Here is a 230,686-nt window from a genome sequence, read left to right as displayed (position 1 = left end):
ATAATATTAACTGTTACTATCAGAATTATCTTTATATTTCGTAATAATCAAATATATCCATGAGTATTTAGCTGTTTTATTACTATATCTGTTAGTTTATTGGCGCGACTCCATTGATTAATTTTGGCTAGTTTTGTGTTGCTACCGAGTCTTAAAACAAATTGGTCGAGTTGCTCTACAATAAAATTATTTTGATTAATCTCTTGATATGTTTCATTAAAAGAGAGTTTTTCCTTTATCTCATATCGGTTATTACATTGTTTTAATGACAGTTTGTCTAAAATCTTCCCCGTATTGAAAAAGATTTCAAATGAAACCAATAAACCGTTTTCTTGGCGTAAATTAATCATCAATACATCGCCATCGGTTCTTTTAGTAAAGGGATGTGAGTATTGAATAGCGGGGGATGAAAGGACAAAATCAGGCATCAAGGATAACAATAATTCTATGTTTTTTGTGATGGTGTTTCGTAGTATATTGAATGGTAATTGATTTTCAGTTTCTATTATTCGGTGCGCTGTGATACGCAATAACCCTGTTTCGGTACCACGTTTAGACATTAAAGACGCTTTTATTTGATTGAACTGGTTATCAAAGCTAAGAGGTTGGTTATAATCAATCAATACATCATGGCGCATTGCTTGCTTTAATACCTCCTTCAATTCGTTTTCACTAAAGTTGGGGATATCATTCAATAGGATATCTTTTCCGGCAGATACCGCAGTCTGAATTGCAAATCTTAGTAACTCATCACTGCAAGTGGATGTCATTATAATGCAGTCAACGCCATCATTATTGATCAACTCTTCTATCTTTTTCTTTTGACACATAAAGTAAGTCATAGAAGGTAGAGATGGAGACAAATGGCAAATTGACTTTAGCTCACTATGATGAGCGCAGCATTTTATCGCATTTATATAAAGTTGGTTATAAGGTGCAGTGCCGATTAAACCAATACCAGAGCGATTAAGTGACGTGACAGAATGCTGCTCTTCAAGTAAACGAAGGTGTCCGAGTAAATAAAGAAAGTGTGTATTTAACATGCTTAGCCCTTATTCTTGGTTTTATCTAACACGAGATGTAATCCCAACATAGCAGGGTGAAATAATAATTTCATTTCATTGTCTTTTTAGAATTTGTATTTTCTGATGAGACTCACAAATTAAAGAAAAAAATGAAACTTAACTAGTTTTTAATAATGACGTCTACGTTAATTAGAGAAAGGACTGGAAGAGGCTCTGAATTAATGGAGGTGTTTAATTACAGAGCCATATATCTTAGACTAAGCTGCTGCCCTGACGGTAGGCTAATGCAACGGTCAGTGATTGTGCTAAACATAAGGTGGCTGATTGCGAACGAAATGCATCTACTTGGGCTTCTTTGATAACAAAACAAACATCGCTAAAACTTGCCAAAGGGCTAATTTGGCTGTCAGTAATAACGATTTGCTGCGCACCTGCTTGGGCCGCCTTCTCACTTACCATGACAGTTTCCGAAGCGTAAGGCGTGAAACTGATTGAAATAACGACGTCATTTTCACTGATCCTGCTGATCTGTTCCTTGAACATTCCGCCAAGCCCATCAATAAGTACTGGGCGACATTCCAAATGGCTAAGAGCGTAACTTAAATACGTTGCAACGCTGAATGAGCGACGCAAACCGATAATATAGATATTTTGTGCATTTGCTAATAACGATACGGCTTTTTCGATATCTTCAGCAGGGGTTCTGGCTGCCATTTGTTGTAAAGCTTGGGCGTTAGAATGAGCGAACTCCTTCAAAATTTGGGAAGGGTCATCTCCCAGTTCTTGGGAGCCGTCCATTTCACGAAACATGCGGGCTCTATCTGTGTAGCTGGCCGTTTCTTCAACGAGGTTCATACGAAACAATTGTTTCATTTCATTAAACCCACTGAAATTAAACGCATTTGCAAAGCGGATCAGAGTCGAAGGCGGAACCTTAGCCTCTTTCGCAATGACGGCAACTGTATCAAATGCGACACTATTCGTATTATCTAACACATAGCGTGCTACTTGCTGTAGCCGTTTACTTAATTCGTCATACCTTGAGCGAACTTGCTCTTGAAACTCATTCAAATTTGATGCACTTGACATATAACCTCCAGAATTTGGCTCTAATTGTAGTTGTTTTACGGCGTTAGTCGAATCTTTTTGAAACACTTAGTTCATATTTAAAAATTTTCTTTTTTTAGGATCTTAAAATAATTTGAATTTGGGATAATAAATTGAACAGCTTACATCAATTTGTTCTCTTATTTTCTTGATGGAAAGAAAGCCATGTTTAGCCCAATACAAAGGAAAAATAGCCAATAAATAAGTGATGGACATAAGTTTAAAATAGGTGTTTTTTAGCCGCGATTAAAAATTTCATAAAAACTTTGTCTAGATCACATAAATTGAATGTTATTTCAAATTTAGTTGTAAATGAAACAAATATTTCATATACATTGAGTAACAAGGTAACTCTGTCAGCTAAAGAGAGGCAACATGGAACAGATTCATAATTTCATTGGTGGTGAGATAGTATCCAGCAAAAGTGGGCGTTTTGCACCGGTATTCAACCCAGCAACGGGTGAGCAAATTGCTCAGGTTGTACTTAGCAGTGCCGATGAAACAAAAAAAGCAATTGAGATTGCGAATAAAGCATTCCCTAAGTGGTCAAAACTTTCCCCTTTGAAACGTTCCCGGATCTTATTCAAATTTAAAGCATTGCTGGAAGAGAATATGGATGAACTGGCTCGTTTAATTTCAAGAGAACATGGTAAAGTTTTTTCTGATGCGGTAGGTGAATTAACGCGTGGTTTGGAAGTCGTTGAATTTGCATGTGGTATCCCTCACTTACAAAAAGGTGAGCACTCAGCCAATGTTGCTACCGGTGTTGATAGCCACTCATTAATGCAACCTCTGGGGGTATGTGCGGGAATTACACCATTTAATTTCCCAGCAATGGTACCGATGTGGATGTTCCCAGTGGCTATTGCAACAGGCAATACCTTTGTTTTAAAACCATCAGAAAAAGACCCTTCTTTAGCATTAGGATTAGCTAAATTATTAAAAGAAGCAGGTTTACCTGATGGCGTATTTAACGTTGTTCAAGGGGACAAAGAATCTGTCGATGTGCTCTTAACTGCGCCAGAAGTCCAAGCCGTTAGTTTTGTTGGTTCAACACCTATTGCTGAATATATTTACACGACGGCATCTGCTCATGGCAAACGCTGTCAAGCACTCGGTGGTGCAAAAAACCATTGTATTTTAATGCCGGATGCGGATATGGGGCAGGCGGCTAATGCCATTATGGGCGCGGCATTTGGTGCAGCGGGCGAACGTTGTATGGCATTATCTGTAGTCTTAGCCGTCGGTGATGAAACAGCAGATGCGCTCATTGCTATCCTGAAAGGTCAAATTGCTAAAATGTCCGTCGGGCCTGGTATTACGCAAGGCAAAGAAAATGATATGGGTCCCGTCATTTCAGCACAGCACAAAGCTAAAATCTGTGACTATATTACTAGCGGTGAAAAACAAGGTGCGACGTTATTAGTTGATGGCCGTGATTTTAAAGTGAAAGGCTTCGAAAATGGTTATTTTGTAGGACCAACATTATTTGATAATGTCACTCCTGAGATGGACATTTATAAAGAAGAAATTTTTGGGCCTGTCTTAGCCGTAGTGCGTGTTCCAGACTTCGAAACGGGTTTGAAACTAATTAACCAACATGAATATGGAAATGGAACGGCTATTTTCACCCGTGATGGTGAAACGGCTCGTGAATTCCAAGAAAATGTCCAAGCTGGAATGGTTGGGATCAACATACCGATTCCAGTACCGATGGCATTCCACAGTTTTGGTGGTTGGAAACGTTCTATTTTTGGTCCATTAAATGTACATGGAAATGATGGTGTTCGCTTCTATACTCGCATGAAAACAGTCACTAGTCGTTGGCCTGCAAGTGTTCGCTTAGAACACCATGAAAGTAGTTTCACAATGCCTACCATGGAATAAATGGAGACCCGTATGAATAAGCAGAAAATGACGACAGCTCAAGCGTTGGTTAAATTTCTAAACCAACAATATGTTGATGTTGATGGTGAGCAGTATCCGTTTATTCAGGGAGTATTTACGATTTTTGGCCATGGTAATGTTGTGGGTTTAGGTCAGGCGCTTGAAGAGGCGCCTGGGCATCTACGTGTTTATCAAGGTTGCAACGAGCAAGGCATGGCACATATTGCGACAGGCTTTGCCAAACAAAAAAAACGTAAACAAATTTTTGCGGTTACGTCCTCTGTTGGCCCAGGTGCTGCGAATATGATCACAGCTGCCGCAACAGCTACGGCGAATCGCATCCCACTGTTATTACTACCTGGCGATACTTTTGCAACACGTCAGCCAGATCCCGTTTTGCAGCAAGTTGAACAGTATGGCGACGGAACAATAAGCACGAATGATTGTTTTCGACCTGTCTCACGCTATTGGGATAGGATTTCACGGCCTGAACAGCTAATGGCAGCCATGGTTAATGCAATGCGGGTGTTAACGGATCCTGCGGATACTGGCGCGGTAACCATTTGTCTACCTCAAGATGTTCAAGGCGAGGCGTGGGATTACCCCGATTATTTTTTCCAAAAACGCATCCATCGTATTGAACGTAGACCACCGACAACGGTGAGTATCGAAGAAGCCGTTCATCTGATCCGCAGTAAGAAAAAACCATTGCTCATCTGTGGTGGTGGGGTACGTTATTCCGAAGCTCACGAGGCATTTTTACAGTTTGCTGAAGATTACCAGATTCCATTTGGCGAAACCCAAGCGGGTAAAAGTGCCGTCGTTGCTAGTCATCCCTTGAATATGGGTGGAATTGGCACTACAGGTGGGTTAGCCGCAAACTTGTTAGCTAAAGAGGCTGATTTAGTTATTGGTGTTGGCACCCGCTTTACTGATTTCACCACCGCATCTAAATCTTTATTTAGTCATCCAAATGTAACCTTCTTAAATATCAATGTTGCGGAGTTTGATGCAAGTAAGTTAGATGCTTTGAAAGTTGTTGCAGATGCCAAAGAAGCACTTCAAGCACTGGATATAAAGCTGAAAGATTCTCACTATGAAGCTCAGTGGGGGGATGAAATTCAGCAGTCTAAACAACAGTGGAAAAATGAGCTGGAGCGCTTGTTTAGTATACAGTATCGGCCATTAGATTTTGTCCCTGAAATTGCAGGCCATCTTGATGATAAGCTTGAAGAATACCGTAAAACGCTAGGTACAGAACTGGCACAAACACGGGTGCTAGGCTTGATGCAGCAATACATGGAAGACGATGCCATTATTGTGGGGGCAGCAGGTTCATTACCGGGAGATTTACAACGTATTTGGCTACCAAAACAGCGAGATACCTATCATCTTGAATATGGTTATTCATGCATGGGGTATGAAATTGCCGCCGCTGTTGGTGCTAAAATCGCTGCGCCGAAGCAACCTGTTTATGCGATGGTCGGAGATGGTTCTTATTTGATGTTACACAGCGAATTACAAACCGCGATTCAGGAGAATATTAAGGTCACCATCTTACTGTTTGATAATGCAGGATTTGGTTGTATTAATAACCTGCAGATGAGCCAAGGAATGGGGAGTTTTGGTACAGAAAACCGCTACAGGAACCCACAAACGGGCTTGATGGATGGACCGTTAGTGAAGGTCGATTTTGCTAAAAACGCAGAAAGCTATGGCTGTAAAAGTTATCGGGTACATGATGAGGAACAATTGATTGCCGCACTGAAAGACGCGAAGTCCCATTCGGGCTGTGTATTGATTGATATTAAAGTACTTCCGAAAACAATGACCGATGGTTATGAAGCTTGGTGGCGCACAGGCACGGCACAAGTTTCTAAAAAGCCTCAAATAGTTGCTTCCGCTGAAAAAATTAAACAGATGGTTGAAAATAAAGTTCGTCTTTATTAATCAACGTATTGGGTTAGTGCTTTGTATTATCGTAATAACTCGACGGTGTTTTTACCGTCGAGGAATGTTCTTCGTTTTCTTAATGAGTCAGATGTAATTAAGTAGGGTAGTTACTGGAAATTTAGCAAGGATTGCTTTGGTGTTAATTTACATAGTGGTTACCACTTGTGGCTCTATATTCGTCATACTTCAAGTTGTATGGGGAATGCTCTGCGCTACCCGCCCACGCAACTCGAATCATTTGGATTATATACCCAGCTTAGGCTGGGTTTTTTTATGGATTTAATAGTTTAAAAATAATTTAATTGAAATATATGTTTTATTTCGAGACGAAGGAAGAGCAAAAAAAGAAGTTATGGAGAACTAATGTGCCAGCAAACACAGACTTTATTGTTAAATGCTGTTCGCTTACATTGTCAATTTGTGATCTGAATAACACTAAAAATACACTTTAATATAACATTTGTTATCTAGAGCCCAAAAATATAATTTTCAAAAAATTATAAATTGAAATGAACGTTTTATTTGGTATATTCCGTAATATCCAAATAGTGGATTTAAGGTATCAAGGAGCATTTGAATGTTCAATATAGCACTATTCGGCGCAGGACGTATCGGACAGGTTCATGCTGTTAATATTGCCGGCCATAAAGAAACCAAACTTTACTCTGTCATCGACCCTTACCAACCCAATGCGGTTGCCTTGGCTGAAAAATACCAAGCCAAAGTTCAGACAACAGAAGAAGCAATGCAAGACCCTAATATACAGGGTGTTTTAATCGCTTCAGCCACAGATACTCACGCTGATCTAATCGAACTAGCAGCCAAACATAAAAAAGTGATTTTCTGTGAAAAACCTGTTCACCTCGACCTTGAGCGTGTGAAGCAGTGTTTAAAAAGCGTAAAAGAACATAACGTTCCACTGTTTATTGGTTTTAACCGTCGCTATGATCCTCAATTTCGCCACTTGAAAAATTTATTCCAACAAGGCGCTATTGGTAAAGCAGAATCTTTAATTATCACATCTCGTGACCCGTCACCACCACCTGCAGAATATGTTAAAGTCTCCGGTGGTATGTTCAGAGATATGACTATTCATGACTTTGATATGGCGCGCTTTATGATTGGCGAGGAGCCTTGCTCTGTCTACGCACAAGGCAGCAATGTTGTTGACCCTGCGATCGGCCAAGCCGGTGATATTGATACCGCGTTTATTATCTTAAAATTCCCATCAGGCGCAATGGCGACCATCTCTAACAGCCGTCGTTCAGGTTATGGCTATGACCAACGCATTGAATTACATGGTGAAAAAGGATTATTAACGGCTGGTAATATTAAAGAGAATAGTGTTGCGCTGTTAAGTGAAGTTGGGTGCTTATCGGCCAAGCCAGAGTATTTCTTCTTACAACGTTACCATGAAGCATACCAAGCAGAATGGCAGCATTTTGTTGATATCTTAGCAGGCCGTGCGGAATCTGAAACGACAGGGACCGATGGTGAATTGGCTTTATATCTTGCAGACAAAGCACTGGAGTCACTCAAAACAGGTAAAGAAGTTAAATTGTAATTAATGCGGTAATACTATTTAACTTGATTATAGACTTGCGGTTAAAAATTAATTTTTGGCCGCAATAGTAAATATATTCATTTATTAATGAGTATATAAAATACTGATATTACATTTTATTTAATACTCTTTAGGCTTTCAATATTCCGAGATTAATTGAGGCTTTTTATAATCTTACTTTCTTTAATTTAACTGATGTATTCATCGTTTTAAATTTGCGAAATCTATTTTCAAAGAGTTTATCGATCAGGCCTAAAGCTAGCAAAGTAGCGATTCAAACCAGAGTGCCAGAAACTTATTTCATTATTTAATATTTAACATTAAACATTTATTTAAATATTGAAAAATTGTTTTTTTGGTAAGACATAATGATTCAAATAATAAGGTAATAATATGTCATTAATCATGAATCTCAATCAACAACAGAGAAAAAGGTTGCACCAAATAACCTTGGTTGCAACCTTTGGTGGATTACTATTTGGTTATGATACTGGTGTCATTAATGGTGCATTTTCATCACTGAAAGAAAACATGGGCTTAACGCCAACCACGGAAGGGCTGGTAATGAGTGTCCTATTAGTGGGTGCAGCATTAGGCAGTGTTTGTGGCGGACGTGTAGCAGACTTTGTCGGGCGCCGTACTTATTTGCTTTACCTCTCATTTCTGTTTTTATTTGGGGCATTTTTATCTGCGGCAGCCCCAAATATTGAAGTTCTTCTTATTGCTCGGTTTATATTGGGCTTTGCGGTGGGTGGTGCCTCTGTGACGGCACCGACGTTTATTTCTGAAGTGGCTCCGACTGAAATGCGGGGGAAACTCACTGGGTTAAATGAAGTTGCTATTGTTATCGGGCAGCTAGCAGCATTTGCTATTAATGCGATTATCGGTTCAATTTGGGGCCATCTTCCTGATGTTTGGCGTTATATGCTGTTAGTACAAGCCGTGCCCGCGTTGTGCTTGCTATTTGGTATGTGGAAAGCGCCTGAAAGCCCACGTTGGTTAATGAGTAAAAACCGTCGTGAAGAAGCCTTGAAAATACTGAAGCAAATTCGTCCTGAAAAACGTGCAATTCAAGAATATGAAGATATCGTGACGTTATTAGATGTTGAAGCTGCGGAAGCTAAACGTCATCCGAATGCCAATAAACAAAATTTAGCGTTAATTTTTAATACACCTTGGATTTTTAAATTGGTTTTAATTGGGATGGTGTGGGCGGCATTACAGCAAACAACTGGGGTTAACGTTATTATGTATTATGGCACAGAAATTCTCAAAACAGCGGGTTTTTCTGAGCAAACATCTTTAGTTTTCAACGTATTAAATGGTGTTTTTTCTGTTGGTGGTATGGTGATAGGGGTGTTATTCCTTGTTGACCGATTTAAACGTAAGACACTGATTGTTGGTGGTTTTGCGCTAATGGCATCGTTACACTTATTAATTGCAGCTACAGACTACTTTTTAACCGGGGATGTTAAAGCAACATTAATTTGGTTACTTGGCGCGGTGTTTGTTGGGGTTATGCAAGGAACGATGGGCTTTTTAACGTGGGTGGTACTTGCTGAGCTATTCCCACTTAAAATTCGCGGGTTATCCATGGGGATCTCGGTCTTCTTTATGTGGATTATGAATGCGATTGTGAGTTATTTATTCCCTGTATTACAAGCAGAACTTGGTTTAGGTCCGGTATTCTTAATTTTTGCGGTAATAAACTACTTAGCTATCGTTTTTGTCGTGAAGTTATTGCCAGAAACATCAAACAAATCATTAGAGCAATTAGAAGAAGAGCTCTCATCAATGTAATTATTACTTATTGGTGGTGTGAATATACCTAATTAACTTAATCGAGGGTTGGATATGATAGAACAACTAACCACAAGTAATTTGCATTTAGGTTGTCAGGCAAGAAATAAAGCTGAAGTACTCAAAATGGTTGGTACGGAATTTAAAAATAAAGGTTATGTTGATAGGGATTGTGTACATTTCTTAACGGAAAGGGAGCAACAGATATCAACATTCTTGGGGAATGGCATCACGTTGCCACATCTACCTAAGTCCGCCAATGATATTATCTTGCATACCGGTGTTGAAATTTTTCAATTTCCTGACGGTGTTATTTGGGACAGAACCAATGTGATGTTTATTGCCATAGGCGTGATTGCAAAATCAAGGGAACATATTGATGTACTTAGGGAAATTGCGTTGATTTTTAGTGACGAATTTATTGCCAATGCACTGTCTCTGACCTCAAGTAAAGAAGAGTTTTTAAGTATTCTTCATCGTTAATTTTTAGTTTTGAAGAGAGAATGGGATCTTTGCCAGATCCCATTCTCAATAAATTTCATTTTTAGTTATTCTATTTCATTTTATTCCATCTCATCACGACTCTATTATTTTTCCTTTCTTTAAATTTAATATTTATTTTCTTATAAATTAATTAATTACACTAAAAATTAACGTTAGATCACATAATGAAATTAATGTTTCTAATAATATTGAAAATGAAACGAATGTTCCGTATAACATCATTATTGAAATAAAATCTGGAACGAATATTGGGCCAGCTATTGCACTACAAGAAATGAGCGAGAGGTAGAACAGATGAAAGAGATCCGTATCGGGATGATAGGTACTGGCTATATAGGACGAGCTCATGCCATTGCTTATGCACAAGCACCAACCGTTTTTCCATTGCAGGGGAAATTGGTTCGCGAAATGATTGCAGAAATTACCCCTGAGCTAGCACAAACCCGAGCTCAGGAAATGGGTTTTAATCGTGCAACGGATGACTGGCGCAAATTAGTTGCAGATCCAAATATTGATGTAGTGGATATTTGCTCGCCTAATTTCCTACATAAAGAAATGGCAATGGAGGCAATTAAGCATGGTAAACATGTTTATTGTGAAAAACCATTAGCACTTAATTCTGAAGATGCCAAAGAAATGGTCGAAGCGGCTAAACAAGCCGGCGTCTTAACGTTAGTGGGTTTTAACTATATGAAAAACCCAACTTCGCAGCTAGCCAAAGAAATCATTGCAAATGGCGAAATCGGGGAAGTTATCCATTTTTATGGCACCCATAATGAAGATTATATGGCTGACCCTAGCGCTCCAATTCACTGGCATTGCTTTAAAGAAAAAGCAGGGTTAGGTGCTTTGGGGGACTTGTCTGCACACATTATCAATATGGCGCAATTCCTAGTAGGGGATATTGAAACCGTCTGTGGTGATATGGAAATTGTGATTAAACAGCGCCCTGAAAAAACGGGTTCAACCGTTATGGTTACGGTTGAAAATGAAGACCAAGCGCATGCCATGGTACGTTTTGCTGGTGGCGCAATGGGCGTCATTGAAACTTCACGAATCGCAGCTGGCCGTAAAATGGGGCTAACCTATGTGGTGACCGGCACCAAAGGAACGTTGTCTTTCACTCAAGAAAGAATGGCAGAGCTAAAGCTCTATCGCCATGATGAACCTAGCAACCGCCAAGGTTTTAAAACAATTTTTGTTGGGCCAGAACACCCGGATTATGCACCATTTTGTAATGCTGCAGGTCATGGTATTGGCTTCAATGACCAAAAAACAGTTGAAGTGCGCGATTTAATTGATGGCGTTGCAACAGGGCAGCCAATGTGGCCTGATTTTGAAGAAGGCTGGAAAGTATCACGAATATTAGACGCGATAGCACGTTCATATGACGAACAACGTTGGGTTAACGTTAAAGAAATCAATTAATTCTGTTGTAGTTAAGGGGTAATTAATGGATAAGCAGAAGAAGTTAGATGTTATCTGTATGGGCCGTATTGCCGTTGACCTGTACGGACAACAGATAGGTTCTCGTTTAGAAGATGTGAGCTCGTTTGCCAAATATTTAGGCGGCTCTTCAGGAAACGTTGCATTCGGTACTGCAATACAAGGATTGAAATCATCAATGCTTGCCCGTGTGGGGGATGAACACATGGGGCGCTTTTTACGTGAGGAGTTACAGCGTGTAGGCTGTGATACTAGCCATCTTATTACAGACAAAGACAGATTAACGGCATTAGTTATCTTAGGGATTAAAGATCAGGATACTTTCCCATTAATTTTCTATCGTGATAACTGCGCAGATATGGCGATTACGCCAGACGATTTCTCTGAAGAATATATTGCATCTGCACGCTGCTTGGCAATTACAGGAACGCATTTATCTAACCCGAAAACTCGCGCGGCAGTACTAAAAGCGTTGGAATATGCTAAACGTAATAATGTCAAAACAGCCATTGATATTGATTATCGCCCGGTCTTATGGGGACTGACCTCTTTGGGTGATGGTGAAACGCGTTTTATTGCTTCCGATAGTGTCACGCAACAACTGCAAGACGTATTATCGATGTTCGATTTGATTGTCGGTACAGAAGAAGAATTTCATATTGCAGGCGGGACGACGGATACCGTACAAGCACTTAAGAACATTCGCCAATTAACGGATGCGGAACTGGTGTGTAAACGCGGCTCTCTTGGCTGCTCGGTATTTAGTGGTGAGATCCCAGAAACGTTGGACGAAGGGATCACCGTTCATGGTGTGAGAGTTGAAGTTCTCAACGTATTAGGTGCCGGTGATGCATTTATGTCTGGCCTACTTCGCGGTTATCTAAACGGCGATGGTTGGGAAAAAGCCTGCGCTTATGCGAATGCTTGTGGGGCTCTAGTGGTTTCGCGCCATGGCTGTGCGCCTGCAATGCCAACAAAAATCGAGTTGGATAATTACCTTGAGCGTGCAGCTGCAGTTCCACGCCCAGATCTTGACCCGATGCTTAACCATTTGCACCGTGTGACTTCACGTAGCACACAATGGAATGAACTTTGTGTTATGGCATTTGACCACCGCATTCAATTTGTTGATATGGCACGCCTCGCAGGGGTTGATATCTCTTGCATTCCAACCCTGAAAAAATTGATTTACCGCGCTAGTAGTGAAGTGGCCGAAGAGGCAAATCTGCAGGGGAAAGCAGGGTTACTCTGTGATAGTACATTTGGCCAAGACGTATTGAATGATGTAACCGGCCGTGGTTGGTGGATAGGCCGCCCAATTGAGCTACCTGCGTCAAGACCATTATGCTTAGAGCATGGGAATATTGGCTCTCAGCTGATTAGCTGGCCAAAAGAGCATATTGTCAAATGTTTGGTGTTTTTCCACCCAGAAGACAACCATCCACTGCGCTTAGAGCAAGAAAAAACGGTTCAAGAAGTGTATAGCGCTTGCTGCCAATCAGGGCATGAATTGTTGCTCGAGGTGATATTGCCCGCAGATATGGAACGCAACGATGAGCTGTATTTACGCGCAATCAAACGCTTCTATAACTTAGGTATAAAACCAGATTGGTGGAAATTACCACCACTACAAGCGCAAAACTGGGATGCAGTTGATCAATTAATTCAAGAACGTGACCCTTATTGCCGCGGTGTCGTGCTCTTAGGACTTGACGCACCACAAGCTGAGCTACAAGCAGGCTTCAACGCAGCCGCTGGGAAATCAATCGTCAAAGGATTTGCTGTTGGCCGCACTTTATTTGGTAAGCCTTCGTTGGAGTGGATGAAAGGTGAAATCAATGACGATGAGCTGGTGCAGAAAATCAAAACCAATTACTTAAACCTGATAGCCTTATGGCGTCAGCGTAAATAATATTACTTTTACCTACACAGGAGCTTCATCATGGCAATCCAACTTGGTATCAACCCGTTGACATGGACGAATGATGATTTACCCACTTTAGGGGCAGAAACGTCTCTAGAAACATGTTTAACTGAAGGTCGTCAAGCGGGTTTCGCTGGTTTTGAGCTAGGTAATAAATTTCCACGTAAAGCGGAAATCTTAGGGCCGATCTTAAAGCAGCATGACTTACAATTGGTTTCAGGCTGGTATTCGGGAGAATTATTATCTCGCAGTGTGGAAGAAGAAATTGAAGCGGTACAAGAGCACTTAGCATTGCTACGTGATTTAGGCGCTAAAGTGATGGTTTTCGCGGAAGTGACTCACTGTATTCATGGCGATCAAAACAAACCTGTTCATATGCGCCCATTGTTCCCAGCTGATCAATGGGAAGAATACGGTAAAAAATTGACCGAATTCGCAAAATATACTTTATCTCAAGGGGTTAAGATTGCCTATCATCATCATATGGGGACAGTGATCGAGTCCGCAGAAGATGTGGATAATTTAATGAAACATACAGGGGATGAGGTCGGTTTATTACTGGATACAGGGCATTTAACCTTTGCCGGAGCAGACCCAGTTGAAGTGGCAAAACGCTGGGCAAAACGTATCAATCATGTGCATTGCAAAGATGTCCGTGCAGATGTTCTAAAAGATGTTAAAAACCGTAAAACCAGTTTCTTAAATGCAGTATTAGCAGGGGTGTTCACGGTACCCGGTGATGGTTGCGTTAACTATCCAGAAGTGTTTAAAGTATTGAAAAATAGCCAATATGAAAATGGCTGGTTAGTAGTCGAAGCAGAGCAAGATCCTGCGATCGCACATCCATTGACTTATGCCACATTGGGTTACAACAATTTGTCTAAATTTGCTAAGGATGCGGGCTTAATCTAAATCGTCGTTGTCATATTTCAGTCTGTGGCGTTGTTAGCTTTGTTTGCTGACTCTAGCCACAAACTGAACTGTTTAATTGGTGAAACGGTTAGTAACTGAAAAGAATTACATATCTAGAACCTAAAAAGTGTCAGAGGAAAGTTATGTCAAAATTATTGTCGAAATACCATGCTCCAGATGCACATAAGCGAACTCAGCATATCACTCCGAAAATCGCTAACTGGGGATATGTTCACTTTGATGTTTATGAATTAAAACAAGGCGAGTCTATCTCCTTGCCTGCCTCTGAAAATGAAATGTGTTTAGTGCTGGTGGCGGGTAAAGCGACAATTAAAACACCGAATCAAGCGTTTGAAAATATTGGCGATCGTATGGATCCTTTCGAGCGTAAAAAGCCGTATGCGGTGTATGTTACAGCGCAAGAGTTTGCTGAGGTCATGGCGGATACCGACCTTGAATTGGCAGTTTGCAGGGCAAAAGGAAAAGGAACTTACCCAACTCGTTTAATTGGCCCTGATGATATTGGTGCGGAACAACGTGGCCATGGTTATAACAAACGCTATGTGCATAATATTTTGCCGGATGATAAAGCCGCTGATAGCTTATTAGTCGTGGAGGTCTTTACAGATGAAGGCTGTACTAGCTCTTATCCAAGCCATAAACATGATACCGATAATGAACCCAATGAAACTTATCTAGAAGAAACCTATTATCATCGTTTAAATCCTTCCCAAGGTTTCTGTATGCAGCGCGTTTACACGAATGATCGCGAGTTAGATGAATGTATGGCGGTGTATAACAAAGATGTTGTTATGGTACCAAAAGGGTATCACCCAATGGCGACAGTGGCTGGTTATGATAACTATTACCTTAATGTGATGGCAGGGCCAACCCGTAAGTGGTTATTTACATGGGAAAAAGACCATAACTGGGTGAATAGTGAAATCTATGCAGCGAAACATAGTGAAAAGTAAGTTAAAGTAGAAATATGTGAATTAAGTTCTGTTATCTATCTTTGCCGGTAAATATTTACCGGCTTTTTTCGGTTAAACTTAATATGCTGCAGTAAATTGTTGGCGAATGAACTGCCTATTATTTACCTCATCAAGTATAGCTACCGCAAAATCTTCAACTGATATTTTCGCAGGAACGTTGCCATTCATCAGCAATTGTTCGCCTCCAAGACGGAAGGTTTCTGTTCTTTCTCCTTCCTCGAGTATTGCGGCTGGGGAAATGTAGGTCCAATCCAATGAATCAATGGATTGTAATTGGTTCTTAAATTCCCTCATTGCTTGAGCGCCTGGTTTTATTTCGGCAGGAAAATCGGGGGAATCAATTAAATCAATACCTGAAGCAATTTTTAGGCTTCCTGCACCACCGACCACAATAAATCGTTTTACCATCGATTTTTGTACTGCTTGTAAAATGGCCTGGTTTCCTGCCACGGTATCTTGATACAAATTCGGATTTTGCCAGCCACCATTAAACGCGCTGATGATGACATCCTGTCCTTTAAGCCGAGAGGTTAACCATGGGATATCTGTAATATCACCAGCGGCGGTGATTAAAAGAGCGTGCTGAAATAATTGATTACTATGACGAGAAATAGCCGTCACTTGGTGGTGCCGAAGCAACGCTTCAGCGACTAATGCTCTGCCGACAAAACCCGTTGCGCCAATAATCGATATTTTCATCTTCAGTTCCTCTTTGCTTGAGTGCCTCACTCAAGAATAATGATACTGATAGGGCTAGGCTTTAGGACTAAGACTTGTTTTCCCAATGTGTTCTTTTTGAGTATAGAACAAACGTTCTTATTGGGGAATATGCTTAATTTTATTTCGTTTCTCTAAATAACTTTAAAATAATACTCGTCATAATGGCGATGGTTCCTCCTAAGGCGGTTTCAAGAACGCGGTCAAACAATAATTCATAGGTTGGGTGACGCCAATATATAACGAGCTCAAGAATGGACAAAATTAAGCTTGTCACGACAAACGTCATAAACGTATATCCGTGATGAAAGCTCATCGGCATTAAAAAGGCGAACACCACGACTGCAATTAAACCGATATACGGCATAAAGGGTAAATTGAATAAAAAATACAATAATAAGACAGAAATAAGACTGCCTAAGACCCTCTGCAAAGTAATTTTAACGATACTTTGTGATTTTGGATGCAATACAAAAACGAAGGTCAGTAATGTCCAATAAAAGTGCCCTAGATCTATACTGCGAGGAATAGCGAGCGCGAGTAATAGCCCCAAAGCATAAATCATTGAGCGTGGGATAATATTTTTTCTCAACGTAAACAAATTTTGTTCAACTAAAGCGCTCGTTATTACACTATGGCGTGTCATTTTATGGCTAAGGACATAATACGTAATTAACGTTACTCCACTACCAATAATAAACCCTAACGCTAAGCTTTTGGATATATCAGGTAAAATGGTACCAATTGTCGACATGATAATCATAAATTTCATGGTTAAATCCATAGCAGGATCTGTGCCATACAATTGGTAGTAAATGAACGAAAAAATGGCGAGATAAATATAATATGCGGTACCAAGGCGTAACGTATCACCGATAAAAATAGCGACTAAAATCATCAATAAACAACAAGCGGTATAGGCATAATTCTTATATTCTTTTGCTGCATTGAATAAATTAAAGGAATACAGCGTTGAGAATGTTGCCCACATCGCAGCTTGTGCATCTAAGATCACAAAAGCGGTTGCGGCGCTAAAAAACATACAACTGGTAAAAATAATTCCATCGTGGATAGCAGGAAACGTTCTCATAATCCGATGCTCACAAATAGAGGCTTAACCTATTAATTAATAACGTAATTAAATAATATACGGTATAAAATTTCAAGGTGAGAACTCAGTATTTATGACAAGTTACCATTAAATGGCATGTGTTGAATTGTTGGTTGCGATATTCTGTTTTTATGTGACAAAAAAGGCATAATAGGGGAGAGCAGTTGTAGCAATCATAAAGGTAATAAAATGCAAATAATCAATCCTCATGATTTTGTTTGGGTCGGCAGCAATAATGAGGTCGCGATAGAATCGCTTCCTGAATGGGTCGGCTCACAGTGGAACAGTAAGTTACCGTTGACGGTATACCGAAATAAAGCGGATGAGAATAAACTGACTGTTGCAATTAGAGGAATTAAGCCACACCAACGCGTTACAACACAAATTGAAAAATCTGCAATTACGCACATTATGAATGTGGAATCCTTGGTGGCGAATTCGGTGGAACTACAACGTTCAATGTTTATCGCTTTACCACCGGTGCAGGTTTTATGGATCATTTCACAGACTAAATGGCCTTGGCAATGGGGAGTAACAGGGAGTTGTGCTTACACTTTAGCGACAGATATCCAAAGTATGTTGTCAGACTGCGACCTTGATGTGGTCATTCGCTGTCCACATCGTCAAGAAAAAGAAGATTTTGCTGAGTTTGCAATTAAGGCGAACACTCCTTATTGCCCAATTGATATTCATATCGAAACCCCTAAAGGTGGGTTTTCATTAGCTGAGTGGTTTAAAAATGAAAAGGTTACATTACACACACCACTTGGCGATATTATGACCGCAGACCCGTGGAATGAAAAATTATAGCCCACTGTTTGTCTGTTAAATAACCTAATGTAGCTTGAATGACCGACAAATTGGTTAAATATTAATTTTGATGTTCGAGCAGGTGATTTTTTACTAATCAAATAAAGCTGGAGGCATATAATGCCTCCCGATTAGCCTATTTTTAGTGTTCAATATAGGGTTCTTGTAAACCTGCTTCATGCCATTCTTTCATTGCGGGTAAAACTAAAATTCGGTCAACCCATTGTTTGGCAGCTGGGTTTACAGGTAAGTGATAACTGCGAATTCGGAAGGCAACTGGTGCAAAAAAAGCATCTACAGCCGTAAATTCACTACCTGCAAGCCAAGGGCCACCAAATTGGTTTAACCCATCCTGCCATAATTTCTGCAATCGATTTAAGTCGGTTTGTAATTCAATTGAAATATTGTTAAGTGGTGAATTATGAGTACCATCCATTGGACATTGCTGGCGTAATGCACTAAAACCCGAGTGCATTTCTGCGCTTGCACTACGAGCCCATGCTCTGGCTTTTCGCTCTTTTGGCCAGACTTGAGGGTAGTCTTCTGCAACATATTCACAGATGGCTAATGAATCCCATATTGTTTGGTTTTCATCGATTAAACAAGGGACTAAGCCTGTAGGTGAAAAACGACTGAATTTTTCATGGCTGCTTTTGCCGTTTTCAAATAAACACAAATTTTCTTCAAACGGGATCTGTAATACCTTTAGTAAAACCCAGGGACGTAGTGACCATGAAGAGTAGTTTTTATTTGCTATCCAAAGTTTATACATAGTATTTAACCTATCAATCAGTTTGCAATGTTAAAAGAAAGAATACCAATGTATGGGGAAAAAGGCAGACCTACAAATGTTATTTTATGAATAACAGCTTATATCTATTAGGAATAAGCTAGATTTAATTGAAATTAATAAATAAATGAACTAAGTATTTAGTTACGACCATTTACAAAACTGGAAGAATCTTTATTCAACTTTTATAATTAAAACTAGACAAAATCAAATAGTAATCTATTTTTCATTATGTTGATCGTATTTGAATGTCTTCAACAAAATATTTGTTTAACTTTGGGATAGGAATAAAATTAATTTCACCTTATGATTATTACGGCTTAGTTAATAAAATATTACCTTCTTCTCTAAATGGTTTTTATCATGCAATGGAAAAATAATGCAAGCCGCTATGGGCATATTTCTTTGCTTATACATTGGCTAGTCGCAATTGTCGTATATGGAATGTTCGCTTTAGGTTTATGGATGGTGACACTAGGCTATTATGATAGTTGGTATCATCAAGCTCCTGAGATACATAAAAGTATAGGAATATTATTATTTATTGTTATGGCATTTCGTGTGATTTGGCGATTTATTTCACCGCCACCGAAGCCATTAGCAAGCTACAGTAAATTAACGAAAGCTAGCTCTATTATTGTTCAAATTCTGATTTATATTATTTTGTTCAGTATTTTGATCAGTGGTTATTTAATCTCAACCGCTGATGGACAGCCTATCAGTGTATTTGATTGGTTTGAGGTTCCTGCACTATTTACTGGTGCTGCAACACAAGCAGATACAGCAGGTGAAGTTCATTTATATTTAGCTTGGGCAGTGGTTCTATTATCAGTGTTGCATGCTTTTGCAGCTTTTAAACATCACTTTTTTGATCGTGATATTACATTAAAAAGAATGTTGGGTTTTAACCCCGATAAGTAACGTGGAGATAATTATGTTGAAGAAAACGGTTCTTGGTCTGGCTACTGGCGCACTTTTTTTAACGGCAGGTTCAGCATTAGCAGAAACTTACCAATTTGATAAGCAAGGCCAACACGCGTTTATTGAATTTCGTATTCAGCATTTAGGTTATAGCTGGGTATATGGTAGTTTTAAAGACTTTGATGGGTCTTTCACTTATGATGCAAAAGACCCATCAAAAGATAAAGTCGAAGTAACTATTAAGACAGGCAGCATTGACACTAACCACGCAGAGCGTGATAAACATTTACGCAGTGGTGATTTCTTAAATGCAGCAAAATTCCCTGAAGCAAAATTCGTTTCAACAGAAGTGAAGAAAGACGGTGAAACATACAAAATCACAGGTGATTTCACATTAAATGGTGTTACTAAGCCGATTACATTAGATGCTAAATTAATGGGCGAAGGTAAAGATCCTTGGGGTGGATACCGTGCAGGTTTTGAAGCTGAAGGTAATATTAAGCTGAAAGAATTTAACATCAAATCTGATTTGGGCCCTAAATCTCAAGAAGCACAACTGTTGATTTCAGTTGAAGGTGTTCAAGTTAAATAAGATTTTTATCATAATAAACCTTCAAGCTTTCAAGTCTTGAAGGTTTTTTTATATCTAGCGTTTTCTAAATTGTTTATTTATGGCAAATTCTCCCGTCTTAGCCTCGCATTTTCCCTTATTCCTATAGCTTGACGACTTTGATACAAGCTAAAATAAACATTATCACTTTTTATAGGTCAATTCGTGGCATTAATAATCTAGGTCCGTGATGACTATTGTTTTTAGATGCCATGACATTATATGCGATGGGTTCTACAGTATATAAGTAGCTTGAAAGTGTTTGTGGGAACCGTTTTACCAAGAAAAGGCAGGGTAACTTTGAATACAAATAACTCACGTAAAACCGCATTAATTGTTAGCATTATTTTTATTGCATTCGCATTCGGTTTTTATTGGTTAAGTAAAGATAATAATGTGTTATCTACAGAAAATAATAGTGCAATTCATTCAGAGGCACTTGCCCAAGTTGAAAAAGAACTGCCGATTATCGCGACGGTGAAGAAAATAAGCCCTGAAACCTATCAAAGTTTTGAGCATCTAATCACGCAATACGACCCAGCTAATGAAGATTTACGTCGTCAACTGTTTGATCAGGTTGTTGGCAATGTCATGAAGCTGGTGCTAGAACGTATGGAATATGCTTCTGATGATTCCGTAATTAATTTTACTAGCAGAGTGAATGATTACCTGAAAATCTTATTAGAAGAAGACCCAACAGGAAAAACGTGTTTTTATTCATTGTTTCCGCACTTAAGAGAAACAGCGGAAATTATTCCACCACAAAAAAGCCAAGCTGTTTTGTTGAAACAAATCCAAGCGACCAATGAGCTCTTAATTTCAAGTGAAGCTGGTGTAAAACAGGCGTTGATGTCCCCAAAAGAGTATTCTGAGGAATTAACACAGCTTGCTAGTGGGCTTTCTGCAAAGTATGGTGAAGATACCGCAATCCTTGGAAATTTAGAAGCAGGGAAGAAATCACCTGCATTAGCGTGCCGTATTTCTATTAGTTTCTATAATGAAATATTATCTATGCCTGATAATCAGAAAAAAGCTGCATTACTACGTTCTTTATTTTCATCAGTAAATAATTAATTCTTTCCAGCAAAATGGCACTGGTTAATATGGGTGCCATTTTGTGTCATTATTTATTATATTTCATTGTGTTAATCGCACTTTTTTTAATACATTATTCTTTGAGCATAAATAATTCGTATTTATGTAGTATGCTTATTATGTAAATTTATTTTTAACTATTTTGGAGATGGCATGCAATTTATTAAGAAAAGTATCGTAGCACTTGCCGCAACTGCTGCGATATCAATGCCGATTACAGTTAGCCAAGCTTGTACTCGAGTTGTTTATTTAGGTGAAAATGAACAAATAATGACCGGAAGAACAATGGATTGGAAATACGATATTGGTACCAATCTATGGATCTTTCCTCGAGGGATGGAGCGTGATGGCATTGCAGGGCCTAACTCTTTAAAATGGAAATCAAAATACGGCAGCGTGATAGCCTCGGGTTATGATATTTCAACAACGGACGGAGTGAACGAGGAAGGTCTGGTTGCCAATTTACTGTGGCTCGCGGAATCAAAATATCCTCAAATAGATAATAAGCAACCTGCGTTGTCGATATCTTTATGGGCGCAATATGTTCTAGATAACTATGCGACAGTGGAAGAAGCCGTTGCTGAGCTAGAAAAGAATCCACTCGTAGTCGCAACAGATAATGTGCCAGGACAAGATAGGTTAGCGACTTTACATTTATCATTATCAGATGCGAGTGGTGATAGCGCGATTATTGAATATATCGATGGTAAGCAGGTAATTCATCACAGTCGCAAGTATCAAGTTATGACTAACTCGCCGACTTATGAGAAGCAATTAGCAATGCAGGAATATTGGCAAGGAATTGGCGGCACTGTAATGTTACCGGGGACTAACCGCTCCGCTGATAGATTTGCTCGCGCGCAGTTTTATATTAATGCAATTCCTCAGAAAACAACGCCTAATAAAGCGGTCGCCAGTGTTTTCAGTGTCGTACGTAATGTGTCTGTCCCTTACGGATTGACGTCTGAAAATTCGCCTGAAATATCGTCAACACGTTGGCGGACATTAGTTGACCATAAACGCCAGCTCTACTTTTTCGAGTCAGCATTAACTCCAAATATTTTTTGGACTGATTTGGCAAAAATTGACTTTTCAGCGGAAACTGGAAAAGTGAAAAAGCTGGACCTCGGTGAAGAGCAGAGCCATATCTATTCAGGGGATGCGACCAACAGTTATGTAGTTACAAAACCTTTTGAATTCTTAGGGTTAAGTGCGGAACAGTTAGGTTATTAACTGAGCCCATGAAGCATTTCAGCCCTCTTGGTCTATAGGGGGTTGATATGAATCAAGCCCGCGATAATTAATTTATGAATGTTTTGCAGATAGCAAACGAACGGTATAAGATGTATTTAAAATGCAACTTATTGGTGATGATATGAATGATCTCGTGTGTTACAAAACTATGCCAGTTTGGAATAAAGCTTCTTTGCCGTTAATGTTCCAAGAGCGCCATAATACAAAAGAGGATACATACGCACAGTTGAAAGTGCTAAAAGGCTCTTTAGATTTTATCATTTTTAATGAAGACGGCAGCGAGCAACACTTTACCTTTGATATTCATAACCAGCCGCCTATTATTGAACCTCAAGTTTGGCATCGTATTTCTGCTTGTAGTGATGACATGGAATGCCAACTGGCATTTTTATGCAAACCAGAACTGAAATTTTATAAAGAGCATGGGTTAACGACTCCACATTCAGAAGTGCGCTATTTGTGTGAGAATCACCTGAGTAAGCCATGTAAAACATTAGATTTAGGTTCGGGAAGAGGGCGTAATAGTTTTTATCTTGCCTTGCAGGGGTATGACGTGACCTCGGTAGATATCAACCCTCAGCATATCCAAGCAATTGACTTCGTTAAAAAACAAGCTGGGGTAGAGAATATTTATACGGCTGTTTATGATATTAATAGTCACCAAATACAAGAGAACTACGAACTTATTATTTCCACTGTCGTGCTAATGTTCTTGCAGCGAGAAAAAATCGCCAATGTTATTACTAATATGCAAGAACATACCCTGCCAGGGGGAGTTAACGTTATTGTGTGTGCCGTTGAAACGCCAGATGCACCGCTGGATTTAGTGCCATTTAAATGCTTCTTAAAACCAGGGGAGCTAGAAGGGTATTATAAAGATTGGGATATTTTAAAATATAACGAAAACCCTGGTCATTTACACCGCACTGATTCACAAGGTAATCGTATTAAATTAAATTTTGCAACACTCATTGCAAGGAAGAAGTAAGTAAGAAATTAGCATAGGTTATCTTAATAAAAGAGTTGCCGCTGTCGGCAACTTAGGTTGTTGACAAAGCGGGATAAAAGCGTGGTTTTTCCCGCTTTGTGTTATCAGCCGAAAATCAATAAATTGATTTTCCTAGTTTATTTTCAAAACCTATTCGACTTGCCGCCAAACATAATATGTTTGTCAGCAGTCTGAGTTGCCGCTGTCGGCAACTCTTTTTGCTTCTACTATTTAAGGTTTGTCAGTGACAGGCGGAGCGGTTTCTTTTTCGCTACGGGCTAAAGTTTTTTCCAGCAATACAGAATATAGCGGTTTGCCACCTAAAAATTGGGCCATCATTGTGGCGCCAATGCAGGTAATAATCATCGGTAAGATTAACTGGTAGTTATTTGTCATTTCTAAAACTAAGACTATCCCAGTTAATGGGGCTCTGACGGTTGCGGCAAATAAAGCTCCCATGCCTGCAATAGCGAAAGTCCCCACTTCAATTTGGTAATTAGGGAATATTTCGAGGACGGCGTAGCCGAAAACACCACCAAATAATGTCCCAAGGGCGAGTAAAGGAGAGAAAATACCACCTGGAGCCCCAGAGCTAAAGCTAATCGTCGAAGTTAAAAACCGCAAAGCAAAGAATATGAATAACAAAGTGATGGTAAATTGGCCTGCTACCATCTGGTGGATCACGGAATATCCACCACCTACAATTTCAGGCAGGTAAACGCCAATTGCACCACAAGCACCACCAATTAACCCGCCCATCAATACAAAGCGAGAAATTTTATTTTGGTAAAATGCTAAAAATTTACTTTGTAGGTACAATAAAAAACCATTAAAACAGATACCGATAACACCAAACATTAATCCTAAAATTAAATAAAGCCATAAAGTATTCATAGGTGCAGAAGAAAATTGGCCGATATTTAATACAATAGCTTCTCCATTGATTAGCCGATAGACAATGGTGGAGGTAACAACACCGATAAATACCGCTTTAATTGAAATTAAACTGTATTTAAATTGCGGACGCATTTCTTCAATAATAAACAAGATGCCAGCTAAAGGGGCATTAAATGCTGTAGATAAACCTGCCGCCGCACCAGAGGCAAGCAAGGTGTGGCGTGACTCATTATCTTTTAAACGAAATAAATCATAAAACATTTGGCTAAGGTTCGCACCAAGTTGCACGGTTGGTCCTTCACGGCCTAATACCATACCTGAGCCCAATGTTCCTAATCCACCAATAAACTTAACTGGGATGACTCTCCACCATCTTACGGGGCGTAAATCCTGTAATGCACCTTCAATTTCTGGGATCCCAGACCCACCAGATTCAGGAGAGAACCGTTTAACAAGGTAATAGCCTAACATGGCAAGAAGTGCCGAGATAAAAAACATCCCAACAACCATCAGCCATTTTGGGGCAACCCATTCACTCACCGATTGCACGCGATAGTTGCTAATCCAAGTTGTTCCTAATTCAAATAGTGAACCGATAAGACCGACCGCCGCACCAATGAGTGCCGCAAGTAGTAAGATTTTTACAGGTGTTTTATCTGATTCTTTTAGCCGTTTAAAAATCCGCAATCGGGTTTTTATCATAGATTTACTAGCTGAATTTACCTGGCTCATCTTTATTGGATTCTCTTTATACGATGGAATAACAAACACTTATAGGTAAGTATAACAAGAGTTATCGTAAGAGCGTTATCAGGATATAAATAAAATGCAAAATAGTGCATTTAAGCAAGAAAAGTGAAAACAAAACCAACAGCACGAATAGCATACTTTCATTACTGTGAATAGTTCTCATTTGCAATGAATATTAATATAGATCAATAAACCATTAGATAATGAATAATTCCACTTTTTTATTCTAATAAAGAGCGTAGTCTTAATGTTGTATTTGAAATGCAACTTTAAGAGGCGAACAACATGTACTGTGTGCAATGTGAACAAACAATTAGAACTCCAGCTGGTAATGGCTGTGCATACGCGCAGGGTATGTGCGGTAAAACAGCAGAAACTTCTGACCTACAAGATTTATTAGTTGCTGTATTGCAAAGCTTATCTGCAAGTGCAGTCACTGCCCGCTCACTGGGTATTATTGACCATGATATTGATAGTTTTGCTCCGCGCGCATTTTTCTCTACTTTAACCAACGTCAATTTTGATTCAGAGCGTATTATCGGTTACGCCCGTGAAGCTATTTATTTACGTGATAAATTAATAAAACATTGCCAATCCGTGAATAGTGTAGTGGCTTTCAATCATCCATTAATTAATTTGCAATTAAATGGTACTGACATTCCAACCTTACAGGCACAAGCGGCTCAATTTTCATTAGATATTGATAAAGCTGAAGTCGGCGAAGACATTCACGGTTTACGTATGTTATGCCTATATGGCTTAAAAGGGGCGGCAGCCTATATGGAACACGCCCATGTTTTAGGTCAGTATGATAATGAGGTTTATGGCCAATATCATGAAATTATGGCTTGGCTGGGAACATTGCCATCGGATATGAATGAACTGCTTGATAATGCCATGGCAATTGGTCTGATGAATTTCAAGATCATGGAAATTTTGGATGCAGGTGAAACGAGCGAATTTGGTCACCCAACTCCAACGGAAGTCAACGTTCGTCCAGTCGCAGGGAAATGTATTTTAATTTCAGGTCATGACCTGAAAGACTTAAAAATGTTGTTAGAACAAACTGAAGGTACGGGTATCAATGTTTATACCCACGGCGAAATGCTGCCAGCACATGGTTACCCAGAACTGAAAAAATACCCTCATTTAGTCGGTAACTATGGTAGCGGTTGGCAAAATCAGCAAGTGGAATTTGCAAAATTCCCTGGGTCTATCTTGATGACCTCTAACTGTATTATTGACCCTGATGTTGGGGATTATAAAGACCGTATCTGGACGCGTAGTATTGTGGGTTGGCCGGGTGCAAAACATTTAGTGGGTGATGATTTTTCTGCAATGATTGCTCAAGCTCAGTCACTTGCCGGTTTCCCGTATACCGAAATCGAGCACAAAATTACGGTTGGTTTCGGTCGTCAAACACTGTTAGGTGCGGCAGACGCGGTGATTGATTTAGTTTCACAGAAAAAACTACGTCACGTATTCCTTGTTGGTGGTTGTGATGGTAGCCGTGGCGAACGTAGCTATTATACGGATTTTGCCCGTAGTGTACCTGAAGATTGCTTAATCCTTACACTCGCATGTGGTAAGTATCGTTTTAATAAATTAGATTTTGGCACATTAGAAGGGCTACCACGCTTACTGGATGTGGGCCAATGTAACGATGCATATTCTGCCATTATGCTTGCGGTGAATCTATCAGAGAAACTTGGTTGTGGTATTAATGACTTGCCATTGAGTCTGATTCTGTCTTGGTTTGAGCAAAAAGCGATTGTCATCCTTTTAACATTATTAGCGTTGGGTGTGAAAAATATTTACACCGGCCCAACAGCACCTGGTTTCTTAACTGAAAACTTATTAAATGTGCTAAATGAGAAGTTTGGCATGCGTAGTATTACGACAGTTGAGCAAGATCTGGCAGAAATTTTACCTGCATGATCAATAAACCGATAGAAAAAGCTTAAAAACGATGTGAAAGATGGGGGCTGCGACCCCCTTTAAAGGAGTAGCGCGATGACCATGCCAAGCAGTTTATGTCCAAATAGAATGCAAGTTCATTCTATTATTCAAGAAACATCAGATGTCTGGACAATCAACCTTATCAATCATGATTTTTATACATATTCACCTGGTCAATATGCTTTGGTCAGCATTAAAAATAGTGATGATGTCATGCGTGCTTATACTCTTTCATCATCACCGGGGCAAAGTCGTTTTATTTCCATTACTGTCAGGCGGTTAGACGATGGTGAAGGGTCAAATTGGTTAACACGTTCGGTTAAAGAAGGCGACTATCTTTGGCTTTCTGAAGCGCAAGGGGAATTCACCTGCGCTAATCTAAAAAACACTGAGTATTTGATGTTAGCTGCTGGATGTGGTGTGACACCAATTATGTCAATGACACGTTGGCTGATGGTGAACCGCCCGAGCTCCCATGTAAAAGTACTATTCAATGTTCGCGATGATAAACAAGTTATTTTTGCCGAGGAATGGCAAAAACTCGTCCGCTTATATCCAGAACGGTTGCAATTGTGTGTTATGGCAGAAACACCAGATAATGGCGATATTGCACAAGGACGTTTAACTGAAGAGAAATTGAAAGCGTTAGTACCCGATATTGATTCACGAATTGTGATGACGTGTGGGCCTGTGCCTTACATGAAAAATGCACAGCAATTTGCTGCTAATTTAGGCGTCCCTGCTGAACATTTCTTTATGGAGCGTTTTTCAACTGAACCAGAGGTTGTTGATAGTGAAGATATTCTTACATTAAAAATCCGTCAACGATTGGTCGACTTTAAAGTCCCTGTAGGTACTTCTTTATTATCTGCACTGGAGCAAAATAAACAGCCCGTTATTGCAGCTTGCCGAGCAGGGGTTTGTGGAAGCTGTAAAACAAAAGTGTTATCAGGTAAATACACAACAACAAGCACAATGACATTAACTGAAGCAGAAATAGCTGAGGGCTATGTTTTAGCTTGTAGTTGCCAATTACAGGGTGACACTGAAATAGCGTAAAATTATATAACATGTGCAAACTGTCTCATTAGAGTATTAATGGGACAGTATTATTTAAAATAAATCATAGTAATTATTTGCAATACTCAACATGAGAGTGCAATTAATGTTTCGGTAGTGAGCTATGTAAAAAATAAATAGATAATTTACTTAATGTATTAATCGCTGATACAGCAACCTCTTTGTTTGGATCCTGACATAAGTCTATGATTCGTATGATGGCATCATTATATTCAATCGTTGCTTTGAAATCACCTAAAGCAGAAATGGCAGCAATTTTGATTTCATCGTTTACGCGAAATGTTAGTTTCGTTAACATTCCAACAATTACTTTATCCATAATAAAACTTTCACTGTTATATAAAATAAAAAATATTCTAAGATAATTCTTGTAATATTTAATACTAAATTGATATCTGCAATTAAATATTAACAATTTAAAAGAATGCTTTTTAATGATAATTTCGAATTAAATAATGCCTTAAGTGTATTTTCTTACTTCATTATTTATTTGTTGGCTTATTTTTAATATAAAAAACCAACTAATGACTGATATTAGTGATTACTTGTACTCTAATAAAGCGTTTTAATTATATTAAATTGGGCTTACTCCTTTATATTGTTTTTTTGTATTGTACGGTAAATAGAGAATTAAGTTTTGATTAATTATCGGTAAGGTTTACTAAATAATATTACAAATGATACTTTGATTTCTCAAAGGGTTGGTTATTGATAAGTAAATAAATATATTTACTTCAATTCTAATATTCATTCTTATTATTAGTTACATTTTGTTACTTTATAAAGATATATTTAATATAAACTTAAACAGAACCTAAACAATAAGTTTTCCATGCGTAAAAAAACGTAGATATAGGGTGGCAATTAATTCACCAATGGGTATAATTCGCGCCGCATCCAAAGTGCAGTATCTCGTTAGGCGAGGCTCCTATACAAACATAGGTTACTGATCTGACGACGTCGAGAGACGCCCAAGATTAGGACAGGATATATCGACCGAAGGTATATCCCCATGTAACTTCCTGCTAAGTCAGGATACGTTGTATAGTGCTAAAACCGAGACGAAGAGATAGCTTTCGCATTCTCTCATCTGGTTTCGCCCCTATGTGAGTACTGTTTGAGTAACCAACAGTAATAGGGACTAAAAAAATGACATTCACTACCCAGAACAAAGCGGGAGCAGTTGCTATTGCTCAATCCGCAATGAAAGGCGCACGCCTCAAAGACAATAACACACAGCCAGCAAAAGTTGATGATGCAACAGTCAGCGCTTATATGAGTCAATCATATTTGCCAGTATCTGTCGCAGACTCAATAGCTTGCGTGAAAAAAAATCTTATTGAACACCTTGATGGCGAGCAAATCCCAACCTATTTATTTGTTGTCGACAATGACAATTATTTAAATGGCATTCTTTCAGTTAAATCATTATTAGCTTCACCTGAAAATTTATTAGTGTCTGATATCATGCGACACAATTATTTTTCTGTTGCCCCAGAACAATCACGTCATGATGTTTATGATCTGATTAATCATAGCGGTTTAGATATGATACCTGTGGTGCAATTTGGCAAATTAATGGGTGTTTTGCGTCCGCAAGATATCGCCGAATTGATTGAAGATGAGAATACACTCGATGCGCAGCTACAAGGCGCTACTACCCCATTAGATGAGCCCTACTTAACGACAAGCCCTGTAACTTTATGGCGTAAACGTGTCGTTTGGTTGTTGATGCTATTTGTAGCTGAAGCGTATACAGGAACTGTATTAAAAGCATTTGAAGAACAGCTCGAAGCCGCAATTTCGTTAGCGTTTTTCATTCCGCTGTTGATTGGTACAGGCGGTAATAGTGGAACACAAATTACATCAACATTAGTCCGTGCAATGGCACTGGGTGAGGTGAGTTTACGTAACCTGGGTACCGTACTGAAGAAAGAGGTTTCTACCTCATTTTTAGTAGCGGTGACCATCGGTGGTGCGGCATTAATTCGTGCATGGATTTTAGGTGTTGGCCACGAAGTGACTATTGTGGTTAGCTTAACCATCGTTGCCATTACAATGTGGAGTGCGATTGTTTCTTCAATCATTCCAATGGTATTGAAGAAAATGAAAGTGGACCCAGCAGTTGTTTCTGCCCCGTTCATTGCAACTTTCATTGATGGTACAGGCTTAATTATCTACTTTGAAATCGCAAAATTAGTGATGACGGAGTTTGCTTAAGCGCACATCTCAAACTTGATGCGGCAGAAAGTCTAATTTTCTGCCGCAGTGACAGAAATCCCTTCTTGTTTCAATACTTCTCCACATTTTCGACATAAATATTGGTTTTCACCACGTAATACTTTGTTGTGGCGGCGTATGGTTAATTCATGGGACGCTTCACAGGCACAACGGTAGAGAAATGTTTTACTTTTTACTGTTGTAACCGCAAAGTTGTGCGTACGTTTCGCCGTGACTTCCAGTACGTGTTGCATCATCCATTTCCATTCTTTGCCATGCGGTGCGATACCTTTGCGGCCAAATACATGAAAAACCAACAAATGCGCTAATTCATGAGGCACAACTTCATCAATAAATTGCTCTGTATTTTCGATAAGTAAACTGGGGTTAAGGCGAATTTCCCATTCTTTTAAGTAAGCACTACCCGCAGTTGTCCCCCGTTGTTTGTAATTAACCGTTGGCTCTGAAAATGACTGTTCGAGTTTGTGTTCTGCAAGTGCGAGTTTTTCTCGCAATGTGCGCATGACTTGTTGCTGTAAAAAGAGTGGAACACGGATTGTTTTCATGGGGTAAAGGATACGTGAAGGTAATGGACATAAACAAGCAATAATTGACAGTAATTATATAAAAACATATATTGTATTTTTATATAATATTAACTAGAAATAACATATGCCCAATAATACCTCTGAACCGCAACTGTTAGCGATGAAGCAGGCCGCATCAGAAACGGCTTCATTATTGAAAACACTAGGGAATCCAGATCGCTTAATTTTATTATGCCAATTAACACAGGGTGAAGCCTGCGTTAGCGAGTTAGAAGAGCAGTTAGGAATATTACAACCGACACTCTCTCAACAATTAACAGTATTGCGTAATGAAGGCTTAGTGATGACGCGTCGAGAAGGAAAGCGCATTTACTATGCGATAGCAGATGAAAAATTATTTACGTTGCTCAATACGTTATATCAGCTTTATTGCCCTGTGAAGGAGAAATGAAATGACAATAGATTGGGCTAATTTTACGCCACTTTCTGCCGCGATTGGCGGTGTGTTGATTGGCTTAGCCGCAGCAATTTTATTAGTGTTTAACGGTCGTATTGCAGGTATCAGCGGTATTTTAGGCGGGTTATTGAAACCAGCTAAGGGGGATACTGCATGGAAATTGGCATTTATTATTGGTTTGATGAGTGCCCCAACGTTGTTTACTTGGTTGGCGTATACACCAGAAGTTAACATTGCGACCAGCACACCTATTTTAGTATTAGCTGGGTTATTTGTCGGTTTTGGCTCACGACTGGGAAGTGGCTGTACTAGCGGTCATGGGATCTGCGGTATGGCAAGGTTATCCCGTCGTTCAATTGTTGCAGTATTAGTCTTTATGATTGTTGCTTTTGCGACAGTCGCACTAGCCAACCATTATGGGATAGGGAGATAAAGCAATGCCTATTCTTATCGCATTAATTTCAGGGATACTGTTTGGTTTAGGATTGGTCATTGCCGGGATGGGAAATCCAGCAAAAATTTTGGCATTTTTAGATATTACGGGAACGTGGGATCCTTCTTTATTAATTACGATGGCAGTTGGAATGGTAATCAGTGGTATTGCTTTCTTAGGGGTTAAAAAACGCTCTGTTAGTGTACTTAATTGCCCATTGCAAATTCCTACCAATCAAACGATAGATAAAAAACTAGTCACCGGAAGTGTATTATTTGGTGTGGGGTGGGGGTTAGCGGGGATTTGCCCAGGGCCTGCATTATTGTTAACAGGAATGGGATTGACACAAGGGATAATATTTACATTAGCAATGGTTGCGGGGATGGCTATCTTCCAGTTTACGCAAAAAAATTAATCGTTCATTGTGAGCAATAAAAAACCCATCATTAGATGGGTTTTTGTATGTAACTTATTGACCAAAGAGATTACAGGCCTGCAGCGGCACGCAATGCTTCAGCTTTGTCAGTTTTTTCCCAAGGGAACTGAGAACGACCAAAATGGCCATATGAAGCAGTTTGTTGGTAAATCGGGTGTAATAAATCAAGCATTTTGATTAAGCCATAAGGGCGTAAATCAAAGAATTCACGAACTAATTGAATCAATAATGACTCATCAACTTTACCTGTTCCAAAGGTTTCTACCATAATCGATGTCGGTTCTGCCACGCCGATAGCGTAAGAAACTTGGATTTCACAACGGTCAGCAAGGCCCGCGGCGACAATGTTTTTTGCCACGTAACGTGCTGCATAGGCTGCTGAACGGTCAACTTTTGACGGGTCTTTACCAGAGAATGCCCCACCACCATGGCGAGCCATACCGCCGTAAGTATCTACAATAATTTTACGGCCTGTTAAACCACAGTCACCCATAGGACCACCGATAACAAAGCGACCCGTTGGGTTAATAAAGTATTTTGTATCTTTTGATAACCATTCTGCCGGTAGGACTGGCTTGATGATTTCTTCCATCACGGCTTCATGCAGGTCTTTTTGTTGAATATCTTCAGAATGCTGAGTCGATAAAACAACAGCGTCAATACCGACAATTTTATTATTGTCGTATTGGAAAGTAACCTGACTTTTTGCATCTGGGCGTAACCATGGCAATGTGCCATTTTTACGGACATCTGCTTGGCGTTGAACTAAGCGGTGTGCATAAGTAATAGGAGCAGGCATTAATACATCAGTTTCGTTGGTTGCATAACCAAACATTAGGCCTTGGTCACCGGCACCTTGTTCTGATGGGTCAACACGATCAACACCTTGATTGATATCGGGCGACTGTTTACCAATCGCACTTAAAACGGCACATGAATTGGCATCGAAGCCCATTTCGGAACTGGTGTAGCCAATTTCGCGAACAGTTTTGCGCGTGATTTCTTCAATATCAACCCAAGCACTGGTGGTGATTTCTCCCCCGACCATTACCATACCTGTTTTGACGTAGGTTTCGCAGGCAACGCGAGCTTTCGGGTCTTGTTCCAGAATAGCATCAAGTACTGCGTCAGAGATTTGATCAGCAATTTTATCTGGATGCCCTTCTGATACAGACTCAGAAGTAAAGAGATGTGTAGCCATGAGATTAATACCTTAAGAATTCGCAAATTTATAATTGGATGTTTTAACATCTAGACGGCTATTTTAGTCCCATACAGTAAAAATTTCTACCTGTATTTATATAAAAAACGAATAGAGACATAAAACAACCATTGGTAAAGTTTTATCGCAATTTAGTCATTTTGGTTTTGCTTTTTGAGCGCAATAGATGTATAAACTGCGACCGTAACGGATGGTTGTTATTTCCCGTTATATACCAGCAGAATAATATAAAACTTCTGCTATCTATCAGGAATGTTTATAAACTTTTGAATTTCAATAAAAAATAAGGTGATATAGCTTAAATCAACAGGTCAAACTGCCAAAATAGTGCTACCACATTGAAATTTTAAAGGGGTAAACAGTTATATTGGGGGTTAATGGGTAATGATCCATAATCTACTGAATAACAGTATCCAACCGTCATATGCGGATCGCCGCGTGACTTTGGCATTTACTTTCCTGTCATTCTTTACTTCATCACGAAGTTACCGTCACATCTTTAATACACCTTCGAGGCTGAGTCATTAATCTGTCAGCTTAAGGTCGTATATTGTCACTGTTTAGAAGTTCTAAGCACTTTTTATTAAAATCTGAGTATTGCCGTTTCCCCGACATAACTGCCTTGCAGTGTTATGTCTTCACTGACATACATCAGGAAGGAGAACGCGTCACTCACCCCTCCATAAAAGGAGTTTATTATGAATGATAATATCGCTCGCAAAATGCGTCAGACGTACAACATCGCGTATTGGGGTGGTGGTTACTATCAGGTGAATGAGCGCGGAAATGTCTGTGTTTGCCCGAACCCTGAGAACCCTGACACCTTTGTTGATTTAGCTGACCTCGTTAATCAGGTTAAAGAAGAGCAGGAGCATTTACGCTTGCCTGCACTGTTTTGTTTCCCGCAAATCTTGCAGCACCGTTTACGTTCAATAAACGCAGCATTTAGACGTGCACGTGAGTCTTATGGCTATAAAGGCGATTATTTCCTGGTTTATCCAATAAAAGTTAACCAGCAACGCCGAGTCATTGAATCACTGGTTAATTCTGGGGAACCGTTAGGGCTTGAAGCGGGTTCAAAAGCTGAATTAATGGCCGTTTTAGCGAACGCAGGTAAAACACAAACCGTTATCGTCTGTAATGGATATAAAGACCGTGAATATATCCGATTAGCATTAATTGGGGAAAAATTGGGTCACAAGGTTTACCTTGTTATCGAAAAAATGTCTGAGATTGAGATGGTATTGGCAGAAGCGGAAAGCTTAAATGTCACGCCACGCTTAGGGGTTCGTGCCCGTTTGGCTTCCCAAGGCTCAGGTAAATGGCAGGCAAGTGGCGGTGAAAAATCTAAATTTGGTTTGGCTGCAACTCAAGTACTGCAATTAGTGGAAATTTTACGCAATGCCAATCGCCTAGATAGCCTGCAGTTGCTTCATTTCCATTTAGGCTCCCAGATGGCTAATATTCGTGATATCGCAACCGGTGTCCGTGAATCAGCCCGTTTTTATGTTGAATTGCATCGCCTAGGAGTCAACATTCAGTGCTTTGATGTGGGTGGTGGCCTAGGTGTTGACTATGAAGGTACTCGCTCTCAATCCGATTGCTCAGTCAACTATGGCTTAAATGAATATGCCAACAATGTCATTTGGGCGATTGGGGATGCGTGTGAAGAGTTTGATTTACCACATCCAACGGTAATTACGGAATCAGGCCGTGCGTTGACAGCGCACCATACGGTGTTAGTGTCCAATGTGATTGGGGTTGAACGTAATGAATTTACCAAAACAACACCGCCTCATGAAGATGCGCCACGTTCATTAATTTCTTTATGGGAAACGTGGGAGTCAATGCAGCACCAAGGTAATAGCCGTTCATTACGCGAATGGTTGCATGATAGCCAGTTCGACTTACAAGAAGCGCACACTCAATATGCTCATGGTGTGTTAGATTTGACCCAACGTGCATGGGCAGAAGAGTTATACCTAAATATTTGCCGCCGCATTCAACAGGATTTAGATCCAAGCAATCGTGCTCATCGTCCGATAATCGACGAACTCCAAGAGCGCATGGCTGATAAGTTTTATGTGAATTTTTCCTTATTCCAATCGCTACCAGACTCTTGGGGAATTGACCAAGTGTTCCCAGTATTACCGATTGAAGGGTTAGATAAACCATTAGACCGTCGTGCAGTACTGTTAGATATCACCTGTGACTCAGACGGTATTATTGACCATTACGTTGATGGTGATGGCGTTGAAACCACAATGCCAATGCCCGCATATGACCCAGAAAACCCACCAATGATAGGTTTCTTTATGATTGGGGCATACCAAGAAATTTTAGGTAATATGCATAATCTGTTTGGTGATACCGCAGCAATAGATGTCTGGGTTGATAGCCAAGGTAATCTGCGTTACTTGCAAAGTGAAGAGGGCGATTCTGTGGCAGATATGCTGCAATACGTCAAATTAGTCCCAGAAGTCCTATTAGAAAGTTTCACAGAGCAAGTAAAAGGGACAGGCTTGAGTGAGCAGTTACAAAAAGACTTTGTCGCTGAGTTCGAGAATGGTTTGTATGGGTATACTTATTTAGAAGACGAATAAATGCTCAATGCGCGTTATATTTCGCACCGTCGCGTTGTTGGCTGCATTTGCCAACCCTAGTCACATACTTGTGTATGCTCCTAGGGATTGGCTCATTTTGCCGCCTAGCGACAGCACGAACTATTTAGCGCATTAAGATACTGAACAGATAATAACTTTGTGCAAATAACATGATTTGTTTATTATTTATACTGTGCGAAGTTGATTTAGGTAGAACGATTCGAATCGAATATTAAAAGGGCTTGCTAACGGGCAGGCCTATTTTGAGGAACAGAAATGATAAATAGTACTTTAGGCAATCAAGTTGATAATTCACTGGTTTCTAACGCATTTGGTTTCTTACGTTTCCCGCTGAATTTTCAGCCTTATAGTTCAGATGCAGAGTGGGTGATCACCGGTGTACCCTTCGATATGGCAACTTCAGGTCGTGCAGGTAGTCGTCATGGGCCAGCCGCAATTCGCCAAGTTTCCACAAATCTTGCATGGGAAAGCCACCGCTGGCCTTGGAATTTCAAGTTAACAGACCGTTTGAATGTTGTTGACTGTGGTGATGTGGTATTTGCTTTTGGTGATGCGCAAGACATGAGTGACAAGCTGCAAGCACACACTGAAAAACTACTTGAATCAGGTAAACGTTGCTTGACCTTTGGTGGTGACCATTTCGTTACACTGCCATTGCTGCGAGCTCATGCGAAACACTTTGGTAAAATGGCCTTAGTTCATTTCGATGCACACACGGACACCTATGGCAATGGTAGCAAATTTGACCACGGAACCATGTTCTATCATGCACCAAAAGAAGGTCTGATCGACCCAAATCATTCAGTACAAATTGGTATTCGTACCGAACATGACAGCGACAATGGCTTTACTGTATTGGATGCAGGTCAGGTGAATGATCGCAGTGTGGATGATATGGTTGCGCAAATCAAAGAGATTGTTGGCGACCTACCCGTTTACCTGACTTTCGATATTGACTGCCTTGATCCAGCGTTTGCGCCGGGGACAGGAACCCCTGTTATTGGTGGTTTAACGTCAGATCGTGCATTGAAATTATTGCGTGGAATACAGTCTTTAAACATCGTGGGTATGGATTTAGTCGAAGTGGCTCCGGCTTATGACCAATCTGAAATCACGGCACTCGCCGCAGCGTCTATTGCATTAGAAATGCTGTATATCCAAGCTGCTAAAAAATAAGTTATTTATATTTTACTGTATCAAGAAGCCACCGATTGGTGGCTTTTTTATATCCACAATTTATCTATGTGATTATTAATTATACTGAAAATGAAGGAATCGCACTTTTTGTTTATTGAGTTGAGAATGATTTTTATTAACAATAATCTTGTAATTTACGTCTATATGCTTTTTTCTACGGTAAAAAAAATATATTCACCATGTTAATAGTGTAATATTTTTTATAAATATTAAATGTTAGAGTAAAATCATTGCTTTGTAACTTGTTGTTATTGTTGCTAACTTAATATTAAAGGTGAACTAGTCAATTTGGCTATTACTCAGTAGGAGATAAGTATGGCGTTAAATAATAAAGTTATTTTAGTTACTGGTGCAGCTCAAGGGATTGGCCGTGGTATCGCACTACGTTTAGCGAAAGAAGGGGCTGATATCGCACTGGTAGATTTGAAAAAAGACAAGCTCCAAGATGTTGCCAAAGAAATTGAAGCTTTAGGCCGTAAAGTAACAACATTTGCCGCAGATATCAGTCAACGTGACCAAGTTTTTGCTGCGGTGGCTCATGCAGAAGCTGAGTTAGGTGGTTTTGATGTAATGATTAATAACGCAGGGATTGCACAAGTTAAGCCAATCGCTGATGTTCGCCAAGAAGATATGGATTTAATCTTCAAAATCAACGTAGATGGAACCATGTGGGGAATTCAAGCTGCCAGTGAAAAATTCCAAGAACGTAAACAAAAAGGAAAAATCATCAACGCCTCCTCTATTGCAGGACATGATGGTTTTGCGATGTTAGGAGTTTACTCCGCTACAAAATTTGCGGTACGTGCATTAACTCAAGCGGCTGCAAAAGAGTATGCAAGTTCAGGTATAACTGTGAATGCTTATTGCCCAGGTATTGTTGGAACAGATATGTGGGTAGAGATTGATGAGCGCTTCTCTGAAATCACCGGTACGCCAAAAGGTGAAACCTATAAAAAATATGTCGAAGGCATCGCATTAGGTCGTGCGCAAACGCCAGATGATGTGGCTGGTTTGGTTGCATTCTTAGCGAGCGATGATTCTGACTATATTACTGGTCAATCTATTTTGACTGATGGCGGGATTGTGTACCGTTAATTCACTTATGTGAATCTAGGATGTAAATAATAGCCGCGATGAATAACTCATCGCGGTTTTTGCTTATGTAGCGTGCTGCTGAATATCGGCTAAAATAGCTTCTGCTTGTGTCCAAAGTAGGGAGCCTCCCTCATCACTTAATAAATGATGTTGGCAATTGGGGAAACGGCTGGCTAATATTTTGCCAAAATCAGGGGAATGAACTGTGCTCATATCGAGTTCGCCATACCATAAAGAGACTGGCACGCGGGTCGTTTCAGGGGTGAATTCCCATTTCTGTAATGCAATTAATAAGTCTTGAACATAACCTTGGTTGCCTTGGGCGAAAGCACGTCGCATGCAATGGCTATATGCCTCAAGGAAATGTTCTTCATTATAGAGTTGCTGGTCTATTTCTGCGCTGCAATTAAGAATAAATGCTAATAACCACTCACCAGTGACATTTTTTAATAACCAATCAGACAGCGCTTTAGGGGTGTTAAGGGCTTGTTCTTGCATGTTCACAACATCAGCACTGAGTACCGCACGAGTTGCAGGGTATTCAAATTGGTCTTGTCCTGACACGATAGACAGTGAAATAGGTTGGCAATAGTGGGCGACGGCCATGGCAAAAACGGCGCCTTGAGAAAAACCGACAACTGAAAATTGAGTAATAGATTGTTCATCTAGTAGGGCTTGAACATCCATAGCAAAGCTTTTCAATGATTTTTCAGGGTGAAATGTTGACTCACCAAGACCCGCGCGTTCAGGAACAATTAAACGAATATTTAGTTTTTCGAGTAAATCCAAACCAAACCCTAATGAACCACTCATTCCCGCTCCAGTACAAAAAATAACAGGAAAACCTGTTTTAGGGCCTGATTCGAACCAGCAAAATAGACGGCTATCAGGTAATTTCATCGTGTGTTGATTCAGGTTGGTTAGTGGAACGTTATACATGGTGAATTCCTAACACAGAGCAGGTACAGATTGGGTGATAAGATAGGTCAGTTAATAATTATTAAAACTGGCATTGTTATAGTTACAATTTTAAAGTATTAAATAGGTAAAATGCAAAATATTAGCGTAATAAACATCAATTCATTAACAAAGAGAAGAGTAAAATGGCATTTTCCGAATCAGAAAAGCAGATTTTGTTGGCCGTTAAAGGTGTCGGTCCCATGGTGATTAGCCGCTTAGAACAAATGGGTTTTAGCTCACTCGCACAACTGAGTGAAGCATCTTACGATGAAATTTTAATTTCTGGTGCTGCATTGACAGGTTCAAGTTGCTGGAAAAATAGCCCGCAAGCAAAAAAAGCGGTAGAGGGGGCTATTTTAGCGGCTAAACAGGCGGTTAGGTCACCATCTTAATTAGTTTGATTTCTGGTTTTCCATTTTTTGCTGCGCAAGATATTAAGGACTTGTACTGCCATGGAAAAGAACATCGCAAAGTAGATATAGCCTTTTGATACGTGAACTTGAACACTTTCAAGTAGTAAAGTGAAACCAACTAGAATCAAAAACGATAAGGCTAAGATTTTTACGGAGGGGTAGCGCTCAACAAAGTCGCCAATGGGTTTGGCTGCAAGCATCATAATGAGTACAGCGATGACTACCGCTGCCATCATGATAAATAAGTGGTCTGATAGCCCCACTGCGGTGATCACGGAATCTAAACTGAAGATAATGTCTAATAAAGCAATTTGCACGATAGCGCCCCAAAATGAGCTCACTTTTTTATTTGCTAGATTATTTTCACTTTCCCCTTCAATCGTATCAAAAATTTCTTGGCTTGCTTTCCAAATAAGGAAAATCCCACCTGCGCATAATATGAGATCGCGAGCGGATACAACATGGTCTGCGACAGTGAAAAGCGGCGTGGTAAGGCGTGATAACCAAGCAATCGAAGCCAATAACGCAAGGCGCATCACCATTGCCGCAATAAGGCCTGTCCGTCTGGCACTATTTTGCTGGTGGCTTGGAAGCTTGCTCACCACAATACTGAGGAAAATAATATTATCGATGCCTAGGACAATTTCTAATATGGTTAGTGTGGCGAGTGCCATCCAAGCATTGGGGTCCAGTATCCATTCAAACATCTTAGTACCTTCTAATTAACAAATTAAACAGTGATAATAATTTATCGTCTGCTTTGGTACAGGCGATGGTTAGCGACTAACTTAGATTAAAATGCCGCGCTAACAGGGGCGCGGTAAAATCTTTTTTGAGATAAAAACCACGAGGTAGCGTCATAATCGGTTGACCGAACTCACCAATCGCTTCAGTTAGTGCCTTATTGTTTGCGGCCTTAGGGCGGATCTGTAATACCTGCCCATGGCGTGCAGTGATACTTTCCACTTTGCCTAATACAATGAGGTCCATTAGCTCTTCCCAATCTTGTCTTAGTAACTGTTCTTCAAAGGGAGATGGGCTCCAGATTAACGGGTTTGCGACTCTGCGTTGTGAGAGTGGAATTTGCCTTTCCCCTTCGATAGGAAACCATAAAATGCGGGATAGTTTGCGGCGAACATGGCTATTTTCCCATGTTAAGCCACTATTCCCCGTTAATGGCGCTACAGAAACAAAGGTCGTTTCGAGTGGAGCACCATAACGGTCAATAGGAATGGTTTTTAATTCAATCCCAATATGAGCGAAATCTTGCTCTGCCTTGCTTCCCGCACTCGCACCTAAATAATATTCCAATAGCATACCAACCCAGCCTTTATCTCGTTTGAGGTCAGGAGGGATAGGGATAGCAGCATGTTGGGCGAGCTCACCAAGCGTATAGCCAGCAAGGGCTTGCGCTCGACCCATTAAGGTTGCTTCGTTATCAGGTGGCGGTGGCGCAATAAATGGCATCATGGTTTGAATATTAATGTATAAAAAGTAGCCAGTGAAAATACATAGAACTGAAGAAGTATAACACTTTTTCTTTGATGTTTTTAACTATTTGATATATAGGGATATAATGTTATTTATTCATCCAGGTTATAAATTATTACAGAGGTTATTCAAGTTCATCCCAAGATAATCACAGGATCATGCACTAGGTTATCCACAGGATTTCTGGATAACTGTGAAAAATAGAGATTACTGTGTGTATTTACAGCCTTGACTAAACGGATTTTATGACGAGCATCACAAAATATGAGTAAGTTGAGCACATATCTTGTGGATAAATACAACGTTGTTTGATCTTTGCTCAGTTAAAGTCTTAAGTATTTTAGCTAGAAAAATAGCCAGTGGATAAAACGCTTTTTTGTTATTTACTTGTTTGATTTATCAATGATTATTTGATTGTGCTTTTTTTTGATAAAAAAGTGGCTTGGGGATATACCCTGATTACCATGAGGTTGTTCACATGGATATCCACAGAAAAAGTGAATAACATCCTTATTATTCATTTTATCTGTTTATAACTATCATTATTTTGCTAGGTTATCCTCAGAGGGTTTAAACCATGCAGATTTAAAATCAAACCAGCCAAAAGTATTCATCCGCACGCCGCGCATGGTTTTTTGGCCTTGTAGTTCAAGCCAATGATGAAAAATAGGGTGGAAAATTTGCGAGTCAATTAAGCTTTCACACCAGGCTTCTACATCTAATTGGTTATTACGCCATAGATTAAGTTCATCGCGGAGAGTGTTATTAAGGCATTCGCGCAGTAATGGCATTTCGTACAAGGTAGCAAAGATAGAAAATTCAAGAGGTTTAAAAAAGTTAGCTGTTGCTAACCAAATATCACTTTGCCCATTGCCATTAAACCAATCATCATAATCAATGATATTAATCTTGAGCTCCACGCCTTGTGTCTGTAACACGCGTTTCATAATTTGGCTAATCGCATAGAACTCATGGTGGTTGCGATAAAAAGTAACAGTCAGCTCAGTCAAATCTTCAGGCTTAGGGAACAAGGTTAGCATTTTACTATGATGCCAATGGAGTAATAAGCCATAAGCTGGCGCCCAATGGCGCTGATAAAACGGTTCACAATGGGCAAGTAGGTTGACAGGTGTTAAAAAGCTACATAACCATTTACGGACATCTTCACGCTGAGCAACCGGTGAGCGCTGATCCATTAAGAGGAAATAGCAGCCTTCTTCCATGCGGCTTTCAAGTGAATCATTATGGTGCTTGTCACCATCCATTTTTAATGTCGTACAAACCATTTGTTCTGAAAGTTCAGGAACCACCCAAATGGTCACTTCATCTAGCAGTGCACGATAGCCAAAATAGCGGTCGAAAGCCGTGATAGTCAGCTTTTGTGGCAAGTTTTTTTCTACTTGATAGGGGCCAGTGCCGATAGGACAACGGCTAAAGTTTTCGAGGCTCTCCCACTCTTTCGGTAAAATAGCCGCATGATGACTGCCTAATAACCAAGGTAGCTGTTTATCAGGCTCACTTAACGTGATATCAATAACATAAGGTTGCGGTGAGCTGACGGATTGTATATGTGAAAATAGCGGCCAACAGGTTTTTAAGCGTAAAAGGGAATAGATAATATCGTCGGCAACCATTTCTCTCCCATGGTGGAAATAAATAGCAGGGCGTAAATAGAAACGCCATTGGGTATCACTTATGGGTTGCCAATGGTGGGCAAGGCCATCTTCCACTTCCCCTTTTTCCTCATTTATATGGGTAAGGCCATTAAATATTTGGCTCATCAAGTGAATTTCTGAGCGGCGCATGGGGGCGCCAGGAAGAAGTGTCGGGAAATCTCGATAATAAATAATCCGTAATAAATTCTTACCTTGTCGATAGCTGCGTTCCAGTTCAGACAATACCATTTGGCGAATGGTTTCCTTATCACCCACTAGGGCGACAAGTTTTTCAATACTTTCTTCTTTGAGTAGTTGTTCAGCCTGTGCCTGTTGTAGCTCTAAGCCATTAACATGAAAAATAAGGGCCGAGCGTTTTCCTCGACCAGACTCAGCCTGCCAACTGAGCCAACCTTGTGACTTCATATTATTAAGCAGCGTCCGAACATGACGGCGAGAGCAAAACAGCGTATCAGCGATATCTTGCAGAGTTGTTTCACTGTCTTGGCCCTTAAAATGTTGCCAGAGACGAATGAATTGGGTTTGTAATCGCGAATTAGACATAAAAGAGGAACTCCGGCAAAAAATACATCAATTTTAATTTCCTAAAATCTCACGATAATAGAAGGCAGTAAGTAGCTCGTTTGGCCTGCATGTTGCAGGCCGACTCCCCCATTTAGAGTAATGGTGTTTATCACCGAGCCGGTTTTTACCGGCTTTTTTTTATTTTTTCGTCATATTTCGCACTGTCGCGTTGTTGGTTTCGTTCAGCTACTTGGGTCACATACTTATGTATGCTCCCCAAGATATCTTCTCTCACCGCCTAGCTACAGTGCGAACTATTTAGAAAAAATCGTTCAGTTAAAGGCAAAAATCTTATTTTGTTATTAATTATACAGGAAGAATTTAATGAGGAAGTAGTTTGAGGTCGTAAATTTGTTAATAAGGATTAATTCCGCATTTTTGGTGCGAAGTAGGCGGTTTAGTTGGATAATTAGAGCTAAAAGAGGAACTACGCCCACCAAAGTAGGCGTAGAAAAGGATTTACTGCATAAAGGATGGAATCTTGCTTTCAAAATCGGTGATCTGGTCGACATGCTGCAACGTCAAACCAATACTATCCAAGCCATTCATCATGCAGTGGCGGCGGAAGCTATCAATTTCAAAATGATAGGTTTTATCACCAGCAGTCACGGTTTGAGCTTCTAAGTCTACCGTAAACTGGCAACCTTCATGGCTATTAACATAGTTAAACAGCTCATCCACTTCAGTTTCACTTAATTTGATTGGTAATAATTGGTTGTTGAACGAGTTACCATAAAAAATATCAGCAAAGCTTGGGGCGATAACCACTTGAATACCAAAGTCAGTTAATGCCCAAGGTGCGTGCTCACGGGATGAACCGCAACCAAAGTTTTCGCGAGCTAATAAAATACTTGCCCCTTTAAAAACTGGCTTATTTAAGACGAAATCAGGGTTAGGTTGTTGCCCGTTCTCATCTAAAAAGCGCCAGTCATTAAACAAGTGTTGCCCAAAACCTGTGCGAGTCACTTTTTGCAAAAACTGTTTAGGGATAATGGCATCAGTATCCACATTGGCTGCATCTAAAGGAGCGACAATCCCGACGTGTGTAATAAACTTTTCCATCATTTTCTCCTTAGATTTGAATATCACGTACATCAGCAAAATGGCCATTAATCGCTGCGGCTGCTGCCATTGCTGGGCTAACCAAGTGAGTACGACCTGCGCGACCTTGGCGGCCTTCAAAGTTACGGTTACTGGTTGATGCACAGCGTTCGCCAGGGTTTAAGCGGTCATTATTCATCGCTAAACACATAGAGCAACCCGGTAAACGCCATTCAAAACCCGCTTCAATGAAAATTTTATCTAAACCTTCTTGCTCAGCTTGGGCCTTAACAGGGCCAGATCCCGGAACAACAATAGCTTGTACGCCATTAGCCACTTTTTTACCTTTTGCAATTGCAGCAGCGGCACGTAAATCTTCAATACGTGAATTCGTACATGAACCAATAAATACTTTGTCAATTTTGACATCAGATAATTTAATGCCAGACTCTAACCCCATGTAAGCTAATGCTTTTTCAGCGGAAGCTCGTTCAACAGGGTCTGTAAATGACTCAGGAGCAGGGATCGGCTGGTTGATGGCAATCACCTGCCCAGGGTTGGTTCCCCAAGTGACTTGTGGCGCGATGCTACTTGCTTGAATAGTGATGACTTTATCAAATTGTGCATCATCATCCGTTTTTAATGTTTTCCAATAAGCAACCGCATCGTCCCATTGTTGGCCTTTAGGTGCAAATTGGCGACCTTTCATATAGGCAAAAGTGGTTTCATCCGGTGCGATAATTCCCGCTTTCGCGCCTAATTCAATTGCCATGTTGCATACCGTCATGCGGCCTTCCATGCTTAAGTTTTCGATAGCTTCACCACAAAACTCAACAATATAGCCAGTACCGCCTGCGCTGCCCGTTGTACCGATAATCGCTAAAACGATATCTTTTGCGGTAATACCTGCTGGAGCTTTGCCTACGACTTCAATTTTCATTGTTTTAGCGCGTGCTTGTTTCAGCGTTTGAGTCGCCATCACGTGCTCAACCTCAGATGTTCCGATACCAAAGGCTAATGAGCCAAATGCACCGTGTGTTGCGGTGTGGGAGTCTCCACATACAATGGTCATACCGGGTAAAGTAATACCTTGCTCAGGCCCCATCACATGGACAATACCTTGGTATGGGTGATTCAAATCATATAAAGTTACGCCAAACTCTTTACAGTTTTTCATCAACTCTTGCATTTGAATACGAGCCATATCGCCACACGCATTAATATCTTTGGTTTGCGTTGATACGTTGTGATCCATTGTGGCAAATGTTTTATTTGGTTGATGTAAAGGACGTTTCTTAGTTCTCAAACCATCAAACGCTTGAGGTGATGTCACTTCATGTACCAAATGGCGATCGATATAAATCAAAGGGATTTCATTTTCGACCTCACGGACAACGTGAGCATCATACAATTTTTGATATAAAGTCTTGGCCATGTTAAACCCCTTCTGCAATATAACGAGCAATAATATCGCCCATTTCACTGGTACTTATTGACTGACCTGCACCTGCTAAGTCTGATGTTCTATAACCTTCTTCTAAGGCTTTATTGACCGCACGTTCGATTGCATCTGCTGCATCGGCTTGGTCTAAGCTAAATCTTAACAACATGGAGGCAGATAAAATTTGTGCAATTGGGTTGGCAATATTTTTTCCAGCAATATCTGGTGCAGAGCCTCCCGCAGGTTCATACAAACCAAATCCAGCTTCATTTAAGCTCGCAGAAGGTAACATGCCCATGGAACCGGTGATCATTGCACATTCATCAGAAATGATATCGCCGAACAAGTTAGAACATAACACCACATCAAACTGAGATGGGGCTTTGATCATTTGCATGGCTGCGTTATCGATATACATATGGCTGACTTCAACATCTGGATACTCTTTTGCAATTTGATTAACCACTTCACGCCATAAGACCGAGCTTTGTAACACGTTTGCTTTGTCGATTGATGTGACTTTGTTATTACGTTTGCGGGCTGATTCAAAAGCAATACGTGCGATACGCTCGATTTCATAGCGGTGATAAACTTCAGTATCAAATGCGTATTCTTCTTGGCCTTCACCTTTGCGGCCTTTTGGTTGACCGAAGTAAATCCCACCTGTTAATTCACGCACACAAAGAATATCAAAGCCTTGAGCTGCGATGTCTGCACGTAATGGGCAGAATGCTTCTAATGCTTGATATAAGCGAGCAGGGCGTAAATTACTGAATAATTTAAAATGCTTACGTAAAGGCAATAATGCACCACGTTCAGGCTGGCTATCAGGTGGCAAGTGTTCCCATTTCGGCCCACCGACAGAACCAAATAAGACAGCGTCAGCTTCCTCACAACCTTTTACTGTGGCCTGTGGTAATGGCTCACCGTGCTTGTCGATTGCCGCACCGCCAACATCATATTCAGTGGTGTTGATTGTTATTGCAAAACGTTTGCTGATAGCAGCTAAAACTTTGTGAGCTTGCGCCATCACTTCTGGACCGATGCCATCTCCCGGTAATACGGCAATTTTATAACTAGACATTGTTAAACAGCTTCCTTTGTGTTTGATTGTGATTCTTGATTTATTTTTTGTTTTTCTTTTTCAACTTGCTCTGAGCGCCAAATGCTATTCAACACATGCACCATGGCTTTTGCTGAAGATTCAACGATATCTGTCGCTAACCCCATCCCGTGGAACTTACGGTTATGGCATTCAACCACGATATCCACTTGGCCTAATGCATTTTCACCGTGGCCTTTAGCTGACAACTGATAAGAGACTAACTTCATAGGGAATTGTGTAATGTTGCTGATAGCTTGGTAAATCGCATCAACGGGGCCATTACCGGTTGCAGCTTCAGATTTCACTTCATCACCACACTGCATTTTGACTGTTGCTGTCGCAACAATACTAGAGCCTGATTGCGTACTGAAATAGTCCATTACGAAGTGGTCAGTTTCATCTTGTTGTTTAGTAAAGAAAGCCAAGGCTTCTAAGTCATAGTCAAACACTTGACCTTTTTTATCGGCTAAATTCAAAAATGCAGTATATAATTCATCCAATTTGAAGTCTTTACCTTCGTGATACCCCATTTCCTCCATACGGTGCTTAACAGCGGCACGGCCTGAGCGTGAGGTTAAATTCAGTTGTTGTTCTTTTAAGCCAATGGACTCAGGCGTCATGATTTCATAGGTTTCGCGGTTTTTCAGTACGCCATCTTGGTGAATTCCTGATGAGTGAGCAAATGCGTTGCTGCCGACAACCGCTTTATTCGCTGGAATTGGTGTATTACATAATTGGCTAACTAATTGGCTGGTCCGGTAAATTTCTTTGTGATTAATATTGGTATGTACATTTAACATTTGCTCGCGCAATTTAATTGCCATAATCACTTCTTCTAATGCCGTGTTGCCAGCGCGTTCACCTAAGCCATTAATTGTCCCTTCTACTTGGCGGGCACCGGCTTGCACGGCACTGATTGAGTTAGCAACCGACATCCCTAAATCATCATGGCAATGAACAGAAATAACGGCTTTATCGATATTTGGCACACGGTTATACAAATCAGTGATAATTCCACCAAATTGGTAAGGCGTTGTATAACCTACAGTATCTGGGATATTAATGGTGGTGGCTCCCGCATTTATAGCCGTTTCTACAATGCGGCACAAATTGTCAGGGTCAGTACGGCCGGCGTCTTCACAGGAGAATTCAACGTCGTCGGTATAGCGTCTAGCGCGCTTGATGGAATTGATTGCCATATCCATTACGCCATCAAAGGATTTATTTAATTTTTTCTCCATATGCAAGTTGGAGGTGGCTAAGAAAATATGAATACGAAAGGCTTCAGCGACCTTTAATGACTCGGCTGCAACATCAATATCATTTTCAATACAACGTGCTAATGCACAAATTCGGCTATTTTTGATTTCTCTGGCAATGGTTTGAACGGACTCGAAGTCACCTGGTGAAGAGACTGGGAAACCGGCTTCAATGATATCAACGCCTAAACGTTCTAACGCAAAGGCGATTTGTAATTTTTCTTTGACTGATAAACTAGCCTGTAATGCCTGCTCACCGTCGCGTAAGGTGGTATCAAAGATAATGACTTGGTTGCTCATATTGTGTTCCTCATATCGAATTTTGTTTTTACTGAGTGTTATGTTCTTCCAAAGCCGCAGGCATAAAAAAACCCGCGGTTGCGCGGGTTCTTAATGTTTGTGGACAGTTTGTTTCTATTTTTCGTCCATAAGCATACCGCGCAAATTTAATGCGAGTAGTAGTAGGCTTAGTAGGCGAATAGAAAATGTCATTGCAACCGTCTCTCTTGAGTATCTTAATTAAACTGTATTTATTGATACGTTATCTTAAAGTTAATGTCAATCATAGATTTTTAGCATATTTTTACCAATCATGAATTATGGCTTTTAGTTGGTGGTTGTTGCTATTTTTTTGGTGTAACTCTTCTGTTTTGTCTGGATTTTTATGTAATTATAAGGGTAAAATTCTTCAATCAGGCATTGCCTAAGTATTGAGTGAGTTTAATATGTTGAATTTTATGATGTTTTTCTGTTTTCCTATGAGTTGAAGTTCAACGCAAGGAACGAATCACCTACACCAATGCTTTTTAATTAAGTTAATTATCTAATAAATGAGTATTTAAAAAATAATCTGATAATGAGGATATTTATTGATTCTAAATACGATTTATTATGATTTCTTGCAAAAATTGCTTTATTATTTTTACGGTGAGTGATTGCAAGTCTAATTAGTAGTTATCACTCATTATTTTGATGAATATTTACGTTTTATGATGATATTTATACTGCAAGTTTAATTAATAGGTTAAGTAATATAAACGTCGTTTTAATAAATGCAGGGAAAGCGAAATAGCTTATTATCTATAAGTTGTTTTAAGAATAATATTTAATGAATTTATATATTCGTCGGTTTCTTTAGATGAATGACTCTTTTCGTTAATGAAAAATGATAAATATATTAGTGGAGTAAAAAATGACTGATTTTGATACAATTTCAACAGCTAAAAAAGATAGTAGCGATATTCATTTACGTAATGTTGATCTTAACCTATTAACGGTTTTTGACGTGGTTATGCAGATGCAAAATGTGACAAAAGCTGCGCAAGTTCTAGGGATGTCTCAGCCTGCAGTAAGTAATGCGGTTTCACGTTTAAAATCAATGTTTAATGACGAGTTATTTGTGCGGTATGGGCGTGGTATTCAGCCGACATCGCGTGCTAAACAATTATTTGGGCCTATTAGGCAAGCATTACAATTAGTTCATAATGAATTACCTAGCGCAGGTTTTAACCCACAAAATAGTGATCGGGTATTTAATTTATCTATCTGTTCACCGTTAGATATTCGCCTAGCTGCTATTATTGTCGAAAAATTTAAGGTAGTTTCGCCTAATATTAATATAATCATTCATTCTTTTATGGGTGATAAAATTGCTCATCAATTAAAATACCAAGAAATGGATTTCTTCCTTGGCTATAATCAATTAGAAAAGACGGAATTTCAGCATCAGGTTTTATTTGATGACGAATTGGTGTTAGTGGTGGCAAATCATCATCCACGTATTGGTAATTCAATTTCTGAAACTGAACTAAATAATGAACGCCACGCTATTATGTCAATGGATAACATGGGGTCATTTAGTAAACCTTATTATAATAATACTGAGTTATCGCATACGGTTAGTTATCAAGGGACTGACTTAAATAGTGTATTGAGTATTGTTGCTCAAACTGATCTCGTGGCTATTGTGCCAAAATGGTTAGTTAATCATCACTTTGGGCAACTTAAATTACGTACGTTAACGTTACCTTGGCTTAAGGATACACTGCCTTGTTACTTAACTTGGCATGAATCAACGGTTAGGGATAAAGGCCATCAATGGATGAAGTCTCAATTCAATCAATTGATTGAGGAACTCTCTGAACAGCCTGTTGCGGCATAACACGCCTATTTAAAATATTAGAGGTTGTAGGCTATCTCGAACTGATGAGAAAGAAATAGCTCATTTTGTTAAGGGACAATAACAAATGAAATTGTCCCTTAAGGCCAACAACCTCTATATTTCTGCAAACGTGCTTATAACAAAATACACATGCCAACAAGCTGATTAACTCATTATATTAGGTGCTATGGTGAGTTTTGTAGCAGACATAACATTTGCAAAAAATTTACATATAAATGCTTTTCACGCATCTCTTTAGTCGATACACTGCGAATATTCAGCTAACACTTGTAAGCTGAAATAATAAGAATGGTTAAGTGCTTGTGAATGTGCCGAGTAGCTTATATCGATAATGACTTATAGGGAATAAACTTTGATTACTGAAAATCTATATCCATACCACTTGGTTAATCGCTTACGTAGCAGGGTTACTGCACAAGAATCAGCGAACCGGATAGCTTTCAGTCAATGGGATAACGGGCAACGTAGCTCATTAACGTGGGGGGAGGTTGGCGATCGCACTTCAGCAATTTCTCGACACCTCTTAGCATTAAACGTTATCGCACAAGAAAATATTGGGTTATTTGCCCACAACAGTATGAATTGGTCATTAGTGGATTTTGCCGCGTTACAAATTAGGGCGGTCACGGTGCCACTTTATGCGACTAGCAGTGTCGAGCAAGCTGCGTATATTATTAACGACGCAAATATTAAAGTGTTATTTGTTGGGGAAGAGGTGCAATATCAAGTTGCATGCCAGTTACCCGCTCTTTGCCCTCAATTAACCACGATTGTTGTGATGAATGACAATGTTAAGTTGGCTGATATTTCAATCAACACCATGCATTTATCCACGTTTATGGCGCAATCACAAACCGCATACCAAGCAGAACTGGATGAACGCATCGCTGCGCATAATCTCAGTGATTTATTTACCATCATCTATACATCAGGTACTACCGGAGAACCCAAAGGCGTTATGTTGGATTACTACAACATGGCTGCGCAGCTGTATCTCCATGACGAACGATTACAACTCACCGCTGATGATGTTTCTTTAAGTTTTTTACCACTTTCACATGTTTTTGAACGTGCGTGGAGCTTTTACGTTATGCACGTTGGAGCACTAAACGTTTATTTAACGGACACCAATCAGGTTCGGGAAGCATTAGCTGAGGTAAAACCGACAGTAATGTGTGCGGTTCCACGTTTTTATGAAAAAGTTTATTCAGCAATACACAGTAAAGTGGCAAAAGCACCTTTAGTACGTAGGGCACTATTTCGCTGTGCATTATCCCTTGGCAGAAGCCGAGTGAAAGCCTTAGCAAAAGGCCGCAAACCCTCTTTTATTAACCGCGCTATTTTCCCGATGGTCGACAAACTGGTCCTCAATAAAATTCGTGAAGGGTTAGGGGGGCGAATTCGGTTCATGCCAGCTGCAGGTGCCCGTCTTGATGACGATGTGATTGCATTTTTCCTTTCTGCAGGGGTAAACATTAAATACGGCTATGGTATGTCAGAAACCTGTGCCACGGTATCTTGCTGGGAAGAAGGGAAATACCCATTAGGCTCGATTGGTACACCACTATCTTCTGTTTCAGTACGTATTGGTAAAGACGATGAAATACAAGTAAAAGGGCCGGTGGTTATGAAAGGCTATTACAACCGCCCGATTGAAACCTTAGATACATTTACAGCGGATGGCTGGTTAAAAACAGGTGATGCAGGGAAAATTGACGAACAAGGTAATTTATATATTACAGATAGACTAAAAGATTTAATGAAAACGTCTAATGGAAAATATATTGCACCGCAGATGATTGAAGGCGTATTAGGGCAAGACAAGTTTATTGAACACATCGCAGTCATTGCCGATGCTCGTAAGTTTGTTTCAGCGCTTATTGTGCCTTGCTATGACAGCTTAGAAGAATATGCCCATTCAATAAACCTGAAATATCGAGATCGTTTAGAACTCTTAAAAGACTCGAATATTGTGGCATTATTCGAAAGTCGCTTAAAAGATTTACAAAAGAATATCGAAAATTTCCATCAAGTTAAGCGTTTTACATTGCTACCAACCACATTTTCAATGGAAAAAGGTGAATTAACGCCGACTTTAAAGCTACGTCGTAAAATCATTTCTGAGCGCTATCAATTAGAAATTGAATCGATGTACAAAGAATAATTTACCATTTAATTATCTGGCTTACCTGTATTATGGGTAAGTCAGGTCTTGTTTTTGTTCTGTTTTTATTTATTCATTCAAATAATAGCTCAATATTAAAAATTGTAACGGTTCCAACTAATTAAAGTTGCACTGTTTTTTCATTCATGCCAGTCATTTTTCCTTCTATTATTTTCATACGCAGTCAATTTATCTATCAAATTCCCATGTTCAAGATGATGTGAAAGTTTCGTGATCCTTGCACTGAAATGGTGTTTGCTTCGTTTCAGCCGGAGAGATATGTTAATAGTACGAATTTCACTATTTAAATGATAAAAATAAAGAGGTAGAGCATACCTCTTCACTTGCAAATAATGTCTGGGGGCAAACTCATGGAGATGTTGTCGGGAGCGGAAATGGTCGTCAAATCGTTGATTGACCAAGGAGTAAAGCACGTGTTTGGTTATCCAGGCGGTGCCGTATTGGATATTTATGATGCACTTCATACTGTTGGCGGGGTAGAACACATATTAGTGCGTCATGAACAGGCTGCGGTGCATATGGCTGATGGTTATGCTCGTTCAACAGGAGATGTTGGGGTCGTGTTAGTGACATCGGGGCCAGGGGCAACGAATGCGATTACGGGTATTGCGACAGCTTATATGGATTCAGTACCGATGGTGGTGTTATCGGGGCAGGTTGCCAGTTCGCTAATTGGTAATGATGCGTTTCAAGAATGCGACATGGTTGGGATTTCAAGGCCAATAGTAAAGCACAGTTTTTTAATTAAAAGCGCAGAAGAAATTCCTGAAACCATCAAGAAAGCTTTTTATATTGCGGCAAGTGGGCGTCCTGGGCCTGTAGTTATTGATTTCCCTAAAGACACCGTTAACCCTGCCTTGAAGTTTGCTTATCGTTATCCAGAAAATGTTTCTTTACGTTCTTATAACCCAACGCTGCAAGGCCACAAAGGTCAAATCAAAAAAGCGTTAACTAAATTAGTTTCGGCAAAAAAACCGGTTTTTTATATTGGCGGGGGAGCGATTAACGCGAATTGCTCTGCTGAACTTATTGAGTTGGCAGAAAAACTACAATTACCAGTAGTATCAACCTTAATGGGGTTAGGAGCTTTCCCAGAAACTCACAAGCAGTCTGTCGGGATGCTTGGAATGCATGGAACCTATGAAGCTAATAAGGTTATGCATAACTCAGATGTGATTTTTGCTGTTGGTGTTCGTTTTGATGATAGAACAACGAACAACTTAGAAAAATACTGCCCAAATGCGACTGTTATCCAAATTGATGTTGACCCAACGTCTATCTCAAAAACGGTTAATGCGGACATCCCAATCGTGGGTGATGCGAAACTTACATTAAAGCAAATGTTAGGTCAGTTAGACCAGGCTTCAGCAAAACAAGATAACCAAGCGCTCACTGCATGGTGGAAAGAAATTGAACAGTGGCGTAGTAAACAATGTTTACGTTACGAAACCAGCCCAACAAAAGTTAAGCCACAACAAGCTATTGAAATGATTTACCGTTTAACGAAAGGTGAAGCGTATGTGACATCTGACGTCGGGCAGCACCAAATGTTTGCCGCATTATATTATCCCTTTGATAAACCTCGTCATTGGATAAATTCTGGAGGTCTTGGCACGATGGGCTTTGGTTTACCTGCTGCATTAGGGGTGAAATTAGCGCATCCAAAATCGACAGTTGTTTGTGTGACCGGAGACGGCAGTATCCAAATGAACATTCAGGAGCTTTCAACAGCCCTGCAATATGGTTTACCGGTTTTAGTACTCAACTTAAACAATGGTTTCTTAGGCATGGTAAAACAGTGGCAAGATATGATTTATCAAGGCCGCCATTCGCAATCCTACATGCAATCATTGCCTGATTTCATCAAGTTAGCGCAAGCTTATGGCCACGTTGGTATTTCGATAACAACACCTGATGAGCTGGAAGAAAAACTAAAACAAGCCCTTGTTGAAGTAAATGAAAATCAGCGATTAGTCTTCGTTGACGTAAATATTGATGAAACTGAGCACGTTTATCCAATGCAGATCCGTGGCGGCGCAATGGATGAAATGTGGTTGAGCAAAACAGAGAGGACCTGATCATGCGTCGTATTTTATCCGTTTTATTAGAAAATGAATCAGGTGCTTTGTCCCGTGTCATAGGTCTGTTCTCTCAGCGTGGTTATAATATTGAAAGTTTGACCGTGGCGCCAACGGACGATCCAACATTGTCACGTATGACTATCCAAACTAAAGGGGATGCAAAAGTTCTTGAGCAAATTGAGAAACAATTGCATAAATTGGTTGATGTGCTGCGTGTCAGTGAGCTGACGGCGTCAGCACATATTGAACGTGAAATCATGTTAGTGAAGCTACAGGCCTCTGGATATGGGCGTGATGAAGTGAAGCGCTGTGCGGATATTTTCCGTGGACAAATTGTTGATGTAACCCCAACGCTTTATACCGTTCAGCTAGCGGGAACAAGCGAAAAACTGGATGCTTTTATCGAATCAGTGCGTGGTGTTGCTGAAATTGTTGAAGTTGTACGCTCAGGGATCGTCGGAGTTTCACGCGGTGATAAAATTATGCGATGAAAAATTTATCTTCCGAAGGTAGAATAATCGCGTTTAAGGCCCCGAATGATTCGGGGCTATTCCCAAAATTGTAAAGAGGTTAACGTGAAACTGGATGAGATAGCCCGTCTAGCGGGTGTTTCCCGCACAACGGCTAGTTATGTGATCAACGGCAAGGCCAAGCAGTATCGAGTCAGCGATAAAACTGTAGAAAAAGTGATGGCAGTCGTCAGAGAGCACAATTACCATCCAAATGCAGTTGCTGCGGGGCTACGAGCAGGGCGTACCCGTTCTATAGGGTTAGTGATCCCAGACTTGGAAAATACCAGCTATACCCGTATAGCAAATTACCTTGAAAGGCAGGCGCGTCAACGTGGTTATCAACTACTGATAGCATGCTCAGAAGACCAACCTGACAATGAAATTCGTTGTGTTGAGCACCTTTTGCAACGACAAGTTGACGCCATTATTGTTTCGACAGCTTTACCGCCGGAACACCCGTTTTATCAGCGTTGGGCGAACCGTTCTTTACCGATTATCGCACTTGATAGAGCCCTTGAAAAAGAGCATTTTATTAGTGTCGTTGGTGATGACCAAGAAGATGCTTTCATGATTTCAGCAGAACTACGCAAGTTTAATGCTGAATCCGTATTGTATTTGGGGGCGTTACCTGAGCTGTCTGTCAGCTATTTACGCGAGCAAGGTTTCCGTAAAGCATGGCATGAAGACCCGCGCAAGATTGATTATCTGTATGCAAATAGCTATGAACGCGATTCAGCAGCAGAGGTTTTTGCACATTGGCTTGATAGCGGTAACGAGATGCCTGACGCGTTATTTACAACATCATTTTCCTTACTACAAGGTGTATTAGATGTTGCGTTGAAACGTAGTGGTCGTTTACCTGAGCACATGGTCATTGCCACATTTGGTGATAATGAGTTATTAGATTTTCTCGAGTGCCCAGTGCTTTCCCTTGCACAACGCCATAGGGATATCGCTGAACGTATTTTAGAATTAGTACTTGCCAGCCTTGATGAAAAGCAAAAACCAGAACCTGGTATTACTCGTATTCGCCGTGATTTATGCCGTCGTGGAAGTTTAGGTCGTAAGCAGTAGTAAAATAGACTTAACTTTAATCGAACAGTGAATATTTACACGATAATGAGTGATGTTGGTCACAATAATGAGTAATATAACGGCCCCTATCTTGTAGGGGCTTTTTTTTTATAAGCTAAAAGTGGGTAAATATTTAACTTTAGGATTTATCTTAAGATATTTATTGCTGATTTTAAAATGAAAGCTAAATCGGATGATTAAATTAATATAAATTTATTGTAGATGTATTACTGATTTGTGCGATAAATATTTAAAATTAAATACTGTTTATTAAAACAGTTATTTATTATGTTGATATTTAATGGTTTTATTTTTCTTTCGGGGTGTTTTTACCATTATTAGATATTAATGATTATTTGGGGACTCAATAAAAGTAAATAACCGGTACAAGATATACTGATTAAAAATGAGACTTAAGTTGAATTTATAATGATTTGTATGATTTTGCAGCAATCTAGAGTGATCTCGCTTATTTAAGTTGCACTTTATAAAATATATTAATTATATCAACTTGTTATTTCGCATTTTCTTTCCAAGTCATATTTTACCTACCCTTATTTTTTCTGAATTGTTCTGTAAATAAAGCTAAAGCTGAGTGCGACTGGCTTGACAACGTTTTCATACCATTCGTAAACTTTATATGTGGTGAATTGTGGGGTAAAGTGGGTGGCTTGGAAATAAAAGGGGTTTAATCGGGTATGTTTCGTGGGGCAACACTGGTTAATCTCGACAGCAAAGGGCGTCTAACCGTGCCGACTCGTTATCGAGGAATGCTGAACGAGGAATCGAAAGGGCAAATGGTTTGTACCATTGACCTTCACCAGCCATGTCTGCTGCTTTATACCTTACCTGAGTGGGAGATTATCGAAGAAAAGCTTTCTCGGTTATCGACGATGAACCCTGCTGAACGACGCGTGCAACGGCTGTTATTGGGCCATGCAAGTGAATGCCAAATGGACAACGCGGGGCGTCTTTTGTTAGCCAGTACATTGCGTCAACACGCAGGGCTAACCAAAGAGGTCATGTTGGTTGGCCAGATTAATAAATTTGAACTTTGGGATGAACAAACTTGGTATCAGCAAGTGGAAGATGATATTGCCGCTGAGCGCCTTACCAATGAACCACTTTCAGCCCGCTTACAGGATTTGTCACTTTAATAATGACGCAACAGCAATTTAAACACGTAACAGTATTACTGGATGAAGCCGTTAATGGCTTAAACATTAAACCTAACGGTATCTACATTGATGGCACATTTGGTCGTGGTGGTCATTCAAGGTTGATATTAAGTCAGCTTGGCGAAAATGGTCGTTTAATCGCCATAGACCGTGACCCAGAGGCAATAAAAGCGGCTCAAACTATTGATGACCCTCGTTTTATGATTAAACATGGCCCATTTTCTGCGATTGCAGAGTATGTCGAAGAAGAAGGGTTAGTCGGGCAAATTGATGGCGTACTGCTGGATTTAGGCGTTTCTTCACCCCAGTTAGATGACCCTGAACGCGGTTTTTCCTTTATGCGTGACGGGCCGTTAGATATGAGGATGGACCCAACCAAAGGGCAATCTGCACAGCAATGGCTGATGGACGCAGAAGCGGATGACATAGCTTGGGTTTTAAAAACTTTTGGTGAAGAGCGTTTTGCTAAACGAATTGCGAGAGCGATTGTTGAGCGTAACCATAACCCGGAAGAAGAACCGTTAACACGCACACGGCATCTTGCTGAATTAATTGCAAAAGTTAGCCCAATGAAAGACCGACATAAGCACCCAGCGACGCGTAGCTTCCAAGCCATTCGAATTTATATCAACAGTGAATTGGAAGAAATAGAAAAAGCGTTAGAAGGCGCAATGAACGTTTTAGCACCACAAGGGCGTTTATCAGTTATCAGTTTCCATTCGTTGGAAGACAGGTTAGTAAAACGGTTTATTCGCAAAAATAGTAAAGGTCCATCGGTGCCAGCAGGTATTCCTCTTACTGAAGCGCAGATTAAAGAGTTAGGTGCAGCGCAGTTACGTGACCTAGGTAAGATGAAACCTTCGGAAAACGAAATTGATGAGAATCCACGCGCACGTAGTTCCGTGTTGCGGTTTGCTGAGAAGGCGGCGGAATAATGGTTCCAGAAAGGCATAGCCTAGCTCGCGTCATTGGGCGTGATTTATTTCGTTATGGCATCGTTCCTTTGATTTTATTAGTGGCAATTATTATCAGTGCTGTTTTTGTGGTAACAACGGCACATGAAACGCGTTTACTAACGGCCGCAAAAGATAAGTTGTATGAAGAAAAAGACTTGTTAGATATCGAATGGCGTAACTTGATCCTTGAAGAAAACGCCCTTGCGAGCCATAGCCGAATAGAACGTTTATCGGTTGAAAAATTACAGATGGTGCAAGTTGAACCATCACAAGAAAAAATTATTGTTTCTAAGCAATAAAAAGGTTCCTAATGAAAGCACCAAAAACAGCGAAAAATAAGAAACAAGAAGAGAGTACCAGCTTTGTCCGCTGGCGCTTTATTTTGCTGTGCGGATGCATTGTCTTAGCGTTAGCAGGGTTGCTAACGCGGGTGGCTTATCTGCAAATTATTGCGCCAGAGAAACTGGTGAAAGAAGGCGATATGCGCTCTTTACGAGTGCAAGAAGTTGCGACATCACGAGGTATGATTAGCGACCGAGAAGGGCGGCAACTTGCCGTGAGTGTGCCAGTCAATGCGATCTGGGCAGACCCCAAAGAGGTATTTGAAAAAGGGGGAATAAGCAATGACGAACACTGGAAAGCACTGGCAGACGCACTTGAAATTCCATTAGAACAAATTACGAGCAAAATATCGGCCAATCCAAGAGGCCGTTTTGTGTATTTAGCGCGCCAAGTTAACCCATCTATTGGTGATTACGTTAAAAAATTAAAAATACCGGGTATTTACTTACGCAAAGAATCTCGTCGTTATTACCCATCAGGCCCAGTTACCGCTCACTTACTGGGGGTAACAAACATTGATGGTGAAGGGATTGAAGGCGTCGAAAAAAGCTTTGACCGTTGGTTAAAAGGTGCGCCGGGTGAACGTACAGTCCGTAAAGACCGTAATGGGCGAGTGATTGAAACCATTTCGTCTATTGACAGCCAAGCTGCGCATAATCTGACATTAAGTATTGATGAACGTATTCAATCCATTGTTTACCGTGAATTAACACGTGGCGTGCAGGAAAATAAAGCGGAATCGGGTGTGGCAATTTTAGTTGATGTTCATACCGGTGAAATTTTAGCAATGGCGAATAGCCCATCCTATAACCCAAATAACTTAACGGGTACATCAATGGATGCGATGCGTAACCGCGCCATTACGGATATTTTTGAGCCGGGCTCAACAGTAAAACCTATGGTGGTAATGAGTGCGCTACATAACAAAATTATTAAAGAAAACTCAGTAATTAATACTTATCCGTATCGTATTAGTGGTCATGAGATCAAGGACGTAGCACGATACGCTGAGCTAACTATTACTGGGATTTTACAGAAGTCGAGTAACGTAGGTGTTTCAAAACTTGCGTTAGCGATGCCTGCCACTGAGCTGGTGGATGTGTATAGCCGCTTTGGGTTTGGCAAGCCGACTAATCTGGGGTTAGTCGGGGAAAGTAGTGGCATCTTTCCAAGTAAAAAAACACGGTGGTCTGATTTAGAAAGGGCCACCTTTTCTTTTGGCTACGGGCTAATGGTAACACCGTTACAGTTAGCGCGAGCCTATGCAACGATAGGGAGTTTCGGTATTTACCGGCCTCTATCAATCACTAAAGTTGACCCTCCCGTGCCAGGGACGCGTGTTTTTCCTGAGCCAATTATGCGTACTGTGGTGCATATGATGGAGAGTGTAGCTCTACCCGGCGGCGGGGGAGCTCGAGCAGCCATTAAAGGCTATCGCATTGCCATTAAAACCGGTACAGCAAAAAAAGTGGGCCCTGAAGGGCGCTATGTTAATAAATATTTACCTTATGCCGCAGGTGTTGCGCCTGCGAGTAATCCACGCTATGCGTTAGTTGTGCTTATCAATGAGCCAAGTGCAGGTAAATACCTTGGTGGTGCGGTTTCTGCCCCCGTATTTGGCTCAATCATGGGTGGGGTCTTGCGGTTGATGAATGTTGAACCCGATGCATTGCAACCAAACGAACAAAATGAAATCGTAAATAGTCAAAAAGAGGTTAAAAGTGGCAGATCGTAATCTTTGTGACCTACTCTCACCCTTTGGTGTGAGCACAACTCCAATCTCACTGCGTGAGATGACGCTAGACAGTCGAAAGGCTGCCGCGGGCGATCTGTTTATTGCAATAAAAGGTCATCAATCGGATGGGCGACACTATATTCCTCAAGCGATTGCTCAAGGGGTTTCCGCTGTAATAGCAGAGGCGGAAGGTGAAGCCGTTGAAGGCGAAGTTCGTTTCGTTCATGGCGTACCTGTTATTTATTTGAATGACCTGAATAACCGTTTATCTGCACTGGCCGGTGAGTTTTACCACCAACCTTCTGCAAAAATGAAACTCGTTGGTGTGACGGGGACTAACGGTAAAACCACCACCACACAATTAATTGCTCAGTGGGCTCAAGGGCTAGGGGAAACTAGCGCAGTAATGGGAACCGTGGGTAATGGCCTATTAGGCCATGTGTCACCAAGCGAAAATACCACGGGCTCTGCGGTAGATATTCAACTTGAATTGACCCAGTTATTGAACCAAAAAGCAACATTAACAGCGATGGAAGTTTCTTCCCATGGATTAGTGCAAGGCCGTGTCGCAGACTTACAGTTCGATGCCGCTGTGTTCACTAATTTAAGCCGTGATCACCTTGATTATCACGGCGATATGGAAAGCTATGAAGCCGCTAAATGGCTATTGTTTTCCACACATAATACAAAATCGCAAATTATCAATGCGGATGATGCGATTGGTTTGAAGTGGCTGCAGCGTTTACCACAAGCGTGCGCGGTGACCATGGAAAACAAAATTCCTCAAGATTGGCAAGGCCCATGGTTAAAAGCAATGGAAGTTGAATACCACGACAAAGGCGCCACTATCCATTTTGATTCCTCATGGGGAAATGGTGACTTTGAAAGCCCATTGATGGGAGCATTTAATGTCAGCAACTTATTAGTGGCAATGGCAACTTTGCTGATGATGGATTATCCGTTAAACAAACTGCTGGCTGCTACATCTTCATTGTCACCAGTTTGCGGCCGTATGGAAGTGTTTAGTGCACCGAATAAACCGACAGTTGTTGTTGATTATGCACATACTCCTGATGCCTTAGAAAAAGCCTTAGCGGCAGCACGCTTACATTGCAAAGGGCAATTATGGTGTGTATTTGGTTGCGGTGGTGACCGTGACAAAGGTAAGCGCCCTCTGATGGGAGCCGCAGCAGAAGAATATGCAGATAAAATCGTGATCACAGATGACAACCCGCGCAGCGAAGACCCTATCGACATTATTAATGACATCATGGCTGGACTATTAGATTCCAGCCGTGCCTTGGCCATTCCAGGTCGTCCAGAAGCAGTGACAAACACCATTTTGCAGGCATCTCCTGATGATGTGATTGTGATTGCCGGCAAAGGTCATGAAGATTATCAAATTATTGGTCAGCGCAAGCTAGATTACTCCGACCGTTTAACGGTGGCACGTTTGTTGGGGGTAATCGCATGATCTCTTTAACACTCGCTCAGCTGGCACAGATTACCCAAGGGCAGATTGAGTCTGCTCCAGATACCAATGCTTTGATTAGCTCTGTTAGTACCGATAGTCGCAAAATTGCTGAAAATTGCCTATTTATTGCCTTAAAAGGTGAACGCTTCGACGCCCATGATTTCGCACAACAAGTGGTGGTTACGGGAGCTAAAGCGTTACTTGTTGAGCGCAAGCTGAATGTAGATTGCCCACAAGTTATCGTGAAAGACTCGCGTATTGCGATGGGCCAATTGGCTGCATGGGTTCGTCAGCAGAGCAGAGCTCGAATCGTTGGCTTGACGGGGTCTTCGGGCAAAACATCTGTTAAAGAAATGACAGCATCTATTTTATCTGAGCGCGGTAAAACCTTATATACCGCCGGTAATTTAAACAACGATATTGGTGTGCCTTTGACACTATTTCGTTTAACAAATGATGATGAATTCGCTGTGATAGAAATGGGTGCTAATCACCCAAATGAAATCGCCTACACAACCAATATTGTTAAACCAGAAGCGGCGTTAGTTAACAATTTATTTGCTGCGCACTTAGCGGGCTTTGGTTCACCGGAAGGGGTTGCGACAGCCAAAGGTGAAATTTATCAAGGTGTTCCAGAAGAAGGAACCGCAATTGTTAACCTTGATAGCTACAGTGAAAAATGGCAGTTTCAGCCACGCCAAACTGTTTGGTATTACTCGCTAACTTCACAAGCAAAAGCGGATTTCTATCCTTCTGATATTCAAGTGAAACAGCTAACAACAGATTTTGTGTTACATACCCCTGTTGGTAGTGTCGATATCACCTTGCCATTACCAGGGCGGCATAACATTGCTAATGTGTTAGCGGCAAGTGCATTGGCGATTTCTGTCGGCGCTAGCCTAGAAGATATCAAAAACGGCATAGCAAAAACGCAAGCGGTACCTGGGCGTTTATACCCTGTGCGCTTGAGTGAACACAAAGTGGTATTAGATGACACTTATAACGCCAATGATGGCTCGATGATCGCAGCAATTCAGGTCCTCGAAAAAATGCCGGGTTACCGCATCTTAGTGGTAGGGGATATGGGGGAACTGGGTGATTATGCCGAAGATTGCCACCAACGTGTAGGTGTTGCCGCTAAGCAGGCGGGTTTAGATAAGGTATTCAGTGTTGGTCAGTTAAGTGAGTTGATCAGCCAATTTAGTGAGTGTGGTGAGCACTTCACAGTGAAAGCAGATTTATTAACCCGACTAATTCCGCTAGCGCAGCAGAAGGACGTTGTTTCTATTTTAGTTAAAGGTTCACGCAGCTCCGCGATGGAAGATGTTGTGAATGCATTGAAGGAGTGCTTCGAATGTTAGTCTGGCTTGCCGAAATGTTAGTCCACAAGTTTTCTGTTCTGAACGTCTTTTCTTATTTGACGTTCAGGGCCATTGTCGGTTTGCTGACGGCACTCGCCATTGCTCTGTGGATGGGGCCTCATTTAATTGCTTACCTGCAGAAAATGCAAATTGGTCAAGTCGTTCGTAACGAAGGCCCTGAGTCTCACTTTAGTAAGCGTGGGACCCCAACCATGGGCGGGTTATTGATTTTATTTTCAATTACCGTTTCAACATTGTTATGGGCTCGATTAGACAACCCTTACGTTTGGTGTGTACTACTCGTGCTAGTCGGGTATGGCATTGTCGGTTTTGTTGACGACTACCGGAAAGTGGTTCGTAAAGACACTCGTGGCTTAATCGCGCGTTGGAAATATTTCTGGCAATCCGTGATTGCGTTAATAGTTGCCTTTTCCATGTACGCGATTGGTAAAGATACCCCAGCAACTCAGTTAGTTGTACCATTTTTCAAAGACGTAATGCCACAACTGGGCATGCTGTATATTTTGCTGACCTATTTTGTGATTGTTGGAACCAGTAACGCAGTAAACCTAACCGATGGCTTGGATGGCTTAGCTATCATGCCAACGGTATTTGTTGCCGCAGGTTTTGCATTAGTGGCATGGGCAACAGGTAACGTCAACTTTGCCAGTTACTTACATATTCCATTTTTACCCCATGCAGGTGAACTGGTGATTGTTTGTACTGCCATTGTGGGGGCAGGGTTAGGCTTCTTATGGTTTAACACATACCCAGCGCAAGTATTTATGGGCGATGTCGGCTCATTGGCGCTTGGCGGTGCACTAGGGACTATTGCGGTATTACTGCGCCAAGAGTTTTTATTAGTGATTATGGGCGGTGTGTTCGTCGTTGAGACGCTGTCAGTTATTTTACAAGTCGGTTCATTTAAATTGCGTGGACAACGTATTTTCCGTATGGCACCAATTCACCACCATTATGAATTGAAGGGTTGGCCAGAACCACGTGTTATCGTGCGTTTCTGGATTATCTCATTAATGCTAGTCCTGATTGGGCTGGCAACCTTGAAGGTGCGTTAAGATGGTTGATTATCAGGGTAAGAACGTCGTTATTATTGGGCTGGGGATCACCGGCCTATCTTGCGTTCACTTTTTCCTTGAGCGCGGCGTGGTGCCTCGCGTTATGGATACCCGTGCAGTACCGCCTGGTGTAGATAAACTCCCAGAAAATGTAGAATGCCATAGTGGCAGTTTGAATAATAGCTGGTTACAGGCCGCCGATTTAATTGTTGCTAGTCCAGGAATTGCGTTAGCGACCCCTCAATTACAGCAGGCCGCAGAAAATGGCATCGAAATTGTGGGTGATATCGAATTATTTTGCCGTGAAGCAGATGCACCGATTGTCGCGATTACAGGTTCAAATGGTAAAAGCACTGTCACGTCATTGGTTGGCGAAATGGCTAAAGCAGCGGGTATTTCAGTTGGTGTAGGTGGCAACATTGGTACGCCAGCACTTTCATTACTCAATGCAGGGCATAATCTGTACGTTTTAGAACTTTCCAGCTTCCAATTAGAAACCACCTCAAGCCTAGAAGCGACCGCCGCGACAGTCTTAAATATTAGTGAAGATCATATGGATAGATATCCATTAGGTCTAGAACAGTACCGTGAAGCGAAATTAAAAATTTATCACAATGCTCAAAACTGCATTGTTAACGTACAAGATATACTGACCTTACCCGCTAATCATACTTTGGATGAATGCATTAGCTTTGGCTTAAATAGTGGTGATTATTTCTTTGATACCCAAAAACGGGTATTAGTGGCTCAAGGAAAAGAGCTATTAGATGTCAATGAAATGCACTTAACTGGCCAACACAATTACCTTAATGCGTTAGCCGCGTTAGCATTGGCGGATGCAGTGGATATTCCGCGTCCAGCTTGCCTTCAAGTATTGAAAGAATATGCGGGGTTAGCACATCGTTTCGAATTAGTGTTATTCAATAACGGTGTTCGCTGGATTAATGACTCTAAAGCCACAAATGTTGGAAGTACAGAAGCGGCGTTAAATGGGTTACACGTGGATGGCAATATCTATTTATTATTAGGTGGGGATGGCAAGTCAGCTGATTTTTCACCATTAAAACAATATATTGCTGCTGATAACTACCGCTTATATTGCTTTGGTCGTGATGGGAAAGCATTAGCTGATATGGCACCTGAAAAATCAGTATTGACTGAGACTATGGAACAAAGCTTACGCCAAATTGCGCCACAATTAAAAGCGGGGGACATGGTGCTGTTATCCCCTGCATGTGCCAGTTTGGATCAGTTTAAAAGTTTTGAGCAGCGTGGAACTGTCTTTGCTCAATTAGCCCAGGAGTTAGGTTAATGACGATACCGGGTGCGATGCGTTTAAAAAATTGGGTCATTGGTGAAAAAAATGGCGTGATTTCAGGCTCAACGCTTTACGACCGTACATTAGTGTGGTTGGCATTCGGTTTAGCCGCAGTGGGTTTTATCATGGTCACATCCGCTTCCATGCCAGTTGGCCAACGCTTAACAGAAGACCCGTTCTATTTCGCTAAGCGTGATGTGGTGTATATCGTTATCGCATTTATTTTAGCGTTGGGTGTCATGCGTATCCCGATGGCAGTTTGGGAAAAGTACAATTTCATTTTGTTGATGGTTTCACTTGGCATGCTAGTGGTGGTGCTGGTTGCAGGAAGTTCAGTTAACGGGGCATCACGCTGGATAGACATCGGTTTGGTAAAAATTCAACCAGCAGAAATTTCGAAATTTACGTTGTTTTGCTATGTGTCCAGTTACTTGGTGCGTAAATCCGATGAAGTCAGAACCCGTTTTCTTGGCTTTATTAAACCGATGTGTATTTTGATTGTTATGGCGTCATTGCTTTTATTACAGCCTGACTTAGGGACCGTTATCGTATTAGTGGTTACCACTCTGGGATTGTTATTTTTAGCGGGCGCAAGGTTAGCGCCGTTTATTATTGGTATTGCCGCTTGCGCAGTGGGGGTATTGGCTTTGATTTGGTTCGAGCCGTACCGCTTACGTCGTGTTACATCGTTTTTGAACCCGTGGGATGACCCGTTTGGCAGTGGTTATCAGCTAACCCAATCTTTAATGGCTTTTGGTCGTGGTGAAGTGTTTGGGCAAGGGCTTGGTAATTCAGTACAAAAATTAGAGTATTTGCCAGAAGCACACACAGACTTTATTTTCTCGGTTTTAGCTGAGGAGCTCGGGTACTTTGGCGTTGTATTGGTTCTGCTGATGGTCTTTATGTTGGCATTTAGAGCAATGATGATTGGCCGTCGCGCATTGATGTCAAACCAATTATTCGGTGGTTATTTAGCTTGTTCAATTGGTATTTGGTTTACCTTCCAAGCCTTAGTTAACGTTGGGGCTGCATCCGGTATGTTACCGACAAAAGGTTTAACATTGCCATTAATTAGTTATGGTGGTTCGAGTTTACTGGTAATGGCTGCTGCCATTGCGATATTACTGAGAATTGATTTTGAAACACGCCTTGAAAAAGCGCAGGCGTTTGTAAGGAGCACTAAATGAGTCAGGCAAAGAAATTACTCGTCATGGCAGGTGGAACTGGAGGACATGTTTTTCCAGGTTTAGCCGTGGCACATTATTTGCAGGCTCAAGGGTGGGAAATCCGTTGGTTAGGCACGGCTGACCGAATGGAAGCAACATTAGTGCCTAAACACAGTATCGATATTGAATTTATTCAAATTTCTGGCCTCAGGGGTAAAGGCATTGCCGCCCAACTGGGGGCGCCATGGCGTATTTATAAAGCGATTCGCCAAGCAAAAACAATTATCAAGCGTTATCAGCCAGATGCTGTATTAGGCATGGGAGGCTATGTTTCGGGGCCCGGTGGTATTGCGGCATGGCAATGTGGTGTACCCGTTGTGCTTCATGAACAAAATGGTATTGCAGGGTTAACGAATAAATGGCTATCTCGAATTGCAAAAAGAGTATTACAAGCCTTTCCGGGGGCATTTCCTGACGCACCAGTTGTAGGGAATCCAGTACGGGAAGATGTTTTGGCTCTACCTGCACCACAGGAACGTTTAGCAGACCGAGAAGGCGCTATACGCGTATTAGTTGTTGGTGGTAGCCAAGGGGCACGGATTTTAAATCAAGTGATGCCTCTGGTTGTTGAAAAAGTAGGCAAACAGTTAAATATCTGGCACCAAGCAGGAAAAGGCAGTAAGGAATCGACAGAAGCATTGTATAATGAGCACATGCAAGTTTCAGTCAATTCTGAGTATAAAGTTACTGAATTTATTGATGATATGGCGCAAGCTTACGCATGGGCAGATATTGTTGTTTGTCGGTCTGGCGCACTAACCGTAAGTGAAATTGCAGCCGCAGGTTTACCGGCTATTTTTGTTCCTTTTCAACATAAAGACCGTCAACAGTATTGGAACGCATTACCGCTAGAAAAAGCGGGGGCGGCTAAAATTTTAGAACAGTCACAATTTACCGCAGATGCTGTGGCGAGCTTATTAGGGCAATGGGACAGAAACGAATTACTCTCAATGGCTGAAAAAGCACATAGTTGTGCAATTACTGATGCAACAGAGCGAGTTGCTGCCGTGATTTGTGAAGTGGCTAAATAATATTAGTCATAATTGATATCGAATTAATTAGAAGCGAAGAAATATAGTGAATACACAACAATTAGCGAAATTAAGAACATCAGTGCCAGAAATGAGAAGAGTCAGGCACATCCATTTTGTCGGCATCGGCGGTGCTGGCATGGGTGGTATCGCTGAAGTGTTGGCAAATGAAGGCTATGAAATTAGTGGTTCAGATTTAGCTCCGAATGCAGTGACTCAACAATTAACCGCATTAGGGGCAACGATTTACTTTAATCACCGTCCAGAGAACGTTGAAAATGCGAGTGTCGTCGTCGTATCAACAGCGATCTCAAGTGAGAACCCAGAAATTCAAGCCGCTAAAGAATTGCGTATTCCTGTTATTCGTCGTGCGGAAATGTTAGCGGAATTAATGCGTTATCGTCATGGCATTGCTGTTGCAGGTACCCACGGGAAAACCACTACGACAGCAATGATTTCTGGGATTTATGCACAAGCAGGCCTTGACCCCACATTTGTGAATGGGGGATTGGTTAAATCAGCAGGAACGCATGCACGTTTAGGTAGTAGCCGCTACTTGATCGCAGAAGCCGATGAAAGCGATGCTTCATTCTTGCATTTGCAACCGTTAGTTGCAGTTGTGACCAATATCGAAGCAGACCATATGGATACTTACCAAGGTGACTTCGATAATTTAACGAATACGTTCATTAATTTCTTACACAATTTGCCATTTTACGGGCGCGCAGTGATGTGTATTGATGATCCAGTCATTCGTTCGTTACTACCCAAAATTGGCCGCTATATCACCACTTATGGTTTTAGTGAAGACGCTGATGTGCGTATCACGCAATATGAGCAAAAAGGAAATCAAGGCTTTTTCACTATTGCCCGTGAAAATATGCCAGAACTGACGGTGGTTCTAAATGCACCAGGGCGTCACAATGCTCTCAATGCGACAGCTGCAGTGGCGGTCGCCACAGAAGAAGGCATTGACGATTTACACATTTTATCTGCACTAGTTGAATTTCAAGGAACAGGGCGTCGCTTTGATTTCCTAGGGAATTTCCCTCTGCGAAATGTGAATGGCAAAGAGGGTGAAGTGATGCTAGTCGATGACTATGGTCATCACCCAACCGAAGTGGATGCAACGATTAAAGCCGCGAGAGCAGGCTGGCCAGATAAGCGTATTGTAATGGTATTCCAACCGCATCGCTATACTCGTACTCGTGACTTATACGATGATTTTGTTAACGTTTTGGGGCAGGTTGATGTGCTGCTAATGTTAGACGTATATTCAGCGGGCGAAAAGCATGTACCAGGTGCGGATAGCCGCTCATTGTGCCGCTCAATTCGTGGTCGTGGTCAGATTGATCCTATTTATGTTGCAGATATTGAACAAATTCCACATATTTTAGCTCAAACTCTTGATGAAAATGATTTAATTTTAGTTCAAGGCGCAGGAAATATTGGTAAAATAGCCAAAAGCCTAGCAGAAGCAAAATTACAGCCACCGATGATTGAGGAATAAAAATGACAGAGAAAGTTGCGGTTCTATTAGGAGGCTCATCTGCTGAACGTGAAGTTTCACTTCAGTCAGGAAATGCTGTGCTGGCAGGGCTACGCCAAGCAGGTATTGATGCTCATCCTATCGACCCTCAAGATTTCCCTGTAGAAACATTGAAAGATGCAGGTTTCAACAAAGTTTTTATTGCGTTACATGGCCGCGGTGGTGAAGACGGTACATTACAAGGGCTGTTAGAAACACTAAATCTGCCTTATACCGGCAGTGGTGTTATGGCTTCAGCGCTTAGCATGGATAAGTTGAGAACAAAACAATTATGGCAAGGTGCAGGATTAAGTGTATCGCCGTATGTTTACTTAACAAAACAGCAGTATAAGCAGGCTTCTTATGAGCAAATTGTCGCTAAAGTGCAATTTCTCGGATTACCTCTTATCGTGAAGCCAAGCCTTGAAGGCTCCAGTGTTGGTATGAGTAAAGTTGATAACTTAGAGGCATTGCCTGCTGCACTGGATCTTGCGTTTCAATTTGATGAAACGTTGTTAATTGAAAAATGGCTGAGTGGTCCTGAGTTCACGGTCGCGGTGTTAGGAGACAACACTCTACCGCCAATTCGTATTCAACCACCAGGTATTTTTTATGACTACGAAGCGAAATATTTATCTGATGAAACTCAATATTTTTGCCCAAGTGGTTTAGATGAACAGCTTGAGTCAGAACTCGCAGACTTAGCGCTGAAAGCTTACCAAGTTGTTGGTTGTGAAGGCTGGGGGCGAGTTGATGTAATGCAAGACAGCGATGGCCAATTTTATCTGTTGGAAGTTAATACATCGCCAGGTATGACAAGCCATAGCCTAGTGCCAATGGCTGCTCGTCAGGCAGGTATGAGTTTTTCACAGTTAGTTGTGCAAATTTTGAGATTGGCTCGTTGATATGTCACAAGCAGCACTAAATGTTAGGCATCATAATCAAAAGAACGATGAGGATCCTCGTTCTGGAGGACCTAGTAATGGTGCATTTTTAGGTGGGTTATTTTTCTTCCTATTTGTGGTTGGCACTATCATCTGGAGTGGTTGGATGGTAATGACTTGGATGAAAGATGCGGATCGGCTGCCGATGTCCAAGTTAGTGTTAACGGGTGAGCGCCATTACACCAAAAATGATGATGTTAGAAAGGCTATTTTAGCGCTAGGGCAGCCGGGGACGTTTATGACCGTCGATGTCAACGCTATCCAGAAGCAAATAAGCATGATGCCATGGGTACGCCAAGTGACTGTGCGTAAACAATGGCCAGATGAATTGAAAATTCATATTGTTGAATACCGCCCATTCGCTAGGTGGAACGACCAAAACATGGTGGATGAACAAGGTCGGGTATTTAACTTACCGGTTAGTGAAAATGGTAAAGGCGATTATGTGTTGCTTTATGGGCCACAAGGTAGCCAAAAAGAGGTTCTTAAAGAGTTCACAGTCTTTAAGAACACATTAGCTGCACATAATCTAAAGCTAAAATCGCTATCGATGACAGCCAGAAATGCATGGCAAATTATTTTAGACAACGATGTTAGAATCGAACTGGGTAAGAAAGATGTGTCAGAGCGGTTAAATAGGTTCCTTGAACTGTATCCGCTTTTGCAGCAAACAACGGATAAACGCGTTGACTATGTTGACTTACGTTATTCCAGTGGTGCTGCGGTGGGCTGGGCGCCACTGTTGGTTGATGCTCCACCGGAGTTACAATAAAGACGATGACTAATAACAAAAATTAGGCAGAAAAAATGATTAAAGCAACGGACAGAAAATTAGTGGTAGGCCTTGAAATTGGAACTTCCAAGGTGTCAGCCCTTGTTGGCGAAATTCTGCCCGATGGTATGGTTAATATTATTGGGGTGGGAAGTTGTCCATCTCGTGGAATGGACAAAGGTGGCGTAAACGATCTTGAATCAGTGGTAAAATGTGTACAAAGAGCCATTGATCAGGCAGAACTCATGGCTGACTGCCAAATTTCATCGGTTTACCTTGCGCTATCGGGTAAGCACGTCAGTTGCCAAAATGAGATTGGTATGGTGCCAGTTTCAGAAGAAGAAGTGACGCAAGAAGATGTTGACAGTGTTGTGCATACAGCAAAATCGGTACGTGTTCGCGATGAGCACAGAATTTTGCACGTGATACCGCAAGAATTTGCAATAGATTACCAAGAAGGGATTAAAAATCCGGTTGGTTTATCAGGTGTACGTATGCAAGCCAAAGTTCATTTGATCACCTGCCATAACGATATGGCAAAAAATATTGTTAAAGCCGTTGAACGCTGTGGGTTAAAAGTTGATCAGCTTATTTTTGCTGGTCTCGCTGCAAGTTATAGCGTTTTAACGGAAGATGAGCGTGAATTAGGTGTATGTGTCGTTGATATCGGTGGCGGCACTATGGATATGGCGGTTTACACTGGCGGGGCTTTGCGCCATACAAAAGTCATCCCGTATGCAGGCAATGTGGTGACAAGCGACATCGCTTATGCGTTTGGAACACCACCTAGTGATGCAGAAGCCATCAAAGTGCGTCATGGGTGTGCAGTCGGTTCTATCGTGAGTAAAGACGAGACCGTGGAAGTACCAAGTGTTGGTGGGCGACCACCAAGAAGCTTACAGCGTCAAACCTTAGCAGAAGTGATAGAGCCAAGGTATACTGAGCTGTTAAACTTAGTAAATGAAGAAATTTTAAATTTACAGGAACAGTTACGCCAACAAGGTGTCAAACACCATTTGGCAGCTGGTATCGTGTTGACTGGTGGGGCCGCACAAATTGATGGTTTAGTCGAATGTGCGCAAAAAGTGTTCCATACGCAAGTGCGAATTGGTACACCGCTCAACATCACAGGGTTAACGGATTATGCGCAGGAGCCATATTATTCAACAGCAGTAGGGCTTCTGCATTACGGTAAAGAAAGCCATTTAGGCGATGATACCGAAGTAGAAAAACGTGCATCAGTTAGTGGATGGTTTAGTAAAATCACCAGTTGGCTGAGAAATGAATTTTAATTTTGATAAAGAAGCATATTATTAGCTTCAAAAGTAGTAAGCACAAAACGGAGAGACATTATGTTTGAACCAATGGAGCTAACCAACGATGCGGTGATTAAAGTCATCGGCGTTGGCGGCGGCGGCGGTAACGCCGTTGAACACATGGTGCGTGAACGTATTGAAGGCGTTGAATTCTTCGCTGTCAATACAGATGCACAAGCGCTGCGTAAAACCGCAGTTGGACAAACTATCCAGATCGGTACCGGTATTACCAAAGGTCTGGGTGCAGGTGCAAACCCTGAAGTTGGCCGTAATGCCGCTGAAGAAGACCGTGAGGCGCTGCGTAATGCTTTAGATGGCGCGGATATGGTCTTTATCGCAGCAGGTATGGGTGGCGGTACAGGGACTGGTGCAGCTCCGGTCGTTGCCGAGGTTGCCAAAGAATTGGGTATTCTGACAGTTGCTGTCGTGACTAAACCTTTCAATTTCGAAGGTAAAAAGCGCATGGCATTTGCAGAGGCAGGTATCACTGAGTTGTCAAAACATGTTGACTCACTGATCACTATCCCAAATGATAAATTATTAAAAGTACTTGGTCGTGGTATCTCATTACTGGATGCTTTTGGTGCGGCAAATGACGTACTAAAAGGTGCAGTACAAGGTATCGCTGAACTGATTACACGCCCAGGTTTAATGAACGTAGACTTTGCTGACGTACGTACTGTGATGTCAGAAATGGGCTACGCAATGATGGGGTCAGGTGTTGCTCGTGGTGAAGATAGAGCAGAAGAAGCGGCAGAAATGGCTATTTCTAGTCCACTTCTTGAAGATATCGACCTGTCTGGTGCACGTGGTGTATTAGTTAACATCACGGCTGGTTTCGACCTGCGTTTAGATGAGTTTGAAACGGTGGGTAACACTATTCGTGCTTTCGCATCTGATAATGCAACTGTGGTAATCGGTACATCTCTTGACCCAGAAATGCACGAAGAACTGCGTGTTACAGTTGTTGCTACAGGTATTGGTATGGACAAACGTCCAGAAATTACTTTAGTTAGCAATAAAATGTCTCAGCAGGCGTCAATGGAACAGCGCTATCAGCAAATGCAAAATAGCATGTCTTCATTAACAGAAGAGAAACCAGCGGCTAAAGCGGTCAATGACCAAAATACGCAAACAAATAAAGAACCAGATTATCTTGATATTCCTGCGTTCTTGCGTAAACAGGCCGATTAATTTTATTTATATTGGTTTCTCCGCTTTTTGTGCTAAAATTTCCTACTGATTATCTTGTATGATGATCAGTAGGACTTATAACATTGCGAGAAAAATACGATGATCAAACAACGGACACTAAAACGTATTATTACAGCGACTGGTGTTGGTTTACATACCGGCAAGAAAGTTACGCTTACATTACGTCCAGCGCCGGCCAATACCGGGGTCATCTACCGTCGTACTGACCTTAATCCACCGGTTGATTTTCCGGCAGATGCGAAATCAGTTCGTGACACCATGTTATGTACTTGCTTAGTCAATGAAGATAATGTGCGTATTTCGACTGTTGAGCATTTGAATGCTGCCTTAGCAGGGTTAGGTATCGATAACATTGTTATTGAAGTCAATGCGCCTGAAATCCCTATTATGGATGGCAGTGCCGCACCATTTGTATTCTTACTGCTTGATGGCGGTATTGAAGAATTAAATTGTGCAAAGAAATTTTTACGTATAAAAGAAACAGTACGTGTTGAAGATGGTGATAAATGGGCTGAAATGCGACCTTATAATGGGTTTAGCCTTGATTTCACAATCGATTTTCAGCATCCAGCGATTGATAGTAGCACACAACGCTACTCACTTGATTTCTCAGCGGAATCATTTGTAAATCAAATAAGCCGTGCGCGTACTTTTGGCTTTATGCGTGATATTGAATATCTGCAATCAAAAGGCTTATGCTTAGGCGGTAGTTTCGACTGCGCCATCGTTGTTGATGACTATAAAGTTCTTAACGAAGATGGCTTACGTTTTGAAGATGAATTCGTTCGTCACAAAATGTTGGATGCAATTGGTGATTTATTCATGTGTGGGCACAATATTATTGGCGCATTCACGGCGTTTAAATCAGGCCATGCATTGAATAACAAGCTATTACAAGCAGTTTTAGCGAAAGAATCAGCTTGGGATCTCGTCACATTTGAAGACGAAGCTCAATTGCCTGTCGCATTCAAAGCACCTTCAACGGTGTTTGCATAAAATTTGATTATGCAGCTATCTTCGAGAACTGATCGAATTTAGCCTTTTCTGTTGGTTGCGCTAGTACTCTCTCCGGCTAGCGCAGCCAGCCGCTCAAACCTTTCTTTTAATCCTTTCGGGCTATTTTCGGCTAATTTCAAAAGCGCTTGTGCAGTTTGTGGGCTTATCTGACGTTCGTTCATTTTTTGACTTATTGAGACTGTTTGCTTAGTTAGTGAACTATTTTGTCTCGATTTTCGCATAAGATCGGGATTGATTCTGATGTCGATAGAAGATAAAGATGGTAGAATGGACGCTCTTAGTGCAGAAAGAAGATTGATTTTTTCATAATTAAGTCGGGTCATCCAACTGGCGTTTGCCACTTCAATGACCATAACATTATTACGGTAGTTTGCAACACGGCACATGGGTTTGATTTCAGCCGGCAGTAATCCTTTTACAGCACGATTCAGTTTGATAATCGCTTTTGCATTACGCTGAATAGTTTGTAAAGTGTTTGATGATGTTGCCAATGAGCCTTCAAGAACATCGAAAAGTGCTTGTGGATGACTATCTCTCATTTTTAGCTCCAGCTGAGAATGAAACAACGAATTGCAAATAATAATTTTGTCACTTATTCATTATATAAGAGTTTGATGGGCATTTTAAATTTTTGGCGACAACTTGGTAGAAAATACTTTTGGTCCCACCTGCTATTAGGTGTGGTTGCCACAGGTGTCGGCTTGCCTACAATTTTAAATGCGTTATCAGATTCTCAACATACACAGGTTAACTCTTCTCCAGTTAATCGCCAAAGCCAAGCTGTGAATGCTTTTGACAATTTATTTGCTCAACAGAATTCCCAACGCTCTTCGTCATCATCGTCATCTTATTCAGTAAATTACTGGCAGCAACATGCGGTAAGAAACGTTATTCGGCAGCTAACTTTTGCTTTTTCGGCGACAGAAGACGATGATGTAAACGCTGCAACAGAAGAGACTGAACAGCTTATTGCCCCACAACTGATGTTAGACACGCTGTATGCCATGTTAGCACAGCGTTCACTTCAGTGGGATGAAAGTGTTATTCAATTTAGTCATTATAACTATCCCCATATTATTGCCTATCAACCTGCAATTTGGATTGCTCAAGTACACGGCATTCGTGCCGGCCCGTTAACAGTTTAATCTTCATTCATGGTAAAACAGCTCATCGCTGTGCTGTTTTACGCCATAAAATTTATAAAAATTTAAAGTAATTAATTGATTATTAGAGATTAAAATATGTTAACAAAGATTTTGACCAAAGTTTTTGGTAGCCGTAATGACCGTACGTTGCGCCGTTTACGTAAAGAAGTTGAAAAAATTAACCGTCTTGAACCCGATTTCGAAAAGTTATCTGATGATGAGTTAAAAGCAAAAACGGTGGAATTTCGTGAGCGTTTAACGAAAGGTGAAAGTTTAGAAAGTATCATTCCTGAGGCATTTGCAACTGTTCGTGAAGCAAGTAAACGTGTATTTGGTATGCGCCACTTTGATGTACAGCTTATCGGTGGAATGGTACTAAACGAACGCTGTATCGCAGAGATGCGTACAGGGGAAGGTAAAACTTTAACAGCAACATTACCTGCTTATATCAACGCATTAAGTGGTAAAGGGGTTCACGTAGTTACGGTGAATGATTACTTAGCCAAACGTGATGCTGAAAATAACCGTCCATTATTTGAATTCTTAGGCTTAACTGTGGGTATCAACCTGCCAGGTATGGCTCCGCCTGCAAAACGTGAAGCATATGCGGCAGATATTACTTACGGTACTAATAATGAATTTGGTTTCGACTACCTACGTGACAACATGGCGTTTAGCCCTGAAGAGCGTGTTCAGCGTAAATTGCATTATGCTTTGGTGGATGAGGTTGACTCCATTCTTATCGATGAAGCGCGTACACCACTGATTATTTCAGGTCCTGCAGAAGACAGTTCTGAACTGTACCAAAAAGTTGATAAACTTATTCCATATCTTCAACGTCAAGAGAAAGAAGATTCAGATACTTTCCAAGGGGAAGGCCATTTTTCTGTCGATGAAAAATCGCGTCAAGTGACTATAACTGAACGTGGACTGGTGTTAATCGAAGAGCTTCTAGCAAAAGAAGGTTTAATGGATGAAGGAGAGTCTTTATATTCACCTTCTAACATCATGTTAATGCACCATGTGATGGCGGGCTTACGTGCTCATGCGCTATTTACCTTAGACGTTGATTATATTGTAAAAGACGGTCAAATTGTTATTGTTGATGAACACACTGGCCGTACAATGGAAGGGCGTCGTTGGTCTGACGGCTTACACCAAGCAGTAGAAGCGAAAGAAGGTGTTGAAATTCAAAACGAAAACCAAACCTTGGCTTCAATTACTTTCCAGAACTATTTCCGTTTATATGAAAAGCTTGCAGGTATGACAGGTACTGCGGATACCGAAGCTTTTGAGTTTAGCTCAATTTATAAACTCGATACAATTGTTATCCCAACTAACCGCCCAATGGTGCGTAAAGATTTACCTGACCTCGTTTATATGAACGAAGCTGATAAGTTTGCAGCAATTATTGAAGATATTCGTGAAAGAACTGCCAATGGGCAACCCGTTCTTGTTGGTACAATTTCAATCGAAAAATCCGAATTGATTTCGAATGCGTTGAAAAAAGCTAAAATTGCTCATAATGTTTTGAATGCAAAATTCCATGCAATGGAAGCTGACATCATTGCGAATGCGGGTCAAGCTGGAGCTGTAACGATCGCAACTAATATGGCCGGTCGTGGTACTGACATCATGCTAGGTGGTAGCTGGCAAACTGAGGTTGCTGCATTAGAAGAGCCAACTCAAGAGCAAATTGATGAAATCAAAGCAAACTGGAAAGTTCGCCATGACGCTGTTTTAGCAGCAGGTGGTTTACATATTATTGGTACAGAACGTCATGAGTCACGTCGTATCGATAACCAGTTACGTGGTCGTGCCGGTCGTCAAGGGGATGCGGGTTCATCTCGTTTTTACTTATCAATGGAAGATGCGCTGATGCGTATTTTTGCTTCAGACCGCGTTACTGGCATGATGAAAAAGTTAGGTATGAAGCCGGGTGAAGCGATTGAACACCCATGGGTGACCAAGGCTATTGCTAATGCGCAACGTAAAGTTGAAAGCCGTAACTTTGATATCCGTAAACAATTACTTGAGTATGATGATGTTGCTAGTGACCAACGTCGTGCGATTTATACTCAGCGTAATGAACTACTGGATGGCGGTGATATTAAAGAAACGGTTGATAGCATTCGTGAAGATGTATTAACCACAACGATGGATGCCTATATTCCACCTCAATCACTTGAAGAAATGTGGGATATCGAAGGACTACATCAGCGTTTAGTCAATGATTTTGACCTCGATTTACCAATCAAAGAGTGGTTAGATAAAGAGCCAGAGTTACACGAAGAAACATTACGTGAACGTATTATGGCAAAAGCGATTGAAGTTTATGATCGTAAAGAAGAAATTGTTGGCGCGGAAGCGATGCGTAATTTCGAAAAAGGTGTCATGTTGCAAACATTAGACACGTTATGGAAAGAGCACTTAGCGTCAATGGATTACTTACGCCAAGGTATTCATTTGCGTGGTTATGCGCAAAAAGATCCTAAGCAAGAATACAAACGTGAATCTTTCAGTATGTTTGCTAACATGCTTGAAGCATTGAAATATGAAGTGATTAGTACTTTATCTAAGGTACAAGTTCGTTTACCTGAAGAGGTTGAAGCATTAGAACAACAGCGTCGTGAAGAAGCTGAGCGTTTAGCGAAGAGGCAACAATTAAGCCATGAAGCGGGCGCTGAATCTTTAATGACTGAAACCGAAGCTAAAATTGCAACCCAAGGTCACAAAATTGGCCGTAATGACCCTTGTCCTTGTGGTTCGGGTAAAAAATACAAGCAATGCCATGGCCGTTTAAATTAATTTACTATTAACTCATTAATATAAAAAAGGCGGGGTAACCCGCCTTTTTGACGAAAAAATTATGGAAAAAAAACATTTGCATATCGCGGCTGGGATTATTCGTAACCCCGAGCAAAAAATTTTTATTACTAAACGACCAGAAGGCACGCATATGGCTGGTTTTTGGGAATTTCCCGGTGGGAAACTTGAAGTTAATGAATCTCCTGAAGCCGCTTTAATTCGCGAACTTGAAGAAGAAGTTGGAATTGTAGTGACTAAGAACGAGTTATTTCATCGGGTTGACCATGAGTTTGATGACCGTTTCATTACACTCTATTTTTTTATGGTATCTTCATGGGAAAATGAACCGTATGGCAGAGAAGGGCAGGATTCGCGTTGGGTTTCTCAGCATGAGCTTAAAGCTGAAGAATTTCCCCCAGCAAACCGTATCATTGTTGATTTATTAACACAGAGAAGTGATCAACATAATAGCTGATAATGATATTAAGTGGAAAATACACAATAATATATTTTCCACTTAATTTACGATGTCACGACTTATACACTATTTATCTGGTTGTTCACTCCAGTCATCGCTGTCAGAAATATCCCCTTGACTCGCAATTCGTTTTTCTTCACTAGCCCATTCACCAAGGTCAATAAGTTGACAACGCTTACTACAAAATGGCCGGAACGGGCTATTTTCATTCCAAACAACTATTTTTTTACATGTAGGGCAATTAACTTCAATGATTTCACTCATAAAAATATTTCTCTAGCTAGCAACAGGATAACTCAAAATTAATAATATCGGGGAGTATACCAGTCTCACTGTCGATATGTAGAAAACGTAGTGCGAATCGTGTTTTGTGGCCAGAGATTTGTGGGTATACCAAGTGTTCTGCAGTTAACTTGATGCGTAGTAGTTCTTTACCTTCTACGTTGTCTTGATAAAAACCATTATGAGACTCTTTTTGTTCAAAGATTCCATTTTGCCGAATTAGTGTTAGAACAGCTTGCAATGCATCATTGAGTGGGTCGAGGCTTTGCAACCAGCCACTAATGACCTTGTCTCGTTCAGTTTGTGGAATATTTAACCAAAGTTGTAAAGTCGGTAGGTCGAAACTACAACAGCCACCAGGAATACTCAAACGTTGGCGTACCATACTAATAATTTTATCTGTACGTAGATGGTGGCCAAAGCGTGCTGCGGACATTAAATTGGATGTTGTTTCTGATAATTGTTTTAGTAATGTAGATATTAATTGGTTATCAGCGTTAGGAGCTTCTGCCCAATTAGATAGCCGAGTTCGTTGTTTTTCTAGTTCTTTTATAAGCTCAGAACGAACCTCTCCTCTATCTAGGATTTCAATTAATTCTGAAACTGAGCGAAAAAAAGCAATACCAGTAGAGTAGGAGGTAATATTACTTAACTCATAAATTTGAGATAAAAGTGTTTCAAGGCGCAACCACGAACGAATTTTTTCATTCATTGGGTATTCATAAGTAATTAAATTTGTTGTAATTAATTCGCCCATTTTAATTCCTATTTTTTTATTCTTGCTAGTGTTAAGTACTGGTTATGAAGAATTGCTACCTTGTCAGAGAGATCCGTGCCATGAGTATGGTTTGTTATTATATCGTTGGCATGACTAAGTCGTTTTTCACGACTAACTTGTGCATTAAGTATATTAGTTACTTGCTCTAAACTGGTCTTATCTCTTTTTAGGGTTCGTTGAATTTGTTCTTCGACAGTAACATCAACAACTAATACCCTATCAGCCAAATGATGAATATTATTTTCAATTAATAAAGGGACTACCCATAATACATAAGGGTAATCTATTTGTTGAAATTGTTTTTGCGTTTCTTGTTGAATCAATGGATGAAGTAGAGCATTCAGCCACTTTTTTTCATCGGGCTTAGAAAAAATAATGTCTCGTAAGCGTTGCCTATCTAGGCACCCGTTGGGAAGAATAATATCTTCACCGAAGTGATATCTAATACTTTCAAGGGCTGGGCTGTTAGGCTCAACAACCTGTCGTGCAATCACATCGGCATCAACTAGGGGGACTCCAAGTTTAGCAAACTCGTTTGCAACTGTTGTTTTACCACTTCCAATACCACCTGTTAAAGCAACTATATAAGGCATATGATTATTCATTTACTCGTTGAAAAAAAATAGATTACACTGAAATAAATCATTTGTCTTCATCCAAAGTAATATACTGTGAATAGTTTAAAAAAATATTATATAAAGTTGTTAGGATAAAATGTAATATTCATATCCACATGAAATTATTTATAGTTCAGTTATAACGTTACCTAAATTAAATATCGGTAGATACATTGCTAACATGATCATACCTACTAAGATGGCAATTAAAAGGAGTAAAATAGGTTCAATATTTTTTAGGTTTTTTTCAGTAATAAAAATATATTGCTCTGAATAATATTTGAATAAATACTTTGAAAAGTAGTGTATTTTTCCAGATTCTTCTGCAATAGACATTAGCTGTACAGATAAATCAGGAAAGAACTTGGTTTTCTTCATAGCATGGGACAGTAACTCTCCTTTATGTACCGATATATGCACGTGTTCACAGTCTTTTTTATATTGATGGTTATTGATAGTTTGAATTGTGCATTTTAAACATTCGGATAATGATAACCCTACGTTAATTGTTGAGTGCATCGTTAAAAAATACAAGCTTAAGTTATGGAGTTGTAATGATTTTCTGAATATCGGTAGGTGAATTATTGTGTTTTTTAATAAAGATAATGTTTTTTCTTTGAATTTAAATACCAGAGGGAGAGAAAGTAAAAGAAAATAAAATAAGTAAACTAAGTACTCTCTTAGAAAGCTTGAAATAAAGGTTATGATTTTTGTAACGAGTGGTAATTCGTGTCTGGTATTTTGATAGATGTTTTCAAATTGAGGAACTACATAGACCATCATAATGATTAATAACATTATTGAAAATGAAGAAAGAATTATTGGGTATCGTATCGATTTACTGATGAGTAAAGACACTTTATTATTATGTTCCAATATTGAATTGATTGTACTAAAACTTTGTTCGTATTGCCCTGTTTTCTCGGCAATGGTAATAATGCTTATTATAGTATCATTAAATATTGTTGGGTGCTTCTTCAAATACTGTGAAAACTTCTCTCCTTTTTCTATATGAACTATCGAGTTTTCAATAATATCAATCCAAAAAGGAAGTTGGCAGTTGGTATGTAATATTTTTAAGTATTGTACGAGATTAATACCTGATGATGATAATAAAGATAACTGATGGAAGAAATGAATTCGATAATTAATATTCTTTTTGTCCAATGAAAATAATGTTTTTAACTTTATTTGTACAGGAATTAAATTTCTTTCAGATATGTTGATGAATGCATGTTTTTTGCTTTTTGCTATTAATGTGCTGTATGTTAGTTGATTGTTAAAATCAATGGCGATATATGAATAAATAAACATGTTAATTTACTCCATTTCCGATGATAGAATAGATTTCTTGGAGAGTTGTCTCACTCATTTCAACGAGCTCTATTCCTGCATTAAAAAGGTTAACAAAATTACTTTGATTTTCTAATGTATTTTTTGTCAGTATTTCGCTAATATTGCTTTGATCTATATATTCATAAACTGCGGTTCTTCCCATAAAACCAGAAAAACATAGCTCACACCCCTTTGAGGACCATTCATTAATTACACAGTTATTGTGTAATTTAGTTTTCTTAGGTGTTTTTTCTTTGCAGTGAGGGCAAAGTTTTCTTACTAATCTTTGTGCAATAACCATTTTCAAACATGATTTAAGTTGACTATTTTCTACTCCTAATTGGTTCATTCTCTCTATTGCACTGAATGTACAATTGGTATGCAATGTCGACAAAACTAGATGGCCAGTTTGCGCTGCTCGAGTCGCGATCTTAGCTGTTTCTTCATCACGAATCTCACCGATCATAATGACATCAGGGTCTTGCCGCAGTAGCGCCCTTAAAATAGAAGAAAAATTAAGTTTATATTTTTCATTGACTTGAGTTTGGTTGATTCCTTGTAATGGAATTTCAATTGGGTCTTCAATGGTTGTTATATTTCTTGAGGATTGATTTAAATATTCTAAGTAGCTATAAAGAGTTACTGTTTTACCGCTTCCTGTCGGCCCTGTGACTAAAATTAATCCTTGTGGACGATTTAAATACTCTTTTAATAACTCTAGAAGGGAAGAGCACATCCCTATGTGCTCTAAAGAATATTTTAATTGTGTATTTAAAATACGTAAGACCAATTTTTCCCCATGAATTGTCGGAATACTCGAAAGACGGATGCTATAGTTTTGTCCATCAAAGTACCAACTCATTTGGCCATCTTGTGGAAGTCTTTTCTCCGCGATATTCATTTTTGCCAATATTTTTATACGAGCAATAATTTCACTATTAATTTCGTAAGGTGGAGAAGGAATAAAATATAACTTTCCATCGACACGTAATCGAATTTTTAACCCTTGCTTAGTCGGCTCAAGGTGTATATCTGATGAGCGTTTATGAACCGCTGTTTTTAATAGCTCCTCAACAAAACTAATCGCAGGAGATGAAGTGCGTAATAGTTCGGGTTCTGGAGATTGATAACTACTTTCTTCCTCCTTTATTTCATGTATTGTATTATTAAAATAATGGTCTATTTTTTCTTTTGGCCAAATATCATAGCATACAGGGACACTAGCAATAAATTTTAATGTGGCGATCAAGTTGTCATCTGGTTTTTTAACAACAGCTATAGATAACCGTTTTTGATTATAATCGATGATTATAATGTAATTTCTATCACATATACTCTTAAGTTCTTTATAAATAAACTGCTCGTTTTTAGTCATGTTCATATAAATACTTCCAGTTAAAACACAAAGGTTTTATTACATAATGACTTCAATTTGGCATTATCTTTGTTTTCGCAAACAACTGTCCAATTAAAGGGGTTGCCTATGCTAGGAAGGGTTGGTGTTAATGTGACTTTTAAGCCTGATAATGATTTGTCAGTAGAAAATGTAATAACCCCAGATTTGACTTCTATTTTACTAATGTATTTTCCAGTTATATTGGTAGGGATATCATCATTGCCTCCATTACATTGTGATAAACTCCCTCGATTAAAGCTACATATTTCAACACTGTTTTTATATGGGATAACAGTCTGGAGTACATCAGTAATTGCTGCTTTTTGCATATAGCTTTGATAGCCAGGGATAGCAATAGCACTTAGAATTGATATAATTGCAATTACTACCATAATTTCAATGAGTGAAAATCCTTGTTGATTCATAAATAAAACCTCCGTTGTTAAGTGAGGTTTCATCATAATTGTATTTTTAAGTTAAAATTAGAGTTTAAAAAAGGTAGTGCGAAACGATTTGTGATTTTTTATTGAAATGTACGTGGGGTTTCATTTTTCTTCGAGCAGCTTCGCAAAAAAAATAATAAAGAAAAATAGAGGCTGGAGTTCAGTTATAAATTAAGAGAAGATAAGTTTATATATTTTTTATTAGCGGGTAAATTGAATAAAGATATTATCCGCTAATAATTATAAAGTTAATAATTGTTTAATTTATTCTTATAATATCCCCAATCAAAAAATGGGCCAGGATCCGTTTTACGACCAGGAGCTATATTACTATGACCAGTAATATTATTTTTAATTAGTGGGTATTCAAGTATAAGTAAATTAGTTAAATAAGTAAGGGATTGATATTGTTCTTCTGTAAATGGTTCAAAATCAGTGCCTTCTAGCTCAATACCAATAGAAAAGTCGTTACATTTTTCTTGGCCTTGGTAGGAAGACTGCCCAGCGTGCCAAGCCCGTAAATGAAAGGGGACATATTGAATGATTGCACCATCACGGCGTATTAGGCAATGAGCTGAAACTCGAAGATGTCTGATTTCATTAAAAAATGGGTGTTCATCAGGGTTTAAAGTCCCTGTAAATAATTGGTTTATATAAGGGCCACCAAATTGTCCTGGAGGAAGGCTGATATTATGAATAACTAGAAGAGAAGGTATGGTATTAGAGGGGCGCTCATCATGATGTGGAGAAGGGATATGAGTCACATTATTTAGCCAACCATTGTGTATTTTCATATCGTTATCCATAGTATTCTCTTTTCTTTTTTGTTAACACTCGTTATCTGCGAACGAAAAGATTAGCATAGATGAAACAAAGCGAGTGCATATTTTGGAGTTAAAATGACTATACGGCGATATGATGAACAACAAAGACGTAAAATGCTTCTTGAGCGGTTACAGGTTGACATTCCTTTTATGGTCAGTGTTGCTTTGAAAGAAGATTTAGGTCAATCTGTTGATTATAAAAAAGATATTACTGGTCAGCTGTTAAATGTAGGCACACAAGCGAGTGCTCGAATTATTACTCGTGAACATGGCGTTTTCTGTGGGAAACAATGGTTAGATGAAGTTTTTCTTCAACTTGGTGGGCAAGTCAACATTGATTGGAAAGTTCAAGATGGTGAAACCGTTACCCCTAACCAAGTTCTCTGTGAGATGCATGGCCCATCACAAATTTTATTAACAGGTGAACGCACCTCTTTGAATTTCATTCAAACGCTTTCTTCTGTTTCAAGTATAACTGCCGAATATGTAAAACAAATCACAGGTACAAGAGCGAAGTTACTTGATACCCGTAAAACTATCCCTGGTTTAAGAACCGCTTTAAAATATGCGGTATTGATGGGGGGAGGGTTTAATCATCGTCTAGGTTTATCTGATGCTTACTTAATAAAAGAAAACCATATTATATCCGCAGGTTCAGTCGAGCGAGCTGTTGAATTAGCGCGTAGCGCCCATCCGGATGTCCCAATTGAAATTGAAGTAGAAAGCTTAGATGAGCTATTACGAGCTTTAAAAGCGAATGCTGATATCATTATGTTGGATAATTTTACTCCAGTTATGATGAAAGAAGCGGTAGTGTTAACGGCAGGAAAAGCGGCACTTGAAGTTTCTGGCGATGTCACATTAGAAACGATAAAAGAGTTCGCAGAAACAGGGGTTGATTTTATTTCTGTTGGGGCGCTAACCAAACATATTAAAGCCATGGATTTGTCTATGCGTTTTATTGATAAGAATAGGTAAGTGATCCGGTTAATACACTCAGGGTGCCTTAACTGGGCTCATTAATCTTAGTGTTATTGATGAGACCTATACATTAGTCACCTATTTACGTTAATGCGTTAAATAGGTGACTAACATCTGACTCACTCGTTACCAAATTGTATTTTGGCATTGATTTAACTATTTAATGGGTTACAACGAAATATTTTGTAGCTCCTAGCTAATCGAATCTCGAAACCTTATCGCATTTTCCGTGCCACCTATAAATTGAAACATTACAGTGCTATTTTATTTTCGACATCAATTTTATTCTAAAATAATAGATAGGCTTGAGTGTAATTTAATCAATAAAATTTGAGTTAAATTTAAAATCACTTGCAAATTTAACATTTCATTAACGTTGTTGTATTCCAAACGAGTAAAGACTGCAATTAATGAGTTAATTTGATTTTAAATGCACTTATTTTAAATTTAAATTCATTATATTGGTTGCTTTAACGGTTCAGTTTTTGCATTTTAGCATAAAAAATCGTTTTTAATGTTAAAATATGTCATGTCAAATTGCATGTTAAGTTATCAATTCATGCTAAATTTTAAAAAAAATTGTTAAGATTTGCAGGATTTTATGATTTAGCGCAAGGTCTTTATGGACAGATAGTGAATACTTTGTTACTTTATTAACCCATAAATAAATTGGTATTACCAATTAACACTGGGTAATACGTAATCAATAATTACTCACTCATGAATATGGCAGATTATGACTTACGGTAAAATTCGCCAACCAAAGTTATCAGATGTAATAGAGCAGCGTCTCGAACATCTTATTTTCGAAGGGACATTACGCCCTGGCGAAAAGCTGCCTCCTGAGCGCGAACTTGCAAAACAGTTTGACGTATCTCGACCATCAGTGCGTGAAGCAATTCAAACATTAGAGGCGAAAGGCCTTTTATCTCGCCGCCAAGGTGGTGGAACATTCGTGCAAAAGAAAATGTGGCAAAGCTTTAGTGACCCTTTAGCTCAGCTACTTGAAGGCAATCCAGAATCTCAATTCGATCTTCTTGAAACTCGTCATGCCCTTGAAGGTATTGCTGCGTATTACGCGGCACTCCGTGGTACAGATGAAGATCTCGAACGGATTCGACAAAGCTATGAATTAATTAAGACAGCGCAAGAAAATGGCGGATTAGAAGCAGAGTCAGATGCAGTATTACAATATCAATTAATTGTCACTGAAGCTGCTCATAACGTCGTTTTGCTACATCTATTGCGTTGTATGATCCCGATGTTAGAACAAAATATTCGGCAGAACTTTGAGTTCTTATATACCCGTAAAGAAATGTATAAAGCAGTTAGTGAACATCGAGCACAAATTTTTGCCGCTATAATGGCAAGAGAACCAGAAAAAGCACGTGAAGCTTCTCATCGCCATTTAGCCTTTATTGAAGATTTACTGTTGGATATTAGCCGAGAGCAAACTCGCAGAGAACGTTCTTTACGTCGGTTACAGCAACATCCTGATTTGAATTGATAATATAGATCCTGACTGCTGCGTCTATATTATTGTGAATACTCTAATTGAGAGTTAAAGCGGCAACTACATCAGGGCCTATCTTCCCGCTGTTTTATAGCGACTGGGAAAATAGCAGGAAGATAGGCTCCACATAAACATATAAAATAGATAACAGATAAGGAATACACCATGTCAGATATGTTAAAAAATGACGTGGATCCGATTGAAACTCGCGACTGGCTACAGGCGATTGAATCGGTCATCCGTGAAGAAGGTGTTGATCGTGCTCAGTTTATTATCGAACAGGTATTAAGCGAAGCGCGTAAAGGCGGTGTTAATATTGCCGCTGGTGCATCTGGTCATTCTGATTACATCAACACAATTGCTGTTGAAGATGAGCCGGCATACCCTGGTAACATGGATTTAGAGCGCCGTATTCGCTCTGCAATTCGTTGGAACGCAGTGATGACTGTTTTACGCGCTTCCAAAAAAGACTTAGAACTGGGTGGCCATATGGCTTCTTTCCAGTCATCAGCAACTTTATATGAAGTGTGCTTTAACCACTTCTTCCGTGCGCATAATAACAATGACGGCGGGGATTTAGTCTTCTTCCAAGGCCACATCTCTCCAGGTATTTACGCACGTGCGTTCTTGGAAGGCCGCTTAACTGAAGAGCAAATGAACAACTTCCGTCAAGAAATTGGTGGAAATGGTCTGTCTTCTTATCCACACCCTAAATTAATGCCTGATTTCTGGCAGTTCCCTACGGTATCAATGGGTCTGGGTCCAATTAATGCTATTTATCAAGCGAAATTCCTGAAATACCTTGATAACCGCGGACTGAAAGATACATCAGCTCAGCGCGTATATGCATTCCTTGGTGATGGTGAGATGGATGAGCCAGAGTCTAAAGGTGCAATTACTATCGCAACTCGCGATAAATTAGATAACTTAGTATTTGTTATCAACTGTAACCTGCAACGTTTAGATGGACCAGTTACAGGTAATGGTAAAATTGTTAATGAACTAGAAGGTATCTTTAATGGTGCTGGCTGGCAAGTTATCAAAGTTATGTGGGGCGACCGTTGGGATGAATTACTGCGTAAAGATACAAGCGGTAAACTTGTTCAACTAATGAACGAAACCTTAGACGGCGACTACCAAACCTTTAAATCACGTGACGGTGCATACGTTCGTGAGCACTTCTTTAATCGTTACCCAGAAACTGCAGCATTAGTTAAAGATATGACTGATGATGAAATTTGGGCACTGAACCGTGGTGGTCACGATCCGAAGAAAGTGTATGCTGCATTCAAAAAAGCACAAGAAACTAAAGGCAAACCAACTGTTATTTTAGCGCAAACCATCAAAGGTTATGGTATGGGCGAAACTGCAGAAGGTAAAAACATTGCTCACCAAGTGAAGAAAATGAACATGGATGGCGTTCGTCATTTCCGTGATCAATTCAATGTACCCGTTGCTGATGAGCAAATTGAAAAACTGCCATACATTACGTTTGAAAAAGATTCCGAAGAGTACAAATATCTGCATGAGCGCCGTCAAGCGTTAGGTGGTTATTTGCCAGCTCGTCGTTCAACCTTTGATGAAAAATTGGATATCCCTGCACTGGCAGATTTCAGCCAATTATTGGAAGAGCAATCTAAAGAAATTTCAACAACTATCGCGTTCGTTCGTGCGTTGAACGTTATGTTGAAAAACAAATCGATCAAAGAGCGTTTAGTACCAATCATCGCTGATGAAGCGCGTACATTTGGTATGGAAGGTTTATTCCGCCAAATCGGTATCTATAGCCCTAAAGGTCAGCAATATACTCCGCAAGACCGTGAGCAAGTTGCTTACTATAAAGAAGACTCGAAAGGTCAAATTCTGCAAGAAGGTATCAATGAGCTGGGAGCGGGTTCTTCTTGGCTAGCGGCTGCGACATCATACAGCACTAACAACTTGCCGATGATCCCATTCTATATCTACTACTCAATGTTTGGTTTCCAACGTATTGGTGACTTGATGTGGGCAGCGGGTGACCAACAAGCACGCGGTTTCTTAATCGGTGGTACTTCAGGCCGTACAACACTGAATGGTGAAGGTCTACAGCATGAAGATGGCCATAGCCATATTCAATCACTGACTATCCCTAACTGTATTTCTTATGACCCAGCTTTCGCTTACGAAGTTGCGGTGATCATGCAAGACGGCTTAGAGCGTATGTATGGTGAGAAACAAGAAAACGTTTACTACTACATCACGACGCTGAACGAAAACTACCACATGCCAGCAATGCCAGAAGGCGTAGAAGAAGGTATCCGTAAAGGTATCTATAAACTGGCTTCTGTTGAAGGTAGCAAAGGTAAAGTTCAGCTGTTAGGTTCAGGTTCAATGATGCGCCACGTGCGTGAAGCCGCTGACATCTTGTCTGCTGAGTATGGAATCGGTTCTGATGTCTATAGCGTGACTTCATTCACTGAATTAGCACGTGATGGCCAAGATTGTGAGCGTTGGAACATGCTGCACCCATCTGAAGCACCACGCGTTCCATACATTGCTCAAGTTATGAATGATGCACCAGCAGTTGCATCAACTGACTATATGAAACTGTTTGCAGAACAAGTTCGTACTTATGTTCCTGCAAGTGATTACCGTGTTCTGGGTACAGATGGTTTCGGTCGTTCAGACAGTCGTGAAAACCTGCGTCACCACTTTGAAGTGGATACATCCTATGTGATCGTTGCAGCGTTAGGTGAATTAGCTAAACGTGGTGAGATTGATGTAAAAGTCGTTGAAGAAGCGATTAAAAAATACAACATCAACCCAGATAAAGTTAACCCACGTTTGGCATAAGAGGTAAAAATCAATGTCTATTGAAATCCAAGTGCCTGATATCGGTGCTGATGAAGTTGAAGTCACCGAAGTGATGGTTAAAGTTGGCGACAAAGTAGAAGCTGAGCAATCGCTTATTACCGTTGAAGGTGATAAGGCTTCTATGGAAGTCCCATCTCCACAAGCGGGGGTGGTAAAAGAAATTAAAATTGCTGTTGGCGATAAAGTGACAACAGGCAAATTAATCATGGTATTCGAAGCGGAGGCGGGTGCAGCAGCTCCTGCTCCTGCAGAAGCCCCTACGGCTCCAGCGGCAGCGCCAAGCGCAGCTGCATCTAAAGATGTTGCTGTTCCAGATATCGGTGGCGATGAAGTTGAAGTTACTGAAATCATGGTTAAAGTCGGTGACAAAGTAGAAGCTGAGCAATCTTTAATTACTGTTGAAGGTGACAAAGCTTCAATGGAAGTTCCTGCACCATTTGCTGGAACGGTTAAAGAAATCAAAATTGCAACCGGTGATAAAGTTAAAACCGGCTCATTGATTATGGTCTTTGAAGTTGCAGGCGCAGCACCTGCGGCGGCACCAGCTGCACAAGCTGCTGCACCAGCGGCTCCAGCAGCATCAGCAATTAAAGATGTTAACGTTCCAGATATCGGTGGTGATGAAGTTGAAGTCACTGAAGTCATGGTAAAAGTGGGTGATACCGTTTCTGCTGAGCAATCAATCATTACCGTTGAAGGTGACAAAGCGTCAATGGAAGTTCCTGCGCCATTTGCTGGAACAGTTAAAGAAATCAAGATTGCGACTGGCGATAAAGTGAAAACTGGCTCGCTGATCATGACTTTTGAAGTGGCAGGTGCAGCGGCTCCAGCAGCTCAACCGTCTGCTCCGGCTCCAGCGGCAGCTCCTGCACAAGCAGCGCCAGCGAAAGCAACTGACAGCAAAACTGAATTTGTTGAAAACGACGCATATATCCATGCAACACCGGTTATTCGCCGCTTAGCGCGTGAATTTGGTGTTAACTTAGCGAAAGTTAAAGGTACAGGTCGTAAGGGCCGTATCCTGCGTGAAGACGTTCAAGCTTACGTGAAGGATGCCGTAAAACGTGCGGAAGCTCCTGCAGCTGCGGGTGGTGGTTTACCAGGTATGCTGCCATGGCCGAAAGTGGATTACAGTAAATTCGGTGAAGTTGAAGAAGTTGAACTGGGTCGTATCCAAAAAATCTCTGGTGCTAACCTGAGCCGTAACTGGGTAATGATCCCGCACGTTACGCTGATGGAAGAAGTGGATACCACTGAAGTTGAAGAATTCCGTAAGCAACAAAACAAAGAAGCTGAGAAGAAAAAACTGGATGTGAAAATCACACCATTAGTTTTTGTCATGAAAGCTGTTGCTCGTGCTCTGGAAGAAATGCCACGCTTTAATAGCTCCATTTCTGAAGATGCACAGCGTCTGTTCCTGAAAAAATATATTAACATCGGTATTGCCGTAGATACTCCAAATGGCTTAGTTGTTCCTGTCTTCAAAGACGTTAACAAAAAAGGCATTTTAGAGCTATCTCGCGAACTGATGGAAGTTTCTAAGAAAGCGCGTGCAGGTAAACTGACTGCGTCTGATATGCAAGGTGGTTGCTTCACGATTTCAAGCCTTGGTGGTATCGGAACTACCGGTTTTGCACCTATCGTGAATGCACCAGAAGTTGCAATTATGGGACTGTCACGTTCTTCAATGAAACCTGTTTGGAATGGTAGCGAATTTGTTCCTCGCCTAATCCTGCCAATGTCACTGTCCTTTGACCATCGTGTAATCGATGGTGCTGATGGAGCTCGCTTCATCACCCTAGTAGGGCAATTAATGAGCGATATTCGCCGTTTAGTGATGTAAATAATAAGACCGGCGAATAGGCCGGTCTGTTTTATTTAGGCTGAGGCAGAATTTTTTGCTGCTGCTACGAAAGGTTGGGAGTTACATCACGAAATGAGCCTTTTCAGGGTGTTAACAATTCTGTAAACTGCTCTCGGTGTGTACTTTTCCAGTGGAAGATCGTTTATTCAGCAGTACCGCTGGACAAAACAAAAAGAGGTCATGATGAGTACTGAAATTAAAGCCCAAGTCGTTGTGCTTGGTGCAGGCCCTGCAGGCTATTCTGCGGCTTTCCGTTGCGCTGACTTAGGTTTAGAAACTGTTTTAGTAGAACGTTATTCAACCCTTGGTGGTGTTTGTTTAAACGTTGGTTGTATTCCTTCTAAAGCTTTACTCCATGTTGCAAAAGTGATCGAAGAAGCAAAAGCTTTAGCAGAACACGGCATCGTTTTTGGTGAGCCAAAAACTGACATTTCCAAAGTTCGCTTATGGAAAGAAAAAGTGATTAATCAGCTGACGGGTGGTCTGGCTGGTATGGCTAAAGGCCGTAAAGTTAACGTAGTTAACGGCTTCGGTAAATTCACAGGTGCCAACACGCTGGTTGTTGAAGGTGAAAACGGTAGCACAACTATCAATTTCGATAACGCAATTATTGCTGCGGGTTCCCGTCCAATTCAATTACCATTCATTCCACATGAAGACCCACGTATTTGGGACTCAACCGATGCATTAGAACTGAAAGAAGTTCCTGAGCGTCTGCTGGTTATGGGTGGGGGTATCATCGGTTTAGAAATGGGAACTGTGTATCATGCACTGGGTTCTCAAATCGATGTGGTTGAAATGTTTGACCAAGTCATCCCAGCGGCTGACAAAGATGTGGTTAAAGTATTCACTAAACAAATCAGTAAAAAATTCAATCTTCTGTTAGAAACTAAAGTAACAGCCGTTGAAGCGAAAGAAGACGGTATCTACGTTTCTATGGAAGGCAAAAAAGCTTCCGCAGAGCCGCAACGTTACGATGCTGTATTAGTGGCAATCGGCCGTGTTCCTAATGGTAAAAACTTGGATGCAGGCAAAGCTGGCGTTGAAGTTGATGACCGTGGCTTTATCCATGTCGATAAGCAAATGCGCACTAACGTTCCTCATATCTTCGCTATCGGTGATATCGTTGGCCAGCCAATGTTGGCTCACAAAGGTGTTCACGAGGGGCACGTTGCCGCAGAAGTTATCTCTGGTCTGAAACATTACTTTGACCCGAAAGTGATCCCATCAATCGCTTATACTGAGCCAGAAGTTGCATGGGTTGGTTTAACTGAGAAAGAAGCGAAAGAACAAAATATCAGCTACGAAGTTGCGACTTTCCCATGGGCAGCATCAGGCCGTGCAATTGCATCTGATTGCGCCGAAGGTATGACTAAGCTGATTTTCGACAAACAATCTAACCGTGTTATCGGTGGGGCTGTTGTCGGTGTGAACGGTGGTGAATTACTGGGCGAAATCGGCCTAGCAATTGAAATGGGTTGTGATGCTGAAGATTTAGCATTAACTATCCATGCTCACCCAACACTGTATGAATCAATCGGTATGGCTGCTGAAATTTACGAAGGTAGCATTACTGATTTACCAAACGCAAAAGCGAAAAAGAAAAAATAATTTTCTTTAATCGCACAGATAAACAGTATCTCTAGTATGCTGTTTATCACCAAAGCGAATTGAAGCCAATGTGGAAACACGTTGGCTTTTTTATATTTATCTAAAAATAAAGGGAGAATTTTATTTAATCTACTAATTCTTATTTTTAGTCATTAACTAAGTAATTAACTAAGTAATTAAATAATTTTTAATATTATTATTTAATTCTGAGTTTTTGTATTATTTGAATGATACCACTTAGTTGACTATAAAAAAATTAAATTTTATTTTCCTTATTGCAATATTTTAATGCTAATAAGGAAATTAGATTATGACAAATATGAGTCATGTGGATTCAATGACTGTAATAGGAACTCGATTACCTGTTGAGGATAATACCGCTTTATATTTTGGTGATGGATATTATGAAGGATATAATAGTTGTCTTGAAAGTTATAGACATGACGTTTCACCTGAATGGTATCACGCTCTAAATGATTTTATGGATTACATGTCATATTGTGAATACATGGCTACTCCTATAGATATTGAGTCTTTATTAGATAAAAATGGAAAGGTTAATTTATCATCAAAAGAAAATATTGAGACTAAAAAGGAAATAATTAAAGAGCATATCGAGAAACAAAAATTATTTTTGGAAAAAGTTGAAGGATTTAATGAATGGGAATTTTTAAATAATCCAGAGAAATACCCTTTTGTACAAGAGATAATGATATCTGGCAGATTAATCAGCAAAGAGTATAAAACCTCAGCTGAGCTAGATAGCTTTTTAATTGGGTATAATGAGAATACCTATCTAGACAGTTTGAATGACAATTATAAATATGGAGATGGAGATGGAGATGGAGATGAAGAGATACTTGATAAGTCGGCAAGAGAAAGTATTACTTCTGTTAAATATTTACATAGCAGATTAATTAATGCCATTGATGTTAATACAGAGAATTTGAATAAACTCAACTTTACTAAAAGTAGTATATTTGCTATTCCGTCTCCGAATGTTCCTACATTACCTCATGGTGTTGGTTCAAACTCACAAGTAACACAAACAGCAGATAGCAGTATTGCAAAAGGTATCGAAAAGGCATTAGGTAATATTCGTGATGGCCTAGCGGAAACGTTTGATTGCTCTTTTGGTATGAGCTGCTCAAATGATTTAGATAAAGCAGCAAAAAATCCAAATGTTGGGAAACCTCATACTGGTGGCGACCAAATACCTGAGCAAGGGCGGACGGATACAAGCGGAAACCAAATACCCGAACAAGGAAAAATTGATACGGGTGGAAACCAGCTTCCAGAACCGATCGAAAAACTGCCTGGAACATCTATTCCTGATACTCTATCTTTAGATAACCTCGCCTATTTAAACAAGATTACACAAGGTGAACATGCGGGAATCAGAAATAAAGAGGGGCGTCCAGTCAGTTCAGTCATTAATGATGTTCAAAAATCGAGGCCTTCAGATATCTTAATACAAGATGATGGTCGTTGGGTTGTAAAAGGTAATGACGGAAGAATACATCTAATTGAGCCTGATGGAGAAGTGGTCTCGTCATTTAAAAATAGTGATAGAAATACGACTCAACGTACTAGAGATGGGCGATGGAATAGACCTAGTAATGAAAAACTAGATGAATTTAAAGAAAAATTTTCTGATTATGTGAGGTGGTAGGATGGATATACTAAAAATTAATTACATACCAGAAGCGGATGTAACTTTATTTGATATTCGTTTATCTGAATCGGAAGTTGTAATTTATACAGATTGCTTAAATTACGTTTTAACTCATTTATCTGATGAGCAAATATATGAAAAAACGGAATGTTCAAATAAACAAGAGTTATCACATTACTTGACAGATCTAAAAAATTTAATGAAATCAATGGAACATAGAAAATACCTTCCTGATAGGTACAAAGATCTATAAAAAATAATGGCATAGTGGCTCTTTAAATAGCCACTATGCCAACAAATTTTAGTCTCTTACCTCAATCATTTTACTCGCTCTCAGCCAACCGGATGATCAACTGTCCGGCTTGGTGAGTGAGGGTATGTGGTTACTCACCTTAAACCCAAACTCACTCAATCACTTGCCGCTTAACATGAGTTGTGGGCTGGGGTTTGGTTTACCTCGGTTGGGGGGAACCCATTGTATACTTTCTGGTTTTGACCACTGCTTCTTTAGTACACTACAATCGTGCTTATCCTCAGCTGTGAGAGCATGGGACAAACATGCAGCTAGACCCAGTGGCGTTTTTGAACCCTTAAATGGTAATCCAGCGCAAAAAAATGCAGCTGCCGAAAATTTTATCCGAGAAATCTTTAAAGCTCCTAAAGTAGTTCGAAACGATTTAGGTGGTGGTGCGTTTGAATATCGTTTGCCTAGTGGAAAAGGCGTTAGATATAATGCGGATGGCTCATTTAATACTGTGCTAGACCCAAAGAAGGCAATAAAATGAAAGATAATAAATTAGAACTATTTTTTTCAAGTCCAATGGAATATGAGAATCTAACGTTAGAGGTTCAATTAAATTGGGAGCGGGTTGCAGAAATTAATCAAGATAAAGGTGTAGATAATTTAGAAATTGAACTATTTGGTTCAGATTTATCCCACGGTTTTACAGCTAAAATGCCTTTAGATGATCTAATTTCAATATTGATTGAAGCCAGAGATACATTAAAGAAACAATGAATTTTTACTGAATGAGTAAAAATCCTTGCTCTACACAGGGATCTGAATTAACGGTCTTACTCGCTGTCAGCTAACGGGATGATTAGCTGTCCGGTTTGGCTCGTGAGGGGGAGTGGCTACCTTAGGCAATATTCGGTATGGCTGCTGAGATTTACGAAGGTAGCATTACTGATTTACCAAACGCAAAAGCGAAAGAGAAAAAATAATTTTCTTTAATCGCATAGATAAATAGTATCTCTAGTATGCTGTTTATCACTAAAGCGAATTGAAGCCAATGTGGAAACTCATTGGCTTTTTTGTTTTTGTGAATATAAACAATTAGTCACATGTTTCTGTTCTATTATTGATTAAAATCGATATTAGTTATTTTATAAGTAATACGCTTTTAATTTTAAATGGCCGAATCTTTATTAATGATAACGGTTAGTTGACTATAAAAATATTAAATTCTAATTTCTTTATTCTGTTTTTTATAACTAATAAGGAAGTTAGTTTATGGGTGGTGTGACAGATCTAGGTACAATAACGGTATGGGGAAGTAACCCTAGAGCGCATTTCAATGATTGTTTTAATAATTATGATAATGCTCATGAAGATATTAATTTAACTGGGAGGTATGAAAAATTAAAAAGTATTTTACATGAAAATCTTTATGATAATATAAAACTAGCTGATATCCATGATGATGTTAATAATCATAAAGTCGATATCTTTATAAATCCTTCGATTAAAATTAAGGAAGATTTAAAATCTAAACAAACATTAATTGAAAATAATTTAATTACCTTAAGAAAGGATATTGCGGAGATTGAAAAATCGCCTGGCTGGAAATTTATCATTGATCCACAAAAATATCCTTGTACATACAAATGGCATTTTCAATCTTCAGACTCCTCAAATTTAAAAATTTCAGCAATCTTTAAATTTCGCACAATTGAAGATAGGGATAGGCTCCTCGCAGAGGATTTTGACGATAATATACCCGGTATACCGAGATTTCCTTTTGATAATATAGATCTATATATAGATGCGGTTAATAAGCGAGCTGACCGTGATGCTAGAAATCAATTGCTCGAAATTAAGAGGCAACATAAAAGTATCACGGATAAAATTCAGTTTAATTTAAATGAATTAAATAAGCTGAAAATAGCCCAAAGTAGTATATTTGCTATTCCCTCTCCGAATGTTCCTACATTATCTCATGGCGTTGGTTTAAATACGCAAGTCACACAAACGGCAAACAGCAACATAGTAAAAGGTGTCGAAAAGACATTAGGCAATATTCGCGATGGCTTAGCTGAAACGTTTGATTGCTCTTTTGGCATGAGTTGCTCAAATGATTTAGATAAAGCAGCAAAAAATCCAAATGTTGGAACGGAGTTATCAGATTCTGATAGAATAGCGCTAGGCGGGACTGGCTCAGGAAGCCCTGACGGATGGGAGCCTGATAATAACTTAAGTACATCAGATAGGCGTTCAATACAGTCTTTGAGGGGGCAAGTAAGGTTACATAAAGAGAAATTAGCCGCTTATCGACGTAATCCAGATGCTTTTGACAACCAAGGACACCTTAAGAATGCGCCCAATAATACGGTTAGGCAACGCATTATTGATGGGCGAATTAAGCATTTAGAAAAAGAAATTAAAACATTTGAAAAGAACATAAATGAAATTAAGAATGGTAAAGGTTAAAATATGAAAATAGAACTGAGTCTACTGGAAGAGGCTATAGTAGCCATTTTCAAAGAGATGAAAGTACAGGGAATGGATAATATAGACTTAGATGCAGATTTTTATTGGAATGTGCCTTCTGAATCTATTTATGATATTTACAATGAGCCTACTCAGTTAGATATTGGGCAGTTAGAAGCTGATTATGAGATGCTATGTAAAGCTAAAGAAAATGAATTACTTATAAAGTATAACTTAAAAAATATATCAGCCATTCTTCGTTATTTATCAGAAAAACACGCAATATGATCTGACTTGATGATACTAAAGGTGTAAGCAAACGCTGGTTTGGCTATTGCTTACACCTTATCTACATCTACTAACTTTCAATCATGCGTGTAAGCTAAAACAAAATAATAGATATCAATAAGAAATCGCTATGCAACTAAAACCCTCTGCAATTTTAATTCATGTACCTGATGTTCAAGCGGGTTTGGCTTGGTATCAGCAAGCTTTTCCACAAGCAAAGGCAGAATACTTGCCTGAATTTGATTTCACCTTACTGCATGTCGGAGACTTCACGATAGAAGTGGTGCAAGCGGATGAAAAAGTCAGTGAGGGTAAAAAAGGGACTGTATTGTATTGGCAAGTCGATGATTTTGATTTGGCTTTTGAGCATTTCACTCAACTAGGGGCAAAACTGTATCGCGGGCCAATGTTAATAGATGGTAACAACCGAATGTGCCAACTTGAAGACCCGTTTGGCAATTTAATTGGTTTAAAAGGGCAGTAAAATCCATTAAAACATTTAAAAAAATTAAAACCAATCGCAATGATTTACCTTATCAATTAGTAATATAAATAAAATTGCGATAAAAAATATAATTTGTGATAGCTGATGAAAAAAGGCACTAATTAGGGTGCTTTAAATTTTAAAATGCATTATAAAAAGTATGGTTTTTTCGGCGTTTTACGATGATTAATAGTATCTTAAGCTGAAAAATAACCAGTAATGAAGTGTTAAGGCGTAAAGTTAGTAGTTAAATGTTGCTTTCTTGTGAATGAATTAACATTACGTTTAAATTCTGCTATGCTGATCGCCCGAAGCTGGGCATAATTTTACCGCCATTGAGATTATGCGAGCAAATTCCTCTGACCTGGCACCGGATGATAATTTTGTCAGTATGGTGCAGAGAGCCGGGTATATAAATAACAAAGAAGCGAGGAGAACGTCGTGCTAGAAGAATACCGTAAGCACGTAGCCGAGCGTGCCGCTCAAGGGATTGTCCCTAAGCCATTAGATGCGTCACAAGTAGCTGCACTGGTAGAGTTACTGAAAAACCCACCCAAAGGTGAAGAAGATTTCCTGTTAGACCTGCTGACCAACCGCGTCCCCCCTGGTGTTGATGAAGCAGCGTACGTAAAAGCTGGATTTTTAGCCGCGATAGCTAAAGGCGAAACTTCCTCCCCTCTTATCTCCCCTGAAAAAGCCATTGAACTGTTAGGTACCATGCAGGGCGGATATAACATCCACGCACTGATTGATGCGTTGGATGATGAAAAACTGGCGCCAATCGCCGCTAAAGCACTTTCTCACACCTTACTGATGTTTGATAACTTCTACGACGTAGAAGAAAAAGCGAAAGCGGGAAATATTCACGCTAAACAAGTTATTGAATCATGGGCAGATGCCGAGTGGTTCAAAGAGCGTCCTGCGTTAGCTGAAAAAATGACCGTAACTGTGTTCAAAGTTACGGGTGAAACTAACACAGATGACTTATCGCCAGCGCCTGATGCATGGTCACGTCCTGATATCCCATTACACGCATTAGCAATGCTGAAAAACGCACGTGATGGTATTGAACCAGACGATGCGGGTAATGTTGGTCCAATCAAGCAAATTGATGCATTAAATAAAAAAGGCTTCCCATTAGCTTACGTGGGTGACGTCGTCGGTACCGGTTCTTCTCGTAAATCAGCGACTAACTCTGTGCTGTGGTTTATGGGGGACGATATCCCATTTGTACCAAATAAACGTGGCGGTGGGGTGGTATTAGGCGGCAAAATTGCACCAATCTTCTTTAATACGATGGAAGATGCGGGCGCATTACCGATTGAAGTGGATGTTTCTAAACTGAATATGGGCGATGTGATCGACATCTATCCATTTAAAGGTGAAGTTCGTAACCACGAAACCGGTGAACTACTAGAAACATTTGAATTAAAAACAGATGTGCTGATTGACGAAGTCCGTGCAGGTGGTCGTATTCCACTGATTATCGGCCGTGGTTTAACCAATAAAGCACGTGAATCACTGGGCTTAGAAGCGACAGATGTATTCCGTCACGCGAAATCCGTTGCACAAAGCAATCGTGGTTTCTCATTAGCACAAAAAATGGTTGGTCGTGCTTGCGGTCGCCCAGGTATTCGCCCTGGCGAATATTGTGAGCCAAAAATGACCTCTGTAGGTTCACAAGATACAACCGGTCCGATGACCCGTGATGAACTGAAAGACCTAGCTTGCCTTGGTTTCTCAGCAGATTTAGTCATGCAGTCATTCTGCCATACAGCAGCGTATCCAAAACCTGTTGATGTGACAACACACCATACCTTACCTGATTTCATCATGAACCGTGGCGGTGTTTCTCTTCGTCCGGGAGATGGTATTATCCACTCATGGTTAAACCGTATGTTACTGCCAGATACCGTTGGTACAGGTGGTGACTCACATACGCGTTTCCCAATTGGTATTTCATTTCCTGCGGGTTCAGGTTTAGTCGCATTTGCTGCGGCGACAGGGGTTATGCCACTGGATATGCCTGAGTCAGTATTGGTTCGCTTTAAAGGTGAAATGCAGCCGGGTATCACTTTACGTGACCTTGTTCATGCAATTCCGCTATATGCAATCAAAGACGGCCTATTGACCGTAGAGAAAAAAGGTAAGAAAAACATTTTCTCTGGCCGTATCTTAGAAATTGAAGGCTTACCTGAGCTGAAAGTCGAACAAGCGTTTGAATTAGCGGATGCGTCAGCAGAGCGTTCAGCGGCGGGTTGTACTATCAAATTAGATAAAGCGCCAATTATCGAATACCTGCAATCGAATATCGTTCTATTAAAGTGGATGATAGCCGAAGGTTATGGTGATCGCCGTACTATTGAACGCCGTATCAAAGGAATGGAAAGCTGGTTAGCGGACCCACAACTGCTGGAAGGTGATGCAGATGCGGAATACGCGGCAGTGATTGAAATTGACCTCAATGATATCAAAGAGCCAATTCTGTGTGCACCAAATGACCCAGATGATGCACGTTTATTGTCTGATGTGCAAAACGAGAAAATTGATGAGGTCTTCATCGGTTCTTGTATGACAAACATTGGTCACTTCCGTGCAGCAGGTAAGTTATTGGATTCTCATAAAGGCCAATTACCAACACGTTTATGGGTTGCGCCGCCAACTAAGATGGACGCAGCGCAACTAACCGAAGAAGGTTACTACAGTGTGTTTGGTAAGAGTGGTGCGCGAATTGAAGTTCCAGGGTGTTCACTATGTATGGGTAACCAAGCACGTGTAGCTGATGGGGCGACAGTCGTTTCCACTTCAACGCGTAACTTCCCTAACCGTTTAGGAACAGGTGCGAATGTTTACCTCGCATCAGCAGAACTGGCAGCGGTAGCTTCTCTGTTAGGTCGTTTACCAACGCCAGCAGAATATCTGCAGTTTATGGATAAGGTCGATGAAACAGCGGCGGATACATACCGTTACCTGAACTTTGACCAGTTATCACAATATACCGAAAAAGCGGATGGCGTGATTTTCCAAACAGCGGTGTAATAAGGTAATATTAATAACGGAGGCTCCTAATGTTAGGGGCCTTTTTTAATTGGGTGTATTTGCTAAATATATTCAGAAATTTCGATTAAATTTAAATCGACATCACGTAAGTAAATAGATCTAATTGCTCCAGTTGCACCAGTCCGATTAACTGGCCCTTCGATAATTTTTACACCTTGTTGTTCAATATGCTTTTGCACATCACACAGCGGTATATCACTAATAAAACATAAATCGAGTGCACCTGGTACAGGCAAGTGGGCTTTGGGTTCAAATTCTTTTCCATATTGGTGGATATTGATTTTTTGCTGTCCAAAACATAACGCATAACGCTGTTCACCAAAGGTAATAACTTCCATATTTAACACCCGTTGGTAAAAGTCAATGCAGGCATCAAGGTTAGTTGTGGTTAGCACTATATGGTCTAAGCGATTGATCATTAGAGCTCCTATTGTTTTAATTATGAATATTTTAATTATTTTCTTATTTAATATTAAGTGAATTACGTAGCTTATGTGTTGAAATCGGTGCTTTACTCAATTTTATTTTTTCTGTTGGTAATACCTCTCAACAAAGCGGTTTGACTCGCGTTATACTAGGTTCAATAACGCAAGAGTAGAGGGACTGCATATGGACTACCAATTTTTCCAAGATATCACCGGAGCTATCTCCGCTAAATTCTCGATGGATCATGAGGCTATTGGATATTGGCTTAATGAAGAGGTTAAAAATAACCTTAGTCTGTTAGATGCTATTGAAGAAAACTATGAAAAAATCAAAGGAAGTGAAAAACAATGGGAGCTTATTGGCCACGAATATACATTGTTGCTTGATGATGAAGAAGTGATGATCCGCGCCAACCAATTATCATTTGAAACTGAAGGGTTGGAAGAAGGAATGAGTTATTATGATAATGAAAGTGTTGCATTTTGCGGCACTGATGACTTCTTATTAATGCTAAAAGATTATCGAATTTTTGTTATAGAAAATAGATAAAATAATTTTATTTAGTGATTTGTTTTGTGTTTTAATAAATCATCGTTATTATTTGCAATGTACGGCCAGCCATTAAACGTTTCGTTAAAGATTTATTGGTTGGGGTTAATATTGATAATTGGATCCTAAAGGGCATATATATATGAATACTGATGATGTTACAGGCGCGTTGAATGATGCAACGAATTGGTTTGTGGCGAACCAAGATCTGTTAGTTCAGTATGCTGTGAATATCGTGTCTGCTATCGTTATCTTGATTGTCGGGATGATGATTGCAAAATGGGTCGGGCGTGGTTTACATCGCGTGATGACCATGAAAGGCATTGATTCAACAGTGAGTGACTTTTTATCAGCGATAGCGCGCTATACCATTGTTGCATTCACCTTAATTGCTGTATTAGGGAAAGTTGGCGTACAAACAGCCTCTGTGATTGCGGTAATGGGGGCGGCCGGTTTAGCTGTTGGCTTAGCATTACAAAACTCGTTGGGTAACTTTGCCGCAGGTGTGTTGCTGGTGGTATTTAGGCCACTAAAAGCGGGGGAGTATGTTTCAATTGGTGCCGTTGAAGGTACAGTACAAAATGTACAAATATTTTCAACTACGCTAAGAACCGCAGATGACCGTATTATTGTTATTCCTAATGGAAAGATCATTGCCGATAACATTATTAATACCAGTCGTGAGCCTAACCGTCGTCAAGATATTATTGTAGGTGTTGCTTACGATTCTGATATTGATGTGGTGAAAAAAGTATTAGGTGATATCGTCGCCGCAGATAGCCGTATTCAGCATGCTAAAGGCGTTACTATCCGTTTACATGATATGGCACCATCGTCATTAAATTATTTAGTGCGTTTTTGGACCACCAATGGTGATGCATGGCCTGTGTATTGGGACTTGCTAGAAGAGTTTAAGCGAGCATTGGATAAACATAATATTGGTATCCCATTCCCACAAATGGATGTTCATGTTCATAAACAAAATGCGCCTATCAAGCAAGATGCTGCAGAGTAATATTTAGAAAGTCATATTCAGCAGTTTCACTGAAAATAAGAGCCTGTCTTCGATGGGCTCTTATTCATTTCTCACCCCTATATTTTTCTTACCGAGCCGTTTTTAGTTATAAGTGATACTTATGACCTATTAGACTTAATCATTTCCACTAATAATTTTTTCTCGTTAATATTCATGCATATTAATTGAATAAAAAGTTGGAATTAATGCATGTTTTCGATCTATTTACAGGGTGCACTGTTGGGTGCAGCGATGATATTACCTTTAGGGCCGCAGAATGCTTTTGTCTTACAACAAGGAAGCCGGAAGCAGTTTCATTTAATGAGTGCATTATTATGCGCTTTAAGTGATGCCGTTTTAATTATCGCAGGTGTTTTTGGTGGGAGTGCTTTATTAAGCCAGTCTGAAATATTAATGCAATTGATTACATGGGCAGGCGTAGCATTTCTTCTATGGTATGGCTATGGTGCGTTTCGGACAGCACTCAGCCCAGATGAGGTCATACTTCAAATAGAAAGCCGTGCTATCACAAGATGGAAAGTGATTGTCACACTGTTTGCCGTCACTTGGCTGAATCCTCATGTTTATTTAGACACTTTCGTTGTATTGGGTAGTGTGGGAGGCCAATTAGAAAGCCAGCTGAGACCTTGGTTTACGGCTGGAGCATTAACGGCTTCTTTTGTGTGGTTTTTTGCGTTAGCGATACTTGCAGCTTGGTTTTCACCCGTGTTAAATAAACCGCGTTCACAGCGCATTATTAACATTTTTGTCGGTAGCGTGATGTGGTTTATTGCATTTCAACTCGCTATACAGGGTCTTAAAGGACTAGGTTTGCTTTCTCAATAACAATATATCTTCAACAGACAAGCAATAACGTTTAATTTCTCATTATTCTGACTGTACTTTTTGTTTCATGTGTTACTGTTAAATTGAGCTCAGGGATAGTTTATTACCAATTATCCCTTTTTTAGCGATAAATAATTGCCTTGGGAGGTTCTGTGAAATTAAAATCTTTAGTTTTAGCTGCGATGGTAGCAGGTGCTGCGGTTCCTACCATGTCATTGGCTGACCCGTTACCTAATGGTCCACACATTACGACTTCGGGTAATGCAATAGTGAAAGCGACACCTGATATGGCGACGCTGAATATTCAGGTGGAAGTGACTGCTAAAGATGCGGCGGCTGCGAAAGCCGGGGTCGATAAGCGGGTTGCGGAGTATTTTGAGTTTCTTAAGAAAAACGGTATTGAAAAAGAAGATATTAATGCAGCAAATGTGCGAACTCAGCCTAAATATGATTACAGTAGTGTGAAACAAAAATCAACCATCGAAGGCTACACGGCAACACGTTCTGTTGAAGTGAAAGTGAAGAAATTAGACCAACTTAATGTCTTGTTAGATGGTGCTTTAGCCGCAGGTCTCAATGAAATCAACTCAGTACAGTTTGGTGTGGCTAATCCGCAACAGTATCGTGATGAAGCACGGTCTCAAGCGATTAAAAATGCGACAGAACAAGCTAATCTCTTAGCGAAAGGCTTTAATGTTCAGTTAGGCCCAGTGTATAGCATTAACTATAATGCGCCAGCTGCGGTGCCATATCCAATGGCAACAAGAAATTATGGTGGGGCGATGAAAGCCTCTGTTGCTCAAGACCTCAAGATTGATGAGACTTATGAACAACAGAGTATTGATTTTAATGACCAAGTTGATGTGGTATTTGAATTAAAACGCTAGTTTTTTGCGGGTTCATCTTCTTGTTTTAACATCTGGCGCCCAGTTTTTAATAGGGCGTCAGTCACTTTTTTCATTGTACGGCTTTCAGGTGCGAAGCGGTGCCAATAAAGCATGCGTCGCTGACATAGCCCTGGTGTTAAATCAACCAACTCACCATTCGCTAATTCACTTGCTATCTGCAAATGTGGGATCATACAGCAGGTAGAGCCCTGTTTCGCTAACTGTACAAAGGCCTCTGAGGAGTTCACGATATGGCATGGAACACTGCCGGGCGACAACCCAAAGTTTTGTTGCACAAAGGCTTGGTGCATATCGTCTAAATGGTCGAAAGCAACCGCAGGCGCTTTTAATAACGAAGAGCGAGTCACCCCATCGGGGAAATATTTCGCTGCAAAGCCAGGTGACGCGACAAAAATATAGTCTAGTGCGCCAAGTTTATCGACCAAGCAACCCGGTAATGCTTGGGGTTGAATACTGATAGCGCCTACCACTTCACCACGTCTTAAACGTTCTTGGGTTCGGGTTTCATCTTCTACCTGAATATTTAGCCGAATAGGGCTGTTGCCTAATACAGGGTTTAGGGCTGGAAGAAACCAAGTTGCCAAGCTGTCGGCGTTGACGGCAAGTGAGAGCAATAAAGGGGTGGAACCACTATTTTCATCACCTAACCATTGTTCTTCTAACAATTCGACTTGATGAAGCAATGCTAGCAGTTTTTGCCCTTGTTCAGTTGGGTGTGGCGGAACGGTACGCACAAGTAGTGGCTGCCCAAATAGGTTTTCTAACTGCTTTATACGTTGTGACACAGCAGATTGCGTGATGCAGAGCTTTTGAGCTGCGCGCTCAAAGCCGCGTTCACGGATAACGGCATCCAGTGCTTGTAATGCGCGATAGTCAGGGCGCTTCATCAAAAAGATCTCCTTGTTGTTATTCTACCAAGCACTATGCCATATTTTTACAAATAACACTTAAAAATATTATTGTTGTGGCCTAAATCCCAAGAACCGTGACATAAATACAGCGAACAAAGCTGCAACTTATTGGGTGTCCGGTATATACTAGTTATTAATAACCTTAATCACGACTCAATTAAATCTTAAAAGGCATGAGCATGACTCAGGACGAATTAAAAAAAGCGGTAGGTTGGGCAGCACTTGATTACGTAAAACCGGGCACTATTGTTGGTGTTGGAACGGGCTCGACAGCTTCACACTTCATTGATGCATTAGCAACAATGAAAGGTCAAATAGAAGGTGCGGTATCAAGTTCAGAAGCATCAACTCAAAAATTAAAATCATTGGGTATTACGGTATTTGATTGCAATGAAGTGGATTCCTTAGATGTTTATGTTGATGGTGCTGATGAAGTTGACCATCACCTGAATATGATCAAAGGCGGTGGTGCGGCATTAACACGTGAAAAAATTGTTTCTGCAATTGCAAAAACCTTTGTTTGTATCGTTGACGAATCTAAGTTAGTTGATGTGTTAGGTAAATTCCCTCTGCCTGTTGAAGTGATCCCAATGGCGCGTAGCTATGTGGCACGTGAATTGGTTAAACTGGGTGGCACGCCAGAGTACCGTCAAAATGTGATTACAGATAACGGTAATGTGATTTTAGATGTCCATAATTTAAATATTATTGACCCAGTGGCATTAGAAAATACCATTAATGGGATTGCAGGTGTTGTGACCGTTGGGTTATTCGCGAATCGTGGTGCAGACGTCGTCTTGATGGGAACTGCAAACGAAGGCGTTAAAACCATCAAGTTATAATCTATATCGTATTCAATTTTTTAATAAGCCAGTGGAGTTATACCCACTGGTTTTTTTGTCTTACTGGTATTTTGTCATTAGTTTATGATTTGATAGAAGCTAAATTAATTAACCAGTTTTATTAACATCACCAATTTGAAATTTATTTTATTTTTTTTAATATCTAGCTATTTTGGTGATATATCTCACACAAATAGGCATTGTGCAGGAAAAATCCTTATTTTGTGTTATCACCCCTGATTTTCTACCATTTAACTTCTTTTTCTTCGCGCTTTTTAGCATCCATTAAGCAAACGGTTGTATTGCTACTGCGCTATTTTTTGCTATGTTGGTATACGCTTCATAGCTCAAGGTAGATGGATGTCATCTCTCTTGAGCTATGTTAGGCAAACACATATGGTCATCTGTTATAAATCTTAAGTACGTTCACGATAGGGTAGGGAAATGGTTAAGGTATCTTTGCAAAAAGACAAAATTAAATTTTTACTGCTAGAAGGTGTGCACCAAAGTGCGGTTGATAACTTAAAAGCTGCGGGCTACACCAATATTGAATATCACAAAAGTGCGTTATCCGACGAAGAATTAAAAGAAGCGATTAAAGATGCACGTTTTGTAGGTATCCGTTCCCGTACTCATCTTACTGAAGAAATTTTTGCAGCAGCAGAAAAACTTGTTGCAGTGGGTTGCTTTTGTATCGGCACCAACCAAGTTGATTTAGATGCTGCGGCAAAACGCGGTATCCCTGTATTTAACGCACCATTTTCGAATACACGTTCCGTTGCAGAAATGGTATTAGGCCAATTATTACTTTTACTACGTCGTATTCCTGAAGCTAATATGCAAGCCCACCGTGGTATTTGGGAAAAACAAGCGAAAGGCTGTTTTGAAGCACGCGGTAAGCGTCTTGGTATTGTTGGATATGGCCACATTGGTACTCAGTTAGGGATCTTAGCTGAGGGTATCGGTATGAATGTTTTCTTCTATGATATTGAAAACAAGCTACCATTAGGTAATGCAACTCAAGTTCGTTCTTTAACTGAACTTCTGAATATGAGCGATGTGGTTAGCTTACATGTCCCTGAGACCCCAAGTACGAAGAATATGTTTGCTAAAGAACAATTCGACCGTATGAAGCCTGGTTCTATTTTCATTAACGCATCACGTGGAACAGTTGTGGATATTCCTTCACTGGCAGCCGCGTTGGAAAGCAAGCATTTATCAGGTGCTGCGGTGGACGTATTCCCAAGTGAGCCAGCTGCAAATAATGACCCTAATGACCCATTTATCTCTGAATTGATTAAGTTCGACAATGTGATTTTAACGCCGCACATTGGGGGCTCTACAGAAGAAGCTCAAGAAAATATTGGGTTAGAAGTAGCTAGTAAGTTGGCGAAATACTCTGATAATGGTTCAACACTATCTGCGGTTAACTTCCCAGAAGTTTCCCTGCCAGTCCATACTGAAGATACCAACCGTTTCTTGCATATTCATGAAAACCGCCCAGGTATTTTGAACAGCATCAACCAAGTCTTCACTGAAAATAACATTAACGTTGTTGGCCAGTATTTACGTACATCAGGCAACGTAGGTTATGTGGTTATTGATGTATTAATGCAAACGCCAAACCAAACAGATGAAGCACTCCAGAAATTAAAAGATTTGCCTGGAACCATTCGTGCGCGTTTACTGTTCTAAGTTACGCTAAAAATTGTGTGAAATGATGGCGCGGGTATTTATGACCAGCGCCATATTTTTTGCGGCGTAATAATTTCGGGTAAAGGAATATCCCAGTGTGCGATGGGGAGTTTTTCTACTTGCTGGCAATTATGGGCAAGACCTATCGGATAAAAACCGGTTTTTTGCCAATTTGCTAGAGTCCTATCATAGAACCCACCTCCCATACCTAACCGTTGCCCTTGAGTATCAAAAGCCACTAATGGGATAAGCATGATATCCAGTTTCTCAAGTGGTAGCACATCTCTAACATCAAGCGGTGGTTCATCAATATTAAATCTGTTTTTAACGAGTTGGCTATCGGGGCGATAGTGAAGAAACAATAAATGGTGGCGACTAAAAGGATGCAAAACAGGGAGATAGACTTGTTTGCCTTCAGCCCAGAGCGCCTGAATAAGCGGTTTAGTATCAATTTCGCCATCAAAAGAAAGAAACAACGCAATCGTGTTGGCTTGTGCTATTTTCGGGTGGTTTAATGCATTATGCATGAGTTGTTCCGCAGCGTCATATTGCTGCTGAGCGCTTAATTGACGACGTGCTTGGCGGATTGTTTGACGTACCTGCTGGCGTTGGGTCGAGAGGGAGTCTTGCATGTGATAACCTGTTATATATGCGATAAAAAACAGTTAACCAAGAAAGTAAATTACTTAAAGTATATCGCAAGATGAAAGGTTATGTAGAAAACAAATGAAAAATAAGCAGGAACTTAATTGAGGGTCTCCAAGATGCCGTTGTAGGCTGTAACCCTTGAACCCTTGGTTCAAGGTGAACGCAGTTTAGCAACCTTTAGGCTTCCTGAGCGAATCAGGCATGCTCACCAGCGCCATAACCACATTCTATTTAGTTGAAATATCGGCTCAGGGGACTCGCCCACTCACGCGCATCTCAGAGAAATTTGGTTTGAGAACTTATCGTTACTCAGTGATTTCATTGTACGAAACTAGATTTAAAATGCAACCTTAATTTTGTATATTTTTTTCTACTAGTGTCTGATTAATAAGCAGATTTACTCTAGGGGCAATACCTGCCTCTCAGTAATTTTCACCTGATCGTGCAACGCTTGTTCGATTGTGTGCTGCAACATTTTTATTTTCTCTTCCATATTATAAGCATAATCACGCGTTTTTGTCTTTTCTTGTGCTAATTCGTGACAGACGTTCAATGCTACGATAAAAATAAGTTGTTCCATATTGGTCACACCGCTTCTATCTTTCAGATTTTGCAAGCGTTGTTCTAATTCTTTAGCCGACTCAAGAAGGGCTTCTTTTTGTTCTGATGGGCAGTTAACTCGCATTGAACGCCCGAAAATCTGGATGTCGACAGGTTGTGCGGACATGATACCTCCATACTGAATAATACTCGCCATAAATACATCATATTTGGCGCAATTAATAGATAAGACAAAAGCATACTGGTCTAGCGGCTATCCTTGATGGTAGCATATCACGAATCATAAGCTAACATGACGAATTCAGATGTCTATACAAAAATCTTTACCAAACTATGAATCACTGGACAAACTACTGCAACAGCACTCAATCGCACTTACTGCCGCGGAGATCCATGGTCTAATAACCGGGTTGATCTGTGGTGGGGGACGTGATCAAAGCTGGCAAACGTTAGTCCATGACCTTGCTAACGATGGTTTAGCTTTTCCACAAACCGTTTCACAGCCACTGCGAGAACTTTTTGATACCACGTTTGAAGCACTTGATGATAGCGAGTTTGCATTTACTATGCTATTTCCTGACGAAGATGCTTCTGTTTTTGACCATGCTGATGCGCTAGCTGGCTGGGTAAATCACTTTTTATTAGGTGTTGGTGTTACACAACCGAAACTGGCTGATAAAAAAGAGATAAGCGAGGTTATCACAGATTTACGCAATATTGGTATGCTTGGTTATGATGAAGACGAAGACCAAGAAGAACTCGAGCAAGCGTTAGAAGAAGTGGTGGAGTATGTCAGGGTGGCGGTGCAATTATGTTACATTGCATTGATTGAGCCAACTAAAGGCCAAGGCCCAACCGCAGTAGAAAATGATAAGCCAGTTCTTCATTAGTTTCTTTTAACGTGTAACGTGAGTTTTCAAAGCCACTTAACTTTATCGGACGATATTATATTATTGATAAAATTAAGTGCTTGAAAACGGGGTGTATCCAGTTTTAAGTCATTTCGCCAGTGTATGTTGTTATGTGATTGGTTAAACACAAGCAATATATTCAGCAATCTAATTATTCTGATAATAAGGCAAAAACGGTATGAATAAACAGGAATTTATTTCTCGTCGCAATGCATTATTGGCTCAAATGCAACCAGGCAGTGCAGCAATTATTTTCTCAGCGCCTCCTGCGCAGCGTAATGCGGATTGCGAATACCCGTACCGTCAACACAGTGATTTCCTTTATTTGACGGGGTTTAGCGAACCTGAAGCCGTATTAGTGTTGATTAAGAGCGATGAAAAACATAGCCATTCTGTTCTTTTTAACCGTGTTCGTGATTTAACTGCTGAAATTTGGTTTGGTCGCCGCCTTGGCCAAGACGCCGCACCTGAAAAGTTAGGTATCGACAAAGCGTTACCTTTCAATGAAATAGAAGAACAACTTTATCAATTACTGAACGGCCTCGATGTGGTTTATCATGCACAGGGGGAGTTTGCCTATGCCGATAAATTAGTATTTGATGCCTTAGATATTTTACGTAAAGGCAGCCGCCGTCACTTACGAGCACCACAAACATTGGTAGATTGGCGGCCGATTGTCCATGAAATGCGCTTATTTAAGTCAGAAGAAGAAATTAATACTCTGCGTATGGCTGGGCGAATTTCTGCTCTCGCACACGTTAGAGCCATGGAAACTTGCCGACCTAATATGTATGAATACCAACTTTGTGGTGAGTTAGAACACGAATTTACTCGCCATGGTGCACGTTTCCCTTCGTACAACTCCATTGTGGGTAGTGGTGAAAATGCCTGTATTTTGCATTACACCGAAAATGAGAGCCTAATGAAGGATGGCGAATTAGTCTTGATTGATGCGGGGGCAGAATTTGAAGGCTATGCAGGGGATATCACGCGTACTTTCCCAGTAAATGGTAAATTTAGCCAAGCGCAACGTGAAATTTACGATATCGTCCTTAAAGCGTTAAATACCGCGTTAGAGCTATACCGCCCGGGAACCAGTATTCATGAGGTGACTCGTGAAATTGTTCGTATCAAAACAGAAGGTCTTGTCGCACTTGGAATTTTACAAGGCGATGTGGATCAATTGATCGAAAACAAAGCATATCAGCCATTCTTTATGCATGGTTTAAGTCATTGGTTAGGGTTAGATGTACATGATGTAGGTTTTTATGGCACAGACCGCGACCGTACACTTGAAGTGGGGATGGTATTAACTGTTGAGCCTGGTTTATATATTGCTCCAGATGCCGATGTGCCACCACAATATCGCGGTATTGGTGTACGTATCGAAGATGATATTGTTATCACCGAAAACGGAAATGAAAACTTAACAGATTTAGTCGTGAAAGACCCTGATGAAATTGAAGCCCTAATGGCGGCAGCAACGCACAATTTAGGGTAGCTGTCAGTCATCATAGAAAGGTAATAAACAACGCATGAATGTGATCATCGTGGGGGGCGGTATGGCGGGTGCAACATTAGCACTGGCGATATCATCCCTTAGCCAAGGAAAATTATCGGTTTCATTAATCGAGGCAGCTTTGCCTGATGGCAAACATCCGGGATTCGACGCACGTGCGATTGCGCTAGCTCACGGTACTTGCCAGTCGTTAGCAAAAATAGGCATTTGGCCTGCTTTAGCGGATTGTGTGACCCCCATTAATCATGTTCATGTGTCTGATAGAGGCCATGCTGGTTTTGTGAATATCGCAGCCGATGATTATCATATCGATGCTCTAGGCAATGTTATTGAACTGCACGAAGCTGGTGCCCGCCTATTTTCATTGTTACGTAAAGCCCCCGGTGTAACCCTTTATTGCCCTGCAAAAGTAGAAAATGTCCATCGTGAACAAGAGATTGTGACGGTCACCTTGGATAATGGAGATAAGGTGACAGGGGAATTACTGATTGCTGCGGATGGCAGCCATTCCGCGATTGGTAAAGCCTGCCATATGCAATGGCAACAGGACGATTATGGACAAGTGGCTATTATCGCGAATGTGAAAACCGCCATTGACCCGCAAGGCCAAGCCTTTGAACGCTTTACGGAATTTGGCCCATTAGCCTTGTTGCCAATGTCACAAGGCCGTAGTTCATTGGTTTGGTGTCATCAGCAAGAACAAGCTGACACAATCAGGTCTTGGGATGATGAGACATTCAAGGATAAATTACAGCAAGCATTCGGCTGGCGGCTAGGCGAAATCGTCATGGCCGGTAAGCGTCATTGTTATCCATTGGTATTACGTAAGGCGCTTAACCCTGTTAGTCATCGAGTCGTGTTAGTGGGGAACGCTGCTCAGACCCTGCATCCTATTGCGGGGCAAGGCTTTAATTTAGGTATCCGTGATGTGATGCAACTGGCTCACATTGTGGTAGATGCAAACGCGAAAGGGCAAGACATTGGCCGTTATTCATTACTCAGCCAATACCAGCAAGCCAGAGCGTTAGATAGAGACAAAACGGTTACGATAACCGACGGTTTGGTTCGTTTATTTGCGAATCGCTGTTTACCGCTTATTGTCGGGCGTAACTTAGGTTTAATGGCAATGGAAATGTTACCGCCAGCTCGTGATGTTTTGGCTCGCCAAACATTGGGTTGGGTTGCACACCAATAACCACGAAATAAAGAGGAATAAAAAATATGCAATCATTTGATGTGGTTATCGCCGGTGGTGGTATGGTTGGGTTGGCACTCGCTTGTGGGCTTGAAGGGAGTGGGCTCCGTGTTGCGGTAATTGAGACTCATCCACCCAAGGTACCATTTAGTGTAGCAGAGCCGCATGCATTAAGGGTATCTGCTATTAATGCGGCAAGTGAAAAGTTACTGACCCACTTAGGTGTATGGTCAACTATTAAAGGAATGCGAGCTTCTGCATATAATGGCATGGAAGTTTGGGATAACGATAGCTTTGGGCGTATTACTTTTACCGCTCAAGAACGTAACCTGACGCATTTAGGGCATATTGTTGAGAATAATGTCGTACGTGATGCTCTATGGCAAAAGGCGTCTCAGCTTCGCGATGTGACATTATTAGCTCCCGCAACGATTAAAAAAGTGGTGTGGGGAGAAAATGATGTTTTCATTACGTTAGATGATGAAAACATGTTAACGGCACGGTTGATTGTGGGGGCTGATGGGGCAAACTCGTGGTTGCGTAGCCATGCTGATATCCCATTAACCTTTTGGGATTATGAACATACCGCATTAGTTGCTACCATCCGAACCGAAAAACCTCACGAAGGCGTTGCTCGACAAGCTTTTGATGGTGAAGGTATTTCAGCGTTTTTACCATTAAGTGACCCACATCTTTGTTCAATTGTGTGGTCTCAATCTGCCACTGAAGCAGTTAGGCGTCAATCTTTAGAACCTGCTGATTTTAATAAAGAACTGGCGGTTGCATTTGATGTTCGTCTGGGTCTTTGCCAAGTGGAAAGTGAGCGATTAACCATTCCTCTCACAGGTCGTTATGCAAGGCAATTTGCGGCGCAACGTTTAGCGTTGTTAGGGGATGCGGCTCATACCATCCATCCATTAGCGGGCCAAGGGGTTAACCTTGGTTTTATGGATGTCGCTATGCTGATTGGTGAAATTAAACGTTTGCACCGTGAAGGCAAAGACTTTGGTCAATATTTATACTTGCGTGACTATGAGCGTAGCCGTAAGCACAGTGCAGCGTTGATGTTAGCTGGTATGCAAGGCTTCCGTGAATTATTTGATGGCAATAACCCTGCGAAGAAATTACTTCGTGATATCGGGCTGGTTTTAGCGGACAGCTTACCGGGTGTTAAACCGCAATTATTGAACCATGCGATGGGGCTGTTTGATATGCCGAAGTGGCTGGAACAGTTACAAGTCGAAGACACTCTCTAAATCCCTTTCTGCGAGGGCACAATCTTATAAATTGTGCCTTTTTCTTTTTTAATTTCAATATACAAAGTGTCATCACTGGTTTCTGTATACGAAATAACCCTGCCGATCTTGTTTTAGTATGAATAGCAGACTTTTCTCTTTTTATCATGACTGAAAAAAACTAATTACATTCATTTTTCGCATTAGTTTTATTTATATTGGTGTGATGGGTTTTATTGGCGAAGCTATCATTTAAATTCTTTAATTGATGATATTTTGAGCTTATAGACGCTAAATGTAAGGGTTTTGAGTGATCATTCTCAATTATTTAACAAAAAGCACTGGCAAAATCAGAGCGCAATCAGTAATACAGATGGATGGTCGCCCTATTTTTTTTTATAGAATAGAACTGCAAACAGTGGTAGGTTTTTTAAAAGTTATCGTTTGCGTCGGGTTAAAATTATCTCGCGACTTTGTTGCAGATGGATAATTTTTACTACGCAATCACCCTGTCATATTAATTAATAATGTAAAGAGGGTATTCATGGTAAAGCAAACAACGCTATATGATGAACATATAGCCTGCGGTGCAAAAATGGTTGATTTTCATGGTTGGATGATGCCGTTGCATTATGGTTCGCAGATCAATGAACATAATTTTGTCAGAACCGAAGCAGGGATGTTTGATGTTTCCCATATGACTATTGTCGATTTACACGGCGAAGGCTGTCGTGATTTTCTTCGTTATCTTCTCGCCAACGATATCAATAAACTTACAGAGCAAGGTAAAGCCTTATATACAGGCATGCTGAATGCTTCAGGTGGTGTTATTGATGACCTGATTGTGTATTACCTCGCTGATGACTTTTATCGTCTCGTCGTCAACTCAGCAACACGCGATAAAGACCTCGCTTGGATTGAACAACATGCTAAAGGTTATGCAGTTGAAATTCGTGTTCGCGATGACTTAGCGTTATTAGCTGTCCAAGGGCCGCAAGCACCAGAAAAGGTTCATTCATTACTGAGTTCGGAACAAAATAGCGCCATTGAAGGAATGAAACCATTTTATGGTATTCAAACTGGAGATTTGTTCATCGCAACCACGGGCTATACCGGCGAAAAAGGTTATGAAATTGCTATGCCTAAAGAGCAGGTCGTTGAATTTTGGCATAAACTGCTTAAGGCAGGGGTACACCCAGCGGGCTTAGGGGCGCGGGATACTTTGCGCCTTGAAGCCGGTATGAACCTATATGGGCAAGATATGGATGAAACGATTTCACCATTAGCCGCGAATATGGGATGGACGATCTCTTGGAAACCAGAAGATCGCCAATTTATTGGCCGTGAAGCATTGGAAAAATTACGCGAACAAGGTACTGAAAAACTTGTCGGTATTGTGATGCGTGAAAAAGGTATACTGCGTGCAGGGCAAGTTGTCCGCTTTACTGATGAACTGGGGAAACTACAAGAAGGGGTAATAACCAGTGGCTCTTTCTCGCCAACCCTTGGCTTCAGTATTGCGTTAGCGCGTGTCCCGAACGGAATTCAAGACAAAGCAATTGTTGAAATCAGACAAAGAGAAATGCCAGTTGAAGTTGTTAAACCGGGCTTTGTCCGTGAAGGTAACTGCTTAGTGTAATTTGGGCGAATCTGATTAATAAATTTAAAAATTGAGAGGCTAATGATGAGCAATACACCTAAAGAATTAATGTACACCCGTGAACATGAGTGGCTGCGCGATGAAGGTAATGGTGAATTTACAGTTGGTATCACCGAACATGCGCAAGAAACGTTGGGTGACATGGTGTTTGTTGATTTACCCGAAGTGGGAACGGCGGTAAGTGCAGGTGATGACGTTGCAGTCGTCGAATCAGTTAAAGCAGCATCTGATATTTACGCACCACTGAGTGGCGAAATTGTGGCGGTTAATAGTGAGTTGAATGACGCGCCAGAACTCGTAAATGAACAGCCGTATCAAGAAGGTTGGATTTTCCGCATTAAAGCATCCGATACCGCAGAGCTGGCGGATTTGATTGATGCGGCGGGGTATACTTCTATGATTGAAGCCGAAGAATAGTTTATTCGTCATATTTTGTGTTGTGGCGGTGTTGGCTGCACTCGACAACTCGGGTCACATACTTGTGTATGTTCCCCAAGATTGTCTACGTTTGCCGCCTAGCCACAACGCAAACTATTTAGAATAAACACTTTTTAGTGATAGCCATAAGATGAGCTATTTAGAGGATTGATAAAATCTAATTAGTTAGAAACAAGAAACAACCGCAATATCATTGATTTTAAGCGTTATCTCGCAAGTTCCGTAATAACCGCCCTACAACTTATGCATAGCAGACAAAGGATGGGAACACAGATATGTCGATGTCACTGAGTCAATTAGAAAATCGTTCAGAATTCATTTCGCGCCACATTGGTTCATCAGAACAACAATTAAAAACCATGTTAGACACCGTGGGTGCAACGTCATTAGATGCCCTGATGGACAAAATTGTCCCCAAAGCCATTTTGCTTGCAGAACCGCCAAGAGTGGGGGGGGGAGCAACTGAACAAGAAGCTTTAGCGGAATTAAAAGCAATAGCGTCACTCAATAAACGCTACAAAAGTTATATTGGTATGGGCTATGCCCCTGCTGTGCTTCCGCCAGTTATCTTGCGTAATTTATTAGAAAACCCAGGTTGGTATACCGCTTATACGCCATATCAACCGGAGGTGTCACAAGGCCGTTTAGAATCATTACTGAATTTTCAACAGTTAACTATCGACCTTACGGGGTTAGACCTTGCTTCTGCATCGTTATTGGACGAAGCCACCGCTGCGGCAGAAGCTATGGCGATGGCAAAACGGATCAGCAAACTGAAAGATGCAGAACGTTTCTTTGTGGCGGATGATGTTCATCCGCAAACTCTGGATGTTGTTCGCACACGTGCGGGGACTTTTGGTTTTGAAGTGATCGTGGATAGCGCAGAGAAAGCACTGGAACACGAAGGTGTTTTTGGTGTGTTACTTCAACAGGTTGGCACGACAGGTAATGTCCATGACTACAGTTCGCTATTTGCCCAATTAAAAGAGCGTAAAATTGTCAGTTGCGTTGCAGCAGATATGATGGCGCTAGTATTGCTCACTGCACCGGGTAAGCAAGGGGCGGATATTGTCTTCGGTTCAGCACAGCGTTTTGGCGTCCCGATGGGGTATGGTGGGCCACATGCGGCCTTCTTTGCTTGTCGTGACGAATTTAAACGGGCAATGCCTGGACGTATTATCGGTGTGTCACGGGATGCAGCAGGTAATACCGCACTGCGTATGGCGATGCAAACCCGTGAACAACATATTCGCCGTGAAAAAGCGAACTCGAATATTTGTACATCCCAAGTGCTGTTAGCCAATATCGCAGCCATGTATGCGGTTTATCATGGGCCAAAAGGGCTGAAAATAATTGCAGAGCGTATTCATCGCTTCAGCACTATTTTTGCCAAGGCATTAGCAGACGCAGGTTTTACATCACGCCATAAAACTTGGTTTGATACGCTCTGTATTGAAGTCGCTGACAAAACAGCGGTGCTAGCGCGTGCTGAAAAAGCCAAAGTGAATTTACGTACTGATATTCGTGGTGCAGTTGGCGTGACTTTTAGTGAAATCACGACTCGCCAAGATTTAAATGAATTGTTTGCGGTGATCACAGGTGTTGAAGCTAAGTTAGATTTTGAAAAACTAGACCAATCTGTTTCAGCGACAGAGCAAGCGATCCCAAGCTCTATGTTACGTGATGATGAAATTTTAGCTCATCCAAATTTTCATCGTTACCATAGTGAAACCGAAATGATGCGCTATATGCATAGTTTAGAGCGCAAAGATTTAGCCTTAAACCAAGCTATGATCCCTCTGGGTTCTTGTACGATGAAGCTTAATGCGGCTGCGGAAATGATCCCAATTACTTGGCCTGAATTTGGCGAGCTACACCCATTCTGCCCACCTGAGCAGGCTCAAGGTTATCACCAAATGATAGAGCAACTTTCCCATTGGTTAGTGCAATTGACTGGTTATGATGCAGTTTGTATGCAACCTAACTCAGGGGCTCAAGGTGAATATGCCGGTTTATTGGCTATTCGTCGCTATCATGAGAGTCGCAATGAAGGGGAGCGAAATATTTGTTTGATCCCGGCTTCTGCTCACGGTACCAATCCTGCCTCTGCGCATATGGCAGGTATGGAAGTGGTGGTAGTGCGTTGTGATGATGAAGGTAATATCGATTTAACGGATTTACGTGAAAAAGCTCAGCAACATAGCGAAGCTCTTTCTTGTGTGATGGTAACTTACCCATCAACCCACGGGGTATATGAAGAAAGTATTCGTGAAGTGTGTGAAATTATTCACCAATATGGTGGTCAAGTATATCTTGATGGTGCAAATATGAATGCTCAAGTTGGTTTAACAACACCGGGCTTTATTGGTGCGGATGTTTCTCACCTGAATTTGCATAAAACATTCTGTATCCCTCACGGCGGTGGCGGACCAGGTATGGGGCCTATCGGTGTGAAAAAACACTTGGCACCGTTCGTACCGGGGCATTCTGTGGTTGAGCAAGAAATGTTAACTGACCAAGGTGCGGTATCTGCAGCCCCATTTGGCAGTGCATCAATTTTGCCAATTAGCTGGATGTATATTCGGATGATGGGCTCTTATGGTCTACGTAAAGCTAGCCAAGTTGCTATTTTAAATGCGAATTATATTGCCAAGCGTCTTTCTGGCCGTTATGACATTTTATATACAGGGCAAGAAGGCTATGTTGCCCATGAATGTATTGTCGATTTACGCCCAATTAAAAGAGATACGGGTATCAGTGAGCTCGATATTGCTAAGCGCTTAATTGATTATGGTTTCCATGCGCCAACCATGTCTTTCCCTGTAGCAGGGACATTAATGATTGAACCGACAGAGTCTGAAAGCATAACTGAAATTGATCGGTTTATTGACGCCATGTTAGCGATACGCGATGAAATTGACCAAGTCGTGAAAGGGCAGTGGACACTAGAAGATAACCCTCTCGTGAATTCGCCTCATGTGCAAACGGAGCTAGCCGGGGAGTGGCCTCATAGTTATAGCCGTGAACTCGCAGCATTCCCAACAGCACAAACGAAAGCGAATAAATACTGGCCAGCAGTAAAACGGCTTGATGATGTGTATGGGGATCGTCATTTACACTGTTCATGTGTGCCGATTGAAGATTATATGTAGGAATATATCGCACACTTCCATTATATAATGTGAATTAAATACTCTTTAGGCTTGATTTCGGTGAGTTACTGAATTCAAGCCTTTATTTATTTAGGATTTATTTAACCTAAATATTGTGAGATACCCGTATAATTTTTACCTTGGTGTAGCTTTTCCACAGCACCTGTTTCTATAATGACTCGGTAAACCCCTCCATTAAGGTCAGCCACATACATCAGTTGTGCAGGCTTATCATATGTGAGTCCAATAGCCTCTTTAAAACCACGGCTTATCACCTTGTAATGGCTTAATCCATCAGCAGAAATATTGGCACAATTTAAGCTATTACCATCGGGCTCAGCGCCTCTATCTGTCCAATATAAAATATGGTTTTCTTTATCAAGCAATAAATCAATAGGTTCGGGGAGGTCTTGAAGGAGTAATTGAATATCAGTTCGTTGATTGGCCGATTGTTGGATTTTAGGCGTTAATGGCACCCTAAAAATACGACCTAAATTACCTTTAGGGGTCCCTTTCTGAGTCCAGTAAATCCAATTATTTGTGACATCAACAGTAATGCCAACACATTGGTCTAATATATCTACTTTATTGTGTTTATCTCGGGGTCTTGCTACATGGACGAATAAATCAGAACCATCAATATTACATGATGAAACCATACCACCTTCACGGTCACACCAATATAATCGTTGATTTACTAAATCAAGATGCAATTGTTTTGGCGTTCTTATCTTTCCGTTGCCTACTAGTATTTTTCTGCCAGTACCATCAAAATTCATCACATTGATGGAGCCATCGTCAGCCTCATAATCTTCACCCATATTACTCCAATAAATTAATCGGTTAGCAGGGTCAACGGCAATGCCATCAGGGGTTCCACCGAGTCCTTCGATAATTGGAATTGTTTGATGTGTTGATTTATTGAATTGAATTATAGCGGGTGAATGGACATCTAGAAGTAAAAGGTAAGGATTTGAATATTCATTGACTTTTTCCATTTTAAACCTCTCTGGCAAATGTTCAATGATAAAGATAGGAGCGATATTAATAATTGGCAAGTTATTAATATTGGTATTTCTATATAAGTCGAGATTAATAATTATTAAAAAATATAAAGTGGTTTATTATTTAAATCAAAATAATGAATTAGAGAAAAGTATATCTTGCTGTGGGTAATACACATTAGATTAGATGAGTGTAACACGTTAAATAAAGCGGCTTTGTAGCCGCTTCTGACATAAATTACAGTAACCAGCCTTTTTGCTGAGCGAGTTCCAATTGTAATTTAAGTTGTTGATAAAATTCAGGTAGGATCTGCTGAATATAATCACATTTACTGAGGACTTGTTCCAGACGAATGTGGTTTTCGACCCAACTTTGGCCTTGATTATGCAGGTTCATCAGCATCGGCATCGCTCGGTCAATGGCATTCGCATACACAGATTCCGGGGTTTCTAATGCATCATATTCATTCCACAGAGCTAATAGCGTTTCATTTTGCGGGCTAGGCAGTAAGTTAAAAATACGCTTAGCCGCTTTAACTTCTTCTTCATGAATAGCATCACGAGCGGCATTATCAAATACCAATACATCGCCTGCATCAATTTCAACAATGTCATGAACAAGGGCAAGTTTTATCGCATGTTCGATATTAATGCCTTGAACATAAGGTGCAAAACTCATTGCTGCAACGGCAAATTGCCAACTGTGTTCTGCTGTGTTTTCTTGGCGTTCACGGTTCAATAACTTATTTTTACGATAAACACTTTTGAGTTTATCTAATTCCATCAAAAATTGGACGACTTCGGTAAAAGCCCCAAAATTAACCACCTCTACGGGCTTGTTACCTAATGCAGATGACATAAAAACTCCAATTAATTCTCTTCTAATGAATAAGGTAATGGTGCGATAGTTAGATGACTTTGCTCATCCCCCATAACACGGAAAATGCTATCCGCTTCCATATCGTTATTCATAATGACTTGCACATAGATTTCGCCGCTACCTAAGCGAATAGCAGCTAAAACAGTTCCTGTACGGCGCCATTTATCACCAAGCTGCCATTCCACACCTTCACCAACGACAGGAATAGTGGTACCTGTACCTTTTAAGGTGTACATCGCACGTTTATTTGCACCACGGAATTTTGCACGGGCAACCATTTCTTGACCGGTATAACAGCCTTTTTTAAAGCTAATACCATCAGGTAGGGCTTGTAAGTTGGTTGCTTGAGGTAAATGTTGGGCACTATTTTGTTGATCGATAATCGCAAAACCGGCTTCGATATCAAGGGCTAACCATTGTTCATCGTTGACCTGAATAGAACCTAAGGTTTGGGCCATTTTTTGTGCCGTTTCTTCGTTCGTGATCACTAAAAAACGCTCTGTGGGTAATGCAAAATGTAATATTGTGGAGGCGTCGTCTGTAACCACTTGGTTTTGAGCGTCAGGTAATGCAGTAAATAATGTTGCCAGTGCTTCTCTAGCGCCTTTACCCGCGACTCCGACTAATTTCAGTTCTGGTTTTTTTTCAAAGGTGACTTTCGAAAAAACAGCATATTTTTTCAGTTCGGCGAGTTGTGAGTCGGCAACGCTGGTTCTTAATAAATATGAGTAGCCATCTAAATGATGGAATAAGCGGAGGTCGCTCCACATCTTACCTTTAGGATCACAATGTGCTGTTAATGCATGTGATTGCTTGAGTGTGGCGATATCTGCGGTTACTTGGCCTTGCAGGTATTTTTCTGCATCGGCGCCGTGGAGGTGAATAAGTTCCCAGTTTTCCAGTGAAATCAAAACGAGTGGTAAAGACTGAGATCCGAGAGGGAATTGCTGTGTACTATCAATTTGGTTAGTCATGATTTCACCTGTTGTTCTTTGATAGATAAAGGTGCCTAATGGTAAAATAGCTAGATAACATTGCAAGTAGTTATTATGATGAAGCTGTATTATCTAATAGTTTTTTATCATCTGTTTGTAGAAAAACGGTATTTTACTACTAAAATTACAACAATGTAGTCTATAACATGTTTTCTTAGCGGATAATCTGTTAGAGTATGGAAAATAATCAATCTAATCAGTTAACTGCAAAAAAGGCCGTAGTAGAATGGATATTGAGAATAAAGCGCGAATTCATTGGGCATGCCGCCGTGGTATGCGTGAATTAGATATTTCAATCATGCCGTTTTTTGAGTATGAATATGATGACCTAACAACTCACGATAAGCAGGTATTTGTCCGTTTATTAGAATGTGCGGACCCTGATTTATTCAATTGGCTAATGAATCACGGTCGTCCAGATGATGACGAACTTTTTCGTATGATTAAACTGATTCAGGAAAAAAATAAAAATCGTGGTCCTGTGGAAATCTAATCTCTCCATTTCATGGAAAACCCAACTGTTCTCAACCTGTGTTCATGGGGTCATTGGGATGTTTTTACTATTGGCTCCATGGTCCCCTGGTAACTCAATGATATGGTTGCCGCTATTAGTGGTTGTCGTTGCGAGTTGGGCAAAGAGCCAGAAAAATATCAGTAAAATAAAAGGGGTTGCTGTACTGGTTAATGGCAATAAGGTTCAGTGGAAGAAAAATGAATGGAGAATACTGAAAGCACCTTGGCTTACCCGCTATGGTATATTACTGACACTAGAAGCGTTACAAGGTAAACCACAAAAGCTCCATTTGTGGGTTGCAAAAGACGCATTGTCGGAAGAGAATTGGCGTAATTTAAACCAATTATTGCTGCAATACCCTGATATTTAGGCTACCAAAATCATAGGTGATAAATAAAATTGGTAGCCTGGTGTAGGGTAGGTAACCCTCACTTTGGGGGTTCGCTGAGCAAGTACATATAAACTTGCATCATAATAGCGCTTCAATTTCCTGAAAAATCTGCACACACCACTGCGCAATACGTTCATCGGTCTGTTCAAACTGGTGAACTTCATCTAATGCCAGCCCAACAAACATATCACCAGTTTCATTGAGTGGTTTAGGGCTATCAAAGGTATAGCCTTCAGTTGGCCAGAAACCGACAAATTTAGCACCAGTTGGTTTTAGTTGATGATAGAGCATGCCAAGGGCATCAAGAAACCACTCGCCATAATCTATTTGGTCACCCAGTCCATACATCGCAATGATTTTATTTGCGAGGTTAAGATTGGGAAGCGCTTCCCAAATTTCAAGCCAATCTTCCTGTATTTCACCAAAATCCCACGTAGGTATTCCCAAAATAAGAACATCATACTGTTCCATTTCTGTTGGCGGTGTATCGTTAACGTTATGCAATGTGACTAAATCATCGCCGAGAATATCACGTATTTTTTCTGCAACCATTTCGGTATAACAGGTACTAGAACCGTAAAAAAGACCTATTTTCATATATATTATTACTATGTCCAGCTATGGTTTTCATCACAAGAGAGATATTGTAACAGAAGCAGCCACATTCAGGCATAATAGAATCGTGTGGTATTATCTAAAGGAAGCTTATCTGTCGTGGAAACAAAACAACTTAATCCATTAATTGAACAATTTCTTGATACAATTTGGCTTGAACAAGATCTAGCCGAAAATACATTGGCTTCTTATCGTAATGACCTTCAACTATTAGATAAATGGCTTGATGCGCATCAGTTGCATTTAGAAAGTGTTCAATCCATTGACTTACAATCTTTTTTTGCGGAACGTATTGATTGTGGATATAAAGCAACCAGTTCAGCACGTTTATTAAGTGCGATGCGTAGGTTATTTCAATATTTGTATCGGGAGAAAATCCGTCTGGATGACCCTTCTGCGGTGATTGCTGCCCCCAAAATTCCGCAGCGTTTACCCAAAGATTTAAGTGAAAAACAAGTTGAAGATTTATTAAATGCCCCTGCTACCGAAGATGCTTTAGAACTACGTGATAAGGCCATGTTGGAAGTGCTATATGCTTGTGGTTTGCGTGTTTCTGAATTAATCGGCTTAACTTTTTCAGATATTAGCTTGCGGCAGGGGGTTATTCGCGTTGTTGGTAAAGGCGATAAAGAAAGATTGATTCCGTTGGGGGAAGAGGCAATATATTGGCTAGAGAAATACATTGATGAAGGTCGCCCAGATTTATTAAATGGCAAAACTAGCGATATTCTATTCCCGAGTAAGCGTGGCACGAAAATGACTCGGCAAACGTTTTGGCATCGAATAAAATATTATGCAGTACTTGCACATATTGATAGCGAGCTACTCTCACCGCATGTTCTTAGACACGCATTTGCAACCCATTTACTCAATCATGGGGCAGATTTACGCGTGGTACAAATGTTGTTAGGTCATAGTGATCTTTCAACCACCCAAATTTATACTCATGTTGCTACTGAACGGTTACGAGTATTGCATGAGCAGCATCATCCAAGGGGGTGATGCATGATTAAAGGACTATCTATGAAACGCAAATTGTTATTATTGGCTGCTGCATGTATTGCGACTGTGACTTCCACGGTCTATGGGGCAACAGAAGAAAAAGTTATCCGTGATACTTTGGAAAAATACAACATGGTTGTTGAGGTAATTAAACCTTCGCCAATCGTTGGGCTGAATGTTGTTGAAACCACAACAGGGGTTGTTTATATCACTGATGATGGCAAATATTTATTGCAAGGGCCAATTTATGATATGAGCGGTAAAAATCCAGTCAATATCAGTAATCAGCCATTAATGAAAAAAGTAGAAGCGCTCAAAGATGAAATGATTATCTTCAAAGCCCCTCAGGAAAAGCATGTTGTGACAGTTTTTACCGATATTAGCTGTGGTTATTGTAAAAAATTACATGAATCTGTTGGTGAATTAAACAGCCAAGGTGTTACGGTGCGTTATCTGGCTTATCCACGCCAAGGTGCAGATAGCGACGTAGGAAAGAAAATGGCATCTATTTGGTGCAATGGCCTACAACAAAAAGCATTAACTCAAGCGTTTAAAGGTGAAGAAGTTGCCATGATTGAAGATTGCAAAATTGACCTAAGTAAACATATGAGTGTGGGTAATTTATTCAAAGTGACGGGAACACCAGCAATCATCCTACCGGATGGGCAATTACTGCCTGGCTACATGAAACCGGATGCCCTTGTTCAATTACTCAACGAAAAATAGTTAATTATTGTGAATGTAGAAACACTCTTACAACAAAGACAGCAGCAAAGTTCTGCCGCTCAACTTCCTGGCTTGCCTGAGCTATTACAACGAATTTACCAGCATCGGGGCATCACGGATATCACTCAGTTAGAGCGCAAAGCAGCTAATTTATTGGATTATCGGACATTATCGGGTGTTGATAAGGCATTGCCCCTACTTTATCGTGCGTTAAATGAACATGAAGCTATTACTATTGTTGGGGATTTCGATGCGGACGGAGCAACCAGTACGGCATTAGCTATTAGAGCTCTAAAATCAATGGGGTATAGAAATATCAATTATATCGTTCCGAACCGTTTTGAAAATGGTTATGGATTAACGCCATTGGTTGTCGAAGAAGCCCGTAAACGCGGAACGAATCTCATTATTACCGTTGATAATGGCATCTCATCCCATGAAGGGGTTGCAGTAGCTAATCAATATGGAATGAATGTAATTATTACCGATCACCATCTGCCGGGGGAAACTTTGCCTGCTGCGGATGCGATAATCAACCCGAACTTAAATGAATGTTGCTTTGTATCTAAATCATTAGCCGGGGTTGGTGTCACATTTTATTTAATGTCTGCCTTACGTGCATATCTACGTCAGCAAGGGTGGTTTGTGCAGCAAGGGCTAGCAGAGCCTAATTTAGCCGAGTACCTTGATTTGGTTGCATTAGGAACTGTTGCAGACGTGGTTCCTCTTGATACAAATAACCGCATTTTAGTTCACCAAGGGCTAAATCGTGTTAGAGCTGGGCGCTGTTGTGCGGGTATTAAAGCCCTCATAGAGGTTTCCAAACGTGATTTACCAAGACTAGTGGCAAATGATTTTGGGTTTGCGCTTGGCCCTAGGCTAAATGCGGCAGGCAGATTAGATGATATGTCAGTGAGCATTGAATTATTACTGACAGACGATATGGCGTATGCAAGGGAACTGGCAAATGAGTTAGATGGGCTGAATCAAACTCGCCGTGAGATTGAAGCGGGTATGCAGCAAGAAGCGCTCGTGTTTTTTAATCAATTCGAATACGGTGAAAGCCAGTTACCAAATGGCTTAGCCATTTATCATCCTGAATGGCATCAGGGGGTTGTCGGTATACTCGCCTCAAGGATCAAAGAACAATATCATCGTCCTGTTATCGCTTTTGCTCCTGCGGGTGATGGTTTATTAAAAGGTTCTGGGCGTTCCATTCAGGGTGTCCATATGCGGGATGCATTAGAACGGTTAAATACATTACAACCCGGGATTATGCAAAAATTTGGTGGCCATGCAATGGCAGCAGGCTTAACTTTGCATGTTGATCAATTTGACGCTTTTAAACATCACTTTGAATTATTGATGGGTGAATTAGTTCAACCTGAGCAATTGGCTGGGGTAATCTGGAGTGATGGCGAACTTTCACGCAATGAGTTTTGTTTAGAAACTGCTGAACTTATTCGAGAAAGTGGCCCATGGGGACAAGCATTTCCGGAACCTATATTTGATGGTGAATTCCAATTATTACAGCAAAGGCTTGTTGGTGAGCGCCATTTGAAACTTATGCTGGAACCCGTGAATGGTGGGCCAATGTTAGATGCAATTATGTTTAATATTGATGTTCGTCGATGGCCAGATAACAGCATCAAAAAAGCGAAAATAGCCTTTAAATTAGATGTGAACGAATATCGTGGACAAAAAAACGTCCAGCTAATGATTGAGCATATTTGGCCTGATTAAGCCTATCATAAACGGCGGAATAACCAGCAAATAGCGTTTGATGGCGCTATAAACATGAGATAAATTCCGCTATACTAAGCGGTTTGTGAATAAAAAATTATTTTTGACTAACCATAAGATATTGAAAAATGACGTTTGAAATAAACCCAGTAAAAAATAAGATTCAGGACCTGTCTGAACGGACAGTGGTTCTGAGGGGGTATCTTTGACTATGATGCCAAGAAAGAACGCTTAGAAGAAGTCAATGCTGAGCTTGAACAGCCTGATGTGTGGAATGAACCCGAGAGGGCGCAAGCCCTTGGTAAAGAACGCTCATCTCTTGAAGCAATTGTTGAAACGATTGACCAGATGACGCAAGGCCTTGAAGATGTTGAGGGTTTATTAGAGCTTGCGGTTGAAGCTGATGACGAAGACACATTCAATGAAGCTGAAGCTGAACTAGAGCAATTAGAAGGCAAATTAGAGCAACTTGAATTTCGCCGTATGTTCTCTGGCGAATACGATAGTGCAGATTGCTACATTGATTTACAAGCGGGTTCTGGCGGTACTGAAGCTCAAGATTGGGCAAGTATGTTATTGCGTATGTACTTGCGTTGGGCCGAGTCAAAGGGCTTTAAAACCGAGATTATCGAAGAGTCTGATGGTGATGTTGCTGGGCTAAAATCGGCAACAGTCAAAATTATTGGTGACTATGCCTACGGGTGGTTAAGAACGGAAACTGGTGTTCACCGTTTGGTTCGTAAGAGTCCGTTTGACTCAGGAGGGCGTCGCCATACTTCTTTTAGTTCTGCGTTTATTTATCCTGAAGTTGATGATGATATTGATATCGAAATCAATCCAGCGGATTTGCGTATTGATGTATACCGTGCATCTGGTGCGGGTGGTCAGCACGTAAACAAAACGGAATCAGCGGTACGTATCACACATATTCCAACCAATATTGTGACGCAATGCCAGAATGACCGTTCGCAGCATAAAAATAAAGACCAAGCTATGCGCCAGTTAAAAGCGAAGCTATACGAACTGGAAATGCAAAAGAAAAATGCAGACAAGCAAGCGATGGAAGAGAACAAATCTGATATTGGCTGGGGAAGCCAGATTCGTTCTTATGTCCTTGATGATGCAAGAATTAAAGATTTACGTACTGGTGTGGAAACGCGTAACACGCAAGCCGTACTGGATGGTGATTTGGATAAATTCATTGAAGCTAGTTTAAAAGCTGGCCTGTGAGGAAAAAATGTCTCAGGAACAACAAGGTGTTGAACAAGCACCTGATTTGAATAACGAACTTAAAGCACGTAAAGAAAAATTAGCGGCACTGCGTGAAAAGGGTATTCCATTTCCAAACGATTTTCGTCGTGAAGATATTTCCGATAAAATTCATGCGCAATATGATGATAAAACCTCAGAAGAGCTTGAAGACCTAAATATTGAAGTGTCGATTGCTGGCCGTATGATGACTCGTCGTATTATGGGTAAAGCTTCGTTTGCAACGTTACAGGACGTTGGCGGACGCATTCAAATTTATGTATCGCGTGATGATTTAGCGGAAGGCATCTATAACGAACAGTTTAAAAAATGGGACTTAGGCGATATTTTAGGTGCTAAAGGCCGTTTATTTAAAACCAAAACGGGTGAGTTAACTGTTCATTGTCATGAAGTTCGTTTATTAACCAAAGCGTTGCGTCCATTGCCTGACAAATTCCACGGTTTATCAGACCAAGAAACACGTTATCGTCAGCGTTACCTTGACTTAATTGCGAATGATGAATCTCGTCATACTTTTATTGTTCGTTCTAAGATCCTAGCTGAAGTACGTAACTTTATGGTTAGCTACGGTTTTATGGAAGTGGAAACACCAATGATGCAGGTCATCCCTGGTGGTGCTTCTGCGCGTCCATTTGTGACTCACCATAATGCATTAGATATCGATATGTACTTACGTATCGCACCTGAATTATATCTGAAACGCTTAGTTGTAGGTGGTTTCGAACGCGTATTTGAAATCAACCGTAACTTCCGTAATGAGGGGTTATCCCCACGTCATAATCCAGAGTTCACAATGATGGAACTCTATATGGCTTATGCTGATTACCGTGATCTAATCGCATTGACTGAAGATTTGTTCCGTACACTGACACAAAAAGTGTTAGGCAATACTGTTGTTCAGTATGGGGAACAAGAGTTCGATTTCGGTAAGCCATTTACTAAAATGACGATGAAAGAAGCTATTTGCAAATATCGCCCAGAAACGAATGTTGCTGATTTGGATGATATGGATAAAGCGGTGGCGATAGCTCAGTCTATCGGTATTAAGATTGAAAAGAGCTGGGGCTTAGGCCGCGTACAGTGTGAAATCTTCGAAGAAGTTGCAGAAAGCCACTTGATTCAGCCAACATTTATTACTGAGTACCCAGCTGAAGTTTCACCGTTAGCGCGTCGTAATGATGACAACCCATTTATTACCGACCGTTTTGAATTCTTCATTGGTGGTCGTGAAATCGGTAACGGTTTCTCGGAATTAAATGACGCAGAAGATCAAGCTGAGCGTTTTGCTGAGCAAGTACGTCAAAAAGATGAAGGTGATGACGAAGCAATGTTCTATGATGAAGACTATGTCACCGCATTAGAACATGGTTTACCGCCAACAGCAGGTTTAGGCATCGGTATTGACCGTATGGTGATGTTATTCACTAACAGCCATACTATTCGCGATGTTATTTTATTCCCCGCTTTACGTCCTAGCAAAGCTTAAATACCATTATGCCCGGTTAATTCCGGGCATATATTTACATTTATAAGCAATCAATATTACTCTCCTCATGTTTTATTCAAATGCTTCATTTTAGGTTAAAGATAAAACACCATTTACTAGACGTTAAATGAGTAACATGGAATAAAATCACTGAATAGTGTTTTTTGAGTGATTACGGCTATGTGAACGCTATATTTTTATTAAAAATAAATTTGAGTTACGAATCGTATCAATTTAATATAAGTAATTCCGACAGATAACTGCTATGCTTTGTTACGTAGTTGGAAATTATGTAGCTGAAATGTCGATAAATTCGTTTTTTATAAATTATTGATTTTAAATGTAATTTTTAATTGCTGTTAGTTTTTAGAATTGAATTAAGTAGGTTACCCATATTTTGAATGATGATGGTTATTGCCATGTCGCAGGTTTAAAGTGTGTCAGCAGCTTGATAAATGAAAAGTAGGTGTGTTTATTGTTAGCCATCATTTTATTTGTTAACAATTGTTACAGGGACAGAACTAAAATGAGAATTTACTTGAAAGGTATCTAATTGTTAGCAAGGTTTATTGAGCAACCTAATCGTTATCTGACATAAAATAATAAAAAATTCCGGTAAAGGTGTTAATTTATCTCTTTATAAGGACTGCTAGCGGAAATTAGCTCATAAATTTAATAGAAATGTAGCAATAAAATAATTTTAAAACTAAAGTTAAGTTAATCTAAATTTATGAGATGACTCTATTTCTACATTCGGGCTTATAGAAAATAGCTAATTTTTAGCTTACACTAAGTTTTTTGGACATCATTATAATAGCGAAGAAAAGTGCTGGTAAGGTAACCATATGTTTTTAAAAAAATAAATTTCATGTTGCATTTTTGCTTATAGCAGGTACAGCTCTTCTTTCAGGTTGTACATTTGGTTCAGACACATACAATACAGCAACACCGAATACCCCAAGTAAACAAACAGTCAATACGAGTACCACTCAGCCGGTAACACAATCGACTGTTGCTACCAATCCAGATCAGGTTGATAACTCTTATCCTGAATCTCAAAAAGTTTTAAACAGCGCAATTAACCGTACACCAGTTGCTTCTACAACTTATGGTGAAGCGGGTGCTGACCAGCAAACATTTGCTCATTTGAATACGTGTGTTAAAGAATTAAACGCGCTCAAAACACTATCACCAAAAGATTACAATCGCTTAGTAGGTTCATTTAAAGAAGTTAGCGAAATCAACCGTCTATATCGACAAGTTGAAGGGACTGCTAGCCCTGACACAATTGAACTCTTACAAATGGCAATAGAGTCTAAAACTAAAGTGTTGTGTGCAAAAGTTCGTTATAACTCAGTATTGTCTACCGAATCAACATTGAAGAAAATTAGTGGATTATGAGAATAAACCTTAGGCTTTGTGTGTCACTGGCACTTGTTACGACTTTTTTTAGTCATGCTCCAAAAGCAGAGCGCTTTAACAATGTAATTGATGATTTTGATACTTACCTTCAAATGGAAAAAGAAGGCAAAGTACAAGAGCAAAAACAACAATTGCCAGTTAATACACAAAACCAAGGTTATGATATCTTTTCTTCGCTATCTACCGTTCCTGCGCCAAAAGAGAAGCAAAAATCTGCGGCAGCGAATAAAGGAACTAAAGGCAAAACTACAGGGAAAAGTAAATCTGCTGCTACATCAACGAAGAAAGCAGATGTAGCGAAAGCAGACCCTGTAGAGCCAGAAAAAACGACTTTTCCTGAAGTGTGTGCGGTGGCGACAGAAAATGGCGTAGCGCCTATTTTATTGTCGTCTTACCCTTATTTTTTTCAAAGCAACCAATGGGATCCTGCTTATCTAGCAAAAGATTTTGCAAAGTATCAATTGGTTCTTGACCCACTCGGCTTATATTCATCTAAATTTGCTAAGCCTACAGGTATTAATACCTCTGCTTATCTTGAGCAACTGGCGCAATTAATTGAACGCCAGCAATTAACACATCTATATAAGTTTGGTATTGCTCAAGGAGTAGGCCAGCTTATTGCCTATAATCATTTACTCAATGATGATCAACTCGTTTCTGAACTTATTAATCATAATAAGAGTATTGCGCAATTAACGCAGACAATTACCGAAAAACAATTTGAGATTGATAAACTAAACGACGAAGTTCTGAAGAGTAAAGAGCATATAGCCCAGCTACAGGCGGTTGTAAATTCATCAGATGATCAGTCTTTAATTGACACGTTAAAGGCTAAATTGGCGGATGCCCAAAAAACAATTGAGCAAAAGCAAAATAGTCTTGAACAATTAAGTCAAGAAAATCAGCAAACCCAAGAAACGATTGCCCAGCTTGAGAAACAATTAAATGAAAGTGTTGTCGAACAAGCCCAACTTAAACAGCAATTAGCAGAGAAAGAACAACAATTTGCTACCGCAAATTTGAAAATTGAGCAATTAACCGCTGATATTGCAAAATTGGAGTCAGAGGCTAAAAATCAACTGCAACTTGTTGGTAATACTGATGAACAAATGAAGTCAGTGACAGCTGAACTTTTACAGCAAAAAGAGTTGTTAAAACAGAAAGAAAATGAATTAGCTACGGCTAAAAGTGAAAAAGATGATGTCCAATCTTCTTTGGTCGCTCAGCAAGAGAAAAGTAAATCATTAGAGTCACAAAACCAGCAACTACAAGCCCAGTTAGTCGAAAAAGAACAATTAGCGAAAAGCATTCAAGCTTCTTTGGCGGAAAAAACTGAACAAGCTGAGCAAAAAGTTGCATTAGAAAATGCCTTAAAAGTTGCCCAGGAACAGCTGAATTCATATCAAAGTACGCAAAATACGTTAGAAAAACAGTTAGCTCAAAGTGAAAAACAGCAAGCCGAGTTGCAGGCAAAACTCCGCCAGCAAGAGCACGATTACGTTACGGCACAGGCGCAACTGAAACAAGCGAACGCAGATCTACAAAAGCTCCAAGGGGAGATGGAAAAACAGACCGCCTTGATGAGCCAAGCCAGCGACCAACAAGTTAAAGCGTTGACCGCGGATTTAAACAAACAACTCGCTTTGTTGAAGCAAAAAGAAGACGGGTTGAAGAAAGCTGAAACGGAGAGCCAAACCACCCGTGAGGCGCTCGCCAAACAGCAAGCGGACGCAAAAGCGTTAGCGGAGAAAAACCAGCAGCTTGCTGCCGAATTGCAACAAAAAGCGCAACAAGCGGAAAAAATTCAAGCGTCCTTAGCCGAGCAGACGGCGAGGGCTGCCGAGAAGGTGGCGTTAGAAGCCGAACTGGCTGAGGCGAAAAAACAGTTAGCCGAGCACCAAACGGCGCAAAATGCGTTGTCCAAACAGTTTGCGAACAGTGAAAAACAGCAAGCCGAGTTGCAGGCGAAACTCCGCCAACAAGAGCAAAATTACGTTACGGCACAGGCGCAACTGAAACAAGCGAACACGGATTTGCAGAAGCTGAAGAATGAAGTTGAAACAAAAACAGCTTTAATGAATCAAGCCAGTGACCAACAGATTAAAGCGCTGACGGCAGATTTAAACAAACAACTCGCTTTGCTGAAGCAAAAAGAAGACGGGTTGAAGAAAGCTGAAACGGAAAGTAAAGTAACTCGTGAGGCGCTCGCCAAACAGCAAGCAGATGCAAAAGCGTTAGCGGAGAAAAACCAGCAGCTTGTTACGCAACTGAAACAGAAAGCGCAGCAAGCAGATAAGATCCAAGCATCTTTAGCAGAGCAAACTGCCAAATTAGCACAAAAAATTACGTTAGAGTCTGAATTAGCAACAGCAAAAAAACAGTTGGCTGAGCAGCAAGCAGCACAGAATGTTTTATCAAAACAATATGTTGAGAGCCAAAAGCAACAGCAACAATTGCAAGAAAACTTAAAACAAAATGAACAAAATTTTGTTAATGCTCAAAAACAATTGGAACAGGCTAATGCAGAACTGCTGAAATTACAAAAAGATGTTGAAAAACAAACAGCGCTAGTAGGTCAAGCAAGTGACAAGCAAGTTAAAGCGTTAACTGCGGACTTAAATAAACAAGTTACATTATTGAAAGAAAAAGAAAGCGCTATTGCCAAGTTAGAATCTGAGAAAAAATCAATTAGTGACGCTCTTGCTGCCCAAGAAAGTGAGAAGAAAAAACTTGACCAGCAAAACCAGCAATTTACTAAGCAGACTAAGGCTCAAGAAGACAAAATCAGCAAACTTGAAAGTGATATTGCGGCTAAAACAAAGAAACAGTCTGAAATTGAGCAAAAACTGACAGACACGAATAAACTTCTTGGTGATTTAAAAGCGAACTCTCAAAAAGAGTTGGCATTAGCACAAGAGAAATTGAAAAAACTACAAACGGAATTGGATTCAAGTAAATCCATTTCGAGTGATGAAGCTTTAAAATCACAAATTATGGCGTTAAATCGACAGATAACTCAATTACAAAATGAAAATGATGCATTAAAAGCAAGAGGTGGTTCGAAATCGAGTACTGGTCTGGCTGGGCGAATTCCTCCTAGCAAAGATGCAAAAGTGATTGCCGCAGAAAATGCGAAGAAAAACCAAAAAATTATTGAGCAAATTACCGCTCAAAAATACAGTAAGCTCGATAGCAATACTTACTATAAAATCATTCAAGTTGGCTCACCGATAAAAGACGTGAAAAATAAAGACGTGACTTTTATTATGAGAGAGCAATTAACTGACGGTAAGGTTACGGTGTTGTATACCGATCAAAACCCTGTCACATTACCTTATAATCAGTTACCTGCACCATTAAACTCCTTTGTCGAACGAGCAGGGGAAGGGGGAATGGTTAAAGTCTATATTAAACCTGAAGGTGGGTATGGCGTTGAAGGCATACCAGGTGAGGTACCACCAAACTCCATGTCAATTATTGATTTAAAAATAATCAAAGCGAAATAGCATAGCTTTTATTTAAGGTTATCTTAAAGGTAATTTGTCACTGAAAGGCAAATTACCTTTTTTGTGATGTATCAATCTGAAAGAAGTATAAGAAGTATAAGAAGTGAATGTGAATATTTAAAGGAAGGATTTGATGTTTGCCTTTCTGCCAGATTATAGTGAAGTTTAAACTTCTATAACTGACAGGGCATGAGTTAGAGTCTTACTGAGCGGTTAAGCTGCTATTCTTGACCGACTCGGTGTGTAGCCAAACCGTTTTCGATAAGTTTGGGTGAAGTAAGATTGACTTGAAAAGCCAGCTTCCATAGAAACCTCTACAATACTCATTGTGTAGTGGTCAACTAAAATTGGCCACGGTTTTAGAGTTTTTCCGGTATTGGTTTTCTGATTCGTTTGGTGGTAATCCACCGTTATATTCATGCGGCCTGACTTCGCTGTAATACCCGACGATATAATCCGTTATTGCATGGGCTGCTTCACTGAAGCTGATGTAGCCGGTCACCGGCACCCACTCATTTTTCAGACTTCTGAAGAAGCGCTCCATCGGGCTGTTATCCCAGCAGTTACCACGCCTACTCATACTTTGTTTTATCCGGTATCGCCACAGTAACTGTCGGAACTGCCTGCTTGTATAGTGGCTACCCTGATCACTGTGGAACATGAGCCCGGATGGCTTATTTCGTATTTCCCATGCCATTTTCAGCGCTTTGGTTGTCAGTTTGCTGTCCGGAGAAAATGACATTGCCCAGCCCACGGGTTTCCTTGCGAACAGGTCGAGTACAACGGCCAGGTATGCCCAGCGTTTACCGGTCCAGATATACGTTACGTCGCCGCACCATACCTGATTGGGCTCTGTCACTGCGAACTGTCGCTCAAGGTGGTTCGGGATAGCAATGTGTTCATGACCGCCACGTTTATACCGGTGAACAGGCTGCTGACAGCTCACCAGCCCCATCTCCTTCATTAGCCGTCCGGCAAGCCATCGTCCCATCCGGAAGCCCCTGTGTGTTGCCATTACAGCGATACTTCTTGCACCTGCTGAGCCATGACTGAGGCCGTGCAGCTCCTGAACCTGACTACGTAATACGGCTCTCCTGCCGTCCGGATTGTCAGGCCGGTTTTCCCGGTATCTATAGCTGCTGCGGTGAACTCCGAACACGCAGCAAAGAGTGGCCACAGGATAATGCGCTCTGAGTTTCCCGATCACCGAGACCTGTTCAGGGAGTCTGACATCAAGAGCGCGGTAGCCTTTTTTAATATTTCGTTTTCCATTTCAATACGTTGAATTTTTTTCTTCAGCTCACGTATCTCAATTTGTTCCGGCGTGATAGGGGATGCTTTCGGTGTTTTGCCTGCCCGTTCGTCCCGTAATTGCTTTACCCACCGCGTCAAGGTGGAAAGCCCGATATTCATGGCTTTCGCGGCATCTGCAACTGTATAGTTCTGATCCACAACCAGCTGGGCTGATTCACGTCTGAATTCTGCACTGAAATTTCGTTTTTTCATTAAGGCACCTGTGTTGTTCTGAGGTGAGCATATCACCTCTGTTCAGGTGGCCAAATTTATTAAACCACTACATTGTAGTATTAATTAATAACTGGTGTGCATACATAATACGTTTTTCACTGATCCATGCGCGTGGTGACGTTGCATAAACGGTATTGAACAGTTCTTTAAATGTTGTTAATCCCATACCAAAAGTACGTGCGAACTCACTTAATTTCCACTCTTTAAGATAATTATTTTCCATAAACATTTGTAGACGTTCTATTTGGCGACTACTTAGCTGTCTAAAATTAGATAGCAATAAAGCACCTTGTTCACTGTAGCTTAGTAATAACAGTAATTCACTTACTCGGAGTGAGAAAATGACGTCAGGGTATTCGTTATTAACAAATGTATTTAAGCTTGATTTGATTTCTTCAATGAGAGGGGATGAATTAAATTTAATAATATCAGAGGGTAAGCCTTCATTGCGGTCTATTTCGCTTAATTCAGTGCCATGGTTAGCGATGAAACTACGCAAAAAGTTATCATCCAAGGATATCCAAAGTAATTTGCAACTTGTTGTTTCAGTGAGCTGTAGTGAGTAAGCTCCCTGTTTGTGATATAAGATATCGCCTTCATTTAAAGATTGTGAGTTAGCTGGGGTTTCTAGTAACACAGAGCCTTGTTCTATGATTAAAAGCCCTTTAGTTTCTAAGTCAATAATGTTATGGGCCGCGTTACTATCAATGTTTATCTGTTTAATGAAGTGTCGATTTGGTGAGTTTATTGCTTGCATGACTATACCTTTTTAATCGTATTTAAATATAAATTCAAAATAAAATATTCAACTATTCCTATCTGGTGATATAAAGCATGGATGTTATTAGTATGATTGAAATTATATAAATCGATTAATTTTGTGTCACATTATAATTCTAAATATAAATAAATGTTTCTAAATATACTTTTTTCGAGTTGTTTGTGTGAATTGCTCGGTATTTTTTGTGTCATTGGTGGGGTGATTTAATTATTATACTTATAATTTTAATTAGTTTGGATTTTTAATCTGAATTGATAAAATTAGTCGTATGTTAATATGTTATCGTTTTTTACACCTAAACCGTGTTTTTTTTCTACTTTCTTCTTACTTATCATTTTTAGCATAGTAATATGAATTTTAGCTATGCTAATGATGATTCTAGATTTCGGCAAAACCATCATTTATTAATTTTATTAATGTAATTAATGGTTATTAATCTAAGTTATTTATTTTTTCAATCGATATGATTGATTTTGTTTGTTAAAATGTGAGGGGATTGCTGTTTATTTGTGACTTTAGTCTCATTTTTTAATTGATAGGTTTCTGTAATTGCTTTAATAGGTATTTTAAATATATATTTTTATAAATAGTTCCTTAGGGTTACTACTTGTTGTTCGCCATTTTTCAACATCTTTGTGCTTTATTATTTCTCCTCATGTTGTACTTTGCTTTAAATAGAGGACTAAGCTTGAGCTATAGGCTCACTAATTATGGCTCTTGTTTCTGAGTTGCTCGCTTGTTTACTTTAGCTGGTAAATCAGGGACTGGTTTACGATCATCAAGTAAATGACGTATAGCGAGAATTGGGTGATGGATTAACATCTTCGGGCCAGCCCAGCGCATAACTAGCTTCATCTGCTCTCTCATTTTGGGTTGGTAACAATGGATTGGACATTGTTTACATGCTGGTTTTTCTTCTCCATATCGGCATTTTTCTAATCTATTAACGGCATAGGAAAATAGTTTTTGATAAAAATCAGGTGATTCTGCTGGTGCTGGATAGGCTTTCTCATAGATTTTTATCATTTTTTCAATCGTTTTAATTTCACGGTGAATGCGTTTGCCAACCATAGAAACTTCTCTATAAAAACAAAACATATATTTAATATACAACTTATAACTGATTAATGATAATTTTTTTGTATTTTTATTGATGGGACTCAATAAAGTGGTGAGTTCTCGACGTAACAAAAGAGGGTAATAAAAAATTACCCTCTTATATTAGTGTGAAACAACACTAGCTAACGTTAAATGATCGATAAAATATCATTATCTTTTAGGATGTTAGCCCAGTTTTTGAATTTCATTATGTGTGAAAAACAACTAATACTATTATCGTGATAACCTATTGACTCGAGAGCATTATTTTTTGCATTTCATCTTTAAGATGTAATTTTTCTTTTTTTAGCTTAGCGACATGCTCATTGTAACCAGCACCAGAAGGCCCTTCTAATTTGCTGATTTCTTTGTCGAGTTGATGATGTTTTTCATAAAGAGTTTGAAAACGGGGATGTGTAGAGATTAATTTTGAAACTAAATCTTGATCTGCTGATAACATACTACCTCCTCAGAATATATTAAGCCTCAGTTTCAGTATAAACAGTGCATGCATTTTGTACATCCAAATAGCTTGTAATTTACATAATTTTTATTAGTTTTATGATCCTTCTACTAGAATTAAGTAGTATTACATGGCTTTTACCTGAGTTATCTATATTTTTGTAATTAAGAATCATCTATAGTGATAATTGCGGTGTAAATGACTTAACATGGATAAAAGACTGGTTTTAAAAATTAGTTTTGTGTTCTTAAATAGGAATAAATAATGAAAAAAGCGATTTTATCTGTAATGGCGGCGGCACTAATTTCATCTTGTGCAGTAGCAACGGAAGATTTGGAAAAGATCGCGCCATACCCAAAAGCAGAATCGGGTATGACTCGTCATGTGATTGAATTAACCAAGCAACAAAATGAAAATGACTTTATGGTTGAGTTAGTTATTGGAAAAACGATCAAAGCAGATTGTAACCGCCAATGGTTTATGGGTGATCTAGACAGAAAGACGTTGGAAGGCTGGGGCTATGATTATTATAAACTCGACGAAGTAAAAGGCCCTGCATCTACTATGATGGGATGCTCTGAGCCTGCAAAAGACCGTTTTGTGACGACTCAATTAGGCGATGATGCATTTGTGCGTTATAACAGCAAATTACCGATTGTGGTTTATGCTCCGAAAGATATGCAAGTAAAATATCGTATCTGGTCTACAGACGATAAATTAATTGATTCAGTTACAAAATAAATATTAAAGAAAATGCCGCATTTAGCGGCATTCAGACTGCTGACAAACATATTATGTTTGGCGACAAGTCTAATAGGTTTTGAAAATAAATCAGGAAAATCAATTTATTGATTTTCGGCTGATAACACAAAGCGGGAAAAACCACGCTTTTATCCCGCTTTGTCAACAACCTCAAATGCCGCATTTAGCGGCATTTTTTATAGAAACCAATTTAGCGAATAACGAAGACAGATGTTTTCGCATGGCGCACGATTGCAGAGGCTGTTGAACCTAATAAATAGGTTGAAGTGCTTGGGTGATGGGAGCCAACAACAATGAGATCTGCGCTAATTTCTTGCGCATAATCTAAAATTTCATCTTTAGCTGAACCAATACCAATTTTGCAGTTAATCCGTTCATCAGCAACTTTGATATCTTTAATGACTTCTTCTAACGCACGCATTGCAAGGATTGAGCGTTCCGCAGAATCTTTGTTGCTTTCTGGTAATGCGGCAATTTCAATACCAAAAAATAACTCAAGGCTCGGAATAACGGATAGAAAATGAATTTCAGCTGAGCTTAGTTGCGCTAGTGCCTCAACGTGTTTGATGATCTCTTGGTTTAATTCATCTTCTAACAAATCAATAGGGACTAGGATTTTTTTATACATAGCTACCTCATTTTCGTATTATTTAAAATTAATTACAAAAGGTTATCTACAATATACTATAAGTTAAATGAAAAGTAATAAATGCTATAACGTGCGCATTTATAGCGATAATCTAAAAATGACATAGCTTCTTCTTTGAAAAGAAAGAATAATTATTATCAACTCTCAGTGTTATTTACAAATCACACAGAGACTTTTAACAAAATATATGCGAAGATTGCGGTAATTTGCTTAACTAATTGATTTGAATGTATTATTTGAATGATAATTGTTTTGTTTTTCATTAAAGAACCCATTTTATGACTATGAATAATGCTTCAACACAGAAAAAAAGTGATTTTGAAATCCAACAAATAAAATTTAAAGCCGCAAAAAAAAGTACCTTAGTCAGTGTTGTCGTAAATATTTTCTTATCGATTTGGCAGATAATTGTTGGTATTTTTTCTCATTCTTCCGGGTTAGTCGCTGACGGTATTCATACATTATCGGATTTGGTCGCTGATTTTGTGGTGTTGATAGCCAATAAGAAAAGCCACAAGAAGCCAGATGAAGACCATCCATATGGTCATTTTCGTTATGAAAATGGCGCTTCATTAATATTAGGTATTATTTTATTAATTGTGGGCGTGGGAATGGTTTGGTCAGCGATTGAAAAATTACTGAAACCTGAGTTAATTCCTGAAGTTCACTCAATTGCATTGATTGTTGCACTGATTGCTTTAGTCGCAAAAGAGGGGCTGTTTCGCTATATGTTGCATGTCGCGAAGAAAGTAAACTCCAGTATGTTAGTGGCGAATGCATGGCATGCTCGTTCCGATGCGGCTTCCTCCCTAGTGGTGGCCATTGGTATTGTTGGTAGCTTGTGTGGGTTTAAAATTTTTGACCCACTGGCCGCGTTGATTGTAGGGACATTTGTTTTTCGGATGGGGTTTAAATTCACCAATCAATCCATGCAAGATTTAATGGATAAAGGCGCAGACGAAGAAACTTTGCAGGAAATCCGTTCTGTTTTGGATAATATTAGTGAGTTATCAGGATATCATGATTTAAAAACACGTAAATCGGGTGACTTTTTATTGGTGGATGTGCATTTAGAGCTTGATGGAAATATGAGTATTACTGTTGGCCATGAAATTGCGGTAAATGTGCGTAAAAAATTGATGGAAAACCCATTAATTTTGGATGTTATGACCCACCTTGACCCGTATGACAAAGACGCTAAGCATTAATCATACATTTATTTTATTTTTCGATAAAAACCGAGCTTTAAAGTGGCTCGGTTTTTTATTGCAAGCTATTATGTAAAATCAACACATTAATTATTGCACCTGATTGATAACAAGGCGAAAATTAATAAGCAGTTTCAAGATGGCACAATAAGGTATTTGTTTCAAAATATAGGGCAAATGTAGCAAACCCCAAAAAATGCTCTCTATAGTGATTATTGAACGATTGAGGAAAAAATGCGGTTAACTCAAGAACAATGTCAGACATTTCGCGCCCCAAAGGTTATTGCCCTTACTAATCAAAATGGTATGAAGGTTATTCTCAGTAGCCTAGGAGCTAGTTGGGTTAGCTGTATACTTCCGCTAGCAACAGGAAAACGAGATGTTGTTTTAGGTTCACCCAATATGGCTAAACAGATGGAACAGGGGGTATACCTTGGTTCAATCGTTGGGCGAGTTGCTAACCGCATAAACAATTCACAATTCACGCTAAATGAACAGCATTATCAACTTTCGAATAACCAAGGTGTACATTGCTTGAATGGTGGAAAACACAGTTTTAGCCATCGCATATGGGGTATTTTTCAACCAACACCCCAAAAAGCTGTTTTTTCTTTGACGTCGCCTGTTGGTGATCAAGGCTTTCCGGGGCAGTTAGACGTTGAAGTGAGCTATGAACTTACAGAAGATAATCAAGTCGTTATTCACCATGCTTATCAATCGACAGAAGCTTACCCTGTTAATCTTGCGAATCACATCTACTTTAACTTAGCGGGGGAGGACTCGGTCAGAACGGCTTTGGAACATGATTTATATATTGATGCAGACCAATATTTGCCGACAGATATGGACGGTATCCCAACGGGAGAGTGGTATAACGTTGCAGATACAAATTTTGATTTTCGCCAAAGTAAACGGATTGGCCGAGATTTCTTACAAGATGATGACCAACGTCGTGTTGGGGGGTATGACCATACGTTTATATTAAACAACACATTAACCGATGGTCTGCAGACGGTGGCAACCCTCGGGGCACCAAGTGGTGATGTGCGGCTAAATATCGCAACCACGCAGCCTGCATTACATGTGTACAGTGGAAATAACCTGCTTGCAACGTCGGGGAAAACACGAACGTATGTCCCTTATTCAGGGGTAGTGATAGCAACTCAGTTTCCAGCAGATGCAATCAATCACCCTGAGTGGGGAGAACAATACAGTTCGATTGCATTTCCTCAACAAATGTACCAAAACCAAACGCGTTACCAATTTGTTTTCTAATACAATAGTGAATATTCAGCGCCTCTATATTAAGGCGCTGAATTACTCGCCAGTTAATGCTCGCCAGTTAATAATTTCCTTAGTCTTAAATAACGAATAGATCCATATATTCATTGACAGGCATTTTTTCTAGCATTGGCTTATCGAGAGAGGCTTTTAAAATTCGAATTTGTTGAGCCTCTGGGAATTGCCTTGCTAAATTAATTCTAAATTTATTTAATAACAATGGCATCCCTTCTTTACGGCGGCGTTTATGGCCAACAGGATATTCGATAACAACTTCATCAAGCACTTGCCCATCCTTCAATGTAATGGTTAACCCATTGCTAATCGAACGTTTTTCAGGGTCATGATAGTCTCGGGTAAACTGTGCATCTTCAGTGCAATGCATTTTTGCACGTAATGCATCAATACGCTCATCTTTGGCAATATTATCTTCATAATCAGCAGCCGTTAAACGACCAAAAATTAATGGGATAGCGACCATATATTGAATGCAATGGTCACGATCTGCCGGATTATGTAATGGGCCTTTTTTATCAATGATACGAATACAAGCTTCATGAGTGCGTATGGCAATAGACTCAATATCTTGAGCCGTTTTTCCTAATTTTTCGAGGGTTTGGTGGAGTTGTAACGCTGCCTCTACTGCTGTTTGGGAATGAAACTCAGCAGGGAAAGAAATCTTAAACAACACATTTTCCATAACATAGGAGCCATAAGGACGTTGAAAACACAGGGGTTGTCCATTAAATAAAACATCGTAGAAGCCCCAGGTTTTAGCCGTTAGCGCCGTTGGATAGCCCATTTCCCCTTTTTGAGCCATTAAAGCCAGCCGTACAGCACGGGAGGTGGCGTCACCTGCCGCCCATGACTTGCGAGACCCTGTATTGGGGCTGTGGCGGTAGGTACGTAAGCTGTGACCATCAATCCACGCTTGGGAAACAGCATTGAGAATTTGTTCTCTTTCCAGCCCCAATAGATGAGAAACAACCGCAGTTGATGCCACTTTGACTAAAATAACATGGTCGAGCCCGACTTGGTTAAAGGCATTTTCTAGTGCGATGCAGCCTTGAATTTCATGCGCTTTAATTAATGCGGTCAAAACATCTCTAATAACTAGCGGGGGCTTGCCTTTCGCAATGTTTTCACGAGAAAGCCAATCCGCAGTGGCTAAAATACCACCAAGGTTATCCGACGGGTGGCCCCATTCGGCAGCCAGCCAAGTGTCATTAAAGTCGAGCCAACGGCACATTGTGCCAAGATTAAATGCGCCTTGCACTGGGTCTAATTGAAATTGGGTGCCTGGGATTTTTGTGCCATTTGGCACAATCGTACCCGGAACGATAGGCCCTAATAATTTTTTACATGCAGGGTATTCAAGGGATTCCATACCGCAACCAAGGGTATCGAGCAGGCAATGATAAGCCGTATCATAGGCGAGGTCAGAAATAATTGGGTAATCCATTACATAATCAACAATATCGCTGATCACTTTATCAAATTCAATTTGTTGCGAACGCACGGTTTGTGTTGTCATTAGGTTACCTTTTAACGCTGTTCTATAGGAGTAAATAATTGATTTTCAGGACCAATATAGTTGGCTGAAGGACGAATAATTTTATTATCTTGTCGTTGCTCAATAATATGTGCTGACCAGCCAGCGGTACGTGCCATAACAAATAATGGGGTAAACATGGCGGTGGGAATGCCCATAAGGTGATAGGCCACAGCAGAAAACCAATCTAAATTTGGAAACATGTTTTTTTCACGTTTCATTACGGATTCAATTCGATCCGCAACGGTATAAAGATGTCGATTTAGGCTCTGTTCTGATAACTGTAAAGCGACAGGCTTGATAATAGGGTGGCGGGGGTCTGCGAGGGTATAAACGGGGTGGCCAAACCCAATGATAACCTCACTATTTTTAACGCGCGCTGTAATATCTTGTTCTGCTTCCTCCATTGAGGCATAACGTTGCTGAATTTCTAATGAAACTTCATTTGCCCCCCCGTGTTTTGGGCCACGCAAAGCGGCAATTGCACCTGTCATCGCAGAGTAAAAATCCGTGCCTGTTCCCGCAATAACCCTTGCTGCGAATGTCGATGCGTTAAATTCATGTTCTGCGTATAAAATTGCCGCAATATGCATAAATTTTTCCCATTGAGCAGGGGGCTTTTTACCGTGTAATAGATGCAAGAAATGCGCACCAATTGAATCATCATCTGTTTGGGTTTCAATACGTCTTCCATGGTGGCTAAAGTGATACCAATACAACAACATCGAACCCAGTGACGCTAATAAGCGATCTGCTATATCCCTAGCACCGGAAAAAGGGTGAGATTCTTTTTCGGGTAACACGCAGCCCATCATTGATACACCTGTGCGCATGACGTCCATTGGGTGCGCGTTCGCGGGTATGGATTCTAACGTTTGTTTAACACTTGCCGGTAACCCTCGAAGAGATTGCAACTTTTCTTTATATGCAACGAGTTCGGTTGCTGTCGGCAGCCTTTCATGGATGAGCAAATGCGCGATTTCTTCAAATTCACATTGTGTGGCTAAGTCGTGAATGTCAAACCCGCGATAATGCAGGTCATTACCATTACGCCCAACGGTACAAAGTGCGGTATTTCCGGCAGTAATACCTGAAAGTGCAACGGATTTTTTAGGTTTAAATTGAGGTGTTTCAGTACGACTAAGTTGTTCATTCATCATTTATTCCTAGTAGGGGACAGAGGCGATGCAACTTTTAGTAATGATAAGTGCTTAAAAATTAGGATTTATTCTTGGAAAATAACGCATCCAGTTTTTGTTCATAATCGTAATAATGAATACTTTGATACAGCTCTTCTCGAGTCTGCATAAGTGGAATGACACTTTTTTGAGTGCCCTCTTTGCGTAATGTTGTATAAACCTGTTCAGCGGCTTTATTCATGGCTCGAAACGCAGACAGTGGATATAGCGCAATGGCAATGTCAACACTGCGTAGTTCATCAAGAGTAAATAAAGGGGTTTGACCAAATTCAGTTAAATTGGCCAGTACGGGAGCAGAGGTATTACTTGTAAACTGTTGATACATAGAAAGCTCAGTAATTGCCTCTGGAAAAAGCATGTCCGCACCGGCTTCTAAGTAGGCTTGTGCACGTTCCAGTGCGGCATCAATGCCTTCGACCGCTAATGCATCGGTTCGAGCCATAATGACAAAGCTGTCATCGGTTCGTGCATCAACAGCCGCCTTGATGCGGTAGACCATCTCTTGTGTCGAAACAATTTCTTTATTAGGGCGATGGCCACAACGTTTTGCACCCACTTGGTCTTCAATATGCAACCCTGCCGCACCGGCTTTACAAAAGGATTTCACCGTGCGGGCGACATTAAAAGCAGAAGGGCCAAAGCCAATATCGGCATCGACCATAAGTGGTAAGTCACATACATCAGTAATGCGTCGAATATCAATTAAAACATCATCTAACGTTGAAATACCTAAGTCCGGCATGCCCAGTGACCCCGCAGCGACGCCACCTCCAGATAAGTAAATAGCTTTATAGCCAGCTTGTTTTGCAAGGAGCGCATGGTTGGCATTGATAGTTCCAACGAGCTGCAATGGAGATTCTTGCTTGATAGCCTCACGAAATTTTTGTCCTGCACTAAATGACGACATAATAGCCTCATATGATGTTAATTAATTGTAATGAAATTGAGATAACTATAGTCATATAGCAATTGACGTGCCAATCTGGCTCTAAATTACATGGGTATGCAAATGTGTTTAAAATCAAACTGATATTGTTTTTTTTGATTTGTGACGGGAAAAACAATTTTAAAATAATCGGTTGGTGTGTTTCGTTGAAACAAGATATTGTCAATTGAAACATAAATGAAACATGGTAAGAAGGTATGGCGATGATGGAAAAACCGATTATTTGGACTGTTTCAGTGTCTCGGTTATTTACACTGTTTCGAGATATCAGCCCTGAATTTAGTGAACAAGCGGAAATCACCCCACTAAACCTTGGTTTTGAGCAGGCGGTAGAGGCCGTGCATCAACGATTACAGGGTGGACATTGTGATGCCATCATTAGTGCAGGTTCAAATGGTGCTTATTTAAAAAGCCATGTTTCAGTTCCTGTTATTATCGTGAAAATTAGTGGGTTCGATGTCATGCAAGCATTGGCCAAAGCCCGAGAGATTAGCGATAAAGTCGGGATCATTAATTATAAAAAAACACTTTCCTCATTAGATGAATTTCAGCAACGTTTTGGTTTGCAAATTGAACAGCGTAGTTATGTCACCGCAGAAGATGCAAGATCTCAGCTTAAGGCATTAAAAGCAATGGGAATTTCTGTTGTTGTAGGGGCTGGACTCATCATGGATTTAGCTGATGAAATGGGGATGACAGGGGTTTTTGTCTATTCCACACAAACCATACGACAAGCATTCTCAGACGCTATCGAATTAAGCCGAATGTCGAGGCGTGAAAACCATTCGCAAGACAAATATCTCCCTCCTAATCCCGCAAAAGTCCGTTATACCATTAATGACCTGATTGGTTCGTCATTACCGATGGAACGTGTTAGGCAAACTATTATGTTGTACGCACGTTCTGATGCAACAGTATTGATTCAAGGTGCGAGTGGAACTGGGAAAGAGATGGTGGCGCAAGCGATTCATCACGAATATACCTTATTTAATCAACATAAGCGCAGTAAACAGCAAATGCCTTTTGTGGCCGTGAATTGCGGGGCGATCCCTGAAACATTATTAGAAGCCGAATTATTTGGCTATGAAGAAGGAGCCTTTACTGGCTCTCGCCGGGGTGGCCGAGCAGGGCTATTTGAACTGGCGAATGGGGGAACACTGTTCTTAGATGAAATTGGTGAAATGCCGATTGCATTACAAACAAAATTATTACGAGTGCTCGAAGAGCGTTCTGTCGTGCGTGTTGGGGGGTATAAACCGTTAAAAGTCAATGTACGAGTCATTTGTGCGACTCATTGCGATTTAGACCGTTGGGTAAGAGAAGGGCATTTTCGTGCCGATCTATTTTATCGGCTCGGGGTATTGAGAATGCGAGTTCCAGCACTCAATGAACGTGGCGATGATATTTTTGTATTAGCGGAGCGGTTACTTAAGTTAGCCTTTGCAGGCTTAATGCAGCCGTTGCCTTCTTTTCGTGTACAGCAGTTAATTGCGTGTAAACGCTTTTTTGTTGAGTATTCATGGCCCGGTAATGTGCGAGAACTCAGAAACTTAATGGAGCGAGTTGCACTTTATTGTAGCGCATACCCCGAAAAGGCCATTAGTGAGGAAATGTTGGCGAGTCTATCTCCTGAGCGCAAATGGGATGCAACAAGCCATGAGGTTGTTATCGATAAAAGTAAGGAACCGCTTACTGACGTGATGAATAGGTTTGGTGGTGATCGTAAAGCCGTAGCTCAGTACTTAGGTATTAGCAGAACAACCCTGTGGCGGCGTCTTTCTTTATTAGAGAAAGCAAATCAGGTAAATCACGATACTAAATAATAATTAATTTGTATTCATTCAGGAGGGGGGGTGATTAAAAGGTAATGGATTAGTGAGAGTGCCATAAAGGAGATAATTAGGTTGTTTTTATTCATGGAATCATTGAATACTACTTGTTGAATTAAATTCATTCAGTCGTGTTTAGTGACAAATAAATTATTTTGTTATTAAGTGCTTTTAGGATTTTTTCCATATGACTTAAGTTGTATCAAATCGTAACAAAAAACAGTGATGTTTATATTTATCTATTATTTTGATTTTTAAGTATTACTTTTGTTTTTCTTGTTGTTCTTTCACTAAATTCACCATCGTAAAAAACGTGATTTTTCTCACATAAATTATTTTGCTAGTCACCATTAGATTTTCTCATTTTAACTTCATGATTGAACGTTCTATATTGCGCTCAAATTAGTCCTATCTTTGTTTTTTTACTACTGCACTAATCGCCGAAATGTGTTCTTTCTTGAGAACACAATGTTGTCGTATTCAACGATGTAGTTGCAGCGCATATTATTTATTTTGTTAGTTGGAGAGTTGGGCGTGAATCAGTCCACTACTATCATGCGCAAACGCGACAATGCATTCGTTCCTGTTGCAGGGTTAACGATTTTTGCTATTGCATCGGGTTATTTAATGAGCTTAATCCCATTATCGATGGGAAGTTTTGGTATTGATACGCAATATGCGGGTTGGTTAGCGAGTGCGTATTATATTGGTTTATTAATTGGCTCAATGTTAATTGAACCAATTATTGCCAAAATAGGCCATCGTCTCGCCTTTATTGGCTTTTTATTGATGCTTGCCGCGACAGTTATTGTACTGCCGTGGACCCCGACCATTGAAGCTTGGTTGCCAAACCGCTTAGTTGCAGGGGTTGCAGTGGCGGGGATTTTTGTGGTTGTCGAATCTTGGTTATTGATTGGCGATAATCCGAAAGAGCGTGCTAAACGTTTAAGTTTTTATATGACGTCATTGTATGGCGGAACCACTCTTGGCCAGCTTGCTATTGGTGTTATTGGAACCCATGGTGCTTATCCGTTTATGGTGGTATTAGGGTTATTATTATTAGCGGTAATGCCACCGTTATTAGTACGTCAAGGCCAGCCAGAAAGTGGTTCGCATCAAAAACTGTCATTGAAAAAAATTGCTCGTTTAAGTAAACCTGCAATTATCGGTTGTATGGTTTCTGGTATTACCATGGGGACTATCTATGGGTTAATGCCGTTATCATTGAAAAAAGACCAATTCACCACCGACCAAGTCGGTGTGTTGATGGCTTCAATTATTCTTGGTGGGATGTTAATACAGCCAGTTGTTAGCAAATTATCTGTTTTAATGAGTAAAACCTTATTACTTGCGATGGTTTCATTATTAGGTGTTTTTGCTATGGGTGTTATTTATATTTCGAGTGACTACTTAGTTATGATTGTCGCTTTAGCGCTACTCGGTATGTCAACTTTTGCCCTATATCCTGTGGCGATAACGTTGGCGTGTGATAACTTAGATTCCTCCTATATCGTCGCAGCAACACAAGTGATGCTGTTTAGTTACAGTATAGGTTCAGCAATGGGGCCTATCGCAGCAGGGACGTTTTTAGGCCAACATAATGGTTTAGTGAATTTCTTCTTTATTGTGCTGTTAGTGACTGCGATTTATATGTTAATTGCGAGCTTACGTCGTAAAGCCAGTGTGTTAGCAAATTAATTTTATCGACAAATAAAACTGCTAAATAAAAGGCTCTGTGAATTACTTACAGGGCCTTTTTGTCGTTCTAATTATTTCTTTTTATTGACGGTTGAAGGTGACAGTTGTGCTTCAATGGGTGAATGCTTTGTATTACGTACAATGCGTTGCTCCCAAAGCTCCCCTAATTTGAAATCCCATGATAGCGGTGATATTTCTGTTCTACCTGCATTTGGGGCAAATGTAAGTTCGCTGAAATACAAGGTATTTTCATCAGACATCAAAAAATCCGCACGGCAATAATCAAAAGGTGTGACGAGTATTTCCGCTAACCGTAACATTTCTTTGAATAGTGGTGGCTCAGATACGGGTTCCAGCATGTTTGGATAACCAAAAGTCACGGGTTGTAACTGCCAGTTGATATCATAAATATTAATAAATTCATTGCCAAATTCGTCTGAGTAATCAATCTCTGCATAGGCAGGCTTACCAGAGAAGCAATGGATCCTGCATGTTTCTGGTACTAACTTCCGGTTTTTATTAGCGAATAAATCAATATATTCTTCACACATAATTTTTGCGGGAATAGTTTTATAATGACGTTCTCGAGTAATATAGTAAAGGTTTTTAGTTAAATGAAAATCTAATTTATTTTTAGCTTTTAGCCAGTCAAAGTGTGCTTTATCGCGACAAATAATGCTACTACCACTGTCGTGATTGCATTTTAAAACGAAACGCTCTGGCAGTTTGTTTAGATCAATTTCATCGACACTTTTATAAGTGGCGATGATAGGTACTAAATATTCATTTCCTATTGTTCGTGAGATATATTCCCTTACCGCGAGTTTATCTGCAAATTGTGAATATAATGGATTTTTATCTCGCAACATTCTGAAATTTACTTTCTCATTAAAACTTTTTGGGGCTTTAAAATCAGGGCGGTAATTGAGTTTTTTAGTAAATTTATTAGTGAGATATGTTTTGTCACTCACTATGAGTGTACGTAATTTTTTTATAAAATACTCTGCTTTTTTCATGCGAGCACCAACCATTCTAAAATTGTAGTGTGTAATTAAAATCTAATTTTTATTTGATTATATTTTTTATAACTTAAATAAAGCATCAATAAATGTAACGGTCAATTTAATAATTTCTTAATAAATAAATATTAAACAAAAGATAAATAATGTTCATTTTGTTAATAATAGCCGGATATCCGTACACTTTTATATCAATAATTCAATCGATCGTTTTAATTATTCGTCATTAATAATAAGGGTATTGTTTATTTAAAGTGTAACAAAAGTAAAGAAGATAGACCTTAAGGATTTATTTAGATAATGTCCCTCCTAAAATAAGGGAATAGAGGGGACATTTGAGAGAATTGTTATTTATAACTTACTAAGATAACTATTTTAATGGCGGCTGCCCCATCTTTTTTAGGAATCTTATTTGAGCCGCAACGAGTTGTTTGTAATCAATACAACGATATGGCATATCATATTGCTGCGCCAATTGGGCTAAGATGCGAGCTAAAGCAGGGTAATGGCGGTGATGCCAATGAGGAAAAATATGATGTGTAAGATGGTAGTTTAGTCCCCCAGTTAAACGCCATAAATAATGGGGGGTCGGTAGCCAGTCACAAGCCGTGACAAAATTATGATGGTACCAACCATGCTTGATCTGTTTATCTTCAGGCGCAGTGAAAAACTGCGTCTCTGCCCAATGTGTACCGAGTAATAAATAAATGACAAAAATGGATGCAATCATTTGGCTCAATAAGTAAGTGATAAGTATTGTTGTTAAGCTGATCCCATGGCTGTGAGCCACTAGCAGTGGGGTGCCAATCATTAATATTAAGTGACATACTTTGCTACCTAAAAATAGCGTCCAACCCAGTTTACCCTGTAAAACTTTCTGTGTTTTTAAGCGTGTTTTCCCTGTTCTGTCCGACCAATCAAAAACCAGTGCAATCCATGTGAGTGATAATGATGCAACGAAAGGCCAATAAATATGTTGATATTTCATGAAAGGCCGCCAGCGTTGAAATGGCGTTTGGCGGAATATACCATTTTCTTCAGTATCTAAATCATAATGCTCAATGTTGGCATAGTGATGGTGATAATGAACATGGCGTGTACGCCAAAACTCTGGCTCTAAACCTAAAGGTAATGTCACTAAACGGCCAAATAACCGATTTTTCCAGCTTGATTTAAATAAGGTATTATGACAGGCATCGTGCTGGCCAATCACATTCAATAGCATGATGAGTAAAACAAATACAAAATAGGATAATATGTAAATTGAGGTAGATGTTGTTATGAGTGTTGGCAGGTAACTCAGAAGAGCAAAAATAAACAAGATAGCAATTGCAGTAAGATCATATCGGCTGGCAAATACGTGATCTTGCTTAGTTTGCAGATATTCTTGACTAGCTTGTTTTAATGCAGCATGAAATTGTTGTTCGTTAGCATTTGCGAACGTGAGTTCGAAGTCAGTGTGATGCATGCTACTCTCATTTGAGGTTATCTTCTTTTAATTAAAGAGTATATCTTCACTAAGTAAAGCGTCGCAAAATAAATATGAAGGGGGAGAAATATTTCGACTTATTCTGAATCAATTTTTATCAAGAATAATAATTTTTGGTATTTTGGATGAATATTTTTGAGAAATATCGATATAAATTGAGGATTTGTGCAAAGTAAACAATTAAATACGAGTTAACCATTAATTAAACTGATATATATTCTATAAAGTATTTGGTCAAAACACGTACTTATTAATTTTCTGAAATATAAAAACTAGCTACATCCTTGTAGAGTGATCCTTTAATATTAAGGTATCAGGGAAAAATGTGTCTGTCTGTAATAAATTATGTGAAAAAAATACTCAATCTAATTTAAGTTGTTAATAATAAAATATAGTTATCATTTTAGATGGGTTTGTTTTAATTATCCATTATATTTGTTTTACTTAAGCTAAATTAGGAGCTTGCCTATATGAATAATGCGTCAACATGATGAAATAGCCACAGATAAATTATTTTTCGAATAAGGAATGTTATATGAAAAAAATACTGTTAATAATTTTATCAACACTGATTATTCCTGTGTCCGCTCAAGCAGGTTATCAATATTATGGTTGTGATAAAAAAATCTATCAACTAGAGAAACAGCTAAAATACGCCAAAATGCATGGTAACCGAAATAGAGTTGCGGGGTTAGAGCGCGCTATTTCAAATGTACAAAATAACTGTTACGACCATTATTCGGGGGCGACTGGGCCAACAAAATTAAATCATCGTTATAGCTTTACTGAAGCAGATCGTTTAGAGCACAGATAGAAGCATTACAAGATGAAATAGAACGCTTAAAAGCGGCTAAAAATTAACTCAATACGTAATATTAAAATCAAATATTATTTATAAGCTAAAAACCGTGTTGGATGAATTTAGCGCTATAGCTGCTTGTCGTAATTATTGTCATATTCACTTTAATTGTTGTCTAGCTATAGCGCATTGAATTAATCAGTGAAATAATAAGTTAACGTCGTTTTTTAACATTGTATACTTTTTATTATGGTTATTCGTCCTCATCAACACTGGTTTTTTCGGTTATTCGACTGGCATGGCTCTGTACTGTCAAAAATAACATTTCGGCTTTCTCTAAATATAATGATATCAATCGTAGCAGTACTAAGTTTCCAATGGTACGAGCGATTAGGTATACATTTAACAATAGCCCCCTTTAGCTTACTAGGGATTGCCATCGCAATATTCCTAGGTTTTCGCAATAATGCATGTTACAGCCGCTTGATTGAGGCTCGCACACTCTGGGCTTCGTTATTAATTAACCAAAGAAATATTCTAAGAAATATTAAAGGGTTATTACCTAATGATCAGGCCGCCCAAAAGGAATTTGCTAATTTGCTGATTGCTTTTGGTTGGAGCCTTAAACATGAATTAAGGAAAACCAGCCCAGTCATTGATATGTATAGGTTATTACCCCGTACTATTTTTGATGAGGTTATCCGAAGTCCGTTTCCCACTAGCCGAATATTATTGCAGATTGGCCTAAAGGTGGGGGAATTACGCGATAAAAAAGTCATCAGTGATGTACTCTTTCAAGCTATTAATAAAGATATTAATGTGCTATCGGAAGTTCTTGGCGGCTGTGAACGTATTGCGAACACGCCGATCCCGTTTGCTTATACACTAATTTTGCAGCGAACTGTTTACTTATTTTGTTCGTTACTTCCATTTGCATTGGTTGTTGACCTACATTATATGACGCCATTTGTTTCTGTTTTTATTTCTTACACTTTTTTAGCGTGGGATGCACTAGCCGAGGAACTTGAAGATCCTTTTGGGACTGCTGCAAATGATTTACCGCTGAATGCCATTTGTAATAGTATTGAACGCAATGCATTGGATATGTTAGATATTCAACTACTTCCCCCTCAGTACCAGCCAGATAAATATTTTAACTTGTTGTAGTGCTAATCTATTCATTCTTGAAGACAGTAAAGCGTGATATTCACGTTTTACTGTTTCTCCTTATTTCTCTTTCCTCTTTTTTCTTTTCTATCGAATATTATTTTGTCTTTTTGGGTCATACAAATCAGGAATTCTGTACAGATAATCTTATCAATACTATACTCCCCCTATGTATACTAAAGGGGCTTAAATATGCCACATTCCCCAAAAGAAAAAAAAGCAGTTCTTACGCGGGTCAGAAAGTTGAAAGGGCAATTGCTTGCCTTAGAGTCAGCCTTGGAAGATGAGGTTGAATGCGCCGCCATTTTACAACAAATTGCTGCTATTCGTGGGGCAGTTAATGGTTTGATGGCCGGGGTATTAGAGAGTCATTTGCGGGAAGGGCTTCAAGAGTCAGCAACAACACAGTTGCAAAAAGACTCAGTAGACGATGCCATCTCATTAATTCGTACCTATTTGCGGTAAATAAAGAAGGAATAACGATGAAATCACGTGCAGCAGTTGCATTTGGCCCTGGTGAGCCATTAAAAATTGTCGAAATTGATGTCATGCCACCAAAGGCTGGGGAAGTGTTAGTCAAAATTAGCCATACGGGTGTTTGCCATACTGATGCATTTACATTGTCAGGTGATGACCCTGAAGGGTTATTTCCTGTGGTATTAGGGCATGAAGGCGCGGGTGTTGTTGTTGAAGTCGGTGAAGGTGTAACTAGCGTTAGCGTTGGTGACCATGTCATCCCACTTTATACGGCAGAATGTGGAAAATGTGTTTTTTGTGAGTCAGGTAAAACAAACTTATGTGTCTCTGTTAGGGAAACACAAGGTAAAGGTGTGATGCCTGATGGGACCACACGTTTTTCTTACAATGGCCAGCCTGTTTACCATTATATGGGCTGTTCAACATTCAGTGAATATACCGTTGTTGCCGAAGTCTCTTTGGCTAAAATTAACCCTCAAGCCAACCATGAAGAAGTGTGTTTATTAGGTTGTGGCGTGACCACGGGTATCGGTGCTGTACATAATACGGCTAAAGTACAAGAAGGTGACTCAGTTGCAGTTTTTGGCCTCGGTGGGATTGGTCTTGCGGTTATTCAAGGGGCAAGGCAAGCAAAGGCTGGCCGTATTATTGCCATTGATACTAACCCGTCTAAGTTTGAACTAGCGCGCCAATTTGGTGCGACAGAATGTTTGAATCCTAATGATTTTGATAAGCCGATTCAGCAAGTGTTGATTGAGAAAACCCAGTGGGGAGTTGATCATACCTTTGAATGTATTGGTAATGTTAATGTTATGCGTGCAGCACTTGAAAGTGCACACCGAGGATGGGGCCAATCAATTATCATTGGTGTCGCAGGGGCAGGGCAAGAAATTTCAACTCGTCCATTCCAATTAGTAACAGGGCGGTCATGGCGTGGTACGGCTTTTGGTGGTGTGAAAGGTCGTAGCCAGTTGCCAAAAATGGTTGAAGATGCCATGAAGGGTGATATTGAGCTGTCTCCATTTGTGACGCACACATTGCCATTAGAGCGTATTAATGACGCATTTGATTTAATGCATGAAGGCAAATCAATCCGCACCGTTATTCACTATGATTAAGGAGTCTTTGATGGAGAGAATTGAACGCCATGCGTGTTTTGGGGGCTGGCAGGATGTTTATCAACATCAATCCACCGTGCTCGGCTGTGAAATGAAGTTCGCAGCTTTTCTACCACCACAAGCGAAAACAACCGTCTGCCCAGTGATTTATTGGTTATCAGGGTTAACCTGTAATGAACAAAATTTTATTACTAAGGCGGGAGCCCAACAATTTGCGGCAGAACATGGCGTGGTTATAATCGCACCAGATACTAGCCCTCGAGGGCCTGAGGTTGCTGATGACGAGGCTTATGATTTAGGACAAGGCGCAGGTTTTTATGTGAATGCTCTGCAAGCCCCGTGGAGTCATCATTACAGAATGTATGATTATATTGTGTCTGAGCTACCTGATTTAATCGAAACACATTTGCCTGTATCTGATAAACGTTCTATTTTTGGCCATTCTATGGGTGGACACGGGGCTTTAATGATTGGCTTACGAAATGCAGGCCGATATTCTAGTTTATCTGCATTTTCTCCTATTGTTGCTCCAACCCAAGTTCCATGGGGGCGCAAAGCCTTTATGGCTTATCTGGGGGAAGAAACAGCTAGCTGGTCTCAATATGACACTGTTGAATTAATCGGAAAAGCGGAGGCTATTCCACCTATTTTAGTGGATGTAGGCACTGCGGATCCTTTCTATCAAGAACAATTAAAACCCGAGTTATTTGCAGATATTTGTGACAAAAAGCAATTTGAATATCGTTTGAATTTACGTGATGGATATGACCACAGTTACTATTTTATTAGTAGCTTTATTGGTGAACATATTGCATTTCATGCACGCTATTTAAACGATAATAGCTGAGTATGGTAGTGTTAGGTATATTGAAGTTTTAGGTATATTGTAGGGTGAGGCCAATAGTTGGTTTCACCTTGCTATTCCTTAACGTTTTAATCATGCCTAAATCGCTACTCTAACCCTCCATGGGAGAGCTTGCTGATTGCTTTAATCGCACTGATTGCGACATCTTTATTTGGGTCATTACATAATTCAAGTAGTCGATTAATCGTATTATGTTGTTTCAGTCGTATTTTACAATCACCTAAAGCGGATATGGCAGCTATTTTTACATCATCATTTTTTCTTTTCGTTAAATCAAGTAATGTATTTATGACTTTGTTATCCATCTTTTATCCTAATCAGGGTATTAAGAAATAAAGTTAATTAAAATCCATTTGTTTCAAAATATTAATTTCAATGTAGAGATGCTACTAAAAGAAAGAATTTGTTAATATCAAAAAACACAACTAATATGGATATAGTATGATTAGGTTTGTGTATGAATAGGTAGCAAAAATCATACCTATTCATATATAGGGATTAGGAAGATTAAATAAGATTAATTAAAAAACCTGTGCTTTAACGGATTGATAAAAAAATATTATTTGTATACTAAAAATGGTGGGAGAGTTTACTCAGTGCCTTTATTGCAGACACCGCAACATCCTTATTGGGATCTCTACAGAGTTCAATTAAACGGTTGATCGCATTTTGTTGTTCAACGGTCGCTTTATAATCACCTAATGCGGAAATAGCTGCAATTTTAACATCATCATTTCCACGATGCGTTAATTCAATTAATGTTTCAATAATGTTATTTTCCATGTAAACCCTTTGAAATACCTATGCGATACCAAGGTATTCTAAGTGAATTTACTTGAGATTTATTTTTGAAATTTAATGCTTTATTAATACATTATATAGATTTTACGCATTTTCAGGCTATTAACTATCTTATTAACTAGGGCGTATTAAGAGAGTAAGGATTATTGATATAAAAAATTTAAAATATTAAAAGACATTAGTTATCTATTAAAATAGATATGACTAAATAATTCTTTATTAAGGTAAAAATAATAAAGCACTTTACCTTTAAAATGAGTTAAATAAAGTGCTTATTAAGCCTGAGTTAGTGACGTAAATAAACGTGAGGCGTGTTATTTTCAGGGTGTTGAGTAACACCTAAGTCAGCTTGATACCAACGAGTTAAGTTTTCAGTCGTTAAAACATCGGTAGGGGAACCTTGAGCGACAAGCTTTCCATTATGAATTAATAACACTTTATCTGCATATAATGCGGTTAGATTAAGGTCATGTAATACACAGCAAACACCTAACGGTCGTTGACGTGTAAGTTGATGTAGTAACCGTAAGCTATGCTGTTGATGATATAGGTCAAGCGCAGAAGTGGGTTCATCGAGAAACAAGCATGCGGGTTGAGCTGTTGGTTGCCATAATTGTGCTAATACTCGAGCTAATTGAACGCGTTGCTGCTCACCCCCTGAAAGTTGGCGGTAATCCCGCTGCCGTAATGATTGGCAACTGGTTTGTGCTAACGCTTCATTGATGGCGGTGTGTTTATATTCTGAACCATAGGGGGTTCTGCCCATTGCAACCACATCTTCAACAGTAAAAGCAAATTGCAAATGGCTATGCTGTTTCATCACAGCACGTTTTCGGGCTAACGCATTATGCTCCCAGTCAGTCATTGCTCGGCCTTCAATAAAGCATGTGCCATGAGTCGGGGTATTATAGCCTGTTAGTAATTTTAATAGACTGGATTTCCCTGCGCCATTTGGCCCAATGATCACCACAAATTCCCCTTGATCAATCGATAAACTCACATTATCTATAAGCGTCTTTTCACTGATTTTATATGATAAATTTTGTGCTTCTAACAAGAGCGATTTTGTTTGCATTTTTAGATCCTCCCCGAAGGCTGCCGTAAAATTAGCCATAAGAAGTAGGGGCCACCAATTAACCCTGTCAGTAAGCCAACAGGAATTTCAGCAGGTGCAACCGCAGTCCTTGCTACAGTATCGGCAATAAGTAATAAGCCCGCACCTACGATAGCGGAACCAGGAATTAACCAACGATGGTCTGGCCCGAGAGTCATGCGAATGAGATGGGGAACAACGAGACCGACAAAACCAATAACACCGCTCATGGCAACCGCACAACCAACTAACATGGCGCTAAGGAATAATAAAATAAACTTGGTACGCTCAACATTGAGCCCAAGGTAATGGGCGTCTTCGTCCCCTAATTGTAGGATATTAAGCTTACTTCCTTGTGTTAAACAGATAATACAAATAGGAAGAATAACTGAAGCGGCGATGGCCAATGATGCCCAGTCAACATTACCGAGCGTGCCCATCATCCATAAGCTAAATGTTCTGAGTTGTTGGTCATTGCTGATATAACTAAGAACACCGATGAATGACATACACAGCGCATTGATAGCGATACCCGCGAGAAGTAGTTTTGCGAGGTTACCATTTGATGAACGATTTAAGCTAAAAATAATAAAAGATACGGCTAGGCTACCAATAAAAGCAGCCGCGACATGGCCATAACCTTGCATCACGGTGGGTAATGAAACAGAGAAAACAATAAATGCGGCAACGGATAAAGCCGCGCCACTACTGATACCGAGTAAGCTAGGATCAGCGAGGGGGTTACGGAATAACCCTTGCATAATGGCGCCAGATACTGCTAAGGCAAGGCCAACTAAGATGGCAATTAACACGCGAGGAAGGCGGATATTCAGCCATATCTGCCAATCCGAGTCTGTGGCAGATGCCTGCCACAGTGCTTTTAATGAGAAGTTCATTGCGCCGGCATTCGACGCGATGAGAACTAAACCGCCAAGTGCTAACAATAATACGATAATCACCAAAAATGGGTTTTTAAAGCGACTCATTGGGATTTTTCTAATGCCTCACGTAGTTGTTGCATGACTTTAGGCGTACCTAAACTGAAAGTGAGCATACCGACGTCATCGACAACCAGAAGCGCTTTATTTTTCCCTGCGGGGGTCATTGACATTCCTTGTAATTTCCACACTTTTTCTATTCCACCTAATGATTTAATACCTTCTTTGGTAAAAATGATTAAGTCAGGTTGGCTTGATAGCAAGCCTTCTTGGGATAGAGGACGATAGCTGTCGAAGCTGCTCATGGCATTTTTTGCCCCTACCGCGTTAATGACACTGTCTGCCGCAGTGTGCCGTCCTGCTGCTAAAGGCATAACACCACCGTGACTCATGATAAATAAGACTTTTTTGTCAATAGGAGCCGTATTTACTTGGCTGAGCTGTTGGTTAAATTGATTAACTAATTGCTTCCCTTGCTCTGTTTTACCGACCACATTAGCGATGGTGGTAATTTTTTCTGGAATGGCTTCTAAACTCGGTTTCCCTGTTACCTTAATAATTTTTACGCCGCTTTTTTCGATTTGCGAAAGAGCCATTGAGGGTTTAGCTAACTCACTCGCAAGTACTAAAGTCGGGCGCATTGACAACACGCCTTCTGCGTTAAGCATACGCATATAGCCCACATCTGGGAGCTTGGTGGCTTGCTCTGGATGAAGGCTGGTGCTGTCACGGGCGACGAGCTGTTCCTGTGCTCCAAGTTCATACACAATTTCAGTCACATCACCCCCTAAGGTGACGATGCGTTCTGTTGCATAAGAACAAAAAGAGATAAACAGCGTTGATAAGATTAGAAGCCATTGTTTCATAATAAGTTACCTAGTTTTAAATGCGTGGTAATGCGGTGACTTGTTGGCGCCATTGCTCTTGCTCTGGAGTCCCTTCCGTACGCTGCCCATACATTTGTGCGATTTGATTTCCTTGGTTATCGAAGACTTCAAGGCTAGTCACATGGCCATCTTGTGTTGGCTTGCGTGTGACCCAGCATTCGGCAATACCATTTTCAATCATGTGCAAGGTGAAATCAGGATTGAAAATATTTAGCCACTTTAAGTCTGAACCTTCACTTTGATATGGCATGATTTTTTTGATTTCACCAGTAAAAATTTGCACACATCCGCGGTTGCCCACAAAAATCATAATTTCGTTTTGATCTTTGAACGCAGTGTTAATCAGCTGATTGAAGGAATCATTAGGCACTTTCCAAGCCAAATCATCGCTAACCGCAGAGAAAACTTGCTGGCGGCTGAGGTTGTTTTTCTTGAGTAGAACAAAAAATTGGTGAACGTCTGTCATGTTGCGCCATTCTTGTTCTAATTGTTGTTTTAGCTCTTCACTAACGGGCTGATTGGTAAATGCAGTTGCTGTTTCATGGATGAGCTCCGGGTTATCTTGGGTGGCATATTTTTCAATCAATGCCTGCCATGCCGCCATATCTGTTTCATCGGTGGTGTAAACTTTATGTAGTGCGTCACCTTGTTTATCAAAAAATTGGATACTATGACGCTCACCGTGTTTGCTGTCTTCCGTCAAAGCAAAGATAGCGTCCGAATGGCTGAAAAACATCCGTAAATCAAGGGCGCGAGGGTTTAAAATTAACCCACCGTGTGGGCTAAAGGTTGCATTGTCATAACGACCAACTTGCTCATGAACCACATATTCGTTACGGGTAATCGCTTTCACTCTCCCAACAGTGGCTAATTCTGTCAACAAAGTGGGGGCATCGACATTTAAACGAACAGCTTTGTCGTGACCAACACGACTATGCAGTAGCTGAGCTTCAGATACATTTAAATAGGCGGCGAGATCGCGAGCGTATTTGGCTTTGTTATCTGTTTTTGCTTGTTGGTAACGCTCGTAAAGTGCTGAATTCACGTTTATCTCCTTAATATTGTGTGAATTACCATTGGAAGCTGACAAGCAGCTTGGCATTACGTCCATCTTGAGGAATACCTTGTGATGAGTAGTATTCTTTATCAAATGCATTGCCTAACACGACACTGGTTCCTAACCCTTTGAGTTGTCCTTCACCTTGATAACTCACATAGAAGTCATGTACGGCATAGCCGGCTTGTTGTTCTGCTTTAGAGGCTTTATTGAATTCTGTATGGCGCGTAAACTCCCCTAGCCAGCCCACTGAAAAACCGCTGTCTGCAATAGGTACGGCCAGATTACTGGTGACAGAATCAGGTTTAATTGATGTTATTGATTTTCCATTAGATTCATCTTTTCCTTCAGTATGGTTATAAGCCAAACTCCAATTGAAATAGTCTGTTTTATAATCCATTGAGGCATCCCATCCCCAAATTTTGGCACGTTTAGTATTGATTGATGTGGTGTAGTTATTTTGAGGATTTCTAAAATCAGGGGTTGTTACGTAAGTATTGATATAGTCTTTAGCTTTGGTATCAAAATAGCTGGCTTTAAATTGTAGGTTATCTCTTTCCATCAATAGGTCATCGAAACGCAGACCAAAACCATATTCTGCAGTGCGGGTTGATTCAGGTTTCAGATTAGGGTTTGGTTTCCATCTATTAACGATTGGCCCCATTTGGAAGTGGACCTCGTCGTTATACATTTCCATCATAGAAGGGGCTCGGAAGGCTTCTGAATATGACGCAAATAGCATTGACCACTCTGTTGGTGTGATGCTAACGGCACCTTTAGATGACCATTTACCTTTTTTCACATCTTCATTGCCATCAGATGTCGCTTTATAGTGGTCATAGCGCGTACCGACAATAAAGGAAACAGGCAAATCTTTTAGGCTAATTTCATCTTGTAAAAAGCCGGATGCAAAGGTGATGTCCGCATCGGGGAATTGGGTGGTGTTTGCATAAGGAGTTTGTTTTTGCTTATAAGCTTCACTGCCGTAAGTCAGGTTATGTGATGCTAATGGCAAGTCATAAAAGTTAGAGCGGTTATCAGCTTTTATGCCATAAGTTTTTTGTGTACGACCTTCATAGGGGGTTCCTTGGCCTTTTGCCGTGATATTAATATCGGAGTAATAAGGCGAGACTTTAAAATTTAGCCATTCCTGTGAGCCCGGTTTAATTTGATAAGTTATCTGTGCATCACGTTGGCGAGTGGTACGGTTAACTTTTAGATTGTCACTCCCTACATTAATTTCTTGCGGGTTTTTCGGCTCATTGGCATCATTATTATAATAACGCACTTGGCCAGAAAGCTTTTGTGCATCATCGATTTGCCATGTTCCTTTTGCCAGCAGGTTACCAATGGTTTCCTTGTTTTTCATGTCATCGCCATTACTCATGCGGACATTACCGGTTTCTTTCGTGACAAAGCTGAATAGCCCATCAAGGTTATCACTACGGCCAAACGCAGTGCCGCCGAAACCGAAGCTATGATCGCCAGTAGCGGCTTCGGTAAAGACACGGAAACCGTGGTCTTGGCCTTCACGTAATAAGTCTTTGGCATCAACGGTTTCCCAAGCAATCACACCGCCCATGGCACCACTGCCGTAGAGTAGGGCAGAAGGGCCACGGATAATTTCAACTTGCTTAATCAGAGCAGGGTCGATAAAGGTGCCATTGACATGGCCTGTATCTGTGCCTTGGCGAATACCATCCACTAAGGTCAAAATGCCGCGTCGATCAAACCCGCGCATATAAATATCTTGCCCATTTGCACGGCTAGTACCGGTGACACCAATCCCGGGAACTTTACGTAAAATGTCATTGACGGTGCTGGCCGTTTGCGTTTCAGGTGAATTATTTTTGATCACCGTGACCATCATCGGGGTTTCGAAGCTGTCACGTTCGCTACCTGTCGCATAGACAGTCATCACATCATGATGATTTTTTTTTGGTGATGGTTCTGTTGTTTGTGCTTGAGCACTTGCTATCACGCCTAAGATGGCACTGGTTAGGACTGACATTCGCAAAACAGGGGACATAATTGTGATACTCCATATAGTTTTTATCTGTATTAAGCAGAGTGAATTCGTATTAATTGATAGCGATGTATTGGTCTGGAGGACCTGAATTCGGTATGACACAGGAAAAATTGCATGTAAGCGGTGTCTGAACATAGCAAGAGGAGTAAACAACTAATGAAGGTATAAAGCTGAGGTAATAGTCAGTAACTGGTTGGTGTTCAGCAGGACTATTTGGGATGTGGCACATTAACGCTACCGCTGCGCGATAGTCAGGTATCGAGTGGCTATCCTTGCTGATCCTATATTTAGTGGCACAAATGTGAAATACAGACGTCAGTTTAAACTCCATAAGAAACCTTTTCCTATGTTTAGATTAAGCTGGCTGCCTGGATAATTAACCTAGGTGGCTTGCGAATTAAGTTTTGGTACGACTTACTTTGGGTATGGCTTACTTAGTTAAGATCAACTTACCTGTACGAGTTTGTCTCAATTGATAAAGCTCGCCATTATGTTGAATTGAGACCTTACCGGCAGGGCCCAATAATTGTTGGCTTTCTATCACGTCAGTTTTAACGGGTTGTTTCGCCGTTTCGACGGTATTTTCTGCAACTGGGGCTGTCATATTATTTACCATACTAAGTTTGTTGATAATCGAAATGATATTGAGAATGATTATCTTTAGAATGATTGCCAATATCAAGTAATTTTCACAATCAAACAACAAAAGAGCCACAAAAAACTAAGTTCGTACGAAAAAACAGCATTAATCTAGTGGTTCCCCACTTACAAGGCTATAATTGAGTTTCTCTATTCATTGCATGGGTGAATAAAATGAAAATATTACTGTTAGGAGCGACAGGGCTTGTGGGAAGTCATGTTTTATCATTGGCACTTGCAGACTCTCGTGTGACTCAGGTGATAGCGCCAACACGACATGCATTAGCAGAACATGAGAAATTACAAGCACCTATTGTTGATTTTAACCATTTACCTGACGAGGCTGCGTTATGGGAAGTCGATGCTGTGATTTGCGCGCTCGGTTCAACCCTCAAAGCCGCTGGTTCAAAGGCGGCATTTCGTCAAGTGGACTACACCTATCCTTTAACCTGTGCAAAGCTAGCCAAAAAATGGGGCTGCCCGACATTTGTATTGACTTCTGCTTTGGGGTCAAACGCTAAGTCACCTTTTTTTTATAGCCGAGTAAAAGGGCAGCTTGAACAAGATTTAAGATCACTGGGTTTTGATTCTTTAACTTTAGTTCGCCCGAATGTGATTCGTGGTGACCGCCAAAAAGTGCGTTTGGGTGAAGTCGTTGTGATTCGTATTATTTCCTGTCTATCATCTATATTGCCCGCGAGCTGCCAAGTTAGCCCCGCAACAAATATTGCGAAGGCATTATTTGAGGCTGCAATAAATCCCACGAAAGGGGTTCGTGTTATTTCATCTAAACAGCTTATATAACACTGGCTAGTTCATTTTTGTTGGTTATGTTGTTTTTTTGTTTCACACACAAAAGCTTCAATTTTATGATGCCTGAAATGCTAACCGATTTAGGAATTACAAAAGTTAATATAGGGTTGGTAAACATACTGATTGATGACAAACATATTATGTTTGTCATCAACCTAAAGCCCACAAATGTGGGCTTTTACTCTTCGAAGGTTACCCCTGAATCTGTGCTAATGAACCGTATAAATTATAAAGTGTTTCATATTCATCTTGCTGATAAAATCGAATTTTATCCCAACAAAATTGCTTAGCGACTTCCACGGTAAAGCGTGTGGCATCGATTAACTCACTTTCATAACTTGCACCTGTTTCACTACCGGGGACAATCGATTTAGCCGTAATGGCAAGGCCAACAACAGGTGCCTGTGTTGCAATATGCGGTTGCATTATAGAATTAAAGTGATAAACACCGTTATCATAAGGAGAAATATCTTGTGTGGTGATAGGAAACGTCTTTGCCACATCTCCTGTTGCATACTCCAGTAAGCGAACTAAATCAGGTGCGACGCGTAAAATATAGCCTTGCATAGCCGTGGGAGAAATCGCAATCCCTCGGTGCTTAATGATACTGTTTCCCTTTGATGTATCGATGGATAAAATAGCATCCATCTGTTTATCGACTTCATATTGGTTCATGGTATTAGATGAAACTGGCATCCCCATAAAATCGACAGGGTCATGAGGAGTAATCGAAACATGCGTGGCGATATGAGAGCTAATTATTACGTCCCCTTTGAGGCTCTGTCCCTTTGCCGCCATATCCAACAACTTCATCGCGCTGGCAAAAGCGACAATTGACCCATCAGCATCAGAAACTATTCCAATACGATTCGGTTGTGCCTGTTGTGCACCTAAACGACCGATAATGCCTAAAGTCGGGTAAGTGCCTCCACGGTGTTTGCCCTCAGAGCCTGGGATTAATACTTTTATAAAATGGCATAACTGACTTGTATCCTCTGGGGATTCATAAGGAATAGAAGTAACAGTGATGATGGCATCATTTGAGCCAACAGAATGAAGTAGCGCTGCCATTTTTTCGCCATCAACATCAGGGGTGTCTAATAAGTCATAAACTTGGCTTAGATAATTCAAAGACATTATTGCACTCCTTTAATAATATTTAATTTGAATGGCTTGTTGGTAGCAATTTCTTCAATCTTATTAGGTCCTCGTAACCATAGGGCATTTTGCTCACCTAAAATGGTGCCATGGTCGTTTTCAATAAATAATGCAGTTCCTTCATATAGTGCGATCAATTCTTCCATGGGGTTAATCGTTAAAAACTCATTTAATCTCTCTTCACGACTTTCCCCATTATGGCCAATTGGTTTACCAGAAATAAAATGCGGGTTAATTTGAAATGGGCAAATATTCAGCGCACTAAATGTAGGGGGTTGGACAATTGGCATATCATTGGTGGTGCGAATACTCGGTGTTGCAACATTACTGCCTGCACTCCATCCCATATAGGGAATGCTTTCATATTTAACTCGTTGTGAAATCAGCTCCACTATGTTGGCATCATATAGGCGTTTTAATAAGGCAAAGGTATTTCCGCCGCCAATAGCAATCGCTTGTGCTTGTTTAACTGCCGCAACAGGGTCGCTAAAGTGATGAATTGATGTTAATTCATAACCTAAAGCATTAAATACCGGTTTTACAATTGCTTCAAAATCATCAAAACTGAATGTAACTGCGGCATAAGGAATAAATAGAATATTTTGTTTTTTATGTTGTAATAAACGATGGATTTGTTCGCCCGCATGTTGTAAATAATTCATATTCCCCATACGTGAACTACTCATTAATAACGCATTAGTCATTGCTATATTCCTTTTTGATTTTTTTTATTGAATTAATTAATAAATCGATTTCTTTTTCACTATTAAAATAATGAATTGATAAGCGGGCCATTTTTTCTATTTGATAGAACTTTAAAATAGCGGTTGCCATAAAGTGACCTGATTCAATAATGATATTTTTAGCTTCTAATTTTTGCATTAATACATCAGAGGGGATTCCGTTAATATTAAATGGAATTATTCCTATTCGCTGGTGGCTATTATTAGGGCCATAAATTTCGACGCCAGAAAGTTGAGATAATTGCTGCATCGCATATTGAGTGAGTGTTTGGTTGCGATTCTCAATTTGTTCAATACCGATATTTACAGCATAGTCTAAAGCCGAATCTAAACTAATAATGGCCGGAACATTTGGGCAGCCCGCTTCAAAGCGTTTTGCTGTTTGAGGCAGAATAACGTCTCCTGTTTGTGGGTCAATTGAGCTATTCCACCAACCGACCAGTATGGGGGTTAATGATGGTACCAATGATTCACGAACAAACAGAATGCCACTGCCTTCTATCGCTCTTAACCCTTTTCGGCCACATGATGACATAAAGTCACATTGCCATTTTTGAACATTAACGTTATACATTCCAATGGCTTGTGAAGCACTAATATGGCTAAGTACACCATGCTTTCTGGCTATCTCACAAATAGCCTGCACAGGTTGAATTACCCCAGTTATGTTAGATAGCGCAACGAAACTGATGAGCTTTGTCTTAGAGGTTATCGCTTGCTCGATAGATTCAGGTGAAAGGACACCATAGCTATCCGCACTCACCTTAATAATTTTTATTCCTTTTTCATGCGCTAACAGTTGCCAAATTGCAATATTGCTGAGCATCTCAGTATCAGGAATTATCACTTCATCGCCAGCTTGCCAAGAAATACCTCTAGCAATCAAGCTGATAGATTCTGTGCCATTTTTGGTAAATGCAATTTCACTGGGCTTTGCTCCGATAAATGCGGCCAATTTTTGTCGACAAATTTCAACTTGCTCATAAGTTTGCTTGCGGAAGTTCGGTAAATAAGTCCCTTGCTCTGCGGTTTTATCAAGATAGCGCTTTACTGCGTCTATTACCGGTTTTGGCGGTGGCGCAGCGGCTCCCGTATCAAAATAAGCGTAATGTTGTGAAACTAGAGTGTCTTTTTGCACTTGCGACCAGATATTCGTCATTATTATTCCCTATAAAGTTATTTAGCCCAGAAGGAAAGCAGTTTCGCTTTGAGGGTTGGCAGGAATGCTTTAGCCGTGGAGTAAAGAGCATCGCCAGCAATAAGCCCACCAGCGAAAGTTGAAATTTTATCGGAACTGATATTGAAGAAACGCTCAATGATAATTCGAACCGCGAGTGCAGTAAGAACCGTCCAACCTGCAATAGGGTAGTTAATCATCAAGCCAGTTGAGAAGAGTACGCCAATCTGGTTTTTAGCACCGCCAATTAACTGAATGATGGCACCCGGTATGGCCCACAATAACAACATCATTGCCACATTTGAGGAGCTTCCTGCTTGGATCGTAGCGGCATAAAGCCTTGATGCAGGAACGATTTTGTCTTGTTCGAAATAAAAATCGTAGGTAAGTGCAACCACCACCAAGGCGCAGCAAAAACCGATAATAGCGGCGAAATATTGTTGTTTTCTCCCATAATGTTCTGCAGATTGGTTTTTACCATAACCGCGGATCATAAACCCCGTTTTTAGGTCAAAACCCATATCGGCAAAAGCAGGGCCTGTCGCGGCACAAAACCCAACTAAAACGGCCAATGCTTCGGGGGGAAACCCTAGTAAAATACCAATCATCAATGAGATAAGAGCTGCTGCAGTTGCAGGAAACCAGCCAGAATGCATCGCAGCCATACCCACAATCATCTCTTGGATTAAAGCGGCTAAGGTCGCAAAAATGAGGAATCCAATAAGTTGTGGCAATGTCATAGTGACAAATATTTGGCTAATAAATGTGAGTGCTAATGCGGTTAAAAAGTAGAACGTTGCCCCTTTGATTAAGGTTGATTTGATACGTTTGCTACTTTGGCGTAATTCATCACTATCTTCGCTTTGTTGCTGACTATCTTTCTTGTTGCGAAATACAATGGCTCCGATTTGGATTAATGCGACGATACCTGCACCAATCATCACACCGTGTGGGACATAGTTTTCATATAAATTATAAGTAATTAGCCCTGACTCAGAAAAACCGCGAATGAGAAGTCCAACAGCAAACATGAATAACGCGAAAATACTGCCAATCAACGCGATCCCTGCGGATGCCATTGGGATACCAAAACCTGCACCGATGGCTCCAGCAGCAAAGCCTGTCAGCAATGCGCCAAGCCGCTTTCCACCTTTATTTCCTGCCCACAAAGTTTCTGCGGTGGCAACACCGGCAGGCCAAGATGCACTGGCAGGATAGGCGCGGGTATTAAACAAGCCATATAAAATCGTGCCATCAATGATAATCGCAACGAAAGCTCCAGCCATCATCGGATAAATTAATTCAGGCATACCCAATACCCAAGGCACACCAATGGCTACTATTAAACCATTTGCTGCAGCAAAGGTTGCTGCAGAGATGCTAGTTTGAATTAAATTTTGCGCATCGATAAATTTAAATGATGCGAATATAGAAAGTGGGACACGAGATAATAAAATGGCGAGAACAGCACCGATAATTGATGTGTTTGCGGAGATACCTAGTGTGACAATAATCTGAATACCAATAATAGCACCAACAAAAGATAATATAATTATTGCGATGAGTAGTGCTGGAGAAAAAATAGATACACGTACCTCAGTATCATTTTTATCATGAGATATATTCATAGAGTTACCTATTTTATTTTAATAATTAATAACTGCTTTTTATCTTATTATTTCACCATGGATTTAAAATATGGTAGATAATTTACTGGCTGTGGATTTTAATGATGGATAATACTCGGTTAAATTTTTACTTTGGCTTGATGCTGCAATGCATAACGAGCCTAATACCCCTTTTTCAAAAGAAAATATAGGAACGGATAACCCTTGTGTTCCTGCTAAATAAGCTTCTTTTGAATATGCATATCCTTCTTCAGCATAGAGACTTAATTGCTTTTTTAATAAGGTGTTATTTTGCAAATTATGTTTAGAAAGATATTCATCAATATATGAAATATCCATTGAGCTTAAAATGATTTGTGTAAATGGGGCTTCATGCAAGCTCAACGCTTCTCCTTCTTTAGATGTAAAGCGGATAAGATGGTCACTTTCTAAAATGAAATTACAAATAGCGATATCATTGTAACGGCGATAAATAAATATGGTTTCATGTGTTTTATCAGCGAGAGGGCGTAAGTAGTCACTCGCTAATTGTGAAAACTGGCGTGTGTTATTGGCTAAATGACCGATTTCAATACACCGCAAGCCTAATAAATATTCTTTATTTTTATTTTTTTGTAAGAAACCTTGCTCTTCTAGAATATTAAAACCCCGCTGTACGACGGAAGGGCTCTTATCAAGATGACGAGCTAACTCACGTACTCCCCATATGGGCTTGTTGATTGAAAAGTAATCTAACAAGGTTAATACGAAACCAGCAGATTGTAGTCGGTTATTCATAGCTTCCCCTGTTTATAATTAATTGAATTAGCACTATTGTTATATTTTTGTTCCTTATACGGGAACAGTGTGCCGTTTGGTAATACAAACATATTTAGATGAAACAATATGCAAAGTAAATGGTTTGTTGCATCTGTGTTAAGTAGGTCACTAAAACAGTTCTTATCATTTATCTTTTTTTTCTTGCTTTCTCTATAACTATTTGAAGTTAATTTATTTTTTTTAGTCTTTAGCTGTTCCTACTAGCGAAACAATCAAAAGGACGCAAATGGATAAATGAGTTATTGGTGAAAACAGGAGAATTTGTTTACCTTGAATGATCTTTTCCTGATGCGATTTATTTATGTGAGAAATAGATTATTTTATAATTTTGTGTAAACGTTTACACTAAGTCGAGATTGATCACAGAATCTTATCTAAACTCGTTGTTATACTCGGTAGCAATGACAAGTTGGAAGACAGAATGCAATTTAAGCAGTATTGGGGGAAGAGAGATGCAACAGGTTGAAATTCTCGTTACAGGCGGGCTTGGGTATATTGGTAGTCATACTTGTGTTCAATTGATAAAGGCTGGGCTATCACCAGTTATTATTGATAATTTGTGTAATGCAAAGCTAGAAGTGCTTAATCGTATTGAAAGATTAACCGGTGTGCGCCCAGTATTTTATCAGTGTGATGTTCGAAATGAGCAACAGCTAGCTCACATTTTTTCTTCTCATCAATTTCATTCAGTTATTCATTTTGCAGGGCTAAAAGCGGTTGGTGAATCAGTAGAAAACCCGCTTAGATACTATGATGTTAATTTCAATGGGACATTGGTATTAATGCGCTGTATGCAGGAAGCGAACGTGAAAAGTTTGATTTTTAGTTCGTCAGCAACGGTATATGGCGAGCCCAGTCGTTTACCTATCACCGAAGAGTTCCCAACGGGTAATACACAAAGCCCTTATGGCACCAGCAAGTATATGGTTGAGCGTTGTTTATCTGATTTATTTCACTCAGACCCGTTATGGTCATTAACATTATTACGTTATTTCAACCCAGTAGGTGCTCATCCATCAGGTTTGATGGGCGAAGACCCACAAGGGATCCCAAATAATTTAACACCTTATATAACCCAAGTTGCGGTAGGAAAAAGAGAAAAATTGGTGATTTATGGAAACGATTACCCTACGGTGGATGGGACGGGAGTTCGGGATTATATCCATGTCATGGATTTAGCAGATGGCCATGTTGCCGCTCTACAAAAGGTTGGTAATCAAGCAGGGTTACATTGCTACAATTTGGGCACGGGTAACGGCACCAGTGTTTTGCAAATGTTACATGCATTTGAAAAAGCAGTTGGAAAAGCCATTCCTTATGTGATTGAACCACGTCGTGCTGGGGATATTGCGGAATACTGGTCAACACCAGAAAAAGCGCACCATGAACTAGGATGGCAAGCGGAGCGAACTCTTGAGGATATGGCGACTGACAGTTGGCGTTGGCAATCAAATAATCCCAATGGTTATGAAGTTTAGGAGATGCATGAGATGAATATTTTGCCTTTTAACCCTTCGGATTGCCCTCATCGTCGCTATAACCCATTAACAGGCCAGTGGGTGTTAGTGTCCCCTCATCGAGCAAAACGCCCGTGGAGCGGCAAAGATGAAAAACCATCAATAGAAAATTTACCTCAATATGATGAGCATTGCTTCTTGTGCCCTGGCAATACACGGGTTTCCGGGGAAGTGAATCCTAACTACCAAGGGACTTATGTATTCCAAAATGACCATGGTGCGTTATTAGCACAACCCTGCGCCCAACCTGATAATCAATCTGAATTGTTTCAATCACAATCGGTGAGTGGGGTTAGTCGAGTGATTTGCTTTTCGCCTGATCACAGTAAAACACTGCCAGAGCTGTCTGTACCTGAAATTGAAGGTGTTATCGAAACATGGCAGCAACAAGTTGCTGAGTTAAGTGAACGTTATGCTTGGGTTCAGGTTTTTGAAAATAAAGGGGAAATAATGGGGTGTTCTCAACCGCATCCTCATGGACAAATTTGGGCAAGTGATTTTTTACCGAATGAAATTGCACGTAAGGACCATTTTCTCACGCAATATTATCAACGTCATGGCAGCAACTTATTAATTGACTATATTAAAGCTGAGCAACAAGATGGCTCACGAATTGTTGTTGAAACTGAAGAATGGATTGCACTTGTTCCTTATTGGGCAGCTTGGCCATTTGAAACCCTGTTATTGCCAAAACAGCATATTCGCCGTATGGATGAAATGAATGAAGCCATTCGTGCAGACCTTGCTGTTGCGCTAAAAAAACTCACAAGCCGTTACGATAATCTATTTCATTGCTCTTTCCCATATTCAATGGGATGGCACTTTGCACCTTTTATTAATGAAAGCCAAAGTATCGAGCATTGGCAACTACATGCCTTATTTTATCCGCCATTACTGCGCTCAGCGACGGTAAAAAAATTCATGGTGGGGTATGAAATGTTAGCTGAAACTCAGCGAGACCTGACACCAGAACAGGCCGCACAACGTTTACGTGATGTGAGTGACTGCCATTATAAACAAAGTCAAACTACTAAATAATTCATCAAATTATAATTAACTTAGCTGTTTGCTGGGTTAACCAAATTACGCATTAAGGATAATTAAAAATGGAAACGTTAAAGCAAACTGTCGCCTCGTCGTTTGAAAAAACCTTTGGTTATCAACCTGAAATTTATGTTCAAGCGCCGGGGCGAGTGAATATTATCGGTGAACATACGGATTATAATGATGGCTTTGTTTTGCCTTGTGCGATTGATTACCAAACGATGACCGCGGCGGCTAAACGTGATGATCGTATTATCCGAGTCGTTGCGGCTGACTACCATAATGAATGTGACGAATTCAGTTTGGATAGCGATATTACATTTTTGCCTGAAAAAATGTGGGCAAACTATATTCGCGGTGTCGTGAAGTTTCTCTTACAAAGAGGGCTTTTATTCAATGGCTGCGATATTGCAGTCAGTGGTAATGTGCCGCAAGGCGCGGGGTTAAGTTCTTCAGCCTCACTCGAAGTTGTGATTGGACAAACACTTAAGGCTTTGTATCAATTAGATATTAGCCAGCAAGATATCGCGCTTAATGGCCAACAAGCTGAGAACCAATTTGTTGGTTGTAACTGCGGTATTATGGACCAACTTATTTCAGCGTGTGGTGATGAAGGCCATGCTCTATTGATTGATTGCCGCAGTTTGGCGCTATTTCCTATTTCCATACCTGATGATCTGGTTGTGATGATAATCAATTCAAATAAGCAACGGGGTTTGGTTGGAAGTGAATACAATACACGCCGCCAACAATGTGAAGAAGCCGCTAATTTGTTTGGGGTGAAAGCATTACGTGACATCACATTTGATGAGTTTTTACAGAAGCAACATCTATTATCGCCTATCGTTGCTAAGCGAGCCAAACACGTGATCAGTGAAAACGAACGTACTTTAGCGGCAGCAAAAGCATTAACACAAAATGATTTATTGCAGTTAAGTGAGTTAATGGCGCAATCCCATATTTCTATGCGTGATGATTTCGAAATCACCGTCAAAGAAATTGATACCTTAGTGGATATCGTTAAGTCCGTTTTAGGTGTTCAGGGCGGGGTACGAATGACAGGAGGAGGCTTTGGCGGTTGTGTGGTTGCACTGATGCAGCAGCAATGTGTTCAACCGGTGATTGACGCGGTAGAAGCGCAATACCAGAAAATAACAGGCCTACAAGCCGATATTTATGTCTGCCAGCCAAGCTCAGGTGCGAGTGTGGTAAGTTAAAACCAAATTAATAAATTGAAAAAAGTTGATATAACATGCTGTTTAATCAAGAAAAAAATCAGACGCCCAAAGTCGTAGAGTTAACCAATAAAAATGACATGAAAATTGTCCTGACAAGTTTAGGGGCAAGCTGGGTAAGTTGTATTTTGCCGCTAATACATGGGAAACGTGATGTGGTTCTAGGTTCACCAAACATGGATAAACAAAAGGAACAAGACGTGTATTTGGGCGCGACAGTCGGGCGCGTAGCTAACCGTATAGCGAATGCACGTTTTTCTATTCATGGTGAAAATTATTCAGTGTCAGCCAATCAAGAGCCGCATTGTTTACATGGTGGGCAGGACAATTTTAGTTATCGGATTTGGGCCGTTTCACAACCTAGTACCCAACAGGCTATTTTTTCACTCATTTCACCCGATGGTGACCAAGGTTTTCCCGGGGAATTGAAAGTTGAGGTAAGTTATGAATTAACAGATGAAAATCAAGTGATTATCCGTTATAAGCACCAAGCTACAAAGGCCTGTCCTGTAAACCTAACCAACCATACTTATTTTAATTTGGCGGGTGAAGGTAGTGAAAAGACAGCGCTAGATCATGCTCTTACGATTTACAGTGACTGTTATTTACCCACAGATAAAGCAGGGATCCCTAGCGGAGAGTGGCGTAATGTCACTGGTAGTTATTTTGATTTTCGCCAAAGCAAACTCATTGGCCGTGACTTTCTACAAGATCACGACCAAATTTCTGCTGGGGGATATGACCACACTTTTATGCTAGATACAGCCCGTATTGATGGTCGGCAAACGGTGGCATCGTTGAGTGCTCCTGAGGGAGACGTAAAGATGAATATTTCTACAACGATGCCCTCTATGCAGTTGTATACAGGGAATTATTTAATTTCAGTTGCGGGTAAAACAAAATCTTATACGCCTTTTTCTGGGGTTGCATTTGAAACACAGTTTCCACCTGATGCTGTTAATCACCCTGAATGGGGAGAACGATACAGCCCGATTTCACAGCCTAATCAAATTTATTGTAGTGAAACCTGCTATCAATTTATTTTCTAAATCTATATATGATTAACACCGCATCTAAGCGGTGTTTTCTTTTTTGCACGATAAACCCATTATTTTACTTTAAATAATTTTAATATGCGTTATGCCATTGTTTTTAATTCTAGCTCATTGTTTAATAAGCCATCCTAATTGTAGAGGTGCACAATGGCGACAATCAAAGATGTGGCAAAAGAAGCCGGTGTTTCGGTTGCAACTGTTTCTCGAGTGATTAACCAATCACCGAAGGCAAGCCAAGCTTCTATTGCATCAGTAAAGAGTGCAATGAATAAGCTAGGTTATCGTCCCAATGCCGCTGCGCGAGCTCTTGTGAACCAAAGTTCAAATACCATTGGGGTGTTAGTTAACGATGTTTCCGACCCTTTTTTTGGCGTTATGGTCAAGGCCGTTGATGCTGTAGCGCATAAAAATGGTAAACATATTCTGATTTGTAATGGTTACCATAATGCCAAGGAAGAGCGCCAATCGATTGAGTTGTTGATTAACAACCGCTGTGATGCTTTGGTTATCCACTCTAAAGCCCTGGATGATGCTGAGCTGCTTCAATATGCAAAAGAAGTCCCAAGTATGGTACTGATCAACCGCCATATTGATGAAATTGCAACCCGTTGTATTTCTTTAAATAACTACAAGGGCGCATATTTAGCGACAGAACATCTTATTCGACATGGGCATACTAAAATTGCGTACATTTCATCAAATCACCAAATTGAGGATGCGGTACAGCGTTTACAGGGTTATCGAGATGCGTTAAAAAATAATGGTATTCAACTGTCTGATAGTTATATTGAATATGGCGCTCCTTATGGGGAAGGTGGGGAGCAAGCGATGACTAACTTACTGATAAAATCACTCGAAATCACAGCGGTCGTGGGTTACAACGATTTTATGGCCGCGGGAGCCATCGCGGTATTAGATGAAAATGAAATTCACTCACCAGAACAGGTCTCGGTTATTGGTTTTGATGATGTGTTGATTGCCCGCTATATCCATCCACGCTTAACAACAATTCGTTATCCTATCCAAATGATGGCAGAAAAAGCCACACAACTAGCACTTTCTTTAGCGAGAGGGGAAAAAACGACAGGTGAAAGTTTGATTTACTCTCCGACATTGGTTCAACGTAATTCAGTTAGACCTTTGCACGCCTAAGTATTTTATAGGCCATAGCGTTACGAAAATAAGTGTAAACGTTTTCATTAATATTTGATGAACTTCACGAATTTATTAAAATCTAGATTACTTCCTGGTACCTTCTCTTCTATCACCTATGAAAATTTACATTAATTTCTGCTATTTAGTCCATTAAGTTAATTCTTTAGAGGATATTGTGAAAATATGTGATTCATCTAACGGTGATATTTTGTGGTAACGTTTACACTTGCTTTGTTATCACTTGGCGAAGGAATTTGATTATGCAAACTGAAGGGGTTGGGTTAAGCACATTAGATTACGGAATATTCATTCTGTATGTGCTTGTCATTATTAGTGTTGGTCTTTGGGTTTCTCGAGATAAAAAAGGACAAAAGAAAGGTACAAAAGACTATTTTCTAGCAGGAAAAACATTACCTTGGTGGGCTATTGGTTCTTCACTGATTGCGGCAAATATTTCAGCAGAACAGTTTATTGGTATGTCGGGCTCTGGTTTTTCAATAGGTTTGGCTATCGCATCCTATGAATGGATGGCAGCACTAACACTGATCATTGTCGCAAAATACTTCATGCCCGTGTTTATTGATAAAGGTATTTTTACCATTCCAGAGTTTGTTGAAAAACGTTTCAATAAAACGTTAAAAACGATCTTAGCCGTGTTCTGGTTGGCATTATTTATCTTTGTTAATTTAACTTCAGTTCTCTATTTAGGGTCGTTAGCATTACAAACAATCCTAGGTATTCCAATGCATTATGCTATTTTCGGCTTAGCATTATTTGCAGTGATTTACTCTCTTTATGGCGGGCTATCTGCGGTTGCGTGGACGGATGTTGTACAAGTTTTCTTCTTAATTTTAGGCGGCTTTTTAACCACGATAATGGCGGTGAGCTATATTGGCGGTGATGCGGGGTTATTCGCAGGTATGAGCCGTATGGCAAGTGAAGCGCCTGCGCATTTTGAAATGATTTTAAGCCAAGACAACCCACAGTTTAGTAATTTACCCGGTATTGCCGTGTTAATTGGCGGTTTATGGGTTGCTAATTTATATTACTGGGGCTTCAACCAATATATTATTCAACGTGCATTAGCCGCTAAGTCTATTAATGAAGCACAAAAAGGCTTGGTTTTCGCAGCATTTCTCAAACTTATTGTCCCAATCCTTGTTGTCGTACCGGGTATTGCGGCATTTGTGATAGTTTCTGACCCTGCATTACTGGCGGGATTAGGAACGATGGCACAAGAACATATGCCAACATTGGCCCAAGCGGACAAAGCTTACCCATGGTTAACACAATTCTTACCCGTAGGCGCTAAAGGGGTTGTGTTTGCGGCATTAGCTGCGGCTATCGTTTCTTCTTTAGCTTCCATGTTGAACTCAGTGGCAACTATTTTCACCATGGATATCTACAAAGAATACATTGCTCCATCAACCGCGGACCATAAATTAGTGAATGTCGGGCGGATTAGTGCAGTTGTTGCGTTAATCGTCGCATGCTTCATCGCCCCATTACTGGGTAACATTGGACAAGCTTTCCAATATATTCAGGAATATACCGGGTTAGTTAGCCCAGGTATCTTAGCGGTATTCTTATTAGGTCTATTTTGGAAGAAAACCAATGCGAAAGGCGCGATTATCGGTGTGCTGCTCTCAATTCCGTTTGCATTATTCTTAAAACTAATGCCGTTAGGTATGCCATTCCTTGACCAAATGATGTACACCTTCTTCTTTACTGCGGTGGTGATTGGTTTAATTAGCCTGACAACGGCAAAAGAAGATGACTGTGAAGGGGCTATTATCCTAACGTCGGAGACCTTTAAAACATCGACAGGCTTCAATATCGCATCATACGCAATTATGGTTATCTTATGTGTGCTATATGCGCTGTTCTGGTAATCCAAAACTTCTAACAAGCTGATAAGTAAAATGATAGCACGAGGCGGGAAAGGTCATTCCCGCCTTATTTTTTGCGTTTGTTAACTTAAATAATGACCTAATATTCGCATCGAGATCATTTTCGTTATTCTTGACTAATAATCTCCCTTCCTTATGTATGGTTAATTGTGTTTAATTTTATTTTTTTAATAACTATTTGTTATAAGCAAATATGCCAAATTGATTTTAATTTGACTTATTTTTAGGAATAATACTGAGACTTATTATTATTATCATTGGAACTATTTTGTGAAAAATTTAGGTTTATTTCGTTTACATCAGGTTGCCATTTTCACTCTGTTAGCGCTGGCTGTTCAAAACCAATCCATGGCAAATGAACAAAATAGCGACAAAAAAGACTCTTTCGTTGTTAGTGCACAAGCACTCAAAGTGAATACTGCGCTGCAAGAAACGCCAAAATCTGTTTCGATCATTACGGAACAAGATTTGACCATACATGCTCCGCAAAAAATTGATGAAGCACTTCGTTATACCTCGGGGGTTGTTGCACAACCTTATGGGGCTGATAATGATACGGATTGGTTCAAAGTTCGCGGTTTTGATGCCGCAACTTATTTAGATAATAGCCGGTTATATCGAGATGGCTACTACACTTGGCTACTTGAACCTTATGGATTGGAAAGTATTGAAGTCGTGAAGGGGTCATCAGCCGTTCTCTTTGGCGAATCCACTCCTGGAGGCGCTGTTAACTTAGTAACGAAAAAGCCATCTATTAATGCTAAAAATGAAATATTTTTAGAAGCGGGTAATAACGATCATCAAGCGCTAGGCTTTGATCTTTCTACAGCATCAGCCGATGCAGGTGCCCGCTACCGTTTAGTGGGAACGATGAAAAAATCAGATGGGGAACTCAAAGGCACGGATAATAAACGTATTTATCTGGCGCCAAGTGCGGCATTTGACTTGTCTGATCAGACTGTACTTACGTTAATGGGGACGTATCTGCACGATGATGGTACGCCCACGAATCCTTTTTTCCCAGCGGCGGGAACATTAATTCACTCTAATTACGGTAAAATTAAGCCATCAACCAATTTAGGTGAGCCTGATTACGATAAATACAAGCGGACTCAGTTCTCAGTGGGTTATTTATTAGAACATCAATTTAATGATGAGTGGCGTTTTGCGCAGCGTGTAAATTATGGTTACAACGACCTAACACTCAGAAGTGTTTATGCTTTCTTTAATGCAGACCCTACCGTGCAGGAATTGGGGCAAGGTATTGTTTTTCGCGATGGTAAAAACCAAAGTTTTAGTTTTGATAACAATATCGTCGGTGAATGGGATAGTGAGCGGTTTGAAAATACCTTACTTGCGGGTATTGAATTCCAATATCATCAAACCAAAGGCGATGAACAGGATAATTATGCTTTTGGTAAAATTAACCCGTGGAAGCCAGTTTATGGGCACTATACCCCACTTGACCCATCAAATAACATTCATCGCACTATTGATAAAACACAAGCTAGTATTTATTCACAATACCAAACAAAGCTTGATAGCAAATGGATTGGGGTCGTTGGTGCACGTTATGATTGGGTAAAAACTGAAAATAAAGCACATAAAAAAGCAGAAGATGAGTCTAGAAATGATGGGCAGATGAGTTTAAATGCGGGTTTAATGTATATTGCTGACAATGGCATTTCACCTTATTTAAATTACTCTCAATCTTTTGAAGTTCAATCGACAATCGACCCAACAACCCAAAAACTATATAAACCACTTAAAGGTGAGCAATTTGAAGCAGGTATCAAATATACACCTTATTTTATGGATGGTTATTGGAATATTGCTTGGTTCGATATCGAACAAAAAAATGCGTTAGTCACAACTCCTGAACACCCTGTTGCAACACAAACAGGTAAAGTCACTTCACAAGGTATAGAAACAGAACTATTTGCAAGTGTTACTGATAATTGGGATATTAAAGCGACATACACTTATACCAATGCGAAAACAGATCAAACAGGTGGTAAGGGACGTAAACAGGCTGGTATGATCCCCAAACATATGGCGACTGTCTGGACTGACTACGAAATTCCAATCGTGAGTAACCAGTCGTTAAAACTCGGAACTGGTATTCGCTATTATGGTCAATCAAAGGATAACCCAGCAAGCAGCAACCTTTCTGTTCCTAGTGCGACGCTCTGGGATATGGCCGCGATATATCAATTATCGAACAATTGGCAGTTCCAGTTCAATATGAATAACATCCTCAATAAAGAGTATGTTTCATCCTGTGATACCTGGTGCTATTACGGCCAATCGCGCTCATTTGTGTTACAAACAAAGTACACTTGGTAATTTTAAAAAAGGCATGCTAATAATGTTGGCATGCCTTGAGTCCTTTCTATGTTTCGATTAGCAAATATTAATATCGTTCGCGATCATCGTTCTATTTTATCTATAGATTCGTTAAATATACCCACAACAGAACTCACAGTGGTTCTTGGTCATAATGGTTCAGGAAAATCTACACTGGTTAATCTCCTTTCTGGGCAGATGGCACCGGATAGCGGGCAAATTGATTTAAATGGCACGAGTCTTTCTCAATATAAAACGAAAGAATTAGCGCAGAAAATCGCATATTTACCACAAAAACTGCCAGCCTCAGCGGGGCTGTCTGTGAAAGAACTTGTGCGGTTAGGGCGTTTTCCGTGGCGAGGTGCACTTGGTCGCTGGCAAGCTGACGATGAAATTATTATCCAACAAGCGATGGAGAAAGCTGGGGTTGAGGGGTTTTCCGCGAACTTAGCGGACAACTTGTCTGGTGGAGAGCGCCAGCGCGCATGGGTTGCCATGTTACTTGCTCAACAATCACCAGTTTTAATACTGGATGAACCGACTTCTGCATTAGATATTCACCATCAATACCAGTTAATGAATTTATTGAGTGAGCTTAATAAAGTTCATGGGATTGGTGTGATTGTGATCCTTCATGACCTCAACCTTTCTTTACGGTATGCAACACACATCGTGGCATTAAAAAAAGGGAAAATAGAATTTGAGGGAAAAAGCGTTCTTCTCCATGATGAAGCAAGGCTATCGTCACTCTACGATACTCCGATTAAATTAATACCACACCCTAGTTTTCCCGAGTCAGAACATCATAGGGTTGCTATCGTATGCGCTTAAGAATCAATTTGCTTGGCCTTATTTTATTAACAAGTACATTATTATGCTCATTTTATACACGGGCTTATTCTGTTACGGACAGTCGTGGTATTGTCGAGTTCAATTCGCCGCCTCAGCGCGTTGTGGTTTTAGATTGGGATTTGCTGGAACAGCTATTAACGCTTGAAATTACACCTGTTGGGGCCACGGAATTAGAGAGTTACCAGCAATGGGTTGTTGACCCAGCTGTTCCTTCTTCGGTCAAAGAGGTGGGTACGCGAGCTGAGCCTAATTTAGAGCAAATTGCCGCATTGAAACCTGATGTTATTATTGCAAGTAGCGCGCAAGAAGATTTACTGCCTTTATTGGAAAAAATAGCGCCAGTCGTTTATTTATCAAATTTTGCACGTCAAGATGATTCAGGGCTTGTAGCCATTGCTCATTTTAAAACGTTGGCTCGCTTATTTGAGAAGACGTCTTTTGCCGATGAATATTTAGTGAAAATGGATAAACGTTTTGCTGAATTAAGATCACAACTTGAATGTGCTTTTACAACGAAGCCAAGTGTTGCTGTTATCCGGTTTTCAAGTTTAAGCACTATTTTTCTTTATACTGAGAATTCAACACTCAATTATGTTCTTGAACAGCTTGCATTAAAGCCTGCTATTTTAGTCCCCGCACGTCCTTGGGGAATAGAGCAGAGACGAATAAATTCATTGCAGTTTATAAATGATGGGTACGTGTTATACATCAAACCATTTGTAGAAGAAAAAAAACTGAATGATTCCATATTATGGCAGTCGATGCCTTTTGTTAAACAAGGGCGGATAAATAGTGTTCGTCCCGTTTGGAATTATGGTGGTGTCTTTTCCTTGCAATTAATGGCGGAAGCATTAACAGAAAGCTTATTACAGGTTGCTCCTCATAATGACAACTAAACAGCACTCAATACTATTTTTTGTATTAATGGTGATCGCGCTGATTAACCTTCAGCTCGAACCTGGGGTTACACTCAGTCAGCAATTATTTTTAGTTATCCATCCAGCTTCAGCCGATACATTTGCTGATTATTTTTATTTATATGGCCAATTACCACGCCTTGCTATGGCATTATTAGTGGGAGCAACTTTTGGTTTATTGGGCAGTTTGATGCAGCAATTAACACAAAATAATCTTACTTCACCACTAACGTTAGGTTCATCATCCGGTGCTTGGTTAGCATTAGTGGTAGTCAATATTTGGTTTAGTAACGAGATTGGGTTATATCAAACGCTAGCTGCGATGGTGGGAGCATTACTTGCATTTGGTTTAGTAATATTAATTGCAGGTATTCGTAATATGACAGGCATTCCGTTAGTTGTTTCAGGAATGGTCATAAATATTTTGTTTGGTGCTATAGCGACTGCATTAATTACATTAAATTCGCAATTTGCACAAAATATTTTTATGTGGGGAGCAGGAAATTTAGCGCAAGATGGTTGGCAAAAAGTGGTTGGTTTATTACCTTTATTGTTCCCTGTTATTATTATTATCTGTTTCGCCCCACGTATTTTGACATTATTGAAATTAGGCCATGAGGGGGCTAAAGCTCGAGGCTTATCCGTTTTACCAACTTTTTTACTTTTTATTGTTTTAGCATCTTGGTTAGTAGCGGCGACTATTTCAACTGTAGGGGTTATTAGTTTTATTGGTTTATTAGCTCCAAATATAGTACGGCGAATGGGTAATATGAGTACAAGGCAAGAGTTATTAAATAGTGCAGTTGTAGGGGCTATTTTATTGCTTCTTGCAGACAGCGGGGCAATCGCACTAACAAATTACCTTAATATTGTGGTTCCTACGGGTGTAATGACAGCTGCTATTGGTGCTCCTTTATTGATCTGGTTTAGCCGCCGAACAATGACAGCCCAAGATCAATTATCGATAGGGTTATTACCAACAAAAATAATACTTTCTAAAACCACGGTATCTATTCTTATTTTATTGTTAGTAAGTGGAGTTGTATTTTCCCTTTGCTTACAAACGAATGGTGAACAATATTATTGGCAATTGCCGTCAAGTTTTCAATGGGATATTAAATGGCCTCGTTTATTAGCGGCGACATTTGCTGGATTAGCATTGAGTATTGCGGGGGTTTTATTACAAAGGATTATTTATAACCCGTTGGCCAGCCCAGATATTTTAGGGGTTTCTTCAGGGGCTACAGCGGCACTCGTTCTATTTAGCCTACTATTAGGCACGGCTATTCAAACCTCATTTTGGGGTGTTGCTTTAATCGGGAGCCTGATTGTATTAGGAATATTGTTATACCTAGGTAAACGGCACCAATACGCACCAGCAAGTTTAATTTTGACAGGGATCTGCCTAACGGCAACGTTAGAAGCTTTTGTTCAGTTCTTTTTAGCTCAAGGGACATTGAGTAGCTATCGGATATTATTATGGCTTTCAGGCTCAACTTATCGTGTGGAAGGGCAACAGGCCATTATTTTTTCAATCAGTGTTGTTGTGTTAACGATATTAGCGATCACGTTAAATCGTTGGCTAGTTTTATTATCAATTAGTCGAACATTTGCACAGGGAAGAGGACTAAATTCACAATTAGCGACTATATTGCTATTAATCTTAGTTGCATTATTGTGTGCCTTTGTCACTTCCACTGTTGGCCCCATTGCATTTCTTGGTTTAGTTGCACCCCATATGGCTTTTTTAGTTGGCGCTAAAAAGGCGAAACAACAACTTATTATTAGTGGGTTGATCGGCAGTATATTAATGGTTTGGGCAGATTGGCTAGGCCAAATTATTATTTATCCAACACAGATTGCGGCTGGAATTTTTGTCGCTATTTTAGGTGGTGGATATTTTTTATTGCTGATGGCGATGAATAAAATCAAGTCATAATTTATGGTGTAAATGTGGTTAGTTAAAGCCTTACTCAAGGCGAGCTAACTAACACTAAACAATGAATTTTGGGTAGTGTTGCATTGAAGGTTGTTAACGAAGGTACGACTTCTGTATTGATCAAAATATGGGTTGATACAGGAGACAAAACCGCTTTACTAGAAAAATTATAGCGTCGTTTCTTATCCGTATTATTTCAATATCACAGCTCCAGAATGGAAGTAAAAAAGTGAGTTAAGTTGAGCCGCGTTCAATTAATTGCCATTCGAGGATTTCATGGTTGTCATCGAGCTGCGGGTGCTTAATTTTATTGAGTAGCAGTTGAACGCTTCGGATGCCAAATTGATGCATCGGCTGCACAATGGTACTTAATGGCGGTGTGGTTACTTCACCGAAGGGCACACCATCAAACCCTAACACAGCAATATCATTCGGAATATGCAATCCCTGCTGATGCAAAACACTCATTGCACCGCCTGCGATGACATCAGAAATCGCGAATACAGCATCGGGTTTGGGCGCATTTTGCAGTAACTTTTCCATGGCCTTCGCCCCCGCGGTGTAATCTAATTCTTCTACATACTCGATTTTACAATATTCAAAGCCAAGTTCAGCGAGTGCTTTTCGATACCCTTGTTCCCGTTGTTGTGAATAGAGGTAACGCATATCACTGTTAATTAATGCAATGCGTTGGCGATTTTTCGCTGCTAAATGATAAACGCCTGCGCTAGCAGCTTGTGAATTATCAATAGTAACCGAAGAAGCACGAAATTCTGGATCCCCTTCACCACACTGTACCCACGGAAAATCCCCAATCATATCAGTAAGCCCCGGCAAACAACTCACAGCATCCATAGTGATGACGCCATCAACAACCTTACCTCTGAGTAAACTCAGATAAGCGGATTCACGCGTTGGATTGGATTCAGAATTACATAACAAAATATGATAGCCGTGGCGTTCCGCTTCTTCTTCAATACCACGTACAACCAATGAACAAAAGGGGTTAGTGATATTAGACACCAGCACCAATAGCATGCGACTACGCGAGGTACGTAGCTGGCGCGCTAATAAATTAGGTTGATAATTACACTGAGCGATGGCGGCGAGAACTTTATCTCGAGTTGCGGGTTTTACAATATGTTGATCATTCAATACCCGTGAAACCGTTGCGGCAGAGACTCCTGCAATTTTCGCCACTTTTTCTATCGACATTATTCACTTTTCCTTTTGTCTATTGCCATGCACAGTATGCAACATCGTGATGAAAAGTACGATTGATACAAGCAACTTGTGATGCAGATTGCAAATTTATCTTTTAGGTCATTATTGAACCATTCAGCTAGTTGCTGAAAGAAACAATTTGGCTATATTTTATAAATGAAATCGATTTCAGTAAAAATGTAATCGATTTCATTTTTGGATTTAGCTGCCATTTAGTGAAAAGCCTCATTTTATAAACAATAAAACATGAGAGGTAATGAATGGATATACAACTACAGCTTGCGAAATGCACTGATCGGAGTGAAGTCGCGCATTTGATTTATCACTCAACGAATGCCTGGTATCAACAACATGGTTTAGGCGCAATATTTCAGTCTGCGCCTGAAGAGTGCCATTTATTTGTTGATGTATACCAACAACTTGATCCTGACTACCACTGGGTAGCCCGTGATTCACAACTCAATATTCTTGGCTCGTGTTTTTTTCACCCACGAGAAACACATTTGGGCCTTGGGATTATGAATGTCCATCCCGACGCATTTGGACAGGGTATTGCAAAGAAATTACTGTCCAAAGCGGATGAATTAGCCGGAAATTTACCCATTCGCTTAATTTCAAGTGCCCTGAATTTAGACTCTTATTCTCTTTATCGCCGCGGCGGTTTTACACCTTATGCAATTTACCAAGACATGGTGATTTCAGTACCAGAGCAAGGCGTGAATCTCCCTCGCTTGACCGAAGGAATTGTGCGAGATGCTCGAACCGAAGACTTACCGGCTATTTTACAATTGGAAGCGGATTTATTAGGTATTAGTCGTCAGCGGGATATTGAATATTTTTTAAATGACACCAGCGGGTTATGGCGAATTGCAGTCTGGGAACATAACCAGTGCATCGAAGGTTATCTTGCCTCTATCGCACACCCCGCATCGAGGATGTTAGGGCCCGGCTGCAGCTATCGTGATGAGGTAGCGCTGGATTTACTCGGTTGGATGCTAGACAAACATCATCGTGGTGCGATGCCAGTCGTTTTAGTTCCCACAGAGCGAAGCGCACTGTGCCAAGCGCTATTACGATGGGGCGGTAGAATTTGTGAATTGCATCTTGCGCAAGTCAAAGGTGCTGTGCAGAAACCAAGCGGCGTGGTTATGCCGTCCTTTTTACCTGAAAGTGGCTAATAAAAAATAGAAATTATTGGGGGTCTTATGGGTACGAATAGTCTTGCTCAAGGTGGTAAAAATACTGCCCATGTATGGGTAGTACCGCGATTGGCGTTAATGATGTTCCTTCAATTTTTTGTGTGGGGGGCATGGTATGTCACGCTAGGGGTTGTCATGGGGAAATATGGTTTATCAGCAATTATTGGTGATGCCTATTCGACAGGGCCCATCGCCTCTATTTTATCTCCTTTTGTACTAGGGATGGTGGTTGACCGTTTTTTTGCATCACAAAAAGTGCTTGGCGTGCTGCATCTCATCGGTGCCGGTTTGTTATGGATGATCCCAAGTTACTTTACGGGGGACCATAGCGGTCTGTTATGGATAATCTTTGGTTATATGCTTTGCTATATGCCAACTATTGCTCTTAGTAACAACGTCGCCTTTTATAGTTTACCGAACAGTGAGAAAGCGTTCCCAGTTGTGCGTGCATTCGGTACATTTGGTTGGATTGTTGCGGGGCTGATTGTCGGTTCAACAGGGTTATCAGATAGTACAGAAATTTTCACCTTGGCGGCAGCAGCTTCGTTGGTGCTAGCGATTTACAGCTTTACATTACCACACACGCCAGCACCAGAGCGTGGTAAACCTGTAGCGATGCGCGACTTGTTATGCGCAGATGCGTTTGCCATGCTCAAGCAACGTCATTTCTTAGTTTTCATCATTTGTGCAATGCTGATCTCTATCCCATTGGCGGCTTACTATGCCTATGCGGCGCCATTTGTTGCGGCGACAGGGTTTACTAACGTTGGTGGCGTGATGTCTTTAGGGCAGATGTCAGAACTGTTCTTTATGTTATTGATACCATTCTTCTTTGCTCGTCTTGGTATCAAAGTGATGTTGCTGATTGGGATGCTATCTTGGTGCTTACGTTATGTCATGTTTGCCTTAGGGATTGCTGAAGAACTGGGCTGGATGATTTATATCGGTATTTTCTTACATGGTATGTGTTATGACTTCTTCTTTGTTATTGGTTTTATCTATACAGACAAAGTTGCTGGCGAGAAAGTAAAAGGGCAGGCGCAGAGCTTGCTGGTCTTGTTTACCTATGGTGTGGGGATGTTAATTGGTTCACAAATCAGTGGAATGCTGTTCAATAGCATTGTCACAACGGAAGGCGCAGCGGCTCTGCCACAATGGCAAAGTTTTTGGTGGTACCCAGCGATTGGTGCGTTACTGATTGCCGCATTGTTCTTCTTCACGTTCAACTATAAAGAAAAGCCAGTGGAGGAGAAATAAGATGGCAAATTTACGCGTCTTAGTCGTTGGTTGCGGCAATATGGGAGCCTCTCATGCAGAGGCTTACCACCGAATGGAGGGCGTTGATATATGCGGGCTGGTGGCTCGTGGTCATTCAAAAGATGCTCTCAATGAACATTTAGGTGGTGAATATGCCACGTTTGATAATTACGAACAGGCATTAAAAGCAACGCAACCAGATGCGGTTTGCTTAACGACATACCCTGATACGCATGAAGCTTATGCATTGTTAGCACTCAAGGCTGGCTGTCATGTGTTTATTGAAAAGCCGTTAGCCACTACGGTTGAAGGGGCTAAGCGCGTCATTGCTGCTGCTAAACAAGCCCATCGACAAGTGGTGGTGGGTTATATCTTGCGTCATCACCCATCATGGCAACAATTCATTCATCTAGCGCATGAGCTGGGTAAGCCATTAGTGATGAGAATGAATTTGAATCAACAAAGCCATGGGCAGATGTGGAATGTACACCGTAACCTGATGCAATCACTGTCACCGATAGTTGACTGTGGCGTTCATTATTTAGATGTGATGTGCCAAATGACCCAAGCTCAGCCAGTGAGTGTCAGCGCTATTGGCGCAAGATTGACCGATGAATTACCAGACAATATGTATAACTATGGTCAATTACAGGTTCGTTTTGATGATGGCTCAGTGGGTTGGTATGAAGCGGGTTGGGGACCAATGATCAGCGAAACAGCGTATTTTATCAAAGATGTTATAGGCCCTCGCGGTGCGGTTTCGATAATGGCTCGGCATGGAGAAGGAAATAGCGACAATGTTGATGGGCACACACGCACTGACTCTTTACGTATTCATTATGCAGAGCTTGATAAAAACAATGCTTTTAAACATCCCGATCGTTGGGTTGACTGCCAAGATGAGCCAGACCATTTGGCGCTGTGCCTAAGTGAACAACGTTATTTTATTCAAGCGATAACGGAACAATTTTCATTAGAACAGCATTTACAAGACGCACTCAATAGCTTGCGAATTGTTCTTGCTGCGGATGAAGCTGTGCGTACACAGCGCACTGTGATTTTAGGGAGTGAGTCATGAAAACAATCCAAGGTCCAGGTATCTTTCTAGCACAATTTATTGGCGAGAAAGCCCCTTTTAACTCATTAGAAAGCCTTGCTGAATGGGCATCAAGCCTAGGTTTTACATATATTCAAGTGCCAACGATCGACCCACGTATCTTTGATTTAGACTTGGCAGCCACAAGCCAAACTTATTGCGATGAGTTGGTTGCCATGTTACAGCAATATGGTATTCAGATCAGTGAATTATCGACTCATATACAAGGCCAATTGATTGCGGTACATCCAGCGTATGACACTGTTTTTGATGGTTTTGCCCCAGTGAGTGTCAGAGGTAATCCTCTAAAGCGCCAACAGTGGGCGGTGGAGCAACTCATCAAAGCGGCAAAAGCCTCTCAGCGCCTAGGGCTAGTTACACACGTGACTTTCTCAGGCGCACTGGCGTGGCCTTATTTTTACCCTTGGCCCCCTCACAATGCGCAACTATTTAACGAAGCATTTGCTGAACTTGCGCTGCGTTGGTTGCCTATTCTGAATGTGTTTGACGAGTGTGGCGTCGATGTATGTTACGAGTTGCATCCAGGGGAGGACTTACACGACGGCGTGACATTTGAGCGTTTTCTTGGGCTTGTGGATAACCACCCGCGTTGCCATATTCTCTACGATCCAAGTCATTTATTGCTCCAGCAAATGGATTATCTTGCGTTTATTGATTGCTATCATCAACGCATTCGTGCATTTCATGTCAAAGATGCGGAATATTCACCAAATGGCCGTAGCGGTATCTATGGCGGTTATCAATCATGGGTTGAGCGTGCAGGGCGTTTTCGCTCATTAGGGGATGGTCAGATTGATTTTGTATCTATTTTCAGCAAATTAACTCAGTACGGTTTTTCCGGTGTCGCTACAATGGAATGGGAGTGTTGCCTTAAATCCCCAGATACCGGGGCGAAAGAGGGAGCCGATTTTATCGCCAATCATATTATTCCAGTGGTTGATCATGCCTTTGATGATTTTGCAGTGGTAGATACTAATCTTCAACAAATCAGAGCATTACTTGGGATCGTAAGTGATAAATAAAGGATAAGGCGATGAGACTAAAGCTGGGAATGGTTGGGGGCGGGGAAGGTGCATTTATTGGTGCAGTGCATCGATTAGCGGCTCGTATGGATGATGAGTTTGAGTTAGTTGCAGGCGCATTTTCTTCAAACGAGCAAAATTGTCAACGTACAGGGCAACGGCTGCATCTTGCGCCTGAACGTTGTTACGCCAGTTATCAGCAAATGGCGCAAAGTGAAGCCGCACGTGATGATGGCATTGATGTTGTTGCGATTGTCACGCCTAATCACCTGCATGCCCCTATTGCCGTTGAATTTTTGCGCTCAGGTATTGACGTTATCTGTGATAAACCATTGTGTACATCATACTCAGAAGCTTTGCAGCTTGCTGATGTTGTGCGAGAAACGGGTAGGCAACTGATTCTCACGCATAATTACAGTGCTTATCCGTTAATTCGTGAAGCGCGCAGCCGGATATTAGCAGGGGAACTAGGAGAAATTCGTTATATTGAAGTGGAGTATTTGCAGCAGTGGTTAGCAACACGATTAGAGGAAACTGAAAACAAGCAGGCGAATTGGCGTACCGATCCAAAAAAAGCGGGGGCGGGCTGTATCGGCGATATCGGTACTCATGCGTGGCAGTTAGCTTCATTCGTCACAGGGATGTTACCAGAGTCCATTCGTGCTGAACTCACATCAATGATCCCTGGAAGAGTGCTAGATGACGATGTGCGTGTGCAAATGCGTTATCACAACGGAGCAAAAGGGCGTCTATGGGCGAGCCAAGTGGCTTGTGGTGAAGAAAATGGGTTGCGACTACGCATATATGGCAGCCAAGGGAGTCTTTCATTTTCCCAAGAAAATCCTAATCAATTATGGTTAAAACCGTTTGATTCGCCCATGTACTGTGTGTCACGGGGATCAATGTCTCAATGGGAGGAAAACCGTGCGATGTCAAGGGTTCCAGCCGGGCATCCCGAAGGATATTTAGAAGGTTTTGCACAGATTTACCGTGAGGCAGCAACACGTTTACGCGAGGGAGGTGGCGCATCACCGCTATTACCGGGTATTGAAATTGGCCTACAGGGGATGGCTTTTATTGATGCTGCAAAACGTAGCGATGATAACTGTGGTCAATGGATTGATTTTACGCAATATCGTTGCTCATCATAATCTCTGTGATGGATGGTATGAGGCTAATGTGAAATTGAGAGTACTATCACCGAGTTAAAAAAGAAACCCAGCCAGAAAATATGAAATTTGCTGACATATTATCATATTAATGAGTTGGTAGAATCCCGTTAATTACAGTTATAACCTCTGTGTAATATATTACCACACAGAGGCTGTAATAATGATTTTCTCTTTGTAATTGTCGTCATTTAATCCATTCTTGTTGAGTAATTTCGACACTCAATGAGTAATTGATTTAGAGAACAGCTGGATAATAACAATTCCCAGCGCAATGCATGCCAGACCAATTAATGCTGGAAAATCAAGTTTCTGTTTATAAACAAAAAACGATAATGCTGAAACAAGAAATATTCCTGCTCCAGCCCATATCGCATAGGCGATACCAATATTCATACTTTTTACAACTTGGGATAAGCCATAAAAAGAAATGGCATAACCAATAACGACAATAATACTGGGCACCAACTTGGTAAACCCATCAGACGCCTTCATCATGGTTGTCGCGGTTGTTTCAGCTATGATAGACACCATTAAGATTGCGTACACTTTCAGCATAAAAACCTCTTTAACTTATTTAACAAACATTCCAAAATGACAATTCTAAACTATGTTTGAGATAAAAATGTCATCATAGCTATGAAACTCAACGCCTAAGTAAGCGTTTATACCAAGGGACAGGAACAGGGTGTACAATAGCCCGCAAAGCACGTGCATAATCCATAATTAATCCTGGGGTCCATGCCATCATCAGCGCACGCCGACGAATTTGAGCCGCAATCCATAACTCTGGCATACAAAGTACATTTAAAATTCCGATAAAATCACTTCTCTTTTGCATAGACAAAACACCATCCAACGCAGCTTCCAAACCATATGCAACACTGCTGGAACAGTTTTGATATGTTAGGTTATAAATAGGATACTGGCGATATTTTTCCCAAAAACTCAATAAAGAAGCATAGTTATAAACATTGAAAACAATCTGTCTGTCAGATTCACACCATTCGGATGCTTCAGCTTGATAATTAGGCAAGAAACGCCCCGGAACGTTATTATCAGCGGTTGCTTTTAGTAGCCTGAAAAACTCTGATGGCGAGCGATCAATATCTTCTTTAGGGTATAAGCTGATATAGAGGTGCGGATAGAGTTCTAGAGATGCATGCCCCGTAGAGATTACCCCCTCAGAATCAACAGCCGCAATATAACGATTAATAATTGGCCGTGGTACAGGACGTTGGTTTGCGGAGCCTTCGGGGGTCCAGATATGAACAGTCAAAATAGCATCTTGTTCAGTTGATCTATTTAAAGTAGGGGACTGTAGGTTCTCTGTCATTGGCCGCGTTGCCCCTTTTTTCTTAAACGACACAGGTAAAGGACGCATCAGTTCAAATATGGATGTTCCTCGTTGGATATGACGGGCTCGAAATGCTAACTTCAGGCATCCAAATCCACTTCCTATCATCAAAAAGCCGATGAAAAAAGAAATTGTTGCTTGGTGATGGGTAAACAGAAAAAAGGCAAACAGCATTTCAATTACGCCCCATAACAGGATTAATTGCCATCCAGGAAAACGTACGATCCAAGCTGATGCAACAACAAACAATCCGGTAATAAAAAAAACAAAACCGAACATCGCTGACAGTAATACATTGCTATATGTTTGATTAATTAAGATAACCAATGCACAGAATAAAAACAAACCACCTTTAAAGAAAAGTATCGTTTTTTGTGTCCCAATTCCACTTGAAGCGACACTTAATGTGATCAGACTTTCAAGTAACAGTAGAATACCAAACAAATGTATTGGAAAAAAAAGAATACCATCAACACCATCAATGAAAATAAAGATACCAATAAAACACCAAAGGAGCCCAATCCCCCAGAGGTAATGTGCTTTTCCTCTGATAAATTCGGCACCGAAAAGTAATAATGCAATTTGTAGCATCACTTATCCTTTGTTATTACATCAATTTTAGGATACTTCACCCAAAATAAACCAATTCCCAACAATCATTATTGGCTTGTTATGACTAAAAATAACACTTCCACGATCTTCTATATTCCACCAACGACCTTCTTTATCTTTCAAACAAAAGGTTATTATTGGAAGAGTGGTCTGAGCTTGCTCTTGTTCCCAATGTCGAGCGAGTTTTTCTCGGTCGTCAGGGTGAATAGATTCCATAATTTGCCTTAGATCGGAAAGGGTTATTAAATCAGCCTTCGGATATGAACAATCTGTATTTCCCCATTCTATAGCAACATTATCTAGATTAAGTTGATATACTAGGTGCTGCGGTTTATAAGCCCCTTGTGTGTCATCAATTCTATGAGTACTTCGAGCGACAACCCGTAAAAAAACCATTAATAATGATATTACAGTCAAATATCCCTGTATTAACCACAGTGATTCATGGCGAAATAGGCCATGAAGGTAAAAAGGTCCTTGCTGATTACGAGTGTAATAGATTGTAATAGTGGCAAGTATTAATAGTGAGATTGATCCTCCTCTGTTTCCCCATAGCATAGACAGGGTAACAGCAAGCAAAATAGGGATGCAGAGTAGTGATAATTTAGCAGTATTACGATGCTGATGAAAATAGGAATAGTACATCTGTATCGCAGTATCATTGAATATTAATATTGTGCTAATAATAAGAAGAATAAAAACAATACTTCCCCAAATTATATTAATTTTGAAAGAAGGCACCACCCTTTTGAAATGGGTATTAATTAGCCCCATAATCACTGTTGTCGCAAATATGTTGCCAGTAATATCAGCAATAAAACCATCCCAGAAAATATCATTAAGTGATGTATTATCAAACCAATACAAACTGATAGAAAATAAAACTGCATCTGCAAAACTGACAATTATTACTGCCGATAGCCATAACAATATTAGTTGCAGATCATCTCCTCTATGAGTATACCTACGGACAATCCAAGCAATAGCAATACAAGAAAGTACAGCTAGAGCGGCGTATATAAGTGAAAGGGTGATTTGCTCATTATCGAAGCCATTCAGAATCAAGTTTAATACAACGAAGCCAATCAGTAATGGTAACCATTGGCGCTTGTGCATACATAAAAAAGCGGTTGTTGCGACACCCGCAGGAAACCAGACAACAGAAATATCTGAATTCTCTGGTGTAAGTATTTCGGAGATTTCACCTGTTACGTAATAAAGTAATAGCCATCCTATTATTACGATTAGTGTGGTCTTATTTGATAGCAAGGATGTTTTCATAGTTTATTTCAGGTTATACATCATAAAGTTATGTTTGGCCTTATCTTAACGCAAAAAGGTCTACATCATTTCTCTTTTCAAAAAATATCAAAATGATATCTTGAGGTATAGCTATTATTATATTTTCTCCTGTATTTTTAGGCACTTTTTATTTCTTATTTTAGTATGAGTTCGGCTCTGTAGGTACTTCAATGAACATTACGCTCCCAGTCAAAGCCAATAGCACCCCAAATCTGAATTTTTTAAAATATAAAACATGGCTTGTTGTTTTCATAGACAGCTATTTGTGGAAGATACCCAACATCATATAAAGCAATACTCGAGCAATAATGGCAAAAATTGAACGTGTTCACCACAATTAAAAATAGCTAACTATGTCCCGCAGGGAATTATGTGCTCAAAGGCGAGAGTTATACCAAAGCGGAAGGGGATATGCGGTGCCAAGCTAAGGCGAGTTATCAGTCATCGGGGGGATATGCAATAAACACAGCACTCAATAACGGGCTTAATACTAAGCTAAACACGAGTAGTGTTGACCAATCAACGGACGAATCAACAACGAGTGTGATGAGCGAGAAGGCCGTCAGCGATGTATTACAAAACGCGGTTAACCTGAATACGGTCTATCCCGTTGGTATTGTTGTGTGGTTCGCGCAAAACAAGAACCCCAATACGTTATTCCCTGGTACAAAATGGCAGTATATTGATGAAAATAAAACCATTAGTTTAGCCGAGACAAGTGGCTCGAATGTTTTCACACCAGGTGGTTTGGATTTAGTGACCATTGGTAAAGGCCATCTACCCGTAGTGCCATTAAAGTATTTAGGAACAACTGTAAGTAGCAGAGGGCATACTCATACCCGAGGAACGATGAATATCACGAGTGAGATTGGATATATCCGGAGTGATAATGCTATTCACTCTATGGCAACAGGCGCTTTTAGTCTTGCTAACGGGGGAACTGGCTATAATGGTAATAACACAACTAGCGGCTATAAATATGTATTTAACGCATCTAAAACATGGTCAGGTGAAACGTCTAATAGTGGAGCACACACGCATACCTATTCAGGTGACACGGAAAACCTCGGTTCAGGAACGGCCTTAACAGTTACCAACGCCTATACCATGTTGATGAGGTGGTATCGATTAAGTTAAGTGCTATTAGTAAATAAAAGTGTGGCGTGCATTGTAATATGCACACCACACTTAAATTAAAAGATTACTTGTTGCTCAATTGTTTTTTTGTTATCCATATCTACAATGAAATTAATGGATTTTATATTTTTAGGTGAAACTGGAATAGTGAAACCAACTAAATTCATACCATAAATAGAGTCTATCTTGTTATTCTCTTCAGTATGTATTCTATTTTTGTCATCCATTACTATTATTCTATAGCTTTCATTTGACATTAACTTTTTGTTATCAACAAGTTGTAGGGCTATAGTTGTTCCTTTTAAAAATCTATCTTTACCTAAGAATAGATTTGAAACATTTGTATTTGTTACATTAGGTAGTGGCAGTTTTATTCCATCTAAAATAACTGCGTAGTTATAGTCTATTTTATAGGTTTCAATCGGATGGCTAATATTAAAGTATTCAGCCATTGCATTAGGATTATGATATAAATCCATTTCGTCACCACCTCTGAAAGAGCGTGGATAGTAATACTCGGGTATCTTATCGGTTTTAGAATCACCAATTATTTCTTCGTTTATAGCATAAATTCTTATTTTCTCTTGAGTCGTTATTGTATTATATGAATAAACCATTTGAATATATGAAAAAATGAAACCACAAAGAGTTAAAATACCAATAAAATATGTAATTGCGATTCCTCTTTTATTTTTCATACTAAATGCGTATCCAATAGAAAAGGAGCATGAAATAACATAAAAAAGGTGAGCGCCACTCAAAGACCTAGTAGGAAATGTTGGGGATGCAACCATGGAAAATATACTTAAAAAGCCTAATACGATAAACAATAATGAAAGATAAAAGCTTTTTGACTTCTTTTCACCTACATAAGTTAGCAGTAAAAGTAATGAAGCAACTAGTACCCCCCACGTTTTAGTAAATGAATGTGAAAGTTTATCCGATAAAAAATATGTGATTTTTTCTATCGTACTGAGGGAGTAAAAGTCAGTGAAAAGAGCGGCTCGATGAAAATTACCAGGGCTCGAAATCAAAGTTACAAACCCAAGTATAACAAGTACAGATGAAAAGATAATAAGTCTGTTTTTATGTTTAAAAAAAACATAACAGGAGGTAATTACTGAAATGGCAACTATAATCCAACTCGTATTTTCATTACTGCATCCAGCAAAAAAAGAACTGATTATGAGAGGGATTAGGCACTTTTTATCATCAAGATAACGAAATAAAAAATAAAGATAAATAACAATAAATAAATTTGTGACAAGATAATTTGCTGCACCAACAACCCAAAAAACAATTTGACCAAGAGCTGGATTTGTAACCCAGTAAATTGAAAATAAAACAATAAACTGTAAAAAAAATGTTTTTTTACTTGTGTCAGAGTTACTACTTATTTTAGTAATTAAAAAGATCATCATTGTTAATACAAATGCAATCATACTATTTTTTAGTATGTTAGAGTCTGATGTAAGAACTAGAGTGCTAAAATAGTCTGATACAAATCTTCCACTCCATGAAAGGTAGTGAGATACATGAGCAGATAATGAATTTCCTTTAATATAATACACATAGTCATCAGAATGCATAGGTGTATAGTATTCGACTAAAAAAATAAGCGAAAAGACAATTAGGACACTTATGTAGCCTAAATTAATACGTTTTAAGTAGTTAGTCATTTTTGTTCTCAATATAATCTGTCTTTTTTAGCAAGTATCTAGGCCTTGCTTTGCTTTCAGTATAAATACGACCAATATACTCACCGAGTACACCAATACCAATAAGCTGAACTCCACCTAAAAATAGAATAGAAACAAGTAATGAAGGATAACCAGGAACAGGATTACCCCAAATTAATTTATCTACCATCATCCAACCACCATAGATAAAAGATGCAAAAGCAACAAATAAACCAATGTAAGTCCAAACGCGTAATGGAAAAGTAGAAAAACTCGTTATACCTTCTAAGGCTAAGTTCCATAATTTCCAGCCATTAAATTTACTTTCTCCAGCAGATCTTTCTGCTCTATTGTATTAAACAACATCAATTTTTCCACCCACCCATGAAAGGATACCTTTCATGAATAAATTACGCTCAGGTAATAATTTTATATATTCGACACTCTGACGAGATATCAACCTAAAATCGCCAACATTCTCTTCAATTTCAGGCGCGCTAATTTTATTATGGAGCTTGTAAAACCATTCAGCTGTTTTGCGTTTTAACCATGTATCACTAGTACGATTAGCTCTTTTTGCGAGAACAATATCTGCGCCTTGTTGCCATTTATCTATGAGCTGAGGAATAACATCAATAGGATCTTGAAGGTCTACATCAATAGGTATTACAGCTTCTCCAGTTGCGTATTCAAGGCCCGCAAACAAAGCCGGTTCCTTTCCAAAATTTCGCGTGAAGTTTAAAGGGATCACTAAAGGGTCAGCAATAGCTAGTGCATTGATAATATTTTCAGTGCTGTCCTTACTTCCATCATTTATGAAGACTATTTCGATATCATATTGATTAAGAATCGGGTGTTCTCTTACTGACTTATAAAATATAGGGATAGCTTCTTCTTCGTTATAAACTGGTACTACTAATGATATTTTCATTGTGGAGTATCTCTGAAAACAAAGATTTTGGAGTAAAGGAAACCTAATACGAGGCTAATCGAAGAAAAAATTATTAAAGTTGCTATAGGGGGGAATTGTAGTTGGTCTGAAACATAACCAGTCAAGTAACTTAATAGCCCCATAAATAAGGTAAATGATAAGTATCGTGCTGTAGTCGCTTTAGCTTTGAAGGTGAATTTTGCATTAGCAAAAAAGGAAAAACTGACAGCAGCTATGAAGCCTATTAAGTTAGCTATAGCTTGAGAGGTTGAAAGGAACACTGTCAGTAGCCCAAAAATGGACCAATGTATAAGAGTGTTTAAAATTCCAACCGAAAAGTATTTAGTAAATAACTTAATCATTTCAATCATTCGTATTGAGAAGAGAATAAGTAATTTAGTATACCTGAATATACCTACTGATGCAGCAAACTGATAAGGAGAGTTTATGTGAAATGTCGTGTTAGTCTTACTTTATTCTCCACCAAATTGCGAGGCGGAAAAGCAAGCCTATATTATAAAATAGGGGAAATGGGATTTTACTACAGTACCACTACGAACTATTTATATTTTGGTATAAGTGTGAATGGTAGGTGTACTCAGAAAGCAATAAAAAAGCCCACTGAAGTGGGCTTTTAGTAACTTTCAAATGCGCGTGCATTTCACGTGCACTTTCTAGTCTTAATGTTGCCAGTGTCTAGTCCAACTGATTTTGCTAACTTCCTGTTTTTAAACCTGTTGTCCTATCACTGACCCGCTGGCGGAGTCTGAATTCGTCGCTTAACTAAATGATTTTATAGTGCTAATGTTCAATTCAACTTTTCAAAAGTGCCTAATAAGGTGCCTAAAAACATTTTGATTGTTTTTTATGCATCGAAGTTAATGAGATATTTATTCATCGTAGTTTGGTATTTTATCATTTAGTGAAAGAATTGCTACTTTGCTATGTAATGTGTATAAAATATTACGCATTTTTTATACTTTATAAAAACAGTTTGGATTTTACTTATAGATTAAAGCTATTGAACTACAGTACTTAATGTTAGCACAATCGTACTTATGTCAATGCTAAAGATAAGGCGAACAGTATTAGTAAGAGTATAAAGAGGTAAAATTAAGTATCTAAAATAAATGATTGCCCGACCGAATAACTAGGGAAGGGCGCAGCATCTAAGGCTCATTTTAACAATTATTCATCGTTATCTGATTGCTCAAGCACTTTGGTAATGATTGTTGTATCGGATAAGAAATAGGATATATGGTCGGTATCAGATGTTTCTAATTCACGAGTTTCAACAGTAGTAAATAAATTGAGTTCATCGTTATCGGAGTTTTCTATTACAGCTGTTTCAATTGTACTCATATAGTAAATTTCATCATGGTCTGAGTTTTCAATAGCTTCAGTCGATACTGTGGAAAAAGCGATTAGTTCATCACGATCTGAGTTTTCTACAATATTAGTATGTAACGTTGAATATGTGCCAATCTCGTCACGATCGCTATTTTCAATAGTTTCTGTAAGTGTTGTCGACAATCCTAGGATTTCATCATGGTCATCTGGCTCAATAGTAAATGTTTTTCTGGTAGAATCAATGGGATGCATGAGATTTGATTGCTTTATGGTCAGTGTTTCACTGTAATTCATGATATATGGTTTCATTTGGTGCAGCTCCGTTCATTATGATATAAAAGTGGAAAAATGAGTCTGTAAATACACTATATAATAATCATATGTGTAAGAAAAAAAGTTGCTTAATATAAAAATACTTAGCCAAGTTAGAATGCATGCGCCTATAAGACGGTACAGGTATTTTTCTATATTTTTCACTAAACTAGCGTAATATCGAACGGCATCTTTTATATCATACCAATCTCTATAAAAAGCTGTAGATAAAGCTGTTTCTTTTGAGTTTTTTTTCAAATCACCAAAACTCGATTTATAGAAGGAGCTAACAGCAATTGCTTTTTTAATGAATAATGTCAAATTTGTTGCATAAACTAGAGATAAACCCCATAAAAAATAGGACGATAATTTTATATAAAAAAAGGTTTTAAAGTTCACAATTTCTGTAAGTAAAAAACCTAGGAAACCGAATAAAGCTAATCCGATGGTAGAATAAAATGAAACTTTATTATGTAAGGAGTAAAGAGAGCCAATGCTTTCTGCTATCCTGATTTTTAGAAACTCTTCTTGTTGAATTTGTTGTAGGTTAGTAGATGTTCTCAAGTATAATTCATAGCTTTTTACTTTTTCCTCAACCTCACTTGGTTCAACTCGGCTTTGTAATTCATCAAAAGAAATACACTTAAAAAGATTGAATTTATTATTAACTCTATCTAGCGAAATTACATAAATTATATTTCCCCCAATAGGTATTGAAAATAAAGAAAATCTAGCGGTACTGAAATTATTATAAGTTCCAAAATTATCATCATTTGATATATGTAATATGGGTAAGGCATTTAATAGTTTTAGAAAAAAAGTGATAATGCTAATCATGATTTAAATACTCCACTATAGCTTTAGAGATATCACAACCAACTTCAAATTCTAACCATGCCCATTGTCCATTTGCATTCATTTCAAGAAAGTACCAATCACCATCACTAACGATGAAGTCAAAACAGCCAAAATAAATGCTATTTTGAGACATGAAAGCCAAGCATTTTTTGTGGATATCCTTTGGAATATTGATTAATTCATATTTTAATTCATTATTTATTTTACGCCAGTCAACTTGATTTTTAGAAATTATTTTTACCGTGAAATCCTGTTTTGAAATAAATGTGGCTCTAACTTCATAATCTTTTTTTATATATTCTTGGAAATATGCGGGAGAATACTTTAACCCATCATCATTGATGTTTGGATTGTATTTATTAGTCTGTACATATTCTTTTTTATTGTTGTTTAAAATAGAACCAATAGATATTGGTTTAACAATGGTGTTATTTTTTTCTAGTTTATTAATCTCTGATTTGTTATTGGTAATAGTTAATTTTGGAATCAAGAAGCCTACTTGCTGAGCAATTTTTATTTGTAATATTTTATTATCAGCTCTACGCATAATAGATGGTTTTGATAGGCAAGGACCTGAAAAGCTTTCAACTATACCATCAATAAGTGAATGGCTTTCTTTGAGACTAAATGTATGATATTTAGAATCAATGATGCCAGTAAGATTTTCTGATGCTGGTTTTCTATAATAAATTGATTTACAGCTAGTAGTGCTGATTTCTTCACCTAGACTATTTGTAATTTTAAACCCAGATAAATCATAACTAACTTTGTAAGTTGAAAAGTAATCTGTATTTAAACGGAAAAAATTTATATTTCTATAACGATTAATTATATAATCACATGTACGATCATAACTGCTCGTGACTATTAAAATTTTGTTTTTCATTACAATTCTCTATTTAAAACATCTAAATTAATTCTACATAATACATTGAAAATTTTGAAGGTTGTTGAATTCAAACTGGTGATTTGTTAGATAAATAAGCCAAATCGACTAATAAACTGGATTTTACCGAAAGATACTACTGCAAAGTTGAACAGTAGTATCTATTTTAGAGTATTGACTTTATTTAGATATATTACGATAGGAATACTACTTTTTTCCGGCGACCGACATCTTAGCCAACTCTGGATTATTGGCCTGAAAGATGGATAGTGGTAATTCAACCTTACGATCGTTTTAATCTTCCACCGCTTTAATCTCATTGGTCCTTGTGAAAGAGGTAGTACAGTTCATCGGAAGGCTATGCCCTATCATCGGCCTTGAGTTCCCAAATGATTAAATCCAGTTCTGGCAATAAGTTATGGTATAGCGAGTGGTATTCTCTATCTCGCTCAAGGCTTACCTCTTGATTCAAAAGCCATTGATAATACTTTTCCTGCGAGTTGGCTATCGGGTGAAAATGGCATCCTCAACCAACGGGTTTTCTAGCAAATAAATCCATCACAACAGCAAGATATGTCCAGCGGTTATTCGCCCAAAGATACGTTACATCCCCCACAAAAATTTGGTTTGGCTTTGTGATGGTAAATTGACGACTTAAATAATTCGGTATTTCAACGTGCTCAAAAACTGCTTTTTTATACCGATGCGTTGGCGCGTGGCAATTTACTAAATCTAATAATTTCATTTGATTTGTCGCTCGATAACGTGATAATTTCGTCCCTTTTGCGGTGATTATATCCGCAATTGCCTGAGAGCCCGCTGAACCTCGAATTCGTTCATGAGCTTCACGCACTTTAGCACACAGCTATAGTTACTTTATCGTCACTTTATTTGAGCGACAACACCAATATTTATAGCTGCCTCAGCTTAAATTTGGCGCTAAAATTACGTTGAGTTTGTTTTGTCATATATGTCGCCTGTTAAGTTATGAGGCGTATAATAACACCTCTATTCAGATGGCCAAATTAACTATGCCACTTCATATGAAAAATATCTCAGTCAATGGGGATTTACTTGCCAATATGTGTTTGCATATTAAATGGCTTTTGCGACAAGCCTGCACGCATAAATCTGAACCTAAGATATGACGAGATATTATCTTCATGTGATGAAAGTATTAATTGTCTATTACTTAACTCACAGCGTAGCAAGTCGCTTAAAGAAGCTATATTTATCTCGTCAAGAGATTGAGCTGGATCATCTATCAGAACAAGGGGGGACTTCGCGTACACTTTATTAAGTGATAGGAAAAAAGCCAAACTCAATGCTGATAGTTGTCCAGAACTCATTGACATGGTTGCGTCATGTTCTGATTTTTCTGCTGTGCAGAACCTCAGTCTATCTCCATTCCCTTCATCTATAAATAGTCCTAAGCCACGTTGGTAGTTTTGAATAAGTCTACCGCTATAAATATGGAACGTTAACTCTATATCAGCGATAGTATTTTTAGAATAATCTCTGTTTAGTATGGTTAGTTGTTCCTTTAATGTAGCAACTTTCTGTTTAGCGTTTGTTATCGCGTTATTTAGTTCTAACAAATCCTTAAGCTCTTTATTTAAAGCCTTAAGTCGAAGATTATTTGCTTCATTCTTTTTGTATAAGAAATATTTTTCTTTCCGATTGATTTGTTCTAAGTCTATGTTGAAAACATCATCTAGTGTAACGAATGATTCATTCAAGACTGATTCCCATCCTTCAGGAAGTGTAATCAGCTCATTTTTCTTTTGTTGACGTAACAGCGATATTAATGATTGTTTTCTTGATTCTATTTCTTCTGGTATTTCTGTATAAGTCAGTGGATAAGATATTCCGATTTTTGAAAGCCTTTCATTTATTTTTATTATTTTTTCAAAAATACTCTTTGCCTTTTGTAAACTGTCAAACAAATTTTTGTTAAATTTAAGCTGTTTTTGTGCTTCTTCCAAACGCTGAATCTCAGTATCCTTAGATTTCTTTATTTCATCGAGTTCGGCTTGTAGCTGTTTCCCTACATTATCTAATGAACTTTCTAATGATTTACTTTTAATATCGATTGCGACTAATAGCAGATCTTTTGTTATCCAATCATGTCCACAAAGTAGACAATGTTTTTCCGATAGCGATGTTTTCTTTTGATGTTCCTCTGTTAATTTCTTTCTTGCTTGGCTAATTTCTACAAGAATAATATTTTTTTCACCTATTTCTTTTTTATAATTATCTCTAAGCTGTAAGCGTTTTTTGAAATCGATAATGTTTATCTTTGTCTTATCTTTAATTTTATCAATATCGTCCTGACTTATCGAATCTTCTTTTTTACGTAAAACTCCTAAGGATAAATCAATTTCATTTTTAATTTTATTCTGCTTAATCAGTTCCGGGTAAGCTTCAATATGATGTCCTACTTTTATCACCTCGGTTAATAGGTTTTCATTTCTTATTATGAAATTTTCTATTCTGGCATTATCAATAATTACGCGAAGCTGTTCTTTGTTAGTAATTAGGTTTTTAAGCAATGAAATTTCATTCTCATTTTTTTCTGTTGTTTCAATATCAGAAAAAATTAAAGGGTTCTCAACATCCCATGATGGCGTAGTGAGATGGGTTGATATTTTTTCATACTGCACAGGATTATTATCATTTTTTCCTTGAGCACTTATCGCTTGAATTTGAGATGTGATAGAATCTTTCTTTTGAATGAAATTCAGACTGGTTGATTTCCTCGTCAGTGCATTTTGAACTCGTCCACATAAATTTATGTTTTCAGTGAGTTCACTAACGTTCATCAAACCACTGATAGCATTTTTTCGCTGCCTAATACTGTTAGCAAAAATAAATGAACTCTGTCCTTGTTCAAGATAGTTAAGAAAGTTGTAGTTATCAGTGAATTTTTCGCCTAATATTTCATCAAGCTCATTTTGTGTAATGTAGGTGCTGTTTTCGTAGGAGTCTAACAACTCTAATTTATGGAGTTTAAATATACTAAAATTATCTGCTTTATTGTTCTGTATTATTTTTAAATCATCCACAAGTGCTCTACGTGAAAAGTAAAGTTTTTCATTGTTATCACCTGTCATCTCCACACTGATTTCGATATCCTCCTCTCCATTTTTTTTGTTCCAGAAAAGGTTATCACTATAATTTCTAACACCCCCTATCATTATTGTTTGACATAGTTGTTCAATTCTCTTTACTTTTCCTGTAAACAATAATTCTAAAGCATCATATACGCTTGTTTTTCCATATCCATTAGGGCCTTCAAGTGTCAACAAAGAAGAACTCTCAAAATTGAATTCGACTTTATCAAAAGCCTTGAAGTTATTTATTCTCAGCTTTGATAGCTTCCAGTTCTTCATTTATTAATTCCTCAATTAGCTTTTCTAAATTTATATCAGTTTGCTTATTTTCTGTGCTGATCTTATTATATGTCTCAGATAAATTTAATGAATCTACCAGCGTATTGATTTGCAAATCAATTGGAACAATATCTTTTTCTATACTAGGCATCTCTAAAAAAGGAAGTTTAATGAAAATTCTAGCTGCCATATTGTACAGGCTAGGTCGGGATGGGTCTGCTTTGTAGGTTGAAAATTCTTCATGATCTGAGAGAACTGCTTTGAGATTATTAAAGTTCTTCCCATAAATTAATTGATTCTCTTCATTTGAATAGTACAAAACATATTTTTTGAAATGATAAGCATTTTCTTCTATATCAAATATGCTTTTTTCATATTGTTTGTAATTTGAAAGTTTGTCGAGTTGAAATACTATTATAAGGTCAGTATTTTTTGCAAAGGCTGGAGCTTCTAAAAGTTCAGTAGGAGTTTCATTAATAATTAACTCATTAATAGAACTCGCATCTTCAAGTTTATCTGTTTTGTAGGTTATTATATATCTACGTAATTCACCTTTCTCCTTTTTAAAAAATGATATTTCATTTAACTTGTTTTCTATTTCAATAAAATGGTGATCTTCAATAGCCTGTTTTATAAATTCATTTAGCATTTAATTCTTCCTCGGCCTTGTCTGAAGACAACACCCTTAAATTAAACTCTTTAACAATGTGGTTATTATTTTCTTGAGTACTTTGAACTGTTGTAATCTTCTCTGATGTAGCTGATATTATAGTATTCTCTGATATCTCATAGGCAATAATATTGTTATATTCATAAAGCAATGAGGCAAGGGTAGCATTATCCCTTATGTGTTTTTTTAGATCTTCTTGGAATGAGGTATTTCGTCGTCTTCCGTCTCTGATTGTCAATGCGGTTGGAAGATATTTATTTATTTTTTTTTGATAATGTGGTAGGCCTAATAATTTGGGTATGTGAGATATAGCCGAAATTACATCAAAATAATCCCTAATATCATCCTTATTTATGATATTATTTTCCCTGTGAGGCTGCAATGATGTATGCATTTGGATAGCAGAATTATCACTCAAACTATAAATAAACCTGAAAACGTTTGAGATTGATTCAATTTGCTTTTCATTAAAATGCTCCAAATCATTGTAGAACTCAGTTTCAATAATAGTGGTTATCTTCTCTTTGGTTAATAATGCTTGGTATATTTCGTCTGTTCGATTAAGAGGAGGGGATCTTAATAATTCCAAAAAAATGCTACTTGCTATTCTATTATGGTATGCAGCATAGTTTTGAGTTTGTCCATTGTGGACTAAGTTATGAATTATAATTACTTTATTAGTTATAAGCTCAGAAAGTAAAGTAGACTTTTCAATAATTAAATTTCGTGATCTTATTAAATTATTTTTATCTAAAAAATTTTCAATCTGTTTATCAATTAAATCGTTTATTTCGGATAAGGAACAGTATTTATTATCTCCATAATTATAAAACTCTACTATTTTTCCATTTTGGCTTGTATAGTTCTCAAACGTATTTAATTGTTTCGCCACATGAAAATATCGGATTGTATTTTCATCACAATCAGTATCAACACATGCAGCTTTATAGATAGCCTCGACATATTCAGAGCGGTATTGTGAAAGCTTTGCTTTCACTTGATGAGTTGAAATCACCTTACCATCACAATAAATAGCAAAATCGTCAGTGCTATCTAATTGCAACTCAAAATTATCAATTATTCTCTGTTGAAATGATTTCTCTGTTAATAGCTTCAGGCAATGATAAAGAGCTACTTTCCCTTGATAAACAAAGCCCCCCCAAGAACTAATCGCACTTCCTGGCAGTGTTTCCTCTATGTTAGACATTTTTTATCCTATGAAAATTTTTACTAAACATAGCTATAAATCAGAATCCTTACATAGATATACTATGGAGCTATAGTCATTTGTGGTGTATGAGGGGAAAAGAGGGTGGCGTATCCTGTTGATTGTTTCCTCCAAGAAATAATTAACAGTAGAGCGATACGCCATGACAAATATTACCCTGAATGTTCTTTCACAACCAGATGAAACTGGCACTGATGTGCTAACTGCTTTATTGCGTAATGGTGCTCGTCAGCTCATTGCGCAAGCAGTTGAAGTAGAGCTGCAGCAACTGCTGCAAGCTCATGAAGAACTGCGTTTACCCGATGGCCGCAAAGCTGTGGTGCGTAACGGCTATTTGCCTGAGCGCAGCATCCAAACGGGCATTGGCGATGTTGATATCAAGGTGCCAAAAGTGCGTGATCGTAGCGGCTCTGGTATTCGTTTTACCAGCGCACTGCTACCGCCATACCTCAAGCGTGCCCGCAGCGTTGAAGAGTTATTACCGTGGCTGTATCTCAAAGGTATTTCCACTGGAGACTACCAAGAAGCCCTTGCAGCCTTGCTGGGTGAGAATGCCAAAGGTCTGTCAGCTAACACCATTTCCAGGCTCAAGGAACGCTGGATTGATGAGCACCGAGAGTGGCGACAGCGCGATTTGAGTGACAAGCGCTACGCGTACCTTTGGGTTGACGGTATTTACAGCAACGTCCGCCTCGATGACCGTTTGTGCTTGCTGGTGGTGATGGGCGTGACAGAGCATGGCCGCAAGGAACTGATTGCTGTTGAAGAAGGCTATCGCGAGTCCGAAGCCAGCTGGCTTGAGCTGCTGAATGGCCTGGTTGCGCGTGGGCTTACGACCTGCCCAAAGCTGGCAACAGCTGACGGCGCTCTGGGCTTCTGGAAGGCTCTGAGCAAAGTATACCCGCAGACCAAACAGCAACGTTGCTGGGTGCATAAGACGGCCAATGTGCTCAACAAACTGCCCAAGGCAGTGCAACCCAAAGTAAAAGAAGCACTGCATGATATCTGGATGGCAGAGACGCGTGAGAAGGCTCATAAAGCCTTTGATATAGCGCTGGAAAGGTTTACTGCTAAGTACCCACGCGCAATGGAATGCTTAGCTAAAGACCGTGAGAGCATGTTGGCTTTCTACGATTTTCCAGCAGAACATTGGGTGAGTATACGCACCACCAACCCAATTGAATCTGCCTTCGCTACAGTACGTTTAAGAACCAGCAAAACCCGCAACTGCGGTTCAAGAAACACAACCCTAGCAATGGTTTATAAATTGCTGCAATCAGCGCAGAAGCGCTGGAACCGCCTGAAAGGATTTCAACTGCTAACCCTCGTGGTCAATAACGTTAAATTCCAAGACGGCGAACAAGTAATGGAGCAGTCAGACAGGAAAACCGCCTGATGCTCGTACACCAGATTTGACCATAACTCTATACTATGCTTTAAGTTCTGCTTTTGCAAAAACGATTGATGAATGAATGGCGATCAGGCCAATTTTCATGATTGTGCCCACACTACGTTGCGACTATACCTGCAAGTATTGTCAGGTCAGTAGAGCTTCCGTGAACGCCTCTGGTTATGATCTAGATCCCGCTCTCATCTTTGGTACCATTTCTACTATCAAAAACTATCGACACTACCTTACAAGATAGAGATAAGGTGGAGAGCCACTCTTATGATTCGATTTAATTGGTAATCCCCCCTAAAAATAATCGAGTTCATAAGTAGAATTTTCTCTTACAATAAATTCAGGAGAAAACGATGAAAAAAACAACTTTTACTGACGCTCAAATTATTTCTATTTTGAAGCAAGCTGAGCAAGGTGTTCCCGTTGCACAGCTCTGCCGCGACCATGGCATGGGCAATTCGACTTTTTATAAATGGCGAGCAAAATACGGTGGCATGGACTCCTCTTTAATGGCGAAAATGAAAGCCTTGGAAGAGGAAAATAGACGTCTCAAAAAAATGTATGCCGAAGAACGACTTAAAGCCGAAGTGATCCAAGAAGCTATGGCAAAAAAGTGGTAAAGGCTTCTGAGCGTCGATGTTTAGCTCAAGAAGTCGTTAAGCAAAATAAGATGAGTATTGCTCTGGCTTGCCGTACCTTTTGCCTCAGTGAGGTCTGTTATCGTTACACTGCCACCTTATCCAATGAAAACGCGTTTATTGCAGAGCAACTCATTTTACTCACACAGAAACAACGAAATTGTGGCTTTGGCTTATGCTTCTTGTATTTTCGCAATGTTAAAGTGTAGTGGCATAGTTAATTTGGTCACCAACTCAGAGGTGATATCATCACCTCATAAACAGATAGGTGACAATTATGGTAAAACGTATAAGACGGCTTTTCAGCGCTGAATTCAAACTTGAAGCGGCTCAACTGGTGCTTGACCAAAACTATTCCGTGGTCGAGGCCGCCAACGCGATGGGTGTTGGTAAATCAACCATGGACAAATGGGGTCGGCAACTCAAGCTAGAACGCAAGGGCATTTCACCGAAAGCGTCACCCATGACGCCTGAGCAGATTGAAATCCGTGAATTAAAAAAGAAAATCGCGCAACTTGAAGAGCATAATGAGATCTTAAAAAAGGCTACAGCGCTGGTGATGTCGGACTCTCTGAACAATTCTCGCTGATCGAGAAACTCAGCCGGCGCTTTAGTATTAAACAACTGTGTAACGTGTTCAGTGTTCATCGCAGTAGCTATCAATACTGGCGTCACCGTGCAAAAATACTATCAGCGGAACAAATTCGGCTTCGGGCCCTTGTTCGAGAAGCTCATGAAAGCAGTCACGGTTCTGCGGGTGCTCGTACTATTGCTGATATTGTAGCGAAGACAAAACAGGTTCCTTTAACGCGCTATCGTGCAACTCAGATTATGAAATCACTTGGCTTGGTGAGTTGCCAAATGCGGAAACATCGATATACAAAATCAACTCAAGAGCACGTTGAAATACCGAATCATCTCGGGCGACAATTTGCAGTCACGGAGCCAAACCAAGTTTGGGTGGGTGATGTCACATATATTTGGTCAGGTAATCGCTGGATGTATCTTGCGGTTGTGATGGATTTATTTGCTCGAAAGCCCGTTGGTTGGGCGGTGTCATTTTCACCCGATAGCCAACTAACGGGAAAAGCATTATCAATGGCTTTTGAATCAAGAGGTAAGCCAAGAAATATGCTGTTTCATTCAGATCAAGGAAGTCATTATACAAGCCGTCAATATCGCCAATTACTATGGCGTTATCAGATAAAGCAAAGTTTATCTCGACGAGGTAATTGCTGGGATAATGCGCCGATGGAGCGATTTTTTCGAAGCTTAAAGACAGAATGGGTACCTATTTTAGGTTACCGTAATTTTATAGAGGCACAGCAAGAAATAACACGATATATCATTGGGTATTATAGTCAGATTAGACCGCATCAATATAACGGTGGCTTAACGCCCAATGAGTCAGAACGATTATATTGGGAAAGCTCTAAAACGGTGACCAATTTTTGTTGACCACTACAGCACATCATTTTATGAAAAACAATGTGCTACATTTTTTAAACTCTTTCTCTACCAGAAAAATGTTCATACATCTTTTCTGTCATCACCCACAGCGCCTTATTCAATTTGATATCTCCATCAATACCATTCACTGAACGAGTGCGAGCTCGCTTACCTTTAGCATTTCTGCCCGATAATCCTCCCTTGATTAAATTCTCCTGTAAACGTTGATATACCGTCCATAGGTCATCTTTCTTATCTTCCCAACGACGAGGCTGTAATACTTGCTCTTCGGTAATCGGTTGATGTTCTTCACCGAAACGATACGTCAAAGCCGCTTGTGCCAAGGCTTGCTGTGCTGGTGGCGGTAACAATAGTGATTGCATCTGTTCACGCTTTTCAGCAACCGTATCAAACGTTTCCAGTACTTCATAAGCCCCTTCAATTACCTTTCCTACTACATCACCTTTGTGGGGTACACGCACTTCACCAAAGGTATCTCCACAGACTAAACCATTCGAACATACCGCTCTAAATAACCCCGGTAACATCTGATAGCTGCTTGAGCCGTCATGGCTGTTAAGTAAAATAATTTCAGGTACTTGGATTCCTGTGATTTGGTCATGGCGTCGAAGCCGTAACATATGCTTGGTGTGCTCTCGACGGCTAACATCACGTACACGAGTCTGGCAGGCAAAGAATGGATAAAAGCCTTCTTTTTGCAGACTGTCCAATAAGGTAATGGTTGGTATGTAAGTGTAACGCTCACTTCTGGAATCATGCTTTTCTTCAGAGAAAACGCTAGGTACAGTATGGAATAACTCTTCGATAGTTAATGGGCGGTCACGACGAATGCTATTCGCCGCACCAAAGCGGGAAGCTAAACGAGTCATAATAAATTTCCTTGAAAATAAATAAGATAGGTAAGACTAATAGAATAAATTAAGGACGCAGTTAATCGATAAGGTGAAAAATAGCTGAGCTTTCTGGATGTTGAATGGCGTAGTCACGAAGTTGGTAGAAACGCTCAACTAGCAATTCACTTTCCGTTCTAAATGACCACTGGCTATACAGCATCAAGCAGACGGCGACACCTGCCGCTTCTGGGCTTAGTTCCGCTTCGTTGCCATTATGCATATTGAATAACGTGAGTTTTTCATGGCCTAAATCAGGATAAATAAACGCACCGCCGTTAGGTAATATGCAGTATTCCCAATAGCCGCCAGTGTACTCATCACAGAACTGGCCCATGATAGTGAAAATCACCACTTCAAACGTGGCGAAGCCTTTAACGGTGCCAAAGTGGGTTTGCCAGAAATTTGGCCTAACAGAAAGTGGAACAACAGTAGCTTGCATAAGTGTGTCGGGTTTTGAGGCTGAATAAGGGGATGACATGTGATATCTCCATGTAATAATTGAATAATAAATAGGCTGAGGGGTATAAATAAGAATAAAAATGCGTTTGGTAAATAACGTGAAGCAGTGCGTTTTACATTAGATGTCAGAGAGGGGAGTCATTGATAAACAAAATAAGGTAGCCTGCTATGTTGAGCAGGCCATAAAAGATTAAGGTAAAAATAAGAATGATTATTTGAAATTAAATGTCCATGCACCTTGGTTTGTATCAACAGCTACTTCGAGCACATTGCAGGGTGTTCCTGCACGTTTTCCTGTGAAAATACGTTCGTACGTGCTGCCAAAATTCAGCCTAATTGGCTTCCAAGGAAGATACTCTGCATCTTTACAATTTCCTCGATTAACGATGATTTTCTTGATAATCACACTATCGACATTCGAAGTAATATACACTTTACTGTATGTACGCCCTGCATTACTGGGGCCTGATTTGAGTTGAATTGGTGCTTGTTCAGCATAGACGGAAAAAGCACTGAGCCCTAATAGGAGCGCACAAAGTTGTTTTTTCATAATTATTGTCCTAGTCGTAAATAGAAGGGTAATAGAAAAGAAGGCCATAGCCGTATCTGGCAAATGATGCAATATGGCTCATTTGCTATCATGAGGTATGACTAAAGGAAAAATTCAGCGAGACAACCATCATCACCAAATTCAGGAAGAACTGATGCAGCGCCATTAAGCGTAAAAGTCACGGGCTCACCTTCATCACTGGACACTGTAACTTGTTTAGCTGTACGTAAATTATACCAAGCTGAGGCTAGATGACTTGAGCCCGCTCGGCTTGCGCTTTCACTGATTTGAGCCGTCTCCTCCCCGTTAAATTTCATTTCCAAATATTGTTCCGAATCCATGCGGGTTTGATGACCGTTTATATCGGTAAAAATAATCCTTATAGGCTTATCACCTTTATCTTCACAAGACAGATAAAGCTGAGATTTGCCCTGACCTAGAATGACAAACTCGGTCATTCCTTGTGTTTTGTTACTCGTCCAAGTGTGTGAGTTACCAAAAGCGTGAGTGAATGTCGGTGTTAAAGCCGAAATAAAAAGTGCAGAAATAATAAGTTTTGTTTTCATGATATTTTCCAATTAGTGATTTTGCCTATTCAGATAAAAGGCTCTAAGACTTGATTAATACGAACAAAAAGTGAGTGCTCAACAAACAACTGATGGCTCTCAATTCTTAATAACGTGACAAACCCTGCGATTTATCGCATTGATTTTTATAAATATACTTAAGGCAATGATACTTCTGAGAGATTGTATAGCCATCATTTCCGTATGGATAATGAAAAAAACCGATCGGTTCGATCGACAATTTCGATCATGACAACGTAAAATCATTTATCGATAGGTTAGTATTTCAAGGATGTAATTGAATTAACTAAAGAAAAATGACCAAACAGAGCGCGCTACTTGAGCAATATGATGAGTTGTTGATTTGAGGGCTTGTCGAGCGACCTGCGGTAATGGTGCTAAATCAATCACCTGCTCAATGATATCTACGACCGTATCACCGAAAGAGCTACGCGCATGATTGATAACCGTTGTGGTCTGATAGGAGTTGTGTAGATGTGGGATTAAGGGACTACGTGCCTGCTTTGGGAGACGAGTAATAATCGCCTCCACCAATTGGGGAAGGTGATATCGGCCTTTAACAGATATCGGAATGATGGTATCTGCAGAGATATGCATTTGTTTGGCGATAGCATGTCGTTTCAATGTGATATGAGCTTGCTGTTGTTTTGACGGTTGTGCGGATTCCCAGTGCCACTGCTCTACAGGCTCTATTTTATCAACTTGATTCAAAATCCAAGTAATAGCTGGTAGCTCTCCGTTATACTCCGTGAATACTGTTTGATAAAACTGCTCTTCAATGGAGAAAGCACGGTCATCAGCTTTGAGTACCCAAAGTACCATATCGAGTTTAGGTATCCACTCACGATAGAGCTCACGATACTCCTCATCACGCTGTTGGCTTTCTCCGACACCCGGTAAATCAACTAGCGTTAGTGTGTGCTGTCCAAAGCGCAATTTGATCTGTTGGGGCTGCCGAGTACAAGCTTCAACAGCATTGACAGCACAAACTTGATTGCGAAATAAGGCATTACACAGACTGGATTTCCCAACACCTGTTTTTCCCATAATGCCAATGATAGGCTCATAGGTGACTAACTGGTTAAGTTCTTTTAATAAGGTTTGACGCAGTGAGCGAGGGTAGCGTCGGAGATGGCGACGAATAAGGGTATAGCCTGATAATTTTTTCATATTAACCTCAAAATAAATCCACCATCACAATAAATGGCTGGGAGTATTTAGTTCTCAAGGATGAGATATCACTAAAATGATATATATCTGAAAAAATTTTTAAAACGCATAGGTATATTTCACCAAGTAATAATGCTCTTGTATTAATTAGATAAAGGTAATAACTGTAAAAGTTTAACCAGTCGCACAGAACTGTTAAGACGAACTATATGATTTTGAGTAAAGTATGATTTTTCCTTTTTGTATGATGTTAGCAATGAATTTAAATATAAATCAAAGCAAGTATTTTCTTGTGGGTTAAGAAATTTGTTAAGCAAGACATCAATATTGAAAGATTATAATGAAGTATTTAGAGGAGTAAGTCTTTTTATTTTAAGGTTGATTTTCAATGAAATGATTTTATTGAATAAATTTCAATGTAAATACTCTGTCTTATCTAAACTAAATTAATCCAAAGTTAAATTTCAAATTGACTTGCGATTGGGTTTGCGATTTATTACGGCTATCGAAACAAACAATAGGACAAAAATCATGAGACGTTTTCCTTTAAATGCATTTCCATCTAAGTTACGTAACGTTATTAAAGATATTGAAGAGCGTACACAAGCTCCCATTCCATTAATTGCATCTTCGGTAATTAGCGCTATTTCATTATCGTGTCAAAGTTTAATTGATGTAAATATTAATGAATCATTAAAAGGACCAGTGTCATTATTTTTATTTGTTATCGCAAATTCAGGCGAAAGAAAAACATCAGTTGATAGAATGGTAATGCAACCGTTTTATCAACATGATGAAATTTCATTACGTCAATTTGATTTATGTAAAAAGAGCCATGCGGTTGAATTGCTGATATGGCAGGAGAAAGAAAAAGCAATCTTAGGGGTAATAAAGAAAAAAACAGCAAAAGGACAACCTACCGAGCTGGAGTCTCAACGCTTAAGAGAATTACAAATTGAAAAGCCTATCTTACCGAAATGTAATCGATTAATTTATAATAATACTACTCCAGAAGCACTGCAGTTTACTATGTATAATCACTCTCAAAATATTGGTTTAATTGCTGATGAGGGGGCAAATATACTGGATAGACAGGTCATGAAAGATTTGAGTTTCATTAATTCAATGTGGGATGGTGTCAGTTTTCATATTGAGCGTAAAACAACCCAAAGTTTTACAATAGAGGATGGTCGTATTACTTTATCTATGATGGTACAAAAGAAAACATTTGATTTGTACTTGAAACGCCAAGGTGAAAAAGCACGAGGTAGTGGTTTCTTTGCTCGTTGTTTACCTGTTTTTATCGATGAAAAATTAACGACACAAGGCGATCGATTTATTAAGCCTTATTTAAACGAACCAAGATATCTTAATTATTTTTATCAAAGGATAAGTAACTTATTAAATCAAAATAATACTGATAAAAAATGTGGTGAGAGAATCATTTTATCACTTGAGCCAGAAGCTCAATATGAGTGGAATAAAATATATAATGATATTGAGTCTAGCATTCATCCTGATGGAAAATATGCCAACATGAATGATTTTGCTTCAAAACTACCAAATAATGTCGCACGACTAGCTGCATTACTTAGCTATTTTGCAGAGGGAAACTCTGCAATAAGAACAGAATATGTTGAGAGTGCTTGGTTATTATGCGAATGGTATATGGAACAGGCTATTAATTTATTCTCTCATGAGGGGGACTATTATGAAGCCTTGTTATTGTCTTGGTTAAATATGGAGTATGAACGCTCAAATACAGACTGTATTAAGCTTAATGATATTCGTCGCATCGGTCCTAATGCTTTACGAAAAGGAAAGTTATTGAATATTGTAGTAAATAACCTTGAAAGTGTGAATGCGATTGAAATAGATTATACAAGAGGAGGAGCAAAAATGGTCTGTGAAGGTAAGTTTTTCCGTAACAATAAATTTACAAAAAATCCAGTAATTGCACATTATTAAATTGCTACTGTTGCGATTGTAGCAATGAAACGCAATAAATTATGTTAAAAATAGGTCAAACTAATATCAGAGTGAAATTATATTCGATAAAATAGAATAGAGTATGTCTAGCATGCTCTGTATTACCCTATTTTTTATTTTAATTAAATCTAATGTTGTCGGTATAGTAATATATAACATCAATTTAATTATATGAGTTACCTATTGTTGGTTTAATTACTTAATGTTAATTTAACAGACTTAATTAATATATTCCATTATATGAATGGTAAATAATTAAAGCTTTAGCTTAAAATCATTTAAGCTTTATTTCTTCTTTAATTTTTCATCTAAATGGTTGGTTTTTGATGTTGTATATTTTTTTATACCGATGTTTTCATGATCTAAAATAATAATCATTGGTATCAATAAATGAAAGAATACTCGTACAATAAAAAATATCAAAATGTGTTTGTTGATGTAATCAATCAAGCTGTAGATGAATTTCCCCGTACTTTAGCTTTACGTGTAGATTTACGTTTTCCAGCTAATTACAACTATAGTCGTTCGAGTCGTGAAATAACGCGATTTATTGAATCACTTAAAGCCAAACTAAGTGTTGATTGTCTAAGAAAAAATAAACTTTGGGGGCGCCGCTGGCGAAATCGTTTACGTTATATATGGGTACGTGAAACAGGCAATAGCAACCGACGTAAACATTATCATGCTTTATTATTACTTAATAAAGACTTATACCACGGTGCAGGAAAGTTCGATTCTGATAATAGTTTAGCCGCCTTAATTCAACAGGCATGGTATAGCGCTTTAGGATTAGATTCTATTATGTATTCATCATTAGTACATTTTCCTGTTAATGGAGTCTTTCATTTGAATATTAATAAGGAAGATTATGAACAGAAGCTTAACCAGCTATTAAAGCGCATGGAGTATTTAGCTAAAGACTACACTAAAAATTATGACGATGGGTATAGGTCTATTGGGAGGAGTAAATAATGAATGGTAACCAGCTCAACTAGAAACGGACGTTATTGCTACTAACGTCCGAGAGAGTCATTATAAGGCTCAGCGATTAATATTAGATAAAACCATTTCTGGGAATATCAACACAATGTGTTGATGCATTGGCTATCTTACATTGAAGTAGCCATTTATCTAAATCTGTTTCCAACCAACCGACAGACTGTTTTCCTAGCTGACGTGGCTTTGGAAATGTGGGATCGTAGCGCTTCGATTTCGGGTTTAACCAGTCGTATATCGTCGAACGGGAGATGCCAATTTTTGCCATAACTGTACGAATACGTAGGATCTTTATAGTTTGAGTATGGTGGTTCATTTTTTCTACCTCGTTTAACTGTAATAATCTAAGTTACCTTGAATAACGATTCTCTGTTATTCGCCACCTAAGCCTGTTGGCTGGTATGCGATACATTGTAATGAAGACGAATAGTGTCTAAAATTGGTAATTACTACTTACTTTTTTTGACATTGACTTATGCCAGCTACGACAGCATTGCAAAAAGCAGCATTTGATGTGATCGATACTCTTCATTTCAATCGAGTTTTTATGGGATTTATATGCGGAAAATCTATAGAAGAGTGGTATCCTTGGATTCTTAATGGAATCAATAAGATACTACAGAAAGAAGGACTCACTGGAAAACAAGCAGAGATAACCAAGCATTACCTGCTGTCTGCTCTTGAAATTCGCTTAACGGTTGATGACAAATATTTGTCAGATTTTGCCGAGTATTTTAAAGTATTGAATTCTGATAGCCCGTCTTTCAATCAGGACAAGCTTGAGGAAATAGATAATTACACAAGAACATTTAGTTTGGCCATGCTTTCCGTATTTGCCCACCATAATGGCGTGACCAGAGAATTTCTTTTGCAGGCAACGGAGGAATTGATGAATGATAAGGTATTATCATTATCAACTATGCCATTTATTATTAGGTACCGATTGACTGAATGTTGTTATATATATGAGTATCCTAATGCCCCTTTCCTTTTTTATCACGAGCTAGTAAATCGCAATATTATTTCATGCCATAAGTATTCGCATAAGGTTGACAAATACGCGCATGAGCCTGATTCAGAGTTATCGCTGTTGTTTATCCGTGCGGGCTTAATTTTTGAGCTTAAGATTCTGCAAAGAGCGTTAGATGTAATGATATCTCTCGAGAAGGATAGAACTATAGTGATTCCCAACCTTGAATCTAAAATATCCCGTACTGATCGTAAACTCCTTGCAGATTACTATAAAAGGCTCGTTGACATCTCATTACAGAGGAAAGGGCAGCGTTCATTTATGCTTTCTTTTAGGTGTAAAGAGCATGTTTCGAAAATAAAAGCTGAAAAATTTCTAAACAATATGAATAGATTTTATTTTCATAAACGCATGTTTGGAGGTACTCAGGGAAAATGGCTTGGAACTCTAGGGGGATTTGAGATTGAGATTCGTAGTGTAGCGGAGCCAGAATTGGCGATTTATTATGAAGCAGATAATAGTCTGACAATTTCAGAGAAAGTAAAATCAAAATTTTTAGACTATGGTTTTAGTGTATCAGCTAGAAGTTTGTATTTACGGCATAAACCGATAAAAAAAAGCAGCTATCCTCAAATCTTATATTATTATTATGTGTTGCTAGAACAGGAATGTATGCTCCCTTGGCATAGTAATCGTGATGGGTATTATGACTTGGCTCTTAACTACAAAGAGAACGATGTGAGTGAATAGAGGTTTGTTTATTAATATACTTGTTGAATTATTCACATAGTGGCTATGATTGACGGGTAAGTTATTATTTCGCTCTGCAGTTTTATCAAGGCCATGTTCACTAACTTGGTGGATAATCTGTATTTTTTGCGTTGTATGTCGCTACCACTAGGCTTGTTATAAAGGTACAATCAGTTAACTTTTTTAATATACAATGTGCTGATTACAATGACTAATAACAATTTCTCTTCAACAGCGGCATTTCTATGGTCAGTAGCTGACCTGTTACGTGGCGACTTCAAGCAATCTCAATACGGACGCATCATTCTCCCTTTCACCTTGCTAAGGCGCTTAGAGTGTGTCCTTGCAGCTACAAAGGCTGATGTTCTGGCTAAATACGATGCAGTAAAATCAATGCCGATTGAAGCGCAGGACAAACTACTTACCCATGCTGCGCAGTTAAGCTTTTATAACACCTCAAAAATGGATTTGAACCGTCTTGGTGAAACTGGTGTAGCGAATAATCTTCAGAATTATATTCAATCATTTAGCCCAAATGCCCGTGAGATTTTTGAGTATTTCGACTTTTTTAATACCATCGATAAATTGGAAGAAGCCGACCTGCTTTATAAAGTTGCAAAACGTTTTGCGACCACAGATCTTCATCCTGACGCCATTAGCAACTATGGTATGGGTTTAGTGTTTGAAGAGCTTATCCGACGCTTTGCCGAAAGCTCAAATGAAACCGCAGGGGAACACTTTACCCCAAGGGATATTGTTGAGCTGACAACGTCATTGCTTTTCACTAACGAAGAAGAGTTAACCAGTTCAGGCTTGGTACGCTCAATCTATGACCCTACAGCAGGAACCGGTGGCTTCTTATCGTCTGGTATGGAGTATGTCCACAAACTCAACGAGAAAGCCTCTCTATCAGCATTCGGTCAAGAGCTGAACCCAGAGTCATACGCAATCTGTAAAGCAGATATGCTGATTAAGGGGCAGAAGGTCGATAATATCAAACTGGGCAATACCTTATCGAATGACCAGCTCCGCAGTGATAAGTTTGACTATATGCTATCTAATCCACCTTTTGGTGTGGATTGGAAGAAAATCCAAAAATACATCACTGATGAGCATACCCAAAAAGGTTTTGAAGGCCGCTTTGGTGCGGGCTTACCTCGCGTGTCTGATGGTTCATTACTGTTTTTGATGCACCTAATTAGTAAAATGCGCCCTGAAAGTGAAGGTGGTTCACGTATTGGTATCATCCTAAATGGCTCCCCACTTTTTACTGGCGGAGCGGGTAGCGGTGAGAGTGAAATTAGACGTTATGTTCTGGAGAATGACCTACTCGAAGCAATTGTGGCGTTGCCTACTGATATGTTCTACAACACGGGTATTGCCACTTATATTTGGGTGTTATCTAACCATAAGCCAACTGCTCGCAAAGGTAAGGTTCAGCTAATTAATGCGTCAAAAGAACGTGCTAAAACAGGTGGGCGTGGGCGTAGTGGTGGCGGTGAAATCGAAGGCAATGATGATAACGTGTTTTATGCTGTCATGCGTAAATCACTGGGCAGTAAGCGAAAAGAACTAACAGAAGAAGCGATTGATACAATCGTGCAAACATACGGTCAGTTTGTAGAAAACGATTTTAGTAAAATCTTTGATTACAAAGCGTTTGGCTATCGCCGAATTACGGTTGAACGCCCACTGAAATTAGCTATTTACCCGAAGGATGCTACACGCCTAGAAGCTCTGCAAGCAGATAGTGTTTGGCAGAAAATAGATGAAACTACCCAACAAGCTATTCTTAACGCGCTTACGTCATTTGAAATCGAAAAGTATTTGTCTCGGGATAAATTCCTCAAACAGTTAAAAACCAAGCTGGCAGACGTTAAATTAAGTGCAGTGCAGCTAAAACTGATTGTGAAACACCTTGGTGAGCACGATGATGAAGCTGAAGTGTGCAAAGCCAAAGGCCAGATTGAATCTAATCCTGATTTGCGTGATAACGAAAACGTACCACTTACGGAAAGTGTTGAAGAGTACTTCGCTCGTGAAGTCCTACCACACGTACCGGATGCTTGGATTGATGAAAGCAAGCTAGACCCGAAAGATGGTGAAGTGGGTATTGTTGGTTATGAAATTCCGTTTAACCGCCATTTCTATGTTTATGAACCACCTAGAGCGTTAGAAGAGATTGATGCGGAGTTGGATGCGATATCGACTGAGATTATGGAGTTGCTGAAAGAGGTACATTCGTAATGGTTGGGCGCTATAAGGTATATCCGGAGTATAAAGATTCAGGGGTTGAGTGGGTTGGAGAGATACCAACTTATTGGTTTGTAAAGCCAACATTCTCAGTATTTGATCCGACAGTAACAAAAAATACGGAAGGGCAAGAAAGCATTGTTTTATCCTTAAGCTATGGAAATATTATTGAGCGCGATGTGGACACTAATTTCGGGCTACTTCCTGAATCGTTCAATACATACCAGATTGTTAATGATGGAGATCTAATCCTTAGATTAACAGACCTACAAAATGATAAAAAAAGTTTACGTGTAGGTTTAGTGAAGCAGACAGGAATTATTACATCAGCATATTTAAAGCTGAAAGCAAACAAATCTATTGAACCTCGATTTGCGTACAGATTACTCCATTCTTACGACACAACAAAAGTATTCTATGGTATGGGAGGGGGATTAAGACAATCAATGAAGTTTGAGGAATTTAGACGATTACCTATTCTGATTCCTCCTCTTGAAGAACAACATAAAATCGCCAACTTCCTCGATCATGAAACTGCCAAGATTGACACTTTAATTGCCAAGCAAGAAAAATTGATTGAACTGCTACAAGAAAAACGTCAAGCGGTGATTTCTCACGCAGTGACTAAAGGGCTTAATCCTGATGTACGAATGAAAGACTCTGGTGTGGAATGGCTGGGAGAAGTACCTAAGCATTGGAGGGTAGTAAAGCTAAGTTACTTTTTAAAACTGCTTAGTGGAGATGGAATAACATCAGATCAAATAGAACCTGAAGGTGAATATCCTGTAATGGGAGGCAATGGTTTTAGAGGATATACCTCAAATTATAATTGCAATGGTGATTACGCACTGATTGGAAGACAAGGCGCATTATGTGGAAATATTAATATCGCAAGAGGTAAATTTTTTGCCTCTGAACACGCTGTTGTTGTTTATCCATACATAAACTTTAATTTGACATTTCTTTCTGAGTTTCTTCGATTTATGAATTTAGGACAATACTCTATTTCTGCTGCACAGCCTGGTATCTCAGTTGAGAGAATTAATGGATTAAAAATTGCGATGCCTCCATTGGATGAGCAAACGCGTATTGGCGATAAAATCAAGAAAATGTCTTACGATTTTGATGTGTTAATAATCAAGGCTAAAATAATGATAAAAGCTTTAAAAGAACGTAAAACAGCTCTTATTTCAGCTGCAGTAACCGGAAAAATTGATGTTAGGGACTGGAAAGAGTAATTATGGCAGTAAAGCATATTAAAACGTTGGCTCACTTTATTGCGGCCTGCTCGGAAATACAAGTAAAAGAAGACCACACTCTATTTTATAGAGGTCACGCTTCAGATGAATATACTCCCATACCCACGATTTTTAGAAATCAAAATAACGAGTTAAAGAAAAGCCGTTACGTAGAGAATGAGGGGGAGCTGTTTCATAACCTGATTACGCAATGTCCTGAAGAGTTTAAAGATTGCGTATCAACCTTTGATTTTTTGGTGAAAATGCAGCACTACGGTTTACCAACAAGATTGCTTGATATAACAAGTAACCCTTTAGTCGCTCTATATTTTACGTGTTGTACACTAATACCAGAAACATCGAGGGACAAAAATGCCAAAAACGGACAAGTATTAGTTTACCAGGTTCCAAATGACGAAATAAAGTATTTCAATAGCGATACTGTTTCAGTTATTAGTAACTTAGTTAGAACAGAATCAAGCTTTGACTTCAATAATAAGGAGCACTCCGAGCGTTTTTTGCATTCAATACAAGCTGAAAAACCTTACTTTAAACCTTATATTAAAGAAGAACATCTGAACTCTGTTATCTGCGTAAAGCCAAAGCTTGATAATCGCAGAATAATAAAACAAAGTGGGGCTTTCTTTTTGTTTGGTATGGGTAACCAAAAAACAGATCTAACCCGCATCCCAGATGGTTACCGAACTGATATTAAGCATATTGCTATACCAAAAGGTTCTAAAGAAAACCTATTAAAAGAACTTGCAACATTGTCTATCTCGGAAGCGACATTGTTCCCTGAAATTGACAATGTCGCTAGTTTTTTAAAGAAAAATATTAAAATAAAAGAAAAACTCCCGGAAGAAGATTCGACTAATTTGGATGAGAGCATTTCGTCACATTATTACGCTGTAATCGTTGATAGTTTAATAGGAAATGAAAAGCTTTGTGAACAAATAAAAAATAATCCTGAAGATCGAGCAAAGCAAGGGATTTATCCAGATTTATTGCAAGCTGCGATCATTGAGAGTTCAGAGCATCATAATGAAATAGCTATTAAATTACTCTCGGAAAAAGAAACCGCTGAGCAATTTTCAGATAATATTTTTAAGAAGTTAAAAAAAATCATTGTGGCGACAGTATAAGAGGATTGATTAATGTCAGATGTGGCACAAGAAAAAATATTCCAAAACGACATCCTTGACCAAATGCTGTCTCACGGTTGGTTATTAGGCGAATCGAGCAACTACAACAAAGAGCTAGCTCTTTATCCTGACGACGTCATTGCGTTTGTGAAAACCACACAGCCAGAGCAATGGGATAAACTCGCGCAGCACTTTCCAAATACGACAGCTGATGTGCTACTCAAATCATTAGAACAAGAACTTAAAAAAGAAGGCACACTCTGGGTATTGCGAAACAAGGTCAATAACCGAGGTGCTAAGTTTGATCTGTGTAGCTTTAAACCAGATCACGATCTGAACCCAACGGCAACGGTTCGTTATCAGCAAAATATTCTACGTGTAGTACCTGAACTGGTTTACTCGCCCAATGGTTATGACGGTCGATTAGATTTAACGCTATTTGTGAATGGGATACCTGTTGCCACTTGTGAGCTTAAGTCAGAGTTTAAACAGTCAATTGATAATGCCAAAGTCCAATATATGAAGGACAGGCTACCGAAAGACAAAAAGACACATAAGTCCGAACCGTTATTGACTTTTAAACGAGGGGCATTGGTTCACTTTGCGGTCAGCCAGTACAACGTGGCAATGACCACGAACTTAAATGGCAAAAATACTTATTTCTTGCCCTTTGACCGAGGAACCAGCGAAGGCGGTAAGGGGAACGATATCCCCGAAGATGGCAGCTATGCGACATCCTATCTTTGGAATGAAATTTTCCAAAAAGATAATTTGCTGCTTATCCTTGGGCGATATATTCACCTTGAAGTCAAAGATGTTGAAAATTTAGATGGTTCAATTAGTCAAAAAGAAACGCTGATCTTTCCTCGTTATCATCAGTGGTCGGTGGTTTCAAAGTTGCTCAGAACCGTAGACAATGAAGGTACAGGGCATAAATACCTGATCCAGCACAGCGCAGGTTCAGGTAAATCAAACTCGATTGCATGGTTATCTCACCAATTAGCATCAAAACACTATGATATCGACCACCCTGAGCTTGATAAGCAAGCAGGGGATAAGGTATTTGACTCTGTTATTGTGATCAGCGATAGAACGGTGTTGGATAGCCAGCTACAGGATACAATTTATCAGTTTGACCACAGCGAAGGGATGATTGCTCGTGTTAACCGCGAAGAGGCTCAAGGCTCTAAATCCAGCCAATTAGCTGGGGAGTTGAAGGCTAGTACCTCTATCATTATCGTGACTATTCAAACTTTTCCTCACGTATTAGAAGCGATACGTCAAGACTCAACTCTTGCAGGCCGAAGCTACGCTGTGATTGCGGATGAAGCGCACTCAAGTCAAACAGGAACAACAGCTCGTAAGCTGCGTGAAGTTCTCATGGCTGAGCAATTAGACGGTGATGAAGAGCTAGATAGTGAAGATATGCTGCGTTTATCACTTGAAGCTCGTAAAGGTTCGAATAAGCTCAGCTACTTTGCTTTTACAGCGACACCGAAGGCAAAAACACTAGAGTTGTTTGGTCGTAGACCCAATCCTGAAGAATCTGCAAGCGATACCAATAAACCCCAGCCTTTTCATGTCTATTCAATGCGTCAAGCGATTGAAGAAGGTTTTATTCTCGATGTTCTACAAAACTACACCAGTTACCGAGTGGCTTACCAATTAGCGCATAAAAATCCTGATTTAGATCATGAGGTAGACAGTAAGAAAGCAGCATCGAAAATGGCAAAATGGGTTCGCTTTCACCCTTACAACATTGCTCAAAAAGTGGAAACTATCATTGAACATTTCAATGATAAAATTAAGCATTTGCTAGGCGGCGAAGCCAAAGCGATGGTCGTCACTAGTAGTCGTTTAGAGGCTGTACGCTACAAACTGGCTTTTGAAAAATATGTGCAAGAGAAGGGCTACACCAATGTTAATGCAATGGTGGCGTTTTCGGGGGAGGTGAATGATCCTGATTTCCCTGATCATCCTTTCACTGAAAATAATATGAACCCTAATCTCCGTGGTCGCGATATGCGTAAAGCATTCGATACCTCAGATTATCAGGTCATGCTGGTGGCGAATAAATTCCAGACAGGTTTTGACCAGCCAAAATTAGTAGCGATGTATGTCGATAAGCCATTAAAAGGCGTTGAGTGTATTCAGACGCTTTCGAGGTTAAACCGTACTTATAAAGGCAAAGAAAAAACCTTTGTGCTCGACTTCGTTAATGATCCTGAAGATATATTGGCAGAGTTTAAAGTATATTTCCAAACTGCAGAATTGGCTGATGTCTCTGATCCAAACATTGTCTATGAACTAATGAAAAAGCTCGACAAAGTTGGTATTTATCAATGGCGAGAGGTTGAGATGTTTGTTGAAACGTATAACAACAAGCAAGCAAATCAAGCCAAACTCGCTAATCTGTGTAAGCCAGCTGTTGACCGCTTTTCTGTTCGTTATAAGGATGCATCACAGGTTCTTCGAGCTGCACAAGCGGAGCTATCAAAGGCAAAAATTGAAAAGAACGACAAAAAAATTAAGTATGCTGAAAATAGCGTAAAGCACGCGAAAGAAGCCCGAGATATTCTTGAGGTGTTCAAGAAAGACCTCATCTCGTTTTATCGCTACTACGAATTTACGTCTCAGATTGTCAATTTTGATGATTATGAATTAGAAAAACTGAGTATTTTCGCCAAATATCTTCATCCGTTGCTGCGCCTCGATGTTGTGGAAGACGAAATCGATTTATCAGATGTGGTGATGACACACTACCGTCTTCACGAGCAACGCGAAGCCGATTTACAGCTTGGCCTTATGATTGGAGAAGAACCAAAGCCCTATTTGCCTGCAGCAAAAGAAGGCTCTGGTGCTGTACCGAAAGATCCCAAAACTGAATTGCTTAACGAGATCATTCAACGAATGAACGACTTGTTTATTGAAGATGGTTTATCTGAAAATGATATGCTCAATTATGCGAATACGATTGCAGGGAAAATCTCAGAAAATGAAGTGGTTATGGATCAGCTGCGCAGTAATACCAAAGAGCAAGCAATGCTCGGCCAATTCACTGAGTCAATCAATAATGCCATTATTGAGAGTATGGATATTCATAATGAGATGGCAATGAAACTTCTGTCTAATGAAGCGATAGCGAAAGGCTTTGCTGGATTGATGTTTGATGTGTTAATGAAGGGATTAGGAAAGGCAAGTGAAGCTCAACGTTAGTATATGGTAATTCACCATCTTGGGAATAAGCTCAGGGTGGTGATGTATTTGTATGCTTTGGATAAAGATATGTGCTAGTAGAAAATATATGCCAAAACGCTTAGGTATTAAACGGCTATAGAGTCTGACTGAAAATGGCTATGTTGAATTGTTTTTTGACTTGATGAAATAGAATAAAAATAAGGATACCTAAAGAATTTTGGGTTACTTAATTTCCTATGCTTAAAATGAGATAAAAAATGATAAATGATGATGACCTAAAATTGGCTAAAGCTCAGGCAAAAGAAATATGGAAGATACTTGATTATGTTCGAGGAGCATCACCTATATCAGACTATAGCTCGTTAGCATATTCAATTTTATTCATACGCTATCTGCAAGCCAATACAGGCCAGCATTTTGAGGCACCAAGATTCGGTACTTTTGATGTAATCGCCCAATACTCTTACGATCTGGTAAATTATGGAGTTAAACTTGGCTTAGTTCATAGCGAGATATCTCAATTTCTTAGTGGTTACTTAGAGAATACACTACGTTCATTTGACAATATTGACGATTCTTTTGTCCGTGCTGCAATGACCGATAATTTATTCAATAAAAATCCTTCAATAATGTCTCATTCTTTATCGGAACTAGATTTGCTTTTTGCCGAGAATGAAGGTAAATCAGGAGGTGAGTTTTATACTCCTAGAGATATCAATCAATTGGTTAAAGTATTAGGATTGAGTTATCAACCAAAGTCAATATGCGACCCGTTTGCAGGTGCTGGAAATACGGCCTTTTCTTTCGCCAATACTAGTACTGGTAGTACTGAAAAGGTCAACATTGACACTCAAGAAATTAATAAAAGTACTTACTTTAAACTAATAATAAGTAGAACTATTAGGCAAATAGAAGGTCGAGACTATTTCGGTGATTCCTTATCACAACCATTATATCAAAAAAACAAATATGACTTAATTGTTTCTTTCCCACCTTTTGGTATGAAAATCCCTAAAGGTACTCGAAATGATATTTACTATAAAACTAGTAATCGGTGGCTAGGTATAGCTGAAATATTGCCAGAAAGTAGAAGTGACTGGTTTATAACATTATCAATGCTTCCAGCTCTTTCTGATAGCGGGAAGATACTAGTAGGTATGTCACTTGGGGCTTTAACCAGAACAGGTTCCGAGGCCAAAGTCCGTGAATATTTAGTCTCTTGCGGCATCATCGAGCAAGTAATTCTTTTACCTAAAAATATTTATTATTCTACGGCTATCTCAACTGTACTTCTTGTTCTCAACTCAGGAACAAATAGCATAAATGACAGAAGTATTAAATTTGTCGATGCTTCATTGTTTTACAAGCCTGCTCGTGGTCGAAATACTCTTACCATAGAAAATATCAATGAGATCGTAGAGGCTTGCAATAAAGATGGCCGATTTAGTATTAGCTCACCTCATAGCCAAATAGCAGATAAAGATTTTAATTTAGATCCCTCTCTTTATGTTCGCAAGAATCTAACAATTAGTGAAATTTCTTTGAAGAATTTTAGGGGATATTCTGACTTTAAAGTTTCGATGCACCCCTCTTTAAATGTATTGGTTGGAGAGAACGGCGTAGGGAAAACATCAATATTAGAAGCATTAGCATGTGGTCTTGGCCCTTTCCTTACAGCTATGCCTGATGCAAAAGGAAAACATATAAAAAAATCAGATATACGCATAAGTTCAAAAGGAATTGCAAATTACGCTCGTATATCGATTGAAACAACATCTAGTTTAAGCTGGGATCTAGTGGCAAAGGGGGTTGATGTTTCCGAGCCCCCTAAGATAGGAACAACAGCATTAACTAGCTACGCTACTCACATTGTAGATAGTCAGTCTGAATATCCACTCATCGCTTATTATGGGACTAACCGAGCCCTTACCCCAACAAGCTCTAAAGTTGCAATAAATCCATTTGAGAAAGAAAATCGAGGTGAAGGTTACGACTTCGCTTTGGATGCTAAAGTTAATTACGGTATTTTAAAGAACTGGTTTTCAAAAATAGAGGTTGATGAGCTTCGAAAACGTGATGAATTAAAAGATCATAAATTTATTCACCCAGCTAAGAGACTTGTTTCAGAAGCTGTTTACCAGATAGTTGATCGAGCTACATGCTTGGAGTTCGATAAAAATAGTAACGATGTTATGGTTCATTGGAAAAATGAGCAGGATGAGTATGTAAAACTAACATTGGAACAACTAAGTGAAGGGTATAGAAATATGGTATCCCTAACTATTGATCTAGTCAGACGTGCTTATTTACTTAATCCTACTAAGCCGGAACCACTAACCATTAACGGGATAGTTTTAATTGATGAAATTGAACTTCACTTGCATCCTAGATGGCAACAAAAGGTTTTAAATGATCTTACTAATTTGTTTAAGAATATCCAGTTTATTGTCACGACACATAGTCCTCAGGTCTTAACAACGATAAAAGCCGATTGTATTCGCATTGTTTCTGTCAATACTAACGAGGCAAGATTAGTAACAGGAACTACAACTTACGGTTCTGAAAGCTCAAGGATGCTAGAAGA

The 230,686-nt window shown here is 39.8% G+C and carries 195 protein-coding genes, 1 other RNA gene, 6 pseudogenes and 1 riboswitch (1 of these 203 cut by a window edge); of the genes and pseudogenes, 124 read left to right on the top strand and 78 right to left on the bottom strand.

The annotated features are described in order from the left end of the window. Positions 1-47: 47 nt before the first annotated feature. On the bottom strand, positions 48-1,043 hold the full coding sequence (locus tag M1F25_RS15365; protein ID WP_232368689.1) for a hypothetical protein: 996 nt from the start codon (positions 1,041-1,043) through the stop codon (positions 48-50). 234 nt (positions 1,044-1,277) lie between these two features. Continuing rightward, on the bottom strand, positions 1,278-2,114 hold the full coding sequence (locus M1F25_RS15360) for a MurR/RpiR family transcriptional regulator (protein ID WP_036958475.1): 837 nt from the start codon (positions 2,112-2,114) through the stop codon (positions 1,278-1,280). A gap of 393 nt (positions 2,115-2,507) precedes the next feature. Here M1F25_RS15360 and M1F25_RS15355 point away from each other — a divergent pair, with 393 nt between their 5' ends. The 9 genes from M1F25_RS15355 to iolB all read left to right on the top strand — a co-directional run bounded on the left by M1F25_RS15355 (position 2,508) and on the right by iolB (position 15,096). Then, positions 2,508-4,019, top strand: a complete 1,512-nt coding sequence (locus tag M1F25_RS15355; protein WP_112307318.1) for a CoA-acylating methylmalonate-semialdehyde dehydrogenase — start codon at positions 2,508-2,510, stop codon at positions 4,017-4,019. A 12-nt stretch (positions 4,020-4,031) separates the two neighbouring features. Continuing rightward, positions 4,032-5,969, top strand: coding sequence for a 3D-(3,5/4)-trihydroxycyclohexane-1,2-dione acylhydrolase (decyclizing) (gene iolD / locus M1F25_RS15350; RefSeq protein WP_181488278.1), 1,938 nt, complete (start codon positions 4,032-4,034; stop codon positions 5,967-5,969). Between the two features lie 580 nt (positions 5,970-6,549). Then, entirely contained in the window at positions 6,550-7,536 is a 987-nt protein-coding gene (gene iolG / locus M1F25_RS15345; protein ID WP_004262138.1) for an inositol 2-dehydrogenase, read from the top strand. A gap of 393 nt (positions 7,537-7,929) precedes the next feature. Continuing rightward, a complete protein-coding gene (locus M1F25_RS15340; RefSeq protein WP_004913304.1) occupies positions 7,930-9,336 on the top strand; it encodes a sugar porter family MFS transporter in 1,407 nt (468 codons plus the stop codon). A 54-nt stretch (positions 9,337-9,390) separates the two neighbouring features. Further along, positions 9,391-9,819 carry a PTS sugar transporter subunit IIA gene (locus M1F25_RS15335; RefSeq protein ID WP_004262128.1) on the top strand — a complete coding sequence of 143 codons (429 nt, stop codon included), beginning with the start codon at positions 9,391-9,393 and terminating at the stop codon, positions 9,817-9,819. A gap of 315 nt (positions 9,820-10,134) precedes the next feature. Further along, positions 10,135-11,268, top strand: a complete 1,134-nt coding sequence (locus tag M1F25_RS15330) for a Gfo/Idh/MocA family protein (RefSeq protein WP_004262126.1) — start codon at positions 10,135-10,137, stop codon at positions 11,266-11,268. A gap of 25 nt (positions 11,269-11,293) precedes the next feature. After that, positions 11,294-13,198, top strand: a complete 1,905-nt coding sequence (locus tag M1F25_RS15325) for a bifunctional 5-dehydro-2-deoxygluconokinase/5-dehydro-2-deoxyphosphogluconate aldolase (protein WP_110592175.1) — start codon at positions 11,294-11,296, stop codon at positions 13,196-13,198. A gap of 30 nt (positions 13,199-13,228) precedes the next feature. Further along, complete coding sequence (gene iolE / locus M1F25_RS15320; RefSeq protein ID WP_004262122.1) at positions 13,229-14,122, top strand: myo-inosose-2 dehydratase; 894 nt, start codon at positions 13,229-13,231, stop codon at positions 14,120-14,122. A gap of 143 nt (positions 14,123-14,265) precedes the next feature. After that, a complete protein-coding gene (gene iolB, locus M1F25_RS15315) occupies positions 14,266-15,096 on the top strand; it encodes a 5-deoxy-glucuronate isomerase (RefSeq protein WP_181488276.1) in 831 nt (276 codons plus the stop codon). Between the two features lie 78 nt (positions 15,097-15,174). Here the strand turns inward: iolB and M1F25_RS15310 are convergent, their stop codons facing one another. Together M1F25_RS15310 and M1F25_RS15305 are read right to left on the bottom strand one after the other, a co-directional pair. Beyond that, on the bottom strand, positions 15,175-15,816 hold the full coding sequence (locus M1F25_RS15310) for an NAD(P)-dependent oxidoreductase (RefSeq protein WP_110592173.1): 642 nt from the start codon (positions 15,814-15,816) through the stop codon (positions 15,175-15,177). A 139-nt stretch (positions 15,817-15,955) separates the two neighbouring features. Continuing rightward, the gene (locus M1F25_RS15305; protein WP_004262118.1) at positions 15,956-16,924 is read right to left on the bottom strand and encodes an FUSC family protein; all 969 of its coding nucleotides are present in this window, start codon (positions 16,922-16,924) and stop codon (positions 15,956-15,958) included. Positions 16,925-17,134: 210 nt separating this feature from the next. On the opposite strand from M1F25_RS15305, the gene M1F25_RS15300 reads away from it, so the two are divergent. Further along, positions 17,135-17,755 carry a malonate decarboxylase holo-ACP synthase gene (locus M1F25_RS15300; protein ID WP_181488274.1) on the top strand — a complete coding sequence of 207 codons (621 nt, stop codon included), beginning with the start codon at positions 17,135-17,137 and terminating at the stop codon, positions 17,753-17,755. Between the two features lie 142 nt (positions 17,756-17,897). Here the strand turns inward: M1F25_RS15300 and M1F25_RS15295 are convergent, their stop codons facing one another. Continuing rightward, positions 17,898-18,527 (bottom strand): glutathione S-transferase family protein, encoded by a 630-nt coding sequence (locus M1F25_RS15295; protein WP_004262116.1) that lies wholly within the window; start codon positions 18,525-18,527, stop codon positions 17,898-17,900. Positions 18,528-18,908: 381 nt separating this feature from the next. On the opposite strand from M1F25_RS15295, the gene M1F25_RS15290 reads away from it, so the two are divergent. The 5 genes from M1F25_RS15290 to tehB all read left to right on the top strand — a co-directional run bounded on the left by M1F25_RS15290 (position 18,909) and on the right by tehB (position 23,413). Continuing rightward, positions 18,909-19,466, top strand: coding sequence for a cytochrome b (locus M1F25_RS15290; RefSeq protein ID WP_094961347.1), 558 nt, complete (start codon positions 18,909-18,911; stop codon positions 19,464-19,466). A 13-nt stretch (positions 19,467-19,479) separates the two neighbouring features. After that, on the top strand, positions 19,480-20,058 hold the full coding sequence (locus M1F25_RS15285) for a YceI family protein (RefSeq protein WP_004262112.1): 579 nt from the start codon (positions 19,480-19,482) through the stop codon (positions 20,056-20,058). A 318-nt stretch (positions 20,059-20,376) separates the two neighbouring features. Further along, positions 20,377-21,150 (top strand): hypothetical protein, encoded by a 774-nt coding sequence (locus M1F25_RS15280; protein WP_036958473.1) that lies wholly within the window; start codon positions 20,377-20,379, stop codon positions 21,148-21,150. A gap of 174 nt (positions 21,151-21,324) precedes the next feature. Further along, the gene (locus tag M1F25_RS15275; protein ID WP_004262105.1) at positions 21,325-22,404 is read left to right on the top strand and encodes a linear amide C-N hydrolase; all 1,080 of its coding nucleotides are present in this window, start codon (positions 21,325-21,327) and stop codon (positions 22,402-22,404) included. Positions 22,405-22,525: 121 nt separating this feature from the next. Further along, entirely contained in the window at positions 22,526-23,413 is an 888-nt protein-coding gene (gene tehB, locus M1F25_RS15270) for an SAM-dependent methyltransferase TehB (protein ID WP_094961348.1), read from the top strand. Positions 23,414-23,644: 231 nt separating this feature from the next. Here the strand turns inward: tehB and clcA are convergent, their stop codons facing one another. After that, positions 23,645-25,042 (bottom strand): H(+)/Cl(-) exchange transporter ClcA, encoded by a 1,398-nt coding sequence (gene clcA, locus M1F25_RS15265; protein ID WP_112307312.1) that lies wholly within the window; start codon positions 25,040-25,042, stop codon positions 23,645-23,647. Between the two features lie 303 nt (positions 25,043-25,345). Between clcA and hcp the strand changes: the two genes are divergently transcribed. Beyond that, positions 25,346-26,998 (top strand): hydroxylamine reductase, encoded by a 1,653-nt coding sequence (gene hcp, locus M1F25_RS15260; RefSeq protein WP_094961350.1) that lies wholly within the window; start codon positions 25,346-25,348, stop codon positions 26,996-26,998. Between the two features lie 75 nt (positions 26,999-27,073). Continuing rightward, on the top strand, positions 27,074-28,078 hold the full coding sequence (gene hcr / locus M1F25_RS15255) for an NADH oxidoreductase (RefSeq protein WP_036958472.1): 1,005 nt from the start codon (positions 27,074-27,076) through the stop codon (positions 28,076-28,078). 103 nt (positions 28,079-28,181) lie between these two features. On the opposite strand, the gene M1F25_RS15250 is transcribed toward hcr, so the two are convergent. Next, positions 28,182-28,418 (bottom strand): HEAT repeat domain-containing protein, encoded by a 237-nt coding sequence (locus M1F25_RS15250; protein ID WP_004262089.1) that lies wholly within the window; start codon positions 28,416-28,418, stop codon positions 28,182-28,184. Positions 28,419-29,003: 585 nt separating this feature from the next. After that, positions 29,004-29,175: riboswitch (M-box (ykoK) riboswitch) on the top strand. A 73-nt stretch (positions 29,176-29,248) separates the two neighbouring features. Here M1F25_RS15250 and M1F25_RS15245 point away from each other — a divergent pair. Next, complete coding sequence (locus M1F25_RS15245) at positions 29,249-30,319, top strand: magnesium transporter (protein ID WP_004262087.1); 1,071 nt, start codon at positions 29,249-29,251, stop codon at positions 30,317-30,319. Between the two features lie 32 nt (positions 30,320-30,351). On the opposite strand, the gene M1F25_RS15240 is transcribed toward M1F25_RS15245, so the two are convergent. Then, positions 30,352-30,885 carry a SprT family zinc-dependent metalloprotease gene (locus tag M1F25_RS15240; RefSeq protein WP_094961351.1) on the bottom strand — a complete coding sequence of 178 codons (534 nt, stop codon included), beginning with the start codon at positions 30,883-30,885 and terminating at the stop codon, positions 30,352-30,354. A gap of 106 nt (positions 30,886-30,991) precedes the next feature. On the opposite strand from M1F25_RS15240, the gene M1F25_RS15235 reads away from it, so the two are divergent. From M1F25_RS15235 to M1F25_RS15225, 3 genes are read left to right on the top strand one after another with little or no spacing between them, the layout of a single operon-like run. Then, positions 30,992-31,318 (top strand): ArsR/SmtB family transcription factor, encoded by a 327-nt coding sequence (locus tag M1F25_RS15235; protein WP_094961352.1) that lies wholly within the window; start codon positions 30,992-30,994, stop codon positions 31,316-31,318. Between the two features lies 1 nt (position 31,319). Further along, entirely contained in the window at positions 31,320-31,757 is a 438-nt protein-coding gene (locus M1F25_RS15230) for a YeeE/YedE family protein (protein ID WP_144140750.1), read from the top strand. A gap of 4 nt (positions 31,758-31,761) precedes the next feature. After that, positions 31,762-32,172, top strand: a complete 411-nt coding sequence (locus tag M1F25_RS15225; RefSeq protein WP_004262080.1) for a DUF6691 family protein — start codon at positions 31,762-31,764, stop codon at positions 32,170-32,172. Positions 32,173-32,242: 70 nt separating this feature from the next. On the opposite strand, the gene metK is transcribed toward M1F25_RS15225, so the two are convergent. Further along, positions 32,243-33,394, bottom strand: a complete 1,152-nt coding sequence (gene metK, locus M1F25_RS15220) for a methionine adenosyltransferase (protein ID WP_004262078.1) — start codon at positions 33,392-33,394, stop codon at positions 32,243-32,245. Between the two features lie 719 nt (positions 33,395-34,113). Here metK and speA point away from each other — a divergent pair. The 3 genes from speA (at position 34,114) to M1F25_RS15205 (ending at position 38,331) form a co-directional block, all read left to right on the top strand. Beyond that, entirely contained in the window at positions 34,114-36,018 is a 1,905-nt protein-coding gene (gene speA / locus M1F25_RS15215) for a biosynthetic arginine decarboxylase (RefSeq protein WP_112307307.1), read from the top strand. Positions 36,019-36,294: 276 nt separating this feature from the next. After that, the gene (gene speB / locus M1F25_RS15210; protein ID WP_094961355.1) at positions 36,295-37,215 is read left to right on the top strand and encodes an agmatinase; all 921 of its coding nucleotides are present in this window, start codon (positions 36,295-36,297) and stop codon (positions 37,213-37,215) included. 336 nt (positions 37,216-37,551) lie between these two features. Further along, positions 37,552-38,331 carry an acetoin reductase gene (locus M1F25_RS15205; RefSeq protein WP_004262072.1) on the top strand — a complete coding sequence of 260 codons (780 nt, stop codon included), beginning with the start codon at positions 37,552-37,554 and terminating at the stop codon, positions 38,329-38,331. A 63-nt stretch (positions 38,332-38,394) separates the two neighbouring features. Here the strand turns inward: M1F25_RS15205 and M1F25_RS15200 are convergent, their stop codons facing one another. Continuing rightward, positions 38,395-39,270, bottom strand: a complete 876-nt coding sequence (locus M1F25_RS15200; protein WP_004262070.1) for an alpha/beta fold hydrolase — start codon at positions 39,268-39,270, stop codon at positions 38,395-38,397. Positions 39,271-39,434: 164 nt separating this feature from the next. Here M1F25_RS15200 and M1F25_RS15195 point away from each other — a divergent pair, with 164 nt between their 5' ends. Then, positions 39,435-39,683, top strand: a complete 249-nt coding sequence (locus M1F25_RS15195; RefSeq protein ID WP_004262067.1) for a hypothetical protein — start codon at positions 39,435-39,437, stop codon at positions 39,681-39,683. Here M1F25_RS15195 and M1F25_RS15190 read toward each other — a convergent pair. From M1F25_RS15190 to leuA, 7 genes are all read right to left on the bottom strand, one after another. Next, positions 39,680-40,411: a TerC family protein gene (locus M1F25_RS15190; RefSeq protein ID WP_004262066.1), complete on the bottom strand. Its 732-nt coding sequence runs from the start codon at positions 40,409-40,411 to the stop codon at positions 39,680-39,682. The genes M1F25_RS15195 and M1F25_RS15190 overlap by 4 nt on opposite strands. 76 nt (positions 40,412-40,487) lie before the next feature. Continuing rightward, positions 40,488-41,171, bottom strand: coding sequence for a DNA mismatch repair endonuclease MutH (gene mutH / locus M1F25_RS15185; protein WP_036958529.1), 684 nt, complete (start codon positions 41,169-41,171; stop codon positions 40,488-40,490). A gap of 566 nt (positions 41,172-41,737) precedes the next feature. Next, positions 41,738-43,414: an HTH-type transcriptional regulator SgrR gene (gene sgrR, locus M1F25_RS15180; RefSeq protein WP_181488272.1), complete on the bottom strand. Its 1,677-nt coding sequence runs from the start codon at positions 43,412-43,414 to the stop codon at positions 41,738-41,740. A gap of 480 nt (positions 43,415-43,894) precedes the next feature. Then, positions 43,895-44,500, bottom strand: coding sequence for a 3-isopropylmalate dehydratase small subunit (gene leuD, locus M1F25_RS15175; protein ID WP_094961358.1), 606 nt, complete (start codon positions 44,498-44,500; stop codon positions 43,895-43,897). A gap of 7 nt (positions 44,501-44,507) precedes the next feature. After that, positions 44,508-45,911 (bottom strand): 3-isopropylmalate dehydratase large subunit, encoded by a 1,404-nt coding sequence (gene leuC / locus M1F25_RS15170; protein WP_181488270.1) that lies wholly within the window; start codon positions 45,909-45,911, stop codon positions 44,508-44,510. A 1-nt stretch (position 45,912) separates the two neighbouring features. Continuing rightward, positions 45,913-47,001: a 3-isopropylmalate dehydrogenase gene (gene leuB, locus M1F25_RS15165; RefSeq protein WP_181488268.1), complete on the bottom strand. Its 1,089-nt coding sequence runs from the start codon at positions 46,999-47,001 to the stop codon at positions 45,913-45,915. A gap of 2 nt (positions 47,002-47,003) precedes the next feature. Further along, positions 47,004-48,581: a 2-isopropylmalate synthase gene (gene leuA / locus M1F25_RS15160; RefSeq protein ID WP_004262054.1), complete on the bottom strand. Its 1,578-nt coding sequence runs from the start codon at positions 48,579-48,581 to the stop codon at positions 47,004-47,006. Between the two features lie 892 nt (positions 48,582-49,473). On the opposite strand from leuA, the gene leuO reads away from it, so the two are divergent. From leuO to lpxC, 21 genes are all read left to right on the top strand, one after another. Further along, positions 49,474-50,442, top strand: coding sequence for a transcriptional regulator LeuO (gene leuO, locus M1F25_RS15155; protein ID WP_140171045.1), 969 nt, complete (start codon positions 49,474-49,476; stop codon positions 50,440-50,442). A gap of 373 nt (positions 50,443-50,815) precedes the next feature. After that, positions 50,816-52,627: an AMP-dependent synthetase/ligase gene (locus tag M1F25_RS15150; RefSeq protein WP_181488266.1), complete on the top strand. Its 1,812-nt coding sequence runs from the start codon at positions 50,816-50,818 to the stop codon at positions 52,625-52,627. Between the two features lie 371 nt (positions 52,628-52,998). Further along, positions 52,999-54,726 carry an acetolactate synthase 3 large subunit gene (ilvI, locus tag M1F25_RS15145; protein WP_036958468.1) on the top strand — a complete coding sequence of 576 codons (1,728 nt, stop codon included), beginning with the start codon at positions 52,999-53,001 and terminating at the stop codon, positions 54,724-54,726. A 2-nt stretch (positions 54,727-54,728) separates the two neighbouring features. Beyond that, complete coding sequence (gene ilvN, locus M1F25_RS15140) at positions 54,729-55,220, top strand: acetolactate synthase small subunit (protein WP_004262045.1); 492 nt, start codon at positions 54,729-54,731, stop codon at positions 55,218-55,220. Between the two features lie 84 nt (positions 55,221-55,304). After that, on the top strand, positions 55,305-56,315 hold the full coding sequence (gene cra / locus M1F25_RS15135; RefSeq protein WP_094961381.1) for a catabolite repressor/activator: 1,011 nt from the start codon (positions 55,305-55,307) through the stop codon (positions 56,313-56,315). Between the two features lie 698 nt (positions 56,316-57,013). Next, positions 57,014-57,472, top strand: coding sequence for a division/cell wall cluster transcriptional repressor MraZ (gene mraZ / locus M1F25_RS15130; RefSeq protein ID WP_004262043.1), 459 nt, complete (start codon positions 57,014-57,016; stop codon positions 57,470-57,472). Between the two features lie 2 nt (positions 57,473-57,474). After that, positions 57,475-58,428 (top strand): 16S rRNA (cytosine(1402)-N(4))-methyltransferase RsmH, encoded by a 954-nt coding sequence (rsmH, locus tag M1F25_RS15125; protein WP_004262042.1) that lies wholly within the window; start codon positions 57,475-57,477, stop codon positions 58,426-58,428. Then, positions 58,428-58,748, top strand: a complete 321-nt coding sequence (gene ftsL, locus M1F25_RS15120) for a cell division protein FtsL (protein ID WP_004262041.1) — start codon at positions 58,428-58,430, stop codon at positions 58,746-58,748. Before rsmH ends, ftsL begins: the two co-directional genes overlap by 1 nt. Before the next feature lie 11 nt (positions 58,749-58,759). Further along, on the top strand, positions 58,760-60,526 hold the full coding sequence (gene ftsI, locus M1F25_RS15115) for a peptidoglycan glycosyltransferase FtsI (RefSeq protein ID WP_181488264.1): 1,767 nt from the start codon (positions 58,760-58,762) through the stop codon (positions 60,524-60,526). Beyond that, on the top strand, positions 60,513-62,000 hold the full coding sequence (gene murE, locus M1F25_RS15110) for a UDP-N-acetylmuramoyl-L-alanyl-D-glutamate--2,6-diaminopimelate ligase (protein WP_112307301.1): 1,488 nt from the start codon (positions 60,513-60,515) through the stop codon (positions 61,998-62,000). The genes ftsI and murE overlap by 14 nt, the downstream gene beginning before the upstream one ends. Next, on the top strand, positions 61,997-63,361 hold the full coding sequence (gene murF / locus M1F25_RS15105) for a UDP-N-acetylmuramoyl-tripeptide--D-alanyl-D-alanine ligase (protein ID WP_181488262.1): 1,365 nt from the start codon (positions 61,997-61,999) through the stop codon (positions 63,359-63,361). The genes murE and murF overlap by 4 nt, the downstream gene beginning before the upstream one ends. Beyond that, positions 63,355-64,437 (top strand): phospho-N-acetylmuramoyl-pentapeptide-transferase, encoded by a 1,083-nt coding sequence (gene mraY / locus M1F25_RS15100; RefSeq protein WP_004262035.1) that lies wholly within the window; start codon positions 63,355-63,357, stop codon positions 64,435-64,437. Before murF ends, mraY begins: the two co-directional genes overlap by 7 nt. 1 nt (position 64,438) lies before the next feature. Then, complete coding sequence (murD, locus tag M1F25_RS15095) at positions 64,439-65,749, top strand: UDP-N-acetylmuramoyl-L-alanine--D-glutamate ligase (RefSeq protein ID WP_096863185.1); 1,311 nt, start codon at positions 64,439-64,441, stop codon at positions 65,747-65,749. Next, complete coding sequence (gene ftsW, locus M1F25_RS15090) at positions 65,749-66,942, top strand: cell division protein FtsW (protein ID WP_004262031.1); 1,194 nt, start codon at positions 65,749-65,751, stop codon at positions 66,940-66,942. The genes murD and ftsW overlap by 1 nt, the downstream gene beginning before the upstream one ends. Continuing rightward, the gene (gene murG / locus M1F25_RS15085) at positions 66,939-68,012 is read left to right on the top strand and encodes an undecaprenyldiphospho-muramoylpentapeptide beta-N-acetylglucosaminyltransferase (protein WP_181488260.1); all 1,074 of its coding nucleotides are present in this window, start codon (positions 66,939-66,941) and stop codon (positions 68,010-68,012) included. Before ftsW ends, murG begins: the two co-directional genes overlap by 4 nt. A 46-nt stretch (positions 68,013-68,058) precedes the next feature. Then, positions 68,059-69,522: a UDP-N-acetylmuramate--L-alanine ligase gene (murC, locus tag M1F25_RS15080; RefSeq protein ID WP_036958462.1), complete on the top strand. Its 1,464-nt coding sequence runs from the start codon at positions 68,059-68,061 to the stop codon at positions 69,520-69,522. Positions 69,523-69,524: 2 nt separating this feature from the next. Next, positions 69,525-70,445 carry a D-alanine--D-alanine ligase gene (locus M1F25_RS15075; RefSeq protein WP_112307299.1) on the top strand — a complete coding sequence of 307 codons (921 nt, stop codon included), beginning with the start codon at positions 69,525-69,527 and terminating at the stop codon, positions 70,443-70,445. 1 nt (position 70,446) lies between these two features. Continuing rightward, positions 70,447-71,256, top strand: a complete 810-nt coding sequence (gene ftsQ / locus M1F25_RS15070; RefSeq protein WP_004262025.1) for a cell division protein FtsQ — start codon at positions 70,447-70,449, stop codon at positions 71,254-71,256. Positions 71,257-71,291: 35 nt separating this feature from the next. Continuing rightward, the gene (gene ftsA / locus M1F25_RS15065) at positions 71,292-72,548 is read left to right on the top strand and encodes a cell division protein FtsA (protein ID WP_181488258.1); all 1,257 of its coding nucleotides are present in this window, start codon (positions 71,292-71,294) and stop codon (positions 72,546-72,548) included. Between the two features lie 60 nt (positions 72,549-72,608). Then, entirely contained in the window at positions 72,609-73,766 is a 1,158-nt protein-coding gene (ftsZ, locus tag M1F25_RS15060; protein WP_004262022.1) for a cell division protein FtsZ, read from the top strand. 99 nt (positions 73,767-73,865) lie between these two features. Then, positions 73,866-74,783, top strand: coding sequence for a UDP-3-O-acyl-N-acetylglucosamine deacetylase (gene lpxC / locus M1F25_RS15055; RefSeq protein WP_004262020.1), 918 nt, complete (start codon positions 73,866-73,868; stop codon positions 74,781-74,783). A 38-nt stretch (positions 74,784-74,821) separates the two neighbouring features. Here the strand turns inward: lpxC and M1F25_RS15050 are convergent, their stop codons facing one another. Then, complete coding sequence (locus tag M1F25_RS15050) at positions 74,822-75,343, bottom strand: DUF721 domain-containing protein (protein WP_112307197.1); 522 nt, start codon at positions 75,341-75,343, stop codon at positions 74,822-74,824. A gap of 75 nt (positions 75,344-75,418) precedes the next feature. On the opposite strand from M1F25_RS15050, the gene secM reads away from it, so the two are divergent. From secM to mutT, 3 genes are all read left to right on the top strand, one after another. Then, positions 75,419-75,949 carry a secA translation cis-regulator SecM gene (secM, locus tag M1F25_RS15045; protein ID WP_094961382.1) on the top strand — a complete coding sequence of 177 codons (531 nt, stop codon included), beginning with the start codon at positions 75,419-75,421 and terminating at the stop codon, positions 75,947-75,949. 96 nt (positions 75,950-76,045) lie between these two features. After that, positions 76,046-78,757, top strand: coding sequence for a preprotein translocase subunit SecA (secA, locus tag M1F25_RS15040; RefSeq protein WP_004262013.1), 2,712 nt, complete (start codon positions 76,046-76,048; stop codon positions 78,755-78,757). Positions 78,758-78,818: 61 nt separating this feature from the next. Then, a complete protein-coding gene (mutT, locus tag M1F25_RS15035) occupies positions 78,819-79,232 on the top strand; it encodes an 8-oxo-dGTP diphosphatase MutT (RefSeq protein ID WP_004262011.1) in 414 nt (137 codons plus the stop codon). Between the two features lie 69 nt (positions 79,233-79,301). Here the strand turns inward: mutT and yacG are convergent, their stop codons facing one another. From yacG to ampD, 7 genes are all read right to left on the bottom strand, one after another. Beyond that, on the bottom strand, positions 79,302-79,499 hold the full coding sequence (gene yacG / locus M1F25_RS15030) for a DNA gyrase inhibitor YacG (protein WP_004262008.1): 198 nt from the start codon (positions 79,497-79,499) through the stop codon (positions 79,302-79,304). A 16-nt stretch (positions 79,500-79,515) separates the two neighbouring features. Next, on the bottom strand, positions 79,516-80,274 hold the full coding sequence (gene zapD / locus M1F25_RS15025; protein WP_094961369.1) for a cell division protein ZapD: 759 nt from the start codon (positions 80,272-80,274) through the stop codon (positions 79,516-79,518). 8 nt (positions 80,275-80,282) lie between these two features. Further along, a complete protein-coding gene (gene coaE / locus M1F25_RS15020) occupies positions 80,283-80,888 on the bottom strand; it encodes a dephospho-CoA kinase (protein WP_136134548.1) in 606 nt (201 codons plus the stop codon). A gap of 150 nt (positions 80,889-81,038) precedes the next feature. Beyond that, positions 81,039-82,226 (bottom strand): type II secretion system F family protein, encoded by a 1,188-nt coding sequence (locus M1F25_RS15015; protein WP_181488256.1) that lies wholly within the window; start codon positions 82,224-82,226, stop codon positions 81,039-81,041. Position 82,227: 1 nt separating this feature from the next. After that, positions 82,228-83,628, bottom strand: coding sequence for an ATPase, T2SS/T4P/T4SS family (locus tag M1F25_RS15010; protein WP_004262001.1), 1,401 nt, complete (start codon positions 83,626-83,628; stop codon positions 82,228-82,230). Positions 83,629-83,642: 14 nt separating this feature from the next. Beyond that, complete coding sequence (ppdD, locus tag M1F25_RS15005) at positions 83,643-84,068, bottom strand: prepilin peptidase-dependent pilin (protein ID WP_036958460.1); 426 nt, start codon at positions 84,066-84,068, stop codon at positions 83,643-83,645. Positions 84,069-84,334: 266 nt separating this feature from the next. Then, positions 84,335-84,880, bottom strand: coding sequence for a 1,6-anhydro-N-acetylmuramyl-L-alanine amidase AmpD (ampD, locus tag M1F25_RS15000; RefSeq protein ID WP_036958527.1), 546 nt, complete (start codon positions 84,878-84,880; stop codon positions 84,335-84,337). Between the two features lie 105 nt (positions 84,881-84,985). Here ampD and nadC point away from each other — a divergent pair, with 105 nt between their 5' ends. From nadC to acnB, 14 genes and pseudogenes are all read left to right on the top strand, one after another. Next, on the top strand, positions 84,986-85,888 hold the full coding sequence (nadC, locus tag M1F25_RS14995) for a carboxylating nicotinate-nucleotide diphosphorylase (protein ID WP_094961373.1): 903 nt from the start codon (positions 84,986-84,988) through the stop codon (positions 85,886-85,888). A gap of 739 nt (positions 85,889-86,627) precedes the next feature. After that, a complete protein-coding gene (gene pdhR / locus M1F25_RS14990) occupies positions 86,628-87,398 on the top strand; it encodes a pyruvate dehydrogenase complex transcriptional repressor PdhR (RefSeq protein ID WP_004261987.1) in 771 nt (256 codons plus the stop codon). Positions 87,399-87,569: 171 nt separating this feature from the next. Next, a complete protein-coding gene (gene aceE, locus M1F25_RS14985; protein WP_004261984.1) occupies positions 87,570-90,236 on the top strand; it encodes a pyruvate dehydrogenase (acetyl-transferring), homodimeric type in 2,667 nt (888 codons plus the stop codon). Between the two features lie 13 nt (positions 90,237-90,249). After that, entirely contained in the window at positions 90,250-92,100 is a 1,851-nt protein-coding gene (gene aceF, locus M1F25_RS14980; protein WP_181488254.1) for a pyruvate dehydrogenase complex dihydrolipoyllysine-residue acetyltransferase, read from the top strand. A 204-nt stretch (positions 92,101-92,304) separates the two neighbouring features. After that, positions 92,305-93,732 carry a dihydrolipoyl dehydrogenase gene (gene lpdA / locus M1F25_RS14975; RefSeq protein ID WP_094961375.1) on the top strand — a complete coding sequence of 476 codons (1,428 nt, stop codon included), beginning with the start codon at positions 92,305-92,307 and terminating at the stop codon, positions 93,730-93,732. Between the two features lie 310 nt (positions 93,733-94,042). Beyond that, on the top strand, positions 94,043-95,404 hold the full coding sequence (locus tag M1F25_RS14970) for a hypothetical protein (protein ID WP_232368688.1): 1,362 nt from the start codon (positions 94,043-94,045) through the stop codon (positions 95,402-95,404). A 1-nt stretch (position 95,405) separates the two neighbouring features. Then, a complete protein-coding gene (locus M1F25_RS14965) occupies positions 95,406-95,660 on the top strand; it encodes a hypothetical protein (RefSeq protein ID WP_004265621.1) in 255 nt (84 codons plus the stop codon). 124 nt (positions 95,661-95,784) lie between these two features. Then, on the top strand, positions 95,785-96,192 hold the full coding sequence (locus M1F25_RS14960; protein ID WP_181488252.1) for a hypothetical protein: 408 nt from the start codon (positions 95,785-95,787) through the stop codon (positions 96,190-96,192). Further along, positions 96,189-96,425: a hypothetical protein gene (locus tag M1F25_RS14955; protein ID WP_004265618.1), complete on the top strand. Its 237-nt coding sequence runs from the start codon at positions 96,189-96,191 to the stop codon at positions 96,423-96,425. Before M1F25_RS14960 ends, M1F25_RS14955 begins: the two co-directional genes overlap by 4 nt. A gap of 134 nt (positions 96,426-96,559) precedes the next feature. After that, positions 96,560-96,631: pseudogene (locus M1F25_RS22475) on the top strand (dihydrolipoamide dehydrogenase); the annotation flags it as partial. A 289-nt stretch (positions 96,632-96,920) separates the two neighbouring features. After that, positions 96,921-98,117, top strand: coding sequence for a hypothetical protein (locus M1F25_RS14950; RefSeq protein WP_112307202.1), 1,197 nt, complete (start codon positions 96,921-96,923; stop codon positions 98,115-98,117). 3 nt (positions 98,118-98,120) lie between these two features. Further along, the gene (locus M1F25_RS14945) at positions 98,121-98,405 is read left to right on the top strand and encodes a hypothetical protein (RefSeq protein ID WP_094962985.1); all 285 of its coding nucleotides are present in this window, start codon (positions 98,121-98,123) and stop codon (positions 98,403-98,405) included. Between the two features lie 130 nt (positions 98,406-98,535). Next, the gene (locus M1F25_RS14940) at positions 98,536-98,889 is read left to right on the top strand and encodes a VOC family protein (protein WP_110592150.1); all 354 of its coding nucleotides are present in this window, start codon (positions 98,536-98,538) and stop codon (positions 98,887-98,889) included. Between the two features lie 441 nt (positions 98,890-99,330). Then, entirely contained in the window at positions 99,331-101,928 is a 2,598-nt protein-coding gene (gene acnB, locus M1F25_RS14935) for a bifunctional aconitate hydratase 2/2-methylisocitrate dehydratase (protein ID WP_112307203.1), read from the top strand. Between the two features lie 62 nt (positions 101,929-101,990). Here the strand turns inward: acnB and M1F25_RS14930 are convergent, their stop codons facing one another. Beyond that, entirely contained in the window at positions 101,991-102,368 is a 378-nt protein-coding gene (locus M1F25_RS14930) for a VOC family protein (protein WP_181488250.1), read from the bottom strand. 190 nt (positions 102,369-102,558) lie between these two features. Between M1F25_RS14930 and M1F25_RS14925 the strand changes: the two genes are divergently transcribed. The 4 genes from M1F25_RS14925 to M1F25_RS14910 all read left to right on the top strand — a co-directional run bounded on the left by M1F25_RS14925 (position 102,559) and on the right by M1F25_RS14910 (position 105,672). Beyond that, on the top strand, positions 102,559-102,924 hold the full coding sequence (locus M1F25_RS14925) for a YacL family protein (RefSeq protein ID WP_004261949.1): 366 nt from the start codon (positions 102,559-102,561) through the stop codon (positions 102,922-102,924). 142 nt (positions 102,925-103,066) lie between these two features. Beyond that, positions 103,067-103,939, top strand: coding sequence for a small-conductance mechanosensitive channel MscS (gene mscS / locus M1F25_RS14920; protein WP_094962989.1), 873 nt, complete (start codon positions 103,067-103,069; stop codon positions 103,937-103,939). A 210-nt stretch (positions 103,940-104,149) separates the two neighbouring features. Continuing rightward, the gene (gene argO / locus M1F25_RS14915) at positions 104,150-104,785 is read left to right on the top strand and encodes an arginine exporter ArgO (protein ID WP_112307205.1); all 636 of its coding nucleotides are present in this window, start codon (positions 104,150-104,152) and stop codon (positions 104,783-104,785) included. A 152-nt stretch (positions 104,786-104,937) separates the two neighbouring features. Further along, positions 104,938-105,672: an oxidative stress defense protein gene (locus M1F25_RS14910; protein ID WP_004261938.1), complete on the top strand. Its 735-nt coding sequence runs from the start codon at positions 104,938-104,940 to the stop codon at positions 105,670-105,672. On the opposite strand, the gene M1F25_RS14905 is transcribed toward M1F25_RS14910, so the two are convergent. Then, entirely contained in the window at positions 105,669-106,580 is a 912-nt protein-coding gene (locus M1F25_RS14905) for a LysR family transcriptional regulator ArgP (RefSeq protein WP_004261934.1), read from the bottom strand. The genes M1F25_RS14910 and M1F25_RS14905 overlap by 4 nt on opposite strands. A gap of 203 nt (positions 106,581-106,783) precedes the next feature. Between M1F25_RS14905 and rpiA the strand changes: the two genes are divergently transcribed. Both rpiA and serA read left to right on the top strand, forming a co-directional pair. Then, on the top strand, positions 106,784-107,446 hold the full coding sequence (gene rpiA, locus M1F25_RS14900; protein ID WP_036958459.1) for a ribose-5-phosphate isomerase RpiA: 663 nt from the start codon (positions 106,784-106,786) through the stop codon (positions 107,444-107,446). 444 nt (positions 107,447-107,890) lie between these two features. Beyond that, positions 107,891-109,141 (top strand): phosphoglycerate dehydrogenase, encoded by a 1,251-nt coding sequence (gene serA / locus M1F25_RS14895; protein ID WP_004261923.1) that lies wholly within the window; start codon positions 107,891-107,893, stop codon positions 109,139-109,141. Positions 109,142-109,179: 38 nt separating this feature from the next. On the opposite strand, the gene M1F25_RS14890 is transcribed toward serA, so the two are convergent. The 3 genes from M1F25_RS14890 to zapA form a co-directional block, all read right to left on the bottom strand. Beyond that, positions 109,180-109,773, bottom strand: a complete 594-nt coding sequence (locus M1F25_RS14890) for a 5-formyltetrahydrofolate cyclo-ligase (protein WP_136135325.1) — start codon at positions 109,771-109,773, stop codon at positions 109,180-109,182. 120 nt (positions 109,774-109,893) lie between these two features. Beyond that, positions 109,894-110,075: non-coding RNA, 6S RNA (gene ssrS, locus M1F25_RS14885), on the bottom strand. A 111-nt stretch (positions 110,076-110,186) separates the two neighbouring features. Beyond that, positions 110,187-110,516, bottom strand: coding sequence for a cell division protein ZapA (gene zapA, locus M1F25_RS14880; RefSeq protein WP_004913067.1), 330 nt, complete (start codon positions 110,514-110,516; stop codon positions 110,187-110,189). 139 nt (positions 110,517-110,655) lie between these two features. Between zapA and M1F25_RS14875 the strand changes: the two genes are divergently transcribed. The 7 genes from M1F25_RS14875 (at position 110,656) to gcvP (ending at position 120,460) form a co-directional block, all read left to right on the top strand. Further along, the gene (locus tag M1F25_RS14875; protein WP_094962992.1) at positions 110,656-111,240 is read left to right on the top strand and encodes a YecA family protein; all 585 of its coding nucleotides are present in this window, start codon (positions 110,656-110,658) and stop codon (positions 111,238-111,240) included. A 199-nt stretch (positions 111,241-111,439) separates the two neighbouring features. Then, positions 111,440-112,762 carry a Xaa-Pro aminopeptidase gene (gene pepP, locus M1F25_RS14870; RefSeq protein ID WP_004261898.1) on the top strand — a complete coding sequence of 441 codons (1,323 nt, stop codon included), beginning with the start codon at positions 111,440-111,442 and terminating at the stop codon, positions 112,760-112,762. A gap of 34 nt (positions 112,763-112,796) precedes the next feature. Beyond that, positions 112,797-113,975, top strand: coding sequence for a 2-octaprenyl-6-methoxyphenyl hydroxylase (gene ubiH / locus M1F25_RS14865; RefSeq protein ID WP_004261894.1), 1,179 nt, complete (start codon positions 112,797-112,799; stop codon positions 113,973-113,975). A 26-nt stretch (positions 113,976-114,001) separates the two neighbouring features. Beyond that, positions 114,002-115,231 carry an FAD-dependent 2-octaprenylphenol hydroxylase gene (gene ubiI / locus M1F25_RS14860; RefSeq protein ID WP_181488248.1) on the top strand — a complete coding sequence of 410 codons (1,230 nt, stop codon included), beginning with the start codon at positions 114,002-114,004 and terminating at the stop codon, positions 115,229-115,231. Between the two features lie 523 nt (positions 115,232-115,754). Continuing rightward, complete coding sequence (gcvT, locus tag M1F25_RS14855) at positions 115,755-116,849, top strand: glycine cleavage system aminomethyltransferase GcvT (protein ID WP_096863171.1); 1,095 nt, start codon at positions 115,755-115,757, stop codon at positions 116,847-116,849. Positions 116,850-116,894: 45 nt separating this feature from the next. Next, entirely contained in the window at positions 116,895-117,287 is a 393-nt protein-coding gene (gene gcvH, locus M1F25_RS14850) for a glycine cleavage system protein GcvH (protein ID WP_036958523.1), read from the top strand. A 296-nt stretch (positions 117,288-117,583) separates the two neighbouring features. Continuing rightward, positions 117,584-120,460, top strand: coding sequence for an aminomethyl-transferring glycine dehydrogenase (gene gcvP, locus M1F25_RS14845; protein WP_181488246.1), 2,877 nt, complete (start codon positions 117,584-117,586; stop codon positions 120,458-120,460). A gap of 101 nt (positions 120,461-120,561) precedes the next feature. Here the strand turns inward: gcvP and M1F25_RS14840 are convergent, their stop codons facing one another. The 3 genes from M1F25_RS14840 to ygfZ form a co-directional block, all read right to left on the bottom strand. Beyond that, positions 120,562-121,458: a YncE family protein gene (locus tag M1F25_RS14840; RefSeq protein WP_181488244.1), complete on the bottom strand. Its 897-nt coding sequence runs from the start codon at positions 121,456-121,458 to the stop codon at positions 120,562-120,564. Positions 121,459-121,702: 244 nt separating this feature from the next. Further along, positions 121,703-122,323: an HD domain-containing protein gene (locus tag M1F25_RS14835; RefSeq protein ID WP_004261871.1), complete on the bottom strand. Its 621-nt coding sequence runs from the start codon at positions 122,321-122,323 to the stop codon at positions 121,703-121,705. An 11-nt stretch (positions 122,324-122,334) separates the two neighbouring features. Next, positions 122,335-123,318: a tRNA-modifying protein YgfZ gene (gene ygfZ, locus M1F25_RS14830; RefSeq protein ID WP_181488242.1), complete on the bottom strand. Its 984-nt coding sequence runs from the start codon at positions 123,316-123,318 to the stop codon at positions 122,335-122,337. 247 nt (positions 123,319-123,565) lie between these two features. Here ygfZ and sdhE point away from each other — a divergent pair, with 247 nt between their 5' ends. Next, positions 123,566-123,832, top strand: a complete 267-nt coding sequence (sdhE, locus tag M1F25_RS14825; protein WP_004261864.1) for an FAD assembly factor SdhE — start codon at positions 123,566-123,568, stop codon at positions 123,830-123,832. Then, the gene (locus tag M1F25_RS14820) at positions 123,813-124,223 is read left to right on the top strand and encodes a protein YgfX (protein ID WP_036958456.1); all 411 of its coding nucleotides are present in this window, start codon (positions 123,813-123,815) and stop codon (positions 124,221-124,223) included. Before sdhE ends, M1F25_RS14820 begins: the two co-directional genes overlap by 20 nt. 99 nt (positions 124,224-124,322) lie before the next feature. Here M1F25_RS14820 and fldB read toward each other — a convergent pair whose 3' ends face one another. After that, positions 124,323-124,841, bottom strand: coding sequence for a flavodoxin FldB (fldB, locus tag M1F25_RS14815; protein WP_094963000.1), 519 nt, complete (start codon positions 124,839-124,841; stop codon positions 124,323-124,325). A 117-nt stretch (positions 124,842-124,958) separates the two neighbouring features. Between fldB and xerD the strand changes: the two genes are divergently transcribed. From xerD to M1F25_RS14780, 7 genes are all read left to right on the top strand, one after another. After that, on the top strand, positions 124,959-125,861 hold the full coding sequence (gene xerD, locus M1F25_RS14810) for a site-specific tyrosine recombinase XerD (protein ID WP_004261814.1): 903 nt from the start codon (positions 124,959-124,961) through the stop codon (positions 125,859-125,861). Between the two features lie 21 nt (positions 125,862-125,882). Further along, a complete protein-coding gene (gene dsbC / locus M1F25_RS14805) occupies positions 125,883-126,587 on the top strand; it encodes a bifunctional protein-disulfide isomerase/oxidoreductase DsbC (protein ID WP_096863312.1) in 705 nt (234 codons plus the stop codon). Between the two features lie 9 nt (positions 126,588-126,596). After that, positions 126,597-128,330, top strand: coding sequence for a single-stranded-DNA-specific exonuclease RecJ (gene recJ / locus M1F25_RS14800; protein WP_112307214.1), 1,734 nt, complete (start codon positions 126,597-126,599; stop codon positions 128,328-128,330). Between the two features lie 128 nt (positions 128,331-128,458). Continuing rightward, positions 128,459-129,560 (top strand): peptide chain release factor 2 gene (gene prfB / locus M1F25_RS14795; protein ID WP_096863166.1). Its coding sequence is split into 2 segments (ribosomal slippage): positions 128,459-128,536 and positions 128,538-129,560, totalling 1,101 coding nucleotides; the frame shifts between segments, so codons are not numbered across the junction. 7 nt (positions 129,561-129,567) lie between these two features. Continuing rightward, positions 129,568-131,085: a lysine--tRNA ligase gene (gene lysS, locus M1F25_RS14790; RefSeq protein ID WP_004261800.1), complete on the top strand. Its 1,518-nt coding sequence runs from the start codon at positions 129,568-129,570 to the stop codon at positions 131,083-131,085. Positions 131,086-131,964: 879 nt separating this feature from the next. Then, positions 131,965-132,486 carry a hypothetical protein gene (locus M1F25_RS14785; protein ID WP_181488240.1) on the top strand — a complete coding sequence of 174 codons (522 nt, stop codon included), beginning with the start codon at positions 131,965-131,967 and terminating at the stop codon, positions 132,484-132,486. A gap of 20 nt (positions 132,487-132,506) precedes the next feature. Further along, positions 132,507-136,013 carry a hypothetical protein gene (locus M1F25_RS14780; protein WP_232368687.1) on the top strand — a complete coding sequence of 1,169 codons (3,507 nt, stop codon included), beginning with the start codon at positions 132,507-132,509 and terminating at the stop codon, positions 136,011-136,013. 213 nt (positions 136,014-136,226) lie between these two features. On the opposite strand, the pseudogene M1F25_RS14775 reads toward M1F25_RS14780, so the two are convergent. The 5 genes and pseudogenes from M1F25_RS14775 to M1F25_RS14755 all read right to left on the bottom strand — a co-directional run. After that, a pseudogene (locus M1F25_RS14775) lies at positions 136,227-136,340 on the bottom strand (AraC family transcriptional regulator); the annotation flags it as partial. Positions 136,341-136,350: 10 nt separating this feature from the next. After that, positions 136,351-137,519, bottom strand: a protein-coding gene (locus M1F25_RS14770) for an IS3 family transposase (RefSeq protein WP_094963266.1) whose coding sequence is annotated in 2 segments (ribosomal slippage) — positions 136,351-137,270 and positions 137,270-137,519 — 1,170 coding nt in all. Because the reading frame shifts where the segments join, the coding sequence is not laid out codon by codon here. Positions 137,520-137,586: 67 nt separating this feature from the next. Next, positions 137,587-138,297: a helix-turn-helix domain-containing protein gene (locus M1F25_RS14765; RefSeq protein ID WP_181488238.1), complete on the bottom strand. Its 711-nt coding sequence runs from the start codon at positions 138,295-138,297 to the stop codon at positions 137,587-137,589. A gap of 732 nt (positions 138,298-139,029) precedes the next feature. Continuing rightward, positions 139,030-139,392: a nitrous oxide-stimulated promoter family protein gene (locus tag M1F25_RS14760; RefSeq protein ID WP_096863321.1), complete on the bottom strand. Its 363-nt coding sequence runs from the start codon at positions 139,390-139,392 to the stop codon at positions 139,030-139,032. Between the two features lie 274 nt (positions 139,393-139,666). Continuing rightward, positions 139,667-139,879, bottom strand: coding sequence for a DUF465 domain-containing protein (locus tag M1F25_RS14755; protein WP_004261774.1), 213 nt, complete (start codon positions 139,877-139,879; stop codon positions 139,667-139,669). A gap of 267 nt (positions 139,880-140,146) precedes the next feature. On the opposite strand from M1F25_RS14755, the gene eco reads away from it, so the two are divergent. Beyond that, positions 140,147-140,623: a serine protease inhibitor ecotin gene (eco, locus tag M1F25_RS14750; RefSeq protein ID WP_094962081.1), complete on the top strand. Its 477-nt coding sequence runs from the start codon at positions 140,147-140,149 to the stop codon at positions 140,621-140,623. A gap of 211 nt (positions 140,624-140,834) precedes the next feature. On the opposite strand, the gene M1F25_RS14745 is transcribed toward eco, so the two are convergent. Continuing rightward, positions 140,835-141,272, bottom strand: coding sequence for a universal stress protein (locus M1F25_RS14745; protein ID WP_004261767.1), 438 nt, complete (start codon positions 141,270-141,272; stop codon positions 140,835-140,837). Positions 141,273-141,571: 299 nt separating this feature from the next. Between M1F25_RS14745 and M1F25_RS14740 the strand changes: the two genes are divergently transcribed. After that, positions 141,572-142,501: a cation diffusion facilitator family transporter gene (locus M1F25_RS14740; protein ID WP_004261765.1), complete on the top strand. Its 930-nt coding sequence runs from the start codon at positions 141,572-141,574 to the stop codon at positions 142,499-142,501. Between the two features lie 234 nt (positions 142,502-142,735). Further along, on the top strand, positions 142,736-143,776 hold the full coding sequence (locus M1F25_RS14735) for a galactose-1-epimerase (protein ID WP_181488236.1): 1,041 nt from the start codon (positions 142,736-142,738) through the stop codon (positions 143,774-143,776). Positions 143,777-143,861: 85 nt separating this feature from the next. Here M1F25_RS14735 and M1F25_RS14730 read toward each other — a convergent pair whose 3' ends face one another. The 3 genes from M1F25_RS14730 to prpB form a co-directional block, all read right to left on the bottom strand. Further along, on the bottom strand, positions 143,862-145,316 hold the full coding sequence (locus M1F25_RS14730) for a bifunctional 2-methylcitrate dehydratase/aconitate hydratase (protein ID WP_096863323.1): 1,455 nt from the start codon (positions 145,314-145,316) through the stop codon (positions 143,862-143,864). Between the two features lie 11 nt (positions 145,317-145,327). Then, the gene (gene prpC / locus M1F25_RS14725; RefSeq protein WP_181488234.1) at positions 145,328-146,491 is read right to left on the bottom strand and encodes a 2-methylcitrate synthase; all 1,164 of its coding nucleotides are present in this window, start codon (positions 146,489-146,491) and stop codon (positions 145,328-145,330) included. 61 nt (positions 146,492-146,552) lie between these two features. Further along, positions 146,553-147,440, bottom strand: a complete 888-nt coding sequence (prpB, locus tag M1F25_RS14720) for a methylisocitrate lyase (protein ID WP_181488232.1) — start codon at positions 147,438-147,440, stop codon at positions 146,553-146,555. A 245-nt stretch (positions 147,441-147,685) separates the two neighbouring features. On the opposite strand from prpB, the gene prpR reads away from it, so the two are divergent. Together prpR and M1F25_RS14710 are read left to right on the top strand one after the other, a co-directional pair. Continuing rightward, positions 147,686-149,302, top strand: a complete 1,617-nt coding sequence (gene prpR / locus M1F25_RS14715) for a propionate catabolism operon regulatory protein PrpR (RefSeq protein ID WP_050763775.1) — start codon at positions 147,686-147,688, stop codon at positions 149,300-149,302. A 561-nt stretch (positions 149,303-149,863) separates the two neighbouring features. Continuing rightward, positions 149,864-151,006 carry an MFS transporter gene (locus tag M1F25_RS14710; protein WP_004261743.1) on the top strand — a complete coding sequence of 381 codons (1,143 nt, stop codon included), beginning with the start codon at positions 149,864-149,866 and terminating at the stop codon, positions 151,004-151,006. A 71-nt stretch (positions 151,007-151,077) separates the two neighbouring features. Here M1F25_RS14710 and M1F25_RS14705 read toward each other — a convergent pair whose 3' ends face one another. Together M1F25_RS14705 and M1F25_RS14700 are read right to left on the bottom strand one after the other, a co-directional pair. Further along, positions 151,078-152,022, bottom strand: a complete 945-nt coding sequence (locus tag M1F25_RS14705) for an ATP-grasp fold amidoligase family protein (protein WP_181488230.1) — start codon at positions 152,020-152,022, stop codon at positions 151,078-151,080. Between the two features lie 373 nt (positions 152,023-152,395). Further along, positions 152,396-153,493, bottom strand: a complete 1,098-nt coding sequence (locus M1F25_RS14700) for a fatty acid desaturase family protein (protein ID WP_004261738.1) — start codon at positions 153,491-153,493, stop codon at positions 152,396-152,398. Between the two features lie 556 nt (positions 153,494-154,049). Here M1F25_RS14700 and M1F25_RS14695 point away from each other — a divergent pair. The 5 genes from M1F25_RS14695 to fghA all read left to right on the top strand — a co-directional run bounded on the left by M1F25_RS14695 (position 154,050) and on the right by fghA (position 157,922). Beyond that, positions 154,050-154,328: a DUF1090 family protein gene (locus M1F25_RS14695; RefSeq protein WP_232368686.1), complete on the top strand. Its 279-nt coding sequence runs from the start codon at positions 154,050-154,052 to the stop codon at positions 154,326-154,328. Between the two features lie 234 nt (positions 154,329-154,562). Next, entirely contained in the window at positions 154,563-155,480 is a 918-nt protein-coding gene (locus M1F25_RS14690; RefSeq protein WP_181488228.1) for a bestrophin family protein, read from the top strand. Between the two features lie 192 nt (positions 155,481-155,672). After that, positions 155,673-155,945: a formaldehyde-responsive transcriptional repressor FrmR gene (gene frmR / locus M1F25_RS14685; protein WP_004261729.1), complete on the top strand. Its 273-nt coding sequence runs from the start codon at positions 155,673-155,675 to the stop codon at positions 155,943-155,945. A gap of 17 nt (positions 155,946-155,962) precedes the next feature. Continuing rightward, complete coding sequence (locus M1F25_RS14680; protein ID WP_004261726.1) at positions 155,963-157,075, top strand: S-(hydroxymethyl)glutathione dehydrogenase/class III alcohol dehydrogenase; 1,113 nt, start codon at positions 155,963-155,965, stop codon at positions 157,073-157,075. 10 nt (positions 157,076-157,085) lie between these two features. After that, positions 157,086-157,922: an S-formylglutathione hydrolase gene (gene fghA, locus M1F25_RS14675; RefSeq protein ID WP_144140858.1), complete on the top strand. Its 837-nt coding sequence runs from the start codon at positions 157,086-157,088 to the stop codon at positions 157,920-157,922. 104 nt (positions 157,923-158,026) lie between these two features. On the opposite strand, the gene M1F25_RS14670 is transcribed toward fghA, so the two are convergent. From M1F25_RS14670 to hemP, 8 genes are all read right to left on the bottom strand, one after another. Then, positions 158,027-158,245 carry a HEAT repeat domain-containing protein gene (locus M1F25_RS14670; RefSeq protein ID WP_004261720.1) on the bottom strand — a complete coding sequence of 73 codons (219 nt, stop codon included), beginning with the start codon at positions 158,243-158,245 and terminating at the stop codon, positions 158,027-158,029. 265 nt (positions 158,246-158,510) lie between these two features. Continuing rightward, complete coding sequence (locus tag M1F25_RS14665) at positions 158,511-158,723, bottom strand: HEAT repeat domain-containing protein (RefSeq protein ID WP_004261718.1); 213 nt, start codon at positions 158,721-158,723, stop codon at positions 158,511-158,513. 304 nt (positions 158,724-159,027) lie between these two features. Beyond that, entirely contained in the window at positions 159,028-159,816 is a 789-nt protein-coding gene (locus tag M1F25_RS14660) for a heme ABC transporter ATP-binding protein (protein WP_144140860.1), read from the bottom strand. 2 nt (positions 159,817-159,818) lie between these two features. Beyond that, a complete protein-coding gene (locus M1F25_RS14655) occupies positions 159,819-160,820 on the bottom strand; it encodes a FecCD family ABC transporter permease (protein WP_094962090.1) in 1,002 nt (333 codons plus the stop codon). After that, positions 160,817-161,638 (bottom strand): heme/hemin ABC transporter substrate-binding protein, encoded by an 822-nt coding sequence (locus tag M1F25_RS14650; protein ID WP_094962091.1) that lies wholly within the window; start codon positions 161,636-161,638, stop codon positions 160,817-160,819. Before M1F25_RS14650 ends, M1F25_RS14655 begins: the two co-directional genes overlap by 4 nt. Before the next feature lie 16 nt (positions 161,639-161,654). Continuing rightward, complete coding sequence (locus M1F25_RS14645; protein ID WP_232368685.1) at positions 161,655-162,704, bottom strand: hemin-degrading factor; 1,050 nt, start codon at positions 162,702-162,704, stop codon at positions 161,655-161,657. Between the two features lie 25 nt (positions 162,705-162,729). Then, a complete protein-coding gene (locus M1F25_RS14640) occupies positions 162,730-164,745 on the bottom strand; it encodes a TonB-dependent hemoglobin/transferrin/lactoferrin family receptor (RefSeq protein WP_181488226.1) in 2,016 nt (671 codons plus the stop codon). A 430-nt stretch (positions 164,746-165,175) separates the two neighbouring features. After that, positions 165,176-165,349 carry a hemin uptake protein HemP gene (gene hemP, locus M1F25_RS14635; protein ID WP_226617232.1) on the bottom strand — a complete coding sequence of 58 codons (174 nt, stop codon included), beginning with the start codon at positions 165,347-165,349 and terminating at the stop codon, positions 165,176-165,178. Between the two features lie 209 nt (positions 165,350-165,558). Here hemP and M1F25_RS14630 point away from each other — a divergent pair, with 209 nt between their 5' ends. Beyond that, positions 165,559-166,188 carry an NAD(P)H-binding protein gene (locus M1F25_RS14630; protein ID WP_094962094.1) on the top strand — a complete coding sequence of 210 codons (630 nt, stop codon included), beginning with the start codon at positions 165,559-165,561 and terminating at the stop codon, positions 166,186-166,188. Positions 166,189-166,389: 201 nt separating this feature from the next. On the opposite strand, the gene M1F25_RS14625 is transcribed toward M1F25_RS14630, so the two are convergent. The 5 genes from M1F25_RS14625 to M1F25_RS14605 all read right to left on the bottom strand — a co-directional run bounded on the left by M1F25_RS14625 (position 166,390) and on the right by M1F25_RS14605 (position 171,680). After that, on the bottom strand, positions 166,390-167,334 hold the full coding sequence (locus tag M1F25_RS14625) for a DUF1177 domain-containing protein (protein WP_094962095.1): 945 nt from the start codon (positions 167,332-167,334) through the stop codon (positions 166,390-166,392). After that, a complete protein-coding gene (gene pepE / locus M1F25_RS14620; RefSeq protein ID WP_096863460.1) occupies positions 167,334-168,059 on the bottom strand; it encodes a dipeptidase PepE in 726 nt (241 codons plus the stop codon). The genes M1F25_RS14625 and pepE overlap by 1 nt, the downstream gene beginning before the upstream one ends. After that, on the bottom strand, positions 168,052-169,257 hold the full coding sequence (locus M1F25_RS14615) for an aminotransferase class V-fold PLP-dependent enzyme (RefSeq protein ID WP_180312520.1): 1,206 nt from the start codon (positions 169,255-169,257) through the stop codon (positions 168,052-168,054). The genes pepE and M1F25_RS14615 overlap by 8 nt, the downstream gene beginning before the upstream one ends. A 17-nt stretch (positions 169,258-169,274) precedes the next feature. Then, the gene (locus tag M1F25_RS14610; protein WP_094962098.1) at positions 169,275-170,903 is read right to left on the bottom strand and encodes an OPT/YSL family transporter; all 1,629 of its coding nucleotides are present in this window, start codon (positions 170,901-170,903) and stop codon (positions 169,275-169,277) included. Between the two features lie 63 nt (positions 170,904-170,966). Next, entirely contained in the window at positions 170,967-171,680 is a 714-nt protein-coding gene (locus M1F25_RS14605) for an IclR family transcriptional regulator (RefSeq protein ID WP_181488224.1), read from the bottom strand. A 494-nt stretch (positions 171,681-172,174) separates the two neighbouring features. Between M1F25_RS14605 and galE the strand changes: the two genes are divergently transcribed. The 10 genes from galE to fhuB all read left to right on the top strand — a co-directional run bounded on the left by galE (position 172,175) and on the right by fhuB (position 185,692). Further along, entirely contained in the window at positions 172,175-173,200 is a 1,026-nt protein-coding gene (galE, locus tag M1F25_RS14600) for a UDP-glucose 4-epimerase GalE (RefSeq protein ID WP_164455326.1), read from the top strand. Between the two features lie 12 nt (positions 173,201-173,212). Continuing rightward, positions 173,213-174,277: a UDP-glucose--hexose-1-phosphate uridylyltransferase gene (locus M1F25_RS14595; RefSeq protein WP_112307229.1), complete on the top strand. Its 1,065-nt coding sequence runs from the start codon at positions 173,213-173,215 to the stop codon at positions 174,275-174,277. A gap of 68 nt (positions 174,278-174,345) precedes the next feature. Then, positions 174,346-175,500: a galactokinase gene (gene galK, locus M1F25_RS14590; RefSeq protein WP_112307230.1), complete on the top strand. Its 1,155-nt coding sequence runs from the start codon at positions 174,346-174,348 to the stop codon at positions 175,498-175,500. 35 nt (positions 175,501-175,535) lie between these two features. Continuing rightward, positions 175,536-176,567, top strand: a complete 1,032-nt coding sequence (gene galM / locus M1F25_RS14585) for a galactose-1-epimerase (protein WP_112307231.1) — start codon at positions 175,536-175,538, stop codon at positions 176,565-176,567. Between the two features lie 153 nt (positions 176,568-176,720). Next, a complete protein-coding gene (locus M1F25_RS14580) occupies positions 176,721-177,725 on the top strand; it encodes a substrate-binding domain-containing protein (protein WP_004261677.1) in 1,005 nt (334 codons plus the stop codon). A gap of 263 nt (positions 177,726-177,988) precedes the next feature. Next, on the top strand, positions 177,989-179,620 hold the full coding sequence (locus M1F25_RS14575; protein WP_094962103.1) for a sodium/sugar symporter: 1,632 nt from the start codon (positions 177,989-177,991) through the stop codon (positions 179,618-179,620). Positions 179,621-179,908: 288 nt separating this feature from the next. Continuing rightward, the gene (locus M1F25_RS14570) at positions 179,909-181,984 is read left to right on the top strand and encodes a TonB-dependent siderophore receptor (RefSeq protein ID WP_094962104.1); all 2,076 of its coding nucleotides are present in this window, start codon (positions 179,909-179,911) and stop codon (positions 181,982-181,984) included. Between the two features lie 48 nt (positions 181,985-182,032). Further along, positions 182,033-182,815 (top strand): ABC transporter ATP-binding protein, encoded by a 783-nt coding sequence (locus M1F25_RS14565; protein ID WP_004261670.1) that lies wholly within the window; start codon positions 182,033-182,035, stop codon positions 182,813-182,815. Next, the gene (locus M1F25_RS14560; RefSeq protein WP_094962105.1) at positions 182,806-183,732 is read left to right on the top strand and encodes an iron-siderophore ABC transporter substrate-binding protein; all 927 of its coding nucleotides are present in this window, start codon (positions 182,806-182,808) and stop codon (positions 183,730-183,732) included. Before M1F25_RS14565 ends, M1F25_RS14560 begins: the two co-directional genes overlap by 10 nt. After that, complete coding sequence (gene fhuB / locus M1F25_RS14555) at positions 183,722-185,692, top strand: Fe(3+)-hydroxamate ABC transporter permease FhuB (RefSeq protein ID WP_096863338.1); 1,971 nt, start codon at positions 183,722-183,724, stop codon at positions 185,690-185,692. The genes M1F25_RS14560 and fhuB overlap by 11 nt, the downstream gene beginning before the upstream one ends. A 234-nt stretch (positions 185,693-185,926) precedes the next feature. On the opposite strand, the gene M1F25_RS14550 is transcribed toward fhuB, so the two are convergent. Further along, positions 185,927-186,907, bottom strand: coding sequence for a LacI family DNA-binding transcriptional regulator (locus tag M1F25_RS14550; protein ID WP_112307232.1), 981 nt, complete (start codon positions 186,905-186,907; stop codon positions 185,927-185,929). Between the two features lie 269 nt (positions 186,908-187,176). On the opposite strand from M1F25_RS14550, the gene M1F25_RS14545 reads away from it, so the two are divergent. From M1F25_RS14545 to M1F25_RS14525, 5 genes are read left to right on the top strand one after another with little or no spacing between them, the layout of a single operon-like run. Continuing rightward, positions 187,177-188,094, top strand: coding sequence for a GNAT family N-acetyltransferase (locus tag M1F25_RS14545; RefSeq protein ID WP_181488222.1), 918 nt, complete (start codon positions 187,177-187,179; stop codon positions 188,092-188,094). 27 nt (positions 188,095-188,121) lie between these two features. Beyond that, positions 188,122-189,372, top strand: a complete 1,251-nt coding sequence (locus M1F25_RS14540) for an MFS transporter (protein ID WP_181488220.1) — start codon at positions 188,122-188,124, stop codon at positions 189,370-189,372. A gap of 1 nt (position 189,373) precedes the next feature. Beyond that, positions 189,374-190,450 carry a Gfo/Idh/MocA family protein gene (locus M1F25_RS14535; protein ID WP_096863341.1) on the top strand — a complete coding sequence of 359 codons (1,077 nt, stop codon included), beginning with the start codon at positions 189,374-189,376 and terminating at the stop codon, positions 190,448-190,450. Further along, on the top strand, positions 190,447-191,511 hold the full coding sequence (locus M1F25_RS14530) for a sugar phosphate isomerase/epimerase family protein (protein WP_181488218.1): 1,065 nt from the start codon (positions 190,447-190,449) through the stop codon (positions 191,509-191,511). Before M1F25_RS14535 ends, M1F25_RS14530 begins: the two co-directional genes overlap by 4 nt. A gap of 11 nt (positions 191,512-191,522) precedes the next feature. Beyond that, positions 191,523-192,662 carry a Gfo/Idh/MocA family protein gene (locus tag M1F25_RS14525; RefSeq protein ID WP_181488216.1) on the top strand — a complete coding sequence of 380 codons (1,140 nt, stop codon included), beginning with the start codon at positions 191,523-191,525 and terminating at the stop codon, positions 192,660-192,662. Positions 192,663-192,902: 240 nt separating this feature from the next. On the opposite strand, the gene M1F25_RS14520 is transcribed toward M1F25_RS14525, so the two are convergent. From M1F25_RS14520 to M1F25_RS14510, 3 genes are all read right to left on the bottom strand, one after another. After that, the gene (locus M1F25_RS14520; protein ID WP_371021498.1) at positions 192,903-193,235 is read right to left on the bottom strand and encodes a DMT family transporter; all 333 of its coding nucleotides are present in this window, start codon (positions 193,233-193,235) and stop codon (positions 192,903-192,905) included. 91 nt (positions 193,236-193,326) lie between these two features. Then, a complete protein-coding gene (locus M1F25_RS14515) occupies positions 193,327-194,628 on the bottom strand; it encodes an HdeD family acid-resistance protein (protein ID WP_181488214.1) in 1,302 nt (433 codons plus the stop codon). A 27-nt stretch (positions 194,629-194,655) separates the two neighbouring features. After that, positions 194,656-195,930, bottom strand: coding sequence for an MASE1 domain-containing protein (locus tag M1F25_RS14510; RefSeq protein ID WP_181488212.1), 1,275 nt, complete (start codon positions 195,928-195,930; stop codon positions 194,656-194,658). Positions 195,931-196,323: 393 nt separating this feature from the next. Between M1F25_RS14510 and M1F25_RS14505 the strand changes: the two genes are divergently transcribed. Beyond that, a complete protein-coding gene (locus M1F25_RS14505; RefSeq protein WP_181488210.1) occupies positions 196,324-197,088 on the top strand; it encodes a phage baseplate protein in 765 nt (254 codons plus the stop codon). A 56-nt stretch (positions 197,089-197,144) separates the two neighbouring features. Here the strand turns inward: M1F25_RS14505 and M1F25_RS14500 are convergent, their stop codons facing one another. From M1F25_RS14500 to M1F25_RS14455, 10 genes and pseudogenes are all read right to left on the bottom strand, one after another. Beyond that, on the bottom strand, positions 197,145-198,767 hold the full coding sequence (locus tag M1F25_RS14500) for a DUF6056 family protein (RefSeq protein WP_180312525.1): 1,623 nt from the start codon (positions 198,765-198,767) through the stop codon (positions 197,145-197,147). Next, positions 198,760-199,698: pseudogene (locus tag M1F25_RS14495) on the bottom strand (glycosyltransferase family 2 protein). Before M1F25_RS14495 ends, M1F25_RS14500 begins: the two are co-directional and overlap by 8 nt. Continuing rightward, complete coding sequence (locus M1F25_RS14490; RefSeq protein ID WP_112307250.1) at positions 199,695-200,060, bottom strand: GtrA family protein; 366 nt, start codon at positions 200,058-200,060, stop codon at positions 199,695-199,697. The pseudogene M1F25_RS14495 and the gene M1F25_RS14490 overlap by 4 nt, the downstream one beginning before the upstream one ends. 826 nt (positions 200,061-200,886) lie before the next feature. Further along, a complete protein-coding gene (locus M1F25_RS14485; RefSeq protein ID WP_105881209.1) occupies positions 200,887-201,357 on the bottom strand; it encodes a hypothetical protein in 471 nt (156 codons plus the stop codon). Positions 201,358-201,375: 18 nt separating this feature from the next. Beyond that, positions 201,376-202,197 carry a hypothetical protein gene (locus M1F25_RS14480; RefSeq protein WP_105881208.1) on the bottom strand — a complete coding sequence of 274 codons (822 nt, stop codon included), beginning with the start codon at positions 202,195-202,197 and terminating at the stop codon, positions 201,376-201,378. After that, entirely contained in the window at positions 202,190-203,104 is a 915-nt protein-coding gene (locus tag M1F25_RS14475) for an MvdC/MvdD family ATP grasp protein (protein ID WP_105881207.1), read from the bottom strand. Before M1F25_RS14475 ends, M1F25_RS14480 begins: the two co-directional genes overlap by 8 nt. A gap of 452 nt (positions 203,105-203,556) precedes the next feature. After that, positions 203,557-203,957 (bottom strand): annotated as a pseudogene (locus tag M1F25_RS14470) (DDE-type integrase/transposase/recombinase); the annotation flags it as partial. A 217-nt stretch (positions 203,958-204,174) separates the two neighbouring features. After that, positions 204,175-206,496, bottom strand: a complete 2,322-nt coding sequence (locus M1F25_RS14465; RefSeq protein WP_181488208.1) for an AAA family ATPase — start codon at positions 206,494-206,496, stop codon at positions 204,175-204,177. Next, entirely contained in the window at positions 206,459-207,145 is a 687-nt protein-coding gene (locus tag M1F25_RS14460; RefSeq protein ID WP_105881204.1) for an ABC-three component system middle component 1, read from the bottom strand. The genes M1F25_RS14465 and M1F25_RS14460 overlap by 38 nt, the downstream gene beginning before the upstream one ends. Then, complete coding sequence (locus M1F25_RS14455) at positions 207,135-208,373, bottom strand: ABC-three component system protein (protein ID WP_105881203.1); 1,239 nt, start codon at positions 208,371-208,373, stop codon at positions 207,135-207,137. Before M1F25_RS14455 ends, M1F25_RS14460 begins: the two co-directional genes overlap by 11 nt. Before the next feature lie 163 nt (positions 208,374-208,536). On the opposite strand from M1F25_RS14455, the gene M1F25_RS14450 reads away from it, so the two are divergent. The 4 genes and pseudogenes from M1F25_RS14450 to M1F25_RS14435 all read left to right on the top strand — a co-directional run bounded on the left by M1F25_RS14450 (position 208,537) and on the right by M1F25_RS14435 (position 211,892). Beyond that, entirely contained in the window at positions 208,537-209,790 is a 1,254-nt protein-coding gene (locus tag M1F25_RS14450; RefSeq protein WP_135536280.1) for an IS256 family transposase, read from the top strand. 34 nt (positions 209,791-209,824) lie between these two features. Beyond that, positions 209,825-210,064: pseudogene (locus M1F25_RS14445) on the top strand (hypothetical protein); the annotation flags it as partial. Positions 210,065-210,149: 85 nt separating this feature from the next. Further along, a pseudogene (locus tag M1F25_RS14440) lies at positions 210,150-210,637 on the top strand (transposase); the annotation flags it as partial. Between the two features lie 74 nt (positions 210,638-210,711). Beyond that, positions 210,712-211,892, top strand: a protein-coding gene (locus M1F25_RS14435) for an IS3 family transposase (RefSeq protein ID WP_105881200.1) whose coding sequence is annotated in 2 segments (ribosomal slippage) — positions 210,712-210,967 and positions 210,967-211,892 — 1,182 coding nt in all. Because the reading frame shifts where the segments join, the coding sequence is not laid out codon by codon here. 44 nt (positions 211,893-211,936) lie between these two features. Here M1F25_RS14435 and M1F25_RS14430 read toward each other — a convergent pair. From M1F25_RS14430 to M1F25_RS14410, 5 genes are all read right to left on the bottom strand, one after another. Next, the gene (locus M1F25_RS14430) at positions 211,937-212,773 is read right to left on the bottom strand and encodes a DUF932 domain-containing protein (protein ID WP_105881199.1); all 837 of its coding nucleotides are present in this window, start codon (positions 212,771-212,773) and stop codon (positions 211,937-211,939) included. A 61-nt stretch (positions 212,774-212,834) separates the two neighbouring features. Further along, complete coding sequence (locus tag M1F25_RS14425) at positions 212,835-213,236, bottom strand: antirestriction protein (RefSeq protein ID WP_105881230.1); 402 nt, start codon at positions 213,234-213,236, stop codon at positions 212,835-212,837. Between the two features lie 231 nt (positions 213,237-213,467). Next, positions 213,468-213,806 (bottom strand): hypothetical protein, encoded by a 339-nt coding sequence (locus M1F25_RS14420; RefSeq protein ID WP_105881198.1) that lies wholly within the window; start codon positions 213,804-213,806, stop codon positions 213,468-213,470. Between the two features lie 101 nt (positions 213,807-213,907). Beyond that, positions 213,908-214,372: a hypothetical protein gene (locus M1F25_RS14415; RefSeq protein ID WP_181488202.1), complete on the bottom strand. Its 465-nt coding sequence runs from the start codon at positions 214,370-214,372 to the stop codon at positions 213,908-213,910. Between the two features lie 303 nt (positions 214,373-214,675). Continuing rightward, on the bottom strand, positions 214,676-215,563 hold the full coding sequence (locus M1F25_RS14410; RefSeq protein ID WP_181488200.1) for a GTPase family protein: 888 nt from the start codon (positions 215,561-215,563) through the stop codon (positions 214,676-214,678). A 531-nt stretch (positions 215,564-216,094) separates the two neighbouring features. Between M1F25_RS14410 and M1F25_RS14405 the strand changes: the two genes are divergently transcribed. Both M1F25_RS14405 and M1F25_RS14400 read left to right on the top strand, forming a co-directional pair. Beyond that, the gene (locus M1F25_RS14405) at positions 216,095-217,531 is read left to right on the top strand and encodes a YfjI family protein (RefSeq protein WP_105881196.1); all 1,437 of its coding nucleotides are present in this window, start codon (positions 216,095-216,097) and stop codon (positions 217,529-217,531) included. A gap of 411 nt (positions 217,532-217,942) precedes the next feature. Further along, positions 217,943-218,524, top strand: a complete 582-nt coding sequence (locus tag M1F25_RS14400) for an inovirus Gp2 family protein (RefSeq protein ID WP_105881195.1) — start codon at positions 217,943-217,945, stop codon at positions 218,522-218,524. A gap of 82 nt (positions 218,525-218,606) precedes the next feature. Here M1F25_RS14400 and M1F25_RS14395 read toward each other — a convergent pair whose 3' ends face one another. Further along, a complete protein-coding gene (locus M1F25_RS14395) occupies positions 218,607-218,864 on the bottom strand; it encodes a helix-turn-helix transcriptional regulator (protein WP_105881194.1) in 258 nt (85 codons plus the stop codon). 159 nt (positions 218,865-219,023) lie between these two features. Here M1F25_RS14395 and M1F25_RS14390 point away from each other — a divergent pair, with 159 nt between their 5' ends. The 6 genes from M1F25_RS14390 to M1F25_RS14365 form a co-directional block, all read left to right on the top strand. Then, positions 219,024-220,268 (top strand): hypothetical protein, encoded by a 1,245-nt coding sequence (locus tag M1F25_RS14390; protein ID WP_181488198.1) that lies wholly within the window; start codon positions 219,024-219,026, stop codon positions 220,266-220,268. A gap of 207 nt (positions 220,269-220,475) precedes the next feature. Continuing rightward, positions 220,476-222,515 (top strand): type I restriction-modification system subunit M, encoded by a 2,040-nt coding sequence (locus M1F25_RS14385; protein WP_181488196.1) that lies wholly within the window; start codon positions 220,476-220,478, stop codon positions 222,513-222,515. Further along, complete coding sequence (locus tag M1F25_RS14380) at positions 222,515-223,759, top strand: restriction endonuclease subunit S (protein WP_105881191.1); 1,245 nt, start codon at positions 222,515-222,517, stop codon at positions 223,757-223,759. The genes M1F25_RS14385 and M1F25_RS14380 overlap by 1 nt, the downstream gene beginning before the upstream one ends. 2 nt (positions 223,760-223,761) lie before the next feature. Next, positions 223,762-224,904 (top strand): FRG domain-containing protein, encoded by a 1,143-nt coding sequence (locus tag M1F25_RS14375; protein ID WP_105881190.1) that lies wholly within the window; start codon positions 223,762-223,764, stop codon positions 224,902-224,904. Positions 224,905-224,916: 12 nt separating this feature from the next. Beyond that, positions 224,917-228,120: a type I restriction endonuclease subunit R gene (locus M1F25_RS14370; protein ID WP_105881189.1), complete on the top strand. Its 3,204-nt coding sequence runs from the start codon at positions 224,917-224,919 to the stop codon at positions 228,118-228,120. A 239-nt stretch (positions 228,121-228,359) separates the two neighbouring features. Further along, positions 228,360-230,686, top strand: partial view of an N-6 DNA methylase gene (locus M1F25_RS14365; RefSeq protein WP_105881188.1) — the 5' portion only. 217 nt of this gene lie beyond the right edge of the window; 2,327 of the gene's 2,544 nt are visible here — the first part of the coding sequence; the start codon lies at positions 228,360-228,362; its stop codon lies beyond the right edge, outside the window.

The sequence above is a fragment of the Providencia sp. PROV109 genome, assembly GCF_033681625.1.
In the GTDB taxonomy this organism is placed as follows: Bacteria; Pseudomonadota; Gammaproteobacteria; order Enterobacterales; family Enterobacteriaceae; genus Providencia; species Providencia hangzhouensis.
Note: the sequence above shows the minus strand (reverse complement) of the source record. Positions and strands in the feature narration are given on the sequence as shown.

Coding starts and splice junctions, on each gene's coding strand:
- M1F25_RS15300 (WP_181488274.1), top strand. CDS start 17,135: ATGCAAATAATCAATCCTCATGATTTTGTTTGGGTCGGCAGCAATAAT.
- pepE (WP_096863460.1), bottom strand. CDS start 168,059: ATGACTAATGCGTTATTAATGAGTAGTTCACGTATGGGGAATATGAAT.
- M1F25_RS14490 (WP_112307250.1), bottom strand. CDS start 200,060: ATGATTAAGTTATTTACTAAATACTTTTCGGTTGGAATTTTAAACACT.
- ftsI (WP_181488264.1), top strand. CDS start 58,760: ATGAAAGCACCAAAAACAGCGAAAAATAAGAAACAAGAAGAGAGTACC.
- M1F25_RS14465 (WP_181488208.1), bottom strand. CDS start 206,496: ATGAAGAACTGGAAGCTATCAAAGCTGAGAATAAATAACTTCAAGGCT.
- ftsZ (WP_004262022.1), top strand. CDS start 72,609: ATGTTTGAACCAATGGAGCTAACCAACGATGCGGTGATTAAAGTCATC.
- M1F25_RS14415 (WP_181488202.1), bottom strand. CDS start 214,372: ATGAAAACAAAACTTATTATTTCTGCACTTTTTATTTCGGCTTTAACA.
- M1F25_RS14575 (WP_094962103.1), top strand. CDS start 177,989: ATGCAAACTGAAGGGGTTGGGTTAAGCACATTAGATTACGGAATATTC.
- M1F25_RS15075 (WP_112307299.1), top strand. CDS start 69,525: ATGACAGAGAAAGTTGCGGTTCTATTAGGAGGCTCATCTGCTGAACGT.
- M1F25_RS15365 (WP_232368689.1), bottom strand. CDS start 1,043: ATGTTAAATACACACTTTCTTTATTTACTCGGACACCTTCGTTTACTT.
- leuC (WP_181488270.1), bottom strand. CDS start 45,911: ATGGCCAAGACTTTATATCAAAAATTGTATGATGCTCACGTTGTCCGT.
- ftsW (WP_004262031.1), top strand. CDS start 65,749: ATGACGATACCGGGTGCGATGCGTTTAAAAAATTGGGTCATTGGTGAA.
- M1F25_RS14455 (WP_105881203.1), bottom strand. CDS start 208,373: ATGTCTAACATAGAGGAAACACTGCCAGGAAGTGCGATTAGTTCTTGG.
- metK (WP_004262078.1), bottom strand. CDS start 33,394: ATGGCTACACATCTCTTTACTTCTGAGTCTGTATCAGAAGGGCATCCA.
- galE (WP_164455326.1), top strand. CDS start 172,175: ATGCAACAGGTTGAAATTCTCGTTACAGGCGGGCTTGGGTATATTGGT.
- M1F25_RS14745 (WP_004261767.1), bottom strand. CDS start 141,272: ATGTATAAAAAAATCCTAGTCCCTATTGATTTGTTAGAAGATGAATTA.
- M1F25_RS15355 (WP_112307318.1), top strand. CDS start 2,508: ATGGAACAGATTCATAATTTCATTGGTGGTGAGATAGTATCCAGCAAA.
- ubiH (WP_004261894.1), top strand. CDS start 112,797: ATGAATGTGATCATCGTGGGGGGCGGTATGGCGGGTGCAACATTAGCA.
- gcvT (WP_096863171.1), top strand. CDS start 115,755: ATGGTAAAGCAAACAACGCTATATGATGAACATATAGCCTGCGGTGCA.
- M1F25_RS15305 (WP_004262118.1), bottom strand. CDS start 16,924: ATGAGAACGTTTCCTGCTATCCACGATGGAATTATTTTTACCAGTTGT.
- M1F25_RS14525 (WP_181488216.1), top strand. CDS start 191,523: ATGAGACTAAAGCTGGGAATGGTTGGGGGCGGGGAAGGTGCATTTATT.
- fldB (WP_094963000.1), bottom strand. CDS start 124,841: ATGAAAATAGGTCTTTTTTACGGTTCTAGTACCTGTTATACCGAAATG.
- leuA (WP_004262054.1), bottom strand. CDS start 48,581: ATGAGCAACCAAGTCATTATCTTTGATACCACCTTACGCGACGGTGAG.
- M1F25_RS15310 (WP_110592173.1), bottom strand. CDS start 15,816: ATGAAAATATCGATTATTGGCGCAACGGGTTTTGTCGGCAGAGCATTA.
- M1F25_RS14475 (WP_105881207.1), bottom strand. CDS start 203,104: ATGAAAAACAAAATTTTAATAGTCACGAGCAGTTATGATCGTACATGT.
- M1F25_RS15245 (WP_004262087.1), top strand. CDS start 29,249: ATGACATTCACTACCCAGAACAAAGCGGGAGCAGTTGCTATTGCTCAA.
- M1F25_RS14670 (WP_004261720.1), bottom strand. CDS start 158,245: ATGGATAACAAAGTCATAAATACATTACTTGATTTAACGAAAAGAAAA.
- M1F25_RS14735 (WP_181488236.1), top strand. CDS start 142,736: ATGCGGTTAACTCAAGAACAATGTCAGACATTTCGCGCCCCAAAGGTT.
- M1F25_RS14960 (WP_181488252.1), top strand. CDS start 95,785: ATGTGGTTACTCACCTTAAACCCAAACTCACTCAATCACTTGCCGCTT.
- clcA (WP_112307312.1), bottom strand. CDS start 25,042: ATGAGCCAGGTAAATTCAGCTAGTAAATCTATGATAAAAACCCGATTG.
- M1F25_RS14610 (WP_094962098.1), bottom strand. CDS start 170,903: ATGAATATATCTCATGATAAAAATGATACTGAGGTACGTGTATCTATT.
- M1F25_RS15295 (WP_004262116.1), bottom strand. CDS start 18,527: ATGTATAAACTTTGGATAGCAAATAAAAACTACTCTTCATGGTCACTA.
- M1F25_RS14705 (WP_181488230.1), bottom strand. CDS start 152,022: ATGAAAAAAGCAGAGTATTTTATAAAAAAATTACGTACACTCATAGTG.
- argO (WP_112307205.1), top strand. CDS start 104,150: ATGTTTTCGATCTATTTACAGGGTGCACTGTTGGGTGCAGCGATGATA.
- iolD (WP_181488278.1), top strand. CDS start 4,032: ATGAATAAGCAGAAAATGACGACAGCTCAAGCGTTGGTTAAATTTCTA.
- M1F25_RS14890 (WP_136135325.1), bottom strand. CDS start 109,773: ATGCAAGACTCCCTCTCGACCCAACGCCAGCAGGTACGTCAAACAATC.
- murG (WP_181488260.1), top strand. CDS start 66,939: ATGAGTCAGGCAAAGAAATTACTCGTCATGGCAGGTGGAACTGGAGGA.
- leuD (WP_094961358.1), bottom strand. CDS start 44,500: ATGATGGAAAAGTTTATTACACACGTCGGGATTGTCGCTCCTTTAGAT.
- M1F25_RS15285 (WP_004262112.1), top strand. CDS start 19,480: ATGTTGAAGAAAACGGTTCTTGGTCTGGCTACTGGCGCACTTTTTTTA.
- M1F25_RS15200 (WP_004262070.1), bottom strand. CDS start 39,270: ATGTATAACGTTCCACTAACCAACCTGAATCAACACACGATGAAATTA.
- lysS (WP_004261800.1), top strand. CDS start 129,568: ATGTCTCAGGAACAACAAGGTGTTGAACAAGCACCTGATTTGAATAAC.
- iolE (WP_004262122.1), top strand. CDS start 13,229: ATGGCAATCCAACTTGGTATCAACCCGTTGACATGGACGAATGATGAT.
- hcp (WP_094961350.1), top strand. CDS start 25,346: ATGTACTGTGTGCAATGTGAACAAACAATTAGAACTCCAGCTGGTAAT.
- speB (WP_094961355.1), top strand. CDS start 36,295: ATGATAAATAGTACTTTAGGCAATCAAGTTGATAATTCACTGGTTTCT.
- M1F25_RS14925 (WP_004261949.1), top strand. CDS start 102,559: ATGGACTACCAATTTTTCCAAGATATCACCGGAGCTATCTCCGCTAAA.
- M1F25_RS14375 (WP_105881190.1), top strand. CDS start 223,762: ATGGCAGTAAAGCATATTAAAACGTTGGCTCACTTTATTGCGGCCTGC.
- M1F25_RS15360 (WP_036958475.1), bottom strand. CDS start 2,114: ATGTCAAGTGCATCAAATTTGAATGAGTTTCAAGAGCAAGTTCGCTCA.
- rsmH (WP_004262042.1), top strand. CDS start 57,475: ATGACGCAACAGCAATTTAAACACGTAACAGTATTACTGGATGAAGCC.
- M1F25_RS14430 (WP_105881199.1), bottom strand. CDS start 212,773: ATGACTCGTTTAGCTTCCCGCTTTGGTGCGGCGAATAGCATTCGTCGT.
- hcr (WP_036958472.1), top strand. CDS start 27,074: ATGACCATGCCAAGCAGTTTATGTCCAAATAGAATGCAAGTTCATTCT.
- M1F25_RS14630 (WP_094962094.1), top strand. CDS start 165,559: ATGAAAATATTACTGTTAGGAGCGACAGGGCTTGTGGGAAGTCATGTT.
- M1F25_RS15225 (WP_004262080.1), top strand. CDS start 31,762: ATGCCTATTCTTATCGCATTAATTTCAGGGATACTGTTTGGTTTAGGA.
- M1F25_RS14765 (WP_181488238.1), bottom strand. CDS start 138,297: ATGCAAGCAATAAACTCACCAAATCGACACTTCATTAAACAGATAAAC.
- speA (WP_112307307.1), top strand. CDS start 34,114: ATGAATGATAATATCGCTCGCAAAATGCGTCAGACGTACAACATCGCG.
- serA (WP_004261923.1), top strand. CDS start 107,891: ATGGTTAAGGTATCTTTGCAAAAAGACAAAATTAAATTTTTACTGCTA.
- M1F25_RS14540 (WP_181488220.1), top strand. CDS start 188,122: ATGGGTACGAATAGTCTTGCTCAAGGTGGTAAAAATACTGCCCATGTA.
- M1F25_RS14550 (WP_112307232.1), bottom strand. CDS start 186,907: ATGTCGATAGAAAAAGTGGCGAAAATTGCAGGAGTCTCTGCCGCAACG.
- M1F25_RS14565 (WP_004261670.1), top strand. CDS start 182,033: ATGTTTCGATTAGCAAATATTAATATCGTTCGCGATCATCGTTCTATT.
- sdhE (WP_004261864.1), top strand. CDS start 123,566: ATGGATATTGAGAATAAAGCGCGAATTCATTGGGCATGCCGCCGTGGT.
- M1F25_RS14625 (WP_094962095.1), bottom strand. CDS start 167,334: ATGTCTTTGAATTATCTAAGCCAAGTTTATGACTTATTAGACACCCCT.
- M1F25_RS14485 (WP_105881209.1), bottom strand. CDS start 201,357: ATGAAACCATATATCATGAATTACAGTGAAACACTGACCATAAAGCAA.
- prpR (WP_050763775.1), top strand. CDS start 147,686: ATGGAAAAACCGATTATTTGGACTGTTTCAGTGTCTCGGTTATTTACA.
- M1F25_RS14690 (WP_181488228.1), top strand. CDS start 154,563: ATGGTTATTCGTCCTCATCAACACTGGTTTTTTCGGTTATTCGACTGG.
- M1F25_RS14410 (WP_181488200.1), bottom strand. CDS start 215,563: ATGAAAAAATTATCAGGCTATACCCTTATTCGTCGCCATCTCCGACGC.
- M1F25_RS14840 (WP_181488244.1), bottom strand. CDS start 121,458: ATGGAAAAAGTCAATGAATATTCAAATCCTTACCTTTTACTTCTAGAT.
- prpC (WP_181488234.1), bottom strand. CDS start 146,491: ATGAATGAACAACTTAGTCGTACTGAAACACCTCAATTTAAACCTAAA.
- iolG (WP_004262138.1), top strand. CDS start 6,550: ATGTTCAATATAGCACTATTCGGCGCAGGACGTATCGGACAGGTTCAT.
- M1F25_RS15050 (WP_112307197.1), bottom strand. CDS start 75,343: ATGAGAGATAGTCATCCACAAGCACTTTTCGATGTTCTTGAAGGCTCA.
- ftsQ (WP_004262025.1), top strand. CDS start 70,447: ATGTCACAAGCAGCACTAAATGTTAGGCATCATAATCAAAAGAACGAT.
- M1F25_RS14605 (WP_181488224.1), bottom strand. CDS start 171,680: ATGAATAACCGACTACAATCTGCTGGTTTCGTATTAACCTTGTTAGAT.
- M1F25_RS14560 (WP_094962105.1), top strand. CDS start 182,806: ATGCGCTTAAGAATCAATTTGCTTGGCCTTATTTTATTAACAAGTACA.
- galK (WP_112307230.1), top strand. CDS start 174,346: ATGGAAACGTTAAAGCAAACTGTCGCCTCGTCGTTTGAAAAAACCTTT.
- M1F25_RS14760 (WP_096863321.1), bottom strand. CDS start 139,392: ATGGTTGGCAAACGCATTCACCGTGAAATTAAAACGATTGAAAAAATG.
- M1F25_RS14640 (WP_181488226.1), bottom strand. CDS start 164,745: ATGTCCCCTGTTTTGCGAATGTCAGTCCTAACCAGTGCCATCTTAGGC.
- M1F25_RS15340 (WP_004913304.1), top strand. CDS start 7,930: ATGTCATTAATCATGAATCTCAATCAACAACAGAGAAAAAGGTTGCAC.
- coaE (WP_136134548.1), bottom strand. CDS start 80,888: ATGCCTTATATAGTTGCTTTAACAGGTGGTATTGGAAGTGGTAAAACA.
- M1F25_RS14945 (WP_094962985.1), top strand. CDS start 98,121: ATGAAAATAGAACTGAGTCTACTGGAAGAGGCTATAGTAGCCATTTTC.
- galM (WP_112307231.1), top strand. CDS start 175,536: ATGCTGTTTAATCAAGAAAAAAATCAGACGCCCAAAGTCGTAGAGTTA.
- ygfZ (WP_181488242.1), bottom strand. CDS start 123,318: ATGACTAACCAAATTGATAGTACACAGCAATTCCCTCTCGGATCTCAG.
- murD (WP_096863185.1), top strand. CDS start 64,439: ATGGTTGATTATCAGGGTAAGAACGTCGTTATTATTGGGCTGGGGATC.
- zapD (WP_094961369.1), bottom strand. CDS start 80,274: ATGGGCGAATTAATTACAACAAATTTAATTACTTATGAATACCCAATG.
- M1F25_RS14380 (WP_105881191.1), top strand. CDS start 222,515: ATGGTTGGGCGCTATAAGGTATATCCGGAGTATAAAGATTCAGGGGTT.
- tehB (WP_094961348.1), top strand. CDS start 22,526: ATGCAACTTATTGGTGATGATATGAATGATCTCGTGTGTTACAAAACT.
- M1F25_RS14970 (WP_232368688.1), top strand. CDS start 94,043: ATGACAAATATGAGTCATGTGGATTCAATGACTGTAATAGGAACTCGA.
- murF (WP_181488262.1), top strand. CDS start 61,997: ATGATCTCTTTAACACTCGCTCAGCTGGCACAGATTACCCAAGGGCAG.
- mscS (WP_094962989.1), top strand. CDS start 103,067: ATGAATACTGATGATGTTACAGGCGCGTTGAATGATGCAACGAATTGG.
- lpdA (WP_094961375.1), top strand. CDS start 92,305: ATGAGTACTGAAATTAAAGCCCAAGTCGTTGTGCTTGGTGCAGGCCCT.
- M1F25_RS14385 (WP_181488196.1), top strand. CDS start 220,476: ATGACTAATAACAATTTCTCTTCAACAGCGGCATTTCTATGGTCAGTA.
- lpxC (WP_004262020.1), top strand. CDS start 73,866: ATGATCAAACAACGGACACTAAAACGTATTATTACAGCGACTGGTGTT.
- M1F25_RS15335 (WP_004262128.1), top strand. CDS start 9,391: ATGATAGAACAACTAACCACAAGTAATTTGCATTTAGGTTGTCAGGCA.
- M1F25_RS14875 (WP_094962992.1), top strand. CDS start 110,656: ATGTCTATACAAAAATCTTTACCAAACTATGAATCACTGGACAAACTA.
- aceF (WP_181488254.1), top strand. CDS start 90,250: ATGTCTATTGAAATCCAAGTGCCTGATATCGGTGCTGATGAAGTTGAA.
- M1F25_RS15240 (WP_094961351.1), bottom strand. CDS start 30,885: ATGAAAACAATCCGTGTTCCACTCTTTTTACAGCAACAAGTCATGCGC.
- ftsL (WP_004262041.1), top strand. CDS start 58,428: ATGGTTCCAGAAAGGCATAGCCTAGCTCGCGTCATTGGGCGTGATTTA.
- hemP (WP_226617232.1), bottom strand. CDS start 165,349: ATGACAGCCCCAGTTGCAGAAAATACCGTCGAAACGGCGAAACAACCC.
- M1F25_RS15010 (WP_004262001.1), bottom strand. CDS start 83,628: ATGAACATGACTAAAAACGAGCAGTTTATTTATAAAGAACTTAAGAGT.
- M1F25_RS14400 (WP_105881195.1), top strand. CDS start 217,943: ATGAAAGAATACTCGTACAATAAAAAATATCAAAATGTGTTTGTTGAT.
- ppdD (WP_036958460.1), bottom strand. CDS start 84,068: ATGAATCAACAAGGATTTTCACTCATTGAAATTATGGTAGTAATTGCA.
- M1F25_RS14740 (WP_004261765.1), top strand. CDS start 141,572: ATGACTATGAATAATGCTTCAACACAGAAAAAAAGTGATTTTGAAATC.
- M1F25_RS14955 (WP_004265618.1), top strand. CDS start 96,189: ATGAAAGATAATAAATTAGAACTATTTTTTTCAAGTCCAATGGAATAT.
- M1F25_RS15325 (WP_110592175.1), top strand. CDS start 11,294: ATGGATAAGCAGAAGAAGTTAGATGTTATCTGTATGGGCCGTATTGCC.
- M1F25_RS14480 (WP_105881208.1), bottom strand. CDS start 202,197: ATGATTAGCATTATCACTTTTTTTCTAAAACTATTAAATGCCTTACCC.
- rpiA (WP_036958459.1), top strand. CDS start 106,784: ATGACTCAGGACGAATTAAAAAAAGCGGTAGGTTGGGCAGCACTTGAT.
- fhuB (WP_096863338.1), top strand. CDS start 183,722: ATGACAACTAAACAGCACTCAATACTATTTTTTGTATTAATGGTGATC.
- gcvH (WP_036958523.1), top strand. CDS start 116,895: ATGAGCAATACACCTAAAGAATTAATGTACACCCGTGAACATGAGTGG.
- mraZ (WP_004262043.1), top strand. CDS start 57,014: ATGTTTCGTGGGGCAACACTGGTTAATCTCGACAGCAAAGGGCGTCTA.
- M1F25_RS14390 (WP_181488198.1), top strand. CDS start 219,024: ATGCCAGCTACGACAGCATTGCAAAAAGCAGCATTTGATGTGATCGAT.
- M1F25_RS15190 (WP_004262066.1), bottom strand. CDS start 40,411: ATGTTTGAATGGATACTGGACCCCAATGCTTGGATGGCACTCGCCACA.
- M1F25_RS14660 (WP_144140860.1), bottom strand. CDS start 159,816: ATGCAAACAAAATCGCTCTTGTTAGAAGCACAAAATTTATCATATAAA.
- M1F25_RS14460 (WP_105881204.1), bottom strand. CDS start 207,145: ATGCTAAATGAATTTATAAAACAGGCTATTGAAGATCACCATTTTATT.
- M1F25_RS14395 (WP_105881194.1), bottom strand. CDS start 218,864: ATGAACCACCATACTCAAACTATAAAGATCCTACGTATTCGTACAGTT.
- ilvN (WP_004262045.1), top strand. CDS start 54,729: ATGCGTCGTATTTTATCCGTTTTATTAGAAAATGAATCAGGTGCTTTG.
- M1F25_RS14370 (WP_105881189.1), top strand. CDS start 224,917: ATGTCAGATGTGGCACAAGAAAAAATATTCCAAAACGACATCCTTGAC.
- mutT (WP_004262011.1), top strand. CDS start 78,819: ATGGAAAAAAAACATTTGCATATCGCGGCTGGGATTATTCGTAACCCC.
- M1F25_RS15195 (WP_004262067.1), top strand. CDS start 39,435: ATGGCATTTTCCGAATCAGAAAAGCAGATTTTGTTGGCCGTTAAAGGT.
- M1F25_RS14700 (WP_004261738.1), bottom strand. CDS start 153,493: ATGCATCACACTGACTTCGAACTCACGTTCGCAAATGCTAACGAACAA.
- gcvP (WP_181488246.1), top strand. CDS start 117,584: ATGTCGATGTCACTGAGTCAATTAGAAAATCGTTCAGAATTCATTTCG.
- M1F25_RS15330 (WP_004262126.1), top strand. CDS start 10,135: ATGAAAGAGATCCGTATCGGGATGATAGGTACTGGCTATATAGGACGA.
- M1F25_RS14655 (WP_094962090.1), bottom strand. CDS start 160,820: ATGAGTCGCTTTAAAAACCCATTTTTGGTGATTATCGTATTATTGTTA.
- secA (WP_004262013.1), top strand. CDS start 76,046: ATGTTAACAAAGATTTTGACCAAAGTTTTTGGTAGCCGTAATGACCGT.
- M1F25_RS14580 (WP_004261677.1), top strand. CDS start 176,721: ATGGCGACAATCAAAGATGTGGCAAAAGAAGCCGGTGTTTCGGTTGCA.
- M1F25_RS14500 (WP_180312525.1), bottom strand. CDS start 198,767: ATGACTAACTACTTAAAACGTATTAATTTAGGCTACATAAGTGTCCTA.
- M1F25_RS14965 (WP_004265621.1), top strand. CDS start 95,406: ATGGATATACTAAAAATTAATTACATACCAGAAGCGGATGTAACTTTA.
- M1F25_RS15235 (WP_094961352.1), top strand. CDS start 30,992: ATGCCCAATAATACCTCTGAACCGCAACTGTTAGCGATGAAGCAGGCC.
- M1F25_RS14535 (WP_096863341.1), top strand. CDS start 189,374: ATGGCAAATTTACGCGTCTTAGTCGTTGGTTGCGGCAATATGGGAGCC.
- M1F25_RS14615 (WP_180312520.1), bottom strand. CDS start 169,257: ATGACGAATATCTGGTCGCAAGTGCAAAAAGACACTCTAGTTTCACAA.
- frmR (WP_004261729.1), top strand. CDS start 155,673: ATGCCACATTCCCCAAAAGAAAAAAAAGCAGTTCTTACGCGGGTCAGA.
- M1F25_RS14950 (WP_112307202.1), top strand. CDS start 96,921: ATGGGTGGTGTGACAGATCTAGGTACAATAACGGTATGGGGAAGTAAC.
- M1F25_RS14710 (WP_004261743.1), top strand. CDS start 149,864: ATGCGCAAACGCGACAATGCATTCGTTCCTGTTGCAGGGTTAACGATT.
- secM (WP_094961382.1), top strand. CDS start 75,419: ATGGGCATTTTAAATTTTTGGCGACAACTTGGTAGAAAATACTTTTGG.
- M1F25_RS15230 (WP_144140750.1), top strand. CDS start 31,320: ATGACAATAGATTGGGCTAATTTTACGCCACTTTCTGCCGCGATTGGC.
- ubiI (WP_181488248.1), top strand. CDS start 114,002: ATGCAATCATTTGATGTGGTTATCGCCGGTGGTGGTATGGTTGGGTTG.
- M1F25_RS15205 (WP_004262072.1), top strand. CDS start 37,552: ATGGCGTTAAATAATAAAGTTATTTTAGTTACTGGTGCAGCTCAAGGG.
- ftsA (WP_181488258.1), top strand. CDS start 71,292: ATGATTAAAGCAACGGACAGAAAATTAGTGGTAGGCCTTGAAATTGGA.
- M1F25_RS14545 (WP_181488222.1), top strand. CDS start 187,177: ATGGATATACAACTACAGCTTGCGAAATGCACTGATCGGAGTGAAGTC.
- iolB (WP_181488276.1), top strand. CDS start 14,266: ATGTCAAAATTATTGTCGAAATACCATGCTCCAGATGCACATAAGCGA.
- M1F25_RS14595 (WP_112307229.1), top strand. CDS start 173,213: ATGAATATTTTGCCTTTTAACCCTTCGGATTGCCCTCATCGTCGCTAT.
- yacG (WP_004262008.1), bottom strand. CDS start 79,499: ATGAGTGAAATCATTGAAGTTAATTGCCCTACATGTAAAAAAATAGTT.
- M1F25_RS15275 (WP_004262105.1), top strand. CDS start 21,325: ATGCAATTTATTAAGAAAAGTATCGTAGCACTTGCCGCAACTGCTGCG.
- M1F25_RS15290 (WP_094961347.1), top strand. CDS start 18,909: ATGCAATGGAAAAATAATGCAAGCCGCTATGGGCATATTTCTTTGCTT.
- prpB (WP_181488232.1), bottom strand. CDS start 147,440: ATGTCGTCATTTAGTGCAGGACAAAAATTTCGTGAGGCTATCAAGCAA.
- M1F25_RS14930 (WP_181488250.1), bottom strand. CDS start 102,368: ATGATCAATCGCTTAGACCATATAGTGCTAACCACAACTAACCTTGAT.
- M1F25_RS15015 (WP_181488256.1), bottom strand. CDS start 82,226: ATGTTTATTTATTCATATATCGCCATTGATTTTAACAATCAACTAACA.
- M1F25_RS14425 (WP_105881230.1), bottom strand. CDS start 213,236: ATGCAAGCTACTGTTGTTCCACTTTCTGTTAGGCCAAATTTCTGGCAA.
- ilvI (WP_036958468.1), top strand. CDS start 52,999: ATGGAGATGTTGTCGGGAGCGGAAATGGTCGTCAAATCGTTGATTGAC.
- leuO (WP_140171045.1), top strand. CDS start 49,474: ATGACTGATTTTGATACAATTTCAACAGCTAAAAAAGATAGTAGCGAT.
- M1F25_RS14755 (WP_004261774.1), bottom strand. CDS start 139,879: ATGTTATCAGCAGATCAAGATTTAGTTTCAAAATTAATCTCTACACAT.
- fghA (WP_144140858.1), top strand. CDS start 157,086: ATGGAGAGAATTGAACGCCATGCGTGTTTTGGGGGCTGGCAGGATGTT.
- M1F25_RS14940 (WP_110592150.1), top strand. CDS start 98,536: ATGCAACTAAAACCCTCTGCAATTTTAATTCATGTACCTGATGTTCAA.
- M1F25_RS14730 (WP_096863323.1), bottom strand. CDS start 145,316: ATGACAACACAAACCGTGCGTTCGCAACAAATTGAATTTGATAAAGTG.
- sgrR (WP_181488272.1), bottom strand. CDS start 43,414: ATGTCTAATTCGCGATTACAAACCCAATTCATTCGTCTCTGGCAACAT.
- nadC (WP_094961373.1), top strand. CDS start 84,986: ATGACTATACGGCGATATGATGAACAACAAAGACGTAAAATGCTTCTT.
- M1F25_RS14510 (WP_181488212.1), bottom strand. CDS start 195,930: ATGAAAACATCCTTGCTATCAAATAAGACCACACTAATCGTAATAATA.
- M1F25_RS15250 (WP_004262089.1), bottom strand. CDS start 28,418: ATGGATAAAGTAATTGTTGGAATGTTAACGAAACTAACATTTCGCGTA.
- M1F25_RS14835 (WP_004261871.1), bottom strand. CDS start 122,323: ATGTCATCTGCATTAGGTAACAAGCCCGTAGAGGTGGTTAATTTTGGG.
- pdhR (WP_004261987.1), top strand. CDS start 86,628: ATGACTTACGGTAAAATTCGCCAACCAAAGTTATCAGATGTAATAGAG.
- ampD (WP_036958527.1), bottom strand. CDS start 84,880: ATGAAAATACACAATGGTTGGCTAAATAATGTGACTCATATCCCTTCT.
- pepP (WP_004261898.1), top strand. CDS start 111,440: ATGAATAAACAGGAATTTATTTCTCGTCGCAATGCATTATTGGCTCAA.
- mraY (WP_004262035.1), top strand. CDS start 63,355: ATGTTAGTCTGGCTTGCCGAAATGTTAGTCCACAAGTTTTCTGTTCTG.
- M1F25_RS14650 (WP_094962091.1), bottom strand. CDS start 161,638: ATGAAACAATGGCTTCTAATCTTATCAACGCTGTTTATCTCTTTTTGT.
- eco (WP_094962081.1), top strand. CDS start 140,147: ATGAAAAAAGCGATTTTATCTGTAATGGCGGCGGCACTAATTTCATCT.
- M1F25_RS14405 (WP_105881196.1), top strand. CDS start 216,095: ATGAGACGTTTTCCTTTAAATGCATTTCCATCTAAGTTACGTAACGTT.
- M1F25_RS14420 (WP_105881198.1), bottom strand. CDS start 213,806: ATGAAAAAACAACTTTGTGCGCTCCTATTAGGGCTCAGTGCTTTTTCC.
- M1F25_RS14680 (WP_004261726.1), top strand. CDS start 155,963: ATGAAATCACGTGCAGCAGTTGCATTTGGCCCTGGTGAGCCATTAAAA.
- M1F25_RS14530 (WP_181488218.1), top strand. CDS start 190,447: ATGAAAACAATCCAAGGTCCAGGTATCTTTCTAGCACAATTTATTGGC.
- leuB (WP_181488268.1), bottom strand. CDS start 47,001: ATGTCTAGTTATAAAATTGCCGTATTACCGGGAGATGGCATCGGTCCA.
- mutH (WP_036958529.1), bottom strand. CDS start 41,171: ATGCCATTTATTGCGCCACCGCCACCTGATAACGAAGCAACCTTAATG.
- M1F25_RS14905 (WP_004261934.1), bottom strand. CDS start 106,580: ATGAAGCGCCCTGACTATCGCGCATTACAAGCACTGGATGCCGTTATC.
- M1F25_RS14515 (WP_181488214.1), bottom strand. CDS start 194,628: ATGCTACAAATTGCATTATTACTTTTCGGTGCCGAATTTATCAGAGGA.
- zapA (WP_004913067.1), bottom strand. CDS start 110,516: ATGTCCGCACAACCTGTCGACATCCAGATTTTCGGGCGTTCAATGCGA.
- M1F25_RS14450 (WP_135536280.1), top strand. CDS start 208,537: ATGACAAATATTACCCTGAATGTTCTTTCACAACCAGATGAAACTGGC.
- M1F25_RS14665 (WP_004261718.1), bottom strand. CDS start 158,723: ATGGAAAATAACATTATTGAAACATTAATTGAATTAACGCATCGTGGA.
- M1F25_RS14695 (WP_232368686.1), top strand. CDS start 154,050: ATGAAAAAAATACTGTTAATAATTTTATCAACACTGATTATTCCTGTG.
- aceE (WP_004261984.1), top strand. CDS start 87,570: ATGTCAGATATGTTAAAAAATGACGTGGATCCGATTGAAACTCGCGAC.
- dsbC (WP_096863312.1), top strand. CDS start 125,883: ATGAAACGCAAATTGTTATTATTGGCTGCTGCATGTATTGCGACTGTG.